197 protein-coding genes, 3 tRNA genes and 1 riboswitch (1 of these 201 cut by a window edge) are annotated in these 230,686 nt (G+C 36.9%); of the genes, 109 read left to right on the top strand and 91 right to left on the bottom strand.

The features are described 5' to 3' along the window. Positions 1-717, bottom strand: partial view of a biotin synthase BioB gene (bioB, locus tag JKP34_RS08445; RefSeq protein WP_201919735.1) — the 5' portion only. The gene continues 297 nt to the left of window position 1, outside the view; the window shows 717 of its 1,014 coding nt (coding positions 1-717); its start codon is at positions 715-717; its stop codon lies beyond the left edge, outside the window. A gap of 42 nt (positions 718-759) precedes the next feature. Continuing rightward, the gene (gene sppA, locus JKP34_RS08440) at positions 760-2,511 is read right to left on the bottom strand and encodes a signal peptide peptidase SppA (RefSeq protein WP_201919733.1); all 1,752 of its coding nucleotides are present in this window, start codon (positions 2,509-2,511) and stop codon (positions 760-762) included. Positions 2,512-2,697: 186 nt separating this feature from the next. On the opposite strand from sppA, the gene folK reads away from it, so the two are divergent. The 3 genes from folK (at position 2,698) to JKP34_RS08425 (ending at position 4,137) form a co-directional block, all read left to right on the top strand. Then, complete coding sequence (gene folK / locus JKP34_RS08435; protein WP_317193667.1) at positions 2,698-3,186, top strand: 2-amino-4-hydroxy-6-hydroxymethyldihydropteridine diphosphokinase; 489 nt, start codon at positions 2,698-2,700, stop codon at positions 3,184-3,186. 103 nt (positions 3,187-3,289) lie between these two features. Further along, a complete protein-coding gene (locus JKP34_RS08430) occupies positions 3,290-3,502 on the top strand; it encodes a hypothetical protein (protein ID WP_201919731.1) in 213 nt (70 codons plus the stop codon). Between the two features lie 17 nt (positions 3,503-3,519). Beyond that, complete coding sequence (locus JKP34_RS08425; RefSeq protein ID WP_201919729.1) at positions 3,520-4,137, top strand: coiled-coil domain-containing protein; 618 nt, start codon at positions 3,520-3,522, stop codon at positions 4,135-4,137. Between the two features lie 203 nt (positions 4,138-4,340). Here the strand turns inward: JKP34_RS08425 and JKP34_RS08420 are convergent, their stop codons facing one another. From JKP34_RS08420 to JKP34_RS08400, 5 genes are all read right to left on the bottom strand, one after another. Next, positions 4,341-5,390 (bottom strand): hypothetical protein, encoded by a 1,050-nt coding sequence (locus tag JKP34_RS08420; protein ID WP_201919727.1) that lies wholly within the window; start codon positions 5,388-5,390, stop codon positions 4,341-4,343. Between the two features lie 93 nt (positions 5,391-5,483). Then, the gene (hemL, locus tag JKP34_RS08415; protein WP_201919725.1) at positions 5,484-6,776 is read right to left on the bottom strand and encodes a glutamate-1-semialdehyde 2,1-aminomutase; all 1,293 of its coding nucleotides are present in this window, start codon (positions 6,774-6,776) and stop codon (positions 5,484-5,486) included. A gap of 15 nt (positions 6,777-6,791) precedes the next feature. After that, positions 6,792-8,594: a tetratricopeptide repeat protein gene (locus JKP34_RS08410; protein ID WP_201919722.1), complete on the bottom strand. Its 1,803-nt coding sequence runs from the start codon at positions 8,592-8,594 to the stop codon at positions 6,792-6,794. 37 nt (positions 8,595-8,631) lie between these two features. After that, the gene (guaA, locus tag JKP34_RS08405) at positions 8,632-10,161 is read right to left on the bottom strand and encodes a glutamine-hydrolyzing GMP synthase (protein WP_201919721.1); all 1,530 of its coding nucleotides are present in this window, start codon (positions 10,159-10,161) and stop codon (positions 8,632-8,634) included. A gap of 129 nt (positions 10,162-10,290) precedes the next feature. Further along, positions 10,291-12,336: a tetratricopeptide repeat protein gene (locus tag JKP34_RS08400; protein WP_201919719.1), complete on the bottom strand. Its 2,046-nt coding sequence runs from the start codon at positions 12,334-12,336 to the stop codon at positions 10,291-10,293. Between the two features lie 99 nt (positions 12,337-12,435). Here JKP34_RS08400 and JKP34_RS08395 point away from each other — a divergent pair, with 99 nt between their 5' ends. Then, on the top strand, positions 12,436-13,566 hold the full coding sequence (locus JKP34_RS08395; RefSeq protein ID WP_201919717.1) for a BamA/TamA family outer membrane protein: 1,131 nt from the start codon (positions 12,436-12,438) through the stop codon (positions 13,564-13,566). Between the two features lie 3 nt (positions 13,567-13,569). On the opposite strand, the gene JKP34_RS08390 is transcribed toward JKP34_RS08395, so the two are convergent. After that, entirely contained in the window at positions 13,570-14,370 is an 801-nt protein-coding gene (locus JKP34_RS08390) for a DUF547 domain-containing protein (protein WP_201919716.1), read from the bottom strand. Positions 14,371-14,425: 55 nt separating this feature from the next. Between JKP34_RS08390 and JKP34_RS08385 the strand changes: the two genes are divergently transcribed. After that, positions 14,426-15,145 carry a TIGR04283 family arsenosugar biosynthesis glycosyltransferase gene (locus tag JKP34_RS08385; protein ID WP_201919714.1) on the top strand — a complete coding sequence of 240 codons (720 nt, stop codon included), beginning with the start codon at positions 14,426-14,428 and terminating at the stop codon, positions 15,143-15,145. Here the strand turns inward: JKP34_RS08385 and rimK are convergent. From rimK to JKP34_RS08340, 9 genes are all read right to left on the bottom strand, one after another. After that, positions 15,142-16,053, bottom strand: a complete 912-nt coding sequence (rimK, locus tag JKP34_RS08380) for a 30S ribosomal protein S6--L-glutamate ligase (RefSeq protein WP_201919712.1) — start codon at positions 16,051-16,053, stop codon at positions 15,142-15,144. The two genes, JKP34_RS08385 and rimK, sit on opposite strands and share 4 nt — an antisense overlap. A 65-nt stretch (positions 16,054-16,118) precedes the next feature. Next, positions 16,119-17,294, bottom strand: coding sequence for a homoserine dehydrogenase (locus JKP34_RS08375; RefSeq protein ID WP_201919710.1), 1,176 nt, complete (start codon positions 17,292-17,294; stop codon positions 16,119-16,121). Continuing rightward, positions 17,285-18,250, bottom strand: a complete 966-nt coding sequence (locus JKP34_RS08370) for a homoserine O-acetyltransferase family protein (RefSeq protein ID WP_201919708.1) — start codon at positions 18,248-18,250, stop codon at positions 17,285-17,287. Before JKP34_RS08370 ends, JKP34_RS08375 begins: the two co-directional genes overlap by 10 nt. Further along, the gene (locus JKP34_RS08365) at positions 18,237-19,565 is read right to left on the bottom strand and encodes an O-acetylhomoserine aminocarboxypropyltransferase/cysteine synthase family protein (RefSeq protein WP_201919706.1); all 1,329 of its coding nucleotides are present in this window, start codon (positions 19,563-19,565) and stop codon (positions 18,237-18,239) included. Before JKP34_RS08365 ends, JKP34_RS08370 begins: the two co-directional genes overlap by 14 nt. 11 nt (positions 19,566-19,576) lie before the next feature. After that, positions 19,577-20,020 (bottom strand): OsmC family protein, encoded by a 444-nt coding sequence (locus tag JKP34_RS08360; protein WP_201919704.1) that lies wholly within the window; start codon positions 20,018-20,020, stop codon positions 19,577-19,579. 235 nt (positions 20,021-20,255) lie between these two features. Beyond that, positions 20,256-20,353, bottom strand: a riboswitch (SAM riboswitch). A gap of 134 nt (positions 20,354-20,487) precedes the next feature. Further along, positions 20,488-21,159 (bottom strand): lysoplasmalogenase, encoded by a 672-nt coding sequence (locus JKP34_RS08355; RefSeq protein WP_201919702.1) that lies wholly within the window; start codon positions 21,157-21,159, stop codon positions 20,488-20,490. A gap of 133 nt (positions 21,160-21,292) precedes the next feature. Beyond that, positions 21,293-21,661: a T9SS type A sorting domain-containing protein gene (locus JKP34_RS08350; protein ID WP_201919700.1), complete on the bottom strand. Its 369-nt coding sequence runs from the start codon at positions 21,659-21,661 to the stop codon at positions 21,293-21,295. Between the two features lie 41 nt (positions 21,662-21,702). Continuing rightward, positions 21,703-23,196 carry an NAD(P)H-hydrate dehydratase gene (locus tag JKP34_RS08345; RefSeq protein ID WP_201919698.1) on the bottom strand — a complete coding sequence of 498 codons (1,494 nt, stop codon included), beginning with the start codon at positions 23,194-23,196 and terminating at the stop codon, positions 21,703-21,705. Further along, positions 23,193-23,351 (bottom strand): DUF2256 domain-containing protein, encoded by a 159-nt coding sequence (locus JKP34_RS08340; RefSeq protein WP_201919696.1) that lies wholly within the window; start codon positions 23,349-23,351, stop codon positions 23,193-23,195. The genes JKP34_RS08345 and JKP34_RS08340 overlap by 4 nt, the downstream gene beginning before the upstream one ends. A 143-nt stretch (positions 23,352-23,494) precedes the next feature. Between JKP34_RS08340 and JKP34_RS08335 the strand changes: the two genes are divergently transcribed. Genes JKP34_RS08335 through JKP34_RS08320 form a run of 4 tightly spaced genes read left to right on the top strand, consistent with a single transcriptional unit; the run spans position 23,495 to position 27,272 of the window. Next, positions 23,495-24,289 (top strand): thymidylate synthase, encoded by a 795-nt coding sequence (locus JKP34_RS08335; RefSeq protein WP_201919695.1) that lies wholly within the window; start codon positions 23,495-23,497, stop codon positions 24,287-24,289. 3 nt (positions 24,290-24,292) lie between these two features. Beyond that, positions 24,293-25,393, top strand: a complete 1,101-nt coding sequence (locus JKP34_RS08330) for an acyloxyacyl hydrolase (RefSeq protein WP_201919693.1) — start codon at positions 24,293-24,295, stop codon at positions 25,391-25,393. After that, complete coding sequence (locus tag JKP34_RS08325; RefSeq protein ID WP_201919691.1) at positions 25,381-26,136, top strand: GIN domain-containing protein; 756 nt, start codon at positions 25,381-25,383, stop codon at positions 26,134-26,136. The genes JKP34_RS08330 and JKP34_RS08325 overlap by 13 nt, the downstream gene beginning before the upstream one ends. Positions 26,137-26,162: 26 nt before the next feature. Beyond that, complete coding sequence (locus tag JKP34_RS08320) at positions 26,163-27,272, top strand: alanine racemase (protein WP_201919690.1); 1,110 nt, start codon at positions 26,163-26,165, stop codon at positions 27,270-27,272. Here JKP34_RS08320 and JKP34_RS08315 read toward each other — a convergent pair whose 3' ends face one another. Further along, positions 27,273-28,568, bottom strand: a complete 1,296-nt coding sequence (locus tag JKP34_RS08315; RefSeq protein ID WP_201919688.1) for an amidohydrolase — start codon at positions 28,566-28,568, stop codon at positions 27,273-27,275. 145 nt (positions 28,569-28,713) lie between these two features. Between JKP34_RS08315 and JKP34_RS08310 the strand changes: the two genes are divergently transcribed. The 4 genes from JKP34_RS08310 to JKP34_RS08295 are packed head-to-tail and all read left to right on the top strand — an operon-like array spanning position 28,714 to position 33,987. Beyond that, positions 28,714-31,146 carry a YfhO family protein gene (locus JKP34_RS08310; RefSeq protein ID WP_201919685.1) on the top strand — a complete coding sequence of 811 codons (2,433 nt, stop codon included), beginning with the start codon at positions 28,714-28,716 and terminating at the stop codon, positions 31,144-31,146. A gap of 6 nt (positions 31,147-31,152) precedes the next feature. After that, entirely contained in the window at positions 31,153-32,052 is a 900-nt protein-coding gene (locus JKP34_RS08305; RefSeq protein ID WP_201919683.1) for a glycosyltransferase, read from the top strand. A gap of 7 nt (positions 32,053-32,059) precedes the next feature. After that, on the top strand, positions 32,060-32,944 hold the full coding sequence (locus JKP34_RS08300) for a motility associated factor glycosyltransferase family protein (protein WP_201919681.1): 885 nt from the start codon (positions 32,060-32,062) through the stop codon (positions 32,942-32,944). Between the two features lie 11 nt (positions 32,945-32,955). Next, positions 32,956-33,987, top strand: a complete 1,032-nt coding sequence (locus JKP34_RS08295; RefSeq protein ID WP_201919679.1) for a polysaccharide pyruvyl transferase family protein — start codon at positions 32,956-32,958, stop codon at positions 33,985-33,987. Here the strand turns inward: JKP34_RS08295 and JKP34_RS08290 are convergent. The 3 genes from JKP34_RS08290 to JKP34_RS08280 are packed head-to-tail and all read right to left on the bottom strand — an operon-like array spanning position 33,984 to position 37,624. Beyond that, positions 33,984-35,048: an N-acetylneuraminate synthase family protein gene (locus tag JKP34_RS08290; RefSeq protein ID WP_201919677.1), complete on the bottom strand. Its 1,065-nt coding sequence runs from the start codon at positions 35,046-35,048 to the stop codon at positions 33,984-33,986. The genes JKP34_RS08295 and JKP34_RS08290 overlap by 4 nt on opposite strands. Then, positions 35,045-36,679, bottom strand: coding sequence for a cytidylyltransferase domain-containing protein (locus JKP34_RS08285; protein ID WP_201919676.1), 1,635 nt, complete (start codon positions 36,677-36,679; stop codon positions 35,045-35,047). The genes JKP34_RS08290 and JKP34_RS08285 overlap by 4 nt, the downstream gene beginning before the upstream one ends. A gap of 3 nt (positions 36,680-36,682) precedes the next feature. Continuing rightward, entirely contained in the window at positions 36,683-37,624 is a 942-nt protein-coding gene (locus JKP34_RS08280; protein WP_201919673.1) for an NAD-dependent epimerase/dehydratase family protein, read from the bottom strand. Positions 37,625-37,868: 244 nt separating this feature from the next. Between JKP34_RS08280 and JKP34_RS08275 the strand changes: the two genes are divergently transcribed. The 3 genes from JKP34_RS08275 to JKP34_RS08265 all read left to right on the top strand — a co-directional run bounded on the left by JKP34_RS08275 (position 37,869) and on the right by JKP34_RS08265 (position 41,158). Continuing rightward, positions 37,869-38,327 (top strand): T9SS type A sorting domain-containing protein, encoded by a 459-nt coding sequence (locus JKP34_RS08275; protein WP_201919671.1) that lies wholly within the window; start codon positions 37,869-37,871, stop codon positions 38,325-38,327. Then, positions 38,327-40,240 (top strand): hypothetical protein, encoded by a 1,914-nt coding sequence (locus tag JKP34_RS08270; protein WP_201919669.1) that lies wholly within the window; start codon positions 38,327-38,329, stop codon positions 40,238-40,240. Before JKP34_RS08275 ends, JKP34_RS08270 begins: the two co-directional genes overlap by 1 nt. Positions 40,241-40,342: 102 nt before the next feature. Further along, positions 40,343-41,158 carry a mechanosensitive ion channel family protein gene (locus JKP34_RS08265; protein WP_201919667.1) on the top strand — a complete coding sequence of 272 codons (816 nt, stop codon included), beginning with the start codon at positions 40,343-40,345 and terminating at the stop codon, positions 41,156-41,158. A gap of 65 nt (positions 41,159-41,223) precedes the next feature. Here JKP34_RS08265 and JKP34_RS08260 read toward each other — a convergent pair whose 3' ends face one another. Further along, positions 41,224-42,366: an FG-GAP repeat domain-containing protein gene (locus tag JKP34_RS08260; protein WP_201919665.1), complete on the bottom strand. Its 1,143-nt coding sequence runs from the start codon at positions 42,364-42,366 to the stop codon at positions 41,224-41,226. A gap of 316 nt (positions 42,367-42,682) precedes the next feature. Here JKP34_RS08260 and JKP34_RS08255 point away from each other — a divergent pair, with 316 nt between their 5' ends. The 3 genes from JKP34_RS08255 to JKP34_RS08245 all read left to right on the top strand — a co-directional run bounded on the left by JKP34_RS08255 (position 42,683) and on the right by JKP34_RS08245 (position 45,108). After that, positions 42,683-43,609: a hypothetical protein gene (locus JKP34_RS08255; protein WP_201919663.1), complete on the top strand. Its 927-nt coding sequence runs from the start codon at positions 42,683-42,685 to the stop codon at positions 43,607-43,609. 10 nt (positions 43,610-43,619) lie between these two features. Continuing rightward, complete coding sequence (locus JKP34_RS08250; RefSeq protein ID WP_201919661.1) at positions 43,620-44,003, top strand: nuclear transport factor 2 family protein; 384 nt, start codon at positions 43,620-43,622, stop codon at positions 44,001-44,003. A gap of 67 nt (positions 44,004-44,070) precedes the next feature. Continuing rightward, positions 44,071-45,108, top strand: coding sequence for a bestrophin family protein (locus JKP34_RS08245; RefSeq protein ID WP_201919659.1), 1,038 nt, complete (start codon positions 44,071-44,073; stop codon positions 45,106-45,108). Positions 45,109-45,110: 2 nt separating this feature from the next. On the opposite strand, the gene JKP34_RS08240 is transcribed toward JKP34_RS08245, so the two are convergent. Together JKP34_RS08240 and JKP34_RS08235 are read right to left on the bottom strand one after the other, a co-directional pair. After that, positions 45,111-47,156, bottom strand: a complete 2,046-nt coding sequence (locus tag JKP34_RS08240; RefSeq protein WP_201919656.1) for a penicillin acylase family protein — start codon at positions 47,154-47,156, stop codon at positions 45,111-45,113. Positions 47,157-47,229: 73 nt separating this feature from the next. Then, a complete protein-coding gene (locus JKP34_RS08235; RefSeq protein WP_201919654.1) occupies positions 47,230-48,210 on the bottom strand; it encodes a DUF3667 domain-containing protein in 981 nt (326 codons plus the stop codon). 690 nt (positions 48,211-48,900) lie between these two features. On the opposite strand from JKP34_RS08235, the gene JKP34_RS08230 reads away from it, so the two are divergent. Beyond that, positions 48,901-50,019: a sensor histidine kinase gene (locus JKP34_RS08230; protein WP_201919652.1), complete on the top strand. Its 1,119-nt coding sequence runs from the start codon at positions 48,901-48,903 to the stop codon at positions 50,017-50,019. A gap of 4 nt (positions 50,020-50,023) precedes the next feature. Here the strand turns inward: JKP34_RS08230 and JKP34_RS08225 are convergent, their stop codons facing one another. Continuing rightward, complete coding sequence (locus tag JKP34_RS08225) at positions 50,024-52,072, bottom strand: SMP-30/gluconolactonase/LRE family protein (protein ID WP_201919650.1); 2,049 nt, start codon at positions 52,070-52,072, stop codon at positions 50,024-50,026. Between the two features lie 139 nt (positions 52,073-52,211). Between JKP34_RS08225 and fmt the strand changes: the two genes are divergently transcribed. Both fmt and JKP34_RS08215 read left to right on the top strand, forming a co-directional pair. Beyond that, a complete protein-coding gene (gene fmt / locus JKP34_RS08220) occupies positions 52,212-53,129 on the top strand; it encodes a methionyl-tRNA formyltransferase (RefSeq protein WP_236664948.1) in 918 nt (305 codons plus the stop codon). Between the two features lies 1 nt (position 53,130). Further along, positions 53,131-53,634, top strand: coding sequence for a dihydrofolate reductase (locus JKP34_RS08215; RefSeq protein ID WP_201919648.1), 504 nt, complete (start codon positions 53,131-53,133; stop codon positions 53,632-53,634). A 4-nt stretch (positions 53,635-53,638) separates the two neighbouring features. Here JKP34_RS08215 and JKP34_RS08210 read toward each other — a convergent pair whose 3' ends face one another. Then, positions 53,639-54,001 (bottom strand): DUF779 domain-containing protein, encoded by a 363-nt coding sequence (locus JKP34_RS08210; protein ID WP_201919646.1) that lies wholly within the window; start codon positions 53,999-54,001, stop codon positions 53,639-53,641. A gap of 66 nt (positions 54,002-54,067) precedes the next feature. Continuing rightward, on the bottom strand, positions 54,068-55,591 hold the full coding sequence (locus tag JKP34_RS08205) for an aldehyde dehydrogenase family protein (RefSeq protein ID WP_201919644.1): 1,524 nt from the start codon (positions 55,589-55,591) through the stop codon (positions 54,068-54,070). A gap of 30 nt (positions 55,592-55,621) precedes the next feature. Between JKP34_RS08205 and JKP34_RS08200 the strand changes: the two genes are divergently transcribed. Both JKP34_RS08200 and JKP34_RS08195 read left to right on the top strand, forming a co-directional pair. Next, the gene (locus tag JKP34_RS08200) at positions 55,622-56,674 is read left to right on the top strand and encodes an AraC family transcriptional regulator (RefSeq protein WP_236664947.1); all 1,053 of its coding nucleotides are present in this window, start codon (positions 55,622-55,624) and stop codon (positions 56,672-56,674) included. A 130-nt stretch (positions 56,675-56,804) separates the two neighbouring features. Further along, positions 56,805-59,384: a PAS domain-containing sensor histidine kinase gene (locus JKP34_RS08195; RefSeq protein ID WP_201919642.1), complete on the top strand. Its 2,580-nt coding sequence runs from the start codon at positions 56,805-56,807 to the stop codon at positions 59,382-59,384. Here JKP34_RS08195 and JKP34_RS08190 read toward each other — a convergent pair. Next, positions 59,381-60,691, bottom strand: coding sequence for an MFS transporter (locus JKP34_RS08190; protein ID WP_201921493.1), 1,311 nt, complete (start codon positions 60,689-60,691; stop codon positions 59,381-59,383). The genes JKP34_RS08195 and JKP34_RS08190 overlap by 4 nt on opposite strands. A 57-nt stretch (positions 60,692-60,748) precedes the next feature. On the opposite strand from JKP34_RS08190, the gene JKP34_RS08185 reads away from it, so the two are divergent. The 4 genes from JKP34_RS08185 to JKP34_RS08170 all read left to right on the top strand — a co-directional run bounded on the left by JKP34_RS08185 (position 60,749) and on the right by JKP34_RS08170 (position 62,540). Continuing rightward, positions 60,749-60,982 (top strand): hypothetical protein, encoded by a 234-nt coding sequence (locus JKP34_RS08185; protein WP_201919640.1) that lies wholly within the window; start codon positions 60,749-60,751, stop codon positions 60,980-60,982. Positions 60,983-61,151: 169 nt separating this feature from the next. Continuing rightward, the gene (locus JKP34_RS08180) at positions 61,152-61,733 is read left to right on the top strand and encodes a hypothetical protein (protein ID WP_201919638.1); all 582 of its coding nucleotides are present in this window, start codon (positions 61,152-61,154) and stop codon (positions 61,731-61,733) included. 312 nt (positions 61,734-62,045) lie between these two features. After that, on the top strand, positions 62,046-62,258 hold the full coding sequence (locus JKP34_RS08175; protein ID WP_201919637.1) for a helix-turn-helix transcriptional regulator: 213 nt from the start codon (positions 62,046-62,048) through the stop codon (positions 62,256-62,258). Between the two features lie 3 nt (positions 62,259-62,261). Next, on the top strand, positions 62,262-62,540 hold the full coding sequence (locus JKP34_RS08170) for a VIT1/CCC1 transporter family protein (RefSeq protein WP_317193689.1): 279 nt from the start codon (positions 62,262-62,264) through the stop codon (positions 62,538-62,540). 57 nt (positions 62,541-62,597) lie between these two features. Here the strand turns inward: JKP34_RS08170 and JKP34_RS08165 are convergent, their stop codons facing one another. The 6 genes from JKP34_RS08165 to JKP34_RS08140 all read right to left on the bottom strand — a co-directional run bounded on the left by JKP34_RS08165 (position 62,598) and on the right by JKP34_RS08140 (position 69,236). Further along, positions 62,598-63,587: a hypothetical protein gene (locus JKP34_RS08165; protein ID WP_201919635.1), complete on the bottom strand. Its 990-nt coding sequence runs from the start codon at positions 63,585-63,587 to the stop codon at positions 62,598-62,600. Between the two features lie 33 nt (positions 63,588-63,620). Next, positions 63,621-64,622, bottom strand: coding sequence for a cytochrome-c peroxidase (locus JKP34_RS08160; protein WP_236664946.1), 1,002 nt, complete (start codon positions 64,620-64,622; stop codon positions 63,621-63,623). A 1-nt stretch (position 64,623) separates the two neighbouring features. After that, positions 64,624-65,355 (bottom strand): MbnP family protein, encoded by a 732-nt coding sequence (locus JKP34_RS08155; protein WP_201919633.1) that lies wholly within the window; start codon positions 65,353-65,355, stop codon positions 64,624-64,626. A 159-nt stretch (positions 65,356-65,514) separates the two neighbouring features. Continuing rightward, complete coding sequence (locus tag JKP34_RS08150) at positions 65,515-65,802, bottom strand: hypothetical protein (RefSeq protein WP_201919631.1); 288 nt, start codon at positions 65,800-65,802, stop codon at positions 65,515-65,517. Between the two features lie 169 nt (positions 65,803-65,971). Continuing rightward, positions 65,972-67,087 carry a cytochrome-c peroxidase gene (locus JKP34_RS08145; RefSeq protein WP_201919629.1) on the bottom strand — a complete coding sequence of 372 codons (1,116 nt, stop codon included), beginning with the start codon at positions 67,085-67,087 and terminating at the stop codon, positions 65,972-65,974. A 103-nt stretch (positions 67,088-67,190) separates the two neighbouring features. After that, positions 67,191-69,236, bottom strand: a complete 2,046-nt coding sequence (locus JKP34_RS08140; protein ID WP_201919627.1) for an OmpA family protein — start codon at positions 69,234-69,236, stop codon at positions 67,191-67,193. A 241-nt stretch (positions 69,237-69,477) separates the two neighbouring features. On the opposite strand from JKP34_RS08140, the gene JKP34_RS08135 reads away from it, so the two are divergent. Continuing rightward, positions 69,478-69,804, top strand: a complete 327-nt coding sequence (locus JKP34_RS08135; protein ID WP_201919625.1) for a GIY-YIG nuclease family protein — start codon at positions 69,478-69,480, stop codon at positions 69,802-69,804. 845 nt (positions 69,805-70,649) lie between these two features. Further along, a complete protein-coding gene (locus JKP34_RS08130; protein WP_201919623.1) occupies positions 70,650-71,603 on the top strand; it encodes an ion channel in 954 nt (317 codons plus the stop codon). Between the two features lie 7 nt (positions 71,604-71,610). Here the strand turns inward: JKP34_RS08130 and JKP34_RS08125 are convergent, their stop codons facing one another. Next, complete coding sequence (locus JKP34_RS08125) at positions 71,611-76,107, bottom strand: ATP-binding cassette domain-containing protein (protein WP_201919622.1); 4,497 nt, start codon at positions 76,105-76,107, stop codon at positions 71,611-71,613. Positions 76,108-76,397: 290 nt separating this feature from the next. On the opposite strand from JKP34_RS08125, the gene JKP34_RS08120 reads away from it, so the two are divergent. The 5 genes from JKP34_RS08120 (at position 76,398) to JKP34_RS08100 (ending at position 84,825) form a co-directional block, all read left to right on the top strand. Continuing rightward, a complete protein-coding gene (locus JKP34_RS08120; RefSeq protein WP_201919621.1) occupies positions 76,398-77,696 on the top strand; it encodes a hypothetical protein in 1,299 nt (432 codons plus the stop codon). Between the two features lie 270 nt (positions 77,697-77,966). Then, a complete protein-coding gene (locus tag JKP34_RS08115) occupies positions 77,967-78,494 on the top strand; it encodes a hypothetical protein (RefSeq protein WP_201919620.1) in 528 nt (175 codons plus the stop codon). A 535-nt stretch (positions 78,495-79,029) separates the two neighbouring features. Then, entirely contained in the window at positions 79,030-80,187 is a 1,158-nt protein-coding gene (locus JKP34_RS08110) for a hypothetical protein (RefSeq protein WP_201919619.1), read from the top strand. A gap of 432 nt (positions 80,188-80,619) precedes the next feature. Beyond that, positions 80,620-81,879 carry a hypothetical protein gene (locus tag JKP34_RS08105; protein WP_201919618.1) on the top strand — a complete coding sequence of 420 codons (1,260 nt, stop codon included), beginning with the start codon at positions 80,620-80,622 and terminating at the stop codon, positions 81,877-81,879. 909 nt (positions 81,880-82,788) lie between these two features. Next, complete coding sequence (locus JKP34_RS08100) at positions 82,789-84,825, top strand: hypothetical protein (RefSeq protein WP_201919617.1); 2,037 nt, start codon at positions 82,789-82,791, stop codon at positions 84,823-84,825. 110 nt (positions 84,826-84,935) lie between these two features. On the opposite strand, the gene JKP34_RS08095 is transcribed toward JKP34_RS08100, so the two are convergent. From JKP34_RS08095 to JKP34_RS08085, 3 genes are all read right to left on the bottom strand, one after another. Beyond that, entirely contained in the window at positions 84,936-87,227 is a 2,292-nt protein-coding gene (locus JKP34_RS08095) for a Tex family protein (RefSeq protein WP_201919616.1), read from the bottom strand. Between the two features lie 153 nt (positions 87,228-87,380). Then, complete coding sequence (gene trpS / locus JKP34_RS08090; RefSeq protein ID WP_201919614.1) at positions 87,381-88,349, bottom strand: tryptophan--tRNA ligase; 969 nt, start codon at positions 88,347-88,349, stop codon at positions 87,381-87,383. Positions 88,350-88,419: 70 nt separating this feature from the next. Further along, positions 88,420-88,809: a DoxX family protein gene (locus JKP34_RS08085; RefSeq protein WP_201919613.1), complete on the bottom strand. Its 390-nt coding sequence runs from the start codon at positions 88,807-88,809 to the stop codon at positions 88,420-88,422. 73 nt (positions 88,810-88,882) lie between these two features. On the opposite strand from JKP34_RS08085, the gene JKP34_RS08080 reads away from it, so the two are divergent. Next, a complete protein-coding gene (locus JKP34_RS08080) occupies positions 88,883-89,983 on the top strand; it encodes a DUF1573 domain-containing protein (protein WP_201919611.1) in 1,101 nt (366 codons plus the stop codon). A 90-nt stretch (positions 89,984-90,073) separates the two neighbouring features. On the opposite strand, the gene JKP34_RS08075 is transcribed toward JKP34_RS08080, so the two are convergent. From JKP34_RS08075 to JKP34_RS08060, 4 genes are all read right to left on the bottom strand, one after another. Beyond that, complete coding sequence (locus tag JKP34_RS08075) at positions 90,074-91,405, bottom strand: toxin-antitoxin system YwqK family antitoxin (RefSeq protein WP_201919609.1); 1,332 nt, start codon at positions 91,403-91,405, stop codon at positions 90,074-90,076. 82 nt (positions 91,406-91,487) lie between these two features. After that, positions 91,488-92,666, bottom strand: a complete 1,179-nt coding sequence (locus tag JKP34_RS08070; protein ID WP_201919607.1) for an acetyl-CoA C-acyltransferase — start codon at positions 92,664-92,666, stop codon at positions 91,488-91,490. A gap of 153 nt (positions 92,667-92,819) precedes the next feature. After that, the gene (locus tag JKP34_RS08065; RefSeq protein WP_201919606.1) at positions 92,820-93,764 is read right to left on the bottom strand and encodes a tetratricopeptide repeat protein; all 945 of its coding nucleotides are present in this window, start codon (positions 93,762-93,764) and stop codon (positions 92,820-92,822) included. Beyond that, entirely contained in the window at positions 93,761-94,732 is a 972-nt protein-coding gene (locus tag JKP34_RS08060) for a vWA domain-containing protein (protein WP_201919596.1), read from the bottom strand. Before JKP34_RS08060 ends, JKP34_RS08065 begins: the two co-directional genes overlap by 4 nt. 247 nt (positions 94,733-94,979) lie before the next feature. Between JKP34_RS08060 and JKP34_RS08055 the strand changes: the two genes are divergently transcribed. From JKP34_RS08055 to JKP34_RS08045, 3 genes are all read left to right on the top strand, one after another. Further along, a tRNA-Ser gene (locus JKP34_RS08055) sits at positions 94,980-95,068 on the top strand. An 88-nt stretch (positions 95,069-95,156) separates the two neighbouring features. Beyond that, positions 95,157-95,230, top strand: a tRNA-Pro gene (locus JKP34_RS08050). A gap of 396 nt (positions 95,231-95,626) precedes the next feature. Then, positions 95,627-96,244: a MarC family protein gene (locus JKP34_RS08045; RefSeq protein WP_236664945.1), complete on the top strand. Its 618-nt coding sequence runs from the start codon at positions 95,627-95,629 to the stop codon at positions 96,242-96,244. Between the two features lie 18 nt (positions 96,245-96,262). Here JKP34_RS08045 and JKP34_RS08040 read toward each other — a convergent pair whose 3' ends face one another. Further along, positions 96,263-96,700 carry a DUF3124 domain-containing protein gene (locus JKP34_RS08040; RefSeq protein ID WP_201919594.1) on the bottom strand — a complete coding sequence of 146 codons (438 nt, stop codon included), beginning with the start codon at positions 96,698-96,700 and terminating at the stop codon, positions 96,263-96,265. 451 nt (positions 96,701-97,151) lie between these two features. On the opposite strand from JKP34_RS08040, the gene JKP34_RS08035 reads away from it, so the two are divergent. Then, positions 97,152-98,534, top strand: a complete 1,383-nt coding sequence (locus JKP34_RS08035; RefSeq protein WP_236664944.1) for an MATE family efflux transporter — start codon at positions 97,152-97,154, stop codon at positions 98,532-98,534. 48 nt (positions 98,535-98,582) lie between these two features. On the opposite strand, the gene JKP34_RS08030 is transcribed toward JKP34_RS08035, so the two are convergent. Further along, complete coding sequence (locus JKP34_RS08030; RefSeq protein ID WP_201919592.1) at positions 98,583-101,090, bottom strand: DUF7282 domain-containing protein; 2,508 nt, start codon at positions 101,088-101,090, stop codon at positions 98,583-98,585. 496 nt (positions 101,091-101,586) lie between these two features. On the opposite strand from JKP34_RS08030, the gene JKP34_RS08025 reads away from it, so the two are divergent. The 10 genes from JKP34_RS08025 to JKP34_RS07980 all read left to right on the top strand — a co-directional run bounded on the left by JKP34_RS08025 (position 101,587) and on the right by JKP34_RS07980 (position 112,595). Then, a complete protein-coding gene (locus JKP34_RS08025; protein ID WP_201919591.1) occupies positions 101,587-102,399 on the top strand; it encodes a hypothetical protein in 813 nt (270 codons plus the stop codon). Between the two features lie 10 nt (positions 102,400-102,409). Continuing rightward, positions 102,410-103,243 (top strand): DUF5777 family beta-barrel protein, encoded by an 834-nt coding sequence (locus JKP34_RS08020; protein ID WP_201919590.1) that lies wholly within the window; start codon positions 102,410-102,412, stop codon positions 103,241-103,243. 3 nt (positions 103,244-103,246) lie between these two features. Continuing rightward, positions 103,247-104,272, top strand: a complete 1,026-nt coding sequence (locus JKP34_RS08015) for a c-type cytochrome (RefSeq protein WP_201919589.1) — start codon at positions 103,247-103,249, stop codon at positions 104,270-104,272. A gap of 46 nt (positions 104,273-104,318) precedes the next feature. Continuing rightward, the gene (locus tag JKP34_RS08010) at positions 104,319-104,714 is read left to right on the top strand and encodes a hypothetical protein (protein WP_201919588.1); all 396 of its coding nucleotides are present in this window, start codon (positions 104,319-104,321) and stop codon (positions 104,712-104,714) included. Positions 104,715-104,800: 86 nt separating this feature from the next. After that, on the top strand, positions 104,801-109,129 hold the full coding sequence (locus tag JKP34_RS08005; RefSeq protein WP_201919587.1) for a CusA/CzcA family heavy metal efflux RND transporter: 4,329 nt from the start codon (positions 104,801-104,803) through the stop codon (positions 109,127-109,129). 2 nt (positions 109,130-109,131) lie between these two features. Further along, complete coding sequence (locus tag JKP34_RS08000; RefSeq protein ID WP_201919586.1) at positions 109,132-110,274, top strand: efflux RND transporter periplasmic adaptor subunit; 1,143 nt, start codon at positions 109,132-109,134, stop codon at positions 110,272-110,274. A 105-nt stretch (positions 110,275-110,379) separates the two neighbouring features. Beyond that, positions 110,380-110,823 carry a hypothetical protein gene (locus JKP34_RS07995; protein ID WP_201919585.1) on the top strand — a complete coding sequence of 148 codons (444 nt, stop codon included), beginning with the start codon at positions 110,380-110,382 and terminating at the stop codon, positions 110,821-110,823. Positions 110,824-110,867: 44 nt separating this feature from the next. Continuing rightward, a complete protein-coding gene (locus JKP34_RS07990; RefSeq protein WP_201919583.1) occupies positions 110,868-111,275 on the top strand; it encodes a Fur family transcriptional regulator in 408 nt (135 codons plus the stop codon). Between the two features lie 66 nt (positions 111,276-111,341). Beyond that, the gene (locus tag JKP34_RS07985) at positions 111,342-111,713 is read left to right on the top strand and encodes a DUF3703 domain-containing protein (protein ID WP_236664943.1); all 372 of its coding nucleotides are present in this window, start codon (positions 111,342-111,344) and stop codon (positions 111,711-111,713) included. 3 nt (positions 111,714-111,716) lie between these two features. Further along, entirely contained in the window at positions 111,717-112,595 is an 879-nt protein-coding gene (locus JKP34_RS07980; RefSeq protein WP_201919580.1) for a cation diffusion facilitator family transporter, read from the top strand. A gap of 58 nt (positions 112,596-112,653) precedes the next feature. On the opposite strand, the gene typA is transcribed toward JKP34_RS07980, so the two are convergent. The 3 genes from typA to folP form a co-directional block, all read right to left on the bottom strand. Further along, positions 112,654-114,459, bottom strand: coding sequence for a translational GTPase TypA (typA, locus tag JKP34_RS07975; RefSeq protein ID WP_201919578.1), 1,806 nt, complete (start codon positions 114,457-114,459; stop codon positions 112,654-112,656). 142 nt (positions 114,460-114,601) lie between these two features. Further along, positions 114,602-115,456, bottom strand: coding sequence for a diadenylate cyclase CdaA (gene cdaA / locus JKP34_RS07970; protein WP_201919576.1), 855 nt, complete (start codon positions 115,454-115,456; stop codon positions 114,602-114,604). Next, positions 115,453-116,271: a dihydropteroate synthase gene (gene folP / locus JKP34_RS07965; protein WP_317193665.1), complete on the bottom strand. Its 819-nt coding sequence runs from the start codon at positions 116,269-116,271 to the stop codon at positions 115,453-115,455. Before folP ends, cdaA begins: the two co-directional genes overlap by 4 nt. A 72-nt stretch (positions 116,272-116,343) precedes the next feature. Here folP and JKP34_RS07960 point away from each other — a divergent pair, with 72 nt between their 5' ends. The 3 genes from JKP34_RS07960 to JKP34_RS07950 are packed head-to-tail and all read left to right on the top strand — an operon-like array spanning position 116,344 to position 118,487. Continuing rightward, a complete protein-coding gene (locus JKP34_RS07960; protein WP_201919572.1) occupies positions 116,344-116,883 on the top strand; it encodes a DUF1599 domain-containing protein in 540 nt (179 codons plus the stop codon). A 3-nt stretch (positions 116,884-116,886) separates the two neighbouring features. Beyond that, positions 116,887-117,978 carry a BT_3928 family protein gene (locus tag JKP34_RS07955; protein WP_201919570.1) on the top strand — a complete coding sequence of 364 codons (1,092 nt, stop codon included), beginning with the start codon at positions 116,887-116,889 and terminating at the stop codon, positions 117,976-117,978. Further along, positions 117,978-118,487: a shikimate kinase gene (locus JKP34_RS07950; RefSeq protein ID WP_201919568.1), complete on the top strand. Its 510-nt coding sequence runs from the start codon at positions 117,978-117,980 to the stop codon at positions 118,485-118,487. The genes JKP34_RS07955 and JKP34_RS07950 overlap by 1 nt, the downstream gene beginning before the upstream one ends. On the opposite strand, the gene JKP34_RS07945 is transcribed toward JKP34_RS07950, so the two are convergent. After that, complete coding sequence (locus JKP34_RS07945) at positions 118,484-120,076, bottom strand: OmpP1/FadL family transporter (RefSeq protein WP_201919566.1); 1,593 nt, start codon at positions 120,074-120,076, stop codon at positions 118,484-118,486. The two genes, JKP34_RS07950 and JKP34_RS07945, sit on opposite strands and share 4 nt — an antisense overlap. Positions 120,077-120,145: 69 nt before the next feature. Beyond that, positions 120,146-121,534, bottom strand: coding sequence for a hypothetical protein (locus tag JKP34_RS07940; RefSeq protein WP_201919564.1), 1,389 nt, complete (start codon positions 121,532-121,534; stop codon positions 120,146-120,148). A gap of 125 nt (positions 121,535-121,659) precedes the next feature. On the opposite strand from JKP34_RS07940, the gene proS reads away from it, so the two are divergent. The 7 genes from proS to kbl all read left to right on the top strand — a co-directional run bounded on the left by proS (position 121,660) and on the right by kbl (position 129,160). Then, positions 121,660-123,135, top strand: coding sequence for a proline--tRNA ligase (gene proS, locus JKP34_RS07935; protein WP_201919562.1), 1,476 nt, complete (start codon positions 121,660-121,662; stop codon positions 123,133-123,135). Between the two features lie 32 nt (positions 123,136-123,167). Further along, positions 123,168-123,632, top strand: a complete 465-nt coding sequence (locus JKP34_RS07930) for an NfeD family protein (protein WP_201919560.1) — start codon at positions 123,168-123,170, stop codon at positions 123,630-123,632. Then, a complete protein-coding gene (gene floA, locus JKP34_RS07925) occupies positions 123,632-124,642 on the top strand; it encodes a flotillin-like protein FloA (protein WP_201919558.1) in 1,011 nt (336 codons plus the stop codon). The genes JKP34_RS07930 and floA overlap by 1 nt, the downstream gene beginning before the upstream one ends. 90 nt (positions 124,643-124,732) lie before the next feature. After that, positions 124,733-125,641, top strand: a complete 909-nt coding sequence (locus JKP34_RS07920) for a PhzF family phenazine biosynthesis protein (protein WP_201919556.1) — start codon at positions 124,733-124,735, stop codon at positions 125,639-125,641. Further along, positions 125,616-126,713: a glycosyltransferase family protein gene (locus JKP34_RS07915; protein WP_201919554.1), complete on the top strand. Its 1,098-nt coding sequence runs from the start codon at positions 125,616-125,618 to the stop codon at positions 126,711-126,713. Before JKP34_RS07920 ends, JKP34_RS07915 begins: the two co-directional genes overlap by 26 nt. A gap of 62 nt (positions 126,714-126,775) precedes the next feature. Further along, positions 126,776-127,834 carry a DUF6588 family protein gene (locus JKP34_RS07910; protein ID WP_201919552.1) on the top strand — a complete coding sequence of 353 codons (1,059 nt, stop codon included), beginning with the start codon at positions 126,776-126,778 and terminating at the stop codon, positions 127,832-127,834. A gap of 135 nt (positions 127,835-127,969) precedes the next feature. Beyond that, on the top strand, positions 127,970-129,160 hold the full coding sequence (gene kbl / locus JKP34_RS07905) for a glycine C-acetyltransferase (RefSeq protein WP_201919550.1): 1,191 nt from the start codon (positions 127,970-127,972) through the stop codon (positions 129,158-129,160). 82 nt (positions 129,161-129,242) lie between these two features. On the opposite strand, the gene JKP34_RS07900 is transcribed toward kbl, so the two are convergent. Together JKP34_RS07900 and JKP34_RS07895 are read right to left on the bottom strand one after the other, a co-directional pair. Beyond that, positions 129,243-130,748: a DUF4301 family protein gene (locus JKP34_RS07900; protein WP_201919547.1), complete on the bottom strand. Its 1,506-nt coding sequence runs from the start codon at positions 130,746-130,748 to the stop codon at positions 129,243-129,245. 17 nt (positions 130,749-130,765) lie between these two features. Further along, the gene (locus tag JKP34_RS07895; RefSeq protein WP_201919545.1) at positions 130,766-132,589 is read right to left on the bottom strand and encodes a glycosyltransferase; all 1,824 of its coding nucleotides are present in this window, start codon (positions 132,587-132,589) and stop codon (positions 130,766-130,768) included. A gap of 236 nt (positions 132,590-132,825) precedes the next feature. On the opposite strand from JKP34_RS07895, the gene JKP34_RS07890 reads away from it, so the two are divergent. From JKP34_RS07890 to JKP34_RS07815, 16 genes are all read left to right on the top strand, one after another. Beyond that, complete coding sequence (locus JKP34_RS07890) at positions 132,826-135,258, top strand: glycoside hydrolase family 31 protein (protein WP_201919542.1); 2,433 nt, start codon at positions 132,826-132,828, stop codon at positions 135,256-135,258. A gap of 21 nt (positions 135,259-135,279) precedes the next feature. Then, positions 135,280-136,491 carry a glycosyltransferase family 4 protein gene (locus tag JKP34_RS07885; RefSeq protein WP_201919540.1) on the top strand — a complete coding sequence of 404 codons (1,212 nt, stop codon included), beginning with the start codon at positions 135,280-135,282 and terminating at the stop codon, positions 136,489-136,491. Next, positions 136,484-137,467 (top strand): polysaccharide deacetylase family protein, encoded by a 984-nt coding sequence (locus tag JKP34_RS07880; protein WP_201919538.1) that lies wholly within the window; start codon positions 136,484-136,486, stop codon positions 137,465-137,467. Before JKP34_RS07885 ends, JKP34_RS07880 begins: the two co-directional genes overlap by 8 nt. 183 nt (positions 137,468-137,650) lie before the next feature. Continuing rightward, positions 137,651-138,472, top strand: a complete 822-nt coding sequence (locus JKP34_RS07875; protein WP_201919535.1) for a hypothetical protein — start codon at positions 137,651-137,653, stop codon at positions 138,470-138,472. A gap of 67 nt (positions 138,473-138,539) precedes the next feature. After that, entirely contained in the window at positions 138,540-139,664 is a 1,125-nt protein-coding gene (locus JKP34_RS07870) for a toxin-antitoxin system YwqK family antitoxin (protein ID WP_201919533.1), read from the top strand. 171 nt (positions 139,665-139,835) lie between these two features. Continuing rightward, positions 139,836-140,027 carry a hypothetical protein gene (locus JKP34_RS07865; RefSeq protein WP_201919531.1) on the top strand — a complete coding sequence of 64 codons (192 nt, stop codon included), beginning with the start codon at positions 139,836-139,838 and terminating at the stop codon, positions 140,025-140,027. Further along, positions 140,015-140,320 (top strand): type II toxin-antitoxin system RelE/ParE family toxin, encoded by a 306-nt coding sequence (locus JKP34_RS07860; protein WP_201919529.1) that lies wholly within the window; start codon positions 140,015-140,017, stop codon positions 140,318-140,320. The genes JKP34_RS07865 and JKP34_RS07860 overlap by 13 nt, the downstream gene beginning before the upstream one ends. Positions 140,321-140,632: 312 nt before the next feature. Beyond that, on the top strand, positions 140,633-141,169 hold the full coding sequence (locus JKP34_RS07855; protein ID WP_201919527.1) for a hypothetical protein: 537 nt from the start codon (positions 140,633-140,635) through the stop codon (positions 141,167-141,169). Between the two features lie 98 nt (positions 141,170-141,267). Further along, a complete protein-coding gene (locus JKP34_RS07850; protein WP_201919525.1) occupies positions 141,268-143,670 on the top strand; it encodes a TonB-dependent receptor in 2,403 nt (800 codons plus the stop codon). Between the two features lie 57 nt (positions 143,671-143,727). Then, positions 143,728-144,603, top strand: a complete 876-nt coding sequence (locus tag JKP34_RS07845) for a heme/hemin ABC transporter substrate-binding protein (RefSeq protein WP_201919523.1) — start codon at positions 143,728-143,730, stop codon at positions 144,601-144,603. Further along, on the top strand, positions 144,590-145,618 hold the full coding sequence (locus tag JKP34_RS07840) for a FecCD family ABC transporter permease (RefSeq protein WP_201919521.1): 1,029 nt from the start codon (positions 144,590-144,592) through the stop codon (positions 145,616-145,618). Before JKP34_RS07845 ends, JKP34_RS07840 begins: the two co-directional genes overlap by 14 nt. Before the next feature lies 1 nt (position 145,619). Next, the gene (locus JKP34_RS07835) at positions 145,620-146,384 is read left to right on the top strand and encodes a heme ABC transporter ATP-binding protein (RefSeq protein WP_201919518.1); all 765 of its coding nucleotides are present in this window, start codon (positions 145,620-145,622) and stop codon (positions 146,382-146,384) included. A gap of 196 nt (positions 146,385-146,580) precedes the next feature. Next, positions 146,581-146,991, top strand: a complete 411-nt coding sequence (locus tag JKP34_RS07830) for a hypothetical protein (RefSeq protein WP_201919516.1) — start codon at positions 146,581-146,583, stop codon at positions 146,989-146,991. A gap of 410 nt (positions 146,992-147,401) precedes the next feature. Next, positions 147,402-148,196 carry an energy transducer TonB gene (locus tag JKP34_RS07825; protein WP_201919514.1) on the top strand — a complete coding sequence of 265 codons (795 nt, stop codon included), beginning with the start codon at positions 147,402-147,404 and terminating at the stop codon, positions 148,194-148,196. A 476-nt stretch (positions 148,197-148,672) separates the two neighbouring features. Further along, on the top strand, positions 148,673-149,308 hold the full coding sequence (locus JKP34_RS07820) for a hypothetical protein (RefSeq protein ID WP_201919512.1): 636 nt from the start codon (positions 148,673-148,675) through the stop codon (positions 149,306-149,308). Positions 149,309-149,609: 301 nt separating this feature from the next. Next, positions 149,610-149,765 carry a hypothetical protein gene (locus JKP34_RS07815; protein WP_201919510.1) on the top strand — a complete coding sequence of 52 codons (156 nt, stop codon included), beginning with the start codon at positions 149,610-149,612 and terminating at the stop codon, positions 149,763-149,765. Positions 149,766-149,865: 100 nt separating this feature from the next. Here the strand turns inward: JKP34_RS07815 and JKP34_RS07810 are convergent, their stop codons facing one another. From JKP34_RS07810 to JKP34_RS07800, 3 genes are all read right to left on the bottom strand, one after another. Beyond that, entirely contained in the window at positions 149,866-151,962 is a 2,097-nt protein-coding gene (locus JKP34_RS07810; protein ID WP_201919508.1) for an amino acid carrier protein, read from the bottom strand. Positions 151,963-152,194: 232 nt separating this feature from the next. Beyond that, positions 152,195-152,719, bottom strand: a complete 525-nt coding sequence (locus tag JKP34_RS07805) for a YceI family protein (RefSeq protein ID WP_201919506.1) — start codon at positions 152,717-152,719, stop codon at positions 152,195-152,197. Between the two features lie 95 nt (positions 152,720-152,814). Continuing rightward, positions 152,815-153,414, bottom strand: a complete 600-nt coding sequence (locus JKP34_RS07800) for an IMPACT family protein (RefSeq protein ID WP_201919504.1) — start codon at positions 153,412-153,414, stop codon at positions 152,815-152,817. 49 nt (positions 153,415-153,463) lie between these two features. Here JKP34_RS07800 and JKP34_RS07795 point away from each other — a divergent pair, with 49 nt between their 5' ends. Genes JKP34_RS07795 through JKP34_RS07780 form a run of 4 tightly spaced genes read left to right on the top strand, consistent with a single transcriptional unit; the run spans position 153,464 to position 156,939 of the window. Beyond that, entirely contained in the window at positions 153,464-154,384 is a 921-nt protein-coding gene (locus tag JKP34_RS07795; RefSeq protein ID WP_201919501.1) for a hypothetical protein, read from the top strand. After that, the gene (locus JKP34_RS07790; protein WP_201919499.1) at positions 154,378-155,613 is read left to right on the top strand and encodes an MATE family efflux transporter; all 1,236 of its coding nucleotides are present in this window, start codon (positions 154,378-154,380) and stop codon (positions 155,611-155,613) included. Before JKP34_RS07795 ends, JKP34_RS07790 begins: the two co-directional genes overlap by 7 nt. Further along, a complete protein-coding gene (locus JKP34_RS07785) occupies positions 155,606-156,472 on the top strand; it encodes a glycosyltransferase (RefSeq protein WP_201919497.1) in 867 nt (288 codons plus the stop codon). The genes JKP34_RS07790 and JKP34_RS07785 overlap by 8 nt, the downstream gene beginning before the upstream one ends. Continuing rightward, positions 156,469-156,939: a low molecular weight protein-tyrosine-phosphatase gene (locus JKP34_RS07780; RefSeq protein ID WP_201919495.1), complete on the top strand. Its 471-nt coding sequence runs from the start codon at positions 156,469-156,471 to the stop codon at positions 156,937-156,939. The genes JKP34_RS07785 and JKP34_RS07780 overlap by 4 nt, the downstream gene beginning before the upstream one ends. Before the next feature lie 58 nt (positions 156,940-156,997). Here the strand turns inward: JKP34_RS07780 and JKP34_RS07775 are convergent, their stop codons facing one another. Then, positions 156,998-159,679 carry a putative LPS assembly protein LptD gene (locus JKP34_RS07775; protein WP_201919493.1) on the bottom strand — a complete coding sequence of 894 codons (2,682 nt, stop codon included), beginning with the start codon at positions 159,677-159,679 and terminating at the stop codon, positions 156,998-157,000. 85 nt (positions 159,680-159,764) lie between these two features. Between JKP34_RS07775 and JKP34_RS07770 the strand changes: the two genes are divergently transcribed. Genes JKP34_RS07770 through JKP34_RS07755 form a run of 4 tightly spaced genes read left to right on the top strand, consistent with a single transcriptional unit; the run spans position 159,765 to position 164,031 of the window. Next, on the top strand, positions 159,765-160,550 hold the full coding sequence (locus JKP34_RS07770) for an N-acetylmuramoyl-L-alanine amidase family protein (RefSeq protein ID WP_317193663.1): 786 nt from the start codon (positions 159,765-159,767) through the stop codon (positions 160,548-160,550). A gap of 12 nt (positions 160,551-160,562) precedes the next feature. Then, positions 160,563-161,498 (top strand): MlaD family protein, encoded by a 936-nt coding sequence (locus JKP34_RS07765; RefSeq protein WP_201919489.1) that lies wholly within the window; start codon positions 160,563-160,565, stop codon positions 161,496-161,498. A gap of 28 nt (positions 161,499-161,526) precedes the next feature. Then, positions 161,527-163,155 (top strand): acyl-CoA carboxylase subunit beta, encoded by a 1,629-nt coding sequence (locus tag JKP34_RS07760; RefSeq protein WP_201919487.1) that lies wholly within the window; start codon positions 161,527-161,529, stop codon positions 163,153-163,155. A 15-nt stretch (positions 163,156-163,170) separates the two neighbouring features. Continuing rightward, the gene (locus JKP34_RS07755) at positions 163,171-164,031 is read left to right on the top strand and encodes a transglutaminase-like domain-containing protein (protein ID WP_201921478.1); all 861 of its coding nucleotides are present in this window, start codon (positions 163,171-163,173) and stop codon (positions 164,029-164,031) included. A 2-nt stretch (positions 164,032-164,033) separates the two neighbouring features. Here the strand turns inward: JKP34_RS07755 and JKP34_RS07750 are convergent, their stop codons facing one another. Together JKP34_RS07750 and JKP34_RS07745 are read right to left on the bottom strand one after the other, a co-directional pair. Continuing rightward, positions 164,034-164,615, bottom strand: coding sequence for a thioredoxin-like domain-containing protein (locus tag JKP34_RS07750; RefSeq protein ID WP_201919485.1), 582 nt, complete (start codon positions 164,613-164,615; stop codon positions 164,034-164,036). 5 nt (positions 164,616-164,620) lie between these two features. After that, complete coding sequence (locus JKP34_RS07745; RefSeq protein ID WP_201919483.1) at positions 164,621-165,253, bottom strand: 4'-phosphopantetheinyl transferase family protein; 633 nt, start codon at positions 165,251-165,253, stop codon at positions 164,621-164,623. A 15-nt stretch (positions 165,254-165,268) separates the two neighbouring features. Here JKP34_RS07745 and JKP34_RS07740 point away from each other — a divergent pair, with 15 nt between their 5' ends. From JKP34_RS07740 to JKP34_RS07715, 6 genes are all read left to right on the top strand, one after another. Further along, complete coding sequence (locus JKP34_RS07740) at positions 165,269-166,186, top strand: WD40 repeat domain-containing protein (protein ID WP_201919480.1); 918 nt, start codon at positions 165,269-165,271, stop codon at positions 166,184-166,186. Between the two features lie 106 nt (positions 166,187-166,292). Further along, the gene (locus JKP34_RS07735; RefSeq protein WP_201919478.1) at positions 166,293-167,042 is read left to right on the top strand and encodes a DivIVA domain-containing protein; all 750 of its coding nucleotides are present in this window, start codon (positions 166,293-166,295) and stop codon (positions 167,040-167,042) included. Positions 167,043-167,044: 2 nt separating this feature from the next. Next, positions 167,045-167,416 carry a dihydroneopterin aldolase gene (gene folB, locus JKP34_RS07730; RefSeq protein ID WP_201919476.1) on the top strand — a complete coding sequence of 124 codons (372 nt, stop codon included), beginning with the start codon at positions 167,045-167,047 and terminating at the stop codon, positions 167,414-167,416. 97 nt (positions 167,417-167,513) lie between these two features. Then, a complete protein-coding gene (gene hutU, locus JKP34_RS07725; RefSeq protein ID WP_201919474.1) occupies positions 167,514-169,190 on the top strand; it encodes a urocanate hydratase in 1,677 nt (558 codons plus the stop codon). 143 nt (positions 169,191-169,333) lie between these two features. Beyond that, complete coding sequence (gene hutI / locus JKP34_RS07720) at positions 169,334-170,563, top strand: imidazolonepropionase (protein WP_201919472.1); 1,230 nt, start codon at positions 169,334-169,336, stop codon at positions 170,561-170,563. After that, a complete protein-coding gene (locus JKP34_RS07715) occupies positions 170,554-171,552 on the top strand; it encodes a formimidoylglutamase (protein WP_201919470.1) in 999 nt (332 codons plus the stop codon). The genes hutI and JKP34_RS07715 overlap by 10 nt, the downstream gene beginning before the upstream one ends. Here the strand turns inward: JKP34_RS07715 and JKP34_RS07710 are convergent. The 4 genes from JKP34_RS07710 to JKP34_RS07695 all read right to left on the bottom strand — a co-directional run bounded on the left by JKP34_RS07710 (position 171,542) and on the right by JKP34_RS07695 (position 175,362). Continuing rightward, positions 171,542-171,874, bottom strand: coding sequence for a type II toxin-antitoxin system PemK/MazF family toxin (locus JKP34_RS07710; protein ID WP_201919468.1), 333 nt, complete (start codon positions 171,872-171,874; stop codon positions 171,542-171,544). The two genes, JKP34_RS07715 and JKP34_RS07710, sit on opposite strands and share 11 nt — an antisense overlap. Further along, a complete protein-coding gene (locus JKP34_RS07705) occupies positions 171,861-172,106 on the bottom strand; it encodes a ribbon-helix-helix domain-containing protein (RefSeq protein WP_201919466.1) in 246 nt (81 codons plus the stop codon). The genes JKP34_RS07710 and JKP34_RS07705 overlap by 14 nt, the downstream gene beginning before the upstream one ends. A 68-nt stretch (positions 172,107-172,174) precedes the next feature. Then, positions 172,175-173,965 carry a 4Fe-4S binding protein gene (locus tag JKP34_RS07700; protein WP_201919465.1) on the bottom strand — a complete coding sequence of 597 codons (1,791 nt, stop codon included), beginning with the start codon at positions 173,963-173,965 and terminating at the stop codon, positions 172,175-172,177. A 62-nt stretch (positions 173,966-174,027) separates the two neighbouring features. Beyond that, positions 174,028-175,362 (bottom strand): NAD(P)/FAD-dependent oxidoreductase, encoded by a 1,335-nt coding sequence (locus JKP34_RS07695; RefSeq protein WP_201919464.1) that lies wholly within the window; start codon positions 175,360-175,362, stop codon positions 174,028-174,030. 139 nt (positions 175,363-175,501) lie between these two features. Here JKP34_RS07695 and JKP34_RS07690 point away from each other — a divergent pair, with 139 nt between their 5' ends. Together JKP34_RS07690 and JKP34_RS07685 are read left to right on the top strand one after the other, a co-directional pair. Further along, entirely contained in the window at positions 175,502-176,227 is a 726-nt protein-coding gene (locus JKP34_RS07690) for a DUF547 domain-containing protein (protein WP_201919463.1), read from the top strand. A 118-nt stretch (positions 176,228-176,345) separates the two neighbouring features. Further along, positions 176,346-177,233, top strand: coding sequence for an EamA family transporter (locus tag JKP34_RS07685; protein ID WP_201919462.1), 888 nt, complete (start codon positions 176,346-176,348; stop codon positions 177,231-177,233). Positions 177,234-177,278: 45 nt separating this feature from the next. Here JKP34_RS07685 and JKP34_RS07680 read toward each other — a convergent pair whose 3' ends face one another. The 3 genes from JKP34_RS07680 to JKP34_RS07670 form a co-directional block, all read right to left on the bottom strand. Next, complete coding sequence (locus JKP34_RS07680) at positions 177,279-178,820, bottom strand: S8 family peptidase (RefSeq protein ID WP_201919461.1); 1,542 nt, start codon at positions 178,818-178,820, stop codon at positions 177,279-177,281. A gap of 152 nt (positions 178,821-178,972) precedes the next feature. After that, positions 178,973-179,764 (bottom strand): hypothetical protein, encoded by a 792-nt coding sequence (locus tag JKP34_RS07675; protein ID WP_201919460.1) that lies wholly within the window; start codon positions 179,762-179,764, stop codon positions 178,973-178,975. Positions 179,765-179,770: 6 nt separating this feature from the next. Beyond that, the gene (locus tag JKP34_RS07670; protein WP_201919459.1) at positions 179,771-181,009 is read right to left on the bottom strand and encodes an ABC transporter permease; all 1,239 of its coding nucleotides are present in this window, start codon (positions 181,007-181,009) and stop codon (positions 179,771-179,773) included. Between the two features lie 231 nt (positions 181,010-181,240). Between JKP34_RS07670 and JKP34_RS07665 the strand changes: the two genes are divergently transcribed. After that, positions 181,241-182,509, top strand: a complete 1,269-nt coding sequence (locus JKP34_RS07665; protein ID WP_201919457.1) for an asparagine synthetase B — start codon at positions 181,241-181,243, stop codon at positions 182,507-182,509. 28 nt (positions 182,510-182,537) lie between these two features. Here the strand turns inward: JKP34_RS07665 and JKP34_RS07660 are convergent. Continuing rightward, a tRNA-Arg gene (locus tag JKP34_RS07660) sits at positions 182,538-182,611 on the bottom strand. 144 nt (positions 182,612-182,755) lie between these two features. Here JKP34_RS07660 and JKP34_RS07655 point away from each other — a divergent pair. Next, entirely contained in the window at positions 182,756-183,511 is a 756-nt protein-coding gene (locus JKP34_RS07655; RefSeq protein ID WP_201919455.1) for an outer membrane beta-barrel protein, read from the top strand. Positions 183,512-183,593: 82 nt separating this feature from the next. Beyond that, positions 183,594-184,586, top strand: a complete 993-nt coding sequence (gene mgrA / locus JKP34_RS07650; RefSeq protein WP_201919453.1) for an L-glyceraldehyde 3-phosphate reductase — start codon at positions 183,594-183,596, stop codon at positions 184,584-184,586. Positions 184,587-184,660: 74 nt separating this feature from the next. Here mgrA and JKP34_RS07645 read toward each other — a convergent pair whose 3' ends face one another. The 3 genes from JKP34_RS07645 to rpoN form a co-directional block, all read right to left on the bottom strand. After that, positions 184,661-185,440 carry an enoyl-CoA hydratase/isomerase family protein gene (locus JKP34_RS07645; protein WP_201919451.1) on the bottom strand — a complete coding sequence of 260 codons (780 nt, stop codon included), beginning with the start codon at positions 185,438-185,440 and terminating at the stop codon, positions 184,661-184,663. Between the two features lie 11 nt (positions 185,441-185,451). Beyond that, entirely contained in the window at positions 185,452-185,922 is a 471-nt protein-coding gene (locus tag JKP34_RS07640; RefSeq protein WP_201919449.1) for a PA-phosphatase, read from the bottom strand. Positions 185,923-186,068: 146 nt separating this feature from the next. Continuing rightward, complete coding sequence (gene rpoN, locus JKP34_RS07635) at positions 186,069-187,505, bottom strand: RNA polymerase factor sigma-54 (RefSeq protein ID WP_201919447.1); 1,437 nt, start codon at positions 187,503-187,505, stop codon at positions 186,069-186,071. A 133-nt stretch (positions 187,506-187,638) separates the two neighbouring features. On the opposite strand from rpoN, the gene asnS reads away from it, so the two are divergent. After that, positions 187,639-189,090, top strand: coding sequence for an asparagine--tRNA ligase (gene asnS / locus JKP34_RS07630; RefSeq protein WP_201919445.1), 1,452 nt, complete (start codon positions 187,639-187,641; stop codon positions 189,088-189,090). 85 nt (positions 189,091-189,175) lie between these two features. On the opposite strand, the gene JKP34_RS07625 is transcribed toward asnS, so the two are convergent. The 8 genes from JKP34_RS07625 to JKP34_RS07590 form a co-directional block, all read right to left on the bottom strand. Beyond that, positions 189,176-189,544 (bottom strand): hypothetical protein, encoded by a 369-nt coding sequence (locus JKP34_RS07625; RefSeq protein ID WP_201919443.1) that lies wholly within the window; start codon positions 189,542-189,544, stop codon positions 189,176-189,178. Further along, complete coding sequence (locus JKP34_RS07620; RefSeq protein WP_201919441.1) at positions 189,541-189,750, bottom strand: hypothetical protein; 210 nt, start codon at positions 189,748-189,750, stop codon at positions 189,541-189,543. The genes JKP34_RS07625 and JKP34_RS07620 overlap by 4 nt, the downstream gene beginning before the upstream one ends. Positions 189,751-189,960: 210 nt before the next feature. Beyond that, positions 189,961-191,127 (bottom strand): MFS transporter, encoded by a 1,167-nt coding sequence (locus tag JKP34_RS07615; protein ID WP_201919439.1) that lies wholly within the window; start codon positions 191,125-191,127, stop codon positions 189,961-189,963. 18 nt (positions 191,128-191,145) lie between these two features. Beyond that, positions 191,146-191,715, bottom strand: a complete 570-nt coding sequence (locus JKP34_RS07610; RefSeq protein WP_201919437.1) for an NUDIX domain-containing protein — start codon at positions 191,713-191,715, stop codon at positions 191,146-191,148. 62 nt (positions 191,716-191,777) lie between these two features. Further along, positions 191,778-192,146, bottom strand: coding sequence for a CoA-binding protein (locus JKP34_RS07605; RefSeq protein WP_201919435.1), 369 nt, complete (start codon positions 192,144-192,146; stop codon positions 191,778-191,780). A gap of 82 nt (positions 192,147-192,228) precedes the next feature. Continuing rightward, positions 192,229-193,800 (bottom strand): NAD(P)/FAD-dependent oxidoreductase, encoded by a 1,572-nt coding sequence (locus JKP34_RS07600; RefSeq protein WP_201919433.1) that lies wholly within the window; start codon positions 193,798-193,800, stop codon positions 192,229-192,231. Between the two features lie 10 nt (positions 193,801-193,810). Further along, positions 193,811-195,616, bottom strand: coding sequence for a toxin-antitoxin system YwqK family antitoxin (locus JKP34_RS07595; RefSeq protein ID WP_201919431.1), 1,806 nt, complete (start codon positions 195,614-195,616; stop codon positions 193,811-193,813). 20 nt (positions 195,617-195,636) lie between these two features. Next, entirely contained in the window at positions 195,637-196,644 is a 1,008-nt protein-coding gene (locus tag JKP34_RS07590) for a tryptophan 2,3-dioxygenase family protein (protein ID WP_317193662.1), read from the bottom strand. Positions 196,645-196,754: 110 nt separating this feature from the next. On the opposite strand from JKP34_RS07590, the gene JKP34_RS07585 reads away from it, so the two are divergent. Genes JKP34_RS07585 through JKP34_RS07570 form a run of 4 tightly spaced genes read left to right on the top strand, consistent with a single transcriptional unit; the run spans position 196,755 to position 200,759 of the window. Beyond that, positions 196,755-197,942 carry an acyl-CoA dehydrogenase family protein gene (locus JKP34_RS07585; protein WP_201919429.1) on the top strand — a complete coding sequence of 396 codons (1,188 nt, stop codon included), beginning with the start codon at positions 196,755-196,757 and terminating at the stop codon, positions 197,940-197,942. A 41-nt stretch (positions 197,943-197,983) separates the two neighbouring features. Beyond that, positions 197,984-198,274 (top strand): sll1863 family stress response protein, encoded by a 291-nt coding sequence (locus JKP34_RS07580; RefSeq protein WP_201919426.1) that lies wholly within the window; start codon positions 197,984-197,986, stop codon positions 198,272-198,274. Between the two features lie 58 nt (positions 198,275-198,332). Continuing rightward, positions 198,333-199,661 (top strand): serine hydrolase domain-containing protein, encoded by a 1,329-nt coding sequence (locus JKP34_RS07575; RefSeq protein ID WP_201919424.1) that lies wholly within the window; start codon positions 198,333-198,335, stop codon positions 199,659-199,661. An 18-nt stretch (positions 199,662-199,679) separates the two neighbouring features. Beyond that, positions 199,680-200,759 (top strand): mechanosensitive ion channel family protein, encoded by a 1,080-nt coding sequence (locus tag JKP34_RS07570; protein WP_201919422.1) that lies wholly within the window; start codon positions 199,680-199,682, stop codon positions 200,757-200,759. Positions 200,760-200,788: 29 nt separating this feature from the next. Here JKP34_RS07570 and JKP34_RS07565 read toward each other — a convergent pair whose 3' ends face one another. The 6 genes from JKP34_RS07565 to JKP34_RS07540 all read right to left on the bottom strand — a co-directional run bounded on the left by JKP34_RS07565 (position 200,789) and on the right by JKP34_RS07540 (position 210,970). Next, complete coding sequence (locus tag JKP34_RS07565) at positions 200,789-202,120, bottom strand: Ig-like domain-containing protein (RefSeq protein WP_201919420.1); 1,332 nt, start codon at positions 202,118-202,120, stop codon at positions 200,789-200,791. Positions 202,121-202,209: 89 nt separating this feature from the next. Next, on the bottom strand, positions 202,210-204,012 hold the full coding sequence (locus tag JKP34_RS07560) for a hypothetical protein (protein ID WP_201919419.1): 1,803 nt from the start codon (positions 204,010-204,012) through the stop codon (positions 202,210-202,212). A gap of 11 nt (positions 204,013-204,023) precedes the next feature. Next, complete coding sequence (locus JKP34_RS07555; protein ID WP_201919417.1) at positions 204,024-205,508, bottom strand: SLC13 family permease; 1,485 nt, start codon at positions 205,506-205,508, stop codon at positions 204,024-204,026. Beyond that, positions 205,508-206,275: an SGNH/GDSL hydrolase family protein gene (locus JKP34_RS07550; protein ID WP_201919415.1), complete on the bottom strand. Its 768-nt coding sequence runs from the start codon at positions 206,273-206,275 to the stop codon at positions 205,508-205,510. The genes JKP34_RS07555 and JKP34_RS07550 overlap by 1 nt, the downstream gene beginning before the upstream one ends. Before the next feature lie 4 nt (positions 206,276-206,279). Further along, entirely contained in the window at positions 206,280-207,725 is a 1,446-nt protein-coding gene (locus JKP34_RS07545) for a SusD/RagB family nutrient-binding outer membrane lipoprotein (protein WP_201919413.1), read from the bottom strand. Positions 207,726-207,736: 11 nt separating this feature from the next. After that, the gene (locus JKP34_RS07540; RefSeq protein WP_201919410.1) at positions 207,737-210,970 is read right to left on the bottom strand and encodes a SusC/RagA family TonB-linked outer membrane protein; all 3,234 of its coding nucleotides are present in this window, start codon (positions 210,968-210,970) and stop codon (positions 207,737-207,739) included. Between the two features lie 204 nt (positions 210,971-211,174). Between JKP34_RS07540 and JKP34_RS07535 the strand changes: the two genes are divergently transcribed. Continuing rightward, positions 211,175-212,317, top strand: a complete 1,143-nt coding sequence (locus JKP34_RS07535; RefSeq protein ID WP_201919408.1) for a hypothetical protein — start codon at positions 211,175-211,177, stop codon at positions 212,315-212,317. A gap of 9 nt (positions 212,318-212,326) precedes the next feature. On the opposite strand, the gene JKP34_RS07530 is transcribed toward JKP34_RS07535, so the two are convergent. After that, positions 212,327-214,495 (bottom strand): patatin-like phospholipase family protein, encoded by a 2,169-nt coding sequence (locus tag JKP34_RS07530; RefSeq protein WP_201919406.1) that lies wholly within the window; start codon positions 214,493-214,495, stop codon positions 212,327-212,329. A 128-nt stretch (positions 214,496-214,623) separates the two neighbouring features. Next, on the bottom strand, positions 214,624-215,268 hold the full coding sequence (locus JKP34_RS07525) for a response regulator transcription factor (protein WP_201919404.1): 645 nt from the start codon (positions 215,266-215,268) through the stop codon (positions 214,624-214,626). 42 nt (positions 215,269-215,310) lie between these two features. Here JKP34_RS07525 and JKP34_RS07520 point away from each other — a divergent pair, with 42 nt between their 5' ends. The 5 genes from JKP34_RS07520 (at position 215,311) to JKP34_RS07500 (ending at position 222,422) form a co-directional block, all read left to right on the top strand. Then, positions 215,311-216,735, top strand: coding sequence for a response regulator (locus tag JKP34_RS07520; protein ID WP_201919402.1), 1,425 nt, complete (start codon positions 215,311-215,313; stop codon positions 216,733-216,735). Between the two features lie 70 nt (positions 216,736-216,805). Continuing rightward, positions 216,806-219,352, top strand: coding sequence for a tetratricopeptide repeat protein (locus tag JKP34_RS07515; RefSeq protein WP_201919399.1), 2,547 nt, complete (start codon positions 216,806-216,808; stop codon positions 219,350-219,352). A gap of 72 nt (positions 219,353-219,424) precedes the next feature. Next, positions 219,425-219,715 carry a sll1863 family stress response protein gene (locus JKP34_RS07510; RefSeq protein WP_201919398.1) on the top strand — a complete coding sequence of 97 codons (291 nt, stop codon included), beginning with the start codon at positions 219,425-219,427 and terminating at the stop codon, positions 219,713-219,715. A 212-nt stretch (positions 219,716-219,927) separates the two neighbouring features. Further along, positions 219,928-221,004 carry a helix-turn-helix domain-containing protein gene (locus tag JKP34_RS07505; RefSeq protein ID WP_201919396.1) on the top strand — a complete coding sequence of 359 codons (1,077 nt, stop codon included), beginning with the start codon at positions 219,928-219,930 and terminating at the stop codon, positions 221,002-221,004. A 38-nt stretch (positions 221,005-221,042) separates the two neighbouring features. Next, entirely contained in the window at positions 221,043-222,422 is a 1,380-nt protein-coding gene (locus JKP34_RS07500) for a S41 family peptidase (protein WP_201919394.1), read from the top strand. A gap of 10 nt (positions 222,423-222,432) precedes the next feature. On the opposite strand, the gene JKP34_RS07495 is transcribed toward JKP34_RS07500, so the two are convergent. The 3 genes from JKP34_RS07495 to JKP34_RS07485 are packed head-to-tail and all read right to left on the bottom strand — an operon-like array spanning position 222,433 to position 224,234. Next, complete coding sequence (locus JKP34_RS07495) at positions 222,433-222,915, bottom strand: hypothetical protein (protein WP_201919392.1); 483 nt, start codon at positions 222,913-222,915, stop codon at positions 222,433-222,435. Positions 222,916-222,927: 12 nt separating this feature from the next. Beyond that, positions 222,928-223,371 carry a DUF2141 domain-containing protein gene (locus JKP34_RS07490; RefSeq protein WP_201919390.1) on the bottom strand — a complete coding sequence of 148 codons (444 nt, stop codon included), beginning with the start codon at positions 223,369-223,371 and terminating at the stop codon, positions 222,928-222,930. Beyond that, on the bottom strand, positions 223,371-224,234 hold the full coding sequence (locus tag JKP34_RS07485) for a hypothetical protein (RefSeq protein WP_201919388.1): 864 nt from the start codon (positions 224,232-224,234) through the stop codon (positions 223,371-223,373). The genes JKP34_RS07490 and JKP34_RS07485 overlap by 1 nt, the downstream gene beginning before the upstream one ends. A 261-nt stretch (positions 224,235-224,495) precedes the next feature. Here JKP34_RS07485 and JKP34_RS07480 point away from each other — a divergent pair, with 261 nt between their 5' ends. After that, on the top strand, positions 224,496-226,223 hold the full coding sequence (locus JKP34_RS07480) for an alanine/glycine:cation symporter family protein (protein WP_201919386.1): 1,728 nt from the start codon (positions 224,496-224,498) through the stop codon (positions 226,221-226,223). Between the two features lie 112 nt (positions 226,224-226,335). On the opposite strand, the gene JKP34_RS07475 is transcribed toward JKP34_RS07480, so the two are convergent. The 4 genes from JKP34_RS07475 to JKP34_RS07460 form a co-directional block, all read right to left on the bottom strand. After that, positions 226,336-226,719: a hypothetical protein gene (locus JKP34_RS07475; protein WP_201919384.1), complete on the bottom strand. Its 384-nt coding sequence runs from the start codon at positions 226,717-226,719 to the stop codon at positions 226,336-226,338. A 183-nt stretch (positions 226,720-226,902) separates the two neighbouring features. Beyond that, on the bottom strand, positions 226,903-227,769 hold the full coding sequence (locus tag JKP34_RS07470) for a fructosamine kinase family protein (RefSeq protein ID WP_201919382.1): 867 nt from the start codon (positions 227,767-227,769) through the stop codon (positions 226,903-226,905). Then, positions 227,766-228,125, bottom strand: a complete 360-nt coding sequence (locus tag JKP34_RS07465) for a hypothetical protein (RefSeq protein WP_201919379.1) — start codon at positions 228,123-228,125, stop codon at positions 227,766-227,768. Before JKP34_RS07465 ends, JKP34_RS07470 begins: the two co-directional genes overlap by 4 nt. Before the next feature lie 14 nt (positions 228,126-228,139). Further along, positions 228,140-228,700 (bottom strand): RNA polymerase sigma factor, encoded by a 561-nt coding sequence (locus JKP34_RS07460; RefSeq protein ID WP_201919377.1) that lies wholly within the window; start codon positions 228,698-228,700, stop codon positions 228,140-228,142. A 144-nt stretch (positions 228,701-228,844) separates the two neighbouring features. Here JKP34_RS07460 and JKP34_RS07455 point away from each other — a divergent pair, with 144 nt between their 5' ends. Beyond that, positions 228,845-229,192 (top strand): DUF6249 domain-containing protein, encoded by a 348-nt coding sequence (locus JKP34_RS07455; RefSeq protein ID WP_201919375.1) that lies wholly within the window; start codon positions 228,845-228,847, stop codon positions 229,190-229,192. A 199-nt stretch (positions 229,193-229,391) separates the two neighbouring features. Continuing rightward, a complete protein-coding gene (gene sucD, locus JKP34_RS07450) occupies positions 229,392-230,267 on the top strand; it encodes a succinate--CoA ligase subunit alpha (RefSeq protein ID WP_201919373.1) in 876 nt (291 codons plus the stop codon). Positions 230,268-230,686 lie beyond the last annotated feature (419 nt).

Genomic DNA, 230,686 nt, shown 5'->3' with positions numbered 1-230,686 from the left:
CTTTGGCTGCTTCTCTAATGGAGTGCCTTCTACAGGAACCAATGCATTTACAGGAACTGATTCAGGGTGCTCTTCCATAGTAGCCAATGTATGTAGCATACCAACTCTATCAGTGTGCTGCTCACCAAGTCCTATTATACCTCCTGAACAAACCGATATTTTAGCCTTTCTTACATTTCCGATAGTATCCAACCTGTCATCATAAGTTCTGGTAGAAATGATATCATCATAATGTTCTTCGGAAGTATCTAAGTTGTGGTTATAAGCATATAAGCCGGCATCTTTTAGCTTCTGCGCTTGTTCTTCGGTAAGCATACCCAATGTGCAGCAAACTTCCATATCCATAGAGTTGATACCTTTTACCATATCTAACACTCTATCGAAATCTCTATTATCTCTCACTTCTCTCCAGGCGGCCCCCATACAGAAACGAGTACTTCCATTTTCCTTTGCAATGCGTGCACTTTCTATTACCTCTTCGGTAGGAAGTAACTTATGTACTTTAACATCTGTATGATACCTGGCAGCCTGCGGGCAATAAGCACAATCTTCAGGACAACCACCTGTTTTCACACTTAAAAGTGTACAAACTTGCACCTCTTGAGGATCATTAAACTCTCTGTGAACTGTAGCAGCCCTATAAATCAGCTCTAAAATAGGCTGATTATATATCTCACTAATCTCTTCTTTGGTCCAGTTATTTCTAATTTCAGTCATTCAGTTTTAGTTGTTGAATTGATTGGTAAAAAAACGGGCAATTTATTTGATTTCCAAATCAAAAGGCATGCGAGTTTGCAATCCTCTGTTTTCCATTACATGTTTAAAGTCTTTCATATATGGAGCCATCTCTCCTAAAGTGTAAGCATCAATTAACACTTTGGTATTTCCTTCAAGGCTTTTAGCCAATTGCTGGATAAATGGTAATTTCTCAGGATAGTAAACACGCATGTAATCGTCCTCTGCTAAACCAGCGGCATTTGCTGCAATTTCTACAGCTTTATCCATATTGCCTAAAACATCTACAAGACCTTTTTCTTTGGCTTCAATACCAGACCAAACTCTTCCGGAAGCTACCTCAAGAAGTGCTTCATGAGACATATTTCTGCCATTAGCCGCCTTAGTTGTGAAATCTTCGTAAATCTGGTTTACTCCGTTTTGGATTATTTGCTGCTCTGCTTCATTTAAGCTTCTTGTTACTGTGTAAAGATTTGAATATTCTCCGGTTTGAACTCCATCAAAAGTGATCCCCAACTTAGTATCCATGAATTTTGATAAATCAGGAATTATTGAAAAAACACCAATCGAACCAGTAATTGTATTAGGATGCGCAACAATAGTATCACAACCCATAGCCATATAATACCCACCAGATGCTGCAACACTCGACATAGAAGCAATAACGGGTTTCACCTGTTTTGCCAACTGCACTTCTCTCCACATCACATCAGAGGCTAAGGCACTTCCACCAGGACTATTTATTCTTAATACTATAGCCTTGATTTTATCATCTAATCTCGCTTTTCTAATCTCTCGAGCAAATTTATCAGAACCGATAGTAGTGCCATCACCTTTTCCACTTACAATTGTACCTTCAGCCACTATAACAGCAATTCTATTAGCTTTATACTTCTCCGCAACAAATGTTTTCTCGTAGTTGGTAATGCCAATCATCGGAATATCCTGATTTTCACCAAGGCCGGCATTCTCCCTTAATAGGGCAAGTACCTCATCATAGTAAACAACATTATCTATTAAGCCATATTTTACGGCATCCTTTGGTTCGCGTACCAACATTTTGGAAGAAACATTTTTAAGATCCTCCAATTTGAGGCCTCTTGATTCAGCAACCTGACTCAAGAAGTGCCCATAAACATTGTCCAAAAGAACGCTTATCTGCTCCTTATTTGCAGCACTCATATCCTTGCGGATAAAAGGTTCTACGGCACTTTTAAAATTACCTACTCTGAAAATCTGAGGCTGAATATTTAGTTTTTCGAAAGTTCCTTTAAAGAAGGTTACTTCCGAAGCCAGACCATTGAATTCCAACATTCCTACCGGATTAAGTAACAAATGATCCGCTACAGAAGCCACATAATAACCGCCTTCTGAAAATATCTCGCTATAACTTATGATTGGTTTTTCTGAAACTTTAAATTCATTTAAGGCAACTCTTATTTCTTCAAGCTGAGCAAAACCAGCCATTGGCATTGAGGCCTCAAGATAAATGCCTTTGATATTATCATCTGTTGCAGCATGTTCAATAGATTCCAGAATAGCCTTGAGACTAACCGGTGCGGGACCGTCACCTAATGCTTGACTAAGTTCTGCAAATGGATCATCAGCAGTCATTTCCAGGATAGGTCTGTTAAGATCAATTTTTAAATATGCATTTTTAGGAACTTTTACCTCATCACCTGAGGCTGCTATGCCAACTAATAAAAAGAACCCTCCGATGCAGAATACCATGAAGGCCAGAAGCGAGGCAAAAAATATTTTAAAGAAGCTTTTCATAAAGTATAAGTTGATAAATAAAGTACTAATTAAATAATTTTATCATTTTTAATGATTTCAATTAACAAAACTGCTATAAAAGAATGGCTTATGAAAGCATAATTCTATTTTTGGTCTGATCAGCCTTTGGATGGAAAACACAAAATTGATTGCACATAAAAACATAAATTAAACTATTATTTGGAAATGATGAAGCAGGCTTTTTTACTATTGGGAACAAATTTAGGTGACAGAAACAAAAACCTATTGAGTGCCATGCAATATATTGCAGGTGATGAAATAGAAGTGGAGCAAACATCATCTATTTATGAAACTGCTGCCTGGGGTAAAACAGACCAACAAAACTTTCTCAATCAAGTAATAGAAATTTCAACAAACTTATCGTCCACAGCTTTACTTGAGAAAATACTGGCCATTGAAAAACAAATTGGTCGTATTAGAAAGGAAATGTGGGGAGAGCGAATTATTGATATTGACATTTTATATTATGCTAATGAGGTAATTAAAAGCCAAAGGTTAGTGATACCTCACACCTATCTACATGAAAGAAGATTTACTCTTGAACCTCTTCATGAAATAGCTCCGAACTTTGTTCATCCTGTTTTTAATAAAACCACCTCCTCGCTTTTAAATGAGTGCAAAGACCTTTTAGAAGTAAAAAAAATAACTCAATAGAGTTATTGCTAATCTTATTCAAACGATTGCATAATTCTGCGAAAAATATTTCTTTTCAAATTTCAAATGGTTAACTTAATGAGACACTATAACCAATTAACCTATGAAATTAAACATTCTTTTAGTAGCCTTTTTTGGTCTTCTTTTTATCACATCATGCAGTTCAGATAAGCAAAAAGAACAAATGAACAATGATTCTATAACTGTGGAAATGGAAGAAGAATTAGCCAAAGAAGCCAAAGATGAAAGTCAAAGCGCCAAGCAAGAGGCTGAAGAAGTAGAGCAGGAAGTAGATAAATTGCTAGAAGATATTTAACCAAAAACTATTTGAACATGAATATTCAAAAATACACAAGCATTGCTGGTCTATTGCTACTCATCTTTCTTTTGGGAAGTGTTAATGTCTTGGCTCAAGGTAAATCACAGGAAAAAAAGAAAATAAAATCTGAGGTTGAGAAAGAGCTTGACATCCATAAGGAAATGGATAAAGAACACAAAGCCATGCATCGAAAAGAAGGTGATAGTATGAAAAATGTGCACCATCATAAAGATGCGAGCATGAAAAAACATGAAATGCATCATAAAGGACAAGGCTCAGAAGAATTTGCTCAGCTCAAATCAGAAGAAGCCAAAAAGAAAATGATGGATGCGCACAGCAACATGATGGCTGCTAAAGAAGCACTCAAAAGGTCTGAAGCTAAGATTGCTGCTGCAAAGGAAAAAGTATATCAGGCTCAAAAGAATGGTAGCATGACTGAAGAAGAAATTGCGGAAAAGGAAAATAAAATCAGGATGGCTGAAGAAAAGATAGCAGCAGCCAGAGAAAAGATGGAATTACATCATGAAAAAGTACACGCTAAAATGATGAAAGCCAATCATAAGAAAATGGATAAAGAGAAAGTTGAGAAAGAAGTAGAAGAAACTGAAAAGGTAGAATTAGAAAAGAATTAGTTGTTTTGTTGTTTAATAGATAGTTTAAAGACCCTGACAAATGTCAGGGTTTTTTGTTTTAAAAAGCTCTAGGTCTATCATAAAGTATTCTTTTGTCTTATATTCTATAAAATGGTGAACACCAAAGCCCCTGAATTAAAAGGCATAAAAAAAGGTAGTCGAAAAGACTACCCATCATATATTATTGAATAAGAACTTATATTTTATCTACCGAAAGCTTCCACTTTGTAGTCAAGCTTAGTACCATACATTGGGAAGGTTATCTTAATTAAACCGTAAAAGCCCCTCTTTTGCAATCCGGGCCTCACGCCTATCTCTGCTGCATACCCCCAGCCTAATGTTCTGTTGAAATGTCCATCAATACCTAATCTACCTCCAAACATAAATGTATTAATGTCTCTACCTCTGTATCTGAAAAACTGCGTAGCATCACTTGGCTTATGTAGAAATTCTTCAACCGTAATTACAGGTAATATAAACAAATCCAGAAATGTGGTGAAAATATGGTCGTCAACCAGCTCTTCATAAGTTTTATCAGGCTTAGCAGCGAAATTTTTCATCCAGGTGATACCTCCACCAACGCTAAGCCCATAACCTAATACATTTCCGAAGATTGACTCGCTACCTATATTGGCTGCATTCAGAGTGTCTGATCCACCTTCCACTCCATAGCCTCGTACATTTACGCCCTGTGCTTTTATCGCTCTCGATAACTCTGATGTTGTTTCGTAATAAACTCCGCCTAATCTTGCAAAAAGTATCTCTCTTCTCTTGTTTGGAATCTCTGCTCGCTTTGGAACCTTCGCGGCCCATTGAGCACCTTCATAATTCTTTGAATAAAGTGAAATCATACTTTCTGACTCCTGTTCTTTATCCCAAATATGATAAGAGATGCTTGCTTCAGCATAAATATAATTTCGTGCTCTGCCATCAAAGTTTTCACTATTTAATGCGGCACTTCTGGCAAAGTCACTTCCCGTAAAATATGGTGTTCTTACATTGCCTTTGAAGTGCATGAAATCATTTAAATAATAAATAGCATCAAGTCCAAAGCCAGAAGTTATGTTACCAACATTGATGTCACCATACATAGGAGTAATCCCTACAAAGAGCTTATTGATATCATACGGATCATTATACATCTCTTCATAGGTAACCGTTTTATTAGCACTACCTCTACGAAACTGCGCTTCTGCCAAGTGACCCAGCCCTGATAAAATGATTAAAATGAAAGCAAACCTGATGTTTTTCACACGAATATATTTTTTTTCAAAGGTAAATATAACAATAAAATAATTTCTAAAGCTAATTAGAAGCTTTAGTTTAAGATTTTACCCTTAAATAGCTTAGCTCATGGAAGTTAAAACTTTTTTATGTGCTTCAACTATCTGTTCTAAATCTTCTGTAGAAAGCGCAGTAGATATAAACCAGGATTCGAATTGTGCCGGTGGTAAATAAACTCCCTCATCTAACATGGCCTGAAAATATTTACCAAAACGAGCTGTATCACAGTTTTTGGCCGATTCAAAATTCTCTACAGGCTCTTCAGTAAAGAAGAGGCTAATCATTGAACCAATCTGATTAATTGTGTAATTATAACCCAATGAGGCATTTACCTTTTCAATTTCTTTAGCCAAATATTTAGTTGACTGTTCTAATTGAGTATACACCTCTTCATTCTCATTAAGGTATTTTAACATTTCAATACCAGCAGACATAGCAATAGGATTACCTGACAAGGTACCAGCCTGATAAACCGGCCCCTGAGGTGATACATAATCCATGATTTCCTTTTTACCACCATAAGCACCCACAGGCATACCTCCTCCTATAATCTTACCCAGAGTAGTCATATCAGGCTGCACATTGTAAACACCTTGAGCGCCAGCTTTGGAAAGTCTGAAACCCGTCATCACTTCATCAAAGATCAGTATAATGCCATGCTTATCACATAACTTTCTTAGGGATTGAAGATATCCTTCTTTAGGCATTACACACCCCATATTGCCTGCTACTGGCTCAAGAATGATGGCCGCAATTTCATTTTCATTCTGAGCTACCAATTGCTCGACTGCTTCAAAATCATTGAAAGGTGCAGTAAGCGTATCTTTTGCAGTGCCTTTTGTTACACCAGGTGAGTTAGGTGTTCCCATAGTAGCAGCACCACTTCCGGCAGCAATTAAAAAGCTATCACCATGGCCATGGTAGCACCCTTCAAACTTGATTACTTTATCTCTACCAGTGTAACCTCTGGCCAACCTGATAGCAGACATGGTGGCTTCAGTACCTGAATTAACCATTCTTACCTTTTCTATTGAAGGTACCATTTCGCAGATTAACTCAGCCATTTCAATTTCTTTAGCGGTAGGTGCACCGAAAGAAAGAGAATTAGAAAGCGCATCAGCAACTGCTTTTTCGATTAACTCATTGCCATGACCAAGAATCATTGGACCCCATGAATTAATTAGTTCTATATAGCGGTTATCATCTTCATCATACATATAAGCTCCTTTTGCACGCTTTACAAAAATAGGATCACCTCCTACCGCCTTAAAAGCTCTAACTGGTGAATTAACACCTCCAGGGATAGACTTTTGTGCTTGTTCAAATAAAAGCTTGCTGTTTTTTAGTGTACGCATATAACGATATTATTTCTATTCTTGTGTTTCTAAGTTTAATACTTGTTCCTCCGGTAAAATGACTAAATCGAGATTCACCAACTTTAGTATAGGCACATATTGATTGTCATTCGCATTACTGTAGTTAAAGCCTTTGTAAAGATAGCCTGACTGATAACCACTGTTATATAATCCGTACTGGAAGTAGTTACCAAAATTTATAAGTTGCTCACCAAAGAAACGCATGCTTTCATATCCACTATAACTTGTCTGGCTGGGGAGTGTATTGAACTTACTTTTATAGGTTGATTTAAAATTGGCTACATTTTCTGAACTGAAATCGAAGAAATTTTGCCCGATTAGAGACACTCCTAACCTTTCTAATTGTTCAAAAGAGATTTGATTAAAATCAATCCAACTCTCCATACCAAGCACAGGCACGCTATCTCTTCTAGTTTCAACCGCACTTAATATATTGAATACTAACAATTTGTCGTTTTCTGTAGCTACCATTATATGGCCTATGCTATCTCTGGCATAAAGCAATGAGTCCCCTTCATTCACTCTTACCTTCTTTGTGTTGGCTATGTATACTTTTCCTGTATTAATTGTATCAGTATCAAACACCCCAGTCAAGGTTCTAAGTACTTCGGTAGAAGCTAAAGCTGACTTTACAGGAGTAATCCAGTTTATCTTAAATGAGTCTGCCTCTAGATACTTCTTATAGGAATAGGCAAAAATGCTATCCTGAGATCCGCTTCCATAAAAAATTGTGGCCGTCTTGTTATCAAAGTTACTTGATGCATATGTTGCTGCAATTCTTGCTCTGGTTTCAGGTGTAGAGTTAAGTAGAAAAGAGTACTTATTGCTTCCTATTACTTCCGAATTAGTTGACATCGGATTTACAAGATTGATCTTTTTCTCTTCAGAATAAGCTTTCATCAATTTTGCAGGCTCAGGATACAATGGACCTATAACTAAATCCATTTCTAACAAATCACCTGAATCAATAATTCTTTGTGTGGTAGCACTATCTCTTTTAGTATCAAAAGCAAAGAGTCTTATTCTTTCGCCATTCTTATTTAATTCAGCAGCAGCAACTTGAATACCCTGGTAAAGGTCTAATATGAATTGGTTGGCTTTGTTACCTTTAGCTGTAGAAAGCTCCTCAGCCAGAAACGGCATCATGACCCCAACATTATAAGTCTCCTTCATTTGAGAAACTTCTTGATCAATTACATCTAGATCCTCTTTATTTAACTGAAAAGATTCAATTAAAAACTCTTGAAGCTCCACAGGCCTTTCAACCAAATCTTGCTTATTTATTACTTGAGCTAGCCTTAAAGCTAAAACTGAATCATAAGGGTTAAGCTCAATCCCCTTTTGTAATAGTGCAAGGCTATCATAACTCAATAGGGCATTTGCTTCAACTCGATTAGCTATTTCTCGAATTTCTTTATTTTCAATTCCATTTAATGCCTTTAATCCTTTAAGTAAATCTCCTTTTTCTAATAGTAACTTACCATACCAAACGTTTAATTCATCACTCTTATCCCACTGATCATGGGTAATGCTCACCCTTCTGAATCGCTCTAGCGCATTAGTAGTATCTCCTAGCTGATAAGCGGAAATACCATAGAAGTAATTGGCATAGAGCGCAAACGCATTTTTTTCGTTTATCTCAAGCAACTGCTTAAAGCCATCTCTGGCCTGACTGTAGTTACCCAATCTAAAATATGCCTTAGCCTTTAAATAAGTAGCTTGGTAATCTGGCTGTTGTTGCGCCTGAGCTGCCAACCATAGTAAGGTAAATGTGGTAAGTAAGAGTACTTTTCTCATGTTTTGTATTATTTCAAACAGACTATTCTACTAAAGATTATTCCCACTCAATGGTTGCTGGCGGTTTAGAGCTTATGTCATACACTACTCTGTTAACGCCCTTTACTTTATTAATGATGTCATTAGAAACATCACTCAGGAAATCATATGGTAAATGCATCCAGTCAGCTGTCATGCCATCAACACTACCAACCGCCCTAAGTGCTACTACCCGCTCATAAGTTCTTTCATCGCCCATCACACCTACTGACTGAATAGGTAGCAATATAGCTCCTGCCTGCCACACATCATCATACAGTCCACGTTCTTTCAACATGTTGATGAATATACTATCCACTTCTTGCAATATGGCTACCTTCTCAGGAGTGATGTCTCCTAAAATTCTAATAGCCAAACCAGGACCAGGGAAAGGGTGTCTGCCTAATATTTTTTGATCAATTTCCAATGCCTTGCCTACCAAACGCACACCATCTTTAAATAGTGTTTTCAAAGGTTCAACCACTTTTAGATTCATCTTTTCAGGTAATCCTCCCACATTATGGTGAGATTTGATTGTAGCAGATGGACCTTTCACTGAAACAGACTCGATAATATCAGGATAAATGGTGCCTTGAGCTAGCCATTTCACATCCTTTATGGCCTTAGCTTCCTGATCAAATACTTCAATAAATGTCTTACCAATGGCTTTTCTTTTTGCCTCCGGATCTGATATACCCTTAAGAGCAGTGTAAAACTGGTTCTTTGCATCGACCCCTTTTACATTCAAGCCCATATGTTTATAAGAAGCTAATACTTCTTCGAACTCATTTTTTCGAAGTAGTCCATTGTCTACGAAAATACAATAAAGGTTTTTACCAATGGCATGATGAATAAGCATGGCAGCCACAGATGAATCAACACCTCCTGATAAGCCTAAGACAACTTTGTCATTACCTAATTGTTCTTTTAATTCTGCAATGCTGGCATCCACAAAAACACTTGGTGTCCAGTCTTGAGCACAATTACATATTTCAACTAAAAAGTTTTTTAGAAGCTGTTTACCCTCTGTACTATGTGTAACTTCTGGGTGAAATTGAATACCATAAGTATATTCATCGGTTACTGTAAAAGCAGCAACTTCTACTGAAGGCGTGCTGGCAATCACTTCAAAATTTTCGGGTAGCTTCTTAATGGTATCACCGTGCGACATCCATACATGTGAATTATGGCTGATACCCTTCATTAATGGATGCTGCTCATTGAAAGATGATAGTTTGGCTCTACCATATTCTCTTATCTCTGAGGGTGCCACCTCTCCACCATTCTTTTGAGCTAAATACTGAGCACCATAACATACACCTAACAATGGAACTTTGCCTCTGTATTTAGATAAATCAATTTGAGGACATTCTTCATCTCGCACAGAACAAGGACTACCTGAAAGAATTACTCCCTTTATGTCAGGAGTTAAATCAGGTGCATCATAAAACGGGAAAATTTCGCAGTAAACGTTCAACTCTCTCACCCTTCTTGCTATTAACTGGGTATATTGAGAACCAAAATCGAGGATAATAATTTGCTCAGCCATGCTGCAAAAATAACAGGAAGTAGGCTTATAGCATAAGAATTTTACACCAACCTTTTATTCAATTGATTATCAAACAATTAAAACCTTAAATACTTTATTTTTAAACGGATTTTATAATTTTATTGGGGATTAATCCATCAGCCTGAAGCCAAATATTAGGATATCATCGACTTGCTCCTCTTCACCTTGCCAGTCTTGTAAAGTTTCTTCTAAAATCTGCTTTTGGGTGTTCATCTGTTTTAGGTGGTTCTTAAATATAAGTTCCTTAAATGAACCAAACATAAATTTTTTGTTCTCAGAACCTCCGAATTGATCCATATAACCATCAGTAAATAAATAGAACTCAGAGTCAGAAGTGACGGCTATTTCATGTTTTGTAAAGCTATTAAAGTGCTTAAATTCATCTTTTCCTATTGTTGCTCTATCTCCCTTTATCTGATGAAGCTCATTATTTTGTATGTAAATTAGTGAATGGTTAGCTCCTGCAAATTCTACTATATGTCTTTTCTTATCCCACACACAAATTGATACTTCCATACCATCCCTGTTTTTGCCTTCATCTTGTCTAAGCAAGTGTATTACAGTGGATTTCATTTCACTGAGGATTTCATTGGGTTCAATAATATGCTTTATGTTGCAAATATAATTTAGCATATCATGCCCGATTAAACTCATAAATGCCCCTGGGATGCCGTGACCGGTACAGTCAGCTACTACAATTATAACCTTATCACCAAGTTCTCTAAACCAATAGAAATCTCCACTTACAATATCCTTTGGCTTATAAAGAATAAAATTCTCTGGTAAACTTTTAGTTATTCTTTCTTGAAAGGGAAGAAGCGCTGTTTGTATCCTTTTAGCATAATTTAAACTATCGGTTATACTTTTGTTTTTCCCTTCTATTAGTTCATTTTTCAGTACAACCTCCCTGTTAATGTCTTTTAAACCTTCAGCCTGAGTTTGTATTTCTTCCCGCTGTTGACGAATCTCTTCATTCTGTATCCTTAGAAGTCGGTTAATTCTTTGTTTGGCAATATTTGCTCTGTAAATGAAGAAAGCAAAAATGATAATAGCTAAAAGACAAATGGCTATAGCTGCTGTAATGACCTGCTGCTGAGAGATTCTTTTTTCCTTTAGTTCAGTATCAATTTTTAACAGCTCATTCTCCTGAATATACTTATCAGTTTCATAAATTATACGGAGGTTGGCAATCTGCCTTTGTTTTTCTTCATCAAGAATTTTTGTTTTTAATACTAAAGCGGAATCAGTATGGATAAATGCCTTATCAAACTGCTTCATCCTTTTATAAATCTCAGCTAACTTAATGTGTGCATTCATCATCCAATGGGAGGCATTCATTTGTTTAGCTAATTCTAACGACTGAAAAGCAATATCTTCTGCCGCTTGAAATTTTCCTGATTCTAAAAATATAGCAGATAAAAGCAATTGGTACTCTACCTTGCCCAGATCATTCTGATCTTCTTTAAAATACGCTAAGGCCTTTTCACAATTAGTATAGGCTATTTCAAATTGGTTTTCTTCCAGCTGAATTTTAGCCAACACCCCGTATGTATAAGCCAAGCCTTCCAAATCATTTATTTTAACAAATACTTCTAAAGCTTCATTTAACAACCTTACTGCTTCATCATATTTCCCCATCACCTGATAAACCTCGCCTATGTTGAGACAAAAAGTAGCGTACCCACCTTTATATTGAGTAGTATCTACCAAATTCAACGCCTTTTGATAAAAGCTCAATGCATTTTGATAATCCTCTTGATTAAAGTAAAGGATACCCAGACTATTGGCTGTATTGGCTATCCCTTTAGAATTACCTAAGAGCTCATTAAGTTTTAATGCCTCATGAAGTTCCTCACTGGCTTTGTCAAAATCACCCAGCACCCTATAAATTGATCCTAAGATATTATGAGCATCAGCTTCGAGCTTATTTAACTTATTAAGTTCAGCAAGTTTTAAAGATAAGCGAGCATATTGATAGGCTTTATCTATCTGCAAAGTTCTGTAGGCTACAGCTAAATTAAGGTAAATATCAGCTTTGCTGCTATCCGATGCTGTTTCTGCCATTCGCAGAAGACTATCAACCTCGTTTCTTTTTTGAGCACTGAGCGTATGTGTAAATCCAATAAAAAAAATTAACAGTAAATAGTAGCGCATGAATAATAGTTGATACCTATTTGCAACGGCAAAATATCTCAGTTAAATTAACCACATAATTAGTTTCTATCAAAGTAGCCACAGACTTAAATTAAATAATTGAAAACCTTTTTAAGCAGACTTTATCTTTCAAAGTCACTCATATTTATCATTTGTCTTTCTTCAGTATCTACTAACATTTCTGCTCAGGATAGTACCCTTCAGCAATTAGATACAGCACTATACGAAACTGATAAAAACTCATTATTTCCATTGCCTGTGGTTTATTATACACCGGAGTCCGGCCTATTCTATGGAGCAAGTATCTTGTACAACTTCTTTATTAGTAGAGAAAAGCCTATTAATCCAAGTCAAATACAATTGGCCGCTGGCTACACTACTAAGAACCAGACACTCATCTTTATACCATTTCAATTGTACTGGGATAAAAACAATTGGCGAAGTACCGGGGAACTTGGCTTCTATAATTATGCATACCCCATGTATGGGATTGGCAATAATGGTGATCCTGAAGAATTCACTACTTACAGAGCCATTTTCCCTAGAGTAAGGGCCTTTTACATGAAGCAAATTAAACCTAACCTATTTGTAGGATTAAGATATTGGTTTGAGAACTACGACATTATTGAGTGGGATAGTGCCGGTATTTTTCAGCGAGAAGATTTTAATGGTGCAGATTACAATAGAACTAGTGGTATAGGGCCTGCACTTATATATGATACGAGAGATGCGATTTATTATCCAAGAGAAGGACATTACTTAGAGAGTTATCTGGAATGGAATAATACTTATACAGGTAGTACGCATAATTATTCAATGCTTTCAATTGATTACGCGTATTATTATTCACTTTTTGACAAAACAGTGCTTGCTGCCAATGCTTTTACCATGGCTGGTTTTGGAAGTATCCCTTTTAACAGATTGGCTCAGCTAGGTGGTAATAAAAAGATGCGTGGTTATTTTCAGGGATATTTTCAAGATAAAAAACTTGCGTTGCTTCAGCTGGAATGGAGACAAGAACTGTTCTGGAGAATTGGCTTAGTCGCTTTTGGTTCTACGGGCCAGGTTGCAGAAAGTTTTTCTGACTATGGCATGAACAGATGGCATTATGCTGGTGGTGGCGGATTACGATTCACCTTTGACACCAAAAAGCATATCAATGTTCGTTTGGATTATGCCCTAGGGAAAGAGAGTAGCGGATTCTACATCTCTTTCAATGAGGCTTTTTAATGTTTATTGATAAATGCTCAATTCCGTGAAATTACCCGTAGCTAAGGTCCAGTCGTAATCTTTATATTCAATATCAGGATCAGCCTCTTGTGGGATTACCCCATACTTTCTTAAGAATCCAACTGCTCCGCCTTCATCGCTGAAATCACCTTTGAACCAGCTGAATAAAGTGGTTACGTATGCTTCCTCTTGACCAGGCTTATAATCGGTTGTTCTTTTTAGGAACTGCTCAGCAATAGCATCAAGTTCATTATCTAAATTAACTGCACTAAATACAGCAACATATGGGCAACTTTTGGCTCCGCAGTTTAAGGCAAAGTGGACTCTTCCATCTGTTTCTTCAACCCTGAATTTTTTCTCCAGCTCTCCTGCAAACGGATCTTTTAAGAATCCCATGGAAAGCTTCACTTTTGAGCCTCTAATAACCCCGTGTTCAATAAAGTCAAAGCTAAATAACTCACCGCCAATTTCAACTCTATCTTTCTTGAAGAAAGCACCTCTATCCTCAAATAAAGAAGGATCTTCAGTTAGTAGAATCTGTACGTAAGCATTATAAGTATTGATCCAGAATGCTTTTATTTCCTGATCTGACTTTAAAGCTTCGCCTAACTCATCGAGTGACAGGGCTTTCATTTCTTGAGTATATTTGGATACATCTTCCCCGTTTTTAACGGCACCTAAAAGGCGCATGCTCAATTTTACATACTCATTTTTTTCGTTAGCTATATTCCCCTGAGAATGAGCATAAAAAGAATTAGTAAGCAAAAAAACTACTAAGACTGTGGTACTGAAAAATCTCTTCATAATGAATTATTCGTAAGTTTGACTTTAACCATTTACGGAAACACTCAAGATTTAGATGCCGCAAGCAAATAATATACGATTATCTGTCATTATTCCGACATTAAACGAAGCTGCTAACATTCAAAACCTTATTACTCTCTTGAAAAGCAGCCCTGATAGTAATCATATTGAAATTATTGTAGCTGATGCAAACAGTACTGACAACACGGCTGATCTTGCAGAGCAGTTAAACATAAAAGTTATTTCAACTAAACAGGCTTCAAGGGCTCACCAAATGAATGAAGGAGCTAAATTAGCTAAAGCTAATACGCTATATTTTGTACATGCAGATGTTGAGCCTCCGAAAACATTTTTTAAAGACATAAACAAGCACATCAAAAAAGGCTATGATTTCGGATGCTTCCGCTTTAAGTTCAAATCAAGACATCCATTGCTGTTTGTCAACTCATTATTTACCCGATTCAAGTTCTTATGGTGCCGTGGGGGAGATCAAACCCTTTTTATAAAAAAATCTTTATTTCTTGAAGCTGACGGCTTTGATGAACGCTATGTTGTAATGGAAGATTTTGAATTAATTAAAAGACTTTGGAAGAAAAATAAGTTTGTAGTTATGCCCAAAAGCACTTTAGTCTCTGCAAGAAAGTATGATTCAAACACCTATTTTCAGGTTAACATGGCCAACCTGAAGGTATTTCGAATGTTTATGAAAGGCGTTGAACCAGAAATATTAAAAGATACTTACTACAAACTTATTAGCCACCCTAAAGATTGTTAAGCTTTAACCTTATCCTTTGGTAGCCTCTTTTTCTGCTTGCCTCTTTCTATATACTCTATAATTTTCCCAGCAATATCTACGTTTGTGGCTTTCTCAATACCCTCTAAACCTGGTGATGAGTTTACTTCCAAAATCAGTGGCCCTCTGCTAGATTGAAGCATATCAACACCGGCAATAGCCAATCCCATGGCCTTTGCTGCTGTTAGTGCAGCAGATTTTTCAGCTCTTGATAGCTTAATAACATTAGCGGAACCTCCTCTATGTAAATTACTTCTAAATTCACCCTCTTTACCCTGACGCTTCATAGCTCCAACTACTTCACCATCGACAACAAAAACTCGTATATCTGCTCCACCTGCTTCCTTAATAAACTCCTGCATTATTACCCTGGCTTTTAAGCCTTCAAAAGCTTCTATTACCGACTCGGCAGCCTTTCTTGTTTCAGCAAGTACTACTCCTAACCCTTGAGTTCCTTCTAAAAGTTTAAGCACTACAGGCGCTTTACCCAAATGCTCCAGAATGTAATCTCCAGCATTCTCAGAACGATTTGTAAAAGCCGTTCTTGGCATACCTAATCCACTTCTTGATAGTATTTGCAAACTTCTCAGCTTATCTCTTGAGCGCGTAATAGCAAGTGAATCTACCGCGCTGAATGTTTTCATCATCTCAAACTGACGAACTACAGCTGTGCCATAGAAAGTAACAGATGCACCAATTCTTGGTATAATAGCATCAATTTTCTCTAACCTTTTACCATGATAATAAATTGAAGGACCATCCTCATCCATGATGATATCACAGTGCATATGGTCTAAAATCAAAGCTTCATGACCTTTTTCGGTAGTTGCTTCAATGAGTCTTCTTGTTGAATATAGTTTAGGATTTCTTGATAATACGGCAATCTTCATTTACTAGTGTTTAATTGATGCTGGAAGTTCACAAAAATTATCGTAGTCTCCTAAAATTAACAAAGCTAAAGCGAGAGAAAGTCGAAGTCTGAAATGTCAACTTGGGCTACAAAAATTTCTTGATTGACTTTTACCAATTTATCCAGTTTACGAATATTAGTTTTTACTATATAATGTGATCTCTCACTAAAAAGAATTTCAAAATCATGCAGTATCTCATTATTGCCACCTTTGTTAAAGAGGTAAAAGTAATCATCATCTCTATTAGAAATTTCTGCTTTTAAATATTCCGAATTATAAGAAATACCCTTTTTTATTAATTCTAAATCAGCTAAAACAGATTGTGTAGTCGGATATTTCCCAGCACCTTTCCCTCTAAAAATCTGCTCACCAGATAACTGATTAGTTACAACTACCTGATTTTGTTCTTCCTCAACATCATTAAAAGAGTTTTTATCATTAATGAAATGAGGGATTACGCTAGCATTAATCTTATTATCAAACACCTCCCCTGAGGCTATCAGCTTAACACTCAAATTGTACTTCTTGGCAAAAAGAATAATCTCTTCATTCACCACACTAATAGCAAATGAAGGTATTTGTAATGGGTCTACTAATACTCCAAAAGCATGAAGCATCATTAGTTGTAATTTGGCCCTGGCATCAAAACCCTTTACATCATCTGATGGATCAACTTCAGCAAAACCAGCATCTTGGGCTTTTTTCAAAACCATGTCAAAATTAGTTTCACCATTATTAAGTTTACTTAAAATGTAATTGCTGGTACCATTAGCAATTGCTTTTAGACCTACAGGTCTATTACCCGTATAGAATCCATTTAACAAATTAATTATAGGAATACTGCCGCAAACTGCCGCTTCATAATACAAGTGTGAACCGTTTACTTCAGCAATTTGCAGAAGTTCTTCCAGATAGAAGGAAAGCATCTTTTTATTGGCAGTTATAACTGTTCTACCCTCACTCAGAGCCTTCTTGACAATGTGGTATGCCTGCTCATAGTCGTTGATGAGTTCTATAATAACTTGAATATCATCGTTAGAAAAAACATCATTCTCTGATTTCAAAAGATGACAATAGCCATTTACATCTCTCTCTTTTTGTTCATTTTTAACTACAACTGCTTCTACCTGTATAGTACTGGATGCTGTAGAATTTAACTTTTCGAAAACTCCTTGTCCTACAGTGCCGAGACCAAAAATAGCCACCTTTGTTAATTGCATATAAATTCCTTCTGAGAATGATTAGTAATAAATTTTGAAATAAGATTACCCTCCAGTAAAAAGGCATCATGCCCTTTTGTAGAGTTGATGATTTCAAGTTGTGCATGAGGGATGTGGGCTGCTAAAAACTCTTGTTCCTTAATGGGGAATAAAACGTCACTATTAATTCCAATAATGAGACTATTAGCCTTAATGCTTCCCAAAATTTTTGTTAAGTCAGCTGATCTGCCACGGCCAACATCGTGCTCATCCATCAGCTCTGTCAGTAGATAGTAAGCTTGCTTATTGAATCTATTTATAAATTTATCGCCCTGATGATTAAGGTAGGAGGTTACATTACTACTTGAACTCTCTTTCCAGTGACTTTCCTTTTCATCAAAATCGGCAGCGCTTCTATAGCTCAACATAGCTATTTCTCGCGCTAGTGCTAAACCCTTGTCATCTTGTGAATTATCGATAGCCAACCGCTGAATATGATTCCAGGCAATCCCCCAGGCGGAGTGTCTGGCATTACTACCTATCACTACCAAATTCTGAATTTCTTCAGGATAGATGATAGACCACTCTAAAGCTTGCTGACCGCCCAAAGAGCCACCTATCAAGGTGTCAATTTTATCAATTGCTAAATGCTCTTTCAGTAGATGAAAAGATTTAACTACATCCCTGTGAGTAATTGAAGGAAACTCTCCTTCATAATTTTCAGGATTAGAACTACCATAACATGAACCCAGGCTGTTGGCACAAATAATAAAGTGCTTATCTTCATCAAGGAAACCTCCATGCTTCCTGAATAAGGTAGGCCACCAATCTTTCGCGGTGGCACTACCTGTTAAAGCATGGCAAATCCAAACCGGCTCATTGGATGGATTTCCCAACACTTCATAATGAAGAAAGCCGTTAACGAGCTGTTCTCCACTTTCTAATTCAAACTCAGCAGGTAAATTAAACTGTGGCATAGGTATTTTCGTGAACTTTCTGGAATGCTTGAGTAAAATCAGCTATGATATCATCGATATGTTCAATACCTAAAGAAACCCTTAACAGATTAGGGTAAACTCCTGCTGAAAGTTGCTCTTCATTGCTTAATTGCTGGTGAGTAGTGGCTGATGGTTGAATTATTAGCGTTTTGGCATCTCCCACATTAGCTAAGTGACTTACCAATTTTAAATTGTCAACAACCGCAGTAGTCTCTTCCTTATCACCATTTAAAGTAAATGACAATACTCCTCCGTAACCATTAGTAAGATACTTTTTAGCCAAATGGTAGCTATTACTTGATTCTAAACCAGGGTAATTAACCTTATCTACTAAAGGGTGCTTCTCTAACCAGTAAGCCAGTTTTAAGGCATTATCTACAGTTCGCTGTACTCTTAATGACAAAGTTTCCAGACCTTGAAGTAACAGAAAACTGTTGAATGGACTTAATGCAGGACCAAAATCACGTAGACCCTCCACCCTAGCTCTAATAGCAAAAGCTACATTTGGTAAACCCAGAGGATTATCATCTCCAAAAGTTTCCCAGAAGTTTAATCCATGGTAACCTTCTGAGGGTTCAGAGAAAGCAGGAAACTTCCCGTTACCCCAGTTAAAATTACCGCCATCAACAATTACCCCACCAATGGAAGTACCATGACCACCTATCCATTTAGTTGCCGAAGCTGTTACCACATTGGCTCCATATTTTATGGGTTGTGCCAAGTATCCGCCTGCTCCAAATGTATTATCAACCACTAGAGGAATTCCGTTCTTTCTTGCCAAACCAGCCAAAGCTTCAAAATCAGCGATGTTAAATGTTGGGTTACCTATTGTTTCCGTATAAATAGCTTTGGTATTTTCATCAATAAGCGTTTCGTAACTGTTTATCTCTTCGTTTTCTGCAAAACGCACTTCAATACCCAACCTTTTAAAAGCTACTTTGAACTGATTGTAAGTCCCTCCATAGAGATGTTTAGAAGAGACGAAATTATCGCCAGCTTCCAGTATATTATTAAGTGCTATAAATTGTGCTGCCTGGCCAGAGCCCACTGCAACAGCCGCAACACCTCCTTCAAGGGCAGCGATGCGCTTTTCAAAAACATCTGTAGTCGGATTCATGATCCTTGTATAGATGTTTCCAAACTCTTTCAGGGCAAATAAATTAGCTCCATGTTCAGAGTTATTAAACACATAACTTGATGTTTGATAAATAGGAACTGCTCGAGAATTAGTAGTACCATCAGGTTCCTGACCAGCATGTAGCTGTAACGTTTCGAATTTTAAATTTTGTGACATTTCTTTAGAATTTATGAGTGTGACAATTGAAAAATTATTGGGGTATGGTTAGCAAGATTATCGCTAACGGGACATCTTGTTTCTATAGCCTTAAGCCATTTGGATTTCTGTAGTGGTTCTATTTCCGTTGAGGTGATGATGGCCACATAAACTGTTTTGTAACCAGCTCTTTCCTTTACAGATTTTCCCAAAAGCTTATCTGTATTTAAATCTCCCGAAATATTTATTGATAAATCGTTGAGTTGAATACCAAATTCTTTAGCAGTTAAGTGTGCTACCACATTGATGCAACCAGCATAACCAGCTAAAATATATTCAAAAGGTGTAGGCGCTTTGTTAGTTCCTTCAAAGGCTTGAGGTGCATCAACATTGAATTGGAAGCCCCTCACATTTATTGTTGACTTAGTGGGCGAATCACTATGAGACGCCACACTAAATTTTAATGAGTGTGACATGATAAATAAATAAAAATGTGAAAATTAAAAGAAGTGAGATATAGCCAAAGCGTACCACTGGCACCAAAAGCTATAACCCAAAAAGATTGATAGTAAGCTTACTTACACATTCGCATACAGCGACAACAACAAATAATTTGCGGAGAAACTATTTGATGATTAACAAAATGTAATTCTGAAAGATTTTGGAGTGTTGTGCTCAGCGCACCGAGATTGTGATTGTTCATTGTTTTGCAATTTATAGTTCCCAAATTCGGAGCAGGATTTGGCACCTTGTTCACTCAGGTTGCCAGAGGGTCAACAAGCCTGTCTCTCGCCTCTTCTTTATAAATTGATTCCGATTATATGATTCAAATGTATCAAAACATTTTTTGGAATCTCAAAACAATTAGTGAAAAATAAATACTGATTCTGTATTTTTCACATAAACACATTTTTATTCTGTCAAAACAACTATTTAACAATAATTATTTTGGATCATGTTTAAGCAAACCCTTAACAATTAGCCATTGTGCAGCTATATAAGTAACCATTACTGCAATATTTGCGAATGGAATAGTCTGCGAAAAACGATTTATTGCCAAAAGTGAATCGGACACAATGAACAGGATGGCTCCAACAAATACCCACTGAAAACTGAGAGGGTTGGTATTGCCTTTTCTAAAATAAGCCGCTGAAATCATCAAGAAAAGTATAACTGCATAAACCGTTATAGGTACCTGAATAATTGTATCCACATATGGAATAATTAAATAGGCCAGTAAAATAAAATAGCCAAGAAATAAAATTGGCATAACAGAAAACTTAATGTTTAATGAATTCTTGTAAGTCGCCCTGATGTAAGCAATGATGTAAACAATATGTGCAACCAAAAATGCCGCAAGCCCAGCAAAGAAAAGAAGGAAGTTAAGATGTGTAAACATCAACATAATATCTCCTATCCATGAGAATGCCAAAGCCAGCGTAACGTGCCTTACCCATTTTTCATCCTTTCGATGGTCAGATTCACTCCAAAAAAAGATTAGGAGAGTGATCATTAATAAAGGTTTGCTTATTTGATGTAGCCAGTTAATCTCAAAATAAATAGCTACAATTTCACCTATAGCCGCCAGCCAGTATAAGTTTTTCTTAATATTCATGTTATATCCAAACTAGGGTTCAACTAAAAAAGTCGATAAATCTATGCTGAAATATCAATATTCATCATTGAAAAGTACACAAATATTGTGGCTTATAGAAATTAGGAAGAATGATAAAAGAGGAGTAAAAGGATTATTTGTGCTTCACAAACTTCTTCAATGAGCTGGCACCATCAATAGTGATTACTATGTAATAGTGGCCTGCAGGGATATCTGCAATATTCAATTTAATCAGATCTGTGCTTTGTAGTTCCGATTCTACAGTCATTTTATTGCCTATAAAGCTTCTAACTTCTATTGAAGCATCGTTAGCAATATGCTCATCAAATTTGACAAACACATAGTCTGTAGCAGGATTGGGATAGACATCGAAAGGTTCAACAACTTCGCTATCAGTATTAGAATCAGTAACATTCAAAACATGTGGTTTAGAAATACCCACATTGTGAATACCAATGATTCCGGTAATAAATAGACAATATGTTATAAACAGCTTTCGCATTAGATAAATTGTACGGTTGAAAGTAATATATGTTTTCCGATTTATTGTGTTTGAGTGCACATTTTTTGTGCCAAATGTAAGTTTTCTATTAAAATAGATGGAGTTACATAATCTTCGTCATATGTATCTGTAGCAATATCGCCTGAGAGACCATGTAAGAATGCAGCATTTATAGCTGTTTGAAGTGGATTTTTGGTTAAAGGAAACATTCCTCCAATCATTCCAGCAAGTACATCGCCACTTCCACCTTTTGCCATGCTATTATTACCAGTTGAATTAAAATAAATCTGTCCCTCTGGGCTGGCAATAGCTGAATACTTACCCTTTAATAAAATAATAATTTGGTGCTTTTTAGCTTTCTGCTGAAGCTTCTTCAATCTATCGAAGTGATTATCATGTTTTCCGAACAACCTATCAAACTCACCAATATGAGGAGTCAAAATTGTTCCTTTGGGTAAGAGTTGTAAAAGTTCGGTATTTTCCGATAGATAGGTTAGTGCATCAGCATCAAGAACTAGTTGTCCTTTATAATTTTTCAGAATCTCAACGAATAGTTTCTTAGTTTTCTCTGCAAAACCTAAGGCGGGGCCAACAACAAGAACATCCTGATTTCCATATTCCAAAAAATCTCCTAAACTATATTCATTGCAGTCTTTAAGAATTAATGCTTCAGGAATACTTTGCTGCACCACATTGATTGTTTTCTGACAACTTTGCACTGTAATTAAACCTATTCCACTATGGAGAGCTGCTCGAGCAGCAAGAACAGCTGCTCCCATTCTTGTATAACCTCCGGCTATAATAGTGCATCTTCCTCGATCACCTTTATGCGCAAATTTTGAAGCTTTAGTAAGCTTAATATGCTTTGTTAATTCAAACGAACTTTCAGTTTGATCAATGTATTCTCGACTCAAACCTATATCCAAAATAGTCCAATCACCAACATATGCTTCATTTTCGGGAATAAGAAAAGCCAGCTTCGGAAACTGAAAGCTTAAAGTTGTGTCCGCCTGAAAAATGGACTTACCTTCAGTCGGTTGATCAGCAAATAATCCTGAGGGAATATCTATAGCTATTTTTTTACCTTCGGCTTTATTAATATAATCGATTAATTCAGCCAGACCTCCTTCGATAGGTCTTGATAAGCCAGAACCAAAGAGTGCATCTATCCATAGTATATTTTTATCAATTGCCCTTTCTTTTAAACTTTGATATCCTTCTATGATATCAACTCTTCCATTATCAAGCCTTTCAAGGTTGGCGTTAAAATCATCTGAACCATCAGTGCCCATTGCTAAATACACCTTTGTTTGATAACCAAAAGTAGCGAGCATTCTTGCGATAGCTAATCCATCACCTCCATTATTTCCCTTACCTGCAACAATAATCGGCCTGTAATATTTAGGAAAATACTTTAAAATCCACTGAGCTACTTGGGTACTGGCTCTTTCCATTAAGTTAAGAGAACTGATCGGCTCATTCTCAATCGTAAATTGATCAGCCTCTCGTATTTTATCAACTGTAAAAATCTTCATGATGTACTTCTTTTTAATTTAGCCTCCCTCCTGCACCTTTCACTACAATACTTTACACGTTCCCAGTTTCTTTCCCACTTCTTACGCCAGCTAAATGGCAATCTGCAGACAGGACATATCTTACTGGGAAGATGTTCCTTTTTCACTCCATTCATATGCTATACCTATGTTAAGGTAAGAATAATTGACTAGTTAAAATTGTTTAGAAAAACAGCTTTAGCTTTAGGTATATTTTTATTGGGTAAAAGGGTAAGAGCTCCCAGTAATTTTATAATTTTGAGGTCAAACTAGAAAAATCATGAAGCAGTATCACGAATTAATGCAGCACATTCTGGATCATGGCGTTCAGAAAGGAGATAGAACCGGGACGGGAACAAAAAGTGTATTCGGCTACCAAATGCGCTTTGATTTACAGGAAGGGTTTCCACTAGTAACTACAAAAAAGTGCCACTTGAGGTCTATTATTCACGAGTTGCTATGGTTTTTACAAGGTGATACTAACATAAAATATTTAAAGGAGAATGGAGTTTCGATTTGGGATGAATGGGCCGATGAAGATGGGAATCTGGGCCCTGTTTATGGAAGCCAATGGAGAAACTGGCCAACGCCAGATGGCAAACACATAGACCAAATTAAAGAGGTTATAAATCAGATTAAAAACACACCAAATTCTCGTAGAATGATTGTTAGTGCCTGGAATGTAGCCGATATTCCTAATATGGCGCTACCTCCTTGTCATGCTTTTTTCCAGTTTTACGTAGCCGATGGTAAACTTTCATGCCAGTTGTATCAGCGATCTGCCGATGTGTTTTTAGGGGTTCCTTTCAATATTGCTTCTTATGCCTTATTAACCATGATGATGGCACAGGTTTGTGATCTGGAACCAGGCGACTTTGTTCACACACTTGGTGATGCTCATTTATATTCTAATCACATGGAACAAACTGAGCTACAGCTTAGTCGCGAGCCTTATCCGTTGCCAACTATGAAAATCAATCCTGATGTAAAAGATATTTTCGAATTTAAGTTTGAAGACTTCGAATTGCAGGATTACCAGTATCACCCACATATTAAAGCACCAGTAGCGGTTTAATAAATGAAGTTTCTAACAAAACGACTGTTTTTGGTCATATTATATTGGCTGCTCTTTGCTTTTTCTGGTTCTACTCAACATTATGACTGGAACCTCAATGCTCAGGTAATTAAGGGGTTCATCTTAAAGCATAATGAATATGTTGCACATCTGGCTGTATCAAATCCTTCAGGTTTTGAGATAAGCATGCAGCAACAACTTAATGGTAGTAGAGATTGGGAAAGTTTATATAACAAACCTATTGTGAATTATGGTTTGTCATACTATGACTTGCATAACCCTAAGTTGGGTAAGCTTATTATTGGCTCTGCAGCCATGGATATACCGCTTTTTAAAAAAGAAAAAGCTTCTTTTTATTTTAGGGTCGGAACTGGGATAGTATTTGCTACCAACCCCTACAATAGAGAAACTAATAACCAAAACAATATGGTTACTAGTAGGTATAGTGTGCTTCTACAACCAAGGCTCATTTTCTCCTACCAATTAAGTGACAAGTTCACAATTACACCAAGTTTAAATATTACCCATGCCAGTAATGGAGCTCAAAGAGCTCCGAATAGAGGTATTAATATTGTCACTGCAAATTTAGGGGCTTCTTACAAAATCATTTCTAGAAAAGATGAAGTGATTGAAGAAGAGATAAGAACATCCGTTTATGATTACAAATTATATTTAATTGGAAGCTGGGGTAGAAATACCCGCACTTTGCAAGTAAGACAACCAAAACCTTTTTATAACTTGATAGCATATGGCCAGAAATACTTAAATAAAAAAAGTGACATTGGTTTGGGAATAGAGTATTTCCATAGTCTCGGATTAAAAGAGCAAATTGCAACAGATTGGTTCTTAGTTAATTCGACTGACCCTATTCCAGATTTTCGAAGAGTAGCTTTAGTGGCAGGGCATGATCTTAAATTCGGCTCGCTATACCTCACTACGCAAATTGGATTTTATGTTTATGATCCTAGTAAGAAAAATCTTTTCACTTATCAACGCTATGGTTTGAAGTATCATTTTCATGAGCACATTTTAGGACAACTATCTTTTAAAACACATGCTGCTACAGCTGAGCAAGTAGAATTTGGATTGGGATGGAGATTTTAAGAAGATTAATATATTTAGCACCTCTATTCAGCATCTTTCTCGTATCTGGCTGTAATAATGAAAATGCTCCAGACTGTTTTAAAGAGTCAGGTAAATTAGAAACTGTCACCATTACAACATTTGATTCGTTTGAGACTTTGGTTATTCATGATGACATTAGTGTTGAAATTATTGAAACAGAAAATGACGATTATTTTGAACTTAGCTATGGAAAAAATCTCTTATCTAAAGTTGATTTCGAAAGTATCAACGATTCCTTATTAGTGTATAATAACAACCGATGTGGTTGGGTCAGGAACTTCAATAAACCAGAATTAAAGTGGTATACTTCTAAAGCAACCAACACCATTATTTCATTAAGCATCGGTAAAATAAGAAACAAAGATACTTTAAGAAACAATCTTCAAGTTAGAACAGAAAATGCTATTTCTGAGGTCAACCTAACAGTAAACAACAACTACACTCGACTAATTAGTAATTCAGCAACTAATTTCACTTTAACGGGCTTTACCGATAAATTACAAATGATTTCTTACTTTGGCGATGGCCAATATGATGGTAAAAATCTAGTTTGCAGAGAAGCTGATATTTTACAAAGGGGTTATAACAATATGTGGGTAAATGCTGTGGAAACATTAGAAGTTAGGGTGGAAAATGCTGGGATAGTATACTATACTGGAGCGCCCGATTTACAGCAGCAGGTTAGCAATGGCGGAAAGTTAGTTTATGTAGAAGCATTTTAGCGATTGGCAAAGTAATTCAAGAATATATGCAGATTAAAGGACCGACACTATTTATTAACCCTGAAACAGCCAAAAAGAATATTCTTAAAATGCTTACCAAGGCTCGGAAACATCAAGCTCATCTTAGACCACATTTTAAAACGCATCAATCTGCAGAAATAGCTGAATGGTTTAAAGAAGAAGGTGTCACCAAATGTGCTGTTTCATCTGTTCAGATGGCTCAGTATTTTGCCAATGCAGGATGGAATGATATAACCATTGCTTTTCCCTTCAACATATTAGAGATAGAAGCTGTCAATAAGTTGGCTGAAAAAATTGATTTAAACCTTTGTATTGAATCGAAAGAAGTGGCTTCATTTCTGTTAAAGAATATTAATTCTAAAGTAGGTGTTTTCTTAAAAATTGATGCCGGCTATCACAGAACCGGCTTAGATGCCTCTAATTATGATTTGATTGAAGAAATTCTTAAGGTTATTACTAACGGCAATAAGCTCTCTTTTAAAGGATTTCTTCAACATGCAGGACATACTTACCAAGCCAAAAGTAAAGCTGAGGTAGAAGAAATTCATCAATATACCTCAAGTCAGATGAGAAAACTTAAAGCTCATTTTATTAATGAATATCCAGATTTAATCATCTCAAATGGAGATACGCCAACTTGTAGCATCTGTCAGGATTTCGAAGAAGTAGATGAAATAAGACCCGGAAATTTCGTTTTTTATGACGTAATGCAAGCCAACATTGGTTCATGTAGTTATGAGGATATAGCTGTTGCACTTGCTTGCCCCGTAGTAGCTAAACATCCTGAAAGAAATGAAATTATTATTTACGGTGGCGCCATACATTTCTCAAAAGACTCAATAATTGACGCTACCGAACAGAAAATATTTGGTCTGGTGGCTAGCAATGAAAAACAAAATAAGTGGGGTACTCCTATTGATGGAGTTTACTTGAAGAAGTTATCTCAAGAGCATGGTACTATACATGCTCCGCAACAATTTATTGATGAAGTGAAAATTGGAGACATTTTGTATTGTCTTCCGATTCATTCTTGCCTTACTACCAATTTAATGAGTGCCTACCTTACTACCGAAGGAAAGCATATTTCAATGTTCAGGTATAATGCTGGCATTTAATTATTTGTTCATTTCCATAAAATCTAATGTTAGATTGAGCATAGCTTTTACACCTGTAAGCATTGCTGCTTCATCCAATATAAAATCAGGAGTATGATGGCCGTTTAGCGGTTGAATATAAGGTTCGCTTTCAGGTTTAGCGCCTACAAAAAAATACAGACCTGGCACCTTTTCCTGAAAATAAGAGAAATCCTCTGCTCCAGTAACTGCTTTTACCGACTGAACATTTGTGCTGGCTTTCTTAAGGCTCGGAATCATTTGCTGTGTTAACTCTGGACTGTTATAAGTTAGCGGTGCGTTGTTAACAATTTCTACTGTTACTTCAGCGCCAGCAATCTCTCCTATATTTTTAGCTGTAGTTTTTATCTTCTCATGAATCATCTTTTGCATTTCCATGTCAAGCGTTCTGATTGTACCAACGAACCTTGCTTCTTCAGGAATAATATTATAGCGAACGCCCGCTTGAATCATCCCTACAGTAATTACAGCTGCTTCCTTAGTTAACTCTGCATTTCTGGAAATTATATATTGAAGGCTATTGATGATTTGTGTTGATACCGCTATCGGATCAATTGATGCCCAAGGTGTTGAACCATGTGCCTGTTTTCCCTTAACTTTTACTTCAAAGCGATCAGATGCAGCCATAAAACCTCCTGATTTGTAACTAATCTGGCCTAGAAGTGTGCCTGCTGCGATATGAAGTCCAAAGATCACATCTACATTGGGATTAGTTAAAGCTCCTTCCTCTACCATTAAACTGGCACCACCTTTTTCACTTGGTGGTGGTCCTTCTTCAGCAGGTTGAAATATAAATTTCACAGTTCCATTAAGTTCATCACGCATGCTGCTCAACACTTCAGCCACTCCCATCAAGATTGCGATGTGTGTATCATGACCACAGGCATGCATTACGCCTGTTTTTTGCCCATTATATTCGGCAACAACTTCTGATTTATAAGGCAAGTCATTTCTTTCTGTTACAGGCAGTCCATCAATATCAGCCCTTAAGGCCACAACTGGGCCATCTTCATCCCCCTTTAATAGGCCAATCACTCCTGTATGAGCTACTCCTGCCTTAACTTCTAACCCTAAACCTTTCAGGTGTTCAGCTATTTTTTCAGCGGTGTTAAACTCTCTGTTCGATAATTCAGGGTGTTCATGAAAGTATCTTCTCCATTCAATTACTTTCTTTTCAATCTTTTCGGCCTTATTAATGGCCATTTTATTTAAATCCTGAGAGAAGAGTGTAGAAATACTAAGAAAGTAACCTAGTACAACAAGCGAGATTAACTTCATATGATCGGCAGTTTTATGATGATTATAAAACTAATAAAGATTAACTGATTAAGAAATGAATAAGTAATTAAAGCCTGCTACGTTCCTTTGTCAGCCACTTTTAATTTGATTATACTTGTATCGCTATTTATACCAATAAAAAAACATGTCAGAAAAACTAAGTTTCAATAAGGCCTTACCACATATTATTGCTGTTGCAATTTTTGTAATCATTAATCTCGTAATGTATTCTCCTATGTTTTTTGAAGGAGAAAAACTCAATCAGAATGATATTCTACAAGGTGCCGGAGCCAATCAGGAGATTATTGGATATCGTGATAAAACTGGCGAAGAGGCTTTATGGACTAATGGCATGTTTAGCGGAATGCCAGCATACCTAATTAATGTTCAGTGGTCTGGTGAACTTACTAAATACATTCAAAAAGTAGTCAGTTTAGGATTACCGTCTCCAGCCAGTCATACATTAGTGGCAATGTTGGCCTTTTACCTTTTGCTTTTAATTTTCAGGGTTAATCCATATTTGGCAATCGCTGGTGGAATTGCGTATGGACTCAATACCTTTTTTATAATTTCAGTAGAAGCCGGACATATTTGGAAAGTTGCTGCCATAAGTTGGATGCCAGCAGTATTAGGAGGAATAGTTCTGACGTTCAGAAAAAAGTATATTTTAGGCTTTATTTTAACTGCCATATCCATGGCATTAGAAATAAGATCAAATCATTACCAGATTACCTATTATTTACTATTAGTTGTATTGATTTATGGTTTATTCAAGCTAATTGAAGCCATAAGAAATGGGGGAATTCCTGACTTTGCTAAAACAATTGGTATTTTATCTATTGCTGTTATTTTAGGTATTGGCGCCAATTTAGGGAAAATATGGACAGCTTATGAGTATGGAAAATTTTCAATTAGAGGTCCTTCTGAATTAAGCACAAATACACAGTCAACAAGTGGTGGCCTTGATAGAGATTATGCTTTTGCCTGGAGCAATGGCATTTGGGAACCATTAACATTTCTAGTACCTAATTATTATGGAGGCGCTACTCAGGAGGTAGTCTCTATGAATTCTGACCTTGCTAATGGTCTTAAAAGCAGAGGAGCAGGTCAAGGTCAGATCAGGAATTTCGTTAAATCTGTACCAACCTACTGGGGAGATCAACCATTTACCAGCGGTCCCTATTATCTTGGTGCTGTAGCCATTTTCCTTTTCTTTATTGGAGCATTCCTGATTAAAGGTCCAATAAAATGGTGGCTGGTTTCCGCTTCAGTTTTTGGTATCATCTTATCATGGGGAGACAACTTTGAAGCTTTCAATTATTTGATTTTTGACTATTTACCCGGTTATAACAAATTCCGATCAGTTTCCATGACTGTGGCTATTCCATTTCTGTGTATGCCTTTACTTGGTTTTATTGGCCTACAGAAATTAATAGATGAAGGATTTGAGAAAAATAAAAAGCAATTTTATTCAGCAGTTATTAGTATTGGAGCTATTCTACTTTTACTGCTTATCTCAACCTATATGTTGAGATTTAGAGGAGCCGTAGATGAACGTTTAGGTGATCAGGCATGGTTAGTTGAATTAATAAGGGAACAAAGAGCTTCTATGGCCCGAGCCGATGTATTAAGGTCATTATTAATGATAGGTCTAGCATTTGGTATTATATGGCTTTGGTCAAAAGAAAAGATAAAAGCCAACTTAGCATTCTTTCTTTTTATAGGAGTTATTGCTATAGACTACTTACCCATATCTAAAAGGTATCTCAATGGAGATAATTTTGTAGAAAATCCTAAAAAATCATTTTTTAGCAAAAGTGCTGTAGATGAACGAATAGATCAGGACAACAGCCATTACAGAGTACTCAATTTGAACAATCCTTTTAATGAAGCTAGAACCTCTTATTATCACGCTTCCCTTGGCGGTTATCATGGTGCTAAAATGAGAAGATATCAGGATTTGATAGAATATCATTTACAACCTGAAATGACAGCTTTAATCGAAGAACTACGAGCTGGAAACACAGATCTTTCAAGCTTCGGAGTTATCAATATGCTTAATACCAAATATATTAAATTTGGAAATGAAGCTTCTCAGGTAATCAACAATCAATCAGCAAATGGAAATGCTTGGTTTGTAGATACGGTTGTTGAGAGTAGTTCGCCAGATGAAACTATTGAGAAGCTGGGTGAAATAGATACAAAAACTACAGCAATTATTAATACAGCCAAATTCAAGTTTGAAGCTAATACTTCCGGAGCAGGTATGATCTCCCTCAATAACTACAGCCCAAACAAATTGGATTACACTTCTAAACGTGATAATGACGGTTTAGCTGTGTTCTCTGAAATATATTATCCAAAAGGCTGGAAGGCATTTATCGATGGAAATGAAGTAGATATTCTTCAAGCTAATTATGTCCTCAGAGCATTGGAAATCCCTAAAGGTGAACACAAAATTGAGTTCAGGTTTGAACCAGCTGCCTATTATATTGGCAATAATGTGATGATGGTTTGCTCAATTATATTAATTCTATTATCGGTAGGAGGAATTGCCTATATCATTACTAGAAAGTAAGTCGTCATGTTGTCTGTAGTTGTATGTACCTATAATAGGGCTAAATATATTGGAACTTGTATTGAGAAGCTGGCTAACCAAAATTGTAATAAAAAGGACTATGAAGTGCTCATTGTTGACAATAAGAGTACGGACAATAGCAAAGAAATAATTGATGCCGTAATAAGTAAATACCCTGAAGCACCTTTAAAATATTATTTAGAGGAAAATCAGGGACATACATATGCAAGAAACAGAGGCATTAAAGAATCAAAAGGGAATATCATTAGTTTTTTGGATGATGATGCTTTTGTTAAAGATGATTATGTAGAAACCCTTATAGAATATTTTTCTAAGCATCCTGATGTACAAGCAGTTGGTGGTAAAATAGTACCTGTATATGAGACCCAAGAGCCTAAATGGATGTCAAAGTATCTGCTGACCTTAGTTTCAGCATTAGACATGGGAGATAATGTTAAGGGATTTCCCAGCTCTAAATTTCCAATTGGTGCTAACATGGCTTTTAGAGCAACTGTATTTGATAAGTATGGACTATTTAATGTAGAACTAGGTAGAAGAGCCGATGGGCTCGAAGGTGGTGATGAAAAAGAGGTATTTATTAGATTGAGAGGAAATAATGAGCTTATTCATTATGTTCCTTCAATAGAAGTAGAGCACATCATTCCTGAAAAGAGAACTCGAAAAGAATACATTAAAGGACTAGGAATAGGCGTGGGTAGCAGTGAGATGAAGAGACTGAAAAGTGCAACTTTACCAGAGAAATTAAAAAAATACTTCTCAGAGATTATAAAGAGTATAGGCAGTATCATTTTGTTCTTAATTTACATGCTAAATGGTAAATGGGCTGCTGCCAAAATGCTAATTCAATTCAGGATTTGGGTGTGGAAAGGATTAATAACTAAATAAATATCGGATGAAATCAAAAGCGCATATTTTTTTAGAAAGTGCATTTTATACACTTTTAACTTTACCAAAGCTAATTATACTTAGCAAGAGATATGCGGCAAAAAGAATCAAAGACTATAAAAATAATGCTAATAAAATTGTAATACTTGGCAATGGTCCTTCTTTAAAAGCCACCATTACCGAGATTCTTTCCATGAAGCAAAACTATGAAACATTATGTGTGAATCATTTTGCAGAGAGTGAATACTACAAGCAAATAAAACCAAATTTTTATGTGCTCAATGCACCGGAAATGTGGATGGAAGATGTTGAAAGCTTTCATAGAGAAAAAGGTCAGAAACTTTTTAAATCAATAGCTGACAATACTTCCTGGTCTTTACAATTATTTATTCCTGCTCAAGCCAAAAAAGTAAGAGGGTGGCAAAAAGTGTTAAGTGAAAACAAGTTCATCACAATTAATTATTTCAACACTACCCCTTTAGAAGGCTTTGAGAAGTTTATCTTTAAAATGATGGAGAATGGTTGGGGTATGCCTCGACCTCACAATGTCCTAATTCCTTCTATAATATTGTCTATGAGGATGGGTTTTAAAAAGATTTATCTGGCAGGCGCTGATCATTCATGGTTAAAGGAAATTTTTGTTTCTGAGGACAATGAAGTTTTTCTTACTCAGAAACATTTCTACGATGAGAAAAAGGCAGAAGCTAGAACAATGGATAAGCTGGGAAAAGGAAGTAGAAAACTACATGAGGTTCTTGAGAAATTTACTTATGCCTTTTCATGTTACTTCCTACTTAATAGATACGCGAAAAAAAAGCAAATTTCAATTATTAATCTAACAGAAGGTTCCTTCATAGATGCTTTTGACAGAGCAAAACATATAGAAGCATAAAAAAATAATTTATGATATCAATTTTAACAGGTGCCAAGAAAAATATAGGTGATTATTTAATTGGAAGTAGGGCAAAAGCATTGTTAGAAAAATATGTAGATGAAGATATCTATGAAATTGATCGCTTTCAGGATATTAGACCACACCTGAAAAAGATTAATCAGTCAAGAGCTCTCATCCTATGTGGTGGACCTGCCTATACCAAGGATATATATCCTAATATTTATAAGCTTAACAATATAATAAAAGAAATAAAAGTGCCTATTATTCCTTTTGGGCTTGGCTGGTCTGGTAGTCCATTTCATAATCCACTGGCATTTGAATTCACCGAGGAAGCTAGCAATTTTATTAAGGACATTCATCAAACAATCAAATTCTCAAGTTGTAGAGATGTACTAACAGAATCGATTCTAAAAGATAAAGGAGTTGAAAATGTGGTGATGACCGGCTGTCCCGTTTGGTATCATATGCCAGACTTGGAAAAGAATTTTACAAGCCTTAAAAATGTTGACCACATCATATTTTCTACTGGTGCGAAGCAGGTTTTATGGAAACAAAGCATTCAACTATTGAGAGAGATAAAGAAAGAATTTCCAGAGGCTAAAATTACCGTGAGCTACCATCGGGGTATCTTCCCTGGCAAACAAACCCCACTGCGTAAAGGTCTATCTTATACTCTAATAGCTATTTATGCAAAAGTCTTAGGTTTGGAAGCGAAAGATGTATCAAGTGATTTGCAAAAAATTGCTTTCTACGAAAATTGTGATTTACACATTGGCTACAGAGTACATGCGCATCTTGACTTCTTAAGTAGAAGGAAGCCTTCATATTTGATAAATGAAGATGGAAGAGGTTTAGGAATGGTTAAAAGTCTTGAACTACCTATCTTTAATTATGATGATAAAAATGTAGTTCATAAAGTATTGGAGCAGGTTAACGAGGACAAATCTTCAAACTTTGAAAGTTTCAGGTCTACATTCGAAAAAATGAAAAATGCCTTCACAAGTATGAAGACATTTCTTGATTATTTAAAAACCCTTTAATCAAATTTGAAGTAGTTCCATTTAAGCACCTGATCTTCCTGAATATCTTGTAAAGCCTCTTTACCGATTATTTGATCAATAAATTTTGGACTGATGCCATGAGCAGGGCGTTTCCAGGTAAGATGCTTGACTGTAACAATATCACCTTTCTTAATAGTTTGAGTAGCTACTAGACTTCTTCTTGCATTTTCCACCGCTAACTTCTCTGATGGTAATCTTCTCACTTCGTTGTCACCTAAAAGTGTAAGTTGATTTTCAAGCTTACCATAAAAGTGCTTCAAATCTTCCTTATTCATAGCATGGTAATGGTCATTTCCTGGTAGGCTTTTATCATGCGTAAAATGCTTCTCAATCACTTTTGCACCTAAAAGTGTTGCAGATATAAGTGTATCCATTTCCTTTGGTAGAGTATGGTCAGAATAACCAATCAATAAATCTGGAAAATGATGCTTTAAACCACTGATCATACCCAGATTGGCTTGATCATCGGGTGTTGGATAATTCAAAACACAATGCAGCAGCGTTACATCTACATCATACGGCTTAATCCATCCAACAGCCTCTTGTATTTCATATAGTTCGCTTGCACCGGTAGATAATATGATGGGTTTATTAAATCTAGCCATAAATTCAACAAATGGTTTATTAGTAATATCCGAGGAAGATATTTTAAAAACACTCATTAAATCATTAAGAAATGTAGCTGAGCTTGTATCAAAAGGAGTGCTCATAAATTCTATACCGTGCTTATCACATTCCTCTTTCAGCTTTTCATATTCACTCTTCCAAAATTTATCATACTTTTGGAAAAGTGCATGTTGAGAAGTTGTTGATTCCTGATTTAAATCCCAATAAGATGGCGAGTCTTTTGAAGCTATGGTGTCAGCCTTATAGGTCTGAAATTTTATGGCATCAGCTCCTGCTTCTTGTGCTTCGTGTATTAGCCTTTTGGCCAATTCCATATCACCTTCATGGTTCACGCCTGCTTCAGCTATCATAAAAGGTTTTTCTATAGCATAGTTATAAGGGCTCGTAGTTTTTAAGAACTCCGAATATTTCATGTCTCTTTATTTAAAGTTTTTCTTATCAATTTTATAACCAGACTTCTCCCCTTTTCAATCCGGTTTTTCTTCATTTTTTCATGCATGCTTATTCTGATGGCAGAATGCTCAAGCAGGTTTTCAAATGCAGCAACTAAGTTAGCTTGCTCCACTTCAATTCCTAAACCCAGATTGATAAATCCATTTTCTTCTGAAGCAAAGAAGTGTGTTAATTCACGCTCGTTCTGAGCCATAATTATTGAGGGAGTACCCGCTAAGGCTAATTCGTAAACTGTTCTACCTGCAGATGAAAAAGCAATATCAGCCGCAAACATAAAATCAGAGATATTATTTACGTTATAATGAAAAATAGCCTTATTGTATTCCCTTTCCTCTATTTTATGTTGGTATCCTAGTCCCAATACTACATCAATCTGAATATCGCTGGTTATGCATTTATCATATATGGCATTAAGAACTTTTTGAGTATAGTTATTAGGATCAGTTCCTCCAAAAGAAATAAGAACTCTCTCTACTTTATCAGAAAGAGTCTTCTCCTCGTGTAGATAGAACTCCTCTCTTGCACAAAAATATTGAGGACCAAAGTAGTGATTTTCAGGACTAGTTTGCTCAGGATAAATTGCATTAATTACAAGATCCGCCTCCAAAGCTCCGGCTCCCAAATCTTCAAAATTAATGGTCAAAATACCGGCCTTATTTATTTTTCTTATATATGATATAGAAGTATCCAAACGATCATTAATTACAGCATCAGGTTTTAATCCAATGACATCATCAACCAAATTCTCAGCCTGTTGCTTCAATACTTTATAATTGTAAGCGGAAATTTTATTGAATGCCAACTCACTTTTTTCGTCAACAAGGAAGATTAATTCGTGATCAACAAGTTCGCTGGCAAGTATGAGACAATTATAAACATGGCCTAATCCTATTTCAGGATATCCAGATACACTAAAAACTATGCGTTTTCTACTAAGCAAGTATTCGCAAACGGACCAATCTTGAAAACTATCAATATCAATAGCCTGCTCCTCGGGTAAAATGTAAAGGTCTACCTCTTTACCTATTCTTGAATTCTCTCGTATGATATCAGTTCTACTAATAAAAAAACTACCCGTTTCCTTATAGACCTGTGGTAACTGTTGCCTGTTAAGCCTGGCTTTATAGTTTGGCAGAAAGAAGCCATTTTTTTCCTTTCTCCAGGTAAGGTGGGTATCATTTACGGCCGCTATAATGGTCTCAATTTGTGAATTATCTATGGCCTTTTGAATTGCCTTATCCAATGAACTTGTTACTAAAAGAGGAGAAGTAGGCTGTAATGTTATTACATAGTCATATTGTTTATTTTCAATAGCCGCAATTTCTTGCCAGGCATAGTAGATAACTGGATCCAGAGTAGTGGCATCTTTTGCCAAATCAGGATTTCTTTTATGAATTTTAGCCTGAAATTTTTTAGCAATGAAGGCTATCTCATCATCATCTGTTGACACATAAACATCAGGTTTATAAGCCGAACCTAAGGCTGTCTGAATACTATATGATATTAACGGCTTCCCTCTAAGCGGTCTTAAATTCTTTCTTGGTATACCTTTTGAACCTCCTCTTGCTGGAATAATAACTAATATATTCATGGATTAAAATTCCTTAATTATATACTCAAGTCCTTGATCAAGCTTAATAAACTTATTCTTTTTAAAATGTCTTCTAAGTTTGGTATTATCGCTGAAGCTCTTCTTTATATCTCCAGCCCTTTGATCTTTATAATTAGCCAATTGATCAGATTTTAATGATTTTTTAATTATTGAAAACAGCTGGTTAATAGAAGTAGGAACTGAAGTCCCAAGATTAAATATCTGATTATTTACAGTACTTACTGCCCCCCTTATCAAGACATCTACAATATCTGAAACATGAATGAAGTCCCTAACCTGATTACCATCACCGTATATATAAACCTCCTTATTGTGGATTAGTCTGTCAATAAAAATAGAGATGACTCCAGAATACGGTGAATCAGCTCTTTGCCCTTTTCCGTAAACATTAAAAAAACGAAATCCTAGAAAGTCTACTTTATTAAGCTGAGAATAGGACTTGGCATGTAACTCATTAATTAATTTTGAATAAGCATACGGAGATTGTGGTTTTACCTCAGCTTTTTCATTTATTGGTACATTATCTGCCTCCCCATAAACAGCACATGAGGAAGCAAATATAACTTTCTGACATCCTTTATTTTTAATAGCTTCTAGAACTTTGATAAAACCTACTTCGTTGGCCAAATGTGCTGCATATGGTTCTTTCATTGACAAAGGCACACTTACCATTGCAGCAAGGTGAAAAAGGTAATCAACTTGATCTGGTAAATCAGATGAAACAACTTCTTGTACATCCTTTTTTAAGAATACCACATTGGCATCATTCAAGCAAAATGAAATGTTATCTTCATAACCAGTACAAAGATTATCAATTATAATGAGTTGTTTTGGATAAAAATTACAAAGAGTACGTATTAAATGATGACCAATAAAGCCTGCTCCCCCAGTAACTACAATATTTTTATTGTTAAAATCTCTCATGTATTAAGTCACTTGTGTGATTGAAAAATCGATTAAAGTTAATCAGAGGATATCTAGCAACCCAGTCTCTTTAGAAATTCTCTTTCAATACCTTTAAAATTTCAATAACAACCTTAAATAAATGATTTCAGCATATGGGTTACCGATAATAGATCGTGACATTTTATGAGCTAATCGAAAAATGAAGATACTTCATAGTTGGTAAATTAATATTATATATTTTTGCCGTTTAACAATCTAATTTATGAGATATTATATAGTTCCAATTATAATTTTAATAAGCTTAAGTACATCACTGGCTCAATCAATTAATAATGCAGGTGAAACAGTTCAAAATGAAGGCATTCAGATTAGCTGGAGCTTGGGAAACATAGCATATCCTTCTAATTCAAATGTTTCTGAGGGGGGTGAAAATCGATATCAATTTCTTGACAAAGCAACTGTCACCAGTATCCAAAAAGAATGGAACATTAATATATCATTCTTTCCAAACCCAACAAAAGGTACACTTAATATTACTCATGATTTAGCTTATAAGACCATAAACATTTCAGTAAGTAATTTAGATGGTCAAAACATCATTCATGATACAATGTCATCAAACAGTAAAACAATTGATCTAAGTAAATTACAAGAAGGTATTTACCTAATATCACTAGAAAGCGAAAACCAACTTAAAACCTTTAAAATACTTAAGAAGTAATGAGAAAATTCTATCTTTTTTTATTTGTATTTACAGCATTTATCACTGTAGCAAAATCTCAAAGTCCAGATCTTTTTAATTATCAAGCATACATTCAAGATGGCGAAGGAAATGCCATTCCTAATACTGAAATCAGTTTGTTAATTGAAATTATCACCGAACAGGTTAATGGAGAAATAATATACTCTGAAAGTCACTCAATTGAAACTGATATTAATTCAATGATAAGTCTTCATGTTGGGGCCGGAGAGAACCCTTCAGGACAATTTAGTATGATTGACTGGAATGGCTATAAAACATTTATAAAAACAAGTATTGATTTAGAGGGCGGTACTAATTATGAACTGATAGGAATAAACCAGATGGTATCTGTTCCATATGCACTTAATGCTAAAAAAGCAAACACGCTTCAAACACCTACCATATTAATAGGAAATGGACAAGACGAATCAGTTCTTACTATAAAAAACAATAATTATAGCAGGTTTGCATCTTACTCTGCGAGCAATAACTCTGATCAGAACGCACCTTTTGTAGGTTACAAGTCTCGTGGCACATTAAGCTCTCCTACAAACATTCAGGCAGAGGATAGAATTACCGGTATTTATGGTTATGCATATGGTAATGGTAATTACTTTGGTAATGCGGCAGTAGAGCTAATCGCTGGTGAACAATCGGGTAGTAACGGCTTGTCAAGTTATATCAAATTTGGTACTACTAATATCGGATCCAATCAACGTCAAGAAAGAATGAGAATTGCTGAAAATGGTAATATTGGTATTGGAACTGAAAATCCTCAATATAAACTCGATGTTAGCGGTGAGATAAATGCAACAGATATCTTTATTGAAGGAACTTCAATTCAAAGTATGATTCAAAGTAATACTGATTTAGGTAATAAAATTGAAATAACCGGGAATGGTCAAGACATTGATCTTATTACTCTAAAAAATGAGAACTATAGCCGTGTTGCCTCTTATTCTATTAGTGATAATGCTGAGCAAAACGCTCCTTTCGTAGGCTATAAAGCCAGAGGATCAATAAATACCCCTGCCAACATTCAAGCCGAAGACAGAATTACCGGTATTTATGGTTATGCATATGGTAATGGTAATTACTGTGGTAATGCGGCAGTAGAGTTAATCGCTGGTGAACAATCGGGTAGTAACGGCATGTCAAGCTATATCAAATTTGGTACTACTAATATCGGATCCATTCAACGTCAAGAAAGAATGAGAATTGCTGAAAATGGTAATATTGGTATTGGAACTGAAAATCCTCAATATAAACTCGATGTTAGCGGAGGGATAAATGCAACAGATATCCTAATTGAAGGAACTTCAATTCAAAGTATGATTCAAAGTAATACTGATTTAGGTAATAAAATTGAAATAACCGGGAATGGTCAAGACATCGATCTTATTACTCTAAAAAATGAGAACTATAGCCGTGTTGCCTCTTATTCTATTAGTGATAATGCTGAGCAAAACGCTCCTTTCGTAGGCTATAAAGCCAGAGGATCAATAAATACCCCTGCCAACATTCAAGCCGAAGATAGAATTACCGGTATTTATGGTTATGCATATGGTAATGGTAATTACTTTGGTAATGCGGCAGTAGAGCTAATCGCTGGTGAGCAATCAGGTAGTAACGGCATGTCAAGCTATATCAAATTTGGCACTACTAATATAGGCTCCATTCAACGCCAAGAAAGAATGAGAATTGCTGAAAATGGAAATGTAGGAATAGGTACTTCTACCCCTAAATCTAAATTACAAGTTACTGACGGTGATATTTATATCGAAAATGCATCTAAGGGTGTAATTATGACTTCACCTAATGGAAATTGTTGGAGAATGACTGTTAATGATACTGGAAATCCAGTATTTACTTCAATTAATTGTCCTCAATAATTTTGAAAGGGCCTTTTACGAGGCCCTTTTCTTTTGCAATACCACTTATTCCAATTCCAATAATTTTAACTTATTTTTAGCTAAACTAAACCAAGCTAAAATATGGATATTAATGAAATTATGGATCAGATGGCTGCATTAGCTATCGAATGGGGACCAAAAGTGATAGGTGCTATTCTTGTACTCATCATTGGTCTTTGGGTAATAAAAGCAATGACAAACGGTCTGTCAAAAGCGCTGGATAAAAGAGACTACGACCCATCACTAAAATCATTTCTTAAAAGTATTCTGAACATCCTGCTAAAGGCAATGCTAGTAATCAGCGTTTTTGGGATGATTGGAATCGAAATGACATCCTTTGTTGCAATTCTTGGTGCAGCAGGTTTGGCTGTAGGTTTAGCACTTTCAGGCACACTACAGAATTTTGCCGGTGGTGTGATGATTTTGATCTTTAAACCTTTTACAGTGGGTGATTGGATTGACGCTCAAGGCCATTCCGGAAGCGTTAAGGCCATACACATTATTAACACTGTGCTTAAAACTGGTGATAATAAAACCATCATTATTCCAAACGGTGGGCTCTTTAATGGCTCTCTTACCAATTATAGTACAGAACCAAAAAGAAGAGTAGACTGGACTGTTGGTATAGGCTATGGCGATGATTATGATAAAGCTAAAGCCGTTTTAATGGACTTAATCAAACAAGATGATCGTATTATCAATGATCCTTCAGAGCCCTTCATTGCTTTAGCGGAATTAGCCGATAGCTCAGTAAACTTAGCGGTTCGTTGTTGGGTAAATGCGGCTGATTATTGGGCAGTTAAGTTTGACATGAATGAAAAGATCTACAAAACATTCGCCAAAGAAGGACTCAGCATTCCGTTCCCTCAAATGGATGTGCATGTGCATAATAGCTAATAGAGTCAAACAAATTAAATAAAAGAGACTTGCCAGTAGCAAGTCTCTTTTATTAGAAGATGGTTTTACAATTGTACATAAACGCCATCAAGGTCGAAGCCTACGATATCTGCTTTACCATCACCATTGACATCCCCAGCTCTACGTGGTTGGAATGCAACATCCCATCCATCGTTATATCCAAAATAAGTTGACGTTTGAGTTCTATAATCAAATCCATTACCATTTGACAAGGCAACAAAAACGCCATCGTTACCAAAGCCTATAATATCCGCTTTTCCATCAGCATTTACATCAGCAACAGTTCTTGGATGTTTACTAACATACCATCCTCCATTATAACAGAAAGTGCTCTGAGGAGAAGTATACCAAGCTTGTCTATAACTAAAACCTGAACCAGTTGATAAGGCTACATATACGCCATCGTTACCGAACCCTACTATATCAGCTTTACCGTCACCATTTACATCAGCAACTGTTCTTGGATGCTTATCTACTGACCATCCACCATTGTAGCAGAAAGTACTCTGTGGTGAAGTATACCAAGGCTGTCTGAAACTAAAACCAGTTCCCGTTGATAACGCTACGTAAACACCATCATCACCGAACCCTACTATATCAGCCTTACCATCACCATTTACATCTGCAACCGTTCTTGGGTGTTTATTAACATCCCAACCTCCGTTATAGCAAAACGTACTCTGCGGTGAAGTATACCAAGGCTGTCTATAACTAAATCCAGACCCCGTTGATAAAGCCACATATACACCATCATTACCGAATCCTACTATATCAGCTTTACCATCGCCATTCACATCAGCTACTGCTCTGGGATGCTTATTCACATCCCATCCACCATTGTAACAAAAAGTTTTTTGTGGTGTATTGTACCATGGCTGCCTGTAGCTAAAACCCGTTCCCGTTGATAGCGCCACATATACGCCATCATTAGCAAATCCTACTACATCTTCTCTTCCATCACCGTTTACATCGGCTAAAACTCTAGGATGTTTTTCCACTCTCCATGAACCAGCATTGTATCCAAATGAACCATTCCATTTAGAAGGTGCCTGACTAACAGATTGTAAATTTTGAATTGATGAGCTTTCAGCAGTTTTTGAAACTTCATTTAGTTCATCTTGACTACAACTGGCAAAAACAGCTGTTAAAAGAATAAGTAAACTTTTACGATTAATTTTTTTAATCACTTTTGTAAGGTTTATGTTGAAAATTTATTTAAACGGTCAAAAGTATGTCAGCAAATTTCAAAAGCAAAGTATTTACTTAAAAATTTTATAAAAAATTAGATTAGTATAATTCATGTTTCATTATTTGACTTTATACACTTTTAAATAAAATATAAACAATGAAAAGTTAATGAGCTCAATAACAAAACATTACAGTAAATAACAGGGATCACATTTCTCCAAATCAATTTGAATAGTTATCATTTAAACTATTGGCCGTTTATAAAAATTTAGTGTAATGACCAGCAATAATGAATCGCTCTGCTTATCTTAAAGGATGAGAAGATTAATTTACATTCTAATTCTATTAACCAGCATTCAACTTTCAATAAGCGCTCAAAATTTTGAAAGAATAAGTATTGGCGATGAGCCTGATGAGTACTACATCGCGTTAGCCCCTTCCTCTGAAAACATTAAGGGTGTACTGGTTTTAATGCCCGGATTTGCTCAACCAGCTGAATCTATTTTCCCTGAAAGTAAAATACAGAATGTGGCATTTGCTAATAGCATCCTATCTATCGCCATACCTTGCCAGCCTAAATTATATGCTGATTCTATTGTGATAGAGAAACTGAACAAAACACTCAATCATGTGAAAACTAAGTATAATGTTTCAGCAGAAGATTTTGTATTAGGTGGCTTCTCCGCTGGCGGAACAATTAGCCTGAGATATGCCGAATACTGTTACCAAAAACCAGATGAAGCATCAATTAAACCTCAGGCAGTTTTTACAGTAGACTCACCAGTAGATCTATTTCATATCTGGAATTACTTTGATCGCGAGTTAAAGAAAAACTTCTCGGAAGCCGGAGTAAATGAAGCCAAATATGTACAAGGATTAATGCTCAAAGAAATTGGAAGTCCTGAAGACAATAGAGATGTCTGGAATGCATTCACCCCTTTTAATATGGAAAGTGATGCTAAAGGAAACGAGCAACATTTAGAGAGTATAGCTATAAGAGTCTATCATGATATAGACGTTAATTGGTTAATTAACGAAAGACATAGAAGTTTGATGGATACCAATGCTTTGCCAGCGTCTGAGCTGATTAACCGACTAAAACAATATGGAAATAACAAAGCTGAATTCATGATAGCAAAAAATGAGGGCTACAGAAGCTCAGGATTAAGACATCCGCACTCATGGTCAATAGTAGATGAAATTGAATTGATTCAGTGGGTTAAGAAGCAACTTGATAAATAAATTTAAAACAATGGACATAGACATAAGAGCAAATTGCGGTAACTCTCCAAAAAATGAATTCTTAAAAGAACTAAATATTGCTTTTGCTCGTGCAGCTGTCGATCAAGTGATGGATGTTGTAACTGATGATTTTGAATTAAAGATGGTAGGCAACCAGCTAATAAAAGGAAAGGCAGCGCTAAAAGCCATGTTCCAGCAACAGCAGGAAATTGTAATGGAAGCAATTAGCCTACACAATATTATAACACACGGTAAGGAAGGTGCAGTGAATGGCGAGTTCACTATGTCTGATGGTAAACGCTATGCCTTTGCTGATTTCTATCAATTTGAAAATGTGAAGGCTAAGAAAGTGAGTAAAATCACTTCTTATTTGATTGAGATATTCCAAGATTGACTTTACAATAATCTCTTTTTTATTAAACTAGATCAAACTAAATTGATGGCTCACAAATGCCATTATCATGCTAGTTACTAAAAACTTCAGCCTTAAGCGTGCCATGGAATTCAGCGGTCATCACATTATATGGCTTACCGCATGGATGTCTTCAGTTACACTGCTATATTATTACACTAATTTACAGTGGTTACACATACCATGGCTTCCTTTGTCATTAATAGGTACAGCAGTTGCATTTTATGTAGGCTTTAAAAATAATAGTGCTTATGATCGTATGTGGGAGGCCCGAAAAATATGGGGTGCAATTGTTAATAGTAGTAGAAGCTGGGGCACCTGCATCAAGCATTTTGTAAGCAATCAATTTACCGCTCAACATTTTTCTGATGAGGAATTAAAGTCAATCAAAGTAAAGATGATTTATCGGCATATTGGCTGGCTGTACGCACTAAGGAGTCAATTACTTGTGGTGACCAATTGGGAACATGCCAACCAAAAAGGGTTAATAGGTCATGCTGCAAAACGATATATTAGAAAATTTGGTACTGGTTTAGTAGATGATGAAGTGACTAAGATTAATTTGAAGAATTTTCTTGAAGAACATGAATATGAAGAGTTAATCAATTTTAAGAATACAGCCACACAAATTATTGACCGTCAAAGTGAAGATTTGGCAAAGCTCAGAGAGAAAGAACTTATTGATGATTTCAGACACATGGAACTGCAAAAAATTCTCAATGATTTTTATGAGCATCAAGGCAAGTGTGAACGCATTAAGAAGTTCCCATTACCCCGTCAATACGGAAGCATGAGCTTTATTTTTGTAGCTCTATTTATATTTCTTCTTCCATTCGGCATGGTATCAGAATTTGCCAAGTTGGGAGACTGGGCAATTTGGTTATCTATTCCATTCACCGTACTAGTAGGCTGGGTGTTCGTTGTCATGGAAATTATTGGTGATTATACTGAAAACCCTTTTTCGGGAATGTCTAATGATATACCTATGCTATCGCTATGTAGAGTTATCGAAAATGATTTACGAGAAATGCTCGGTGAAACTAAGCTACCTGAAGACATTGTAGCCAGAAATGGTGTGTTAATGTAAGCCTATTCCGGATGATAAACTTTCACAGCTTCCTTATACACCTTCACCTTATCCAGAGTCATAGGCTTTAATTCCTTATTCACAAACATTTCCATCTGGTCGGTATAATGCTGGCTTTCAGTTTTTGAGGAAGTACCATAAGGTGCCACTGACTCAAGTTCAGGAAGGCCATCTTTTTTAAATCTCGCAAGTAAAATATAGGACTCTCCCACATAGGCTCTTTGCTTGAGCTTATCCTCTGTCGGTTTTGTGTACATAGGTGCTATTACATCCGGTAAGCCATCAATTGGCATTTCTACTGTACCCCTTTTATGCACTTGCAATCTTGAGAGCGGCACCTCAATTGTTCCATAATTGGACAAAAGCAACTCTTTACTTTTTTTAAGGAGTTCAACTGCCTGCATTTCAGTTTCAATAGACTCCTTGGCATTATTTAGAAGAATTTTCATGGCTCCTGCCCCTATGCTTTCCTTCTCAGCTCTTCTATCCCATTGTTGCAAAATACTTAGATAGTCTGCTACTTCAGGGTAATCAGCAGGATTCATCCTGAAAATCAAATTGATGTCCTGATCAAAATAGAAAGTATCAGGATATTGAATATCATATTTAAGTCTTTTGAAATCAGCGTAGCTTAATTTCTCTTCCTGAGCCATTAATTGCTGAAATCTTTTACTTCGGTTATTATCTTTCAGTCCAAACCCCATTGCGGCAGGAAAGCCATCCGCTTTCAAATTTTCACTTAGTGCAGTAGCATTAAAAGGCGTATTATTCATATTGAATAAATAGCCGGAACTTGGATCTGTATATTGAGGTAATTCGTTAAATGTGTGATAGCTTTTCCAAAGAGTTGCAGTTGTGTCTCCTGGTAAAACGGCCTTCCAATTAAAATTAGGATTACGCACAGGCAATTTGGCATTACTAACATAAAAAATATGATGGTCATTGTCCGCATAAACTATATTAAAACCAGGTAAGTCAATAGGCTCAAGTACCTGCTTAAACTCATTGAGGTTTGTTGTCTTGGTCATTTCATACCATTGCTGAATAGCTTTTAATCCTCTATTTGCAGCAAAAGCCACTGCATAAAAACCATGTTTGTTTTCAATAACTGATCCGTATTCACTCACATAATATTTCTTGCTAATCGGGATGTTCAACCCAAGCATTTTCACCTTTAGTTTAGCCTTCTTTTTTTCCAGTGGGATTGATTCCCCATTTATGAAATAATGAAGCTTTTGCTCAGCATCCATTCTTAATTTATACACATCAATTTTATCAGGATGATTCACCGTATGTGCCCAGCCCAGGTGTTCATTCACCCCATGAAAAATAGTCGGACTGCCAGGGAATAAAGCACCCAGTATATTTAATCCTTCTTCACTATTTAAATGCACCTCATACCAGCTGGCTGGCCCTTCAAATGGCTGGTGTGAATTGATAGCCAAAAAGCTTTCCCCACTAGTGGTTTTAGAACTGCTAATAGCAATGGCATTAGATCCAATACTTTCATAAGGATTATCTGCAATCTTATCATTTACCAATTTCCCCAAAATATCATCTACCCCACTCATGGCTGAGAGTGACAACACAAAGGCTCTATACATATCGTCTTCTGAAGCCGGAAAAAGCTTTCTGTGCAGCACTTCTTTAGGATGAGCTGCTGCATAAGCATTTATACCCTCTATGTAGCCGGCAACAAGTTTTTGAAATTCGGGAGAAAGCGTATTCCTCTTAGCCTCTACCAGTTCCGGAGCACCAATAAACTGCGTAAAGAAATCTATGGCGGCTCCACTTGGACCAAATACTTTTCCTGCCATCAACTTTCCAGCTGCCAGTGTACCCTGAATGGTTTTGAAGTCATCCTCGGCATGTGCCCAAGCTAACCCAAAAGCGGTTTCAGCATCAGTTGGTGCATAAATGTGGGCAACACCCCATTTGTCTCTTACAATGTCAATCTTTTGAGGATTAATTTGAGCATTAGTTGATAGGGAGATTAGATAGCAAAAGCTAGCTGCCAATAATTTAGACCAATTTTCTTTTAACATCATATTACAAGAGTTAGAGGCAAATACTGTTTATATTTTGAAAGTTACCAACCTACACCAAATACGGATGAAGAATTTATATGAAGGCTAGCGAAACATACAATTCAAGCACAAACCCGAATAGCAAAAAGATAAAATAAAAGAATCCTAGTGTAAGGAATTTAATAAAGGTTTTTCCCCAACTACCCGGGTATAACCTCTTCATGGAGAAAAGTGTATATAAGCTCACCCACGAAAAGCCGGCAAATAAAATCCAATTCTCAGATGAATCGAAAGTACTCATTAATAAAATACCCAATCCGTAAATGAAGTAGGCAAAGGCGTGAAGATGCAAACCATGTATCACATGCTCTATATAATAAAACCTTCTGAAGTAGAATAGTTTTAGTATAAGCGCAAACAGAGGCAACAGAAAAAACATTAGAACAGGTAAGTTTCTGGTAGCCTTATAGGTAAAAAGTGCCGGCTCGGCAAGGAAATTTCGAAAAGCCTTAGCGTTAAAATCATTAACATTAATGTTGATCGATTGAAGATTTTCTTGAAACCCCTGATCACTTAAGGTATCATCTTTAGCCCATTGCTTTAAGTTTAACCAACCAGCCTCAGCGTCCTTCTTAATTTCTTTCGGATTTACAACATTCTTAAAATCTAGATCTTTACTTAAGCTATCGATATAAATATTGCTAACTGAATCAGCTGTGACTAATTCCTTATCCGTAAGTTTCCCTTTTCCTTTTGTAAAGTCATTGGGTACCAAAAGACCTACCATAAAGAAAAAGAAGAGTGAAAACAGCAAATAAAGCCTTATGGGATTGATATATCTCTTTCTTTTACCTTCATTGAAATCCTTAGTCAGCTTGCCAGGCTTGAAAATAAAAGGATATAGGGTTTTTGATAAAACCGTATCAAAGCTTAAATAATTAGAAAGGAAATCCTGGATAAACGCTCCAATAGGAAGCTTCTTAATTGTATTTTCCTGACCACAGTTTGGACAATAGTTCTGATCCTTTGTTAATAACTCAGCACAATTCAGGCATCTAACTTTTTCTTCTACCATTTCTATATTGAGTGAATTTTAAAATTAAAAAATTATTGAACAGAAAAATGATTTTTTTGACAAATGAGTCTGGCTTAAGTTAAATAAAGCATGAGCGCCTGATCCCTACCCTAATCAGAAGAATAAAGCTTTACTGCATCTTATTCAATATGCATCCATCTATACTAAATCATTGCATTTGCCGGCTAAATAAGCAAACCGTACAGACAACAATAAGATTAAACAGTATCAATGTAATAATCTGTGCCTTTTTCGTAATAAAACTTGAACTGCTTCTCAATTAATGCAGCTACATCCACTGCTCATAGTTTTACAAAACTTAGCTGAGCGATATTTACAGACCTATTTTTGGTTAAAAACTATTTCGCTTCAAATATTTTATAAGCAGTCATTAGTTGTAATAATCACCTTTATGGGTAGATGATAAAAATGCCGACTATCATTTCATCGAACATAAATTACCCTTTAACTACACAAAACTTACGCTTATGGAAAGAGTAAAAATTCAAATCTTTAGAAGAAATTACCTATTATCTATCTTAATTGCGTTCAAATAGAAATATGTTTTAGAGAAAAAACTTAGCGCTTATCTTGCTTTATTTATCCTTCTAGTTAACTTTCTAATTCTGATTTTATATAAGTGTTAAAAAGCAGTTCTATTAAATTTTATTCAATCTACAATCAAGACAAATGACGACAAATAATCAATTGAATATAGCAACTCATAATTTAAGCCAGCTATATACAGCACTTGATAAAACTGCACTTATTAGTAAAACTGATATAAAAGGAAATATTACTTACGTTAATGAACTCTTTATAAATGCCAGTAAATACACTGAAGAACAGTTACTAGGAGGAAATCATAACATTGTTAATTCTAACCATCATTCTGATGAATTTTTTACTGATTTATGGAATACAATAAAGAGCGGAGAAACCTGGAAAGGGACTATTCGAAATAAAGCAAAAGATGGAAGTTTCTACTGGATTGAGGCAGTAATACTACCATTAAAAAATGAGCAAAGTGAAGTAATCGAATTTTTAAATATTAGTCAGGATATCACAGCAAAGGTAAATCTGGAGAAGGATAATGAAGCCTTGCAATTAAAAAACAAAGAAATTGAGCAGTTTGCTTACGTTGTTTCTCATGATTTAAAAGAGCCAATTAGGACTTTAGAAGGTATGACACATATCTTACAAATGAAGCATTCCTATAAGTTAGGTGAAAAAGGAAATGAAATACTGGCTTATATTTTAAAAGCGACAGATAGGATGAGTAACCTTATCAAAGGTTTGCTTGATCTGTCGGTTTTAGGAACTAAAAATGAAATTGAATCTATTGATTCAGAGGCTACTTTAGAAGCCGTGATTGAAGATTTATCTTTGCTAATAGATAAGAATAACGTTCAAATACATCACTCAAGCCTTCCAAAAATATATGGGTATAAAACTGAATTCAGACTTCTGCTCCAGAATTTAATTCAAAATGCTATTAAATTTAAACGGCAAAATGCTACTCCTTCAATTAAAATAAATTCCGTTGAAACCGGTAATTTCTATCAATTCTCTGTTGAAGATAACGGCATAGGTATTCGCAAAGAGAACATCGATAAAATATTTAAAATATTTAGCAGACTGCAAAACTCTAGCAAAGTTGAGGGAACAGGCATAGGGCTTGCCCACTGCAAAAAAATTGTAAGCCTTCATGGAGGTGAAATTTGGGCTGAGTCAGTATTTAAAAAAGGTACAACCATATTTTTCACTATCCCTATTCAGAAAAATAAGGAAGATGAACCAAATAATTAATAGACTACTTCCTATAAATTCCGTGAAAAACCGTTTGCCAGTTTTCGCCATTGTCTGTTGAAACTTGCCATAGCTGCACTACTTCGTTTTCGCTCTTAGGCGTCCAGCTTACTTTGTTGATCACTGTTTGATTATTCGCATTAAGGCTTGGCTCAGTTTTCATCACCATTACACCATTTTCCATTCCACCTTTGAGTTGCAAAATACCGCCCTGGTTATCAATCCAGCTTTGGTGCCACTTACCAGTATTAGCATCATAAAAATTGTAACTGGTTCCCGAATAGCCTCCTCCGGCACCTGACCATTGCTCTTTTAGTCCGCAGCCGTTCTCCACCAAACTTATATGATTATGACCTACATAATTTCCTTGCGGATTATGCACTTCCCAGTCGCCCAGCCAAAAGTCAAAGACACGATGAACAGAATCTGTACAACCTGCAGAAATACGACTTCCTTTTAGTTCATTGCTTGTCAAAATGGCTTGTTTTTCTACTTTTATAGACTTTCTGAAATCTTTAGGTGTTAATTCATTTAATAAGTTGGCGCCACTTTGAGTACTCATCCACTTCTTAAAATGCGCCTCAATAGAATCTTCCTGCTGCTCATCTTTATAAGTAGTTGTCAAGATGATATCATAATCCGAATCAGCGACCTGCTTTATTTCATAACCTTCAATAAAGCCATGTTTCTTAGCATACTTCCTGAAAACCAGCCAATTGTTCTCATAGAAAAAGAGTGCTTCATCCTCATGGTTATTAAGAACCTTCACATACTCTTCCCTATCATATGCAGTAGTAGAGATAGTTTCTTCCAATCTCAGTAACCTAATCTCAGGTTTTATATTTTCAGGGTTCTCAATCACACCATTTTTATTCAATGGCCAGAAGCTTTTGGAAACATAATACAATACATGATTGCGAGATATACCTAAAGTAGGCTCTGCTTTTTCTGAATAAAATCTGTCCAGGACTTTAAAAGAAGTGATCGTTTCGTTGCACTCATCAAGCGATAAAGAGATTACCCTAAAAGGCTTTGTACCATTCTGAATAGCTATTAACCTTTCTTCATCAGCATATAAACCATCTATGCCTTTCAAACTGATATCAAGCTTATTTTCAAGTTTTTGAAGTTGCTTACTGTGGGTATTATAGGCGTATATTCCATTTACATAATCAGCTATAAAAAGATACTGATCTATTTGAACCAAGCCTTGAAGCGAAATAAAATCATCATGTTTCAAATACGTTTTAAGACCTTCTCCATCTAACAGATAAACTATGTTTTGCCTACTGTCAGAAATTAAAATTTCTCCTTTCTGATTGATAATTAAGTCACCGAACAAATGCGGTTCATCATCACTTAATTCATACTTTTCAATAACTTCACCTTTTATTAAATCAATTTTAAACAGTGAAGATCGATCTATTTGGGGACTATCTTCTGATAAACCGCCCTCCTTTATGCCCATAGCAGCTACCCAAAGGAAACCAGCAGCATCAATAGCCATTCCTGTTTGAGAAAGTGGCAAAGCCTCCTTCAAAATAGCCATAGCATTTCCATTCTGATCAATGGCGAAAATATTTCTTTTGTTAATACTGCTTACCAAAAACCTTCTGTTGTTAGCATCATAGGCTACACCTTCAATGTGTAAACTTGAATCGGCAATTGATAACAGCGTAGCAGAACTTAGTAATTCATTTTGCAAAAACTCCTGTCGGTTAACCAATTGCTGATAGCATGAGCTTTCCTTTAACCCTTTTAACTGCTCTTTGTCAAGCGGATAATTGTATGCATCTATATTGATTACCTTTCTCAACCAGTAGCAAGCCGAGTCGCTATTATCGTTCAAGCTTTGCGCCAGGGCCAAATGATACATAATGGTCTGGTGGTTAGGCCTGATTTGATTGGCCGTCTGCATTTCTCTTAAGTAAGCTTTATAGTTTTTAGCTTCGAATGCTTCTTTACCATTATTGTATGCAGTAACATAATCCTGAGCAAAGCTCAAGCTCATCAGCATATTCATCAGAGTTAAAAAAAGTAAGAATCTTGTCATTATAGCATGATTTAGGTTAGTAGGTTAAGTGGCAGCAATATCTCAAAAACTATTAAATTCACTTTCCCCCATATTGGGGTATATCCATCTTCTTGGTATAAGATGTTTTCAAATAAGGGCATTCCATTAACTTTGCAAAATGCAGCAATTGAGAATCGTTTATATGGGAACTCCTGATTTTGCAGTTCCTCCCTTAAAAATATTAGTTGAAAGTGGTTATGACATAGCCGCAGTAATTACAGCGCCTGATAAACCAAAAGGTCGTGGCCAGAAAATGGCTGTTTCTGCCGTGAAAGACTATGCATTAGAGGCAGGCTTACACATTATGCAGCCAACCAACTTGAAAGACGAGACTTTTATTGAAGAGCTAAGAAAACTTAACGCCAACCTGCAAATTGTAGTGGCATTCAGAATGCTGCCTGAAGTGGTTTGGCGCATGCCGGAAATTGGAACTTTCAATTTACACGGTTCACTTTTACCTCAATACAGAGGAGCGGCACCTATTCACTGGGCAGTGATCAATGGAGAAAAGGAAACTGGACTAACCACTTTCTTTCTGAAACATGAGATTGATACTGGCAACATCATCATGCAGGAAAAAGAAGAAATTCTTAGAAAGGATACCACAGGGACTTTGTATCAGCGACTTATGCAAATGGGTGCAGGCTTAGTATTGAAAACTGTAAAAGCCATTGAAAACGAAGATTATACTTTAATTGAGCAAGATACCAATCAAGAGTTGAAACACGCACCGAAGCTCTTTAAAGAAAACACAGAAATTGACTGGAACAAACCGGCTGAAGAGGTTTACAATTTTGTGCGAGGACTCAATCCTTTTCCTTCAGCCTGGACCATACTAAATGATAAAAAATTCAAGCTTCATTTCGTAGAAGTTGTTGATGAAAGTTCAACAGCTGAGCCAGGTAGTATAGACACTGATAACAAAACCTATATTCACGTTCAATGCGGAAAAGGCAAAGTTGCTTTAAAAGAACTTCAGCAGGAAGGAAAAAAGCGTATGTTTGTGGAAGATTTTTTAAGAGGAAACCAGCTGTAAGATGACAATTTCAATGATAGTGGCACGTGCTCAAAATGGAGCCATCGGAAAGGACAATGACATGATTTGGAGCCTGCCCGATGACATGAAGTACTTTAAAGACACTACCAGAAACCATCATGTATTAATGGGCAGAAAGAATTTTGATTCGCTCCCTGATAGCTTCAGACCTTTAAAAAACAGGGTAAACATTGTAATCACCAGAAACAAAGATTGGTCGTTTGATGGTACCCAGGTTTTTCATGATGTAGCATCAGGAATTGACTATGCTCGTACCAATAATGAAGAGGAGTTATTTGTAATAGGCGGTGGAGAAATTTATAAGCAGTGTTTACCCCATGCCGATAGATTATACATAACAGAAGTATATGCTGAATTCCCTGATGCAGATGCTTATTTCCCTGATGTTGACCTTTCGGAATGGAAAGAAGTGAGCAGAAAAAAACATCCTAAAGATGAAAAGCATAAATACGCTTTTGATTTTGTTGTTTATGAAAGGTCGTAAAAGCCTAAGAAATATCGAGCACTTCTAACTCTTGAGGTGTAAACATCCGTGATCTGATCATAAAACGAACACCCATGGGTATTTCTAAAGAGAAGCTAGAACCTCTGCCGGGTGTAACATCTAAGGTTAGGTGTGTATATTTCCAATATTCATATTGGTCTTTAGACATGTAAAAATCACAGCCATGGATAGTGCCTAATTTGATATCACTCTCCCCTATTTTGAAATCTCCATCTTCAAAACACATAGGTGAAGAACCATCGCAACAGCCTCCACTTTGATGAAACATTAGAGGCCCAAACCGATCTTTCAGTTGGTCAATTACTTTTTTTGCTTCTTCTGTAATATCTATTTTATTGACTTCCATGTTGAGAACAATAAAAACTTGCCTGTTTTACAGGCAAGTTTAATTTAACCATCTATTAAACTACTACTAAAAGAAACCAAGTTTATCCTTGCTATATGAAATAAGCATATTCTTGGTTTGGCGATAATGATCTAGCATCATCTTATGATTTTCTCTTCCGAAACCTGATTTTTTATAGCCACCAAAAGGTGCATGAGCCGGATACGCGTGGTAATTGTTTACCCAAACTCTACCTGCTTTGATTGCACGTGGTACCTGATAAAGCTCATGGGCATCTCTACTCCATAAGCCTGCTCCTAAACCATAAAGTGTATCATTAGCAATTTCAATGGCTTCTTCAACGGTTTTAAAAGTAGTCACCGAAGTTACTGGTCCGAAAATCTCCTCCTGAAAAACACGCATTTTATTATGCCCTTTAAAAATAGTTGGTTGGATGTAATAACCATTTTCTAAACCTGAGTTTAAGTTGGCTGGTTCGCCACCACAAAGTACTTCTGCTCCTTCCTTTTTGCCTATGTCCAAATAAGAAAGAATTTTCTCATACTGATCGTTAGAAGCCTGTGCACCCATCATAGTATCTTCCGCAAGCGGATGTCCCATTTTGATGGCTTTGGTTCTTTCTACAACTCTTTTCAGAAATTCGTCTGCTATATCCTCATGCACCAATATTCTGGACGGACAGGTGCAAACCTCCCCTTGATTTAAAGCAAACATTACCGCTCCTTCAATACATTTATCAAGGAAAGCGTCATCCTCATCCATCACGCTCTTCATAAAAATATTAGGTGATTTACCCCCAAGTTCCATAGTTACAGGGATTAGATTCTCGGAAGCGTACTGCATTATTAATCTACCTGTTGTGGTTTCACCTGTAAAGGCCACTTTAGCTACTCTTGATGATTGTGCTAAAGGTTTACCTGCTTCAGGTCCAAAACCTGTTACAACATTAATTACACCAGCAGGCACTACATCTTGAATAAGCTCCATTAACACCATGATAGAAGTTGGTGTTTGTTCTGCCGGCTTCACCACCGTACAGCAGCCTGCAGCCAAAGCCGGGGCTATCTTCCAGGTAGCCATCAATAAGGGAAAATTCCAAGGAATGATTTGGCCTACCACACCAAGAGGTTCTTGCAGATTTATACTGACCGTATTTTCATCATGTTCAGACATGGTACTTTCATCAGCACGAATGGCTGCTGCAAAGTAGCGGAAATGATCTACGCATAGTGGTAAATCTGCAGCACGAGTCTCTCTTAGAGCTTTTCCATTGTCTAGTGTTTCTACACGGGCCAGCATTTCAAGGTTATCCTCAATAATATCGGCAATTTTTAAAAGCACCGCTGCTCTTCCTGCTGCTGAGGTTTTAGACCAAACAGGAAAAGCCTTATGAGCAGCATCTAATGCGTTCTCAATATCATCTTTATTGCTTCTCGCAGCTTTGGCCAACACTTGACCATCAACAGGGCTAATATTATCAAAATATTCTCCACTTTTCGGCTTTACAAATTCACCTCCAATGAAGTTCTCATACTGACTTTTAATCAACGGGCGATCAACAGCATTGTGTTTTTTTTCTATAGTTTCCATTATTCTGTTTTGTTTTGTGAATAGTCAAATTTGCCGAAGAAAATAAAGAAACTCTTTTCCGATAGTATACAATATTTTGGTACCAGTCTACATTTCAATCTTTTCAAAAAAGTTGTAACTTATAAGCCATATGAAGCTACATACGAGATGATTAATAACCAGCGCCTGCAATCGATTGCCTTAAAAAATGAACATTCTCTATCAAAACTGGTGGAAAATCAAACTACCTATACTTTCAATCAATGCGAGCTTCATGTTTTTGAAACACATCAGGCAGCTGAAAATGTAGGCTTGTTATTTAATGATTTTGTGTATACCGCTATGTTGAGAGGCAAAAAGGTAATGCATTTGAAGGATAGAAATGCTTTTGACTATCTGCCTGGAGAATCTGTAATAGTAAGGCCAAATGAATTAATGGAGATTGATTTTCCTGAGGCTAACAAAGAGCAACCAACACAATGCCTGGCTTTGGGCATATCCAGTAACATTATTCAAAACACATTGGATTTACTCAATGAGCATCACGAAAAGCTTTTACCGGAAGAGAAATGGCAAATTGATCAGGATATTCACCACATCATCAATAATGAGCAACTTAACAGTACAGTTAATCGAATCATCAACCTTTCCAAAAATGAAAAGGAAACCAATAAGGATATTTTTATTGAGCTTGCATTAAAAGAAATGCTTGTTCGCTTAATGCAAACCCAGGCTCGACACCTATTTGATGGTGGTTACAAAAAATTGTCAAACAGCCATCCTTTTGCATATGTTATTGATATTATAAAGAGTAAGCTGCATGAAAAGATAGACTTTGACCAATTAGCAAAAGCCGCCTGTATGAGCAGAGCTAATTTCTACAAAAAATTTAAAGAGCAATTTGGGATTACTCCATCAAAATATGTGGTTAAAGAGCGTCTTAAAATAGCTAAAGGTTTATTGACTAATTCTCAGATGCCAATTTCATCAATCTGCTTTACTTCAGGTTTCGAAAATCTTTCGCATTTTACTACCACTTTTTTGAAAGAAACAGGCAACACACCCTCCCGCTATAGAAAAATGAATGCTACAGCCATCAATTAAAAAACAAACTAACGGAGTACGAATAGGAGTTCTTAAACCTTGCATAAAAAAAATAAAAAAACTTATATTGTCTTCATCTTAAGGTGCTTCCAGTATCTTAAAGAATAAACTTTTTCACTGAAAATACTATATGGGGGATCAACAGCCGGTAGACTTAGGATTTGAACTACAACAGTTCATGCAATTGTCTCCTGACATGATATGTATTGTTTCTTCGGGTGGCTATTTCCTTAAGGTGAGTCAGGCTGTAGAGAACATCTTAGGCTATTCTTCTCAAGATCTTGAAGGGAAACACATGCAGGAGTTTATTCATCCGGACGATATTGAAAAATCGAACAGAGAAGCTGAAGAAATTATCAAAGGCAAAACTATCCATGATTTCACTAACAGGTATTTATCTAAAGCAGGAGATATTGTTTACTTGAACTGGACATTGAAAGTAGATTTTGCCAATCAAAAAACCTATGCAATAGCCAGGGATATAACTTCTCAAACACTCAAGAGACAAAAAGAGGAAATTCAGCATCAGATTAACGATTCCCTAATCAATAGTTCTGAAAGCCTTATCTGGAGTGTTGATAGAAACTTGAAATTAACTGGATTCAATAAAGCCTTTGCGAATAGCATATTTCAAGAATATAAAGTGCAGGTAGAACAAGGTCAAAAAGTGCTTGACGAAAATTTCTTTCCTGAAGAAGTAATAGATTTCTGGAAGAGCATGTATCAGCGCGTTTTAGCAGGTGAGCAAATCGATTTTGAAAGCCATACAGAAAACATAGATACCACTACAAAAAAGACTACATGGCAAAAAGTCTTCTTAAAGCCTATTGAGGTTAATGGTGAAATTATAGGGATTGTGGCTAACTCAATAGATATTACTTCTACCAAGGAAACCGCCAAAGAGCTTCAAGAAAGAAATGAGTTAATCGAGAAAGTATTAGCTGAAATACCGATGGGCGTGGCTGTAAATTACATCAGCACCGGAAAAAAGCTTTTTGCAAACAATCAATTTGCAGAAGTTTATAATTGGCCGGTAGAAGAACTCGAAGACGTTGAAAATTTCCTTTCAAAGATTTATCCGGAAGATGATGCTGAGGCACAATCATACAAAAAAATGATTATTGCTGATATTACAAGTGGTGATCCTGAAAGAATGAACTGGACTAATATACCAGTTAGGGGTAAGGATAATAAAAGACGCTTTATTAATGCGAAGAATATCCCTCTTTTCGATCAGGATTTAATGATTTCCACCGCACAGGATAATACGCTTCCTCATCTCAACAAAATTAAGCTGGAAGCAGCCTTTTCAGAAAAGGATGATTTTATAGAAAGTATTTCTGACTCCTTTTATACGCTCGACAATGATTACAATTTCACCCATATGAACAAGCATGGGCTTGAAATTATGGGGAATTCACTACCCGATTTAGTAGGCCGTAATTTATTTGATGTATTTCCAGAACTTAAAAATACCATATTCTATAAGCATTTAGAGAGTGTTCGTAAAACCGGAGAGCCCGCTAAGTTCGAGTTCTATTATGAGCATTATGACTTATGGTTTGATGAACGTATTTATAAAACTGAAAAGGGTTTTTCTGTTTTCTTTGTTGATATAACCATTACTAAAAACTTTTTACTAGAATTAGAAAAAGCCTACCAAAAGCAGAATGAGATTCTACAAAGCATCACTGATGCCTTTTTAGCTTTAGATAAAGACTTTAATTTCACCTACGTAAATAAGGAAGCTGTCCGCATATTTGAAGTAGAGACAGAAAAACTGATAGGCAAAAACCTTTGGGATATTTTCCCTTTAGCCCATGGCACCAAGGTTTATAACAAATTTGAAGAAAGTATACGAGAAAACAAGTCCAACTCATTTGAGTATTATTATCCGCCAACCAAGATATGGTTTATGGTGAATTGCTACCCGTCAGAAAGTGGACTTTCGGTATATTTTAGAAATATATCTAAAAACAAAGCTTCAGAGTTTGAACTTAAGAACCTTAATAATACCCTCAAACAGAAAAATCAAGAATTAGAGCAGTTTGCCTTTGTTGCCTCTCATGATTTACAAGAGCCTCTTCGCATTATATCAAGTTTTATGGAGTTGTTAAAGCAACACTATGGCGAGCAGCTTGATGAAAATGCCTTAAAGTACATCAATTATGCAATAGAAGGCAGCCATAGAATGAAGCAGATTATAATCGACTTGCTTGAATACTCTAGGGCCGGGGATGCTAATGCCAAAATAGAAAAAGTTGATTGTAGCCTTATAATGGATCAAGTATTGGGATTACTTGATGACACAATCAATTCAAAAAATGCCAAGATCAGTTATGATAAGCTACCTACTATAGACTACAATTTCACAGCATTACGGCAGGTGCTTATGAATTTAATTGGCAATGGCATTAAGTATACGCTAAAAGATCAAAAGCCTGAAATTAAGGTAAGTCATTCGGAAGATGAGCATTTTCATAGAATTTCCGTGAAAGACAATGGCATTGGAATAGATGAGGCCCATCATGAACAAGTATTTACCATATTCAAAAGATTGCATGGTAAAACTGAATATAAGGGCACTGGTATTGGATTGGCCATTTGTAAAAAGATAGTGGAAAAATATGGAGGCGAAATTAGTATTGATTCCTCTTTAGGTGAAGGCAGCACCTTTCATTTTACTATTCCTAAGGTTTTGAATCATTAATCGGCATTGCCTACCTTCTTCAAACTGAAACTGAGCAGAATTGCTGCTAGCAATAGTATTAAGAAGAAAATTAACTGAGCGGGTAAACCGAATAGCTCCGCTACAACACCAAAAGTTGCTGCTACAAGGGTAAACACTCCTATCGCTGTATTAGCTACGGAAACATATGTAGGCCTATCTTCTTCTGGTGCATAATTAACTAAATAAGTTTTACGGCTCAGGCGCGCTCCACTATAAGCAATTCCGTTGATGAATATGATGGGTAAGAAAGCATAAAAACCCAATCCCCAATCTTCAAAATAGTAGAAAGTAAGTGCATATAGCAACCCTATGATAGCTACTACCGAGCTTATGCGCATCAAACTTACCGATGATCTATCAGCAATCCTTCCCCAAAGCGGAGAACTAAGTACCTGAGCAAGGCCATTGGCGATGATTAGGTAACCCAGAAGGTTCCAACTTGAATCAGTAATATCTTTTGCTATTATCACATAAAATGGCTGTAATAATGGTATGGACATTAAGAGACCTCTGGTGATCAGAAAATTTCTAAAATTACTTTCTGTTTTGATCAGTTTTAACCCCTCTTTTAATTCACCTACAGGGCTCCTCCCTCCTGAAGTTGCTCCGGCCTTTTCTTCTATCATAAAAAAGAGCGTAGAAGCAATAAACCATAAGACTGAAGCCACCAGAAACAAACCAGCATATAAGCTTTTATCTGCTACATCTTTCAACACAAAAATTAACAGCACACCGGCAATTAAGCCTAACAAACCACCAAAAGTAGAGCGGTAACTAAGCATCTGCCCTCGCACTTCTTTAGGGACTGTTTTACCAATTACATCTTTATAACTCACTGAAGCAACACCGCTGGCAATGCTAAAAAGTGCTAACAATGCGAGTATGATATAGGTTACAATTGGTCCGGAAAGCAGGTATATGGCAATTGCTGCCGCTAACCAACAAACAGCCTGCACCAAAGCACTTACTGCCCAGAAGTATTTCCTGATGGCAAAAGACCTTATTCTACCGGAAACAAAAAGCTGCGGCAACAATGAGCCCGCATCTTTAATTGGTACCAATGCACCTATTATGGCTGATGAAGCACCAAAAAAATGCATGATCCAGGCCAGAGTAAGGTTAGGGCTGATGATCTTCTCCGCCAGTTTTGAAGCCGTTCCGTTTAATACGTTGAGGGTGAAATTTTTGGGTACATTCGTACAGGCCTCATCGGGAATTGCGCTGCACGCTCTGGGTTCATCTTCTTCTGTTAAAAAGTCGTAGAATTCTGCTGAAAGTTTTGCCATCATTAAAAAATATAGCTTATTAACAGCACATTTTCTGAATAGTTATAAAAACATCAAATGAGAGTTATAGGCGAATTACCCAACCCCAACTGTAAAATCACCCTTTTCAATTGGAATGAAAAATACCTGGTGAAATTTGAGATAGGCATGTACGAGCAAACCTACAAAATTGATGAATATGAAGTAGCTGATGAAGAAGCCTTAAAAGCATTGATTACGGATGAATTTATCACCAAGGTAATGACCCGTTTTGATGAAATGCATACCGACTGGGGCACATTAATTAACTAGCCGTAAAAGTTATAAATGCATATAAAGTAGATATAGTTACCTAAAGTGACTATATTCGGGTGTTACCTCTCATAAGCATAACCCATTGAAATGCATTCTAATCATATCGACTCTTTTGCTCAGCGGACTAACAAGTCGAGCCGACTACAGGCCATTGGAACTGTATGAGATGATAATCAAGGCTGAAAAAATCGTCTATGGAACTATTGTAGAATTGGATTCCAACTACTTCACCCTGAACGTTGAAGGTAGCTTAACTGCTGACTCGGGGACATTAAAAATTGCGAGGTTCCAAGATTGGCCATGCGCAGCGAGATGGACAAAATATAAAGTTGGTCAACAGCTGTTCCTTTTTCTAACAACTTGGAATGGTGAACTGGTAAGCATGAGCGGTGGGAATGAAGGTGAAAATCCAATTATTGATAACACAGTTTACATTCATGGTTTTTCAATTCCAATTCTACCTCCCCCTCCACCCCCAGGTGTAACATTAAGAGAAGGTTTAATCTACTTTGAAACTGAACACTTTGAAATCTACGGAGGAGATTACTACGGAATCCAATGGAATCTTAACTCTTTCATAGAAACCGTCTCGTTCATCAGGAATTGCTTTGATTTTACGTACGGAAAATATAGAGCACGAACTAACTGGCAGATTAAATGCGACAGCTCTGAATTAGAACAAATGTGCAAAGAATCGAAACTTGTCAACTGGGTTAACTCCGAAGCGAATAGAAAAGACGAGAGGTAACAAATGCTATGAATGAATGGGGTTTCATCGGTCAGGATATTATCGTGGGGATTGGAAAATCCGCCACAAGTTTTAATTTTAAATCAAGGCGTGGCTATGTGCGAGACGAGAGGTTAGTGCTTTCTAATCCCCACTCATCATAGCTAGGCGTTGTAGCTAATTCAATTATACTCAATCAGGTATATTGTCGCCTAGCAACCCTTTAACTAGACCCGTTATGGTATAAAAAGATTACCTGAAAAGAATTTATACCCGTACCGGTATAATTCTACTATAAATTCATATATTTATACCCGAAAAGGTATAACTGAAATGAACAAACTAAGTCAATTTGTAAAACAAAGAAGGAAATCTCTTGGATTAACTCAAGAGGACCTATCGTTCAAAGCTGGTGTGGGTCTAAGGTTTGTGAGAGACCTTGAACAAGGAAAGCAAAGTTTGCAAATGGATAAAGTGAATCAAGTATTGTCATTATTTGGTCATGAACTTGGTCCAATACAATCAGAAAGAGATGAAAAAAGCTAAAGTATATGTCAGGCTAACCCAATACAAGCTGCCATTGCGTCTGGAGCATCTTTCACTGTTGGTGGTGTATTACCTCTACTCATTGTTCTCTTTGCAACTGTACAGGATATGGAGTATTGGCTTTATGGTTTCACGATAGTTTTTCTCGCTATTCTAGGAGCAACCGCTGCAAAAACAGGAGGCTCAAATATTATAAAAGCGGTAATTCGAATTACCATATGGGGAACCCTGGCGCTAGGCTTATCCGCATTGGTAGGCTATATTTTTGGCGTTAATGTATAGAATAAAAGAAATTACCAGAGCATAGCTTGCAATTCCTGAGGATTACCTGATCTAATTCTAAAAACTCCTCAACAATACCAAATTCAACCTGCCTGCATTCCCAATCTGGTTTCCATTTCTGGACTGGTATACAGGCTGTTGATACAGTACCTGTGCCGACCAGCTTTTGTGTTGAAAGTCCATTCCTACATTTAAGAAAGTGGCCTGTCCTCCAGTATAATTTACGAGCTCGCCATTTCGGCTATTTTTCAAGGCTCCTTCCGCATATAAACCCAGTTTAGGAATATAGCTGGTTTGGTTCTTTGTATTTTGGAAAACATGCATCAAGTTAAATTGTGCATTCCAGCTATTGCCAAATTTATAGTCTTGGGCTCCTACTGAGTTCCATTTGTAATTAGCGGCTACTGCATAACCTAACCCTTGTTGAGTAGCCAGATTCAGATAGTTCAACCTCACCATAAAATCATTTGAACCGGAACCTGTTTGAATCTCAGGATCGTAAAGTACCCGATTTTCATCTCTTCTGTTGGCATTTCCTGTTGCCCATTTAAAGGCAATCCCAGGCCTTACTATATGCTTTCTGTTGCCACTGGTATAAGTAAATACTCTATCTATGGCGGTTGTAATATCACCTAAGCCGGAAAGCTGCATGGTAGTATCCGATACGGGCTCAATCACACTCCAAACCCTACTGTAATGAACTTCTACGGTTTCATAAGGAGCTATGACTAACAAATTCCAATGATCAAAAAGTCTGTAATTGAACCTTACAGCCAAAGTCTGATAGCGCTCATAGTCTTGCTTTCTTTTCTCAAAAAACAGATTACTTCCATCCAATTCATGCATTTGTGGTCCTCTACTGCCAAAAAAACTGTTAGATTGATTTAAATCATTATAGCCATTAAACTTTCTGTAATGATAGAAAAGGCCAATATAGTTGTTGGTATTTAAGGGTCTGTATTCAAATATATTGCAAACATCACAAGCCTGTACTTTAGGTTTAAAAACACCAAAAGCCAGTAAGCTTATTACTAGAAATTTCTTCATCTCAATACTTTAAACAAGTAGTATTAGTAAAATTTAATGTTGTTTTGTAAAAGATGAATCTGTTAGTGTTTGAAGAAATGCCATAAGACTTGCTTTTTCATCAGTAGTAAAAGCAATTCCAAGGGAGTTATCATTTATTAAAAGCGGATCTAAAGTAGCTGAATTATTTATTCCATTTTGATAGTGATTTAAAACCTGATCAAGCGATTTAAACCGGCCATCATGCATATAAGGAGCTGTTATCACCACATTTCTCAATGTAGGTGTTTTGAACTTTCCTATATCTTCAACTTTATGGCTAATTCTGTACCTCCCTGAATGTAATGATTCATCAGCCGTATCGAAACTAGCATCCAAACCATTATTATGAAATGAATTATCAGTAAGCAATGGCTCAGTGTGGCAGCTGCTACAATTTGCTTTGAAAAGCTCATAACCCTTTTGTTCCTCATTATTAAAATTCACTAATCCTCTTCTCATACTATCGTATTTGGATTGATCGGAAACAAGTGTCTTTAAATATTGAGCAATTGCCTTCGCAGCATACTGAACTTTTACCTCATCTACTTTAAAAGCGCTTTTTATAGCCGATTCATAAAAACCCTTGGCCAAATAATTATTTACCTCTTCTAAATCGGCTCCCATCTCATCAGGATGAGTTAAGGGAGCAAACACTAAAGATTCAAGATTTTTGGCACCACCATCCCAGAAAAGACCATTATCCATATAGGCTAAATTGACCAATGCCGGGCTATGTCTTTCCAGCTGATTTCCACTCACACCATTACTTGCCAAAGCCTCACCATCAGTAAAACTCATTTCCGGTAAATGACAACTGGCACAACTAACTTCACCGTTTGCTGAAAGATGCTGATCAAAGAAAAGTTGTTTTCCTAAATCAATAATCTCTTTATTTAAAGCTGTCTGATTCTCCGCTAAAGTTGGAAAATCATTTGGGAAGTAGTTCGTTTCGGGTGTTAAGTCTGGCTCAGCACAGGCTGATAGAAAAATCAATATGATGCCAAAAACTCTCAATTTAATTCATTAACTGAATCATACCTGCGGCATAGTTATCAGCTACCTGGCCTGATTCAACAGGCTGAGCTTTGATAGTATTAGTCACAGAAAAATCGATGGTATGAACACCTTCAAACATCTTCAAGATATCAACGCTAAAGTCAATATTGGACATTCCGCCATTAATATTCAGATTATTAGAAAAATCAACGGTGAGCGTTTTATAGTTCTGATCTAATCCGATATGCATGATTAAACCTCTTGCTTCTTGTCCTTCAGGAAAGAAATTCCCTTCCAGCGAAACAAATTTATAGCCTGTATTCCAGTTCCATGCCCTTGCAGGATCGAGCTCTCCGACAATAGCTGAAATATCTGTATTTGTTGGCGCATCAACTCCTATTGAAAACCGAATGGCGTTATAGCTACCAGCTGGCACCGAATCTAATCCAATTACTAAGTCTGAAATAGACTTACTGCCTTCAATTAAATGGTAATCATTTTCTAAAATATAGTCGGCTGTTCCTTCAGCGCCTATTAAAGTGATATTGCTGATATACATCCAAAAAGAACTTACGGAAAACTGATTGCCAGCAGAATTGGTATAAGTCTCATCTTCGAAAACTAAATCCTCAGTGCCTGCCTTTAAATTGAAATTCATTTCAATATCACCTGCCTGCTTTAGGTTTTCTTCTTCATCACAGCTGCTCAATAACAGACTGGTAATTAATAAACTGTATAGTATATTTTTCATCTTATAATGCTTAATTAATTGTGTTTTTAAGTTTTAGAATTGTTCACGGTTTCTTGTTTACTAACATTGATAGAAGCACACCTTTGTCTTCATATCATTAGTTATTTTTAAACGTGACAACTCTTGGTAAACAACGTATTTACCAGTAACAAAATATATTTAAGCAAAAGTTTGTGGCGGGTGAAAAATATCTTGGGAGATCAGATATTGGTAATCTTCTTTATACAAAGAATTAAAGTCCGTTTTATAAACTCTGGGTTTATTCACTAGATCATAACCGATCTGATTGGCTACAAATACAGGTATCTCATGCAGCTGAAAGCTGTTTTCTTCCTTATCCTCTTTGGTTTGATTAAGTTGTTTTTTGAGGTAACATTTACCATAACACATAGTGATAGGCTTATCTTTATTTACACAAAACAGCTCAGTAATCCTTTCCTTGTTCACCTCATAATTGAGTTGAATGATCGTGAAAACGAAAACGTTGCTTAAGAATAAGCACAAGAGCAATGTGGATACTACCTTTCTGATGTTGCAAATATAGAGTGTTGATCTTTACTAAAACAATACTTTTGTACAATCCTTTTGAATGAGTACAAACAATTGCTTGATCGAATTATTCAGCATTAGTAAAAGGGTTTGAAAAGCGCGGATTGCTCACAAAATCCTCATCAGTAAGCATATGAAGAAAAGCGATAATATCTTCTTTTTCCTGATCGGTTAAGCCAAGATCTACCGGTTCGTTAGGATTTACAATCTCATTACTTCCTTCTTTCAAAAGTATATCAAGCGTAGGGCTTCTTTTAATACCAGTATTGTAGTGATCCAGGACTTCTTCTAAACTTTTAAATCTCCCATCGTGCATGTAAGGTGGGGTAATCGCTATATTTCGTAAACTAGGAGCCTTGAACTTGCCGCTGTCTGCCGGATTACCAGTTACCTCATATAAACCTGCATCCATAGTTTCCTCACTATCTATTCCATTATTATGAAAACCCCTAAAACCTTCTAAAGCACCACTTGTTCTGGGCCCTAAGTGGCAATCTCCACAATTTCCGCCTCTTAGCTGTCCAGGAATAGGATGTGTATAAAACAACTCTATTCCCCTTCGTTCAGAGGCTGTAGGCTGATATTCTCCCCTTAAGTACTGATCATATTTAGAGTTAGCTGATATTAAGGCACGCTCAAATTGTGCCAGGGCTTTACCTATTTTCTCGGATGTAATCTCAGGATCACCAAAAGCAGCTTCGAAGTCATCTTGATAATTAGCCTGCTCCAATTTCTCAATGGCCGCTTCTAATGACTGATGTAGTTCAATAGGATTTTGAATGGGTTCAAGAGCCTGCTCTTCTATAGAAGGATCTTTGCCATTCCAGGTGAAATTATCGGACCACATCAGGTTGACTAATGACATGGCACTTACTTTTCCCGGTAAGCCATCTACCCCAATGCTAACAGCTCGTCTGTCAGTAAAAGCTTTTTCTTGTTGATGACAGAAAGAACACGTCATGGTATTATCCTTACTCAACCTGGGCTCATAAAATAATTTTCGCCCAAGCTGAAAACCTTCTTCGGTGATAGGATTATCTTCCGGTATCCTATCATTGTAAGGGCCAAAATAGGCAGGCACATTTAGTTCGAAAGTCTCAGCGACAGGGTCAATAGTTTCTCTTTGTTTACATGCCATCAGGCTAAGCAAGAGTAGTAAAAACCATGCATTATTTTTTATCATAAATGCGAATTTACAGGATCAATTGGTCTGGCAATAACCATTTATCAATAAACGGCAAGTTGTGCAACTATAGTTCTTTTCAGTGCCTATTTATTATACAAAATTATTCAATAGCCAATATAGTAAACTCTACCCTCCTGTTTTCGGCTCTGCCTTGATCCGTGGCATTAGAACTAATCGGCTCAGTTTCTCCATAACCTTTAGCAGTCATTCTATCAGCAGCAATACCTTTTTCAATTAAATAATCTTTAACCGATTGAGCTCTGCCTTCACTTAGAGTGAGGTTATAATCGTCACTTCCTTTATCATCCGTATGGCCGCCAATTTCAATTTTGATACCCGGGTTTTGCTGCATAAGCTCAGTAAGCCTATTCAGCTCCGGAAAGGATTCCTCTTTAAGGGAAGTTTTATCGAAATTGAAATAAATATTATTGATAATCACCGTTTTACCCACTTCAATCGGGCTGATGTATAAATCTTTATTATACTCTAAAAAGCGCTGATCATCAGAGATCATGATTTTATCTTCCAGGTTCAGGTAATTTTGCTTTTGTCCTCTAATGGTAATTGTATCAGGTACTTTTACCAAGGCTTCATAATAGCCATCTGCTTTTGAAGTTACGTTAAAAATGGTGCTATCGCCCACATCAAAATTGAGCTTTACTGAAAGCGGCTCTTGTGTTTTTTCATCATATACATAGCCTGAAATTTTGTAAGGCCTCACAATCTTCTTCAGTTGATAATCTTTTCTGAATTCTTTGAAGTAGGTACCTTCTTCTACTTGTGCATTTAATGTATCCTGTACAAGCTCATAATCCTTCGAGATCACCTGAATCAGGTAATTACCTTTATCAGCAAGTTTTAATTTATAGCCTCCATCCTGATAAGCTGTTTGCACCGAATCTTTAAAACCACCCTTAATCACCTTTAAATAGGCATTAGCAGGAACAAGTGTTTCGGCTTCGGTGATATATCCATACAGCACTAATTCCGCTTTTACAGGCTGTAAATAAATATCTTTCGTAATAACCGTGTCCTTATCAAAACCAGCAGTTAAATCAATGGCATCTGTTAGTTGTTCGTAACCAATTTTAGTACCACCGAACTGATAAGTCTTTTCTTGATAAGTAGTAAAACTGTACTCACCAGATGCACCCGTTTGTATGCTTTTATTTTTTTCCTCTTGTGCAGAAATTCCTAATAAAATATCGAGAGGTTCTTTTGTTTCAGCATCAAATACCTGGCCTTTTACAGTTATTTTGGCCTTAGGCACTAAACCATAAATATTCATATTGCTACCATCGGCACTTACGTAAGTTCTGGTAGTGAAGGCATTTTGGCCGCTTGAATCAACAGAGAAATAAGAATCAAATCCCCCCGTGTTAATTGGTGATCCTATATTTTGAGGCTCACTCCATTTATGCCAGCTATCATCTAATCTTCGTACTTTCCAAACATCTACTCCGCCCATACTACCTTCTCTGTTACTGGCATAGTACATCACCTTATCATTTTCAGCTAAATAAGGACCAAATTCATCTTTATAAGTACTTAGCGCCTCGATCTTTTTCGGACGACTATATTTACCTTCTTCTATTTGCTTGCTCACGTATAAATCAGAATACGGCTTAGCTGTTCGTTCATTCATATAGATCACTATAGCACTTCTATCCTGGCTGATGGCAGCCCCTGAAAAACGACCATTGTTCATCTCTTCAAAGCCTTCGATCTCCAGCTCATCAGGTCCTTTCCATTTATCCCCATCTTTATAGATTAACGAAAATCCCTCTTCCTTTTTGCGGTTACCTCCTCTTATCAGCAATGTATTGCCTCCATCAAGTATAGTAAGTACCTGATTAAACTTTCTATTATTCACAGGTGATTCCATATGGATGGCATCTCCCCAACTGCCGTCTGGCTGTTTGTCACTATACCAGATATCTTGAGAGTTATCTACTCCATCATTGTTTTCCGGATGGTTGGAAACCGTAAAGTATAATCTTTGATTGTCAGGTGTTACCAAAGGAGCACTTTCATGGTATCGACTGTTGACATTACGACCTAGTTGAACCAACTTATAGAGCACCTGCTCATCTTGAGCCTGAGCCATAGTAGCACATAACAATAGTAGGGTAAGGACTTTCTTCATGAGGTAAAATTTAACGCAATTTTAACAAAAAGAAGAAAACAAGCTATTCATCGACAAAAAAGTAGCGTTTATATGTAATAAATGAGATGAGATTTGTGCAATTAGCTTTGCAAGTCTGGATATTGAACTATTTGGTTTGCCAAAAAGATTTCTCCGCTGCGCTACGAAATGACGGTATCTGTTAATTTAGAAGGTAATTCCATAATACAGTGAAGGAAACTAAAATCATATGATTTAATTAATGAGCAATTTCTTTTTTTATATAACAACAAATCCTAAAAGAACAGTGCTATACACAGGCATGACAAATAATCTTGAGCAAAGATTAATTGAGCACTATCTTAACAGAGGAAATCCGAAATCATTTGCAGGAAAATACTTTTGTTATAATCTCTTATACTTTGAAAGGTATTATACAGCTGAAGAAGCTATTTCAAGAGAAAAGGAGATCAAAGATTGGAATAGAAAAAAGAAAGAGACCTTGATAAATAGACAAAACTCCGAATGGAATTTTCTTAACTCAACAATAATGGAGTGGCCTCCTCATCCTGATGTTACTTCTAGGTGAAGCAGACTATTTTAATCTTTCATCCATTAATTGAGCCAAAAAGCATTAGATTTCTTCGCTACGCTACGAAATGACGGTACTTGTTAGCTCAGAATGTCATTCCGTAATGCAATGAAGGAATCTATATAATTAAATATTAGCAATTTAAATTCATACGTGTAATAGCCAAATGTCCTAATCATTATTTATCTTCTAAAACCTATAAAAATGGATAATCTCTGTTTTAAATAAGTAAGATTTCTTCGCTGCGCTACGAAATGACGATACTTGTTAGCTCAGAATGTCATTCCGTAATGCAATGGAGGAATCTATATAATTGAATATTAGCAATTTAAATTCATAAGTGTGATAGCCAGACGTTCAAAGCATTATTGATCTTTTAAAACCTATGAAAATGGAGAATCTCTATTGTAAGTAACTAAGATTTTTCTGCCATGCTACGAAATGACGGTATCTGTTAGCTCAGAATGTCATTCCGTAATGCAATGGAGGAATCTAAATAATTGAAGTTTAGTAGTTTAAATTCATAGGTGTAATAGCTAAACGTCCAAAGCATCATTTATCTTTTGGAAAACCTAAAAAAATGGATAATCTCCTTTCTAAATAAGAAAGATTTCTCCGCTGCGCTACGAAATGACAGTATCTGTTGGCTCAGAATATCATTCCGTAATGCAATGGAGGAATCTAAATCATAATCTAGTTTCAATTACTGTAAGATTTATATTATTTCTCCACTGCGCTACGAAATGACTACATGATCAAGTATTTTTAACAATATCCAACGACTTCAGTAAAAATAAAATCAGTAGATTTATTATTGATGCAAAAATCCAAACTCGCAGAAAATGGCTTTTAAAGAAACCCGTAAATCCTATCAGAAAGAAGAGTTCAACGACTTCGGGTTAGGCGGTAAAGCTACATCAGGCCATTACCGTGTTCTCAATAAAGACGGATCCTTTAACATCCGCAAGGAAAATGTACCGCTTTTCGAGAAATTCAATTTCTTCCACAGCCTGGTATCAATGTCATGGACCAAGTTCCTGGTGGTAGTGCTGAGCACATATTTCTGCGTCAACCTGCTTTTTGCTTCGCTTTATATGCTCGTAGGCATTGAACATTTAACAGGCATTAGAGGAAGTACAGCCACGCACCAATTTATGGAAGCCTTCTTCTTTAGTGCGCAAACCATTACCACCCTTGGCTACGGACAGGTAGCTCCCACCGGACTGGTAACCAATATTGTGGCCGCTACTGAATCCATGCTTGGGCTTTTGGGTTTTGCACTCGCTACTGGTTTGGTTTATGGCCGTTTCTCAAAGCCATCAGCCCACTTGAAATACAGTGAAAATGCCATCATTGCACCCTATAAGAATATTAATGGCTTCATGTTTAGGGTGGTAAATCCGCGCGGTAATCAACTGCTGGAAGTAGAGGCTAATGTTTCTTTATCTGTGCTTAGGGAAAATTCCGCCATGCGCGATTATTATTCTTTGGAATTAGAGCGCTCCAAAGTGGTATTTCTGCCTGCCTCATGGACTTTGGTACATCCTATAACAGATGAAAGCCCTTTCAAAAACCTAACAGCTGAAGAACTCATGCGCAGAGATATGGAAGTAATAGTTGTAATCAAGGCTTTTGATGAATCTTTCTCACAATCAGTTTATTCACGCTCGTCTTACAAATTTGATGAATTGCAATGGGGTAGAAAATTCAAATATTTGATAAGCCATGACAATGGCCGGCTATCGATTGACATTAGCGGCATCAATGAAACGGAAGAAGCGGCACTCAACGATTAAAAATTCATCACTCAAGCTTCAGCCCTACGCCAATCTTTTTCAACAAATAAGGATTGTGATCTATCACCAGCACATCATTTTGAGCACTTAGTCGCTCGAGCATGGCAAACATCAGGTCGATATCAGCATAGTGAAGGCCTATGCTGGGTTCGTCCAAAATGAACAACTCACCCGATGCTTGTTCTTCAATCCATTTCAATAATAATAAGCGCTGTCTTTCACCTGAAGAGAGAGATTGTACCGGCTGATCTAACCTGAGATGTCCTAAACCTACATCCGTCAGTTGATGAAGTAGGTCGAAAATCCTATTTCCACTTTTCCTCTCTCGCAACCAGCCATCAAGCGCTGTTAAATTCATAGCCAGTACTTCGGCAATATTGTGAGAGCCAAGCTGATGTATCAATATGGATGGCTTATAACGCTGACCATCACATACCTCGCACTTTTCAATGGCATTAGCTGCTACATCTAAGCTGGTTTCTATATAGCCTTTTCCGTTACAATTCGGGCACTGACTGCTCTTGGTTTTGTAGGAGAAATCTTTGGCTTTCAAGCTAGTTTCAGCGGCAAATTGCCTGGTAATTTCACCCAATAAACCCAAATAATCTACCAACAAAGTACTGGCATAGCTTCTCAGTTTTTTAGGCTCAAAATAGTGTACATCTGTATACTGCTTAGGAAAGCTTATTTGTTCGCAATAGCTCGCTTTTCCGGTTTTAATGCTTGGTATTAGTATTTCCTTTACCAGCGTGGTTTTTCCGATACCTGACTTACCGCTTATAGCAGTAATTCCGCCAACGGGGATGCTCAGTGACTTTTTAATCAAAGTATGCCGCTCGATTCCTTCTATAGCAATCATTTCTCCACGCTGATTCAGCTCCACTTTTTCAGCAGCTGTTTTTAAGAATGGATGGCATTCCGGACGTTCCAGGAATGCATTAGAACTTCCTTCATAAATGAGATATCCACCTTCCTTACCTGCAACAGGTCCAATTTGCACCAGATGATCTGCTGCCATTATTAGCTCTTTGTTATGCTCAATTACTATCACTGAATTACCTTTTCGGATTAACTCTTGCAGGATATTGAGCAAATCAGGAATGTTCTCCTGAGATAAACCCGCTGTGGGTTCATCCAGCAAATAAGTAATGCCTTTTAGCGGAGAATTTAACTGCTTGATAAGAGCCACTCGCTGATTCTCACCTCCTGAAAGCGTAGATGACTTTCTATTGAGCTGTAAATGATCAATATGTAATTCTCTGGCGCGGCTTACAGTGCTCTGAACCTGCTCCTTAATTTTAGTAATCAATTGTGCTTCAATAGTTTCCGAATCATAATTTTGCTCAAGCCAGTGGGACAACTCGTTAAAATCCATCGACTTTATAGCATGGATAGATTCACCAGACAATGTATATTTCAGTCTCTCAGGATGTAGTCCACTTCCATTACAATTGCTGCAGGTTTCCGGTGAGAACAAGGCTTTTAGCGACTCGATATTTTTATTCTTCCGAGTCATATAATATTCTGTGGACAGATAATTCAACAGACCTTCCCATTTCTTATTGAGCTGCTGTGTACCTGTTCGTGTTTTTGTCTTGTAATGCCATTCAGTCTGCCATTTTCTTTCTCCAGTTCCATAAAGGAAGATTTGTTTCTGCGCTTCATTCAACTGGCTGTAAGCTGTATCAAGATCAAAACCATTTTCAGAACCAACCGCTTTTAGAATCGCCATGTACTGACTATCAGGATCACCATATTCAGCAAGGGTTTTATTATGCGTTAGCAAACCGCTCGTTATGCTTTTATCAGTATCCGGCACGATTTTATTCAGATCAGGAATCATCTCCTCACCTACACCCTCACAAACAGAACATCTGCCTAATTCATGCTCATTAGAAAAATGGCTGGCTGATAAATCATCTCCTTCAAATTGGGCTTTACGTGAGAAAGCAAAACGCAGCAATTTATCAATACCTGTTTGCTTGGCAATATCAGATCTCAAACTGAAGCTCTTTTCCTTTCTGGTGACACAAATGGTAGGAGTTAGCCCCATCACTTCATCCACCTCAAACTGAAAATTCACGCCTACGCGCGACTGCTGATAACTTGAAAATTGTCTGGTCATTTCCTGCAGCCCAAAACCATGTAACGTATCAATAACCAAAGATGACTTACCTGATCCGGAAATACCGCTCACCACAGTCAACTGTTGCTTTGGAAGCTCAAGATTCAGGTTTTTCAAATTATGCGTACGAGCGCCTTTTATGCTGATCACCTCCTGAGACTGCTCAGCTTCTTCTTCCAAATGCTCCTTTGCAGATGTCTTGGCATTGTTGATCCAATAGTTTGCAGCCTGTTGAAAAAGCTGATGATTTTCAAAGCAAACTATGCCTGCCGTCTGATCTTTTAGTAAATGTAAAGCCTTGAGCAACTGCCTTACATTCTGATAGTGTAAGCCTATGCTGGGTTCTTCCAAAACCAGCAAAGTACTTTTCGACTTTTTGGCAAAGTGCTTCGTCAGTTTAATGCGCTGTGCTTCTCCACCTGAAAGGGTATTAGATGGTTGTCCTAATTTGAGGTAGCCCAGCCCCAGCTGAAGCATTAAATCAATTATCTGCCTGATCGGTTTTTCTTCTTCAAAGAAATCAAAAGCCTCCTCAACGCTGAGGTTATAAATGTCAGCGATCGTCTTCTCTTGCCAATGTACTTTAAGAACTTCCTGCTTAAATCGCTTACCATTACAACTCGGGCATACCTGGTTTACGCTACCCATCATACTCATAGACAAGGTGATAACTCCTGCTCCTTCGCATGTAGGGCATCTGCCTGTTTTGTTATTAAAAGAAAAGGCACCCTTTGCTAACTTTAGCGCTTTGGCTTCCTTGGTCTTCGCCAATAAATCACGGATTTTATCTGCTAAACCTGTGTAGGTAGCAGGATTACTACGCGGTGTTTTACCAATAGGCTGGTCATTGACAGTGAGTAGGTTTAAGTCAGCCTCCTCACAGAATTTAGAAAGTCTGCTGACTGATTCCGGTGTTTTTCTGCTGATTACTGTAAGCTTTCCAGCTTCAGGATGAAAGGTTTCTATATCAACTTTTAGCGCTTGAACTGATTGATTTTCCTTTGATCGATCAGCCTCCAATGCTTTTAAAGTGGGGCTATCTATTTTTTTGGCTTGAAGAAATTCCTGAATAGAACCATTGAAAACCACTTCTCCACCATGAATACCCGCATCAGGGCCTAACTCTAATATCCAATCAGCTGAGCGGATGAAATTCAAATCATGTTCTACCACCATCACTGTATTACCTCGCTTGATCAAGCGGTTGAGCATATGGCGTAAATAAATCTGGTAGTCGGCAGGCAGCCCTATGGAAGGTTCATCAAAAACATAAAGCATGCCTTGCAGCCTGCTACTCAACTGATTCACCAGCTTGATGCGCTGCGCATCACCCGAAGAAATATCAACACTAGGGCTGCTAAGTTGGTATTCGCCCATACCGAGCTTGATCAAATCAAATAATTGAGTAGTTATCCTTTCTACTAAAACCTGCTCCCCTGCTGACAATTTCAAGGCTTTCAGCTTAGTGTGAAGTGCCTCTAAAGGCAAATCCATCCATTCGGCAAAATTCAATGACTGCCACTTAAATTTTAAGTGTTCGGCCTTGATGCGGGCTCCTTTACAACTCGGACAGATGTGTGCACTGGCAAATTTTAGAATATTGGGATTTCTATCGCGCCTAAGGATATCTTCCATAATCGGCATCATGCCCTTATAGTAGCCTTCCTCGCGCGGCTTGGCTTTAATACCTTCCCATCGCAGGCGTGACTCCAGGCTATGCTTCCCATAAAATACTTTGACACGCTCGCTACCATTCAGCACAACATCTCTTTGCTCATCTGTCAAATCCTTCCAGGGTACATCAACGCTAAAGCCGTGTGCCTGGCAAACCTTGTTAAGCTCATCTACCGTTATCTGCGAATAGACAATATAACCATTCGGCAAAGTGGTGGTAATGGCACCTTCTCTTAAAGTCTTATTTTCATTGCCAATCAGTTTATTGATATCAATATATTCCGCCTCACCAATGCCCCTGCATACCTCACAAGCTCCTTTAGGATGATTAAAGGAGAAGAGTGATTTACTCATTGTTTCCTCTGCCGAATAGCGCGCAAAAAGAATTCTGAATACAGCCGCCAGCTCCGACAAGGTGCCGAAAGTTGCATGTGTAGATTGAAAACGTTTAGATTGCTCCACTTTGATAACCGGAGGAAGATCCGTGATATCATCGACCTCCGCAGTAGGTATTAACTGACTATTCTGTTGGGTATAGGCAGGAAGACTCTCCAGGAAATGACGGTAGCCCTCATTGGCAATTACACCCATCGCGAGGGATGATTTCCCGGAACCTGATAAACCGGTAACTACAATGAGCTGATTCTCAGGAAGTGTAAGATCAATATGCTTGAGGTTATTCTGATGGGCATTGGTAATGCGCATAAAGGCTACTTTTTATTTTTTCTAAAACTTAAAGTTAATAAGAATATGGGAGGACGATTGTTTCTGAAATTAAATATGAGATTACCTGACACCCTGAAAAAGATCACACAAAACTGTAATTATTCTAACACTTAAGCTAACCAAATTGAATAGCTGCATATTCACATTCTTACCACTTCACCTTAAAAAAACGACTACGTTATTTTAACAAAATACTTTTGTATGTAATAGATAGAAGTAATATTTTCGTTGCTTTAAAAAACCAATTTTAACCTTAAAAAGAACCTAAAATGTGTAAAGCTAATCAGCTTCTATTGCTGTGTTTATTCATAATTGCCATTACATCTTGTAAAAAAGATGATCTTCAAAATGAAATTGAGGAACCAGATTTCAGTATACAGTCAACAACAGACTTCGCGGTAATTAGCCAATATGAAAATGGATGGATTAAAGAAGGTAGATATCCTGCTAGCGGTAACCCTATGAAGGAGTTTGAGTATCATGAGAATGGCTATATAAAATCTGCCAAAATATACAGCACCCTCGGTGCTTATCACCTGAGTATGGAAGTTGCCCGTAATATTGACAATAAGCCTGAATGGTCAAAGTATTATAAGTCTGATGGCTCCTTATGGATAGAAACGATTTATGAGAATGGACGTCCAGATATGAAAAAAGTCTATGGAGATAAGGGAGTGACTACGCATCAATATGCAGATGGCATACTTACTTCCAGCACATACACCAGTCAGGATGAAAGTATTACAACCTCAAACAAATTGAATGCATCAGCCTCTAATAGAACTGTATCTGTTTATGTCAATGATAACACTTACTTTGAGCAAACAAGCACCTCCGAACCAAAATTAGGTGATGGACTGTATAGTGACTTTGAAATACAGGTAGGAAATCCGTTTGGAGAAGTAGAAGGAAACTATATTAGATTATTACAATCTTCCTCCTCCAGTCCTTCCTGGGAGCGATATTTAGAAGCGCATAATTTTGTAAGACCTTATATTCTGCTCGATCAAGCTTACATTTCTGACGGTGAATTTATCAGGAGCTTTGCTTTAAGCACTGAGCTATACCAATCAATTATTGAACAATACCCTTTTAATGAACAGGGAGTTTTAGTGGGCGGAACCAGATACATTGATGGCTACACCAACATAAGCTTACCATTCGATTTGAGAGATTCTCTTGCCAATGTTTATGAAAATGATTCGGCTAATTATGTCTTAAAATACGGAGACGAATATGTTGAAAAAATAGGTTATGGAAAGAGTACCCTTCTTATTGGTGCCATCAGAAACTTACCGACAGATCCGCTTCTAGCAGACGAGTTGAAGACTATTGCAGATAAGAAAATGGATGTTCTTATATCTGAAAGCAGCCCTGCATTAACAGAAGAAGAACAGGCTATGCTGGATAAAGTATGGTTCGAAGTTCGTTTCTTCTCTTATGTGCCTGAACATAGAAGCGGTGTAGTTATCAATTCTTATCAGGATTATCAGCAAGCTGTTGAGGCTGTGGACGATGCTGAGTTGACTGTTATTCAGCTAGAATATAAATCTTGTGAGTATTTATAGATGGGCAGTTTTTTGCCTTACCTGAATCTGAAATGTAGTTAAAAATCATTTTTTTTTGCTACTTATGCTTGCTTCGCACGGTTATAATGAAAAATGTGTTCAGCATAAAGTGATTGACGGCCAGCTTGAATAAATATCAATAGTAGTATTAAGAATGACAATGATAAAATTCGATTAATGAGATATTTTGCCCGTTATACACTGTAAATAATAGTTGTAGAAACGCTAATTCAATCCCTATATTTGTCAAATAAAAATAATTATAATACTATGAAAATTAGATTCGCACTTTTAACCGTTATTGCCATTTTCGCCATGTCATTCTCTTGTGATGACGATGCTTTAGATAAGTTATTAGAAATTGATGGTCCTATTGATTTTTCAAGAACATATACAGTTGATATCCAAGATGGTGACCCAACAGAGTTTACCAAAATTGAAGAGTTCGAAACGTCTTATAATGGTATAGACATTACTGATGTAGAAATCAACAGCATGACCCTTGGGATTAGAAATTTTGAGTCTGAAGAATTAGTTTTAATGGACATGACTTTTTATTTCGAAGGTCTAGAAAATGAACGTATTAATATTATAGATTATGACCTTTCTGCACATAACAATCAATCATATGATTTAAAGGATTTAGCAGATGCCAGAATCGCTGAATTTGAAGAGTTCTTACTGAATAACGAAAACGCAAAAATGATTATCGAAATGACAGTGGACAATACGCCTGTGTATTTTGATTTTGACTTTGACATGAGTGTAACTGTTACAGGTACTCCTACTGGGAATTAAGAGTAGATCATATATTAAAAAAAACCAGCCAAATGGCTGGTTTTTTTATGCCTGAATTTTTCTGATAGTTATTAGCTACGAGCAATATGCGCTATATATTGTAGAGCAATTGCGTGTTAAAATAAATACAAGGCTTAACAAATCTGATTGGTATTAAACCAACAGAAAAATAGATTTCTCCGCTGCGCTACGAAATGACAGCATCTAGCAATCTTTGTTTTCTGTGGTAATTACGAACCAAATCCCGATAGCTATCGGGGTGAAGTGTGGCAATCTTCACAAAATTTCCGTCATTGCCAGCAGAGCGAGCGAAATGTGGCAATCTAGCAATCAATAGCGAGATTGCTTCACTCATAAAAGGATTCGCAATGACAAATACCTTCGGTGCTTCCCCAGCCTTGAACCTTCAGTTAAATAACAGATTCTCCTCCAATAGAAATTATCATCTACATAATATGAGTAAGGGTAGTAATATAAATTTCAAGTTAATTTATACTTGATGATAATTGAAATATATAAATAAGCCCCTAGCATTATGAGAAAGAAGAAAGAACTATCGATTTCAGAATTAATATTTCTAGGTTCTATACAATTTGTATTAGCTTTTACAGTCCTCTTAAACGGATTCACCTATTTAACAGAACGATTTATCAAAGATGGGCAAACAGCCAATGGACCTACAAAGCAAAAAGGCTTATTGGCAGTAATGGCTTTAATAGAAAAAGGTTGGTGGAAATACTTAATTATCTTATTCTTTGGCACTGTAGGATTCTTAATGATTAAAGAAGCTAAAAAGAAAATAGGTTTATTACAAAAGAAAAATAATACAAAACTGAAAAGCAAAAAGGGTAATAAATCTGCTGTTATATTAAAAGAATATATTCAATCTAATCACTTTAATAATGACAAAAAGTACTTTAATCTTGGCAATTTTGGTATTTTCGAATTGACTGATAACTTAGATGATTTCATTCACACTGATTATAAAAATGTAAAAGGCGTGCCTTTTGCATATAACACAACATATGATGGTGATCAGCTTTATGTCTTATTTATTGGAGTTACAGAAGGCATTAATGAATGTGGGATATTTATCAATCATTGTGATCATTTAGCATATTCAAACAACCCTTATGCTTGTTTAAAGCAACCCATTAAAATAGCTGCGTCACTAAATGAACTTTTTAATGATAAATCCTTAGACGCATTGTTAAATACAAAAACGTATTATGAAAAACTATTAGAAAACGCTTATCATTCTAATAATCCTTCAATTAAAACAACTGCAGGTTTTATTCCTCAGCTTGATCTGAGAACACTTTTTAAGAAGGAAGCTAAACATGCTTTAATCATCAATCATCGAGAATTTGATGATAAGACATTAAACGATTTTCTTATTGATGCCTCTTTATCAGTTCAAGATGAATTCACAACATTCCCAGGCCCAGTTGATTACGATAAATTGGTAAAGAAAGCTAATGCAAACATTGGAAAGGACAAGTACTTCTATATCTTATTTGGGAACTCAGGATTTCATGGAATAGGCAGTTTTGAAGATCTAACAAAGAGTCAAATTTGTAATTTCCTAGGTCTAGGGTTGTTTTATCGAATGTCTGAAATTGATTTGAAATTTTATGATTTAAATAATGAAATGTCAAAGACAATATATACTAAACAAGCCGTAATGAACTGAATTAATCGGAATGACTTCCTACATTAATACATATAGAGCATTTAGTGATAGTGGTTTGAAAGACCTCTTTTTCTAGATTAGTATTGAATAAAAAAATAAGTCAATCGATAATTGCTTGAATAATCAATCCCCCTTCACCTTTTCTAAGGGGGAAGAGATTACGGTAAGAACTAAACCTAGTACAAATAAAATGTTTAAGTAATTATAAAACCTCCAAAATTGTCTTGCCTCAAACCTCCCCCTTGGTGAAGGAGGATGGGAGGATTGCTTTCTCAACGCCCACTTGCCCCATTCATTCACAGCCCATAGCCTAGCGTTCATCGATAAGTGAGAGGCATCATTTGGAAATTACTGGAATACTATTGCTTACATTAAACGGTTTACCTAATCTTGCAGGATTATTTCATTTATTAATAAAATCATTACTTAGAAATGAGGGGCGTTTCATTCTACCTACTAATCACATTGTTTATTTATAGTTGTTCCTCTAAAGAGGAAGAGCAGAAAGAGCAAGGCCCACAAGATTTTAGACGTCTTTCCTTAAGCTTAGCTTCTGATAATTACTACGATACTGAAAATTATAGTGGCAATCTTTACCTTTCTAACCAAAATGGTGAAATTGTTGATCAAGCTGAATTAGTCAATAATGCTACCTCTGAATTAATCATGGATTATGACTCAAATTCAGATTTTGATCTTACTACAGTAGATAGATACGAATTTGAAAGATCAAATAAAGAATTTATTAGTTATCGTTTAAAAACATTTAATTCAATTGAACCATATAATTTTGAAATAAAAGAACCTCAAATTGCTTACGCTGATTCAGGGGCCTCAGCTTTCCTAAATATCGCTAATACAGGTGGAAATATAAGAGATATAGTAACTGCTAATTACTACAATCGAAACATAACATCAACAGAAGCAAACTTTGAAATATATTTAATTAACCAAAAAGAAGATATATACTTATCTTTTCTTCCTGCTGGAAAAGACATTCCACGCTATATCTTACTTGAAGATATTGAAAATGGATTTAGCACAGATTATGAGTTGGCTGATCTCCCATTAGCCAATGATCAAATAGTCATAAACTATCCACAGACTGATGAATTGAGCGTGGAAATATGGGGTGCAGTTCAATCGGACCCAGAAAATTTCTTTGCCCTTCTATCCAGTGAGTGGGGATCTTTAAATCCGCCTTACAGTATTCATTATATCCCAACAAAAGAATTTGTTCAATTTAAGCAAAAAACTTATTTAAACATAGGCAACAAAGAGTATCAAAAAATGGAAATTGATAATCTTATAAATACAGTTTTTACCATACCTGATTTAGATTTTCAGATTATTAACAGCAATAATGAAACATTTGAGTTTTCACCTACAACCAACTATGACTATTACAGTATAAGTATGTACTATAAGAATGAAGCGGAAAACTATGAAATCATTTGGAACCACTACGGAAAATCATCCAATGGTAATGTAAAAATCAGATATCCAAAGCTTCTAGAAATTTTGGGTCCTGAAACAATGCCTGAATCGGTCAACGATTTTAAAATCACTAACACTGAGATTAAGAATATTGAAGGCCTAGGTTCATATTTAGAATACTGTAATGCAATTATGGATCCCAATGTATCCTTAGAAAGTAAGAGTAATAAAATTGAAAGCTTGAAAATTCAATAGCAATTACTACATGCTAATGTCATTGGAATTACTATGCGTTCAAAAGAAATGCATAAACTTTAATCTGGACTCTGTTATTACCGTTTACTTAAATTCACTCTCAGGACTGCTGGTCTAAATTGTAAATTACCTTATAGCTTTCATAATAAAACAAAATTATTGAGTTCAGTTGACGGCATCTATCTTATTACTTTGATGGTCATTGATAAGCTGCCTGTCGGTATACAAGTGTAGGATGATATAGTTAAGACCACAATAATGGGAGAACGTACAGTTACAGATGATAAAGTCTTACCTCCAGCTCCCACCTACCTCCCCTATTCACAGCCCATAGCCCTAGGTTCATCGAGAAGCGACAGGTATTCTTAGCAAATTATTGTAACCTAATTGCCTGATTAATACAGTTTAATAACTAACAACGTTTCTAATTCAATCCCCCTTCACCCCCTTTTCTAAGGGGGAACTCGATCGTGGAGAGGATGTAACCTCATATAAATAGAGTATCTCCGTAATTATGATGCCATGGTACATTGTCTTGGCTCAAACCTCCCCCTTGGCGAAGGGGGCTGGGGGATTGGCTTTTATTTTCTCATCCTTGGTGAAAGAGGCCGGGTATTGCTTTCTCAACGTACACTTACTCCATTTATTCACAGCCTATAACCCTACGTTCATCGATTAGTCACAAGCTTTCTTAGCAAATTACTTTTACACAATTGTTTAATTGGCACCGTTTGCATAAACTAGTATGATTTTTCAAACAAAGCCTTAATTAACCAGCCTTTTAAGTCGTGGATTAATAACTTATTCTATTAGTTTCTAGAAAATCATAAGTAGTAAATTCTAACTATCAATATTTTCGGAATAAGGTTTTAGAAAAGGAGAACCAAAATTAAAAAGACCTATATAATAATGAATAGAGAACGTGCTATCACCTACAGTTTGCTTTCCCATATTAGAAATAATGGAACCTTGGCCAAGGGCCCTATCGATATTTTTATACCTCTTGTAAAAAAATCTCTATCTTCTCTAAATAACCAGGGTATATTTCAAGGAGAGAGTATTTTGGAAATAAAAAAGGAAACTGACAAAATGTACTCTATAGATTTCCCAATTCCTGTTTTAAGAAAAATCCTTGGTGAAATTAGTAAAGAATTAAATACAGAGGAGAAAACTAATTTTATTCTTTATAATGACGGTGCCTTCAGCATTGCTGATTATATATTTACTGAATTTGACGAGATTTATGAAAAGCAAAAAAAAGAAACATTAGAACTGGAAAGTCTTTTCAAGCAGTTTTGTGAAACTTCTGAATTGGAAAAATCAAATTCAGAATCAATTTTTAGTTTTATTTCTAAGAATAAATATAATCTTTCAAGATATCTTTCTCACAGTCACGAAAGTAATGGACATGATTATACAGCCGAAGCACAATTTGTAGATTTTTTTAAAAAGATCCCTCCAATCTATGAAAGAATAAAGAGTATTTATTTAGGGTCTATTATCGCTGGTTACATAGAGTACGATTCGCACGAGGCAACTAGTGAAATTGAACTATTATTTGACACAAACTTTATTATTGGCTTATTAGATTTAAACACTCCTGAGTCTACTCATACCTGCAGAACTCTTCTTAAAATAGCACAAGAACAAAAATTTACATTACGTGTGCTTCAAGCAACTCTAGAAGAAAGTAAGAACTTATTAGAAGTAAAAGCTAAATACTTTGATAAGTCATTTTTACAGAAGAAAGTTAACCCAGAAGATGTATATAATGCTTGCGAACGTAGAAAACTTAAAAAAGTAGATTTAGAACGTATTTCAGATAATTTGGAAGAAACAGTTACTGAAATGGGTATCAATGTTATCTATCAAATGGATAAGCTAAAAGGAGAGGCAAAATTTACAGATGAATATAAATTATTTGAAAAAATAAGAAATACTAAAAGTGCCGCAATGCATGATGCAGTAGCAATACTTCATGTAAAAAAGAAAAGAGGAAAAAGAATTCGTGAATTTGAAAAGGTAAATTCTTGGTTTGTTAACAACTCAGCAAATGTAGATGGAAACAACTTTTTTTCAGACGGAGAATTTCAACCAGAAACAATTAAAGCAGATGATTTATTAAACATATTATGGTTGAGTAACCCTCAAGTTAATAAGGCTATTAAAAGTGAAGATCTTTCAGAAATAGGGTTAACATCTTCAATATCAATGACTTTAGGAACTAACCTGCCTAAATCACAAATTTTAAGAGAGCTTGATGATAACATTCATAAGTATGCTAAGGAAGAAATAAGCGATCGAGATATTATTAGGGTTGCAACTCGAATTACAAACAAACAACTTCAAGATATTGAAGCATTAAATGAACTTGCTGAGAAAGATAAGGAGGGTTTTGTTAGAAGACTAGAAGAAGAAGCTGCTAAACAGAAAGAATTAGATGAGGCTCGAATTAAAAATATAGAAGATGCTTTTCAGGATTTTGCAGTAAAGTCTGAGGAACTTGACCAAATAAAAAAAGATTTTGAAAGAAAAGCCTCAAAAGTAGAAGAAATAATAAGCGAAAAGGCGAAAGCAGATATAAGAGTTTCAACTTTGGAAACGGAGCTCGAAAAACAAAAAGAAAATAACAGAAAATTAAAACTTGAAAAATGGGAAAAAGATGAAATTGCAAAATGGAGAAGACGATCTTGGATCGAATTTACAATTTGCCTAATTATTTTTTTTCTGGCTTCTGCCTACCTGATGTTTATGTCTGAATGGAATATTTCTGTTGCGACTGATAACTTAATTAAACTAAAGTCAAATATTATCATCAGTGGTATTTTAGGAATACTTACTTTCCTTTTTTCCGGTATTACTGTTAAAACATTAGTAGGCAAATATAGAAACCATTCTAATATTCAAAATTTCATAAAAGGGCTCAAACCTCCTGATAATCTTTAGTGAATTTAGATCAAAAATTAGTAATACCGTAAGTGACTTAATGACTTTAATAACCAAAAAAGCACGAACTCCCATTCGTGCTTTTCTTTATTCCAATAACTTAAGTCAAGTTACTTAAACTTCCCTTTCAGTGCAGCTAGCTTAGCCTGTAGGTCGCCCTGTGGCTCATTACTCTGCTGTCTGTTTTGTCTTTGCTGTCCACCACCGTTTCTGTTGCCCGAATGAGCTCCTGGCTTCTTTCTTTCGCCTCCTCTTGGGCCTTCTTTGGCAAAAGGATCAGCTTTCATGGAAAGGGCAATACGTTTTCGAGATTCATCTACCTCCACTACCGTTACATTTACTTTCTGAGATACGCTTACTACCTCTGCAGGATTGCTCACAAACTTATCCGCCAAATGGCTCACATGAACCAGTCCGTCCTGGTGAACGCCTATGTCTACAAAAGCACCGAAATTAGTAATATTAGTCACTATGCCCGGAAGCTTCATGCCTACGCGTAAGTCGGCCATGCTATTCACACCATCGGTAAAGCTAAAAGCTTCGAACTGCTCACGTGGGTCACGGCCCGGCTTGGCCAGCTCCTGCATAATGTCTGTTAGCGTTGGCATACCAATGCTTTCGGTTACATATTGCTTCATGTCCAGCTGGTCGCGGAGCTCCTTGCTGGTCATCAGGTCCTTCACCGTAGCCTGCTTGTCCTTAGCCATGGTCTCCACTATCTTATAGCTTTCAGGGTGCACTGCACTGCTGTCCAGCGGATTCTTGGCATCAGAAATACGCAAGAAACCTGCTGCCTGCTCAAAGGCTTTATCGCCTAAGCGAGGCACTTTCTTCAATTCTGCCTTGCTCTTAAACGGACCATTTACTGTTCTGTATTCAATAATATTTTGCGCTATCTGTGGACCTAAACCTGACACATAAGTCAACAACTGCTTAGAAGCCGTATTGAGCTCCACGCCCACTGCATTCACGCAGCTAACAACTGTATCATCCAAACCTGATTTCAAGGCGTTCTGGTCTACATCATGCTGGTACTGCCCTACCCCTATAGATTTAGCATCTATCTTCACCAACTCAGCCAATGGGTCCATCAATCTTCTACCGATAGAAACGGCTCCCCTAACTGTTAAGTCATAATCAGCAAACTCTTCACGGGCATTTTCTGAAGCCGAATAAACCGAAGCTCCGCTTTCATTCACCATCACCACCAACACATTTTTAGGTAAGCCCAGTCCTTTAATGAAGGTCTCAGTTTCTCTACCTGCCGTTCCATTACCTATGGCAATGGCTTCCACATCATACTTCTCTACCAAATGTTTGATGAGCTCACCTGCCTTTTGTGTCTGGCGCTGTGGCTCGTGCGGATAGATAGCTTCATTGAACAGAAGCTGCCCTTGTCTGTCGAGGCATACCAGCTTACAACCGGTTCTGAAACCCGGATCGACAGCCATCACATTTTTCTGTCCTAAAGGAGCAGCCAATAATAGCTGGCGTAAGTTTTCTGCAAATACTTTGATGGCTTCCTCATCGGCCTTTTTCTTGGTAAGGATACGGATTTCCGTTTCCATGCTAGGCTTCAATAATCGCTTATACGCATCGGCAATTGCCTGCTTCATATGTGGCGTAGTTTCATTCTCTGCCTCTATGAAATGGCGTTCCATGGTGAAGATGGCTTCGTCTTCATCCGGCTTGATGTCCAGCATTAAGATCATTTCCTTCTCCCCTCTTCTCATGGCCAATACGCGGTGCGATGGAGCTGTTTTTACAGGCTCTTCCCACTCGAAATAATCTTTGTACTTCTGTCCTTCCTGTTCTTTACCACCTAACACGCGCGAGATAAACATCCCTTTATCGAGGAACAGCTTTCTGATTTTTTCTCTCAGCTCTGCATTCTCATTTACCCACTCTGCTATAATATCTCTGGCACCCTGCAGGGCTGCCTCTTCATCGGATACCTCTTTCTCAGCATCAATATATTTAGCGGCCTCTAACATCACATCTGCATTGCCCTGCTCAAAAATAAGCTTGGCTAAAGGCTCCAATCCTTTCTCTCTAGCGATGGTAGCTTTCGTTCTTCTTTTTGGTTTGTAAGGAAGGTAAATATCCTCCAGCTTAGCCATGGTCTCTGCCGCATTGATCTCTTTCTCCAGCTCAGGCGTTAACTTCTCCTGTTCTTTAATAGATTTCAAGATGGCTTCTCTTCTCTTGTCAAGGTCGGCCAGTTGCTGACTTCTATCACGGATGGCCGCTACGGCTACCTCATCTAAGCTGCCTGTCATTTCCTTCCGATAACGAGAGATAAAGGGCACCGTTCCTCCTTCATCAAGCAACTTCATTACAGCTGCCACCTGCTGAGGTCTAATGGATAATTCGGTGGCTATTATTTCTGAGTGGTTTGTCATGTATTGTAATTGTATATTTTTTATAGGTAGCTCAGTGCACTACCTTCAATCATTTATTTTTCTATTTTTAAAGCTGCGAGTTATGAGTTGTGAGCTTCAAGATTTGTTCTGCAAACATTCTCGAGGCTCGTAGCTAGCAGCTCGAAACCTTCATTAAAATCCCAAAACTTTTCTAACTTTATCCAATGTAGCATTCGCCATTTCAGCCGCTTTTGCTTCACCTTTTTCCAGCTTAGCGTGTAGCTCGTCAAGGTTTTCGATATAATAATTATAGGTCTCACGCTCTTTTGCATAACGCTCAACGATTAATTCGTACAAAGCTTGCTTGGCATGCCCATAGCCGTAATTACCACCTTCGTAATTGGCACGCATCTCCTTTATTTGCGCCTCATTGGCCAATAATTTATAGATGGCAAACACATTACAAGTATCTGGATTCTTAGGCTCTTCCAATGGAGTAGAATCCGTTACTATAGTCATTACATTCTTTCTTAGTTTCTTATCCGTCTGGAAGATATCGATGGTATTGCCATAAGACTTACTCATCTTTTGTCCGTCCGTACCCGGAATAGTCATGACGTTATCATCAATCTTCACTTCCGGCATCACGAAAACCTCTCCGTACTTATGGTTGAAAGAGCTGGCTATATCGCGAGTCATTTCCAGATGTTGCTGCTGGTCTTTTCCTACAGGAACAATATCAGCATCATAAAGGAGAATATCGCAAGCCATTAATACAGGATAGGTAAATAAGCCTGCATTTACATCAGCCAGTTTATCGGATTTATCTTTAAAGCTGTGCGCATTGGCCAGCATAGGAAAAGGTGTGAAGCAGCTTAAATACCAGGCCAGTTCAGTAACCTGTGGCACCTTAGATTGGCGGTAGAATAAATTTTTATCAGTATCAAAACCAAAGGCCAGCCATGCAGCAGCCACGGCATTTACATTATCCTTTCTGGCTTCAGCATCCTTAATGGTGGTAAGCGAGTGCAGGTCAGCAATGAAAAATAAAGATTCATTCTTAGGATCTTCTGACAGCTTTATTGCCGGAATGATAGCTCCTAATAGATTGCCCAGATGTGGTTTTCCAGAGCTTTGTATTCCTGTTAAGATACGAGACATATTTTTTAATTAGTAATGAGTAATTAGTAATGGACCAATTGTTAATTGATCATTGTTCATTGATAATTGACTAAAGGTAGCTTCTTCTTTTAATTCTGTAATCGAGGCTGTACTTGCCTGCCCCATTGATCATGATTAAAATTCCGATGCCTAAATATAGTAATCCTAGCTCTTGTTTTTGCAAGCCATCACCGGCATGAATCACAAAAACTGCAATGGCCATTGTAAAAATATAGGGCAACACAGCCCAACGTGTAAACAAGCCTAAGATGAGCAAAATAGAACATACAAATTCTGCAAAAACCGCCAGGTATAAAGAAATTGGTTCGCCCAATCCTAAAGGATCAGCAAAGCCCAAATCTCCATTTATAATTTTCATCAGCTTAGGGTAGCCATGCAAGAGCATCAACCCTCCTCCCATAAGCCTTAAAAGTAGCAAACTAAAATTTGAATTTTTCAAGCTATTAATTTTTAGTAAAAGGCGAAGACGATGAGATTTTAGTATCTTCGCAACTGTTAAGAATCACGAATTTATGAAGAATATTGAATTAGGTAAAAGCACTTTGTTTTTTGTTTTATGCTTTATCATCAATAATCTGGTTTTTGCACAAAGCATTCCTCCGAAAATAAAATTTACGGAAAATAATTACGACTTTGGGCGCATCAAAGAAGCAGACGGAGAAGTGAAACACACTTTCTATGTGGAGAATATTTCTGAGGATACACTTTTCCTGCAATCTGTTCGTGCCTCATGCGGATGCACCACTCCCTTCTGGGAAAAAGAAGGTGTGCTGCCAGGTGATTCAGCTAAAATAGTGGTTGCCTATAATCCATTTAACCGACCCGGAAAATTCAACAAGACTATTACTGTGAAAAGTAGCCTACCACCAACCGCCAAGTTGTTACGCATCAGCGGTTATGTGGAGCCAAAATCAGTAAGCATAGAAGATAACTACCCTACAGAAATGGGAGGAATCAGGTTTAAAAGCAAATTTCTTAATTTCGGCACCATTACTACCGAAAAGACTGTCACCAAAACTTTTGAAATTTTCAACCAGTCATCTGACACCATCACCTTTTCTGATAAAGTGGTAAGTGGAGACTTTATAAGCGTAAATGTGGAACCAAAAGTGCTTTACCCTAAGCGTGGTGGAGCTATAAAAATCACCTACAAGCCTGAAGTGAAAAATGATTTGGGGTTCCATAATGACCAACTGGTTATTTTTACTGATGAAGAAAATGAGCCTAATAAAAACTTAAATCTCATTGCTACCATACTAGAATATTTCCCTCCAATGAGTGAGAAGGAATTAGCCAAGCAGCCAAAAATCAATTTTGAAGAAGAGGAGTTTGATTTTGAATCTGTTCAAGAGGGAGATAGTATTGTACATGCCTTTGTCTTTGAAAATACAGGTAAGAAAACCCTCAACATAAGACAGGTAAAAAGCAGTTGCGATTGTTTATCTACTTCTCTGGAAAAGGAAGACATCAAATCAGGTGAAAGTGCTCTACTCAAAGTAGCTTTTGACACAGAAGGCAGAAGAGGCCCTCAGGTAAAGCGAGTAACTTTATTCACAAACGATCCGACTGCACCAGCCAAGGATATTATTATCAAGGCGTATGTGAAGGAATAATTAACAATGATGAATTGGTGGTTTCGAGTTACGAGCTTCAAGTTTTGAGTAAGACACTCGTGGCTCAAAGCTGGTAACTCGGAGCTATTGTTAATTATCAATTGTCTCCTGCAGTTTATCTCTAAAGTATTTCTCAGTCTTTAGCAGTTCTCCTTTTTCATTGTAATACTTCCAGTCTTCTACTTTCATATTACCTGAATAGAGTCCTTTAACTGCCACCTTTCCATTCGGGTGAAACTCCGTATATTCGCCTTGCTTCTTGCCGAATTTATAAACCTGGGTGGATTTTTCCTGACCACTTTCGTAGTAAAAAGTTTCCACACCAGTCTTTTTGCCCATCTGATATAAGGTTGATGATTGTATTTGGTCATCACCAAAGAAGGTAACTACTTGTCCTTGTAAGGTGCCTTTGCTATAATTTTCAACTCGCTTGAGTTTTCCGCTAGCATAAAAAAAAGAGTGCTCACCTTCCGGCTCGTCATTCACGAAGTATTCAATAGATTTTACATTGCCATCGGTATAATATGTATATACTTCCTTGTTCTGTGCATCATCGCTATAAACTGTTTTCTTTACCAGATTACCCTCCTTGTCATATTCAAGTACCTCGCCAGATAGGAAACCAGCTTTGTAATTTCTGGTAGTCTTAACCTTGCCGGAAGGATAATAACTTAAATTTTCTCCATCAAGCTTTCCATTTTTGTAGAACCCTTTAAGCAAGAGATTACCTTCTTTATCGTAGTTTCTAAATTCACCTGATTTCTTCCCATCAATATTGGTGAAGATAGTCTCAACCTGCCCATTGGGATAATAAGTAGTGAAAGCTCCGTTGAGGTCACCGTTTTTATAGTGTTCTTTTGTTTTGATACTTCCATTTTTGAAGAATCTTTCAGTCAATCCATTGGGCTTACCATCTTTATAGTTGATTTTTTGCGCTACGGTACCATCAGGATAATATTCTACTACCAATCCGTCCGGCTTACCCTTAGCAAAATCGCTCTCACTTTTAAGCTGACCATCCTCATAGTACAGTGTTAGCTTACCTTCGAGCGTATCTCTAATAAATGTAGCTTCCTGTAATATTTGGCCTTCTTTTGAGTAGACTACTGTTTTGCCAGTTCTTAAACCATTAGCAAAATCGGTAGTGCGCATCACATCTCCATTAGGATAGTACATTTCAAAAGTACCTTCTTCCTCCCCACTCTTGAACTGCCCCTTAGCCATGAGTTTACCATTGTCATAGAACTTCTTGTACGCTCCTTCAATGTTGCTGCTATCACCATTGAGAATAAAAAACACCTCTTTAGGTACTATTCGAGCACTATCGTAGTAAGTCGCAATCTTTTGTCTATCCTGTGCTAAAACAGTATATGATTGAACAGAAAAAAGTACCAGAAAAGTGAGTTTTATATAATGATGCATTTGTTGTTAATATACTTTATTCAAGAAAAAACCCCAATGAAGCCATCGGGGTTTTAATAACTATGTAATTATAATATTATTATCACATTTTCTCAATAACAATAGCAGAAGCCCCACCTCCACCATTGCAAATACCTGCAACGCCTATCTTACCTGAATTTTTCGCCATTACAGAATGTAAAGTGGCAATGATTCTGGCACCTGATGTACCTAATGGGTGACCTAGTGCTACAGCACCACCGAATACATTCACTTTAGCTGCATCTAAACCTAATTCTTTGTTATTTGCTAGTGCTACTGCTGAAAAGGCTTCATTAATTTCGAAAAAGTCAACCTCTTCTTTTTTCACTCCTGCTCTTTCCATTGCTTTAGGAATAGCCAATGATGGAGCCGTAGTAAACCACATTGGATCTTGAGCAGCATCAGCAAAACCTTTGATTTTAGCGATTGGCTTAAGGCCTAAAGCGTCTGCTTTTTCTTTGCTCATCAATATAAGTGCTGAAGCACCATCATTAATAGTTGATGCATTAGCAGCAGTTACCGTACCTTCTTTACCAAACACAGGGCGTAAAGATGGTATTTTATCGAATCTTACATTTTTGTATTCTTCATCTTCAGAGATTACTAAAGGGTCGCCTTTTCTTTGTGGCACCTCTACTGGTACAATCTCATCTTTAAACCAACCTTCTTCTGTTGCTTTAGCTACTCTTTTGTAAGAGTTGATGGCATATTCATCCTGCTCTTCACGGCTGATGTTCATTTCTTTAGCAGTGTTGTCAGCACAGTTACCCATCGGAAACTGATTGTAAACTTCCCACAGACCATCATGCATTAAACCATCAATTAGCTGTCCGTGACCATATTTATAGCCATAACGCGCTTTCGGAACATAATATGGAGCATTTGACATGCTTTCCATACCACCCGCAACGATTGTATCGGCTTGCCCTAACATGATAGCCTGAGCACCAAACATTACAGATTTCATTCCTGAAGAACATACCTTATTTACAGTAGTACATGGAACATTTGTACCAATTCCTGCACCTAAAGCGGCTTGTCTGGCAGGTGCCTGACCTAAACCGGCAGAAACCACATTACCCATGAAAACTTCTTCTACCTCTTTGGCATCTACATTGGCTTTTGAAAGTGCTCCTTTAATAGCAGCTGATCCTAACTGGGTAGCTGTCAGGCTGGATAAGCTGCCTCCAAAGCTACCAATTGGTGTACGAACTGCTGAAATGATATATACTTCCTTCATCTGTATAATTTTTTAGTTGATTTTTACTTGATTCAGTTACCTAACAAACATTAGTTAACTTTGTGTTGCGAAAGTACTGATTTTTGAAGAGTATCAAAAGCTATTAGCCAAGTTGGATTTAGCAATAGTCGATGCCTTATCTCGATAAATTAATTACCAGTCGGGCTTACCGCTATCCTGCCTTTTAGTGGCTTTCTTTCTTGTTTGCTGTAAATATTGAGCTTCTTTATTTCGCAATGCCTCCAAAATCATTTTGGCTTTTTCCTCAGAAACATTCATGGCTTCAAGTTTTTCCTTGGTAGAGGGTTTCATTTGCTCTTGTTCTCCCTCCTTTTTAGCCTCCTGTTCTTGCTGTTTCTGTTCATCAGCACTTTGTTGGTCTTCCTGAGACTTCTGATCTTGTTGCTCTCCGTCCTTTTGCTCTTCTGATTTGTCTTGTTGATCAGCATTCTTTTTATCCTGCTGTTCTTTGGATTCATCGCCTTCTTGAGACTTTTCCTGATCTTCTTTATTTTGTTGATCCTCAGAATTTTGATCCTCTTGATTTTTATTTTGATCCTGCTTGTTCTGCTGGTCCTTATTCTGTTGATCCTCTTTGTTTTGATCTTGATTCTGCTGATCCTTATTTTGCTGCTGGTCTTTATTTTTCTCTTGCTCCTCTAACTTTTTCTTTAATAACTCATAATTGTAGCGTGCCTCGCTATTAGTAGGATTCGCCTTCAAAGCTTCCTTGTAGAATTCTAAGGCTTCCTTGTTCTGTTTTTGTTGTTCTGATAAATTACCTAACTGATTGAAGGCTGTAGACTTTATCTCCTTATTAGTAGACATACTGGCCGTTCTGTAAGCCTCATAGGCATTTAATGTGTCTTTTAGATTAAAATAGGAATGCGCTCTATTAAGAACAGCGGCATCATTATCATAATTAAGGCTATCTAACAAGTATGAGTAATGCTCTATAGCTTTTTGATACTCTCCTGCTCTAAAAGCCTTTTCGGCTTCTTCTTTAGCTTTATTGGCTTTAGCTATTTTGGTTACAGGATCAGTAGCAAAAGCTGATAGATTGATAAACATGAAAAATATTAAAAAGAGTATTCTCATAATTTAATTACTTTTTTACCCCACAACACATCTATAAAGAACAGTAATAAAGCTGCTCCCAGGAAGTAAGCATATTTATTAGCTGAAGTATCAATAAACCTGGTATCCTTTAGTTCCCCTTCTATTGTATTAATAGTAGCGATAAGCTTGCCTACTTCATTAATGAGGTTATTGATTTCAAAATACTCACCATCCGCCTGATATGCTATATCCTGTAAGGATTCTGAGTTTAATTTAGAAACGACCACTTCTCCTTGATTGTTCCTTTTGTAGCCATTTCTAACATTAATTCTACTACCTTTTTCAGTACCTACACCTAATGTAAATAACCTGATGCCTCCCTCCTTTATATCTTCAACGGCCTGATCAGTATTTTCTCCAAAATCTTCCCCATCACTAATTAAGATTACAATTTTAGATTTCTGTTGTTCAGAAGTAGTCTCTTCTTCAGAAGTTAGCTTATCATAAGCCATGCTTAATGCAGCACCAAAATCTGTTCCTGTACTTGGCACCAAGCCGGTATTCAATGTTTCAATAAACAAGTTCAGTGCATTTTGATCGTAAGTCAGCGGACACTGCACAAACGCTTCAGACGAGAAAATAAGCAAGCCAATTCTATCCGAATTGAAAGATTCCACAATGTTTTTAAGCTCATACTTCACCTTTTCTAAACGAGTAGGAGCAATATCGTAAGCATTCATGCTTTGGGAAAGATCGATGGCAATCATGATATCCTTCCCCACCGACTTCACCTCTTTCTTATCAGCCCCAAAAGATGGACCTAATAACGACATGATAATGAGTATAAAGGCAATAGATCGTAAAATGAATTTAGGGATGATGTTAAGTCGCGATTGATTTAAAGCCTTCGCCACCTTAAAATACCTAAAGCCATAAGCCAGGTATAAGATTAAAAAAATGAGGATAAATATAATTTCTGTAGTTCCTAAGGAATGTACCCAAGTCATAGACTGCAATTTATGCACAAAAATATAAAAGGAAACGTAAAGCTCAATTCATTGTTGAATATTCATCTAAGAGAATTTTGACTTTCTTTTAATGAAATTTTAAAAAAAATAGTCTTCATTTTTTATTGACTTACAGAGAGTTAAAAAAGGATTAAAAATAATAGTGTATTAAGTTTGTGAAAAAGAAAATACTTCCCTTATATTTGCAATCCAAATCAGAGAAAGGAACGCTTTCTCAACCGATTTTGGAGGAGTGGGTGAGTGGCTGAAACCAGTAGTTTGCTAAACTGCCGTACCTTTTATCGGGTACCGGGGGTTCGAATCCCCCTTCCTCCGCAGAGAAAATTTTTGATTTAAGGGATGATTTAGCATGGATTGCAAATCGGACTCTCCCTAAAAGAGTCATCCGGTGTAAAATATTCATCGGGGTGTAGCGTAGCCCGGTATCGCGCCTCGTTTGGGACGAGGAGGTCGTAGGTTCGAATCCTGCCACCCCGACAAAGCCAGTAGATTTTTCTGCTGGCTTTTTTTATGTTCTAATTTTATCATTCATGGAATTCTGAAGTGGCAGGATGTGGACCGAGATTCGAAAGTAAAGCTTCGCGAGTGACTTTGAAGCGCATGACTTGAGGGTATGAGCAACCTTGCCACCCCGACTTTTTAACCTCTTCATAGCAACGTGAAGAGCATTTGTTTGACATTTTTTAATGTCATACCCTCCTGACTAAGTAAATTTTAGATTGTTTAAAAAAGACTGATACTACCTCTACCTGTAAATATTTGTATTGTTTGAGAATACAACAAATGCTTATAAAAATCGTATTTAATTAATTCTTAAAGCCCTCATTTACTATTATTTTTTTTATTGAATAAAACTTATTTTAACTTCTTTGAATGATCACTGAAATTCTCACCAAAATATTTTTCTTAATAGCAGTAATTGATCCTCTAGGTTCCGTGCCCGTTTATTTGGAAGCAACCAAACAACTTGATAATAAACACAAGAAAAAGGTAGCAGTAAGGGCTTCTCTCATTTCTTTTCTTATTTTGTTATTTTTTATAGTTGTAGGCCAACTTATTCTTGATGGAATGGATGTAACACTAGACGCCTTTCAAATTTCTGGAGGGGTAATATTATTTCTATTTGCTTTAACCATGATATTTGGAGAAGGTAAGCCGGCATCCGAGAAACACCTGATAAAAGATTATAAACATGTTATCATTTTCCCGGTGGCAATACCATCAATTGCTTCCCCAGGTGCTATCATGGCTGTGGTATTATTAACTGACAATAATCTTTATACCATTCAACAACAATCAATAACAACAGCACTTGTACTATTAGTTATACTTTTAACCATGCTGATTCTGCTTGCCGCAAACTTAGTTCAAAAACGAGTAGGAGAATACGGAATTACAGTAATTAGTAAAGTAATGGGCCTAATTTTAGCAGCATATGCTATTCAAAGTATTTTGAGCGGCCTAAAAGATTTTTTTGTTGTGTTAAAATAGCTGTTAGTTAAAAGTATATTATTTCTTACTTTTCACAACTCTCCCTTCACTAAGGAAAGAATATCCGTTTGGTCCTGGACCAAGCATAATGGCTTGCACTATCGGTTCAGAAATCAGAGTATCTGAGGTCCATACAACATAAAAATTACCTCCGCTTTTACCGAAATTATCTGACCTATTAATTACAATATCTGTAGTACCCATAGGTGGTAGAGTCAGCCTTTTACTTACAAAACGCTTGAATTTTTCACCTTCGCTATTGTAGTAATCGATTGATCTGACAATTAGTGGATGATTGGTATCTGTGTTTCTTATGCTAAGTGTAATAGAGAAATCAATTTCATAACTTTCATTATCTAATTTTAACGAGGAATAAACAGGTACATAAACCTCCTGACCCATCCTAAACTGGATATCTTTCATTGCCTCTAATCTAATGGCTTCTAATTTTGACACTTGCTTGCTCTCAAAAGCGGTTAGATTATCAGAAAAATTGTGAACGCGAGCTATTATGACCACTGTTAAAATCAAAGAACAGGAAAGTAAAAAAATCAATAAATAACGAGAAAAAACGGCTCTGTTAAACATATAAAGTTAAAGTTAAGAAAGGCTAAGAACATAACCCTACAAACAAGCTAGAAACTGAGTTTAATACATCATAAATTACTATAGTGTTTTTTTTAAATGAAATATAATCACTAGAAATATACTACCTCATTTTTTCACTAACTAATAATAAGATGAACAAGAAATACTTTGAAAAACTCTTTTAAAATGGCAAGGTATTTCGCAGTTTTTTTCAAATTCATAATTCGAAACAACGTTCACCTCTCTTAATTGTCTCACAATTAAAACTATCTTTATTTAAATAAATTCGTTTCTGAACTGAATCCGAAAAGATTAATAAATGACAGATAAGGCTCCAAAGAAAAGTAAATACACCGAAGGGAAAATATTATCATCGCTGGTTAGCCTTGCTATACCGATTATAATGGCCAATATACTGCACACTGCCTATCAGCTAATTGATACTTTTTGGCTTGGTAGATTAGGGGCCAATGCCGTGGCAGCTGTGAGTATCAGTTTTCCTATTTTATTTCTGATCTTATCAATTGGAGCAGGACTTACACTTGCAGGAACTGTGATTGTTGCCAATCATAAAGGTGCAGAAAATCAGGTAGAGGTAAATTACAGCTCTTCACAAACTGTACTAGTCATATTTTTTGTTTCCATTTTATTGGCAGTTATCGGCTATTTTTCGGCAGCACCATTAATGAAGTTAGTAGGTGCTGGCCCAGAAATACTCAATGACTCAGTTCGGTATTTTAAGTTTTCCTCTTTCGGCTTTGTCTTCCTATTTATGTTCTTCGTATTTCAGTCATTAATGCGTGGAATAGGCAACGTAATGCTACCTATGTACATCGTTTTGAGTACTGTGCTACTTAATTTGGTGCTTGATCCTTTATTTATTTTTGGCTGGGGCAATATTCCCGGTTACGGTGTGGCAGGAGCGGCAGTAGCAAGTGTCATTACTCAAGGTATTTCAGCTTTCATAGGTATTGGTATTCTGATAAGAGGTAAAAAAGGAATACAAATTAAATCGAAGCACATGCGCTTTGACTTTACATGGGTGAAGCGGATGTTTAAATTGGGTGTTCCTTCTAGTTTAGAACAATCATCTAGAGCTGCGGCCATGACGGTAATGGTTATGCTGGTGACAAGTTTCGGAAGTGAAGTAGTAGCTGCTTATGGAATCGGTGCCAGAGTATTAAGTTTAATAGTTGTGCCAGCTCTGGGTTTTGCGATGGCCACCACCACATTAGTTGGGCAAAACATTGGAGCGGGCAAACTAAAAAGAGCTAACAAAATTGGTGACCTTAGTAATAAAATAGCTTTTTTCGGATTAACCGGTATTGGGATGCTGCTATTTGTATTTGCTGAGCCTATCACTCGTTTTTTTGTACCGAATGATGAGCAAGTAATTCAAGACGGTGCTTTGTTCATCAAAATAATGGCACCAAGTTTTGGTTTATTAGGTGTTCAACAAGTGTTAAATGGAGTATTCAATGGTGCGGGATTCACATCCGCTTCGCTATTAATATCTGTTTTCAGCTTATGGATGATTCGTTTTCCTACAGCTTTTGTTTTATCGCATAAAACCACGCTGGCATTTGAAGGGATTTGGTGGGCCTTCCCTATCTCTAACCTAATTGCGGCTATTATCGCCTTTATCTATTATAAAATGGGCTATTGGAAAATTAGAAGTATTAAGAATAGACACGCTCTATAAAAAAGCAACCTCAAAAGAGGTTGCTTTTAACCTATTAAACCAAACTATTTAATCTACTATGGTAAAGGTTCCTGTCATTCCACTATGGAATTCACAATTATAAAAAAGTGTAGCTGGAGCATCTTGAGGTACTGTAAAAGTAACTGTACCTGACTGCGTTCCATTATTTGTTACACCATTATTATAAGCATTTCCAGTTCCTGTTCCTTGTGTTTCATTTATATAGAAAGGATGACCTGATGCATTAACAGTGAATGTGTAAGTCTCACCTCTCGTTAAGGTAATATCAGGGTTTGATGCATCAGTTAATCCATTTCCTGTGAATAAGTAGGCAGACGTACTATTATTAACTACATCATAATTAATTGCAGATGGCACAGTTATGTCAATTGAAGAGAATGTAATAGGAAGATCTAATCCATTTGCTCCATCAAACTCATATTCACCAACTACTCCATTGTCGTTATGAAGCATTACCCATAATCTTTCTCCGTCAGTTACCGACTCAGTTAATGTTACTTCAACGTCTGTAGTAGTTCCTGCTTCAAGTGCTACTGGTTCAGAAATTATCCCAGGTGCTACAAAGCTTGTACCTGTTCCATCATCTCTATGAACTACCACCCATGAAGGCTGACCAACAGTAATTTCAGCTACATTTAACGTTTCACCAGCTAACTCTTGGTCATTAGCTGTAAATGTTCCAGTTGGAGCTTCAATCGTGATCGACTGGGTAGTAATTGGGCCATCAAAACCATTGGCACCATCAAATTCGTATTCACCAATTGTTCCATTTTCTGTGTGTAACATTACATATAATGTTACACCTGCTGCAACAGTTTCAGTCAATGTAATTTCAACATTTGTATTTGTACCAGCATTAAGCTGAACTGGTTCTGAAATAATTTCAGGTACTTGCGGACCATCGTTATTTGCATTACTTGCATGTACAACAACCCATGCAGTAGCATTAACTACTAATTCGGCAGCGGTAATTGTATTACCCTGTATAATTTGATTATTGGCTGTAATAGATCCCGTTGGAGCTTCTACAGTTAATGATTCTGTCGTTATAGGTCCATCAAAACCATTAGCGCCATCAAACTCGTATTCACCAACAGTTCCATTTTCAGTATGCAGCATCACATATAAAACATCACCACCGGCAACTTGCTCAGTTAAAGTAATTTCAACATTATCATTTGATCCAGCACTTAACTGTACTGGTTCTGAAATAATATCTGGTACTTCCGGACCATCATTGTTTGCATTGCTAGCATGTACAACTACCCATGCAGTGGCATCAACAGTTAAATTCTCAACAGTTATAGTATTTGCATCAACAGGTTGAGCAGCCACAGTTATGCTACCTGAAGGAGGAGTTGTTTCCATTCCTATTACAACTACTTCACCGGCAAAAATTTCTGGTCCGTCACCATTCTCTGGGAAACCATATTCGCCATCAGCAGGACTATCAATGTGTAGCATTGGGAAAAGGTTTTCACCGTTTGTTACAACAGTACTACCTAAATCAACTACTACATCTGCATTAGTGCCGGCCATTACCATAGTTTGACCTAATACCTCGCCAGGAGCGCCTTCACCATTATCAGCATGTATCACTAACCAGCCATCAACACCAGCAACTACTTCATCTATAGTAACCGTATTTTCGCTCACTGTCTGAGTTGAAGCAGTAATAGAAGGAGCAGTAATTGTAATAGGAGTCATCACAATATTATTATCACCATCTAAAATGGGGCCGTCTAAACCATTTGCTCCGTCAAACTCATATTCTTGAGCTGTTCCATTATCTGTATGTAACATAACCCATAATTGGTCACCGTCAGCAATGTCTACACCATCAACCAAACTAATTTTTAAATCAGATTGCATTCCAGCCTCTACAAATAAAGGTTCTGAAATAATTTCAGGTACTTGAGGACCATTACCTGCCTCATTACTTGCATGAACTACTACCCATCCGTTTTGGGATAGATTTACACTCGAAACGTTTATCATATCTTGAGATAATACCTGATCAGAAACTGATAATGTACCAGTTGGAGCAGTAGCTTCAAGCGTCAAAGTAATTGGTTTTACTACAACATTACCGCTCGCATCAAGTATAGGACCATCCACTTCAGGATCGCCTTCAAACTCATACTCTCCGCTTACGCCATTGTCAGTATGCAACATTACCCAAACCTGATCACCATCTTCAATTTCAACAGATTCAGATAGGGAGATCATTACGTCTTCAGTAGTTCCTTCTTGAAGTAAAACTGGTTCTGAAATAATTTCGGGAACTTGAGGTCCGTCACCAGCCTCATTAGAAGCGTGTACAACTACCCAGCCTGATTGGTTAAGGGTTACACTTTCTACGGTAATCATATTATTAATTAGAGTTTGGTCGGCTACCGTTAAAGAACCGGTGGGCTCCTCAGGTGTAACATCTACCTCATCCTCGTTATCGCAACTATACAGTACAAAAGTACTGACAGCAAGCAACATCAATGCTTTGGTTAAAAGATTTTTAAATTTTGTTAGTCTCATCATATTTGGTTTTTGTTTAATAAAATCGATTATTCATCGAACAAAAATACCTACGGGGTCACAAGACCAAGTGGATTTATTAATGTCGAATACTTTAGAAAAGAAAAGGTCAAAATGATTAAATAACTTGTTGATCTGTTTCACTGTATCAAGCTTTATGTTATTTAAAGCCTCTTTTTAAGAGCTATGGTGTTGTAAAAAATTATTTAAAAAAAATTCCTTATTGCCCTTAATAAATTCAGTATTCATTAATTCACCACATCTGTATTTGTATAATTGTTCGTAGGTTCATGAACAATGTTATAACTTTTAACTGAGTGTTTTTTGCAAAATATGGACATGTACACCTTTTGTATACCTCTGTAAATCATATATTTACCTAAAATAAACTTAGTTTAGAGAGTTCATTTGATTATTGACTTGGTCTGAAATGATGATTAGTCAGATTAAGTAAAGAAATAACTTTACACTATATTTAATGTATCACAAACCTTATAAAATGCTCAAATACAAATTTCACCTCTCAACAGTTATAATTTGTTTATTAACGCTAGTTTCCTGTGAATATGAAAGAGTCACTACTCCTGACGTTTGTGATGAAGCCCCGGTTCTAATTTCCTTAGATCAGGCGAATTCACAATTGAGTATTGAATGTGGCACAGAAGATGGCACAATAGTAATTGAAAGTGACAATCAAGCCTTAGAATATAGTAATAATGGGGGTGATTTTACTTCAAATGCTTCATTCGTAAATTTAGGAGCAGGTACTTACTCAATTATTGCCAGAACAACTAGCAATGGCTGTACAAGCGAGCCGCTAGTTGTCGACATTGTGAACGAAAATGGTTTGATTATTTCTTTGGCACAAAGCTCAAATGCTGATTGCGGTAGCTCAAATGGTTCTATCAGTATTTCTCAATCAAACGGTGCAGAACCAGTTACCTATAGTCTTAATGGTAGCAGTTTTCAGACAAGCGCTGAGTTTAACAATTTATCACCTGATTCTTACGATATTGTTGCGCGAGATGCTAACGGATGTGAAGCTAGCATTTCTAATATTGAAATTACAACTGGTGTAAGTCTTAGTGCAGATATACAACCTATCATTCAAAACAACTGTGCTGTTACAGGCTGTCACAGTGGTAGTCAACCACCGAATTTTACAGATAAGCAAAATATACTGAACAATGCTTCAAGAATAAAGAGCAGAACATCAGCTGGAAGTATGCCACCTTCAGGGCGAGAAGATTTAACAGAGCAGGAAATTGCTTTAATTGCTTGCTGGGTAGATGATGGCGCACTTGATAATTAATAAACCAACTATGAAGAAAATATCAACCTTAATCATTAGTATTTTAATTGTCAGTACTGCCTTTGCTCAGGAAGACAGAGTTAAAGTATTTCGTGACACACGAATTGTTAATGGTCAGTCGACCGAATTAATTCCTAAAGGAACCATGAAGTTTATTATCTCACATAGGTTTGGGGTAGTAAACAATGGCATAAGGGATTTTTTTGGACTTGATAATTCAACTATCCGAATAGGTTTGGATTACGCTTTGACCGATAATATTAATATTGGTATCGGCAGAAGTTCATTACAAGTACACTATGATGGTTACTTGAAGTATCGGATTATGCAGCAAAAAACAGGAGCCAATAGCAGACCTCTATCGATAGTTTTCTATACCAATATGGCTGTTAAAGCATTGGTAGCCCCTCAAACAGAAGACCTAACTTTTAATAATAAGTTATCATATACACATCAACTTATTTTCGGCAGAAGAATTAATGATTATCTAAGCCTTCAACTCTCTCCGGGAGTGGTGCACAGAAATTTTGTGAATGATGAAGTAAGCAATAATGATGTTTATAACATTGGGAGCGCAGCGCGAATTCAGGCAAGTAAAAAACTCGCCTTTCTATTGGAATACTATTACGTACCATCAGGTCAAATTCAGGAAGATTATCAGGCTTCAGTAGGCTTAGGAATTGAAATTGAAACTAAAGGACATATATTCCAGCTGAGTTTCACCAACTCTGAAGGATTAATCGCTCCATTATACATTGCAGAGACTGAAGGCGTAATTGCCAATGGTGATATTCATTTTGGATTTAATATTACCAGAGATTTTAAGGTAGGACCAAGAAGATAAGCTATGAAGAACCTACTCAAAATAATTTCAGTATTTTCCATTATGGCGATTACCGTTTTACTAATCAGTAATCAGCATAAAACTATCTCTGAATTTACTCCTTCAGATAATGTGGCTGATGTACTCAATCATCTGGGACAGCCATATCCTGACCATTATATCTCAGATTTTGATAGTACTGATATCAAGAGAGGTTACGACCTTATCCATGTAGGTAAAACCAATCCTCCAAAAGGATTCAGCTCAAGCAACATTAGTAAGTTTTATACCTGCACCAGTTGCCATAATACAGTGAGGGAAGATCCAACACTTACTGAAGTTAATCAGGACGAGCGATTGAAATATGCAATTAGCAAAGACCTACCCTACTTACAAGGTACCACTTTCTGGGGGGCTGTAAATCGGGAAACATGGTATAATGATGATTACGTTTTAAAATATGGTAGTTTGGTGGAAAAGGCTGAGAAAAGCTTAAAAGAAAGCATACAGCTTTGTGCTCAGGTTTGTTCACAGGGACGAAAACTACAAGATTGGGAAATGAAGAGCATACTGGCCTATTTATGGTCTTTACAGATGCAGGTGACAGATTTAGAAATGTCTTTCGAGGAGCTAGATCATTTAAACAAGCTATCTCAGAAAAATGAGAAGGATAGTGCCATTAGTTACTTAAAATCCTTTTATTTGACAAAGTCTCCAGCCACTTTCACAGATACACCTAAGAACTATAATAAGGGTTATAACTTAAAAGGAAGACCTGAAATGGGAAAAGCCATTTATGAATTAGGTTGTCAACACTGCCATCATGCATACGGTGAAAGTGATTTGGTGCTTGATAACTCCAAATTAACCTTTAAATGGCTTGAGAAAAATATTGATACGCATACGCATAAATCCATCTACGAAATAATTAGAAAAGGCACTTATTCGGAGATGGGTCACAAAGAGTATATGCCACTTTATACGCTGGAAAAAATGAGTCATCAGCAAGTCGAAGATTTAAGAGCTTATGTAGAGCAAGAGTCTAAATAAATCTTATTTAAACAATTTATTTGTATTTTGCGTAAGTTTGCAATATATGAAGTCATTCATCGCCATATGGTTCAGTTTTTTATTCCTACTTCAGGGTTTTACACCCAATATGGACTTATGTTGCGAACTTCAAAAAATTCCAATTCTGGTCGATCATTACTTAGAGCACAAAGCATTTGACGGGGACTCTTTCTATCAATTTATGCAGGAGGACTTCTTTAATGAGGGGCATGACCTTGCTGGTAAACATGATACACAAGAACATGAGAACATGCCGTTTCATGGCAATCACTCTTGTTCACATGCTCCGATATTTATCCCTACAGTTGAGCAAATTGAAATTCAGGAATTAGAACTTACCTTTTCATTAGTTTATCCGGATTACTCGGAACAAGTTAACTCTGAGTTTAGCTACCAACCTTTTCAGCCTCCGAAGGCCTAATACACATTATATCTTTTCTTTAATATTATTTATGGCTGAAGTCAAATGCATTTCGGCTCATTACTTTATTACTTAATTTATATTTTATGCTTGATAAAATCATAAGATTTTCAGTTCATAATAAACTGATCATCTTACTATTTACGGCAGCCATCATTGCTTTTGGTGGCTACTCATTAATGAATATTCCTATTGGGGCCGTGCCAGATGTAACCAATAATCAGGTACAGGTAATTACTACCTCCAGAAATTTAGCTACTGAAGATGTGGAGAAGTTCATTACCTACCCGGTAGAGCTTGAAATGGCCAACTTACCAGGAGTAAAGGAAATAAGATCTATTTCGAAGTTCGGCCTTTCTGTGGTAACCATAGTTTTCGATGAAGATATGGGTACTTACCTGCCAAGGCAGTTAATTGCGGAAAAGATCAAAAATGCTGAAGAGAACATACCTGCTGGTTTTGGTAAGCCATTTATGGGGCCTGTAACTACAGGACTTGGAGAAATCTATCAGTACATTATTGATGTAGACGAAGAACACAAAGACAAGTACAGTATTGCTGAACTCCGTACCATTCAGGACTGGATTGTTAGACGACAGCTTTCCGGTATCCCTGGGGTTGTGGAAATTAATACCTGGGGAGGCTATCTCAAGCAATATGAGGTTTCCATTGATCCTGAAAGGTTGAGGGCAATTGATATAGACATTGCTACTATATATGCTGCCTTAGAAAACAACAACAGTGTGCGTGGTGGAGGTTATATTGAAAAAACGAACCAGGCCTACTTCATTAGAGGAGAAGGTTTGGTAGGTTCTTTGGAAGACATTGAAAAGATAGTGGTAGATGAAAGAAATGGTAGTCCACTATTGATAAGAGATGTTGCTGAGGTTGGCTTCGGTCATGCTACGAGGTTTGGTGCTATCACAGGTAATGGTCAAGGTGAAAAGGTACTGGGACAAGTCATGATGTTGAAAGATGCGAACTCGAAAGCAGTTATTGATGCAGTACACAAACGCGTTGAAGAAGTTCAAAAAACACTTCCTGAAGGGATTAGGATAAATGCTTTTTTGGATAGAAGTGAGCTCATAGAAAAAACTACAACTACCATTGCAGAAAACCTTATTTTAGGTTGTCTTATTGTGGTATTTGTGGTCGTGCTGCTTCTAGGCAGCTTCCGTTCAGGGCTCGTTGTGGCGTCTGTTATACCTCTTTGCTTACTCTTTGCGCTATCATTGATGTACATATTTGGTGTTGATGCTAACCTCATGAGTTTAGGAGCCATAGACTTTGGGATCATCATTGATGGAGCTGTGATCGTGGTGGAGTTTATCGCTTTTCGAATTACCTCAGAATACAACACATTGAAAAGCCTTCCAAAAGATGAGAAGCAGTCAAAGATTGATGGTGAAAGCATTAAAGGTGCTAGCAAAATGATGCGGTCGGCAATATTTGGTCAACTCATTATTATCATTGTTTTCATTCCTATTTTATCGCTCACAGGTGTAGAAGGTAAAATGTTTACGCCAATGGCATTGGTATTCTGCTTTGCATTAATAGGCGCTATGATTCTCTGCTTCACCTATGTACCTATGATGTCTTCCATCGCTATAAGACCTAAGGCACCTGGTAAAAGCAACGTTTCTACTAAGCTGATCAACTGGTTACAAAGGCGTTATCAGCCTACCATTGAATGGGCGCTAAAGTCTAAAAAGCTTGTGCTCATATCCGCATCAGCTCTTTTAATAGTTGTTGCTGTCATTTTCAGTAGAATGGGTGGTGAATTTGTTCCTACGCTTGATGAAGGTGATTTTGTTATTCAGCCGGTGTTAAAAACAGGAACATCCTTAAGTAATACGGTAGATATCACCACCAAAATTGAACAGATATTGCTCAAATTTCCTGAAGTGAAACAAGTTGTCTCGCGTATTGGTGCTGCAGAAGTACCTACCGATCCTATGTCAATGGAAGACAGTGACGTGATCATCACCCTTAAACCAAAAGATGAATGGAAGACTGCAGATTCTAAAGATGGACTGGCAGATGCTTTCAAAGACGCACTTTCTATTATTCCTGGAGTCGACTATGAATTCACCCAACCTATTGAGATGCGCTTTAATGAGCTCATTACAGGTGTACGAGCTGACCTGGCCATCAAAATATTTGGTGAAGATTTAGACATCCTTTATAAGAAGGCTTTGGAAGTTGAAAGGCTGATTCAAAACGTAGAAGGAGCTGCTGACATTACAGTCGAAAAAGTAGCTGGCTTGCCTCAAATGACTGTTTCATACAACAGAAATAAGATTGCTAAATATGGCTTGTCAATAGAAAGATTGAATCAGCTAATCAGCATGGGCTTTGCAGGCCTGCCGGCAGGTATGGTTTTCGAAGGTGAAAAACACTTCGATTTAGTAATCCGCTATGATAAAGCACACAGAACCAACATTGAGGATTTGAAAAAGGCTTCCGTGCAGCTACCTGATGGTGGCAACCTACCCTTAAGTGAATTTGCCGAAATAAACTACACTAAGGGACCCGCAAAAATATCAAGAGATAACACCAAGCGAAGAATTGTAGTGGGGGTAAATGTGAGGAACCGTGATTTGGAATCTGTAGTACAAGATGTACAAAAGTTAGTAAACAATAATATAGAGTTACCTGTAGGCTACACCGTTACCTATGGTGGGCAGTTTGAAAACCTGCGCTCAGCCAGAGAACGCCTGATGATTGCTGTTCCGGTAGCTTTATTGCTAATATTTATACTACTCTATTTTGCTTTTGGCACTTTTAAGGAAGCTCTAATGATATATTCTGCAATTCCACTGGCAGCTGTTGGTGGTGTATTACTTCTTTACATAAGGGGCTTACCTTTTAGTATCTCAGCTGGTGTAGGCTTCATAGCCTTATTCGGTATAGCTGTATTAAATGGTATAGTACTTATTGAAGAATTTAAAAGCTTAAAAGAGGAAGGCATGACAGATATCCATAAGCTCATAATTAAAGGTACCAAAAACCGATTGAGACCTGTATTGCTTACGGCTTCTGCAGCAGCTTTAGGATTCTTACCAATGGCTATTTCAACCTCAGCAGGTGCTGAAGTACAAAGACCTTTAGCAACAGTAGTTGTTGGAGGATTAATAACTGCAACTTTACTAACCCTTTTGGTACTTCCTGTACTTTATGCAACGGTAGAGTCTGGCGCTTTAAAGAAAATAAAGCTTTCGAAAAAAGCATCCATGTTTGTTTTATTGATGCTTGGCACTACAATAGCTACACAGGCACAACAACCGGTTTTAACAATGGAAAAAGCCATTGAAATAGCCCTTGAGAATAATGCTGGCATGAAGCTGGAACGGCAAAAAGTTGAGCAGCAGAAGCAATTGATCAAAACAGCTTATAACCCCAGCAAACTAAGAGCATTTTATGGTTATGATGAAGCCAATATAGCACCTGAAGGGGAAGCTTTGAGAACAATAGGTGTAAGCCAAAACTGGGAATTCCCAACTATATATGGTGCAAGGAAAGATGTACTGCATAAGAAATTTCAGCTTAGTCAAAGCAATATGAAAATTCAAGAGCAGCAACTCAGCAGTAAGGTGGCAAAAGCTTACCAACAGCTACTTTACCAAAAGCTATTTTTAAAAAAGTATGAACATCTTGATAGTCTGTTTCAAGCCTATGACAAAGGTGCTCAGCAGCAATATCAGCAAGGAGGAGTTAATTACCTGGATCAACTTACAGTAAAAGCTGAAGCACGTCAGGTAAATCTACAATTTGAACAGGCTAAAGTTGAAATCATTTCGGCAGAGTTGGCATTAAAAAACCTGTTGCAGACAGATTCAGCTTTTGAAGTATCAGTTGTGGATTATTATCCCTTAGAATTGAAGTCATATAATGAAATTGACAAACCTTATGCTGACTTTATTAGTGCCAGTCAATCCCTTGCTGATCAACAATTGAAGCTTGAAAGGCAGAAGTTTCTTCCGGACATTCAGGTTACAGCTTATCAAGGTTTTAATGCTATCTCAAGAGATGGAGGGTATAAAGGCATCGAGGCCGGTATAGGGATTCCTATATGGTTCGGCCAGCAAAAGGCACGTGTAAAAGCTGCCAAAACTCAGCAGTTAATTCTGGATACCGAGAAGGAACAATTTAAGCTAGAATTAGAGGCCAAATATTCAAAAGTATCTACAGCTGCCGCACGACACAGAAAAGGGATATCCTATTACCAAAACGAAGGTAAATCGCTGGCAAATGAACTAAAAACCAACGCAAGGCTGGCCTTTAAAAAAGGAGAAATAGACCTTATGAAATACATCTCATTTCAGCAGCAGGCAATAGAAATTGAAATCACTTATTATCAAAATCTGCTGGCATATAACCAAGCAGTGATTGAAGCAAATTATTTAACTTATTAAAAATGAAATACTTAAATAAATATATAATAATCGGTATAGTAGGTATTCTTTCTGCTTGTTCCGAAGAAAAAAGTTCAAATGAGGAACAAATGACCCTTATATCAGAGAGCAATGAAATAGTTGTTACCAAAGATCAATTTATGGACTCAAATATGGAGCTTACTCAAATGAGCATGCAGCCATTTTCAGATGAACTTTTGATCAATGGAAAACTAGATGTGCCACCCGAGTACAAAGCTGCGGTGAGCGCTTATTTCGGTGGATATGTGAAAAGTATTAGCATTTTACCCGGTCAGCAGATCAAAAAAGGCCAAACTCTTTTCATGCTGGAAAATCCTGAATTCATAAAAATGCAAGAAGCTTTTTTAGAAAACTCAGGGCAACTGGCCTTTCTGAAAAATGACTATGAAAGAAAAGAAGCCTTATGGAAGGACAATGTGAGTTCTGAAAAAGAATATCTTAAAGCAAAGGCTGACTATGAATCAGCAAAAGCCAGAGTGGCTTCACTAAAAAATCAACTAGGTTTGGTAAACATAAATACACGAAACCTTTCTTCTGAAAACATCAGAAGCGTGGTACGTATTACTGCCCCCATCGGGGGATACATCAATGCAGTACATGCGGAAAAAGGAAAATACCTGGAACCTAGAGATGTAGCCGTAATGATCACTAACCCTGACCATATGCATGTTGAATTGAATGTTTACGAAAAGGATTATGACAAGCTTTCTATTGGTCAAGAATTAACTTTTCAATTACAAAACAAGCCTAATATTAATTATCCGGCTAAAGTATATCTTATCAATCGCTACATCGAAAATGACCATCGTATTGTAAAAGTGCATGGACATTTAATAGATGAAAGTAAAAATAAGGAGTTGGTACCAGGTATGTATCTGGAAGCACAACTAAAAACATCTAAGAATAAAATGCATGCATTGCCTGAAAGCGCAATTATCAATATTGACAAAGAATATTACGCATTGAAGTTAGAGAAGCAGACTGATAGCAGCTATACCTTTAGTAAAAAACTGGTAGATGTAGGAAATCTGTCAAATGATTACAGGCCTCTTCTTAATTCAGATAGTTTTGATGAAAATACTCAATTTTTGAGCAAAGGAGCTTTCAGTTTAATCAGCGAATAATTTATAAAGGATTGTCTTGTACCGAATAGGGATTACAAGACAATCCTACTTTTGAAGATAAATTTTCTTTGTAAATTTCTTTCTTAAAACCATCACATTAATCAAATGAACGAAGCACATCAACACTTATTAGTAAATCATTTACCCATTGTAAGTTTAATCATTGGTATTTTGGTATTGGCAGCTGGTTATATCAGCAAAAAAAATGATATTAAATTAACAGCCCTGGGCATATTCGTTTTAGCGGCTATTTTCTCTATTGCGGCATTTTATACTGGTGAGGGTGCAGAAGAAGTAGTTGAAGAAACACTTGATGTTTCCCACAAGATCATCCATGAACATGAGGAGCATGCTGAGCTTTTCTACACACTAAGTCTAGTTTTAGGCGCGCTCTCTATCATTACCTTTTGGCTTCAGCTCAAGAAAAAGCAGATGGCTAATGCAGGCTATATTATAGTACTGTTGTTTGCTCTGGTATGCCTATACTTTGGTGCGGAAACAGGTAATAGCGGAGGAGAAATCAGACATACTGAGATTCGAAATGAATAATACGTGACCATTAATTCACTAAAACCTTAACTTTTAAATCCAATATGAAAGCACAGGATATTCTAGCACGGCACAAGCTACAGCCAACAGCTATGAGAATGCTTGTGCTTTCATATTTACAGAAGCAGGAAAAAGCCATAAGCCTATCAGGTTTATATGATGATTTTGAAAATGCAGACAGAACGACACTCTATCGTACCCTGAAATCCTTTGAAGAAAATGGCTTAGTACACAGTATCACCGATAAGAAAGGTACCGTACAATATGCACTTTGCCATGCTGATTGTGATGTGCATGAACACAATGATGCACACATCCATTTTTATTGCACCAGCTGCGAAAACACTTATTGCTTACCAAAATTCAACATTCCAAGCTTAGAGCTTCCTAAAAATTTCCAAAAAAGCGAGGTAAAACTGCTCGTGGAAGGTGTTTGCGATCAGTGCCAATAAAACAATGCAATTCCATTGCAAGGCTTTGAATTTTACTTTTACACTATCAATAATAATTAGTGTAAAATGAAAGTGAAATTTAATACAAGCATCCCCACAAAACTCAATATACATTACCGAAAAGAGCTCAAAGCCTTTGATACTAACCTTAAGTTGGGTGAGCTGGCAAGCGCATGGAAGCATTTAGAACGCGCACATATTTTGGGTCAACCCTACCCTATAGAGCATACCTATGTACATTGGTTAATGCTCAAGTTCGGTTTTCATATTAAAAATGGCAGAGAAATTCTTGGACAACTACCTAGATTGATTTTTGGAGGGGTAAAATCCTTTGTAGGAACCATTCCGGTTGGTAACACTGGAGGAGCCAATATACCTCCTCTCAAGTCATTACCGATTCCAGAAGATTTAAACAAAATAATTCAGGATAGTTACTAAGATATGGCACACGATCACTCCCACCATAATCCTTCTGGTAAAAACTTGAAAATTGCCTTTTTCCTGAACCTTGGTTTTACCATTCTTGAGGTAATTGGAGGCCTTTATGTCAATAGTATTGCCATTATCTCAGATGCCATCCATGATTTGGGAGATAGTTTATCACTTGGAACGTCCTGGTACCTCGATAAAAAATCGCAGCAAGGAGCTAATCATAAGTTTAGCTTTGGGTACAAACGCTTTTCACTTCTTGGCGCACTCATTAATAGCCTGGTTCTCGTAGCAGGATCTATTTACGTAATTAGTGAAGCCATTGGAAGATTGATTGAACCGGAGCATTCTAATGCAGAAGGCATGATCATATTTGCCATCATCGGGGTAGCGGTAAATGGGTTTGCAGCCTATAAATTAAGTGGTGGGAGTTCCATGAATGAAAAGGTAGTTTCCTGGCATTTGTTAGAAGATGTGTTGGGCTGGGTAGCCGTTTTGATAGTGGCTATCGTTTTAAAATTTAAAGACATTCATTATTTAGATCCTGCCCTATCGCTCGGTATCACATTTTATATTTTATGGAATGTAATCAAGCGGTTGAAGGAAACCCTCTTCATCTTTCTGCAAGGCGCACCAAAAGATATTGATTTAGATAAGCTCAAGGAAAAGCTTTTGTCAATAGCCAATGTAGATTCTTTACATCACACCCACATGTGGTCTTTAGAGGGTGAAAAGCATGTATTTACTACACACCTAAAATTGAAAAATATTGATTCATTTCAACAATTACTTCAGGTAAAAAAGGAAGTGAAAGATTTGCTAAAGGACTACAAGTTTTCTCATTACACAGTAGAAACTGAGCTGGATGAGGAAAACTGTGCTTTGTGTTAAAATAAAAAAGCCATCCTGATCAAATCAGGATGGCTTTTAAGTATCTCTCTTTTAGTAATTAATCTATTTTGTTAGCCATACGCTTACGCTCATTCTCATCAAGATAAATCTTACGCATTCTCATGCTTTCAGGAGTTACCTCCAGGTATTCATCTTTCTGAATATACTCTAAAGCTTCTTCTAGCGAAAATTTTCTTGGTGGTGCCAGTGAAGAGTTCTGATCAGTACCGGATGCACGCATGTTAGTAAGCTTTTTACCTTTTACCACGTTTACCACCAAATCATTATCTCTTGAATGCTCTCCTATTACCTGGCCTACATATAAATCATCACCTGGGGCCACAAAGAACACGCCCCTATCTTGGAGTTTATCTAATGAATAGGCTGTTGAAGAACCTGCTTCCATAGAAATCATGGAACCATTAATTCTTCCAGGAATAGTGCCTTTATAAGGCTCATACCCCTTCAACCTGTGTGTCATTACAGCCTCACCAGCAGTTGCAGTCAATATATTATTTCTTAATCCTATTAATCCTCTTGAGGGGATATCAAACTCAAGATGTTGCACATCTCCTTTTGGCTGCATCACCTTCAATTCTCCTTTTCTCATGGTCACTAACTCAATAGCTTTACCAGAAACCTCATCAGGTACATCAATAACTAAATGCTCTATAGGCTCTTGTTTTACGCCATCAACTTCTTTATAAAGTACTTGTGGCTGACCTACCTGAAGCTCATAACCTTCTCTTCTCATCGTTTCAATTAAAACTGACAAGTGAAGAATACCTCTACCGTATACTAGAAACTTGTCTTCAGAATCAGTAGGTTGAACCCTTAAAGCAAGATTTTTTTCTGTTTCCTTCATCAACCTATCTCTTAAGTGGCGAGAAGTAACATATTTACCTTCTTTACCAAAGAAAGGAGAATTATTAATAGTGAAAAGCATACTCATAGTAGGCTCATCAATAGCAATTCTAGGAAGTGGTTGTGGATTTTCAGGATCTGTAATGGTATCACCAATATCAAAACCTTCAATACCTACCAAAGCACAAATATCGCCAGAATGTACCTCGCTAACTTTGGCCTTTCCTAAACCTTCGAACACTTGAAGCTCCTTAATTCTTGTCTTTTTAACTGAGCCATCCTTTTTGCAAAGGCCTACTTGCATACCTTCTTTTAAGGTACCCTGATAAACTCTTCCAATAGCAATACGACCTACGAAAGAAGAATAATCAAGCGATACAATCTGCATTTGCGGAATACCTTCTTTCTGCTCAGGTGCAGGGATTGTTTTTATTATCTCATCAAGCAATGGAAATACTGAGTCTGTCTGGTCTTTCCAATCATGGCTCATCCAGCCATTCTTAGAGGAACCGTACATAGTAACGAAATCCAACTGCTCTTCAGTAGCATCCAGGTTAAACATAAGGTCGAAAACTTCTTCATGCACCTCATCAGGACGGCAGTTTTCTTTGTCAACCTTGTTTACTACAACAATTGGCTTTAGCCCTAAGCCTAATGCTTTACCTAATACAAATCTTGTTTGCGGCATGGCTCCCTCAAAAGCATCTACTAAAAGTAGTACCCCATCAGCCATTTTTAATACACGTTCCACTTCACCACCGAAATCTGCGTGACCAGGAGTATCAATGATATTGATTTTAACATCCTTGTATGTAACAGAAACGTTCTTACTAAGGATAGTTATACCTCTTTCACGCTCAAGGTCGTTATTATCAAGGATCAGCTCTCCCGTATCCTTACCTTCTCTAAATACCTCACAAGCGTGAATAATTTTATCAACCAAAGTTGTTTTTCCGTGGTCAACGTGGGCAATAATTGCCACATTTCTAATTTCAGTCATCTAAAAACTATAAAATAAATGATTATCAATAAGTTAGAGATAAACATTGTCACCTCTCCCTTTCAGGACGCAAAGGTATGAAAATACATTTGTGATTGGTGCTATAAGCAGGAAATTATTCCATTAAGAAAACGTTAAAACCTTACTGCACTACTTCTTCAGACTCAGGCTTTTCTTGTTTAGACTTATCTTTCTTCTTGTCATCCTCAACCAGGTACTCCTTAATTTTCGACCTGATTTCCTGATTTGAGAGGTTATGATATATGGTGCCATTTCTAGCCAATGATAGCTGACCTGTTTCTTCAGACACCACTAAAATGATGGTGTCGGTAGTTTCAGACATACCTATTGCTGCTCTGTGCCTTAATCCAAACTGAGCAGGCACATCCTTTTCGGTCACAGGTAAAACACAGCGGGCTGCTACTATCCTTCCCTTATGAATAATGAGGGCTCCATCATGCAACGGGCTAGTCTTATTAAAAACAGAAATCAATAATCGTTTGGAAACTAAAGCATCTATCCTATCACCTGATTCAGCGTAAAATCGCAATTCAGAACTTTTCGATATCACGATTAAGGCTCCTGTGTTAGTACCTCCTAAAGATTTTGCAGCTTCAATGAGTGGTGTTATGTCTAACTCAAAGCCCGCCTGACGTTTTCTCCATGGCAAGTTTGACAAGAAGTTGTTATCCCGATTGAAAGAGGTAGTTTTTCCTAATAACAACAAGAATTTTCTTATTTCCTGCTGGAAAAGAATAATGGCTGCTATAACACCTACTCCCATAAACTGTCCCAAAATAGCTGACAAAAGCTCCATTTCAGCAGCTCTTACCACCAAATAGATCAAATAGAGCGATAAGAACCCAACAAATATCCTTACAGCCACACTTCCACGCATCAGATTATATACCTGAAACAGCAAGAAACTTACTAGCGCAATGTCCAGTAAATCAACAATGCTTACTTCTAAAAATCCTATGGAAAAGGCTAATATCAATTTTTTAGTTTCTTATATAATTCGACTATTTCTTTGACTTCTTTCACATCATGTACTCTTAATATTGAAGCTCCATTCATTAAGGCCACCATATTTAAGGCACTCGTTCCATTTAAAGCTTCATCAGCCAGCACACCTAAAACTTTATATATCATTGACTTTCGAGAAACTCCAACTAAAAGGGGTGCTTCCAGAATTTCAAGATAGGCTAAATTTTGTAGTATTTCATAATTCTGATCAATGCTTTTAGCGAAGCCAAAACCCGGATCAATTATTATATCATTCACTCCCAAAGCCTTTAATTGTCTGAGTTTACCTGACAATTCATTAACAACATCAACTAATAAATCATCATATTGTGTTTGCTGTTGCATATTTTCTGGTGTGCCTCTCATGTGCATTAGTACATAAGGCACTTGCTTTTCGGCAATAAGGGCAAACATATTCTCATCCAAATTACCTCCACTTACATCATTCACAATGGCAGCACCTACTTCTATAGCTTGCTTGGCAACGTATGAGCGAAAAGTATCAACAGAAATTATTGCATTAGGATGCTTTTCATTTATAGCTTTGATAGTAGGAATCACACGTTCAGCCTCTTCTGTTTCACTAACCTCAGAAGCATTTGGACGAGTTGAATAGCCTCCTACATCAATGATATCTGCACCATCATCCAACATTTGAGAAGCAGTGGCAACTGCTTTGTCTATCGAACTATGCTTACCACCATCGTAAAAAGAATCAGGAGTAATATTCAGAATCCCCATCACCTTAGGTTCAGACAAATCAAACAGCTTTCCCTTTATCTGCAATGTTGTTTTTTGATAAAATGATGTATCTTTCGGATTCAAAAAATGAGACTGATCTAATAAAAAACTATTCTTTTGAGTAAACAAACTGAAAGCGAATATAAGCAAGTTATTGCGCTCTGTAAAGATGTTTTCGAAAAGAAAACAAAAGATTATGGAACGGCCTGGCGCATCTTAAGACTTCCGTCAATTACGGATCAACTTTTTATCAAAGCGCAGCGTATCCGCTCCATTCAAGAAAAGGGATCTCAAAAAATTGAAGACGATATAAAAGGCGAATTTATTGGCATCATAAACTATTCAGTTATAGCCATTATCCAGGAAACTCTAACAGAAAAAGATTCCTTAGAGATACCATACGATAAGCTTGAACCTTTGTATGATCAAACTGTTGAGGAAACTTTAAACCTGCTGATGGATAAAAACCATGACTACGGTGAGGCTTGGAGAGACATGAGAATTAGCTCTATGACCGACCTCATTCTTATGAAGCTATATCGGGTAAAACAGATTGAAGACAATGAAGGTAAAACGATCATTTCTGAACCGATTAAGGCTAATTACCAGGATATGATCAATTATGCGGTTTTTTGTTTAATAAAAATTGGAGTTTAAAATATGAAGACACTAATTACCATTGTAAGATATTTAGTAGGAGGATTATTCATTTTTAGCGGCATCATTAAAGTGAATGATCCGATTGGCACTGCTATTAAAATGGAAGAATATTTCGCTGTCTTCGCTGGTGACATTGCTTCTTTTTTCAGTGTTTTCGAACCCTATGCACTTATTATTGCAGTTATAATGAATGTGTTAGAAGTAGTTTTAGGGCTGGCACTTATCATGCGATGGAGGGTAAAGCTGACAATGAATCTACTTTCATTGATGATCCTTTTCTTCACTTTCCTTACCTTCTATACAGCTTATTTCAATAAAGTAACAGACTGTGGGTGTTTCGGTGATGCCATCAAACTTACTCCATGGGAGTCTTTTACTAAAGATGTTATTCTGGTAGTTCTAATTGGATTTTTATATGCCAATATTAATAAAATTAAAGAAAGCACTTTTGCTACAAAAAATATTGTAATTGGCTCAACTACAGTTTTAACAACCCTACTATGCATTTATGCTATAAAGCATTTGCCTTTTATTGATTTTAGGGCTTATAAAATTGGTACTACCATTCAAGAAGCCATGAAGCCTGCTGAGTCACCAAACTTTGAATACACTTTCAAAAAAGATGGTAAAGAAACAAAATCGACTCAATATTTAAGCAAAGATGATGGCTATGAATTAGTTGGGTATGAAATAACAAACGAAGAAGCCTCTACACCTAAAATAACCGATTTTGCCTTATGGAATGAATCAGGTGATAAAACACAGGAGGTTTTAACAGGCACTAAGCTTTTGATGATAAGCTATTACATTGAAGAAGCTGATGAAGAAGGTTTAATTGACATTAAGAATTTAAATGCAGCACTACCAAATGACATACAAGCAGTTATACTAACTTCCAGCTCAGCAGAAGATGTTTTGAAGGTTAAAGCCAGAAGAGGATTAAAAGCAGACTTCTATTACGGAGACGCTACTGTTTTAAAAACTATAATAAGATCTAACCCAGGATTGGTATTATTGAAAGACGGAAAAGTTTTAGGTAAGTGGCATCATAATGATGTGCCTGAAGTAGAAGATATTATCGCACTTCTATAATGAAAGTGTTTTTAATTGGCTTGCCGGGTGTCGGTAAATCATACTGGGGAAGACAGCTATCTTCTGCCTTATCTGTTGCCTACATCGATCTTGATAAATTTATTGAAGCTCAAGAACAGACAAGTATTCCCGAAATTTTTGATCTAAATGGAGAAGAAGCATTTCGTAAATTAGAGCATGAAGCCTTAAAGTACAATATCAATGCAAATGAAGAATTGATATTGAGTTGTGGGGGTGGAACTCCACTATACCATCATAATATGGAGCTTATGAAGTCTCAGGGAAAAGTTATCTACCTACAAGCTTCATTAAGCGCAATTATACAAAAGTTAAAAGCATCTAATGGATTCGAGAAACGTCCTTTATTCCAAAAATCTCAAAGCCCTGAGCAGATATTAAAAAATCTTCTTGAAGAAAGAGAACCAACCTATAAAAAAGCCGATCACATCATTGAGATAGATCGGCTGGAAAACCCTTTGAACGAAATACTCCGGATTTTAAAAGTCTAGAATGTTTTACCAATAGTAAACCTGACAGAACTCATTGTAGTGGATGATTCCACCAAACCAGGTGCTGAACTGGCTTCTCCAAAACTATAAGGTTTGAACGTAGCGTTATTCTGACTTGCCAAACTGTAAGTAGCATCCATAAAAAAATCACGCTTCTTAATACCTAAACCTGCACTCACCACAGATCGACCTTGATTAAAGGATTGTCCATCAGCTAAATTAAGCTGATTATAAGGGTTATCTAAGTAATTATATCCAGCCCTTAATCTTAATATTCCTAAACGCCCTTCAGCGCCTACTTTAACATTATAGGTACTTTTCAACTCATTACCTACTTCAGGATTTGCCCCTCCAAAAGCACCTTGATTAGAACTATATTGAGCATTTTCATAGTCGATATATTCAATATCAGCCGTAACAAATCCATATTTGCTAATAAAAAAACTAGCTCCAACATTCAGCTTTTGAGGGATAACAAAACTATAGCTAGGTACTTCATTAACAATCTCGTATTCTCCAACTCCGTCTATTCCACTTCCTCTTGTGATCATTGTAATTCTTTGTATTTCCTCTATCACCAAAAATGACGGTGTTGTATAAGACACTCCAATATTCACCATGTTGATGGGCTTGTATATAGCTCCTACCGTTACACCTGCTCCGGCACCCGAAAGTATTCTATTATCTCTTATTTCTAGATAGTTTAGTAGTCCATTATCAGGAGTTTCTCTGAACGTTCTTTCCTGGTTGTAGCTTATAAAATTAATATTAAGAGATGCTCCTAAATAAAGTCGATCCTTATAGTTAGCACCATAGGATAAATCAAGGGTGCTTAGTCCGCCACTTGTCTCTACTGATTCAGTTTGCCTGGATGAAGTTGTGAAATAACCTTCTGTTTCAGGATCATAATCATATCTATCAACAATGTAACCACCATCCTCGAGCTCTACAATATCCAAAACACCTGTTCTCTCTGCCAAGTCAGAGTATGGATTATTTTCAAAATCTGGGATTATGTCATCAATAGTATTGTAAACAATAAAATCGCCATTTTCGTCTAAAAATGGTTGTAAAGTAAATTCAACAAAATCATTGTATAGGCCATCAACTATACCTACCTCACCAGCATAATTTTTTACGTTGTAAAAGCTGCTTTTTTGGTTATATCCTAAACCAAATGTCCCTGACACCCAATCTGAACCTTCATCAAATTGGTTATGAAATACTACACCAGCATTAGGTATTTGAATATTAAGTCCAAAATTGGATTGTTCATTATTATCAAATCCATTAGGGTTAGTCTGCGTCAAAACTCTGTAGTTAGAATTAAAGGCTCCTATTCTGATAACTGGTGAAATCGACCAAGCCGACCTGTTATAAAAACCCAAACCAGCAGGATTGCCTGAGATATTTGATATATCACCACCTAAGGATGTATTAGCATTACCAAGTCCCACAAAACGTGCTGTACCACTCTGACCAGTCTGGCTAAATAACACAGCCTCATTAGCGAAGGATGAATACGTATTTTGAGCGATTAATCCTGTAGAAAAAGCACACAAAATCCCTGCAAAAATGTATTTAAGCATTTTCATTGTTGATTAGTTTAAAGTTGTCTTAAAAAAAGCACCTGAAAGGATATTCAGGCGCTTGTTATATTAATTTCCTCTTCCACCACCTCTTGAAGATGAAGAAGATGATCTGCTAGAAGAAGACCTTCCGCTACTACTTCTACTTGAAGAGCTTGATCTACTACTACTTGAAGATCTTCCCACAGAACTTCTACTAGAAGATGATGAGGAACGTCCATAACTTCCACTTCGGCTACTTGAAGAACTTGATCTTCCGTAAGAAGAAGATGAGTTTCTACCAGAGGATGACCTACCGTAAGAAGAAGAACTATTTCTGGAACTGCTTCCATAAGAACCATAATTCCTACTAGTGGATGATGATCTACTAGAGTTTCCATAGCTACTTCTTGAACTTGATGTTCTACTACTATTATAATATTGACTACTTCTTGTAGCTGCAGAGTTTCTACTTACACTTCTACTATTTGAAGCCGTTCTGGATGAAGAAGCAACACTTCTTGAAGCACCGCTACTTCTAACCGATCTACTATTTGACAAAGTTCTACTACTTCTGTCTCCAGCATAAACGGCAGTTCGAGCATTGTAAGCCGTTCTGCTACTATTGGAAGCTCTTACGGAAGAACCAGATGTTCTAGCTGAACGTACCTGGGAATTCCCAACATTTCTTGAACGACTATATGATTCTCTGTTGGGTGATGCACTCGAAGCTACTCTTCTTCCTGAAGTTGAGTTTCTACTTATCCTTGATGTTCTAGTATAGCGAACATTTCTGTTTCGACCGTAACCTTCATTATAATAACCTCCAGCAGCGTAATATCCATCATAGAAGCCATTTCTATATCCATTTCTGTAACCCCAAGCATAGCGATTACCGTAGCCTCGTCCCCAAAAAGGATCATACCCCCATCCTGGACCCCAGAAAGGATCATTCCAACCCCAGTAAGGATTTCCAAAACCTACTGACCATGAGCTTCCCCAATAAGGATTATAGTTGAAACTTATAAAAGATCTTCTACCCCAATATGGATCATAAAAGCCGAATGGCGAGTTCCAATAAGGATCGTAGAAATTATTATAAGCATAACCACCACCATAATAGTTATTAATTACAGTTTGTCCGTTTTGACCATTTTGTCCCTGACCTCTGCGGGCAGCTACTTCGTCATAATACCAACCATCTTCAGTTTGAAGGGTATCTGTTATTTTAGAGTTTAAATCAGTGTTGTTCTGACTTAAACCATTATTATTTTCAGTTTGATTATATGCATAGCCAGAACTTTTGATTTCCTTCAAACGCTCTTCTTCTTGTTGCTCTAACTTTTCATTCAATACTTCCCGATCTGATGAAGTAAAGTACAAATCATCATATTCAACTTTTTCATTAGTTTGAGCAAAGCCCGAAAGGGACGCAGCGCTCATTGCTAATGATAACAATATAAAGCTAAAGGTTTTCATGGCTACTTAATTTTAAGTTTATAATTTTACAACGTTAAACCTTTAAAATTGATTTCGATGTGAACCGATTTTTATAGGTTTAATTTGTTTAATAAAGCTACAAACATCATACCAGAAATACTATAATGGCGAAAGGATTACCGAAAAGAAGTGAAGATTACTCTCTGTGGTACAACGAATTAGTAAAAAAAGCTGATTTAGCTGAAAACTCTGATGTAAGAGGCTGTATGGTTATTAAGCCATACGGCTACTCAATATGGGAGAAAATGCAGCGACAGCTCGATGATATGTTTAAAGAAACAGGTCATCAGAATGCTTATTTCCCATTGTTCATACCAAAATCGTACCTAAGCAAGGAAGCTGCTCATGTCGAAGGATTCGCTAAAGAGTGTGCTGTTGTAACTCACTACAGACTTAAAAATGATGAAGATGGTAAAGGGGTAGTGGTTGATCCTGAGGCTAAATTGGAAGAAGAACTTATAGTTAGACCTACTTCAGAAACAATCATCTGGAACACCTACAAAAACTGGATTCAGTCATACAGAGATTTACCTGTATTGGTTAATCAATGGGCTAACGTAGTTCGATGGGAAATGCGTACACGTCTATTTTTAAGGACAGCTGAATTTCTATGGCAAGAAGGCCATACAGCTCATGCAACCAAAGAGGAAGCTATAAAAGAAACTGAGCAGATGATCAATATATATGCTGAATTTGCAGAAGATTTTATGGCCTTGCCGGTAATCAAAGGATTGAAGTCTGAGAATGAACGTTTCGCGGGGGCTGTGGAAACTTATTGTATTGAAGGTTTAATGCAAGATGGTAAAGCCCTACAGGCTGGTACTTCTCATTTCTTAGGACAAAATTTCGCTAAAGCATTTGACGTGAAGTTTGCCTCTCAAGATGGTAAACTAGAACATGTTTGGGGAACATCATGGGGTGTTAGTACACGACTTATGGGTGCTTTAATAATGGCCCACTCAGATGATGAAGGATTGGTATTACCTCCAAAATTGGCGCCTATTCAGGTAGTAATAGTACCTATTTTCAAAAAAGATGAAGAGAAAAATGCTATCGCTGAAGTAGCTAACAAACTTAAGAAATCACTTAAGAACAAGCATATCAGCGTTAGATTTGACGATAGAGACACGCATAAACCAGGTTTTAAATTTGCCGAGTGGGAATTAAAAGGCGTACCATTGAGAATAGCTATTGGGCCAAGAGACCTTGAAAATGGTACTGTTGAACTTGCCAGGAGAGATACTAAAGAAAAGGAAACAGTATCTATTGAAGGCATTGAGTCTGTAATTGAAACTAAACTCAACGAAATTCAAGAGAGTATTTACAACAACGCACTAAACTTTAGAAATGAAAAAACCACAAAAGTGGATTCTTACGAGGAGTTTAAAAAAGTACTCGAAGAAAAAGGTGGATTTGTTTCAGCCCATTGGGATGGAACTCCTGAAACTGAAGAGAAAATAAAACAGGAAACAAAAGCTACTATTCGCTGCATACCGCTAGATGCAAAAGAAGAAGCAGGAAAATGTATCTATAGTGGAAAGCCTTCAAATAAAAGAGTACTTTTCGCAAAAGCATATTGATTTTTACTACTTTTGGTAGAAGCGTATAATCTATGTTAGGAATAATTGTATTAATCTTAATAGGCCTCTTGCTCATTATCGCAGAGCTTATTTTCGTTCCAGGAACTACTTTTGTTGGGGTAATTGGATTACTCTGTACTATAATCGGTATATTTCTGGTCTTTGCAGATTATGGCAATACTGCAGGTTATTGGACAGTAGGTGGAACACTTGTTGTTACAGTGGCTGCAATTATCTATAGTTTCCAATCCAAATCATGGGACAGGTTTTCACTTAAATCAGCTATCAGGAGCAGGGTAAACGATCAAGATATTTACAATTTCCAAGTTGGTGAAAAGGGCAAAACAGTTTCTGACCTTAAACCTGTAGGAAAAGCTGAAATTTTTGGTAAAATTTACGAAGTAAGAAGTAAAGGTGACTGGATTGGCGCAGGCCAGGAAATTCAAGTCACCAAAGTTGATCATAAACGAATTTTTGTTGAACCAATAAATAACTAATGGACGGATCTATTATATTCATCGTCATTGCGGGAATAATTCTATTCTTCGTATTTCTCTATTTTGTTCCAGTAAACCTCTGGATTACAGCAATTTTCTCAGGAGTAAAAGTTGGCTTGTTTGAGCTGGTTTTCATGAGAATCAGAAAAGTACCACCTCGTATTATTGTGGAATCAATGATTACAGCAACGAAAGCAGGCCTGGAGGTCACAACCAATGAGTTGGAGACGCATTACCTGGCAGGTGGTAACGTTCCGACTGTTATTAAAGCATTGATTTCTGCTGATAAAGCCAATATCACCCTAGGATTTAAACAGGCTACAGCAATTGACCTTGCTGGTAGAGATGTATTTGAAGCAGTTCAAATATCGGTAAATCCAAAAGTGATTACTACACCAAAAGTAGCCGCAGTTGCTGCTGATGGCATTCAGCTAATTGCTATTGCAAGAGTAACAGTAAGAGCCAACATACAACAATTAGTTGGTGGTGCTGGTGAAGATACTATTTTAGCTCGTGTAGGTGAGGGTATTGTAACCTCTATTGGTTCAGCCAATAGTCACAAAAATGTATTGGAAAATCCTGATAAAATATCAAAACTAGTACTACAACGTGGATTAGATGCAGGAACTGCTTTTGAAATATTATCTATTGATATTGCTGATGTTGATGTAGGAGCTAACATTGGTGCCAAACTACAAACCGACCAAGCTTCTGCCGACTTGAAAGTAGCCGAAGCAAAAGCTGAAGAAAGAAGAGCCATGGCCGTTGCAGAAGAACAAGAGATGAAGGCTAAGGCACAAGAAGCACGTGCTAAAGTAATAGAAGCTGAAGCACAAGTACCTCAAGCAATAGCCGAGTCATTTAGAAGCGGTAATCTTGGTGTTATGGATTACTACAGGATGCAAAATATTCAAGCAGACACTGACATGAGAGAATCTATCTCTGGTAATGACAGAGGGACAAGCTCAGGCAAAAAATCAAGTGGTGGAAAAAAAGACAAAGACGAATAATAAAAAATAATCCTTAGTTTAAATGGCCCCGTTATTCGGGGCTATTTTTTTGTCGTTATAAATCTGTATTTTTGAACAAACAGCCCTTTTATGCAGCAAGAATTAGATTATTACTTACTGGACGTTTTTACTGATGTGCCTTTTGGAGGCAATCCCCTAGCCGTTTTTACCGAGGCTAATCAGCTCAGTACTCAACAAATGCAATGTATTGCGAGAGAGCTCAACTTATCTGAAACAGTTTTCCTATGCGCCCCAACAGCAAAAGAAGCTGATGTAAAAATGCGGATATTCACTCCCGGAATGGAGCTACCAACAGCGGGGCATCCCACCATTGGAACGGCTTTCTTAATTCTAGCTACAAAATTGCTTGAGCCTAAAAAAGGTAATGAGCTGTTGTTAGAACAGAACATTGGCTGTATGCATATCAATTTTGAAAAGAATGGCGAAGAAATAACAGAGCTCATGATGGAGCAGCCTTTTCCAAAGTTTGAGCAAACTTTTAAGGAAAAGGAGCTTGTTGCCTCTTTACTAAATATTGATGAAGAGGAAATATATGAAGACTATCCTTGCAGAGTAGTGAATTGTGGAAATCCATTTCTTATAGTCCCTGTAACATCGCTTGAGACGGTTAAAAAATTGCATCTCAATCACAACTTATGGAATTCAATTATTGATGAATTGAATTTAACAGGAGTTATGGCTTTCACCTTAGAAACTGAAGAAGAGAAAAGCCTGGTGCATAGTAGAATGTTTGCTCCTCATTTAGGCATTGAAGAAGACCCTGCCACAGGTAGTGCACATGGTCCACTGGCAGCTTACCTTCATAATTATCAATTAGCTGATGTATCAAAAGTTCAGCAGTGTGAGCAAGGCTTTGAAATGGGGAGACCGAGCTATATCAATATACAGATACTTACCAGGGAAGGTAAAATAGACAAAGTATTCATTGGTGGAAAAAGTGTAATAATGGGAAATGGAACACTCTACCATTTTGAATAAATCAGGTCAGAAAATACTTTTTGTTTGCCCCTACCCTTTTGATGAAGCTCCAAGTCAGCGCTTTAGGTATGAACAATATCTTACCATCTTAAAGGAGAATGGATTTAAGTACGATTTGGCTCCTTTTTTAAGTATAAAAGCCTGGAATATTTTATATAAAGAAGGAGCCTTATTGCTAAAGGTATGGGCAGTAATCATAGGGTTTGCAAAAAGAAAATTACTTCTTTTGAAGCTTAAATCTTACGATTTCATTTTTATACATCGTGAAGCAACACCACTTGGTCCACCCTTCTTTGAGTGGGTTGTAAAGCATGTCTGGAGAAAAAAAATTATTTATGATTTTGATGATGCCATTTGGTTAACAGATCATTCAGAAGCCAGAGGTATAAAAGCAGTAGTTAAATGGAAATCTAAAGTTGCTAAAATTTGTAAATGGAGTTATAAGGTTAGTTGCGGAAATGAATATCTGGCTGAATTTGCCAGACAATGGAACAATAATGTTATTGTAAATCCAACTACCATCGATACAGTTAAAAGGCATGTTCCAGATGAGTCAGAAACTGAAACCGATCAGCGTGTTATTGGATGGACCGGTACCCATTCTACTCTTCCCTATTTAAAAAGCATCCTTTCTGTTCTACTTGATCTATATGAGCAACATCAATTTACATTAAAGGTAATTGCCAATAAAAAGCCTGATTTTGATTTTCCTGAATTAGAATTCATTTTCTGGGATAAGGTAACCGAAATAAAAGATTTGCAGGGTATTGATGTTGGCTTAATGCCGCTTACTGATGATCAATGGAGTAAAGGGAAGTGTGGCTTTAAAGCATTGCAATTTATGGCGCTTGAAATCCCTGTTGTAGCCTCTCCTGTAGGAGTAAATAATAATATAGTTCCTTATGGCGGCTTTCTTGCGAATGAAAGTATAGAATGGAAGGAAAAGTTGCAGCAGCTCATTGAAGACAAAAAAGTTAGAAAAGAGCTAGGTACTTCAGGAAGAACATTTGTGAAAAAATACTACTCTGTATCATCAAATACAGCCAAATTCTTATATTTGTTTAAGAAGTAGTGTCTAAATATTAAATATTGTTAATCAATAACGTAACGACTTTTCAATTTAAAATCATCAATATGAAACAATCTTACAAATACTTATTAGGATTAGCATTAGCTAGTTTGTTAATGTTAAATTCTTTAAACGCTCAAAATTTTGAGGAAGTAATAAACTCTTCATCTCAGGATGCAAACACCTACCTGAAGAACTACATGAACCCATTTGCAGGCTCATTAGGCAATGGATTAGCGAATGGTTGGTATAATACTGCAAGACCTCACAAAACTTTAGGTTTTGATTTAACAACAACTGTTAGTTTAGCAGCTATTCCTGATTCAGAAAAAATGTTTGAATTCATAGGTGCAGATTATAACAATATAGATTTAGTTAACGAAACTACGGGAGCTTCACTTAGCGGAGAAATGTTACCTACTTTTGCCGGTGGAGAATATAGCGGTGAAGGAGTTTTAGAAGTTTCTGGTTCCAGAGAACTAGCTGGAGGTGTAACTGTAAATGATACACAACAATTTGGAGTTCCTGATGGACTAGGACTTGATGAATTTCCTGGACCCTTAGCTGTTCCGGTACCAAGCGTTCAATTAGGTATTGGTATAGTTAAAAAAACTGAGTTAGTAATAAGGTTTACTCCTGAGATAAATGTTGATGATGTTAGCTTCAAACAATTTGGATTCGGTATTAAGCATGATGTAAAGCAATGGATTCCTGGCATGAAATTGCTTCCTTTTGACTTATCAGGATTCTTTGGCTTTAATAAGATTACAAGCGAATATTATATAGATCAAGAAAAAGGACAATACGCAGAATTCACTTCTAGTGCTACCACTGTTCAGGCAATAATATCAAAGAAATTATTGTTCTTCACTCCTTATGCCGGCTTAGGTTTTAACATTGTTAATTCGTCATTCAATGTATTAGGAGATTATACTTTCGATGATGGTACAGGAGGAGAAGTAACTGTTACCGATCCTGTTGGGATTGATTTTGACGGTAGTGGAGGTCCTAGATTCACCATTGGTGCCAGATTGAAAATTTTGTGGGTATTATCACTTCATGCAGATTATACTTTCCAAAAGTATAATACTACTACTGTTGGCTTTGGTATCAACATCAGGTAATTACTGAAACAAATCATGAAAAGCTATTTCTAAAACGGAATAGCTTTTTTTATGTCCTTTTTAAAAGGGATGACAGCAAACAAACATTTGATATCTTTGTCTTATTAAAAAAACTTACAATATAAACAGATTGCTATGTACGGAGCATTACAAGTTAAACTACAGAATGAGCTTGAACAGCTCGATAAAGACGGATTATATAAGAGAGAACGTATCATTACTACTCCGCAAGGAGCAGAAATAAAAACTACCACAGGTAAAGAAGTCCTAAACTTTTGCTCAAATAACTACCTCGGATTATCATCACATCCTAAGGTATTGGAAGCTGCTAAGCAAGCATTAGACACCCATGGCTTCGGAATGTCATCAGTTCGCTTTATTTGTGGAACGCAAGACATCCATAAAGAACTTGAGCAGAAAATAGCTGACTTCCTCGGGATGGAAGACACCATTCTTTATGCTGCGGCATTCGATGCTAATGGTGGTGTTTTTGAACCTATTCTTGGGCCGGAGGATGCTATTATTTCAGATTCTTTGAATCACGCCTCTATCATTGATGGTGTTAGGCTTTGTAAAGCAGCCAGATACAGATATCAAAACAATGATATGGCTGACCTAGAGGAACAATTAAAAAAAGCCAAAGATGCTAAAAGCAAAATCATTGTAACTGACGGTGTTTTCTCTATGGATGGCTATGTGGCTCAATTAGATAAAATTTGTGACCTGGCGGATAAATATGATGCCTTAGTAATGGTGGACGACTGCCATGCAACAGGATTTATTGGTAAAACCGGCAGAGGGACACATGAACTTAATAATGTAATGGGTCGTGTTGATATCATTACTGGAACACTAGGCAAAGCGCTTGGTGGTGCCATGGGTGGTTTTACTTCAGGTAAAAAGGAGATTATAGATATGTTGCGTCAGAAGTCAAGACCGTATCTTTTCTCCAACTCTTTAGCGCCATCAATTGTGGGAGCCTCAATTGCTGTATTTGATTTATTGAGTAGCTCTACTGAGCTAAGAGATAAGCTCGAAGACAACGTGAATTATTTCAAAAAGGAGATCAAGTCAGCGGGTTTTGATATTAAAGATGGAGATTCTGCCATTGTACCAATCATGGTTTATGATGCAGCACTTTCACAAAAATTTGCTGACAGACTATTAGAAGAAGGCATTTACGTAATTGGTTTCTTTTATCCTGTTGTACCGAAAGAGCAGGCAAGAATCAGGGTACAGCTTTCGGCAGGTCATGAAAAAGAACATTTAGATAAAGCCATTGCTTCCTTTACAAAAGTGGGCAAAGAGCTAGGCATTATCTCTTAATAGAATCTTTCAACTTCATTTAAAAAGAGCTGCTATTCAGAATAGCAGCTCTCTTATTTTATACGCTTTTCTAATTAGCAATTTAAATACCTTGGTGTTCCTTTCTTAGCAAATCATTCACCGTTTTTACAGGATTAAATGTTTCTATTGGGACTTCAACAAATAAAGTAATCCAGTTGGACATAGCGCCATTCCAGAGCCCTGGTAATTCAAGTGCTTTCAATGCTTTTCCATTTTTTGACTTTTCGGTTATAAAGCCTGTATCAGGGTCAACATATTTTCTCAAATCAAATTTTCTTCCTGCATAGTCCTTAAAAGCACAAACCAAATCTACAGGATTGAAATGCGTGGCTGACTTTAAAGCTTCCTGTGCTTCACTATCATTTGGATTAAACTGAGAAGTTTCCACAATTTGCAAGCTATATGAACCATCATTCTCCTCTACCCAAAAAGGACCACCTCCAGGTTCTCCCGTATTCTTCACCATGCCACAAACGCGTAATGGTCTGTGAAGTAAATATTGTAAATAGCCAATCTTTTCAACAAAAGGCAATTCGTTATAATCAGATTTGAAGCTTAGCATCAACTCTTCTCGTGCAAACTCCTCAACTTCTATCAGTTCAAGTTCATTGATGTTACGTTCGAGTTTTTCTAAGTGAGAAAATAACTGATTCTGTACACTCATTAGTAAACCACCTAATGCCTTTTTGTACATAATGGTTTCCTCCTTGTATCGGTCAGGCACCACATTATCGATATTTTTAATAAAAACTATATCAGAATCAATTTTATTGAGATTCTCAATCAAAGCACCATGCCCTGCAGGTCGAAATAAGATGCTTCCATCTTCTTCTTTAAAAGGCTCATTTTCAGGTGTAACTGCAATAGTATCCGTTGCAGGATCTTGTTGTGAGAAGCTCACCTCAAAATCGTTAAATCCCTTTCTTAATTCGTGCACATGCTTATCAAAAGCTTGCTGATGTTCTGGTGAAACTGTAAAATGAAGGTGTACTACTCCGTCTATTCCTTTAGCATAATTTTCACCTTCTGTGAAATGTTCAGAGGTAGCAGTTTTGGCATAATCACCATAACGGTGAAACTCCAATAACCCTTTTGGCAGCTCACCATAATTAAGCCCTTCAGGTAATAATAAAGCCTTTACTATCTGATGATAATGCTTATGATTTTTTGCTTCCTCTACCGAGGTGCCCTGAGCTTCTAACTGCTTATTTAATGACTTTACAAAGGCAAATTTTTCCAATTCACCGAAGAACTTTTTCAAGAATTCATCTGATTCAGCCACTGATTCATCCTCTTCCAAAAAGGCAAAAAGCCTTTTGAACATACGGCTGGCAGCCCCACTTGCAGGAACAAATTTAGTAATGTTATATTGGTAAGAACGCTGCTCATAAAAGGCAATAAACTGATTTAAACTCTTTTCTGACAGTTTTATAATGCCACTCTCAACAGTAGCAGGCTTTTTAATCTTTAGATATGGGAAACCATTTTTAAATCGATCAAGCTGCTCTTCAACTCTTTCGACAGACTTACCCATTTGCTGTATCTCGTTTTTTTGTTCCTGGTTCATTTTGTAAAAATCTAGAATTAAAAAAGTGTTTCTGACGCCTTGATGTAGCTCTTTTCGTAAGCACTGTATAAATTTTTCCAGTCAAAGCATTCTGATAAATCCTCCGATTTATTCCGCATATCAATACGCGCTCTACTGCTATTCTGAATAAATTTCAACATAGTATTACAAAGCTCCTCAGCGGACTCATCAAAGCTCTTATTAGCTCTTTTAACTATAAACATGCCGTGCTGTTCATCACCTATGTCAACATTTTTCATATAATCACCAAAACCCGACAAATCAGAGGTAATAGCAGCTACCCCTCTTGCGAGACATTCTAAGGGCGTATAGCCCCATGGCTCATAATAACTTGGGAATACGCCCAGATGGCATGCTCGCACAAAATCATCATATTCCATTCCAAAAAGAGGATTAGTGGAAGAAATGAAATCCGGATGGTATACGATTTTAACGTTATCTTCTTTGTTGTTAACCAGGTTTGATGTTCGTAAGAAATTAAGTATTTGATCACTTGAGTCGTCAACCAAATTATGCGTTACCACTGGTGGTAATTGATCTGTTTTCCAGGATTGAATAGTTCTTCTATGCCTTAGCTTCCAGTAATCATCCACCATGTCGTTCAGGTTTGGAAGTTTATGATCACCCTTGCTGGCTGCCGCCTGCCTGATCAAACGCTGTTTTATCTGCTCTACAATTTCTTCACTATTGGTATGAATTTTATCGAGCATAGCACGTGCATTTAGCACATCAGGATTGATGGATTGTACCGGCTGCCGGGTAATAAAAAACATAACCACCGTAAGTGGTGAGTTCATTTCCTTAAGCCGATGATTCAATCGTGCCAAGGCTTCTAAAGTGAGGTCGTAGCCTTTATTAGAATATTCAAACCTACCAGAAGTAAAAAAGTATAATGTTTTGTTAAGATCGAAAGAGTAGCTCTGAAAGAAATGTCCCATTACAAACTGTTCCAACAATTGCTTATACTCATGATGGAGATTTTGTACTTCATGCAGCACTGAAAATCGCTCAATATTTAGTCCATTAGGAAGTATCAAATCCGGACTCCTTCCTAACAGATGAAGGCATTCTTTGCCCGTTACTTCACTGACTGTTGTAAAAACATGTGCACCATGAACACAAGCCCGTTCAAGTTTCACATTAGCCTCAATGTTAAAATATTGCGCTTCCTTCAACCAATCCATAAAAGGTAAATGATCATAAAAGCGAGGATCATTCATAGCGAGGTACCTGCCTAACAGTGTAGCATGTGTGGTAAATACCGTCTGTAACGGCACCTGATCTCTCCGCAAATTTGGTAAAGCTGATGCAGCCATCCATTCATGAAAATGAGCCAATGGTTTTACCTTATGCTTTAGGGCTACTCTGGTTAATTCGGAAAGAAATAGATGTACCATATAACCGAAAGCAAGTACTTCATCTAAGAGAGGTTCGTGCTGGTTAAAATCAATAGTATGGTTCTGCCAATAATAATACTTGATATTACCTAACTCATGATAAACAGAGAAATGATTGAATAATAATGTTTTAGGCCTGCCGGATACCAACCAATGGCCACTTTTAATATCAAGCCCCTTGTTGCGACAATTTTCTACAGCTTCTTTTAAAATGGGATGCTCAAAATCAAACTCCTCAAAATCAGTATTAGCCTCCTTTTTAGCGTATGGCCCCAGTAATACATAATTTTCTCCCCATTTATTTACCATAGTTGGGACTTTCGATCGAATTACTGTATAAATTCCACCGACCTGATTGCAAACCTCCCAGGCGATTTCCGCCAGTAAATGCTCATCAGTATTAAATGCATTATTATCCGCCATTGATTAAATTTTCAGCTATTTTAAAACGATTGCCTTTGGCTACTACACCTGCCCCAACCTACTCTATCCAAATATTTACTGTTTAAGTTAAAAAATGATTTGAACAGTATTTAATAAATCGTTAAATATTAATACCTATACTAAAATATATCTGATACTTAGTGTATTATATACAATAAGTATCTTAATTTGTGTGAGGTTTTGTTATGCAAAGCCTTGTTTTAAAGAGTGCAATAATGGATGAACAACAAAAAGACAGCGTTCAAGAGGATGCGAATTTTGAAGGCAATTATATAGAAAAATTTAAAGAATCTAAGGAGCAAGAATTTTATCCTGGTGAATTAATCAGCTGGAAGCTCAAAAAGCAGTCAGTGAAGGTTTATGCTCAAAATTCAGTTTTGCTGCTTAATATCATAGATCAAAGAATCCTAAAATTTAGGTATGCAAATGATGGCTATTTTGAAGATGATTTCTCCTATGCCATTGATCCCGAATACAACACGGGTGATGCACGCTATAAGTTTGAAGATCAGCAGGAGCACATTCTTATTAAAACAGCCTTGCTCAAGTGCTATATAGCTAAGAAAGACCTTACCATTAAAATATGTAATGATAAGGATGAGGTGATCATGGAAGATGAAAAAGGCTACCATTGGAAGGAAGAAAAGAAGTATGGTGGTGATGTGGTGATAACCACCCTCAAGTCTGACCCTGCAAACAAATATTACAGCCTGGGTGATAAAACCGGCAAACTTAATCTGAACGGAACCAGAAGAGAATTATGGGGCACCGACTGCTACGGCTACGGAAATGAAACTGATCCTGTCTATAAAAACATTCCATTTTTTACAGGCTTAAAAGATGGATTAGGATATGGCATTTTTCTGGACAACTCCTTCAGAACATTTTTTGACTTTGGGAAAGAGCGAAAAGAAGCATTAAGTTTCTGGGCACAGGGTGGTGAAATGCGCTATTATTTCATCTATGGCCCGGATTTAACGGATGTTGTAAAAGAGTATACTGAATTAACAGGGCGTTCACCTATGCCTCCAAAATGGGCTTTGGGTTATCACCAAAGCAAATGGAGCTATTATCCTGAAAGTACAGTAAGAGAACTAGCTGACAACTTTCGTTCAAAGAAAATACCATGTGATGTTATCCACCTTGACATAGATTACATGGATGGTTACCGATGCTTCACATGGGATAATAAGCGTTTTCCCGATCCTAAAAAGATGATAGCGGACCTCCGAAAGCAAGGCTTCAAAACTATTGTCATCATAGATCCAGGGATTAAGATTGATCCTTACTACCCTGTTTACCAACAAGGTGTATACCACAATTACTTTTGTACCAGGATGGATGGCGCCAGATTCAAGGGAAGCGTTTGGCCCGGACCATGCCATTTCCCTGACTTCACCAATCCTGAAGCCAGGCAGTGGTGGTCAGGTTTGTTTGGTGGATTGGTTGGTGATGGCGTAGCCGGGGTTTGGAATGACATGAACGAGCCTGCTGTTTTTGAAGAAGGCACCTTCCCCAGAGATGTAAGACATCATTATGAAGGGCATCCATGTAGTCACCGAAAAGGCCATAATGTATACGGCATGCAAATGGCTCGGGCTACTTATGAAGGGCTTGAGAAATTCAACGGCAATGAAAGAAGCTTTACTATTACGCGTTCTGCTTTTGCAGGAATTCAACGATTCAGCTCTGTTTGGACGGGCGATAATATGGCTAGCTGGGAACATCTGAAAATTGCCAATGTACAGTGCCAGAGGCTAGCGGCATCTGGCGTTTCCTTTGCAGGATCGGATGTTGGTGGGTTTATAGGTTCACCTGATGGAGAACTTTACACACGCTGGATTCAATTAGCAACATTTCATCCTTTTTTCAGAACACATTCATCAGGTGACCATGGCGATAAGGAGCCTTGGCAATTTGAAGATAAATACCTCAGCATCGTCAGGAGGTTTATTGAATTAAGGTATGAACTCATGCCTTATTTGTATACTACCTACTGGCAATATGCCGAGTTCGGAGACCCAATGATCCGTTCTATTTCAATGGCTTACCAATATGATAAAGAGACCCTGAACAGAGAGGAAGAATTTCTTTTTGGAGAGCATTTGTTAGTGTGCCCAATTTCGGAAAAAGAAGCTGTAAGCAGGCTGATGTATTTACCGGAAGGCAAATGGATTAATTACTGGACTGATGAGCTTATTGAAGGTAAACAAGAAATAAAAGTTCAAGCACCTCTCGATCAAATTCCTCTGTTTGTTAAAGCCGGAGGCATCATATGTATGCAGCCAAAAATGCAATATACCGATGAGTTTGAACCTGAAGCACTAAGCCTGCATGTTTATGTCGGTGATGACAAAACCACCTCAACCCTTTATGAAGACGATGGACATACCAAGGATTTTGAAAGAGGCTTAAGCACCATTAGAACCTTCACTCAAGAACATGCCGACAACAAACACCTCATTATCCAAACAACTGAGGGCGACTATCAGTCAGCGTTTAAACAGTTTGAAATAAGTCTACATGCTTTAAAACAAGCTCCGCAAAACATCAGCATAGATGGGGAATCTGTCAATTTTCAGCAGGAAAATAATAACATAAAATTCATGGCTGATAAGCTCTTTAGTGAGATTAAAATAGAATATTAGGAAAACCTTAAATATCAACCAATGAAAATCTTAATGATCGGTCCATCTAAGTCAGAAATCCAAAACTATGGTTTAGGACTAGCAACAGAAAATATTGCCAAAGCACTCAGTCAGGAGCTTGATTTAACCATTATATCACCTTCGGCTGCTACTGAATTGAGTCAATCAAGTGATGAAAAACATATTTCTGTTACTATAGAAGAGCGCTTGTTAGATGCCAAGTCTGTTGATGCCACAGCAGTTCAGATTAATGTGGAATCGCTGCTAACACCCTATTTTTATCATGCTTCAAAAGACACTACTAATCAAGAGGAAGTAATTGATTTCTCCATAGAAATACAGGAAGCACTGAATCAATATAATAAATCAGTAATGGAGGAAGTGGCTACCTTAAATTATGATTTGATTTATGCGCACGACTGGTTATCTATAGGAGCCGCCATGCAGCTCAAAACCAAATATAACAAGCCATTTGTTTTGCACATACATGCTTTGGATTATGACAGAGTAGGTAAAAAGTCCTCCTCATGGATTTACCAACTGGAAAAAGAAGGCATGCAAGCGGCAGATGTCATAATTGCTGTTAGCCAGTACCATGCTGATATTATACATAAAGTATATGGCATTGATAAACAGAAGATCAAAGTGGTCTCTCTAGGAATTGACCCATTAAAAGCTGTTGACTATTCTTCTCCTTTTGAGGAAAACATTATTTTGTTTGCTGGGCGTTTAAGCCAGCAAAAAGGGGTGTTTGCATTTATTGAAATAGCTGCTCAGTTACTAATAGAACATAAAGACCTCAAGTTTGTAATTGCCGGTGATGGTGAGCTGGCTCAGGAAGTAGTGAGCAAGATTAACGAAAAAGGTCTTTCCGGTAATTTCAGTTTTACGGGCTTATTGGAAAGACGTGCGCTCCATGCCCTTATGAGAGAAAGCAAGGCGCTGGTGGTTCCATCTATTTCAGAACCTTTCGGTTTAGTAGCCATGGAAGCAGCTCTAAACGACTTACCTATTGTGATTAGCCAACATAGTGGAGCAATTGAGGTATTGAAAAATTGTTTTATTCCTAAAAGTGATGCTATAGCTGATTATGTAGAGGAAGTGGAGAAAGTTTTAGCCAATCCAAAGCTTGTTAAGAAAGCCATAGAAAAAAACAAAGAAGCAGCTTCGAGTAGAAGCTGGAAACATGTGGGAGATGACATCTTGAAAATTTTAGTTGAGGAGAATGAATAACTATCAAATACTACATTATCACTTTACACTGGCTTTAAAAGACATCTCTTTTCTTGAGGTAAGTGAAGGAAATGAACTCGTACCAGAGGAGTTCAATAACAAAAGATTTCATCAAACCTTTAAAGCTGAGATTGGCGAAAAGCTGGATGCTTTGATCAACTTCCTAAAAGCAAAGAATGAAGCCTTGGTTTATTTTAGTGGCTCTTTTCTCGAAATGCTTGAAAAAGAAAGTCTTTCCAGACTTAATACACTGCAGAAGTATGTGGAAAATGGCCAGATAGAGTTGGTGGCCTCTTGTGCGTATCATTCATTCAGTTATTTATGCCATCCTGAATTATTCAAGAAAGAAGTTAGTTTTCACCAACAGGCCTATCAAAAATATTTCGAAAAAGAAGCTAAAATATTCATCAATACGGCTTGCCTGTTCGATGACAAATTGGTGGAATATCTACATGATTTTAATTTTGAAACACTCATAGCTACTGCCAACAGCTGGCATTTATCAGGCACGCATGCTGCAGAAACCTTCCAATCGATAGGCGATAAACCTATGAGGATATTGCTCTCTAATGGTGATAGCAACAGTAACACCTTTCTTAGTTTGGCTAATGGCTATGGTAGTGCTTACGATAACAACCATATCAGCCATTCTTCTTTGGAAAGCCTAAAAAAGATGATGTATGAAGAAGAGCATCCCAGCACTTATTCTGCCAGTATGCCATTAAGTTCACCTGAATGGGAGTATCCTATCTCAAATTATTTAGCGAATCCACTTCAAAAAGCTTTGCTAAATGAATGCAAGCGTTTGGTAGATGCTCAACATCAGCAATTAGCTGAAGAAGATTGGAAAGCTATCATGTTGATTTGCCAGCCGGAGAAATTGATCCATATCCATAAAGCAGAGCAGAGTAATGGTTATCAATCATTTATTAACAGCATGAATATATTAACTGCTATTGGATTGAAGCTTAAGTAATCAATCTGCTTTGCTTCATATAGTGAAAATGTGTAGTTTCATCACATGTTTAACCCAAACCGATACATTGCTTCTCTGCTAAACGACAACAAACGCTTACAATCGGTTATCAAAAAAATATAAGCCGGATATAACAACTTTGGTTACTATATTCTGATGTTGTAGATAATTAAGAACAAGCAAATGAAATCACTTTTAATTTCGATACTCTTCATTTTTACGTTTAGCTGTCAATCAAATTCTCAATCCTTATCGAAGGAAAATGTAAAAGATGGATGGAAATACTTTTTTGCTGAGGAATTTGAAAAATCCAAGATTCACTTTGAAGAACTACACCAGCTAGACTCAAATAATATTGAAATTAATGAAGGTTTATTCTATTCGACTTCACTTTCCGAAAACGAACTTAAACTTGACCTTCTTAACAAAATCCTAGGAGATTCTGAGGAGAATTTTTACAAATATGGAATGACAGCCACTGTGCTTTTAAAATATTATTCCACTCATAAAGCTGAAAGAAAAGAGCCTTTTGACTTTAGTATCAAAGAATTTGAAGCTTACCACACAGATGGATATCTTAAAGCTAAACATGCTGAAGGCCAATTCAAAAATCAGAAAAAAGTGGGTTTATGGAAATACAATAATCTAGGAGGGGCATTATATAAAACCATTGATTATTCTGATTCTTCTAATATTCATTTTGTTACATTTTATAATCAAAACAGGAAAATCAAAGAAGAACTAACTAGAATAAAAGAGGAAAATGGGAACACTTCATATTATGTTCTTAAAAGAGTTATTTATTATCAAGAACTTCCAGATAAAATAGGTGAATACTTATTTGTCTCAAATGATGGTTTCTGCGTTCTTGACCGAGATAACCCTGTTAACCTAGATGAAAGCACTCCCGATAATATAATTGAAGAAGAAGTTTCACTAGACGGCATCAAATACTATATATGGAAAGATGGTAAACGAATGCTGTACTTAGAAAAAGAATATTAAAACTATCTACAACATTGTGTAAAAAAGCATTAAAACGCATTTTACACTCAACGTTAGCTGCAATGATATGAAACAATTAGTAATAGCTGTTATTTTAACTTTATCATGGTCCATCAAAGCTTTCTCTTGTGAGTGTTCCGGTCCCTTAGAATTCCAAACAAAAGAGGATTTAGAAAAATATCAATTCATAGCCCTTGCTTCAATAGATACCATTTACATTTCAGATATTTCAAAAGCCTATGAACATGAGATCTTCTATCAGGCGGACTTAGCAATTCTTGAGCTATTTAAGGGGGATACGATAAATTCTATTCTAGTTAATGGAGGTAATTCTACTCTTGGAGGAACGATCACATCGTGTGATATTGGAATAGATAAGCATGAAAAATGGCTGGTTTTCGCATATCAGGATAAAAATGACAATTTCAGAACTGGCTATTGCACTTTCTCTAAAATGTATGCTAGTGCAACAGGTGAAAAGGACTGGCAATATGAAAGAGGCATAAGGGAACTCACACTTTTACGGGAAATTTACAATCATAATGTCACGGTTGAGAAGGTTCCAAATGGGATTAAAAAAACATACTACCCAAATGAAACAATTGAAATAGAACAATCTTTTGAGAATGGCCTTCCCAATGGTCAAAAAACCGTTTATTATCCGAATGGACGAATCATGATAAATGAAAACTATGAAAATGGTCAAAGAGAAGGAAATTCAATCTGGTATGATCGAAAGGGCCGAGTTGAAAGAAATTTAAAATTTTCTAATGGACACCCTGTCGATACATGCTATTACTACTGGTTTTTCAATGGTCAAGTTCAGCATGAGAGAATATTTGATGATGCAGGAAACATGATTAAAAATTCAAGCTTCAACCATGACGGGGTACTAAAAGAAGTTGCAATAGTTGATAGCAAAACAAATCAGTATATAAAAACAAGTTATTATGAATCTGGAGCTATACGATATGTTGCTATTTCAAACTCAGAAAATTATCAATCTATCCGAACGACAGAATACTATGAATCGGGATCGAAGGAAAAAGAATGGGAATATTACCCTGATGATTCAACGAAAGTCTTTAAATATTGGGAATGGTCGGCTGATGGAAAACTTTCATCGAGTTACATTTTAAAAAAGGACAGGACTAAAATAGACCTAATAAATAAAGCTGATAACAAACACTAAAAGGAATATGCGCACTGAGCTATCTGAAAGGATAATGCGAACAGGAAGTTTCAGTGCTTCTAGCCACTGGGGCGCATATTCATTTTAGTTGAGTGTTACCTTTCAGCGAAATCTCAGAATAAAAATTTAACAATGGATTTATTTTATAAGCATGTTTGTTAACTTCATAAGATGAAAAAAGTCGCCTTAAAAAAATATCTTATCCAAATCGCTGAAAAATTGACTCCTGAGTCAACTTTAGAGGATGTTTATGAACAACTTTCTTTGCTTGCAGATATTGATGAGTCTGAAGAACAAGAAAAGAATGGAGAAATTCTATCTCAAAAGGAAGTTCAAACATTGTCTAGAGAATGGTTAAGGTAATTTGGACCAAGAAGGCTTTTGGTCAATTAGAGAGAGCCATTAAATACATTCGTGATGAACAAGGTATCACATATTCAGAAACAGTTTTAAATAAAATACTTTCCACAACAGCACTACTGGAAAACTCTCCGAACATTGGAACAATAGAACCTCTGTTATCTCATAAAAAATTTGAATATCGATTTCTAGTAGTTTGGAGTTATAAAATCATTTATCGTACTACAAAAGATAAAGCTGTAATTTCAAGAGTGTTTCATACTTCAAGAAACCCTAAAAAGCTTAAAGGAATTTAAAAGCCGAAAAGGTAACATGCCATAAAACCCATTTGCTTACTCATTTCATAGTTAAGTTTTCTGCAGTTGTCCCACCCGTCTGCCGACAAAGGCAGGCAATTTATCTTACTCCTCGGGCAAGCTTCATCAGCCCAGGATGAGACATCCCAAGATTTAATGAATCAACCAAATCAAATTTTCCTTTAATCAGGCAGACCTACCCTACCCTCTAACATCAACTCTTTGTAATTGCTTAGCTTGCCGGAAATGGTTTAAATTGCTAGGTTTGATTTTTATAGGTCTTAAAATAATATTATTTCAAGTTCCTGCTATTTGAAAAGACTATATTCCATATTGTTTCTATTTCTGCTTATGTTTAGCATAAGTGGGGTGCTGTGTGTCTTTAAGGTACAGCAGTATAGAATCAGAAGGGAAATCAAGCATCAGATCAAAGCGGGTATTCCAGAAGAGGAATTGCATGAATTTACCCTTTCGCAGTCAGAATATGAGCAACTTGATTGGCAAAGACCTGATATTGAATTTAGAAAGGGAGCACGCATGTATGATATCGTTCATGCCGAACAAGTGGGTGATTCCATCCGCCTACGCTGTGTCAATGATGAGGAAGAACAAAAGCTCTTTGCTCAGCTAGACCTGCTCATTAAAAGAAAAATGGAACAGGAGTCTCAGGCGCCTGACAGTCCGCTAAGTAAAGTAATCAAAGTTTTAAAATTGGTCTACCTCAACAATGAGGCAGACAATGCATTTCCTACTGAAAGCATGTATCATGCTCCTTATTGTAGGAATAAGGAAAATCTCTACATTTCTCCATTTCCGGAGCATCTTACGCCTCCACCGGATACTGTTTAATTTCAATTTTTTTATCATGCTTTTATCCACCTTTTAAATAGGGCAGGGAGAAGTATGTCTATTTATTAATTACTTAAAAAATCGAATTAAACAATCATATGAAACGATCTTTATTGCTCGTAATGGGCATGTTATGTGCATTGGTGAGCTTTGCACAGAATAATCAAATCAAAGGAAAACTTATTGACGAAAATACCCAAAGCCCGCTCATAGGAGCTAATATCTCTGTCAATAACTCCAGAATAATCACCACCGATGTAAAAGGTGAATTTACCATAGCTTGTAGCGATTCAGTGTACTTAGAAATAAGTTATGTAGGCTATACACCAGTCTCGAAAAAGCTGAGTTGTAGTCAAAATAAGCGGCTTGTTATTGCCATGACTGCAAGTTCTCAGCAATTAGGAACGGTAGAGGTAACAGCTACCTCCAACCTAAATAAATCACAGTTGGAACAGCCTATATCTATCGTTAAGATGGATAAAAAGGCCTTGAACAGAAGTACAGGCTTGTTTCTTGACGATGCCATCAATACCAATGTTCCGGGTGTTACTATGCAACGCAGAACACAGTCTGGTGGCCAGCAACTAAACATAAGAGGCTATGGCAGTGGTATGGGTTTTAGAGGAGTTAGCAATAACTTTGACGGACAAGGGGTGAAAATGTACCTGAATGGGATTCCTGTTACCGATGCAGAAGGCATTACCCAAATGGATGATATCGACTTCGGCTCGGTGAATAAAACCGAGATCCTCAAAGGCCCATCGGGAACATTATACGGTCTGGCAATAGCAGGTGTAGTGAATATGGAAACTGAGCGGGCACCTAAAAACCAGACATCTGTAGCTCAGGAGGTGATGACAGGGAGTTACGGTCTGCTAAGAACTACCACTCGTTTAAGCATAGGAGGGGAAAATTCCTCTCTCTTGGTAAACTATGGTCATCAGAAGTTTGACGGCTTCATGGTCCATACCAAATCTCAAAAGGACTTTGTGAATCTTATGGGCGATTTTAACTTGAATGATAAGCAAAGTATCACTACTTACTTCGGCTATTCTGATAGTTATGATGAGCGAAATGGTGAATTAACAAAGGAGCAATATGCAGCATTGGATTATTCCGGCAACCAACGCTATATTAAGAATAATGCACATTCTGCAATTCGCACTTTCCGTGCAGGCATTGGCCATACCTACGAGTTCAATCAGCATTTTTCCAATACTACCAGCTTTTTCGGCTCGGGTCAGAATAAGGACAACAGTTCAGCCGGTGGGTGGAACGATAAGCTACCTTTGAATTATGGTTTGCGCTCTGTATTCGAGAAAAACTTTAGCTTATCCAACAATATATCTCTTTCAGGCCTTACCGGTATTGAGGCTCAGAAAATGAATGCACAAACCGTGGGCTATCGCATGGGAGCTGATAGTACCAATCTGGATGGCTACAATATTATTACCAATATTAAAAGCAACGAGGCTACCAGCACTTCTACCTATTCATACTTCACTCAGTGGACATTAAGTCTACCATGGAAGTTTAATATCACAGCAGGTGTGGGTGTGAGTAATATGAAGATTCGCCTGGAAGACAGGCTTTGGGGATTGGATAATAACAGCCCAGATAATGATAGGTTGAAAGTATATGAAAACAGCTACAATAACCTGCTTTCTCCAAGCCTGGCGATTAATAAAAAAATCAATCCCTTTGCTTCAGTCTATGCCTCCTTTTCAACAGGATATAAAGCACCTGTGACCGGTAATATCCTTATATCTACAACCGGGCAATTGAATACAGGATTAACACCTGAAAAAGGGACCCAAATTGAAGTAGGAACCAAAGGCAGCTTCTTCAAAAACCATTTGTTCTATACTTTAGCAGTGTACCATACTACTTTTGAAGATAAATTCACTACTATTACGGTACAGAATCCGGAGAATACAGCTACTCTTTATTCTTATCTGGTGAATGGTGGCCGACTCAATAATAATGGACTGGAAGCCTACCTAAGCTACCAGCTCATGAGCTCAGAAACTGGTTTTATAAAACTTCTGCAGCCTTTTGCCAACTTTACTTATGCTGATTATACCTACCAAGATTATCAATTTGAGAAGGTAGGAGAGAACGCTGCCAATGAGCAGATCTCAGTAGTAGAGGATTATTCAGGTAAAGCAGTGGCAGGCGTACCCCCTATGGTATTCAATGCGGGAGTGGACATAGTAACCAATCCCGGATTCTATGGTAATGTATATTACAACTACAGGAGCAGCATGCCTTATACTTCCGATGGCCTGAATGAAACGGATGCTTACAGCTTGCTAAATGCAAAGCTAGGTTTCAGAAAGCAGCTGAGTGATTTCAATCTGGATGTTTATGTAGGAGCGAACAATATCACTGGTACGCAATATTACCAAATGGTATTTGTGAATCAGTTGCCCGATGCCTACATACCTGCCCCTAATGAGATCAATTTCTTTGGTGGTATCAACCTCAAATATACATTTTAAGACATCTAAGCCTGCTTTCTGCACTATAGAAAGCAGGCTTAATTAATTCTCTGAACTATGAAAAATATAATCGCCTGCTTATGGCTATCCATGCTTTTTATGAGCTGTGGGAGGTTTAGCAATGAAGACAAAAAGGAAGATCATCAGGAAAGAATTGTATGCATCTCCAAGCAGTATGCTGAAATTATTTATGCCCTGGGGGCTGAGGAAGATGTAGTAGCTGTTGACCTCTCCAGCACCTATCCTCCTGAAATTAAGGAGCTCCCTACCATTGGTTACCACAGGGCTTTGAGCACTGAAACCATTTTGGCCATGAAGCCTACGCTTATTCTCCACGATAACAACATCGGCCCGGAGCATGTAGTAAATCAGTTGGAAAAGCTGGAAATTCCTATGAAAACCTTCGGTCAGTATGAGCCTACCATCGCTGGCACGGATTCCTTAATTCAGGAGATGGGAAAATACTTCGGCAAGGAAGCAGCGGCTGACTCTTTAGTGAATAAGCTGCATGCTGATATGGAGCAAGCTTTAGCCCAAGCCCGGCAATACACTGAAAAACCTAAGGTGCTCATCATCCATTTCGGAAGGGCATCAAATGTATACCTGGTGATGACCCAAAAGAGTACGGCTGCCAGAATGCTGGAGTGGGCAGGAGGAGAGATGGCCGTAAATGCCGAAAGAGGGATGAAGCAATTATCTCCAGAAGTGGTGGCGGCAGCCAACCCGGATGTAATCCTGCTTACAGACTTTGGTTACGATCGTTTGGATAAAGGAAATGAAATTGAGAAGCTGCCCGGCATCAGTGCTACCAATGCCTTTAAAAATAAGCGGGTTTTCAGAATTGAAGAGCATGACTTAGTGTACCTGGGCCCAAGAACAGCTGAGAATGTTTTGCTCATCCAGCAATTAATACATAACAATGAAAAGGAGTAGAATAGGAGTAATATTCCTGAGCTTGCTACTCTTACTTATTTTGCTGGCACTTATTTCAGCAAAATATGGAGCTGTGGAAATCAGCAATCAGGAAATCTGGGAGGCGCTTGTTCGTATAAGTAAGGGACAGGAATTGATGGACCTAAATGAGCGGATATTTATGCAAATTCGCTTACCTAGGGTAATTATGGGCATATTTGTAGGAGCTGCATTAGCGGTGGGAGGGGTGTTGATGCAGGCCTTATTCAGAAACCCTATAGTGGAGCCTGGGCTGGTAGGTACCTCCAGCGGAGCAGCTTTCGGTGCGGCACTCTACTTTGTATTAGGGGCTACTTTTCAGTGGAACCTTGGAGAGTGGACTTTACCTGTGGCAGCCTGTTTAGGAGGGATTTGCTCTACAGCCCTGGTATTCTACCTTTCCCGATCGCGCAACAGCAGTAAAAGTTCTGTGGTTTCTTTATTGCTGACCGGTATTGCCATCAATGCACTATTTTTAAGTGGGGTAGGCTTTTTATCCTACATTGCACGCGATCCTCAGGCACGCTCCATCACCTTCTGGAACCTTGGGACCTTATCAGGCGCGTATTGGCAGGGAGTACTTTTTGTGGTGGTCGTTACAGTAAGCTGTCTGCTCCTTAGTTTGCGCTATGCCAAAAACCTTAACGCCCTGATGCTGGGGGAACAGGAAGCCCAGTTGCTGGGTATGAATGTGAATACACTTAAAATGAAAGTGTTGTTATTAAATGTGATTATGGTGGCCGTGGCCACAGCCTTTGTAGGTGTTATTGGCTTTGTAGGCCTTATAGTCCCTCACCTGTTGAGGATGTTGCATGGCTCCGATAACCGCTATTTAATTTGGTCCGGAGCCTTAATGGGCGCTGTAGTTTTAACGGCTTCCGATTTGGTAGCCCGACTGCTACTCTCTCCGGCAGAGTTGCCTATTGGGATAGTTACCTCCATGGTGGGTGTTCCCATTTTTATTGTATTGCTTAGACGCACAAATTATTTCTTCTGATATGCTTACCTTAAAAAATATATCCTATCAAATTAAAGATAAAACCCTGGTAGAGGATGTTTCTGCCAATTTTCAGGAGGGCAAGATAAATCTGATTCTGGGCCCAAATGGTGCAGGAAAATCTACCCTGATCAAGCTAATGAGCGGGGAGCTGAAACCTTCTTCAGGCCAGGTGTTTGTGGAGGATGAGCCGCTTGTACAGATTCCTTTGGCACAGCAGGCAAAGTTCAGAGCAGTGCTCTCGCAGAACCTGGAACTAAGTTTTCCGCTAAAAGTGCATGAGGTGGTGATGATGGGGCGTTACCCTCATTTTGAGAGTAAGCCTCAGGAAGTGGATAAAGCAATTTGTGATCAGGCCATGGATCGCTTCGATCTACAGCAGATGGCCCACAGAAATTACCTCACCTTGAGTGGAGGAGAAAAGCAGCGAGTACAGTTTGCCCGTGTTTTTGCCCAGATCTGGCAAGCTTCAGCCCTTAAGCCTCGTTTATTATTGCTTGATGAGCCACTCACTTTCTTAGATATCTACTACCAATATGAGCTGATGCAGCAGATCAAAGACTTTATGAAAAGCAACCCTGACCTCACGGTAATTGGGGTGATACACGACCTCAACATAGCCGCTCATTTTGCCGAGCATACCTTTCTGATGAAAGCCTCTCAGCTCTTTAAACAGGGAATCACAGCCAAAGTACTGACGGAGGAAAACATATATGAAGTGTTTAAGGTACGGGTAAAAGATAGGTTTATGATGGACAAGCTGTAAGGAGACAAGCAGGATAAAAAGCCCTCTTGCTTTATGTAACCAAAATGTGTAGTTTCATTGCATGTTTAACCCAAACCGATACAAAGCCCCTCCGCTAAACGACAACATTCGTTTACAAACGGTTATTAAAAGATATAATACTGATATAGTGACTTTGGTTGCTATATTCGGGGGTTAGCCTTCATTCACTTCAACTATGCAGCAGACAAAGGAGATCTATTTAGAACATGAAAAGATTGGCTTTCCTAAAATCAGCGAACAGGATCAAGCGGATATGCTTATATGGCATAATCCAGAAATCATCAACAAACTAACACCAGGTTTTAATGCTGAATTCATACCTCCTGAAGTAGCAAAAAAATACATCTCAATATCTAAGGAAACATTTAGAGAATATTTTAAAGTTAGTGGATACATTGAAAGACTAAATGAGAATCACAAAGTATTCCCAAAAGAAGATAGTCAATGGGTTGAAAAAAATGGTGCTTCAGGATATAAATTAAAAGTTCAAGAACGCGGTGGCATAGTACACATTGAATTTTTCGATACTTATGAAGAATTGATTGACTATTTTGTTATCTCTAAGTTCAAAACGTTTAGTCGTTAATGATCTAAAAAAACGAAATGCCAACATCGCATAAACCCCATTTGCTTTCTCTTTTCATAGCTAAGTTTTCTGCAGGTGTCCCGCAATTTATGCTTCCGCTTTTTTCTGGCTTCATCATAGCAGGACGAGGCATTGTAGGACTAAAAAGCATCTAAGGCTAGGCTTACATTTAAATCTTTTGCTAGCTGTATGGGGACGGGACATTAGCTGGGCCTAAGAACGGACACGAAGACAAAAGTTTATTAGTTGCTTGCCAGCTCCATCGGACGGACTGTTTGTTACCTACCCTAGGTGGACATCACCTCTTACTGTCAGCCTGCCTTGTTGGAAACCGCATAAATTGCTTAGTTTAGTAGTTCAAAGCATACAACTTGCAAACGGGTTTTATGCTAATCGTTATGGGAAATTAAATGTCAGCAACTAATTACTGCATATTGCTTTTCAGCTTCTTCTGTGGTACACTTCACGCTCAAGAAGAAAATAAACTTTTGGAAGTTAACATAACTTCTTTTGGGGAGTTAGGCGAGTATCAATACACCTTTAATCAAGATCATTTTCTTGAGAAAAAAACTGCTGTGACAATTTCCGATAGTTCTAAGACTAAACTTAGATTAAGAGATTGGAAACGACTTAATGAAATCATTGATTTAATGAAGTTAGACAGCATACAATTTTATAATTCCTCAACAAATTATGCTGATATTGATGGAGACTGGTATAGCAATATTGAAGTTAAGAAAGGTAATATTAGCTACAGGACTCCAAATTACGATGCTAGCAATCCAAATCGCCACCTGATTATCCTAGATAGTACCCTTTGGACACTTGGCAAAAAGTACAGTAAGATAAGTTGGGAGCGACTTTATGAACAATCCAATGAAGAGGCTCTAAATAATAAAACTGAACCTGTATATCTGATAGTTGAACAAATGCCTACATATCCGGGAGGTAAAGACTCCCTATCATGCTACATACAAAACCAACTATTGAATTATGACAGCATAGAAGGAAAAGCTTATGTTAGGGCCATAGTTGACCAACATGGACAGCTTACGAGCATAGAATTATTAAAAGCTTCAAATGATTTAATAGGAAAATCAGCTTTAGAAATTGTAAAGGAAATGCCGCTTTGGATACCAGGGAAGAAAAGAAATCGTAATGTGAATGTTCAAATAGTTATTTCGGTTGGACTAAAATATCCATAACAAAACCTATGAATGAATGGGATTCATCGGTCAGGTTATTTTAGTTCTGATTGGAAAGTCAACTAAAACCTTTAAATCTAAATCAAGTCGTGCCCACCTGTCTGCAGGTTCTAATTTCCACTCAAAATAGCCGTTCATTTTGCTGACCACACTTTTCTGATGAAAGCCTCTCAACTCTTTAAACAGGGAACCACAGCCGAAGTGCTGACGGAGGAGAATATCTATGAAGTGTTTAAGGTGCAGGTGAAAGATAGGTTTATGATGGACAAGCTGTAAGGAGACCTAAAGGATGAAAAGTCCTCTTGCTTTATATAGCCAAAATGTGTAGTTTCATTGCATGTTTAACCCAAACCGATATAAAGCCCCTCCGCTAAACGACAACATTCGTTTACAAACGCTTAGAATCGGTTATGAAAATATATAATGCAGATATAGTAACCAAAGTTACTATATCCGGATGTTGTAGTCCATAAAAAATGACTCCAAAGGAAGTACTAACTAACGCAATAGACCAACATTTAAGGTCAAACTTGGAAGCCGAAGGATTCAGTTTCAGTGAATCTCAACTCAAATTCAAGAAAAAGTCAGACAGTGGATTTACTCATGAAATAGGGTTTAGAGGATCAAAAACGAATACCGCAAACTATCTTGTAAACTTTGAAGTATGGTTTAACACTTATTCTGCTAAGTACAAAAAATGGTGGAAAGACAATTTTCCAGAGATTCCAATCATTGGTGGTGGATATTTGCCCAAAACTGATTTATCAGCATTTGAAGGCATGAATAGAGACTTGCAACCAACTTTTGGATATGATTTCATGAAACTAGAACATTCTATCATCATGAATGACATCTGGGAGAATTATAAAAATCACGCTAAAAAATACTTTGGCTTACATGACGCCTGGGAGTATATAGTTAATAACGAGAACATTAATAGCTTTCTTAAGATTGATGCACTTATCTTTTGTAATAAACCGAAAGAGGCATTGGAATTAGCTGAAGAGAAATACAAAAAGTATTTAGATCATTATGGGTCAGAAGAAAATATGAAGGGTGCAAAGCAAACATTCAGCATAATCAAATCAAGATTAAATTACCTGAAAAGTTAAAACGGGCTACAACATATGCTATGAATGAATGGGGTTTTAGCGGTCAGGAAATTTTAGTGGGGTTTGGAAAGTTAGCCGCAAGTTTTAAATTTAAATCAAAGCGTGGCTATGTGCGAGACGAAAGGTTAGTGCTTTCTAATCCCCACTCATCATAGCTAGGCGTTATAAAATACTTGATAAAGATGTTAGAAAATATAAATGAAAAAGTCATTATCTTGAATTTTATAGGGTTAAGGTTAATAGCTTAGCTCCAATCCAAAAATATTCTCTATCTTCATCATTCAATAAAAATATCTATCCTATGAAAGAAGTCATTATAGGCGTAATTGCAGCGATTATTTTCTTTGTGCTACTATTTTATGTTTTCAAATTTGTATTTATCACCTCTCTGATTATTTCTGCTGCTATTATTATCATCCCTATTCTATATTTAATTTTCAAATCAAAAAGCGATTAAGCGTTCTACCCACATATTTAACAATTGCCATTAAAGGCTATGCAAGTCATAAAGAATTTGCCAGAAAGGCTATTACTGCCTTTGAAGAAGTGCTCAACTCTTATTCTTCTTTTGGCTTCCCTAATTCTCCATTTTTAAGCCTCTTCATATAATCTGCAAGGTCCAGGCGTACTTCTTTAGATAGTATGTAAAGGCCAATCATGTTAGGTACTGACATCGCCAGAATCATCATATCAGAAAAGTCGAGTACGGCACCCAAACTTACTGATGCACCAATCACAATAAAGATTAGAAAAACTATTTTGTAAGCCAATTCTGATTTGTTGGTCTTCCCGAAAAGATAAGTCCAACCGCGCATACCATAATACGACCAAGAGATCATGGTAGAGAATGCAAAGAGAAATACAGCTATTGCCAAAACATAAGGGAACCATGAAATGACTGACCCAAAAGCATTGGCGGTAAGCTTCACTCCCGTTACACCAGGCACTTCGTGCATACCTGTAAAGATTAATACCAAGGCTGTTAATGTACAAACCACAACTGTATCAATAAAAGGCTCCATTAAACCTACAAAACCTTCAGAAGGTGGATTGTGCGTTTTAGTAGCACTATGGGCAATAGCTGCTGAGCCAACGCCAGCCTCATTAGAGAAAGCAGCACGTTGGAAACCAATAATCAATACACCTATAAAGCCCCCTTTAAGTGCGCTGGAGTGTAATGCACCATTATAAATGGCAGAAAAAGCAGGCCCTATATTTTCAATATTAATTCCTATAATGATAAGGGCAGCTACTACATAAATAATTGCCATAACAGGCACCACCTTTCCTGTTACTTTGGCAATGCTTTCAATACCTCCGATAATCACTATACCTACTAAAATGGCTAAACCTATTCCGAAGTAAAAACCCCAGCCCTCAAGTACTGCAAACTGTGAAGCCATAATTTCAAATGACTGATTGGATTGAAACATGTTTCCTGCTCCAAAAGAGGCTCCTACACATAACACAGCAAATATACCTGCCAGCACTTTTCCTAATCCTTTTATATTTCGCTTTTCTAATCCAAATCGCAGGTAGTTCATCGGACCTCCGAAAATCTTACCATCTTCCTTTATCTCACGGTATTTCACACCAAGTGTACACTCTACAAACTTCGAGGACATACCAAATAAACCAGCTAATATCATCCAGAAAGTTGCTCCTGCCCCACCAATGGAAACCGCAACCGCTACACCCGCAATATTACCTAAGCCCACTGTTGCAGAAACGGCAGTTGCCAATGCCTGAAAGTGAGTTACTTTACCGGGTGCATTAGGATCACTATGCTTACCTCTGGCCAGATCGATGGCATGCTTAAATCCACGAACATTAATAAAGCCCATTCTAACAGTAAAGAAAACCGCCCCTAAAATCAGCCATACTACAATGAAGGGAATACTATTTTTACGCACATCTCCATTAGGGTGTAATAGAGGCTTTTTCTCATCAAATTTTATGCTGGCAAAGAATTGTGCACCCTGTTCAATTAAGTGCTTGGTATTATTAGGACTAAAAATTACTTCACCCTCTTTAACATTAAAATTAATTTCTCCATTTGCTGTAGACTTAACAACGTCCGCATCATTGTTATTAATAGACACTATGGCTATTTCATCTCCTTCGTTCACCTGCGTGCCATCTTTTACCAGCTTTTTCTTAAGAATAAAGGTTTTCTCGGTAGTAGCTGTCCATTCTGGCGTTTTGATCATCTCCTCATCTGTATAAACCACCGGATCATATAGGCCTATAGCTGCAAATGGATCCCAGAAAAGTACACCACTCATTACCTGTACAATAGGCTCAAATACTGAGTTGAAATTTTCGGTAATTGATTCTGCTTCAATCGTAATATTCTTAGTTACTTTAAGATTCTTTGAATCATTAACTGTAACCGAATAATTATAACCCTCAATCAATCCTGAGGCCTCAGATGCTGTTAATGGTGTGTTCTGGCTAGACCATTTAAATTGGTAGGGAGGTGTTCCTCCTCCTACTGTAAGTTTGATTTGTCCATCATTTATTGTTGGAGTAGGATTAATGGTTTCTATTTCAACAATGAGCGTATCACTTTGCTGAAGGCTTGTAGCCGATAAGTTGAAAATAGTAAAAACTACTAAAGTTATGATTAGTGCTGATCTTAAAATTTTGCTCATAGAAATGAAATAAGGGTTTTAAGCTAATTTTAAATTAATTACTACCCTCTTATGGGCTGACGGAAATCTGATATTATTAATAATTAATTAAATGGAAACCTGATTGTTTAGAATAATCCATATTTAAATACAAATAGGATTAGTTTTTAGAAACATCTGATTCATGATTGATCAAAAAAAAGCCCCGATGCTAAAACACCGAGGCTTTCAAAAAATGTTGCTTGTATTCTACTTATGTCTTAACTAGTTGCACATTCAAATGTAACTTTACATCATCACCTACTACTACTCCACCTGCTTCTGTCACCTGGCTCCATGTTAAACCGAATTCTTTCCTATTGATTTTTCCATTTACTTCAAAACCAGCTTTGGTTTGTCCGTAACCATCTACCATTGTACCACCTAAACCAGCTGATAATTCTACGGCTTTAGTAGTGTCCTTAATAGTTAAGTCACCAACTAATTTGTAATCGTCATCTCCTTTTTTCTCCAGCTTGCCTTCGAATATCAGTTTTGGAAATTTTTCTGAATCGAAGAAATCACCACTTTTCAAGTGCGCATCTCTATCCGCCACATTGGTATCTACTGAATTGGTATCCAACGAGAATTTTGCTGTAGCGCCTTCAAAATCATCATTATCTGTTTCTAATGAACCTTGGAATGTTTTAAAAGTACCTGTTACAGTTGAAATAACTAGGTGTTTTACCTTAAACTGAACCTCACTGTGGGTTGGATCGATATTCCATACTTGTGCCATAATTTTATGTATTTAGAGTTTGTTGAATTTATATGTTGATACATATACTGTTTATACATTAATTATGTTTCAGATTATTTTAATTAAAATGAAAACTATAACTTTTCGACTTTGAGCTTTTGAATTTTCTCAGCTTCTGCAATAAAAGCTGACTCATTATTTAACCTTACTCCTATTTTAGCCTTACAAATCGCTGTAAAATCCTGTTCAAGAATAGTTAAATCGAAATCACTAATAAGCTTCATTACTTCATTGGTAATGTCATAGCTGTAAGTGAGCAAATAAGTGTTTTGAACAATCTCTTTTTTTATTTTGGCTTGATCAAGAGCATCAGCTGCCGCTGTTTTATAGGCATTAATCAACCCTGACACTCCTAATTTTGTACCACCAAAGTAACGTACCACCACTACAAGCGTATTGGTCAACTCTTTAGATCTAATCTGACCAAGAATGGGATCTCCTGCTGAATGTCCTGGCTCACCGTCATCATTAGCCCTATATTGACTACTATCAGCTCCTAAAATGTAAGCGTAACAATGGTGTCTGGCATCATAATATTGCTTTTTAATTTCTTCAAGCAACTCTTTTACCTCCTCTTCTGATTGTGCTGGCAAACAAATTCCGATAAACTTACTTCCCTTCTCTTTATATAAACTTTCATGTCTATCAGTAATGGTAAAGAAGTAGTCCTTCATCAATTTTTCTTAATTTGGTTTTTTTAAATGTAGTCGAGTTTGAACCCTGATGAGGCAAAAGTATCAAATTTTTGAAGAATGGCCTGAAACTGAAATTGAAGATCAATTTCAATTCTCACTATTTTCCAGACAACAGTATTGGAAGAATCATCTTGAGGAAGAGCAAATATTACCATTATCCCTGAAACAAGATGGTCAGCTAAAAGCCTTTTTTTGTTTTCAAATCAATGAAAATACACTACAAACTCCTGTTAAAGCTCCTTATTTTGAGCCTTATCTTTTTGATAAATCGAGTTTATACGAATGTCTTTTAATAATTAAAGAGTATTTAGAAAAACACTATACAACTGCGCAACTAGTATTTACCTTTCCATCATCTTTTAATATTCAACCAATACTACTTGAGAATAGCTTTCAAATAACTGATGTAGCTATAAGTCATTATTTATCTGTAAGTAAAGAACAAACCTTTATGGAGCAAATGCTTGGTAAAGGTGCAAGCAGAAAAAGGAGGAAGTTAAGGCAATTATTAGAAGAAGACTACCTGGTTGAGCATGTGGCGAGGCACGAGTTTGCCAAATATTATAAAATATTAGCACAGTGGCGTAAAGAGCAAAATCATAGAAACATTATTTCATATGAACATATGCTAAAACAGTATCAAAGCTTTCCTGATCAGTACCATATGTTAAAAGTGAATAGGTATTTTAAAACTATTGGCTTGGCAATTTTTATTAAAGAAAAACCGGAAACTTACTATACCTACATTTTATTAAAAGATGCTCAGATAAAAGAAGATATCAATTTATTGCTCTGGCATGCGCTCTATCAAAAAGCACAAAAGGAAGATATTTCAATCATTGAAATGGGCACTTCCATGCTAGCCAATGGCAAGATTAATAAGGGATTGGCCGTCTACAAATCAGCTATTGGCGGTATAATAACTAAAAAGTACACACTTAAATGCTGAAGTGGTTTAATATAAAAACCAATTCAATTTGGGCTGGCGTATTGCTCAGCCTGAGAATGATGGCTGGGTTGGCCATGCAAAAAATTGTTGCCATAAAATTTGGTCCATCAGGGACTGCACTCTTTAGTCATTTTCAAAATTTACTGTCAATTTTTACTCAACCCTTACAGGATATTATAGGACAGGGATTGATCAGTGCTTATTCTAAAAATAAGTTTGATAACAAGCCTAGGTTAATTGGAAACGCTCTTATTTTAGGTATCTACATCACAGTGAGCCTTAGTGTGCTTATTGTTATTTTCCAACACACCGCTCTTAGTTATTTTCCATTTAATAGCACACAGTGGCTTTTGCTATTTCTGAGCCTTCTTTTATTTTCAATTCAGTTGCTACTTGCAAACTACCTCATCGCAAAGCGGAATCTAAAAACACTTTCTCTACTTTTTCTGGCGCAATGGTTTCTAATTATTTTACTCCTTTCGGTTCCAGGGCTAAGTATAATTGAGCTTCTATTTTACTATGCTCTTATTCAAGGTGGGTTTACTATCGTTTACTTTATAGTCATTGTAATTGACTATACGGAAATCAGAAAGCTTACTTTCAATTTAGATGCAAAACTATTACATCATTTTAAACAGTTTTTGCTCATTGGTTTAACAATATGGATAAGCAGTAAGCTTACCGATTATTTTGTTCGGGACTACGCATTGTCAAATTTTGGCACTTCTGAAACTGGCTATTGGCAGTCCGCAGCAAGAATTTCCGAGGCCCTTAAAAGCTTACTCATTAGTTTCTTAATGATGACCGTATACCCAGCATTTGCTGCTATCAAAAATAAAGTCAAGCTTCAATCATTTATGAAAAAGCAGCTAACCAATATGTTGCTAATAATTCCGCTGGCCTTATTGATACTATACTGGCTAAGCCCTTTAGTATTGCAACTCTTATATAGCAAAGGATTTTCTGATGCTGTACCCCTATTTAGGCTACACCTATTAGGAGATTTATTTGCTCTATTCAGCTTTCCTTTTGCGCTATTGTTAATGGCTAAAGTGGAAACCAAAAACTATATCTTAGCAGAGGGATTAAGCGTTCTCAGCTATATTTTGATTATCTTTCTGCTCAAGAATCAAGATATTGAAAAAATAATTTACGCTTATATTGCTCGCTCCTTTATCTATCTCATCTGCACCGCTTCATTCAGCAAAAAACTACTAAAACTTGGCTAAAGTCGCTGTCATATGTCTTTGTTACAATCACGCCTCACATGTTGTTGAGGCTATGCAATCCGTGGTTGATCAAACCTTCAAAGATTGGGAACTCATCGTAGTTGATGATGCCTCTACAGACAACAGTCTTTGGGAAATAGAGCAATACAAAATTAAACATCCTGAATTACCACTAAGAACTATTTTTCTGGGAGAAAACATTGGTAACTGCAGGGCTTTTAATAAAGCATTAGTTTTAACAAAAGCTGATTATATAATTGATCTTGCCGCTGATGATATTCTATTACCAGAACGCTTAGAAGCTGGTGTTAAGAACATGGATGAGCATATTGATGTGGCCATTAACTTCTCGAATGCAAATTACATTGACGCTTCGGGTAATTTCATCAAGACACACTATCCGGTAGGGCCTTTAAAGCGATCCGATATTTTTGTGCCTGACGGTGATGTTTTTGAGTACGTCATAAAAAATTACTATATCTGTTCGCCAACCATGATGTATAGGTCATCATTCCTCAAAGCCATTGGCGGCTACGATGAATCACTTGCATATGAAGACTTTGACATAAAAGTAAGACTTGCCCATAAACACAAATTCTCTTACTCTGATAAAATTTTAGTACATAAACGCGTTTTAAATTCGTCAATGTCTCAAAAACAATATAACTTAGGGGACAAACAATTGGCCTCCACTTTAAAAGTGTGCAGGAAAATTTTCAACCTCATAATTACCAAACCCCAAAAACAAGCTTTACTGAGTCGCATTGCTTATGAATGCAAACAAGCACTGATCCATTTTAGGTGGTCATTGTTCGTTAGCTTCTGTGGCTTAGGATTGAAAACATTATTAAAGAAATGAAGAGGGTATTATTTGTGTGTTTAGGAAATATTTGTCGCTCACCGCTTGCCGAAGGCTTGTTTACGCAGAAACTAATTGAAAAGGGCCTTCAATCTAAATATAAAGTAGATTCTGCTGGTACTTCTGATTATCATATAGGTGAACTTCCTGATGAACGCACGCGTGAAAATGCTGAACAGAACGGATTAAAGCTTAACCATAGAGGACGTCAATTTTCTATTGATGATTTCCGACACTTCGATCTCATAGTGACTATGGATCAATCAAATCTGGAAAAGGTACTTAGCCAATGCAGAAATAAAAATGATGCTGCAAAGGTCATTCTCATGCGCCATTATGAAAGTGATCAATCCTTAAAAAACACAGATGTTCCTGATCCTTATTATGGTGGTGAAAAAGGTTTTCAAAACGTTTATGACATACTAGATAGAACTACAGAAAACCTATTGGAAGAGCTTGAGAGATAAAACTTAATAAGCAACTGCAATACCGTATTCCCAAGGACTAAATCCTAATACCCCAAAATCAATTATCAAACCAGCTTCTTCTTCTGTTGAGTTTAAGATCTTGTAAAATAGAAGCTTTAACTCCAATATCTACACTGAAAGACTGGAACCTACCAAATGGCACCCAGTTAGCATTAATTTGCCAACAATGAAGATTTCTAAAAATAGTAAATGAAGTTTGTGTGAATTCCTTCTTCTCTATGTCGTAACCAGAAGTAAAACCTATTTTCCAGTTTTCAGTAAAGTTCACATCACCACTAAACTGGGTAGTCTGTTTTATTTCAGGCTCTTCAAATCCAACTCTGGACCAATTTATATTATATCGCACCCTTAAATTCCATGGCACTTCAAAATCTACATACATATCAGGGTTATTGAGCAATTGTTGCACCTGATCTTCACTCGCTCCTGCACTTCTAGCCCTATCTTCCAGCTCATTCTTCTTTTCATCATCACTCTTCTTCCCTTTCGGGTTTAAATTAGTGGATAGTGAAATATTAAACCTGGTGAGTCGTCCTAAGCCTTCTCCTGCCTCCCACGCATATTGATCAACTTCACGTTGGTAATATCTTTTAGTACCATTATCTCGAGTAACAATACTATCTAATTTAATAAGATAAGGATTTAGCGTTGAAGTAAAATTGACATCTAATTTACCATTGAAAAGATTTGTTCTTGCATTTAGTGTAATATCAGCCAACTTGAATGAATCAGCCAAAAGATTATAACCAGAACTTAATGATAGGTTATCAAATATTTTAACCTTTTCAACTACATCAGCGGTATCTGTCTTTTTCTTCACTTTCATCTCAATAGTATTACTTAATGAGAATCCGATATTAGCCGATTTACCACTTCCAGGGCTACCATAGACAAAACCATCATATTTTGAGTAAAGGCGGGTATTTCCTAAAGAATCTGTTTGCACTTCTTTATAAATTCCATACTTCTCTTCACTAAAATCTGGACGCCAGCTAAAGTTAACAGAGGGTGTCATAACGTGCCTTATAGCTGTTACAGGTCCTGCCTTAGGATATACCATACCATACAAACGCGTATTAAAACCTATCCCTGCATTGTAAGCATTTGCCCTGGAAAATTGACGAAGTGTATCGATCACCACTTCATTTAATTCCGGGTCATATCTATGATTCAATTCTTTCAAATACCAAAACTCTTCATAATTAAACACGGGTGCCGCAGTGATAAATTTTAACAAATTAAATGAAGTTGAAACAGGTATTCTGTGCTTACCACCATTCTGAGCTCTTTCTAGCAAGTAAGGCATATTGTCAAAATTAAAATTGGTAATACTGTCTGATTCTCTTTCGCTATCACCCAACCTTCCTATGTTATTTGTCACCTGATTAGTAGCTGTGAAATTATAGGAGTAATTTAGTTTTTCTATAAATGTTAAATTCTTGGCATTTATATTCTTAAAAGGATATTGCCTGTTCATATTCAAGGCAAATTCAGGAAGAAGAATATCTATTTCATTTGTCCTTACATTTTGGTTATGCCTGGCACTTATGGCATAGTTAAATGGCGTTTTAGGAATTACGTTAGAGTATGAAATGTTACTGTTAAAGGTTTGTCTGACCTGTTGACTAAAATTAGTAGTAGGGTTGTTATTGTTATAAGAGCTGGTACCACCCTGAACACTAGCTGAGAACCTACCCGTACCTTTTGACTCTGGTCTATGTGACCATGTAACCCAGAAATCTCTGGAAACAGTTGAGTCAGTTTCACTTTCACCAAGACGTTGCTGATTAAATCTAAGATTAAAACTACCAGAATAGCTGTAACGCTTTCTATAATTAGATGCCAAGGATGCTCCAAAACTACCTTTAGAATATATCTCTCCTCTTAAGGCCATATCAACGTATTCATTAATAGCCCAATAGTAACCTCCATCTCTTAAGAAGAAACCTCTCCTGTTTTCCTCACCATAAGTAGGGAAAAGTATACCTGATGATTTAGTATTCGGCATGGGGAACATTCCAAAAGGAAATAAAAATGGCGTAGCTATTTCATTTAACTCCAAATGAAATGGACCTGCCAGTATTTTATCATTTGGTATTAACTTGATTTTACTAGCGGCAATTCCAAAGTGAGGGTGTTCCAAATTACAAGTTGTATACAGAGCATCCTCACCATATAACTCATCTTTTTCATTCTTCTTGATCCACTCCGAGTGCATGAATGCCTCTCCTTGCTGTGTTACCACCCCACGGATCACAGCTTTTCTGGTATCAAAATTATAGGTAATAGCCTCGGTTTGATATACCTGTCCTTTATCAGTGAAAACCGGTTCACCTATTGTTTTGCCTGTTGAATCCTGTACACCCTCGGCATCTAAAATCTTCGTGGCATAGTTAACTTTTATTCTATCAGCATCTAATTCAATATCTCCATAATCAACATGCGATGTTTTAAACATGATGATATCCTGCGTTTTTAAATTAAAATTAATGGAGTCTTTGGCCTTATAATTGACTGTAGTTTTTATGTCGCCAACTGGCACTGCGGTTGAATCTGTAACACTACTACTGTCATTGGCTGATAAAGTAGAATCAGAAACTTGCTCATTCTGAAGAAGTTCCGAGTTATTACTAGTATTAGTAGAATCGTTGGAAACCTCTTGTGAGTAGGCAAAAAAAGGTACTAAAAATATGATTAAACTAAATAATAAACGCCTCAAATTCTCTCTTGGATTTTTCCGATTTGTCGAATTTTTTACAACTTTGTGTAAAATTATACTATTCAAATTTAACAACCGAAAGATTGTGAAAAATATTACCATACTTTCGCTACTGACCGGTTTGCTGATCCTTGGTTCTTTCACAAATCTCAATAAGCCTTCATACAAAGTTGACCGTATTGTGATTGATGCAGGACACGGTGGTAAAGATGGTGGAACCTTTGGAGCTATCTCCAAAGAAAAAGATGTGGCCTTACAAATTGCTACCGAATTAGGTACTATCATAAAAGAGTATTTACCAGACGTTGAAGTAATTTATACAAGAGCTGATGATAACTTCATAGAACTTGATGAACGTGCCAATATCGCAAACAAAAATGGTGCCGACCTCTTTATTTCAATTCATTGCAACGCGGTTGAATATAGTAACAAAGTGAAGGGAACGGAAACCTGGGTGATGGGGCTCCATAAATCAGAAACCAATCTCAACGTAGCAAAAAGGGAAAACTCTGTTATTTTAATGGAAGAGAACTACTCAGAGAAATATGAGGGTTTCGATCCTAATGATCCTGCCTCGCATATATTATTTTCTTTGTATCAAAATGCATATCTTTCAAATAGTTTAAACCTTGCTGAAAAAATAGAGTTCCAGTTTAAGAAAAGAGTAGGCCGGAATAGCCGTGGTGTTAAACAGGCAGGATTTGTTGTACTTTACAAAAGCTCAATGCCAAGCGTATTGGTTGAAACAGGTTTTTTAAGTAACCCTTCCGAAGAAAGATACCTAAATGATGATCTAGGTCAAACCTATATCGCCTCAGGAATCTTTAGGGCAGTCCGTGACTATAAGGTTGAAATTGAATCAATGAACTAAAATGCATAAACTTTGAAGATAGCTAAAGAGATTAAAATTGCCGTACTAGCCATCACCTCGCTAGTAATTTTTTATATAGGCTTCAATTATTTAAAAGGTGTAGAGTTTTTCGATCCTACCAATGAGTATTATGCTATTTATGATGAACTAAATGGCTTAACAACATCCAATCCGGTTTTACTTAGTGGCCTCTCTGTAGGGCGTGTTAGTGAAATAGAAATTTTGCAAGAGCAAAATAACAAGGTTAAAGTTTACTTCGAGGTAAGAGAAGATATTACACTGGGCACTGAAACAGTAGCACTGTTATCAACCGACCTGCTTGGCTCCCAAAAAATTGTAATACAAAGGAATAAGGTATCTGAGGTATTGAAAGAAGGTAGTCAAGTGAAGGGCAATGTGGAACAATCCTTAACTGCACAAATTCAGGCACAAGCCTATCCAGTACTTAAAACATTAGATTCAGTAGGCCATCACCTTAATGGTATTTTAGAAAATATTGATCAGAATGAGCAGCGTATCAATGCTATTTTAGCAGATGTTCAGGAAGCCACACATGCCATAGCAGGAATTTCTCAAAGAGAGGCTCAGATTAAATCAATGCTAGATGATTTTAAGAAAATATCATCTGCACTTGCCAACGAAAAAGAAGGGTTAAAAGCTACTCTGGCAAAAACCAATGGTATACTTGATTCCGTGAACAACATTGAAATGTCAAAACTGGTAAACAACCTAGACAGCACCATTCAAAATATGAACAAAGTTTTAGCCAGTATGAACGATGGAGAAGGAACAGTTGATAAACTACTTTCCAGCGATTCACTTTACAATAATTTAAATAAAACAATGGAAGACCTTGATAAGCTTCTCATTGATTTCCGCGAGCAGCCTAAGCGATACGTTCATTTTTCATTATTTGGCAGAAAGGACAAAGACAAGAAAAAGAAATAATTGATTATAAAGACATTAGAACCATTCAATGGATATAGCATTCAATAAAAACGAAGACACCAACAAACAATTAGTAGATAAACTAAAATATAAACTAAAAGAAGTTTATAAAGGTGGAGGCGAAAAGAAGATCGCCAAACACCATGAAAAAGGAAAGCTTACGGCAAGAGAAAGAATCGATTATTTAAAAGATGATAATGCCGAATTTCTTGAAATTGGGGCTTTTACTGCCGAAGGAATGTACGAGGAAGTAGGTGGTTGCCCATCTGCAGGTGTAGTTACAGGAATTACCTACGTACAAGGAAGACAAGTTGTAGTAGTTGCAAACGATGCTACCGTAAAAGCAGGAGCCTGGTTTCCCATGACGGCCAAAAAGAATCTTCGTGCACAGGAAGTAGCAATGGAAAACAAATTACCTATCATCTATTTGGTAGACAGCGCAGGTGTTTTCCTTCCCATGCAAAACGAAATATTTCCAGATAAAGAACACTTTGGAAGACAGTTCAGAAATAACGCACTAATGTCATCAATGGGCATCATTCAGGTTGCTGCCATAATGGGTAGCTGCGTTGCTGGTGGTGCTTATCTACCTATCATGGCTGATGAAGCTATGATTGTCAATAAAACAGGATCTATATTTTTAGCAGGATCTTATCTTGTAAAAGCTGCTATTGGTGAGTCAGTAGATAATGAAACCCTTGGTGGTGCTACTACTCATTGTGAAATATCCGGAGTTACGGATAATAAATATGAAACTGACGAAGAGTGCTTAGATGCTATCAGAAAAATATTTGATAAAATAGGAGCACCTGAATCTGCAGGTTTTGATAGAGCTGAACCGGCAAAACCAAAACTTGATGAAAAAGAAATATATGGAATACTACCCAGTGATAGAGTAAAGCCATATGATACAAAAGAAATAATTCACCGTTTGGTGGATAATTCTGAATTTGATGAATACAAAGAGCTTTACGGAAAATCTTTAATATGTGGTACTGCACGTATTGATGGCTGGGCAGTAGGGATAGTGGCTAATCAACGTCAGGTTGTAAAAACCAAAAAAGGTGAAATGCAAATGGGCGGAGTAATCTACTCCGATTCGGCAGATAAAGCTGCCCGTTTTATTATGAACTGTAATCAACGCAAAATCCCTTTGGTATTTTTGCATGATGTAAGTGGCTTTATGGTAGGTAGCAAATCTGAACATGGAGGTATCATTAAAGATGGTGCTAAAATGGTAAATGCTATGTCCAATTCTGTTGTACCGAAGTTCACCTTCATTATGGGTAATTCATATGGAGCAGGTAATTATGCTATGTGCGGTAAGGCCTATGATCCTCGATTGATATACGCCTGGCCTTCGGCACAATTAGCAGTAATGAGTGGTTCTGCTGCAGCCAAAACACTTCTACAAATAAAGGTCGCTACCTTAAAGGCAAAAGGAGAAGAAATAACTGAAGAGGAAGAAAAGAAAATGCTCAAAGATATTGAAGACAAATACAATGAAGAGCTTTCTCCTTATTATGCTGCAGCCAGGTTATGGACAGATGGTATCATCGATCCTTTAGAAACCAGAAAAGTAATCTCTATGGGTATAGAAGCAGCTAACCATGCTCCTATTGAAAGGAAATTTAATGTTGGCGTAATTCAAACCTGATAGTTGATGGAGCAGATGGACGAGAAAGAGTTTAAAGCTTTAGTATCTCTTTTAGAGGATGAGGATACAGAAGTAAGCCGCCATGTTGAAGAAAAAATAATGTCCTTAGGCGGGTCAGTAATTCCTTTTCTTGAGGAACAATGGGAAAATAGTTTCGATCCTGTTATCCAGCGTAAAATTGAAGACATGATCCATACGCTTCAATTTGACCAGCTCAAGGAGCGTTTAGCCCAATGGAAAGAAAAAGGTGCTGATAATTTACTGGAAGGTATGTGGCTTATTGCTACCTATCAATACCCTGATACAGAACTTGACGAACTAAATCAGGAATTAGAACAGATTTATTATAACATCTGGACTGAGCTAACAGAAGATTTACATCCTTACGATATTGTTAAGATTATCAATAATGCCCTTTTCCAAAAGTTAAAGTTTAGAGCTAATACCAAAAACTTTCACTCCCCCAATAACTCTTTTATAAAATCTGTACTAGAGAGTAAGAAAGGAAATCCAATATCTCTTTCTGTAATATATATTCTAATTGCCGAAAAACTTGGATTGCCTATTTATGGCGTAAATCTGCCTAACCTCTTTATCATCACCTATAAAACAGACGACTTACAGTTTTATGTAAATGCATTCAACAGAGGACTTATTTTCTCAAAAAAGGATATCGATAACTACCTGGCAAATCTTAACTTAACGCCAAAAGAAATATACTATCAACCATGTAGTAATGAAGATATTATTAAGCGCGTTTTACGCAACTTGATTATGGCTTATGAGAAATTGGACGAACATGGTAAAGCTGAAGAAATCAAAGAATTACTGGTTCACCTCTCAGGTGGAATCGACTTCGATGCCCTGGGCTTATAATGCTAGAATTTTTTAATTCTACAGCCCATAGCCATCATTTGTGATTTCTGAGGCTGAGATTTTTCCTCTATAGCCTTTAAAGCATCCGTAGCATATTGTGTTTTAACTTGTGATGCATTTTGTGGATTATCATCAAAAGCTCCTTTGTAGAGAATTTTAAGAGAGTTACCATTACTTTTTACTATAAAAACTTCGGGCAGTTTAGTAGCACCCAAAACTTCAACAAGTTGCTGCTTTGAGTCGGAATAAAGGGTTCCCTTCCATAATGAAGTAGACATAAACTTCTTCATTAGAGCTAGTGAATTCTCATTAGGCTTCTTTTCTTCATGAGGATTGATAAAAATCATATTATATCCGGATGCTAAAGCCTCAGCACTGAATTTTTTAATTCTGGCTTGATATGAATTAACATAAGGACACTCATTATCTATAAAAATGATCACGGTTGTTGAACTACCAATAATTGCCGAAGCAGCTTCATTCTTACCTGTGTTTACATTCTTTAAGCTTACACCCTCAATGCTTTGTGCATTTGCGAATACAACAATTACCAATAATGAAATACTTAGAAGAAACTTTTTCATAACCATTAATTTATGTTGTAACAAATGAAGTATTCACCCAAATTAAGAAATCGCAGTTGATAATTCATTTCAATGTCATTTTTCTTAATTTTTCCAACACAACTTTGCAGACTGTCTTCACTTTCAATAAATAAGTTAGCTTTAAAATCTATACCACCCTTCATGTAAAGCTTAAAAAGCACTTCCTTAGCTGACCATATTTTACTTAGCTTTTTCAGGTCAGTACCACAAAGCTGCAATTCGTATTCATTGAATAGACGTTGCGCAATCATCTTCATTTTCTCTTGTGGTTTTTCAATATCTATGCCAACATTTATTTGATTCCCAATAAGTAAGGTTACATAATGTGCAGTGTGTGAAAGAGATATTTCATAATTACTATCTGCTAATTCAGGCTTCCCATATTTATTCCTGAAGACAGCGCTATCAGGTAATTGAAAACTTTCAAAAGCTTCCTTTATCAGTTTTCTTCCAGCAAGAAATTCAAGTCTCTTTTCTGCATGGCTAATTTCCGCCAACAAAGATGAATCCTTTTCGCTCAATGAAAGCTGCGATAAAAATTCATCTTCACTTTCAGCTATTTCCCATATAGCTAAATGAATATTTTCGTTAATGGTAACTGTTTTGTATAAAGGCATATGTAGTTTTGCAATATGCCTAAAATTAATGTAGAAAAAATTCAAAGCCTAACGGGTCATAAAGATTGCCTGTATACCATTATTGAAGGAGAACAAAGCAATTTGATTTATACTTCTGGTGGAGATGGTTTAGTTGTGAGGTGGAATTTGGATCAGCCGGACTTAGGAGAAATGGTAGCCAAAGTCCATAATTCTGTTTACGCGCTGGCAATTGATCAACAAGCGCAACAACTTTATATAGGGCATAACTTTGAAGGCGTTCATGCTTTAGACCTGTTAACTAAAGAGACTAAAAACTCTTCAAAAATTACTGATAACTATATTTTCGATCTTAAGATTGTAGATAATCAAATATACTGTGCTTGTGGAAATGGCCAACTCGTAATACTCGATAAGCAAAGTTTACAGCTTATCAATAAGCTTAAAGTTAGTGATGCAAGTTTAAGATCGCTCGATTTCAACAAAACTTCGAATGAATTGGCCATAGGAACAAGTGACAATACCATTTACATATTAGACATATCCGGAAAACCAAAACTTAAGCAAAAGCTTGATGCACACACCAATTCTGTGTTTACTACTAAATTTCATCCACATCTGCCCTATTTATTAAGTGCTGGAAGAGACGCTCATCTAAAAATATGGAATACGCTTAATTATAATCTAGAAGAAGATATAGTAGCACATATGTATGCCATTAACAATATTAGCTTTAGCCCTTCAGGAGAATTTTTTGCCACCTGCAGCATGGATAAAAGCATTAAATTGTGGGATGCAAAGAGCTTTAAATTGCTTAAAGTAATTGACAAAGCAAGGCATGCCGGCCACGGAACCTCTGTAAATAAGCTGTTATGGACTGATCATAATCACTTGCTCGTTAGTGTAAGTGATGACAGAACTGCCTCAATTTGGAATATTCAAACAGAAAATTAACAATATCACCTTATATTTGTCTTTATAAAAGCCGCTTTGGTTGCTAAAAACGAAATATTAGCTTATTATTTCGTTAAACTGTCACAAGCTTGAAAATTGCACTAAAATGAATATCACTCCTTTAGAGATTAGACAAAAAGAATTTGAGAAAGCCTTCAGAGGTTATGATAAGGATGAAGTAGCTGCTTTCCTTTCTTCTATGTCGCAAGAATGGGAACGCGCCATGGACACACAAAAGGAGTTAAAAATCAAGCTTGAGTCTGCGGAGAAAGAAGTAGAAAAGTTACGTCAGGTTGAAAATTCGCTTTATAAAACACTCAAAACTGCTGAAGATACCGGGGCTAATGTTATCAATCAAGCCAATAAAACCGCAGAACTCCATTTAAAAGAAACTCAAATTAAAGCTGACAAGCTTATTCAGGAAGCGAATCAAAAAGCCACCAATATTATTGAGGGAGCCAATAAGAGAGCGCAATCTATCATGCATGAAATGGAGGAAGAGCTTAAGGAGATGGCCGAAAGCTTAAAAACACTGGAAAGTTTCAAAGACAATATTTCTGAAGAGCTGAAAAACTTGAGTAACGGCTTACAAGAAAGAGTTAAAAAGGTGGAAGATAGAGTAAAGCATGTAGATGTAGAAATGCACCTTAAAAGAGCTCGAAATGCTGTCAACAAAATAAAAAATGCTGATTTCGAATTGCCTGAAGAGATAGAAAGTGACAAAATAGAGTTTGAACTGGAACCTGCTGAAATGCCTGAGGTTAAGCAACCGGATACGGCACCTCAGAAAAAAGAAAAGCAAACATCAAATGCTGATGACTCAGGTGAAGACACCTCATTTTTTGACGAAATATAATAATGGCTAAAGGTAAAGTTACGCTCTCAGGCATGGCCTTTTATGGCTATCATGGCTATTACACTGAAGAAAATAAGCTTGGAAACCATTATACAGTTGACTTATCAGTTTCTACCAATTTCGAACACGTTAAGGATGAACTGGAAGGCACCATTAACTATGAAGTGCTTTATCAGTTAACCGAGAAGGTGATGAAAGAACCTTTCAAGCTTTTAGAAACCCTTGCTTATAAAGTAGTCAAAAGTGTCTTTCAAGAATTTTCTGAGGCAGAATCTGTTCATATTACCATCAAAAAAAACCAACCTCCTATTGGTGCCATATGTGATTTCGCAGCTGTTGAATTAGATATTAATCGATCCGAACTAACAGATTAAGTTATATTTCTCCATTTATTACAAAGCGGCAATCGTTTGCTTTTTAGGCTAAAAAAGGCCTATTTCACGTTAATTTATCACCCTAACAATTATTATCGTGGAAACTGTAAAGCCAACATACGACTTCAAAAAATATAAAACTCCAACTGGTTCTCAATTAAACTGCAAAGGATGGGTGCAAGAAGCTGCATTACGTATGCTGCTTAATAACCTCGATCCTGAAGTAGCAGAAAGACCTGAAGACTTGATCGTTTATGGCGGAAGAGGTAAAGCTGCCCGAAATATAGAATCTTTAGATCTAATCATAAAAGCTTTAAAAGATATTGAAGAAGATGAAACGCTAGTAGTTCAATCCGGTAAGCCGGTAGGAATACTTCCTACACATAAAGATGCACCGCGCGTGCTCATCTCCAATTCACAGTTAGTGCCTAATTGGGCTAACTGGAAACACTTTGATGAACTGGAGAAAAAAGGGCTGATGATGTATGGCCAAATGACAGCCGGAAGTTGGATTTACATAGGCTCGCAAGGCATTGTTCAAGGCACATATGAAACCTTCTCGGCAATTGCCAATAAAGATTTTGATGGCTCTTTAAAAGGAACATTAACAGTGACCGCTGGCTTAGGTGGTATGGGCGGTGCACAACCATTAGCTGTTACTATGAATGATGGTGTTTGCTTGGTAGCTGAAGTTGAAAAGTGGCGAATCGATAAAAGAATTCAGACACGCTATTTAGATGAGAGCATGGATGATATTGATGATGCTATAGACAGAGCGCTTGAAGCGAAAGCTAATAAAGAGCGCGTTTCCATAGGTGTTCATTGCAACGTAGTGCATTTACTTGAGCGTTTAATTGAACGTAATATCACTCCTGATGTATTAACAGATCAAACTTCAGCACATGACCCTCTGGTTGGTTATGTTCCTCACCAGATTTCTTTGGAAGAATCAAATACCTTAAGAGAAGCCAATCCGGAGAAATATGAAGAGCTTTCATATGAGTCAATGTACAGACATGTTGAGCTGATGCTTCAATTACAAAAGAATGGAGCCATTACTTTTGACTATGGTAATAACCTGAGAGCAAGAGCCCAAGAGAAGGGTTTAAAAAATGCTTTTGATTTCCCGGGCTTTGTTCCTGCTTACATCAGACCACTTTTCTGCGAAGGTAAAGGTCCTTTCAGATGGGCTGCTTTATCAGGTGACCCTGAAGATATTAAAAAAACAGATGAAGTTATCTTAGAGCTTTTTCCAGAAAATGAATCTTTAAGAAGATGGATTGAAATGGCACAGGAAAGGATAGCCTTTCAGGGACTACCGTCAAGAATCTGCTGGTTAGGGCAAGGAGAAAGAGAAAAAGCAGGCTTAGCTTTCAATAAACTTGTAAGAGAAGGTAAAGTAAAAGCACCAATTGTAATCGGGCGAGATCATCTAGATACAGGCTCAGTAGCTTCACCTAACCGTGAAACAGAAGCCATGAAAGATGGCTCTGATGCAGTTGCGGACTGGCCTTTATTAAATGCCTTGGTAAACACTGCCGGAGGAGCAAGCTGGGTTTCGCTGCATCATGGAGGTGGAGTTGGCATGGGCTATTCAATCCACGCAGGAATGGTAATTGTGGCCGATGGTTCTGATGATGCCGAAAAAAGATTAAAAAGAGTGTTGTATAATGACCCAGGTATGGGAGTTATTCGTCATGCAGATGCTGGATACGACATTGCACAAGACACTGCAAGAAAGCATAAATTGGATATTAAAGAACGATTGAAATAATCTTTTTAAAGTAAGTTGTGAGCTTTGAGTTATGAGTTTCAGGTAAGAGTTACTCGAAACTCATAACTAGAGACTCAAAGCCAAGCTTCACTCTTCAAACTTTGTACTTCCAACATCTTAATTCACACTTCAAACTATTACTCATGCTATTAACAAACATCAAAGCTTTATTCGGTAACCACTTATCCAATATCCCACTTCGTGGAAAAGAGCTTGGGAAACTTCCTTCCATTGAAAATGCCTATATACGCATCAAAGGTGAGCATATTGAAGATTTCGGCTCCATGAAAGCTATAAATTTAGCTGATGAAAAAGATGAGGTAATTGATTTAAAAGGCAAATATGTATTACCTTCTTTCTGCGATTCTCACACCCATATTGTTTATGCCGGAAGTCGCGAGTCTGAATTTGTTGATAAAATTAATGGATTAGGATATGCAGAGATAGCCGCTAAAGGAGGTGGTATCTTAAATTCTGCCGAAAGGTTGGCTAACACATCTGAGGACGAACTTTTTGAATCTGCCATGCAAAGAGTGCTTGAGGTTCAGCAACTAGGAACAGGCGCTTTAGAAATTAAAAGTGGTTATGGTTTAAGTGTTGAGGCCGAACTGAAGATGTTAAGGGTCATCAAGAGAATTAAAGAAAGTGTGAAAATGCCAATTAAAGCGACATTTCTTGGTGCACATGCTTATCCTAAGCAATTCAAAGATGATCATGAAGCCTATCATGAACTAATCATCAGTGAAATGCTGCCAGCCATAGCTGACGAGAATCTGGCAGATTACATAGATGTATTCTGTGAGAAAGGTTTCTTTGATGAGGAAAGTAGTGAAAAAATACTTGAAGCAGGCGCTTCGCATGGTTTGAAAGCTAAAATACACGCTAACCAATTGCATAATAGTGGAGGAGTACAACTTGGCGTAAAACTGGGAGCACTCTCTGTTGATCACCTGGAAACCCTTGGCGATAAAGAAATTAAATTATTAGGCTCAAGTAACATCATGAGCACTATGCTACCAAGCGCAGCTTTCTTCTTAAGAATGCAATATCCACCTGCTAGAGAGTTGATCGAAGCTAATGCAGCCTTGGCGCTGGCCACAGATTATAATCCTGGTTCTTCACCAAGTGGAAATATTCCATTACTTATCTCTCTGGCATGTATCCAAATGAAAATGACTCCTGAAGAGGCGGTTAATGCTGCTACGCTTAATGGAGCAATTGCTATGGAAATAGAGAATGAGGCAGGCTCTATTATGAATGGTAAACTTGCTAACCTTATTGTTACTAAGGAAATCCCTTCCCTGGCCTTTATGCCCTATGCTTTTGGTTCGCAATCTATTGATAAGGTAATGCTTGCAGGCGAATGGATTTAACAAACTTTGCATATCTAACTGAGGAGCATATAAAAACTCATACAGCCATAAGAGCTGGAGAAACCAAAATTGGTCAAAAAATCAGCTTTGGTGTTTTAGATCAGGTTTCTAGTAAGCAGTTTGTAATACTTGGTATTGAAGAATCAATCGGTGTTAAGGGCAATTTAGGAGTTGCAGGCACCCACACAGCTTGGAAAGGATTTCTATCGAAATTTTTAAATGTGCAGCATACCCATAAGCTCAATGCAGAACAAATACACCTCTTAGGCACATTCAATTTCAATAGCTTATTTGAGTCTTGTAAAACTATAGCAGAGTATAGAACAGCTACAGAAAAAGTAGACGACCAAGTTTATCCGCTTATTCAGGATTTAGTGGAAAAAGGACATGTCCCTATAATCATTGGAGGAAGCCATGCCAATGCTTTTCCTATTCTGAAAGGATGCAGTTTAGCTTTTAATGAACCCGTTTCGGCCATTAACTTGGATGCTCATGCTGACTTCAGAGCACTCGAAGGGCGACATAGTGGAAACCCTTTTTCCTATGCCTATAATCAGCAATATTTAAATCAATATAGGATAATTGGTTTGCATGAAAACTATAACAGTCAATCGATGCTCGATCACATGGATGAAGCCAGGGTAGAATTCATCAGCTGGGAAGACATCTATCTCAGAAAAGCTGTTGGATTTAACGAAATACTTGATCAATACATTCAACAAACATCTCAGAACCATTGCGGTATTGAACTTGATCTTGATAGTATTGAAAATACTTTAAGTAGTGCTATGGGACCTTCAGGTTTCACAGCAACAGAAGCTCGTCAATATGCCTACCACTGTGGTCAACATGCGAATGCTGCCTATCTACATCTGTGTGAAGCATCTACCCAGCTTGAGAATGGTCAGCAAAGTGCAACTATTGGAAAACTACTCTCCTATTTGGTTACTGATTTTGTTAAAGGTGCTTTAGAAAAAACTAATATTTAATAATATCATTAAGTGTATTGACCATTAGGTTCAGCTCAGTTTTCTTGATACGACCTAACCTTTCAATAAATCGTTCTTTAGCAATTGATCGAACATGAAAAACCAAGACTTCTGATTCTACTTTCAGACCATTCTCAGTATTGGGAGTAAGAATTGGATTGCCTTTATAACGCTTAACCTTTGTGGTAAGCGGGCAGGCAATTACTACATTCAAATGCTCATTAAGCAAGTTTCCGCTTAAAATAACCACGGGTCCGTATCCTGCCTGCTCGCTACCTTTAATCGGATCAAGGTTTACGTACCAAATTTCACCCTGCCTCATCTTCCTTGAGCTGCTTAAGGTATTCTGTCATGCCTTCCTCTGCCATTAACATAACATCTGCATCTTCCGAGGCTCTTTGATAAGATTTCGCATACGCGGCCCTTTCTAAATGTTCAAGGTATAAAGAAAGTGCCTTTTCAATCAGTTTATTCTTCGGCATATTAAGCTCCTTAGCTTTAGCTGAGAGCAGTTCTACCAATTGATCTGGAATAGATGTCGTAAGAGTGGTCATTTATCAAGTATATTTATAATATATAAATATAAAACATATTTATATATTATAAATTCCTGATTTCAGAATTAATTATTTACACCAAAGCTGTCATTTCCTAAAAGTGAAGGTTGATTTAATCTTCCCTTTGGATCTTTATTTTCTAGATTTAATACCCCACGTGGACAAACAGAAGAGCACACACCACAGCCTACGCATGATGATCTTACTATATTTTGACCTCTCTGCGCATACCAGCGTACATCAATTCCCATCTCGCAATAGGTAGAGCAATTACCACAAGAAATACATTGACCTCCATTAGTAGTGATTCTAAACCTTGATTTAAATCTTTGAACCAAGCCCAGATAAGCCGCCAAAGGGCAGCCAAATCTGCACCACACTCGGTTGCCCATAAAAGGATAAAAGCCAGTGCCAACAACTCCTGAAAAAACCGCTCCTATGCCAAAACCATATGCCGCCCGAATATCATAGGTATTTAATCCCGCCAAAGTTGAAGAGCCTGAAAAGTAGGTGTAAAGTACCCCGATCGTCATCACCACAGCAAAAACTAATACTGAATGGATAGATATTCGCTCAAATTTCCATGCTTTTAATGACTTATCAGAAAGTTGTCTGTATGGATCACCTAAAGTTTCAGCTAAACCTCCGCAGCCACAAACCCAGCTGCAATACCATCTTTTCCCATACAAATAGGTGAAAATTGGCACTCCTAAAACAAATAAGGCTATGCCCCAGCCTAACATGAAAATACCGAGTGTTCCATTCTCGAGAAGATTATCTAACCTGTATTCAAAAAAGAAAGAATAGTCCAGCGGCCACATATTTTTGAAATCCATGGAAGGCTGATTGAGCCGAACTAGAATTTCTGGAATAAGGAAGGCAAAACCCAATTGGAAGAACATAACTGAAGCTGTTCTTATCATTTGGTATTTAGAATGACGATACTTTAGTATCATTCTTACTCCCATTACCAAAATGGCCAGTGTATAAAGAAAGCCATATAGAAACCATTGGCTTGCTGGGTTTCCGCTTAACAATAAACTTACAGGATCGACCATCTGAACCCAGCTAATCATGTAAGATGGATAGAAATATAGGAAGATGTAGAATGTAATAAGGAAAGCTCCTACGAGCATACCTAACCAACCTCTTGACTTTAAAGCATTATGAAAAGTACCGTCATTTTTAATACCGGGCTTTTGTAGTTTCAATCGTGGCAGTAGGTAAAGGGCGGAACCAATGATTGGTAGCAGAATAGCGAGAAACAACCACATCCATGGATTGGTAGCAACTGTACCAACATCGGCTTTCTTAATAAGCGAAAAGGTTGTGTTTTTAATAGTTTCGTTAGAGAAGCCTTTGTTACCAATAATACTAGCATTAACATTTGCTATAACACCCTCTAATTCCTTTTGAAGCGCTTCTTTGGACTCATATGACCTACCTTCCATCCAGGAAGTATAGCTTTTCATTTGGTTTAACTGCCAGTCGCTAATTTCACTGCTTTCACTAAAGGACTTATTTATATAATCAGCTTTATACGTATTGTTTTCGGACAAAGCAGCTATTTCTGAGGCTTTATCACTAGAGATTTCGTAGTATGATTTTAGTTTGTCGTTAGCAGCAGAAAATGCATTTTTGAGTTCACTAATAAAAGTAAATTGACTGTTGTAAGTAGTACTTAAAACAGTTTGAATCGGTTCTTGAATAAGCTCATATTTATCCTTTCCAATATTTTCGATCAGTTGATCCTCTTTTAATTCATATTCTCCCAGAAAAAACATGGAAAGAAAGAGTGCGAAACCTATGATGAAAATTATGAGTCCTAATTTATGTACTGCTTTTAAGCTATTCATGTATTATCATTTTATATCTGTTACCATATGATGTCTGTTAACTGCTTTATTAACTACTCAAATCACAGGTTAAATATTCCGAAAATTTTGGATTTTGATGATTTCACTTTGTCATCAGGGTATCTTTCATTGTAAATTTTAATTAATTCTTCCTCGTATCGTTCGAAAAATTCAGGATCAAAATTGGCATGTTTTAGCTTGCTCATCACTTTTTTCTTATCCCACTTATCACGAATCATTTTTTCTACCACCTCATGTCTATACCTTATACCCATTAGGTTTATGCCTTTAAGCGTTCCGTCTGACTCGTTAAAAATCAACCTTATCGACTTCTCCCCTTTCGGGTGTTCCCAATAGATATGCTCTTCCTCATCCATTGGTTGATTGCCAACCTGGCCATATACCTGATACTCTATATCAAGAAATTTAGCAGAATTGAACCACATACCTGGTTTATAGGCTGTTTTATTGCCACAAATTGTTTGAGCAAGTGTTTCTCCGTGCATTCTACCTGTATACCAAACCTGCTCAATATTTTTTCTGTCAGATGCGGGAGCAGTTTCAAATTCTGCACAATCACCAATTGCATATACATTGGGCATATTAGTTTCAAAAAATTCATTCACCTTAATACCTCTTTTAATATCAAGAAATGAATTCATCAAAAAGTCTACATTGGGGCTAACACCAACAGTAAGGCCTACGAACTGACATTCGATGGTCTTCCCTTCTTTTGTTTTAACACTCCCAACACGTCCATTGCCATCATCATTTATACGCTCAAGTTCACTTTCCAGAATCAGATTAAAGCCTCTACTTTTGATATGCCTGCTAACCATAGCAGCTTCTTCCGGTGGAAGTACATTGTTCCAGAAATCAGATTCACGAACCAAAAAAGTTACCTCTATTCCTCTCGAATGGAACATCTCTCCCATTTCAATCCCAATCAATCCACCACCAACAATTACAGCATGTTTAGTAGTAGATGATAAGGCTTCCATAGTTTTTAAATCCTGATAGCTATATAAGCCCTGCACACCCTCTAAGTCTTGACCTGGCCAACCAAATTTATTTGGTTTAGAACCCACTGCTAAAATGAGTTTATCATATTGTATTTCTCCACTTTTTCTAGTGCTAAGACTTTTACCTTCAAAATCGATTTTATTCACATAGTCTTGCAGTAAATCAATCTTATTTTTTCCCCAAAAGAAGTCTTCATAGGGTTTGGTATGTTCAAATTTCATGTGCCCCATATAGATGTACATGAGCGCGGTTCTGGAGAAAAAATATTCAGTTTCTGATGAGACAATTAGAATTTCGTCATCGCTAAGTTTTCTGATATGCCTCGCAGCAGTAATTCCTGAAATCCCATTACCTACTATAACTATTTTCCTCATCTATTGAAGTTTACTAAAAGGTTATCAATTTTAAAGTTATTAAACATGAACATTTGTCGAATGACTGACAATTAGTTAAATCCTGTTTAAAACTTTAGCCGTATATTGAGTTAAACTAAATCAAACGCTCTAACAAATTATGAAATTTTTAATCAACACATTAGCCATTTGGCTAATAACTTTTGGCACGCTGTTCGGAGGGAACCAATCTCTTACAAATTTTAATCAGTCTGCCGATGCCTTTCTTAAAAAGCACGTAAAAAACGGAAAGGTCGACTATAAGACCTTGAAAAATAATTTTATTGAAATCGATCAGCTTTATCAATCTTTGGCAGGCGTAAATGTAAATAACCTTAGTAAGGATGAAAAAATGGCATTTTACATTAACGCTTATAATATTATTGTTATCAGACAGATTACTGACTACTACCCTCTAAAGTCCGCTTTAGATAAAAATGGCTTTTTTGACAAAGTGAAACACAAAGTTGGTGGTGAAATGCTAACACTAGATCAAATTGAAAAAGGAAAAGTCATTATTCCTTTTAGAGATCCAAGAGTACATTTTGCTTTTTCATGTGCGGCAATTGGTTGTCCTGAACTCGGTGACTTTGCCTACACAGGTGCAAATTTGGACGCAAAGCTCAATGAAAGGACAATGAACTCAATTAATAACCCAGATTTTATAAAAGTCAATTCTGGTGAAAATACAGTTAAGCTTTCGATGATTTTTAAGTGGTACGAGAAAGATTTCACCATGAAGGCTTCGGATGTTTTAGCCTACATCAATGACTACAGAAATCAAAAAATACCTTCATCGTATCAGGTAGATTTCTATCCTTACGATTGGTCATTGAATATTCAATAGTTTAATTCGGTTTGTTTTATTTCTAAGTCATCTGCGCTAAGTGGATGACTTTTTTTGCTTAATACAAGGCTACTTAAGAAAAAAGCCTCAATTTTGCAGGCCAAAAAATTAAAAGACTATGTTAAGAGGAGGAATACTTGTGTTTCTGGGAGCCTGCAGTTTTGGTGTGCTAACCACATTGGTAAAATTATCTTATGCCGAAGGCTTTACTTTGGCAGAAGTTACAGGCGTTCAAGTATTTTTTGGCACCATAGTTCTATGGCTTATCTTAATTGGCAGAGCCCTATTCCAGAAAGTAAAATTCCATTTCACCTGGCAGAATAGTTGGCGTGTATTGTTAACAGGCATCAGTACTGGACTGGTAAGTTTAGCTTATTACAAATCGGTACAGGAATTACCAGCTTCAATAGCCATACTGTTATTGATGCAGTTCACGTGGATTAGCATGCTATTAGAAGTCATTATTCACAGAAAATTCCCTTCAGGTAGGCAGCTACTTTCAGTATTATTTATTCTCTTTGGCACTTACCTGGCAGGTAAAGTGTATGACTTTAGTAATATACCGTGGAGTTTGGAAGGATTGGGTTACGGCCTACTAGCAGGTTTCTTTTATGCAGTATTTATTTGGGCTAACGGACGCGTGGGAAACGCCTTAGTACCTGTTCAAAAAAGTGCTATGATGATAACAGGATCATGCATATTTATATTCTTGATTTTCCCTCCAGAATTTTTGGTGAATGGTAGCCTGATAAACGGCTTGTTCCCCTGGGGATTTGCATTTGCTCTTTTCGGTACAGTAATTCCTCCATTATTTTTCGCTTACGGGATCCCTAAAATTGGTGTTGGTGTGAGTGCAATTCTCAGTTCAGCGGAACTTCCTGTAGCCGTATTCTTTTCGAGCTGGTTATTGGCAGAGCAAGTGACTTTATTACAATGGACAGGAATATTATTAATATTGGCTGCCATAGCCATTTCAAACCTCAGGTTAAAAAAGAAGCCTGAGTAAAATACTCAGGCTTATAATTTTTAGAAATGGATAACTAACTGAGAGTTATTGTACTGCTTCTAAAGCATTTAAATTACCATAGCCGAACTCTGAACTTCTGCTAGGATAAAAATCGGAAGATTGCTTTAGCTTATTCAATATTTGATCTCTGTTCCAGGTAGGATTTTTAGACCAAACTAATGCCGCAATACCTGCGGCTGTTGCTGTGGCTACTGATGAACCACCTACTGTAGATGGTTGAGAACCGCTCATTGCTAAAGAAAGTGGATGAGCATTTGACCCTGCCTTTTCCATAATAACCGTGAAATCAACTTTATCCCCTGAATGGCAGATGTCGCATCTTTTATACTGACCTTCCTTTACACCTGTAACAGCTACTGTTTCGTTCATAGTAGCAGGGAAAATAACGCCAAACCAATTGGTAAAGCTTGTAGAAGTACCTGCTGCAGAAAATATTAATTTACCTTTTCCATAAGCGTAACGAATAGCATCAGCCACTTTTGAGTTTGTAAATACATCACCTATTGACATGCTGATAATTTTCACATCACTTCTGTTTCCTAGATAAACAAGGGCATCAGCAACACCGTCTTTCTCATTACCACCGTTAATAATTACATCGCTAGTGCCTCTTACTCCAACTAAATTTGCATTGTAAGCTACACCAACGGAAGATCCTGAATTACTTCTAGGAGCAGCTATAACACCAGCCATTGCTGTTCCATGACCACACTTATCATCTGGTCCATCGATAGATTTCCACCACCACCAGCCGGTAGCATAGAATCCATAACGTTCAACTGATCTGCCAGAAGAAGCGCCTGAATTAAATTCGTTTCCTAGTTTAGTTTGATTTGGCGATAAACCTGTATCAATTAAACCTACAGTAACACCTGAACCAGTGCTATACTGCCACGCTTGGTTAATGCCCATCATTGGATAATTCCATGACATTTTCGCATTAGGTGAAATGGTAGAATACAAATCACCGGATAAGCCGTAGTCAGGATCATTAGAACAACCTGAATCGCTCATGCGTTCACCATCACCATAGGTCTCAAAGTCTACTATGTAGCCAACAGGCTCCACATATCTTACATTTTCCATTGAGCGTAATCTGTTAATTACCTCTAACTGTGAAACCTTCATTTCCATAAAAGGAAGCACTTCATGAGAGAAGTTTGGAAGCTCTTCATCAGTGATAGTCTTATCATATTTCTTACTAAGCACTTCAGTTGTTTCATCAAGTATTAGCTGCTTAGAAGCTTTCCACTCTGGATCAGCAACATTAATTGATGTCATTCTTTCATTAATATTACCGGCACTAGATACTGTATAACCAACAGTTAAAATACTATCAGCATGTACTAGGGCACTCCAAAGCATTACATCATTTGCTTCTGACCAATTAAATTCATTATTCTCTTTTAAAGAGCTAATAATAAAATCATCAATTTCCGATTTGGGCATTACTTCAATCACCTGTTCTTCAACAAGTGCGTCATCTTTTAAGGTAAGGTTTTCTTCATCTCTGGAACAAGAGAATAAAATGGATGCTGCTAAAACAGCGGTGAGTAATCTTTTCATTTTGTTTTTAGGTTTGGTTATAATATTTTATTCTGTATGCAGAGTAATTTCTATATTATAAGTCGGAAATGCAAACGTTTGCCGAAATAGATAATGGTTTAATCGAAAAGATAACTTAACCTTAAAGGAAATGGAAAAAGCTTATTAAAAGCTTAACGGACTGTTTTTTCGAAAGTATATTCTTTGCCCTCATACTTGAGAATATAAGTGCCTTTTGGAAGCCTTCTGATGTTATAGGAAACGCCTTTACCACGTTTAATAACGCGAGAATTAGCATTTAACAATTGGAAACTAACCTCTTCTGTAAATTCAATCGACCACTTATCTGTATCAATGGCATGGCTAATTTCTCTTTTATCTGAGAAGTATTTGAATGGTGAAGATACCGAAGGATCGCCTTTTGGAGGATAGTAAACAACTCTGTAATTATTGTTCCCCGGAATATGATCAAGAGCTACACTATGCTGGTTAATAAATATATTTCCTTTTGTTTTTGCAGTATCAATAGGCTCCCAAATGTTACCAATTTCCTTCTCGATAACATAGAAACCTTCACTGCTTTCTTTGGAGGTAATCCATAATATTTCCTCCTCATTCACGTAAATATTTATCCATGAAAAGCTAATGTCATTTTGAATAACTTCAGGATTAATAAGCTCTGGCTTGCATCCATCCTGATGAATTATTCTTAGCACAATTCTATCTTCTAAATTAAAAGCTGATAAATCTATTTCTACAGCAGAAACATCCGGCTCACTGATTGAAAGCTCACCATTTACATATATCTGTTGAATGCAAAATTTCTGATTGGCTTCAAGAAAGGAGTTTCTGATAAAAACATTTTGTCCATGATAGAATCCTCTGATATACGTATCTTCAGCCATCAGCTCATATGAACCGAAAGCCTGAATAATAAATATGTATAAAAGAATTACTCTAAACATAAACCGCTATTCGTAACGTAATGACTCTATAGGGTCTAGTTTTGATGCTTTATATGCCGGATAATAACCTGAAAGTAAACCTACTACCACACAAACTATCAGTCCTGTAAACATCCAAACCCATGGTACTACAAAACCACCATCACTTATAATTGCTGAAATAATATTACCAATAACAATGCCTAAAATAACGCCTGCTATTCCCCCTAGCTGACAAATAACTATAGCTTCCCATAAAAACTGAAGTCTAATTTTGATAGGAGATGCCCCAATAGCTTTTCTGATACCTATTTCCCTTGTTCTTTCTGTTACAGACACCATCATAATATTCATTAAACCAATTGATGCACCAAGTAAAGTTATAAGCCCTATTGTAAAGCCTCCTATTCTTAAGTAACCGGCCACTTCATCCATTCTATCGGATAATGACTCACTTTTTTCAATGGTAAATGAATTTTCATTGCCAATTCTGTCACCTCTAACGGTGCGCATTGCCCCTGTCGCTTCACCAATAGCAGTCTCCATTAAAATAGGATCATCCACAGAAACAGTTATAGTGTACTGGAGCGTCCGCTGTGCAATAATAGTAGAAAGTCCTATCGGAATATAGATAGACTGATCAGGGCCTCCACCACCGAAACCTCCTTGTTCCTCAAGCACTCCAATAACTTTGAATTTACTTCCTAAAAATGATATGCTCTTGTTCAATGGCTCTTCATTTTCCTTGAAAAGCTTTTTCACCACATTTGATCCCAGGATCACCACATTATTATTATTCTGAATTTCTAAAGGTGAAAAATTTCTTCCTTTAGCAATATCATAAGCATTTTGAATGAAGCAATTTTCATCGGTAGCGGATATTCTCACAGTGGGAGTAGTTTTCTCTGATTTATACTTCAATTCGCCATTACCCGTAATGCGTGTATAAATTGATACTGAACCAGAAAAATTATACTTGTCCTTAAAATCAACTGCTTGTTTATAAGAGATAGGCTCGTATCTTTTTTCTACCTTTCCTTGTGAAGTGCCCCGCCTGCCGTCAACACCCCTGGCTTCAATATCGAAATTATTTGCGCCTAAACTGGCAAAACTATCTCCTACGGAGCTCTGTATACCTTCAATTGCTGTTAAAATCCCTACAAGAGAGGTTATACCGATGGCAATAATGGTAGCAGTAAGAACGGTTCTTAATGTATTCCCTTTGATGGAACGAATTCCTTCGCGTATGTTTTCTATATATTCCAAGGCCTAAGTTTTGTCAAATTTTAGCAATTAATCTCTAAATTTCACGATATATTACACGAAATGCTGATTTAGTTATTTGAATCGACTCAAATTAAATCATTCAAAAACAATTAACATTTTGTAAGACTTTAAACTTTAATTTGTACGAAATATAAGTACTATTATTTGAATGCCCGATAATTGATTAGTATTTAAGGGGGGAGTGATATAACAGCAAAGAATATAATAATCATGATAAAGCGACTTTCAGTCTTTATTTTATTTAGCCTATTGAGTTTACAACAGCTCAAGGCCAATCGAATTTTAATACCGATGGATGAAACCCAAAGCAATCATTTAAAGGCTTATGGTATCTCCTATTGGATTTTATCAAATGAGGTTTCAATGGATTGGCTTTTGAACTATAGAGGTGGAAGCTTTCTGGTTAGAAGCAATCAAACAATTATTAACGAATTGATTATAAGAGGCGTAAGCTATGAGATCATTTCAGAAGCATCCGCTAGTCAGTTATTAAATGAAATTGCCAGTCCTTCTTCAAATAAGGATGCCATGCGCCTAGATAAGGTGCCTAAAATTGCCGTGTACAGTCCTAAATCGAAACAGCCCTGGGATGATGCCGTAACGCTTGTACTCACCTATGCAGAAATCCCTTATGACGTGATTTTTGATGATGAAGTAATGAATGGTGAGCTTACTGAATATGACTGGCTTCACCTACACCACGAAGATTTTACAGGTCAGTTTGGTAAATTCTACAGAAATTATGCAAATCAGCCCTGGTATATTGAACAGCAACAGGAACAGGAAGCAATGGCAAAAAAGCATGGTTTCCAGAAGGTATCACAACTTAAATTAGCCGTTGTGCAACAAATCAGAAGTTTTTTAATGGGTGGTGGTTTTCTGTTTGCTATGTGCTCAGCCACAGACACCTATGATATTGCCCTGGCCGCAGCAGGTGTTGACATAGTTTCAAGAGTTTATGATGGTGACCCACCAGACCCTAATGCGCAGGAAAAACTAGATTATGAAGAAACTTTAGCATTTAAGGACTTCACCTTAAAAATGGATCCCTTGGAATACGAATATTCAGATATTGATCAAAACCAGAGTGACAGGCCCGGCATTAAGGAGGGCAATGATTTTTTCACACTCTTTGAATTTTCTGCTAAATGGGATCCAATCCCAACCATGCTTACACAAAATCATGAAAAGCTGATTAAAGGTTTTATGGGGCAGACTACAGCTTATGATAAAGCTTTGGTCAAACCTGATGTGGTGATTATGGGCGAAACAGAATCAGTAAATGAAGCTCGCTACATTCACGGTATTTTCGGCAAGGGCTTCTGGACATTTTATGGAGGTCATGACCCAGAAGATTACCAGCATTATGTGGGAGAGCCACCAACAGACTTAAACCTGCATCCCAACTCGCCAGGCTACAGGCTGATTTTAAATAATATCCTTTTCCCTGCTGCAAAGAAGAAAAAGAAGAAGACATAAAAAAAGCCCACCAAGTGGTGGGCTTTTGTGACCTCGACAGGAGTCAAACCTGTAACCTCTTGAGCCGTAATCAAGTGCTCTATTCAATTGAGCTACGAGGCCATATACTTTCTCATCGAAACCTTCGTTTCTGAATGAGTGTGCAAATTTATATAATTAATCAGGATAAGAAAAGGCTTTTATTTATTTATGCTATAAATAAAATCTTAACTTTGTCCGCTGAAATTGAAAACCGATTATCATTTTATGAAAAAATTACTGATTGTAAGCCTATTACTTATCACAGTTTCTCAAATACAAGCGCAAAACCTGGAAGAAAAAAATACTTTTGGTGCAAGGCCTGACCTCAGAGGAGACTTAACCTTCTCTTTTGGTATCAACATGCTCAACAGAAATAATGTTGACGCACTTGATTTAAGACCTTTCGGAAGCAATTCATTTTCAGTAGGCTACTTATACCCTATTAATCTTGGAAGCTCAAACTTCACTTTTAATGCTGGTTTAAGTTTATCTTATGAGAAATATGCCTTTAGCGATGACTCAGCACGTACACTAGTTTATGAGCCTACACTTGACGGTAATGAATTCAGCACTAATACTCAAATTGTTGGAATAGACTCTGAAATAATTGGAAATGGATTTGTAGAAAAATCTAAGTTTGAAACTAATTATATCAACCTACCAATTGAATTCAGATACTACCTCAGCGAAAGCAAAAGAGGTAATGGCGGATTCTTCATTGCTGCTGGTGCCAGTATTGGTTACTTAGTTACGGGTAAAACAAAAATTAAATATGTTGAGAATGAAGAAACCAAAAAGATCAAGCGTAAAGAGAACTTTGAGTTAAACCAGTTCAGATATGGTGCACACGTGCGTGTTGGTATTGCCGGTTTCGGAGCTTTCTTCAAATACGATTATTCAGAATTATTCAACCCTGGTAAAGGTCCGCAAAACACAGGAGCTACTCCAGTTAGATTTGGCTTAAGCTTTAATTTATTTTAAATAGCAGCAAAAACATCTTAATACATGAAAGCCGGTTTATCCGGCTTTTTTTATATCTTCTCCTTCAAACAAATCTTACTCAATGGCACAGTACGAAGCATCAGCATCGAGATATGAACAAATGCAATACCGCAGATGTGGAAGAAGCGGTATTCAACTCCCTTTACTTTCGCTCGGTCTATGGCATAACTTTGGAGACAAAAGCGATTTAAGAGAAAGTAGAAACATATTAAGAACCGCTTTTGATAACGGCATCACTCATTTTGATTTAGCCAATAATTATGGACCACCCTATGGTGCCGCTGAAAGAAATTTCGGCTCAATCTTTAAAGAGGATTTTAAAAACTACAGAGATGAATTAATCATTTCTACTAAAGCCGGCTGGGATATGTGGCCGGGACCTTACGGAAACTTTGGTTCCAGAAAGTACTTAATTGCTAGTTTGGATCAGTCACTGCAAAGAATGGGATTAGACTATGTCGATATTTTTTATCACCACCGGCCTGACCCCGACACACCTTTAGAAGAGACTATGGGTGCCCTCGATCAGATAGTAAGACAAGGCAAAGCATTATACGTGGGCATATCGCAATATTCTGCTGAAGACACCCAAAAAGCCGCTGCTATCCTAAAAGAAATGAAAACTCCATTCCTGATTCATCAACCCAGATATAGTATGCTGGATAGATGGGTTGAAGGTGGCTTATTAGATACTTTAGCAGCTGAAGGTTTGGGAAGCATTGTGTTTTCTCCTTTAGAGCAAGGTTTATTGACCGATAAATATTTAAAGGGTATCCCTGAAGACTCCAGGGCGGCTAAAGAAGGTACTTACTTAAACAAAGAGCAAATAAGTGATGAGCTTATCAATAAAGTACAACAACTCAATGAAATTGCTAAGAATCGTGAACAGAGCCTGGCACAAATGGCTATTGTCTGGCTATTAAAAGATGAAAGAGTGACTTCCGTTCTAGTAGGTGTGAGTAAAGTTTCTCAGCTTGAAAACAACATTAATGGGTTAGAAAAACTTGATTTTACGGAGGCAGAATTAAAAGCTATAGAATCAATACTGGCATAGAAATTCCTATTGAATATCTGCATTAATAACTAAAAAAAGAGCCTCAGTACTTAGTGCAATGAGGCTCTTTCTATTTATGCTCCTTTAAATTCGGGCTTTCTTTTATCTAAAAAGGCCTGTTTACCTTCTTTATAATCTTCCGAAGATCCGGCAATTTGCTGACTATACTTTTCGTATTCCAACATATCATCTAATGATGAAGTAGCCGCTTTGTTAAGCATCTTCTTAATCATACCAATTGATTTAGTGGGTGCCTTGGCGAAATAATCTGTGTATTGTTTTACGGCCTCATCCAACTCATCATCTGGCACAACTTTATTGACAATACCCATTTCAAGGGCCTCTTGAGCTGAGACCTTTGTTCCCATGGCACATAGCTCAAATGCCTTTTGGTAACCAACCAAATTGGGTAAAAAGAAAGATGAACCTGAATCAGGCACTAAACCAATGTTGATAAATACTTCCACTAACTTCGCTGATTCTCTGGCAATTATCATATCTGCAGCCAAAGCTAATGAACAACCTGCACCAGCCGCCACACCATTTAATTTGGCAATAATAGGCTTCGGCAGTTTACGCATAGCTCTTATAATTGGATTATAGCGCTTCTCCAATGAATTATAGAACATGCGTTCATCCTCATTTCTTGCTGATTTCAAATCTTGCCCGGAGCAAAATGCTTTGCCTTCACCGGTAATTACAACCACTCTAACCTCATTATCCTTAGCAGCAGACTTCAAGGCATCCTGAAATTCGTAGCTTATTTCATCATTGAAAGCATTGTAAAAATCCGGTCTATTAAAAGTGATGGTACAAACCCCATCAGAAAGATCATACTTTAAACTATTGTACATTACTAATCTGTTTAATTCAGAATTAAAATTGAGATAAAATTTACTAAAAAACCAATCAGGTAGCCGACCCATACTTGTTGATCGGTATGGGCATTAAGTCTTAGTCTGGCTGAACCTACTACACCCATTAGTAAAAAAGCCACCACCACAGCATAGTGAACAAATGTAGGTTCAACACCAAAAAGTAGGGCTACAAAAATACCTGCCGCTCCACTTATGGCTAAAGCATGCGCACTTATTTTCCAAAATAGCGTAATAGCTGTTAAAATCACCAGAGAAATAGAGACTGAAATAAGAATGTTGATCACCAAAGGAGGAAATCTAAACTTATCCCAGAAGAGATAAGTAGTTACTCCATAAAATATGCTGATGAATAGGAATGGAAAAAAGCGCTCCTTTTTATCATCCATTTCAAGCTTGCTTATGGTTCTTGTGAATTTAAGTACCACGATACCTGCAAATGGAATTAAAAAAGTGGTCATGAAAATCATGCTTAAAAACTTCCATGACAGGCTCGGACTAAAGCTTAAAGTAAGGGGCATACAAATGAGCACACCGCCAAAAATATAAGTAGTGATTAATAGTGGGTGAAAAACAACCGATATAATTTTTGCGAGCAGGTTGTTCACTATAATTCTTTTCGTAACCTCGCTACAGGTATATTCAGCTGTTCACGATATTTAGCTACCGTTCTTCTGGCTATTTGATAGCCCTTTTCCTTTAACAGTTTTTCTAGTTTATCATCCGATAGTGGCTTACTTTTATCTTCTTTCTCTATAATTTCTCTTAAGCTATTCTTTACTTCTCGGCTACTTACATCTTCTCCGGATTCGGTAGCGATACCTTCTGAAAAGAAGAATTTAAGTGGATAAATACCAAAATCCGTTTGTACTGCTTTACTGTTGGCTACACGAGAAACAGTGGAAATATCCATGTCAATTTTCTCAGCAATATCCTTAAGGATCATCGGCCTTAGTTTACTTTCATCTCCTTCCTGAAAGAAATCATATTGATATTCCATGATGGCATTCATGGTATTTAACAAGGTTAACTGACGCTGTTTAATGGCATCAATAAACCACTTTGCACTATCAAGCTTTTGCTTAACGAAACCAACAGTTTCTTTAAGCTTCTTGTCTTTCTTGTCACTTTTATCATAAGCCTTCAGCATTTCTGCATAAGAAGAGCTTACTCTTAAGTCTGGGGCATTTCTTGAATTAAGGCTTAGCACCAACTCACCATTTTGCTCATTAATGATGAAATCAGGCATTAAATATTGAGTGCGCACCAAGCCACTGCCTGCCCCACCTGGCTTAGGGTTTAGTTTGGTGATGGTTTGAATAGCTTCCTTAAAAAGCTCTTCATCTTCCACATCAAGCTTCTTAGTTATTTTATCATAATGCTTTTTAGTAAACTCATCGAAACATTCATCTACAATTCTGGTGGCAAGCTGAACGGCATCTGTTTGGTCAATTTTTCTTTCAAGCTGAAGTAAGAGACACTCCTGAAGATTTCGAGCAGCAATACCAGCCGGATCAAAGTCTTGAATCTTCATTAAGATGTCTTCAAGCTCATCCACATCAGTCATTACATTTTGTGAGAATGCTAAATCATTCACTATTGCATCAAGCTCTCTGCGGATGTAGCCATCGCCCTCAATACTACCTATGAGCTGTTTACCTATTTTTTCTTGTCTTTCATCGAGCCCCAAATAACCCAATTGGGTCATCAGTTGATCATTAAGCGTGGTAGACATAGCGATTGGCATTTCGCGCTCTTCCTCTTGTCCTCCACTATCACCTCTTGTTTTATAATCTGCATAATCATCATCCTGCAGGTAATCATCAATGTCTATTTCATCATCTTTAGATGACTCTTCCTCTCCATATTCGTCTTCAAGGGTATCAGGTTCGTCTTTACCTTCTTCCAGAGCGGGGTTAATCTCAAGTTCTTCTTCAATACGGCTATCTAACTCAGCAGTAGGCACCTGCAACAGTTTTATAAACTGAATCTGTTGTGGTGATAAGCGCTGACCTAAGCTTTGTGTTAAAGTGAGTTTTTGCATACTGAATTACAACCTAAAAATGGTGCCAAAGTTTATTCTTCAAATTTATTTAAATTCTTCAAATCTTTGATAAAAAGGGTAAAATATCCAATTTTGCGCCACTGAAATTATTACTAATTAACGCATAAAATTTATGACTGTTCCTGTAAGAAACAAAATCAAAAAGTTATTAACCGGAGAACTGGTTGGCGAAAATGTCTTAGCCAAAGGGTGGGTAAGAACTAAAAGAGGAAATAAGCATGTAAATTTTATTGCATTGAATGATGGTTCAACCATCAATAACATACAAGTAGTTGCCGATCCTGCCATCATTACTGAAGAAGTATTGAAGCATGTAACAACCGGAGCAGCCATTAGCGTGGTAGGTAAACTTGTTGAATCACAAGGAAGTGGGCAGTCAGTAGAAATTGTTGCTGAAAATATTGAGGTGCTTGGTAAAGCCGATCCTGAGAAGTATCCGCTACAGCCTAAGAAGCATTCTATGGAATTTATGAGAGAAGTGGCTCATCTAAGAATGCGTACCAATACTTTTAGTGCCGTATTCAGAGTTAGGCATGCATTGTCTTATGCTGTACATGAATTCTTCCATATGAAAGGCTTTTATAACCTCCACACACCAATCATTACTGCTAGTGATGCTGAAGGCGCTGGTGAAACTTTTCATGTGACTAATTTCGATTTGGATAACATTCCTAAAACTGATGAGGGCAAAGTTGACTACAAGCAGGATTTCTTTGGGAAGGAAACTAACCTTACTGTGTCTGGTCAGCTTGAGGGTGAATTAGGCGCCATGGCTTTGGGCGAGATATATACTTTTGGACCAACATTTAGAGCTGAGAACTCAAATACCACTCGGCACCTAGCTGAATTCTGGATGATAGAGCCAGAAATGGCTTTTTATGAGTTAGATGAAAATATCCAGCTGGCACAGGATTTACTTCAGTACACAGTAAAATATGTAATGGAAAACTGTGAGGATGACTTACAATTTTTATCACAGCGTGCCCAAGATGAGGAGAAAAACAAACCTCAGACTGAGCGATCTGAAATGACGCTAATGGAACGTTTACAGTTCATTCTGGAAAATGACTTCGAGCGTATTACCTATACTGATGCAATCGATATTCTTAAAAACTCTAAGCCAAATAAGAAGAAAAAATTCAACTACTTGATTGAAGAGTGGGGTGCTGATTTACAGTCGGAACATGAAAGATTTTTGGTAGAAAAGCATTTCAAGAAACCAGTAGTAATTTATAACTACCCTAAAGACATCAAGGCCTTCTACATGCGCCAGAACGATGATGATAAAACTGTAGCTGCCATGGACATTCTTTTTCCTGGTATTGGAGAAATTGTTGGGGGGTCTCAAAGAGAAGAACGTTTAGAGAAGTTGCAAAAGCGTATGGGTGAAATGAATATACCAGAAGAAGAAATGTGGTGGTATTTAGATACCCGTAGGTTTGGATCCGCTCCTCATAGCGGTTTTGGACTCGGTTTTGAAAGATTGATGCTGTTTGTTACCGGAATGGGCAATATCAGAGATGTAATCCCTTTCCCAAGAACACCAGATAATGCGGAGTTTTAAAAAATAAAGTGAAGTTTTAAATCAATCCCACATTTTAAATAAAGTGTGGGATTTTTTATTTCTTTCAAAACATCTGCCATTGTATCTATTCCCTTTTATAGGTTCTAATTAGTAAATCTCCTCTTGTTAATAGAAACCATATGCCTCCAGTAATAAATGAAAGCAGATCGTAAATATCAGCAGTAAAGCGTGAGGACAGGTAAGGAAACAAGACTTCAACAATAATGGATAGCAGCACAATTGCTATTACCACATCTAAATAAGTAAGCTTATTATCCAAGATAACTTTGCGCTCTATAGCCAGTGCGTGGAGCATAATAGCTCCTGCACAGAAAGGATCTAAATAATTGTCAAGAAAAGGGATATGAATTTCGAATATTATTTCCAGCACTTGATGGATGGTAAATGCCAAAACAGGTATAATAAAACCATAATGAAACAGTATCTTCTTCATAAGGCTATGATAAAAGCTAGTATTAATCCCAATATGTAAATTGGGCTAAAAACAACTAAGGAAAGTACTCCCAGTACTTTGATGGAAATCTTTTTGACTTTCTCGGAGGTAGAATCCTCAGGTTCTATTTGTGAAATATCGACCCACCAACCAAAATAGTTTTTTACTATATTTTTAAAATCATCCCATTTACTATTTGATGCCATCAATTGCCTTTTATTTTGAGTAATAATTACCAATTAGACATACTTTATGTTCAGACAAAATGAGTTTTATTGAGGAAATCAAATTCCTTGACTGCACCAAATTAACGACTTTGTTAGCATGAAATTCTGTCATTTAACAAAATGACAAATCTATTGTCAACTTCTTTTGATAGTCTACAAACTGTTAAACAATTAAGAGAATATCCATCTTTAGTGCATTTGCTTTCTTGAAGTGGCTATATTTAAATAGATAAATGACACCAATGCAAAGCCGGCACCCGTATAGAAAGTACGCTGGAAGAAAGCTGAATCATTGCTATAAATCCAGCCGGAGATAAAGGCTCCCATCCCTATCCCTATTTCGAGGAAGATATAAAGGGTTGCCAAAGCTTTCCCTCGCTTGTTGTCATCAGCCAAATCGATTGCCCAGGCAAAAACCGTGGGTGAATTCATTCCAACAGCTAATCCGAAAACTATTCCAGCTCCAATAAGAGATATTAACGAATTGGATAAAGCTATAAGCACCATGGCTATAGCCAGCATAAAAGAAGATACTTTAAGCACTTTAACTCTGCCAATTTTGTCTGAAATCTTTCCAGCCACGATCCTAACGCCTAATGAAGCCAATACAAATACAGCAAAGAAAAGTCCCTTATTGCTAATATCTAAATGCGCACTATAATCCGGCATAATGGTCAGTACCAAACCGAAAGAAAAAACACTTAAAGCCATATAGATAGCGGGAACAAGCACTTTCTTCTCTATAATTTCATTTCTATTCAGCTTCAGTAACCCAAAATTGAATTGTACTTTATCTACCAAGGTTTCATTCATTCCTGCCAGAATGATTACGCTCATAATAGCCGTAGCGGCAGAGGTGTAAAAAACATAATCGATCGGATAGATGCTTCCAATATGGCCACCAAGTGCATTGCCAGTAGCTGTTCCAATACTGATAGCTACTCCGATGATCCCCATCGCTTCTCCCCTTCTATTGAATGGAACAATATCGGCCACATAAGCTGCATTACCCGTTGGTGTGAAACCTGTTGAGAAACCATGCAACAAACGGAGTATAAAGAAAGCAACCACTCCTGTTACAAAAGGATATGATAAGCCTGCAATAAAACAGACAACTGCTCCAAATATCATAACAGGTATTCTACCAATTTTATCGGCTAATTTGCCACTGAAAGGTCTGGACAAACCTGCTGTAATTGTGAAAAGCGATATAATCAAACCTTTGTACTCACCTCCACCAAGACTGGTAAGGAAATCAGGTAACATAGGAATGATCATGTTGAAGCTGGCAAAAAATAAAAAAGCACTTAAACTAAGTGCTATAAAAGGGCCATTAATAAGTCGCTCTTGCTTCATGCTGCAAATTAAAGCAACTTAAAACTTTAAAGCACCTTCTTTCATTAATTTGTCAACTTTAAGCAAACCAGCTACACTTAGTGAGTCGGTGATTTTTGATTCCATCACCATCTGAATAGCTTCTACTACAGGAAGTTTTTTAATAGCTAAATCCTCTGACTCTTCAAACTCAGTAGCACCTTGAGTTAATTCAGTAGCTAAGTAAACAAAACCAACTTCATCGGAAACCGAATTGCTTAAATGCATGGTGAGTACTTCTTGCCAGTTTTCAGCACTTAAACCTGTCTCCTCTTTCAGTTCTCTTTTTGCACCGTCTAGTTTATCCTCACCTTCAGGGCAACCACCTTCCGGAATTTCCCAGCTGTAGATATCTAAGGGATAGCGATGCTGACCTACCAGCCAGGTATTGCCATGTTCATCTATTGGGATGATGCCAATGGCAATATTTTTAAAATGCACTTTACCATAAATCCCTTTTCCTCCACCAGGATTAATTACCTGATCTTCCTCCACCTTAATCCATGGGTTTTCATAGATTTCTTTAGAGGCAAGCGTTTGCCAGGGATTCTTTTTTGAATGGTCAGACATTACATTAATGATTTAAGCACAAAGAAACTATGCCTAATCGGAAATAAGAAGAGATTATTTATTTAATAAACCCCACTGCCTAACATCACCAAGGTGCAGGCGTATTCTGTTTCTATACCAGCTTCTTGGGCTTTCTTTACTAGCTCAGGATTTTCTGTACCTGGATTGAAGATGATGCGTTTCGGATTTAAGCCTACTATATAATCATAATACTCAGGCTGGTTTTGAGGCCCTAAGTACATGGTTACTGTATCAACATCAGTCACCTCAGGAGACTTTTTAATATCCAGTATTTCCTCTCCGAACACCTCTCCTTTTTTAATTCCTACAGGTACAATCTCATGACCAGCATTAGTTAACCTATCTGCTGCGAAATAGGCATAACGTGATGGATTAGTAGTGGCTCCGATGATGACTGTCTTTTTACTCATAGGTTGTTAAGTTATTAAGATTAGCATGTTAATGAATTAAAACAGCAAAGTATACCAATTGTTAGTTGATCAATGCTAATTGTTAATTGCCAGTTGACAATTGTTCAACTAGTTTTTCAGCACAGCGTTCGCCATCCATAGCGGCTGAAACAATACCGCCCGCATAGCCAGCTCCTTCTCCACAAGGGTAAAGTCTTTTTGTAGTAGGGTGCTCTAAGGTTTCTTTTTCTCTCGGAATACGAATAGGAGATGAAGTGCGACTCTCAACACCCACAATTTGGGCTTCATTGGTTAAATAGCCCTTCATCTTTTTTCCGTAAGCCTTAAAGGCTGCCTTCAGTCGCTCCGTAATAAAGTCAGGCAACACCTTATTCATGTCAACAGATTTTAAACCTGGTTGATAGGAAGTATCAGGAAGATCTTTACTTACCACTCCTTTTGTGAAGTCAATGAGTCTTTGAGCTGGAGCTACCTGCGTTCTGCCACCTGCTTCCCATGCGCTTTTTTCAATAGCTTCTTGTAGTTTCAGTCCTTTCAACGGGCCAAACTTTTCATAGTCTTTCATATCCTCCAGTTCAATAGCTACAACGATTCCAGAGTTGGCATATTTAGAATCTCTTCGTGATGGACTCATGCCATTAACTACCACTTCACCCTCTGCCGTTGCGGCTGGTACTATAAATCCACCAGGACACATACAAAATGAGAAAACTCCTCTTTGGTGATCGTTATAATAGGTTTGATGTACCAATGCGTATGAGGAAGCCGGTAAGTATTCACCACGATCGTCTCGCCTGTATTGAATTTTATCAATTATAGCTTGAGGATGTTCCACACGTACCCCCAGAGCAAAAGGCTTTGCCTCTATAAGGATATCAGCTTTGTGCAGTTGTTCAAATATATCTCGGGCAGAGTGGCCTGTTGCAAGAATAAAACCATCAGCCTCAAAAGTTGCACCATCGGCAGTTTTCACTGCGTTTAAAACATCTTCTTCCTTAATAAACTCAGTAACCTTGGTATTGAAATGTATTTCTCCTCCCTTGGCTAAAATAGTTTCCCGCATTTCCTGAATAAGCTTAGGTAATTTATTGGTACCAATGTGCGGATGGGCATCAATAAGTATATCCTCTTTAGCACCATGGGCCACTAGAATTTCAAGTATGCGCTTTACGTCTCCACGTTTCTTTGAGCGTGTGTAAAGTTTTCCATCAGAGTAAGTACCTGCTCCCCCTTCTCCGAAACAATAATTGCTTTCTGGATTCACGAGATGCTCTTTATTGATGGCCGCTAAATCTCTTCTCCTGGCCCTTACATCCTTGCCCCTTTCCAGAATTATCGGCTTTACACCTAACTCAATAAGCCTCAAAGCAGCAAACAATCCGGCAGGACCCGCTCCAATAATTACAGCTTTCTTTTTATCTGATACTCTCTGAAGTGAATCAATATTATAAGAAATTAAATCAGGCATGGCTTCCTTACCATAAACCTGAACCTGCATTCTAACTTTAATTTCCTTAGAACGGGCGTCAATAGAACGCTTATAAATTCTGATATTATCGGCAGCCTTAAGTCCTATTTTTTGTCTGATGTGACCGAGTACATTTTGCTCGTCAAAAGCTTGTTCAGGGGTAAGAATTACCTCTTGGGTGTGCATATATTTCTAATTAGGGATTTAAGGTGCTAACCTTTTTCAATCTAAAAACATAACCGATGGAAACTCCAACAATTGGGCTCACCCGGAATTCTCTATTTTTCAGATCATCAAATACAGTATTATTATCACCGGTATTACTAATGTCTTCATAAAAATGATAGCCAAAATTGACTCCCACATTTAAATCAAAAGTAAATCCATTATCATTAAGGTTTTGCAAAATTCTGGTTCCTACAAGAAGTCCATATCTGATACCTTGTTGTTTTACAGTAGCTCTACTCTCAGAATTATCAAATGAATTGGTATAGTATTTTAAGTGATCAATATTTTGGTAGCCTAAGGAATGTCCAAAATAAGGCATACCAAAGGGGGAATCCTTATGGTAAAAACGTTGCCTAAAAGAAAATCCATATCCTTCAAAAAAGGTGTCTCCTGAAGTTAAATTATAGGAATTAGCAAAAAATGGATTTCTATATACGTGAAGCAGGGCTTCATAGCCTATGCGCTGTTGTATATTATATTCCAATGAAATCTGTAGATCACCAAAAAGCATATTGAATGGATTTACCTGCGCCACAATTGTAGGAAAGTCGCTATTTCTTGGCTTCATATAAGAGATCCTTTTTGACCTATATCTGTATTCAGGTTTATTGTATTTAGGTGTTTCTTTGCTTTCTTCATTAGCTAGTGTTTGTCTCAAAAGAGGCTCATACTCATCATAAACCGGCTTATAGAAGCCTGCAAGTATTCCATTTTCATTATACAGCTCCCATGTACCTGTTTTGGTTTGACCATCGACTGTGCCTTTCATCTTTTGGGTGCCATCTTTATAGAAGCCTATATATTCACCCAAACCATTATCATATTCTGCACGGCCTTCAATCTCACCAGTTTCGTAATAATAGATCCATGAGTCAACATATTTTTCATCTACAATTCTTCCTTTTAATTTTAGCTTGCCGCTTTCGTAAAATTCCTTGTAATCTCCACTGCCTGCCTCATAAACACTTTCCCCCTTGGTTGAACCATCTTCATAATAGAGCTTCCAGTAACCTTCTTTTTTACCGGCTCTTTCGGCACCTTCTGCCTCCAGCGAACCGTCAGGATAATAGTAGGACCATTTTCCATGGCTTAGATTATCCTTAAAATGCCCGACACCCGAAATATTGCCTGATTTATAAAAGTAGGTCCACTTACCTTCCTTCGCACCTTCTTTATATAAACCTTTGGATTTGAGCTCACCAGTTTCATAATAATTTCTCCAGAGGCTATCACTCTTACCATCAGTAATAAAGCCTTCCATTTTCACCTCACCATCAGGGAAAAATTCTTTATAGACACCATCACCCTGGTTATAAATGGCCTTTCCTTTTAAACTACCATCTTCATAATAGTAATTCCAAAGACCATTTTTGTTATCATTCAGATATTCCCCCTCGCTCTTCTGCTCTCCGGTTTCATAAAAATAAATCCATTCACCTTCTCGGTAACCATCATAGATATGGCCTTCCATCCTCTTATTTCCATTTTCAAAATAGTAAGTCCATAGGCCGTGATTAGAGTTATTTTTCAAATGACCTTTCATTTTTAGCTGGCCATTCTCAAAGTAATATTTCCACTGACCAATAGGCTCATTATCTACATACTCCCCTATGCTCTTAAGCTGACCAGAAATGTAGTATGATTCATAAGTACCATACAGCTCTGTAGGTTTTAAATCGCTTACAAAGTAGCGTTCCTTTAACTGCTCACGATCCTCATCATAGTAGTTCCTCACTTCTTTGCTTTGCGCTAAAGAGAGTATAGGGAGTAACATTAATATGATGACTATATTTTTCAATTATCTACTTTTCCTGAACCAAAGATTTGCTGCACAACCCAACCTTTACCCCACTCATTCTGCTCTTCTTCTGTCCATAATTCAGGAAAGAAAATTCTTTTTTGGAAACGTGGTGGTAAATATTTCTGCCAGTTGGTTCCACCTGTAGCAGGTGCGTCACCTTCTTGCTGTTGTAAATATTTAACAGCCGATTTATAATGAGCCAGTGGCCAAAACACATTCACATTCAAATCATAAGATCTTAAAGCTTTCTGAATTTTCTCCTGTAAAGGATCATTCTCATCTAAGCTTTTATATTTTTTCCAAAGATTGCAGTCCTCAAAACGCTTAATCCAACTAATAAATTCATTCTTATATTTAGCTTCGAACTGTTCTAGCGTTAACGTTTTCTTACCCGTTTCAACCTCAGTAGCACCTTTCTTCCAATAAACATAAGGATATTGCTCTTCTATGCTTTTGTCTTTAATATCATCTCGTACATCCTTTTGAAGAATATGGTAAAGCGGTGTAGAAGCAAACTCTATTAACCTATACTGTCCGGATTGAAAGCCACTTGCCGGTAGTAAGGCCATTCGAAATCTTTTAAACTGCTCAGGCTCCATACCTTGAACCATAATTTCAAATGACTTGGTTAGCGCTTCAAAATACCTATTGATTCGCTCAACCCTCTCTAGAAAATATTGTGCAGATAATTCCTCATTCCACCCTTTATCTTCTCCATTTGCAGCAATTTCTCTTCCATTATTAGCAATCTGCTCAATCTCATGAAGACTCAATTTGAAGTATAATTCGGTAATCTGATGGTAGATAATAAAGATCAATTCATCAGGAAAATCAGTCTTAGGCTTTTGAAGTGTTAATAAGGTATCTACATTTACATAATCCCAATAATTGAGATAGTTTGAAAGTAGCAAGCCATCCAGGTAGGAGCTAATGTCCTGACCCATGGCCTGATATTTCTCATTAAGTTTTTCGATATTTTCCTGAATCTGCTGCTTGTCCACTATTTAACCTTTAAAAAATCAATTATTAACAATACCAATGGATTAATCAAAATCCCTTTTAAATTTGCGACATCTAAGTACAAAAATATAAAATTATAAACCAATATATTATGATTACAGCCTCAAAGGACCAATTTGAATCGCCTGATTTTTACGCTTTGGATGGATTATTGACTGAAGAACACAAGTTAATAAGACAATCAGTGCGTGATTTTGTGAAGAAGGAAATAAGTCCAAACATTGAGGAGTGGGCTCAAAATGCTCATTTCCCTTATGAGATAGTGAAGAAATTTGGTGATGTGGGTGCTTTCGGACCAACAATTCCTGAAACTTATGGCGGTGGTGGCCTTGATTATATTTCTTACGGATTGATTATGCAGGAAATTGAACGTGGTGATTCAGGCATGCGTTCTACAGCTTCTGTACAAGGATCATTGGTGATGTATCCTATCTATAAATTTGGAAATGAAGCGCAGCGCAATAAATATTTACCAAAGTTAGCATCAGGAGAATGGTTAGGTTGCTTCGGTTTAACTGAACCTGATCATGGATCAAACCCTAGTGGCATGGTAACCAATTTTAAGGATGCAGGTGATCACTATGTTTTAAATGGAGCTAAAATGTGGATTTCTAACTCTCCAAAAGCAGATGTAGCTGTTGTTTGGGCGAAAAGTGAAGAAGGTAGAATTCACGGATTAATTGTAGAAAGAGGAATGGAAGGTTTCTCAACTCCTGAAACTCATGGTAAATGGTCGTTAAGAGCAAGTACTACTGGAGAGCTTGTTTTTGATAATGTGAAAGTACCAAAAGAAAATCTGCTTGAAGGTAAATCAGGCTTAGGAGCTCCTATGATGTGCTTAGATTCAGCCAGATTTGGTATTGCCTGGGGTGCTATTGGTGCTGCTATGGACTGTTACGATTCAGCCAGAAGATACTCTTTAGAGCGTCATCAATTCGGCAAACCTATCGGTTCATTTCAATTAACTCAGAAAAAATTGTCTGAAATGCTAACCGAAATCACCAAATCACAGTTATTAAACTACAGACTGGGTCAATTATTTAATGAAGGCAAGGCAACTACCGCTCAAATTTCTATGGCAAAACGCAATGCCGTAGAGGTTGCGCTAAATATTGCCAGAGAGGCAAGACAGATTCATGGTGGTATGGGTATTACAGGAGAATATCCTATGATGCGTCACATGGCCAACTTAGAGTCGGTTGTTACTTATGAAGGTACTCATGATATTCACTTGCTTATTTTAGGTAAGGAGATTACCGGAATACCTGCATTTGAATAATTGATTTAGGTTTAATTTTTTTAACCTAATAAATTTAGCTTATGTCAACACATGAAGAATTTAAGAAATCTTCGAAACAAAAATTAGAGGAACTCTTAGCTAAGTACGAAGAAGTAAGAGTAACTGCACGGCAGAAAGCCAGCGACAGACAAGAAGAATTCAAAAGACATATTGAAGAACTTGATAAAGCAAAGGCCGAACTGGAGGAAAAATGGAATAGAGTACAACACTTTGGTGATGAAACGGCCGAAGAACTAAGCAATGTATTCTCCGCCTCTGCCAATGCTTTTTCTAAGAGCGTGGACGATGTCAAAAGTAAACTTGAAAAATAGATAACAGGCCGGGAAACCGGCCTTTTTTATGACTTCATAAACTATCAACCACATCAAAATGAATAACTTATCTATAAAAATAGTTTTACTGTTAACGCTATTTTCTGCTCAATTTCTTAATGCCCAGGAAATCAATAGAGACAAACTCGATAAATTCTTCAGCGCAATAGAGGAGAATAACGAGGGATCAGGTAGTGTAGCTATTATGAAAGATGGTAAGCTTCTCTATCAAAATACGTATGGTTTTAAAAATTATGAAGATAGCTTAAGACCTACAGTAAACACTCAGTTTAGAATAGGTTCAATAACTAAAACTTTTACGGCCTCCTTAATAATGATGGCTGTTGAAGAAGGCGAACTGGAATTAAATAATAAACTTTCAACTTACTATCCCGATTTCGAAAATAGTGACAGCATTACTATAACGCACCTATTACAACACAGAAGCGGGTTATATAACTTCACCAATTCTCCCTTTTTCGCCACTTACATGACTCAGGAGAAGACAAAAGAAGAGATGCTCACAATTTTACAGTCAGGGGAGATACAATTTCAGCCCGGTGAGAAGTATGAATACTCTAATACCGGCTATGTTTTATTGTCCTTTATTCTGGAGGATGTTTACAACCAACCATTTGAAGAGTTACTTAATGAGAAAATAATTGAACCGCTGAATTTAGAAAGAACGGCTTTTGAAAAAACGATTAACTTAAATGATGATGAGGCTTTATCCTACATTAAAACAACAGAGTGGATCAAAGCCCCTGTTACCAATATGAGTATCACCATGGGTGCAGGAGCAATATCATCTACAGCTGCGGAAACATGTAAATTCTTTGAGCATTTATTTTCAGGAAAACTCGTATCAGAAAATTCTTTAGCAAAGATGACTGCCATGACTGATAACTATGGATATGGTCTTTTCAGCATGCCTTACAACAATGATTTTGTTATTGGACATACTGGAGGTATTGATGGTTTTCAAGCGGTTAGTTGCTATAACCCTGATGATGGCCTTTCGGTAACTGTACTTTGTAACGCTGTAAGCTTCTCAAGAAATGAGATTCTATTAGGGCTACTTAATGCTTACTACAATAAACCCTATGAAATACCTGACTTTAAAGCTACTGTTAATGTACCAGAAGAAACTTTAAAAGCATACGTTGGTCTTTACACTTCTGAAAGTTTCCCATTAGATATAGAAATAAAACTTGTTGAAGGCCTATTGCAAGCACAAGCTACCGGACAATCAGCCTTTCCACTTACTGCAACTGATGATAGTACCTTCGTATTTAAACCAGCTGGAATTAAAATGATTTTTGATAGCCCAAAAAACGAACTTAAATTAGAGCAAGCTGGAAGAGCTTTTACATTAACTAAAGAGTAGTCTTTACGCAAAAAATATATGGTTCAACAATTAAAAGAATATGTTGATTCTCCTATCCTTCTTTTTTTAATCCTTTTAATAGCATCCGCTATTATAGGATTAGTTGTTCGTCTCATATTTTTTGGGGTACTATCTTTCGTGAGTAAAAGAAGTAATAGGAAGACCATTAAAAGTTTAAAAAGCAGGTTTAACAGCAGTCTTTTCATGTTTGTGCCATTGCTGTTTATGCATGCTTTTCTCAGAAAAACAGGTATTCCTGACGACTGGATTCAGGTGATCAAACCTATTCTAAATTCTCTGATAATAGCATCAATAGCCGTAGTAACTATCAGGCTTCTATTTTTTGTGCAAGATTTACTCTTCCTCAGGTTTGACATAAAAAAAGAAGATAATGTAAGAGAAAGACAGATAATTACTCAAATCATCTTCTTGCGCAAGATGGCAATGTTCGTTTTAATACTATTGGCTGTGTGCGTTATTTTGTTACAATTCGAAGGCGTGAGAAAATACGGCAGTACGATACTCACCTCTGCTGGTATAGCAGGTGTAATTCTGGGACTTGCCGCTCAGAAAACAATTGGAAATCTATTGGCAGGTATACAAATAGCTTTCACCCAGCCTATTAAAATAGATGATAATGTAGTTGTTGAGGGTGAATGGGGCTGGATAGAAGAAATTAACCTCACCTATGTAGTGGTAAAAATTTGGGATAAAAGAAGATTGATTTTGCCCATCACTTATTTTACTGAACAAACCTACCAGAACTGGACTCGTAACAGCTCTGACATTCTAGGTACTGTATTCTTGTATATGGATTACACTATTCCTATAGACGAGGTACGAAAACAGTTTGTAAAAATTTTAGAAAGCACTCCATTATGGGATAAAGAAGCACAGGTGCTTCAAATTGTAGATAGCACTGAACGCTCCATGAACATCAGGCTTTTAATGTCGGCAAGAAATGCACCTCAAGCGTGGGATTTAAGGTGTTATGTACGTGAAAAAATGATAGTTTATATTCAGGAAAATTATCCTGAGGCGCTTCCAAAATCTCGAGTTAGTCTTGAAAAACTCGATGAATTAGAGAGAAAGGCTTAAGTAAAAATACTTAAACCTCTCTTTTAATTTTACTGGTCTAACAAATCGTTAAGCAGGTCTCTAAATTCAGTAGATTGATACATAGCCTGACCATTATGACCAATTCCCTCCACAATAACCTGCTTACTGTTATTATCAGGGAACTTCTGATTGATAAAATAAAACATATTCTCCCCTCTCTGATAGCGGGTTGAACCTAAGAGTACGGCTCCGCAATCTGAAGTGTTTAAAGAAGGATCACTTTGATTTCCATTACCTAACAAATAATAAACCGAACGATTTGTAAGCTGATTATTCAAAGTTGCTTCCGTTGTATTTGCCAGGTAATTAGGAATTGAGTTAAAGCCGAAAGGCCAGAAATCATAACTTCCGCAATCTGTGGGTTCATAAAGTTCATTACTGTTTTCATTAACTCTTTCAGAACCTGGATAATAGAAATACTGGCTATTGGCTACTATATAATCGAATGAAGTCGAGGTTAATTGATTTTCAATTTTATTAGCGGTAGCATAAACATGTGTAAATAAACCACCAGATGAATGACCCGTAACTAGCACTTTTGACAGATTATTAGCCTTTCTTGCAATTCTAGCTATAAGTGAGTCAACTACCTCAAAAGAACTTATACGTAATCCGCTTTGTGCATCAGTACCCTCTCTCCAATTATTACTATTCCAGTAAAGCTCATTTTGTGCTGCCTCTGAATCATCTTTAAATTTTGGAGAAATAAGCAATGTGTTTTGCATCGCACCAACCTCATTAAGCGAGTTTATCATCCACTGAAAATACTCATCATTATTTCTGTTAGCACCATGAACCAGAATTATGGCTTTTTCAATTTGATCAAGGTTAACTTCTTCATCTATAGGATAGTTAGCGTAATAATCAAGACTGTAGCTTTCTCCGGCATCTTCGAAAATTAGCTGACCTAAGCAATCACTATTAGCTGATGTACATGCTGCAATAGTATTTGCATTGGTTTTTACTTCAAAGTTAATTGGTTCAGATAAAACTTCACCCCTAGCACCTAGCGCTGATTCTTCAATAGAAATATTGAAAGTTTCACTTGGCTCCAGTTCAAGATTAATAGTTACTCTTGTATTTGCATTTCCATAACTAAAAGAAGAACTACTGGCTGAAGGAGAGATATTGAAGCTGTTTTCGAACTTTTTAGTAGCTATTGCGGCATCAAACGTTATAGTTATATTCGGATTGAGTCCAACCTCATTTTGTCCATCAGCAATTGAAGATCCGTCTGCGGTAATTGATAGCACGTTTAGTTGGCTAACCGAATTATCATCATCTGAGCAGCTAAAACATGCTAGCAGTATAAAAAAGAATAAGAGTTTATCTTTTATCATAGCTATTATTAAAAGTGGATTAGACATGAAAAAGTTTGCCCATTCCTTTAAAATGAGAAATGGGCAAACCAATAATTAAAATTTAAATATTATTCACAGAATGGGTAAAAGCATGAGGCATCTGAATTTGTGTTAGCATTAGTGGTACAACCTGCACCAGAGAATTCAAATTCTGCCCCAGGTACAGTTCTATATCCAAAGCCATCAGCATATTCCCAAGACTCACCTGTGCCGTCAACACCAACAACACCTAAAGTATCTAATGGAATTGCATTTTCTGTAAATACCAAAGCATCATCACCATTACTTGTTACATCTCCGCTTGTGTATATAGTGAATCCATCATCACAAGTTCCGAAATATGCCCCCACATTGCCAGCTTCAAAATCCGAATCTCTTACTACCAGAATATCATCACCTTCAGCAGCTGATTCAGACGGTAGTCCAACAATTCTAAAAGGTGGGGCTCCCGTACCATTATTGTAAATCTCCACCGCCCAATCACTTAAGTCATCTATATCCTCTAGTGCTTCAAAATGATAAGCTCTTATTCTAAGGTCAGAAGTTTCAGGACTTGTTTCTATTTCCATTGCTCCTTTGAATAATAAATCAGAGGCAATTAAAGGATAAATACAGGCAGAATTTTTAGAAATAGTAGAGCCTGATGCACAATCAACACCACCAGTTCTCCATTCACCTCCTAATTTATAGGCCCAAGAGCCAGAATACTCCCATGACATATCCGTTCCATCAATATTTACATCACCATAGGTATCAATAACAGCTGTTCCACTGTATAACTCTATGGCATCATCACCATTTTGAGTCATTGCATCAGTTGAAATAACATGCTCAAACTCAGCAGCACCATCTCCAAAATAATTCAATAAGGCCGCATCATCACGAGCCAGAAGCACATCTTCACCAGCCGCTACGGACATTTCCGGGAATCTATATTCGATACTGTCTGAGCCTCCACCATTATTAGCAACCCCAATACCATAAACACTAAGATCTGCAATATCTGCGATAGCTCTCAAGTGGACTGCCTTTCCTGAATTATTATCTGTTTCTGTAGCCCATCTAATAGCCATAACACCTTTAAGGGTTAGGTCAGTAAAGACATCGTTATCTACAATAGAGAAATTTAGTGGCTCCGTTGTATTATCCACACCATTTTCTACACTGACAATACTCACCTGAATATTTTCTGCTCCTTCAGCAATTTCATCATCAATGATATCCAAACTTACCGAGGCAGATAGTTCACCCACTGGAACTACAATGGTTGTTGCACCTAAAGTAAAATCTTCACCAGATGAAGCTTCACCTGTAACCTCTATATTAACAGAGACATCTGCCGTTGTAATTTCACTCAAGGTGGCAGTAACAACTGTTGAACCACCCTCTTCAGGATTGGCATTGCTCGTGGACAGACTCACATTAGGTGTAACAAAAGGCTTAGTGGTAAAATTGAGAGAGAATTCGTTTTCCAGTGTTTCACCAGAAGCACCATAACTACCAAGAGGCAGGCTTAGACTATATTCACTTTGATAATCTAATAAGGCAAATTCAATTGTTGCCACTGAGTTAGTACTGTCATAGCTAATATCGAAATCTGGGCCACCTGAAATTGATAGACCGTTATTGATTGCATCTGTATTAACCTCATGCGAGAAAACCACATTTAGTTGTAATTGATAAGCGGAAATGCCTTCAATCCCACTTTCAAGGCGGGTTTCCTCATTGCCTTCTATTGCGGTTACTTTTAGTATACTAAATTGATCTGAACTGAATGTTTCATCAGCAAAATCATCTTCTTCTGTACAGGCACTGATCAATAAAAATGCACCTAATACAAAATATAACGAGTTTAATAATTTTTTAAACATAGCTGTATTATTTAGTCTGTTAAAATATTCGTTGATTTAAAGGCCTCAGGGAAGCCTGTCATATCTATATCCCATAAAATAGGGAGTAATAAATAAGTAGCGATGGTAATCAGAAAGATGGAAATAAAATTTAGTACAACTCCTGATTTCACCATATCCGGTATTCTTAAATAACCCGAACCGAACACTACTGCATTTGGCGGAGTGGCCACCGGCAGCATAAAAGCACATGAAGCTGCCACAGTTACACTCACCATAATTACAAGAGGATTCACATTAAATGATAGTGCCATTGGGGCTAATATTGGTAATATCATTGCCGTAGTAGCCAGATTTGAAGTTATCTCTGTCAAGAAATTTACTAAGGCCACTAATACCAGAATTAATAAAATGATATGCAGGTTATTGAGCTGACTCATTTGCTGTGCAATCCATTCTGCCAAGCCAGTTGAAGTGAAACCTTTAGCTAATGCCATGCCGCCACCAAATAGTAAAATAATACCCCAAGGTAAATCTGTAGCTTCTTCCCAGGTAATCAGCTTTCGTTTTTTATCCTTTGATGGAATTACAAAAAGAATAATGGCCGATACCATAGCAATAATGGTATCATCAATGGCTGGTAATACTTTTTCAATAAGTGATCTACTCATCCAGGCGATAGCTGTGAAAATAAAAACGGCTAAAACACGCTTTTCCTCAAAGCTAATTTTACCAAGGCTCTTTAGCATTTTGGCTATTTCAGCCTTACCACCCGGCAAGCTTGTATTTTTAAATTTGAAGGCGACTTTAGTCAAGTATTTCCAGCAAATGAATAGCAATACAATAGATATAGGTAAACCAAACTTAATCCAATCAACAAACATTAATTCATAACCATATATCTCTTCCAATATGCCCGCTAAAACTAAGTTTGGCGGTGTACCGATAAGAGTAGCCAATCCACCAATGGATGCGCTGTAAGCAATTGCCAACATCAAACCTTTCCCAAGATTGCTCGACATAGCCTCATCTTTACTGGCATCTTTAAACTGTTTCACCACTGCAATACCAATAGGCAACATCATCACTGAAGTAGCTGTATTTGAAATCCACATTGACAAGAATGCAGTAGCTACCATAAAGCCCAAAATGATTTTAGAAATATCAGAGCCTATGATGTTGATAATGTTCAAGGCTATTCTTCTGTGCAAATTCCATCTTTCGATGGCTATGGCAATCATAAAACCACCCAGATACAGGAATATGTATCGATGACCGTATGCTACTGTTGTATCAGCCAATGGCACAGCTCCGGTTAAAGGAAATAGTATGATCGGCAAAAGCGCAGTAACCGCAATTGGCACCGCTTCTGTAACCCACCAGATAGCAATCCAAATTGTAGTTGCTAATACATGAAATGCTTGCACATTCATGCTTTCTGGTTTCCCAATAACTTCAAGAATAATAAAAACTATCGGACCTAAATAAAGAGGTAAAATTCGTTTTATTCTATCCATTATTTACCTCGGGTTTGAAAGTGATCAACAACATCTTGCATAAATTCCGCATCATTTCCACTCATAATTGATAAATAAAGTAGCTCTCCATCTCCATCCGTTTTAGATATTCTCTCTTCTAACCCGTGTGCACTTTTACCTGTTAAATAGCTGTAAAATGCGCAGGCCGTTAAATAAGTACCAATGGTAGAAGGGTGACTATCATCAGGATCATAAAGTCTGAGATCAGCTCTCTGATCAAGAGCCATAGACCAAATTTCACCAACATGAACAACATCAAGCTTATGCTTTTCAGCAAGTTCATGATAGCCTGACTTTATCTGATCAATCATCAATGGATTAAATGATCTTGCCCATGTTTCATAAAGTACAGGCCTTGCGCCTGTTGACTTTACCAGTTCAATCAACTTATCACCATATTCCATGAATTGCTCAAGATCATTGATGGTACTCTTACTATGGTTTTGAAGTACTACCACGTCCCAATTGCCATCTTCAATTATTGATCGAGATTTTAAACCTTTATCGCCTTCCCAATGCTGCTTCCAGTTGGTTCCTCCTGCGGTAGACTTTCTGGCAATCATCGCATAGTCATTAGACCTTGCCATTGTTTCTACCATTTGTGGCAAATTCCAGAAATAGGTGTAGCTATTTCCTACAAAGAGCACTCGGAGCGTATCTTTATTATTAGACTTTTGCCCGAATACTGATCCAACGAACAAGCAAAAGACAAGTGTTAAGATATTTTTTCTAAACTGTCTCTGCATATAATTATTGATTTACGGGTGTAGCATCAAACAAATTAGGCAGCGGACGAGGTATGTTCTCGTTTCTGTCTATTTCAGATTGCGCATAAATGAATCTCTGCGGTAATTCAGAACCTGTGTTAGGCTGTACATTAACGCGCACATTGGTTTCATTTAATGTTCTTCTAACATCATTGAAGATTTCAATTTGAGTGAAAAGCGTGATATATCGCTCTTCCAGAATTTCTCTTAACAGTGCATCATCAGCGCTTAAACCATCTTGATTTTCCATGCCACCTGCTGCGAAATCAGCTGCTGTATAGGCATCGTACTGTATGTTATCTGGATTGGCATCATCCCATAGATAACCTCCGGCATCCATAAACGCTCTAAAGTCATTAAGATGAGATAAACCGGTATTAAAACCTTCCGATCTGAAACCTGCTTCGGCAAGAATTAATAAGTTCTCCTCATAAGTAACAATTGGTGATGGTGTTGTTTGTCCACCAAAAGCACCATCAGCAGGGTTGGGCTGAAAGCCATTATCATTAGTCGAGAATAGATAATTAAAACGTGCTGTTTCGTTGGTTTTTGCATTACCTCTATAATTAGCAAAGTTTGGACTTACAGAATTACTTGGTGCCACAAAACTCACAATAAAATCGGATATTATAATGTCATCACCTTGAGTCTCATTCTCCCATAATTGCCAATTTAGGTTTGAAGCTTCCAATGCGGAACCGTATGGAGCACTCATGTTATTTGTTGCAGAAGAAATACCATTTTGAGCAGCTGCATAGGCATTAGCATATTCACCTGTATGTATATAGAATCTAGCTTTTAAGGTATAAGCAACCTCAATCCATTCCATGGGTTCTCCATTAAAATAGATATCCGAACCTGTCGCAGGTCTTCCTCCACCAGCTTCCAGGTTTTCAATAGCATCATCTAACAAAAGCTGAATCTTTGCATAAACATCAACCTGATTTTCAAAATCTGGATTCTCAATGTCTATGTCAGCTAATTCATCAAAAGGAATATCACCATATAATGATGTTCCACTACCTAAAGCAAGTGCTTGATGAACTTGAGCAATACCAATGGTAATTCCAGATATACCAACATCTGTTGCCAATTCTTCTGTTAAGCGAGCATTTCTGTAACTATGGATAAAAAGGTCATCCCAGATAGCATCAAAATCACCGGTAGTAATGGAGTATTCATTGTATCCCCCATATTGTCTGGCTGTGCCCGTATGTGTACCTCCAAATATTCCTGCAAGGCGGGCCGTTTCACCATTTTGTAAAATTATCTGACCTACTCCAGTAGTAGTTAAAACACTTTGATAACCTGTTTGCGTAGGACTATCAGGATCGATATTTATGTTACCATCTTCACCATCTACCAAATCGGTACATGAAAATGATATGAATATTAGAAATGTAAATAATATGTTTATATACGTTTTCATCTTAGTTTATTTTAGAAGTTAAGCTGAACTGAGAAAATGTATGATTTAGTAGCTGGGTTGTTGAAATAATCAATACCTCTTGCTGCACTAACACCTTCAAGATTGGTATCTGGATCATTACCCTCAAAGCCTGTAAATAATAGCAGGTTTCTACCTGTTGCTGATAATTCGATAGATTGAAAACCTTTATCTTTTAACCACGGATTCGACAATCTATAGGAAAACTCTATTCTTCTTAGCCTTGTCCAAGAACCATCTTCTACATAAAGCTCATCATTACCCGAACCGAAGAATCCACCATCAGCTGTATACCATGACTCTGTTAAAGCAACTGGCCCAGCACCGAAATCTTCTACAACTCCTCTAAAAGTAGTGCCTGCAGGAATTACATTCCCATCATAATCTAATAGGTTTTGAGAAGCTGTGGTCTCAATTCCTGAGGCTCCCCACGTACCTAAGTCATACAATACGGATTTAGTACCAGCATAAATATCTGCACCCTGATAAGTTTCTATTAAAAATGATAGACCAAAATTTTTGTAGGTTAAATTGGTAATCATTGAACCTCTCCAATCTGGATTTGGGTCGCCAATTACGCCATCCTCCTGGTCTTGCTCAGGAAAGCCATTTTCATCGAATACTATATTACCATTGTCATCTCTTAAGATTCTCGATCCAAACAAAACGCCTAACGGATACCCTTCGATAACGCTTGATTGCACAGCACTCAATCCACCCAGACCAAATCTTTCAGCCCCTGCTAAGTCCTGCACAAGGTTTTCATTTCTTGAATAAAGGAAATTAGTTGTCAGGTTTAAATCACTAGTTCTTAAAATATTAAGGCCCAGATCCACTTCATATCCTTCATTATTAATAGTAGCTGCATTGGCAACAGTTCTATCAAAACCTCTTGTATTTGCTAAGGGCAATGAAATAATAAGATTTTCCGTTGTATTATTATAATAAGTTGCACTTAGCGAAAATCTATCATCAACAAATCTTAAGTCAGTTCCGATTTCAAATTCCTTTTTTCTTTCAGGTCCCAGAAAAGGATTACCCCTTTGAACACTTTGTGTGAAACCACCATTACCATACAATCCAACATTTAATGATCCACCTAAACCATCACTATAGTTTGGCTGTACAATTTCACTGTTCGTATTATATCTTCCAGGTGCATTACCTACTTCTCCATAAGATCCTCTCAACTTACCAAAGGATAATAAATCTACATCTAGCAAATCATCAAATTGCCATGCCGCACTAACGGAGGGAAAAAGAACATTTTGATCTGCCCTATCACCGTATGTAGAAGATGCTTCATTTCTTAAAGTACCAGTCAGAAAAATATTATTGTAAGCTTCAATTGTTAGCTCACCATAAAAAGCAGCTCTTCTTTCTTCTCCTGCAACAGAAGTAACACTTCTATTTTCCGGCAGTGCATTATCCATATCTCTTGTACGACCAGCTACATCTGCAAATTGTATAAAATTGGTTATCTCACTTCTGGAAGTTTCTGACTTCCTCTGACTGTAATTGAAACCAACCAATAATGAAGCATTGATGTCATCAATTATTTTCTTATTAAAGCGACCTATCAAGTCAGTATTTAGAACCAGATTTTTTCCCAGCTCCTTCTCATAAAGTCCAGTTCTAAATCCTCCGGCTGCTGAGCCTGGTGTAAAAAATTGACTTCTGGTTTCTGAGGTAATGTCCAAACCAGTTCTAGAAATTAACTCGAACCATTTCACAGGTGAGTAGGTAAATTTGAAATTATTAATGAATCTATCAACCAGGGCTAAATCTGATTGCTCGTTAATTGTCCATAAGGGATTATTATAACCAGCGTTTCCACTACCTAATGGATTTCTATAAGACCTATGTCGATTGAGAGTAGGAGTACCATCCTGATTTGGATAGTATGATCCACGATAACCAATATTATTGAAATCAGGCGATGTTCTTAATAAGCCTAAATACAAACCAGAAGATTGTGCACCTCTTCTAATTCTATTCGAATTAGTTCTGGTATAACCAATATTGGCATTTAAAGTGAAGTTATCACTTAATAGTTTCTCAACGTTCAGCCGTGTACTGGTCCTATTATAATCAGAATTATTTTTAATGATACCCTGCTGATCCAGGTTACTTACATTAAAATAAACATTTCCTGTTTCGTCTCCTGCTGTTAAGCTAACATTATTCTCAAAGAAATACCCATTTCCGAAAACCTGATCAAAATTATCATCTACATAGGTCTCTTTTGAATTTTTGGATAGAATAGGATAATAAACTCTTCCGTCTTGATCAACAAAATACTCTCCTGAAGTATCAAATTCATCTGCTTCTCCTGATCGCTCGGATATCTTATCTCCCCAACTACTTCTCACTCCACTTTGCCACACACCGTTGCTACCTTGACCAAATCTTTCCTGAATAGGATATCTTCTATTAATTTGATCTAAAGAGTAAGTTGATTTCACACTTACTTTTAATTTTTCATTGTACTTACCAGATTTCGTGGTAATAACAATTGCACCATTTAAGGCTAAAGTTCCCCACAAAGCTGCGGCAGGAGCACCTTTCAACACGCTAATATTCTCTATATCGTTGGGATTTATATCATTCAAACGTGATTGTTGGGCAATTTGACTTGTACCGCTGCTGCTACTATTTATGGGTACACCGTCAACAATAATTAAAGGCTGGCCATCCCCTCCTAACGTTGACGCCCCTCTAATTTGAATGTAAGCACCTGCTCCAGGATCACCCGAATTACGAGTTATGTTAACACCAGTAGCTTTCCCTGATAGGGAATTAATTAAATTAGGTTCAGCGGCCTTAACTATTTCTTCATCATCTACTTGTGAGTTCGCATAACCTACTTCATCTCTGTCAACCTTAAATCCTAAGGCTGTTACTACCACTTCATCAAGTTCCTCAACATTAGGTTCCATTGAAATATCAATAGTTGATCTTCCATTAACAGCAACACTCTGTGTTATAAAACCTATAAAACTAACTTTTAAGACAGCATCATCCTGCACATTCTGCAATGCATAGTTACCATCAAGGTCTGTTACGGCACCATTGTCAGTACCTTTCTCCAAAACGGTTGCACCAACTATTGGCTCACCACTTTCATCGGTCACTTTACCTCTTACCTCACCCTGACTGAAAGCATTCGATATGCTAAGCCAGCAGCTCAGTAAAAAAATAAATAGTATTTTAGTAAACTTAGACATATAAAAAGATCATTTAATTGAACATTTAATTTGTACTTATAAGATGCAATCGTTTGCATGTTGATCTCAATATATAGTGAATTAGATAAAAGCTTGGTGGTTTGATGATTTATATCAATATTTAAAGAAATTTAACGACTTTCAACGGTTAATTGTACTGATTATCAGATAATTAACATTTCTTAATATTTTTTTATCTACCCAATGGAAGACCTACTTTCTGACTTTATAAACAAGCTTAAAAAGATTTTTGGTCATTATGACGCAGATCATCATCGGTTTGAAAAAGCTAGCAATTCCGAAATTGCCAGAGAACTTGGCTATAGTGATGCCCAATTTTCAAGATTGATAAATGGATCAGCAACTGAAGGTGAATATCAGAGAGCTAATCAGAATATAGACAGGATCATACTGCTTGATAAACAAGCAAAGGAGATTGATAAGTATAAATCAGGAAAGGAAGAATCCAATTTAAAAAAAGCATTACCAATAATCAGTGGCATACTGGCAATTTTACTAGTAACCTTGAGTGCTTTATATATATTTAGAACACCAAAAAGAGAAATTATTGAGGTTAAGAACAAAGCAGATAGAGCTACTACGCTAAAATGGGCTTTCGAAACGTCTTATGTGAAACCTTATATCAATCTTGATGATCTACCTAATGATTGTAATTACCCCTGCTACAAATATCAAGGCAAATGGACATTAGATGCATCTTACAAAATACCTTTCTTTAGAGAACAAAACGGCTATCACTACCTGGCAAAAGAAGTGATCATGTATGCCAGATGTATGAGTGAGGAATCAGCCACTGGTGATAGATTTGAAGGATATGAATATCAAAAACATGAAATATGGTACGATAAAAGAGAACTACCAATTGATTCATTTATTGATGAAAAAGGCCATATCAAAAATACCTATCGTGAAATGAAGTTGAATGAAAACGAGAATTTTATTTTAGTAGCTTACGTGCATACTTTTTTCAGGAATGAATTTACTTTAATAGACAGCTTAATCAAAAGAACTGGAAAAGTGATAGGCCGAGATGTGGAGCTTGTACCTGATAAAAACCTATTAGCTTCAATAAATGATGAATCAAAGGTTAAAAGAATAAAAAATAGTATTAGCAGAATTGCCAATAACAGATTGGAAGATTTTTCTAAGCCAATATCATGCAATATGGCTCAGGCACCTTCAAAAGACTTTCATCATATAAAAGATGGAGACATTATGGATTTCTCGTGTGAACTAACCACAAGTCGCGTAGCCCTGGCTTACGATAAGAAATATATTCTTGAAGATCAATATATTAAAAACACTTGCCGAAGTTCAATTGAGTAACTTTATCTGTTAATTCGGTTTTAACATATTTTTTAAAGTATTCATAACTTCAACATTTTCTTTCGCTTTTATAGCCGAACGAATATTTGTTTTTTCCCGCTCAGTTAATCTCCAATTAAGCGATGCTCTTTCCTCTTGTTTCTGGGTTTTTGAAATGGTCAAATCTTTATAGAGGTTAGCATCATATGTGAGCGTGTAATAATTCAGATCTCCTTTAAACCATTGTTCGGCATACTCAACAAGCAGGTCATTCCTGATGTCCTGAACATTTGACCAGTTATTGTATACACTAGTAATAGGAGTGAAAATCTTTTCGGTAATGGAAAGGTTTTCCTTTTGCTTAATCTCATTTACTTTCTTTGAATCTCTGATCGAAAGTATGATTACTCCAGATGTATTCTGCTCAATCCAATCTTTAAAAATATTTAAGAATAAAACTGCATCACTTACACCAAAATTATCTGCAAGACCTGCATCCATAATTTCTAATGAAGGCTCGCTAGGCAAATTTATATTTGGGGTGATGTAAGGGAATGAGGCACTCATCCGTAATGCTGTAAGAAAACTCAAATTTTCAGCATCTTGGTTTTTAAATAAGCGTAAAAAGTCAATACTCCGGTAAGAAGCATCTTCATTACTAATAGAATCAAGCATGCGGTTTTCGCTCATATAACTCACCGATGAAGGTGTTACGTAAATCTTTCTTCCATCATTTACACTTGTTGGAGAGAGAAATAACAGAGGTATATCAGCCCTCATTTCAGGCTCTCGAAATGCTTTAAGCGGTTTATTAAGTATCCCCTCCAAATTTCTGTTAAGCTTCTGTTCAAAAGCATAGCCCCTATCCTTTGGATATGCGTATCCATTATAATCATAAGTTTGATACCTTATGAAAACATCATTTGTTAACAAGCTGAAAATAATTGGATTTAGAGCTTCTTTACCAATATTATCAAGGTATTTTTTATTGGTAACCCGAAGGCTGTCAACAGTTTGTGATTCCCACTTTAAACTCCTGAAATAAGCAGCACCAATTAAACCACCTGAAGCACCCGAAATCATTACAGTATGCTTAAACAATTCACCTTTCGTAATACTATCGAGATGCTGTAATGCATGCATTGTCCAGTAAGATGAGCGCTGGCCACCACCACTTACTGATAATAAAACCAGCTTTGGTTTATAGCTAAACTTATTGCGCCAGTTATTCAATGTTTGGAGTGTCCTTTCCTTATCCTCTTCAATATGAGCTTTGGTGTTAATTTTTTTAATGGCTTCAACTGAATAAGAAGCTGGTTCATCATTATAATTAATTCCGTATGCATAATGAGTCTTAGCAAACATATCAGTCTTTACCAGACTATTAATTATTAGAAATAACACTATTGAAACTGTTAGCGCCCAACTTCTAAACCAATAGCTTACTGCCCCAATAAACATCAGTATAATAGTAAGAAACAATACGGCACTGGCAGCAGCAGGAATTTGAAATATTGGATGATCTCTGAATGCCCCTAATACAAGTATGAGAATAAAAATGAATGCTTCTGCAATTACGGTATTGAGGTGATTTTGATTGAAAATACCGTATATCAGGCTTCCAAAGAACTCACTGCTCCTTTCGTGAACTTTTACCCATTTTAAACGGAGTGTGAAATATCCTGAAACTTCTATTTGCTTAGCTTTTGACTGCTTATATCTATTGACATTAGCAATTCTGGCCATCTTAATCTTCCTAATCTTCCTTTCAACACGTTCAGCAAGTACCTCTCGTAAATCTTTATTGGTAAACCAAAAATAGGATTGTAAGCTAAACATAGAAATCGCTACACCAAAAGGTAAAGCAAAAGCATAAAAGAGTGCATCTGATAATGGCTTTAACTCAAAATACACCTGATAATTTACTACCTGAGCCAGATAGTTAACCAGAAAAGCTATTGGAATAATGGCATTGTTTAATGAAAACCTAGCAAAAGGTTTATCTATGGCCCCTAAAAAGTGAAAATTAGGCCCTACTAAAATGTAAGAAGCAATATTAAATGCTATAATTAAGCCTCCGAGTGTGAGCCCAACCAGGAAAAAACTCAACAAACTAACCTGATCTAAATACTCAGGAGATAGGAATAGAAAAGGAATGCCTAAGCCTTTAGCGAAGCCTCCATTTATTGTTAAAAACAAAATTAGCCAGCATAATAATAAAAACTGATTCTGTTTAAAATGTAATAGTAATAGCTGGATCGGAAATGACTTATAAATATTCTCCAGCTTTCGGCTCATGATTTATAACTTAGGTGATTTATACAATCTTATAAATCTTCAAAAAGAAAATTGTTTAAAGTATACTTTACCAATCCCGCCAAATTCTTTGAACCGGTTTTTTCTAGCAAGTTTCTTTTATGAGCCTCTACAGTACGCACACTAATAAATAATTTGTCCGCAATTTCTTGATTGCTAAACTCATCTATTACTAGTCTAAGTACTTCTTTTTCTCTGGGTGAGATAGCAACGAGCTCTTCACTCTTCTTTTTATTACTGTAATAATCCATGATGGCCTGAGTAGCCTCTTGGGTATAATAAGTTTCACCCTCCATAATCTTCACTACAGCCTCTTTAATTTCCTTTTCGCGAGCATTTTTAAGTAGGTAACCTGAAGCACCCGCCTGAAGCATTTGTTTAACATATTGACTATCCTTTATCATGGTGAGCGCCAATATTTTAATTTCAGGGTATCTCTCACTTACCTCCTTTGAAAACTCAACACCATTCATCTCAGGCATGCTTATATCAGTCATTACTAAATCAACCTTCCCTGGATTATTCTCTAAAAATATGAATCCCTGCTTTCCGTTGGCTGCCTCTCCGGCAATTGAGATATTATCCTCAGCTTCAAGATAGAATCTGATACCATCACGTATCAGTCTGTGATCATCAACTAATAAAACATTTATCATATCGAAATATAATAATATATTAGGATAAATTAATATATGCCCATGGAAAAGACTTCAACCAAAAAAACCCGACTTTTTTATTTGGATGACAATGAAATTAACATTGAATTAGTCAAGATAAATTTCGAGGATAACTATGACGTAATTGGAGAAACCGATCCAGAAGCAGCTATAAAATACCTATCTGAAAATGAGGTTGATGTGATTTTAACCGATCAGATTATGCCTTATATGGATGGGATAGAATTTCTGGAAAACATCAAAGATATTCAGCCTCAGGTTGCAAGAATACTACTTACGGGAGTTGTAAATCAGGAAGTTATGCTTAAAGCGATTAATAAAGTTAACATTTATCGCTTTCATGAGAAATCTGACAACTTTGACGCCCTCAAACTTGATATAGACAATGCCTTTAAAATGATAGAAACCTACAGAGAGAAGGAATTCTATCAAAAACAGATGCTTGAGGCTAGTGAAAAATATAAAATCATTTCTGAGAATGTACCTGCTCAAATTATTCAAACAGACTTAAACGGTACTATTCAAGAAGTTAATAAAGATTTTGGCTCCATTAAAACCGACTCTATCGGCCGAAATATACTTGAATTTATTCCTGAAAGTGAGGCGAAAAGCTTTCAGGAAGCTATGCAAAAGGTAGGTAGAACAGGTAGATACCTCCATATTGTAACCAGAGCCTTTAACTTTTATGAAAACTATAACTGGCACAGCACGATAATTGGGCTGCTGCATTCAAAAAACCATAATACCAAGGGCTATCTTATGGTAACAGAAGATATTACTGAAAGAGTAAATAATGAGGAAAAAATAATGTCTGCAGTTATTGAAGCTGAAGATCGTCAGAAAAGCAGAATAGCCAGAGATATACATGACGGACTTCAACAGACACTAACAATAGCATTGATGAATTTTGAGTCAGTAGGTAACATATTTGAATTGCTGCCTAAAGACAAAGCCGAAAAGTACATGCGTGCTTTTCAACATTTAGAACAAGGCCTTCATGACACCAGAAACATTGCATACAGTTTAATTCCTAAAGCTGTAGAAGACTTTGGCTATATTGAAACAGTAAAAAGCCTTCTTGAAGAATTAAATGATAGTTTTGATATAAACTTCAACTTCTATACAAATTTAAAAGATCGGATAGAAAGCCAGAGCATTGAGTATAATCTATTTAGGATTACTCAAGAGTCAATCAACAATATTCTTAAATATGCCGAGGCCCATGAGGTTTTCATTCAACTCATAAAACAGGATAATTTATTACAGCTCACCATTGAGGATGATGGAAAAGGCTTTGATTATGATGGAAGCATTTCTTCAAAAAGTACCTCAAGTTTCGGCTTATTTAACATGCAAAAACGTGCTGAAAGTTTATCCGGTAAAATGATTATTGATTCCACTCCTAAAAAGGGAACGCTAATTTATGTTGAAATACCATTGAAATAGAACCCAACTCCCTGAATTTCAGTTTAATTTTACTATTTTAAGAATAACTTGATGTAATTAATTAAAATGGATGCGGGGTATTTCATTAATAATCATTTTTCTGATAATCACACAAGCTTCCCACTTAGGCTTTTCACAGGGAAGTGAGCTCTCATTATTTAACAATAAAGCTGATAAATTCTGGCATTCAAATTTGGATTCTGCTTTCTACTACGCTGAAAGGGCCAATGAATTATCAAAAAGCAGCAACGATATTGCAGAAGTTTGTAGAGCTAAAGCCAACATGGGTATTATGGCCTATACGAAAGGAAAATATAAAAAAGCTATCCTTTTTTATGACAGTGCATTAGCGCTGGCTAAAAATAACCACCTAATACATGTACAATTTTCTTTACTGAAATCTACAGCTTTAAGAAATCAATCAAACTACAAGCAAGCCATAGGTTTTCTACAAAATGAAATTAAAGAATTTACCAATGAGGATCCAGATTACTTAAAGTTGAACCGCACGCTCTTATCCTTATATGTTGAACTCGGAAGAATAAATGAAGCACAGGAAATAATCAACAGTATAGAGCAATTAAATTCCAAAGCCCCTTTTGCTGAGCTAACTAATTATTACATGATAAAAATGAAATACTATGGTCGTATTTCTGATTTTAAAAAATCTGATAGTTTGGCAAATAAATTATTAAGCTTATTTGACTCTACCAATAACAAACTTGATAAATCATCGGTATTACTCCAATTAGGCAGTAATGCAATGGAAATCAGCAACTTTGATACTTCATTTTACTTTCTTAAAGAAGCCAAATCAATAAATGAAAGTATTGGATATAACTATGGCATTGCTGAAACCAACAGATTAATAGGCAGTCTTTATTCATATTTAAATGACTTCCAGACGGCAGCAGAATTTCTCTATAAAGCATTACAGGTGTTTGAGAAAAATCAAAATAGAAATGAGGTTCAGAAGGTCTATTATGAATTGGGATGGATTTATTATTCGCGTGAGCTTTATAAAAAGGCAGAAGAATATTTAAGGAAGTCGATAAATATATCAGAGGAAATTGGAAACCTGGACTACTTGGGAAAAGCTTATAATGCTTTAGGAAATGTCTATTATGAATTAAACGATTACGAAGAGTCACTTAATAACTACCTAAAATCAAGCAAATTCCGAAGTGAATCAAAAGACCTGATCGGTTATGCTGCAAGTAAGTTTAATGCAGCTATCGTGTATGATGAAATCGGTATGGATGAAAAAGCAATCGAGATATACCTGGAAACTTATTTAATTGATAAACAACTTAATAATCAATTAGGGATGGCTATTGGAGAGTACTATTTAGCCCGGTTTTATCTTGAGAATGATAGCCTTAATAAAGCAATACAATATATTGATAAGGCTGTTGAAAAACTTGATGCACTAAAAATTAAAAATGAGCAATTAGAAGCCTATTCTATAGCAAGTGATATATATGAAGAAACTGGCAATTTAAAAAAAGCCAACTTCTATTTAAGATCTTATTTAAAACTTAAAGAGGCAGTCTTTCTTGAAGAAGAGAAAAGTACCATTGATAAATTAGAAGCAAAATACAAACTGGACAGTTATGAACAACAAATAAAAATCCTAAACCTTGAAAAAGAAAATGCCCAAAACGAGCTCAACCTTAGGGAAAACACTATTGCCAATCAACAAATGCTAATTTATATATCAATAGCAGTTTTCATATTATTAGTGCTGTTACTTTACATAACTTTAAGATTTCTTAAAATAAGGTCTAAAACCAACAAAAAGCTTACAAAATTAAATAAGGAGATAAGCGAAAAGCAAGAAGAAATAATATCCCAAAGTGAAGAATTACAAGCCGCTAATGAACAAATAAAGCAATTTAACCTTAAGCTTGAACAAAAAGTACTAGAGCGAACAAATGAATTGGTTCAAGCTCAAAAAGATTTAGACCTATTTTTTTATAAGGCTTCACATGATTTTAGAGGCCCCTTAACAACATTCATGGGGATAAGTCAAGTAGCGAAAATGAGCATATCTAATACTGAGGCACTCGAACTCTTTAAGCGCGTGGAGAAAACGGCTAAAAAGCTGGATAAGATGGTCAGGAAGCTTCAATTCATTAGTCTTTTAAATGCTCAAGATATTAATACTCTTAGCAAAGAAGACATACAAACTGAAGAAGTTTTTAGTAAGATTAAGAAGGATGTTCAATCTACTTCAAGAGGTTCAAATATTGAAATTAACTGTAAAACTAATACAGATAAAATCTCTTTTTATCAGGAACATCTTGAGATTATGATTGAAGTATTGGTGGAAAATGCCATTACATTCAATAATAGTCCCGTTCCCGTTATTGATTTAGAAATTAGTATCAGCGAAAAATCACTCGTGATAAAAGTAAAGGATAATGGGAATGGAATTCATCAGGCGGAATATTCACAAATTTTTGAGATGTTCCATCGTAACTCAGCCGAGTCTAAAGGTAACGGATTAGGACTGTTTTTATTAAAAAGACTGGTAACCTATTTAAATGGCGACATAAAACTATCAAGTGAAATAGGCGAAGGAACGGAATTCACACTGATATTTCCTTATAACTGATTATAAATTTGAATCGTAACATTTTCCCACTCAATGGGTTTTCTAATCATACTTTTTAAATAACTATTTTTTATGGATACTAAAGAAGCATTTAAAACCAGACTAGAGGCACAATTAGAAGAATGGAAAGCTGATTATGATAAGCTTGCAGCAGAAACTAAGGGGCAATATGCTGAAGGCGCAATTGAAGGGTCACCAGAATACAAAGAGCTACAAAGCAAGATGGAAGATGCCAAAACCAAGTTAGAAGAGCTGCAAAATTCCAGCGAAGATAAATGGGAAGCAATCAAAGCAGATATGGAAAGTACATGGAGTGGCTTAAAATCTAGCTTTGAATCAGTTAAAAGGAAACTTCAGGAATAAAATAAAAGGCTTCGATGGAAGCCTTAATTATTTACTTACACTTATCAGTACCAGAGAAAAAAAATCTGTATAGAATTATATTTTAAGATTTAGGGAATAGGTAGTACTTTAGTTTAAAATATTCTTATTTCCTATTGGTCTCACCTAATCCCATTTTAACCACAATCATTTTTGTATTTGCTTTACAGGCTCTGCTGTTAAGTGTTCTTCTGTTGAGAAAAAAACCGCGTAACCTTTCCAACATATTTCTGGCACTACTGGTGTTTTTCTTTGCCTTAATGGCTCTAAATATTGCCTTAGTAACAGTTCTCCGTAGTTACGATCTCTTTCATTTATTCCGCTATGTCCAGCTTGAGCTAATGTTTGGCATAGGTCCTGCAATATATTTCTACACCAAAAGTATTACTCAGCCCACATTCAAATTTTCCAGGAAAGAGCTTATCCATTTTATTCCTGTTACACTTGAATTTATTTTCTACAGAACCTCATTTTACCGACTGGGTGCCGATGGCTTATATGAGGCAACGCCACATCCTTACACTAAAATATACCTGATTGAACAATGGCTGGGGATTATTTCCATCACTGTTTATACGCTACTTTCCTTGCAACTATTCTTTCAGCATCAAAAAGGGCTCAAAAAACACTATTCCAATTTGGAGAAGAAGACATTAAAATGGCTTAGAACACCACTTCTTATTTACTCTGGTTTCTGGATTGGCTGGAATATTTTGACAGAAATTGACCGCTTTGCTTTTGACAGAGCGTATAAAGAAGCATACTTTCTACCTACTTTTGTTGGGCTGGCGATAGTCACCTGCTGGATAGGATTTAAGGGTTATATAAAATCACAAGTGGCGCCACCAACTCATGCAACTGTTAAAAAAACAAAGTTTGACAGTAATTCTCAACATCAGGCTTTAGCAAAAGACATTACCAAACTAATGAGTGAACAAAAGCCTTACCTTGATGCGGACCTGGACCTGAGTAAACTTTCTGAACTACTCGAAGCTAACCCTAAGCAAGTTTCAGCAGCCATCAATCAGCACTTTGAAAAGAACTTTTACGAATACATCAACAGCTACCGCGTAGAGGCTTTCAAAGCACGAATGACACAAGCAGATAGCGACAAACTCACATTACTCGGTCATGCCTTTGAATGTGGTTTTAAGTCCAAATCTACTTTCAACCATGTATTCAAAAAAATAAGCGGAAAAACCCCGAGTGATTACGTTAAACAACTAAAAAAGGAGTCCGAAAAGAAGCAGTCGGTCGCTTCACAAGCTTGATCATCATACTTTTGTTGGAAAATACTTATACCAATTTTATGAACAAGCGTATTTACTTAATCATCTTTTTGCTCATCGCGGGCCAATTAAAAGCTCAAGACAAATTCAGTAAAAAGGTAGTACTCGAAGATTTAGCCTTTTTGAAATCGTCTTTGGAAGAAACGCACATTAATCTATATGCCTATACTTCAAAAGAGGCATTTGAAAAGAATTATGAAGAAGTTTGCGCTTCGATCACCAAAGACAGTTTAAGTCTTTTGGAAGCAACTTCTCTTTTTCAGCACGTCATCACAAAAGTTAACAATGGTCATACAGAAATCTCATTCCCCGGTCAGGCATATGGTGCATATGCCTATGCAGGCGGAACCATCTTCCCTTTAGAAATTGCCTTTGAAAATGGGAAATCACTTATTCGAAAAAACTGGTCCGATTATGAAGATATTGAAATTGGTTCTGAAATAATCAGTATTAATGGCCAATCCATTGAATCGATTCTGACGAAAATCTATCCGTATATTTCAGCTGAGCGTGAATACTTCAAACTGGCGAAAATAGAGCTATTTTCCTTTCCACGATTATACTGGCAAGTATTTGGCGATCAAAACCATTTTGAAGTTAAAATTAAGACAGATGGAACCACAAAAGCCTATTCATTAAAAGCCATTGATCTCATTAATGGATATGAAATGAAAAGGACTGAGATTATTACAGGAAATAAGGAACTCAAATTTTTGGATAAGACTGCATACATGGCCATAGGCAGTTTCGGAGGCGATGAAGCTGAATTTAAATCATTTATCGACTCATCTTTTACTGAAATCCGTAAAAAGAAAAGCCAAACGCTAATCATTGATTTACGCAACAATAATGGGGGAAATGATTCCTTCAGCGATTACCTGGTTTCATACATCGCAGATAAACCATTCAAGTGGAATTCAACTTACACGCTAAAAACTAGTGCATTTCTTAAAGAGCATATCAGGCAAAATTATGATACTACCCAAGCCATATGGAAAGCAGCACTCACTCATAAAGATGGTGAAATTTATCCATATGACTTCGGGGCATATGAACCACAACCTGCTTCCAAACGGTTTAAAGGAAAGGTTTATGTGTTGGTGAACCGCCAGTCATACTCACAATCGACTGTAACAGCAGCTCAAATAAAAGATTATGGTTTTGGCACCATTGTGGGTGAAGAGACTGGTGAATATGCTTCTTTATATGCTTCTATTTTTTCCTACTCGCTGCCTAACACCGGAGTGGAGGTACATGTGCCCAAAGGTCATATGATTCGTGTAAGCGGTCGTGAAAAAGAACAAGGTGTTATTCCTGACATCATCATCAAAGATCACTTACTGGATGAAAAAGATGAAGTGTTGGACACTTTAATTAAAAAAATTAAGGAAATAGAATAGTATATGCTATTTATTTACACTTCTCAGCACTCAAATTCTGATGTCCTCTCCCATCTTTACATTTCCAGGCATGTTTGATTTCTGCCACTTGCCAAACGGTGCCTCCAAGCTTTAATCGAATCCAGTAATATTCATCATCCAATGAATCATCAGGTAAATTAAGCTTTTCAATAATGACTGCTGCATCAGTAATTAATTCATTACCGCTTAGGCTTTTAGCAACCATATTGACATTTGGCGCAATCATCTGCTGACCAGCAACTCGTAAGGCTATGCTTAACGGACTGTATGCCCATGGTAAACGAACAGACATAGCCTTTTGGATACTCTCATTATATGGAGCAACTTCTATCTTTTCACCATTATCTTGAATTGCCTCTTCATATGACCACAATTCGTTGTTAAGTTCTTTTTCATTTTGTGACTTACCAGAATCACATGCAACCAGAAAAATTGTTATTGCTAAGAAGAATAGACCACTTCCTTTCATCATAGTTTTATACAATTAATAATATACTTTTAAGCTTTGTGTTGTATTAGCACTGCTTAACCTGAATTTAGCTTCTTTATACTTCGGAGCACTAAAAGTGTTTACGGCATTATTACTTGCCCCATAGCCTTCCTGTGGTATACCCATCATGTTAGTATCCATATCTCCGCTATCATTTTCATCATGTAAAAAAACTATAGCATATTCACCAAAAGGCACATTATCGAATATAATTTTCTGATTTGTTTTATCAACTTTTACCTTTTTAGATTTAACTGCTCCACTTGCATCATCAGGAAATTTATCAGCACTATTAAAAAGAGAAATTAACAGGTGACCTTTTGAGTTTCTCAATGGCCCTATTAGTACAGTTATATTTCCATTCTGGTCCTGCGCTTTTATTTCGGGTAAAAAAGACGCACAAAAAATTAAAGTAAAAACAAGTACAAGTCGTTTCATCAGTTCTGGGTTATGGTTAAAATATTATTATTTATGTCAATATTAATTTTTCCTAGTCGCTCCAATACATCAATATTAATCAGCATTGCTCTGTTTAAATCATCTGACACCTTTGCTTTCACATTTTTTAATTCGCGAGTACCAACCTTAAGGCTATTTATATTGAAAGTATGAGGAGCTCTAAATGGCTTTTTTGGGTCAATAAATTCATAATAGTTACCTTCTAACCACTCTTTATATCCGAGCGTTTTTGTTTGAATTAATGTTTTGGCTATATCCTTTGAGATCAGAATTTCATCTGATGTTTTTTCAAGACCAACATAAATTTTTAATACATCATTAATCAAAATAGGCAATTCAACATTTCCTGAATCATTTTGCTGTATAGGAATACTTATGTGATTTCTGGTAAATAGTGCCTCATCAAAGGATTTATCAATCTTAGTCACATCATCAGCTTTTTCAGGATAAATCATTTTAAACTCATCAATTGACCAATCAGACCAGTAAAGGATAAACTTTTTGTCTCCAAATACAATCTTAATATTTTCTAATAAAGGTGATGATGGTAAACCAGCATTCCATCTGCCTTCATATATCTTTTCTTCACTTGGTGCAATAATGCCTTTTAAGTCTCCATATAACCACTCAGGCTGTTTCCCATCAATATAAACCAGCTTGTAAGCATCATTCTCCCTTGCCAAAACCACGGTATAAGAATTTGAACCAGAAGACAAGGAGTAAACACCTTCTATATCTTCACGGCCTTCTTCATTCCATTTTGCTTTTAACGAATCAAGTTCAAACTGTGCATAAGCACTTCCGGAAAACAGCAGAAAAAGCACACAGATAAATATTCTCATTGATTTAAATAATTAATTTCGAAAGATTGATAACAGTATTACTTGCACTTATGTACTATGTAAAGCTAGCCTAATTTTGTTAACAATGAAAACCCCTAAAATCCAAAAAGATTCTATCAAGTAGTATTTTATAGCCTTGAAGGCTACGATAATTACGAAAACAAGACTTTAATTTCTATTATCTCTGATAATATTTCTTAGTTTTGTCGGTATTCAAAAAATTCAATTCGAACAACATATACATAATTACCAACTATTCATATGCAAGAAGTTAACAATTTCCTCATACTAATAGACAGCTTTATTGGTAGTGCAGCATGGTTTCCTTACGCACTATTAGGCACAGGCTTGTTTTTTACTATTTACTTAAAATTCCCTCAGGTACGTTTTTTCAAGCATGCAGTACGTATTGTAAGTGGTAAATTTGATAGGGATGATTTACCGGGTGATACTTCTCACTTTCAAGCGCTTGCTACAGCACTATCTGGCACAGTAGGTACCGGTAATATTGCAGGTGTTGCTTTCGCTATTCACTTAGGTGGACCGGCTGCTTTATTTTGGATGCTTGTGACAGCGGTATTGGGTATGTGTACAAAGTTTGTAGAGGTTTCTCTTTCACACAAATACAGATCAAAGCTTGATGATGGTACTATGGCAGGTGGCCCTATGTATTATATGAGAAATGCCAACTTTAAATTCAACGGTAAAAAGGTTAACCTAAAGTGGTTAGCTGCCATTTTTGCCTTTGCAACAGTGCTTTCCTCATTCGGAACAGGTTCTTTGCCGCAGATTAATAGTATCTCAAGTACCATGTTAGCTACTTTTGGTATCGATCAAATCATAACTGGTGCTGTTTTAGCAGTTTTCTTAGGCCTTGTGATTATTGGAGGTATTAAAAGAATTGCCGCTGTAACATCTAAGTTAGTGCCAGGTATGGCGATCATTTATTTTATTGGTGCCTTTGCAGTTATATTTTATAATTATGAGAATATCATTCCTTCATTAATGGCTATTTTCGGTGACATCTTCACTGGATCAGCTGCAACAGGAGGTTTTATTGGTGCTAATTTAGCTTTTGCATTTAACAGAGGAGTTAACAGAGGTCTTTTCTCTAACGAAGCAGGTCAAGGTTCTGCTCCAATTGCTCACGCTTCAGCTAAGGCAAACGAACCGCTATCAGAAGGTATGGTTGCTATTTTGGAACCTTTTATTGATACCATCATCATTTGTACAATTACTGGTTTGGTTTTACTTTCTTCTGGTGCATGGAACGAGAAGCATGTAAATCAATTTGAGTATTCTGAAATTGAAATTCTGGATAAAAACTACGCTGAATCCAATGTTGAGGCAAAGGAAAAAATTTACAATCACTTGAACGATGAGGAAAAATTACCACGCTACAATGGTGATTTGGTAGTTGAAAATGGCAACATAACAAATACTGAAGATTTTACCTTCATACACTCAAGGTCGTTTGCTGATAACATTAAAGTTTACAAGAACGAGGGTTTAATAGAGGAAGAGCTATTTGATGGAATTATTAAAGTTGCTGGTGGTAATATTGCACCGGATCAGGATGTTAAGTTCATTGGTGAATCTCTTGTACATAGTGCACCATTAACCGCATTAGCCTTTAAGCGAGGATTCTTCGGAGAATGGGGTCAATATATTGTATCAATTGGTTTGTTATTATTTGCCTTTAGTACGGCTATCAGTTGGTCTTACTATGGTGATAGAGCCATGACTTATCTGTTTGGCCCTAAGTCAGTAGTATATTATAGAGTTGTATATGTGGTAGCATTTTTCTTTGCTTCTTTTCAAGATACAACTATTATATGGACGTTATCAGCAATTACCATTGCCCTAATGACGCTTCCTAACCTGGTAGGTATTATCTGGTTAAGAAAAGACATGAAGAATACCATTTCGGAATACGGAGATTTCTTTGAGGAGAACTTCCCTGGAGAGAAACATCCGAAATTTAAATAAGGATAAGTCATACCTATAACAACAAAGAAGGGCTACTGAAATCAGTAGCCCTTCTTTGTTAATTCCTAATCAGAATTAACAGCTTGTGCTTTAAACGGTTGATAAATACTGCTTAGAATATCATATAATAAGCAGTATTATCAACATTGATTAGAAAATCAGCTCTCTCTACATACTTTTTAAGTTTTTTATCAGTAATGCTAATTCCTGCCTGGCTACCTTCATAAACAAGCTCTCCATTAGCATCAAGGATCGTCACCTTAGTATCATTTGAACAATCAATAATTCCTTCCTCCTTTAACATCTCATCAAAAAGCTCAAACTCTTCATTCTTTTGTATCTCAGCTATAAGTTTTTCAACCTCCACAGATTTTTTCACTTTCTCTTTTTTACCTTCTTCTCCAGAAGTACCATTTGCCATTAAATTTGCGCTAAAAAACACACACATAATCAATGTGATGATTCCAGCTTTTCCGATAGTTTTTAAATTTTTCATTTGACTAACAATTAATATTTACATCTTGTATAGCTAAGACGCTGCCAAATTTATTATAGTTGCACATAGCCTTAAAATTGGTTTAAAGGCACATTTTCGGGATGCATGGTGAATTTTGTGTTCACAAATGAACAGCTAGTTGTCTGCTAACGACCATTAACAGACTATTTGCAGTAACATGCTTTAGCTAAACCTTGAAATAGTTCGCTTGATAGGGGTGTAATATGCTGAACCAAAAAGATTAAGATGTAATAAAAGTGGATACAAATTATAAATTTCCTTTCTATTAATAAATCCATGCTCTAAAGCATTTGATTCTTCATAACTCTTATAAAATGTTGAATCAAAACCTCCAAACAAATATGTAAAGGCCAGATCCGTTTCAAAATGACTGTAATGAATAGCTGGATCAATTAAAGTAGGTCCGAACGCATTGTTTGCTATGAAGTTACCGCTCCATAAATCCCCGTGAACCAAACAAGGTCGAACTTTAGGAAAGATATTATCAGCTTCTTTTAATAACTTCTCGAATAAAGCTATATCGTTTTTATTTAAGCTACCGCTATCAATAGCTAATTTCAGTTGTGGCTTAATACGTTGATTAATCCAGAAGTTTGTCCAACTTTCATCTTGCGTGTTATGCTGCTTTAGACTACCCAGATAATTATCTTGATACCACCCAAATGCATCAGCTGTTGATTCTTTATGCATAGCAGCAAGTTGGCTCCCAAATTTTTCCCAAAAGGCTTTACCTACCTGTTCATTGGCAATAAAAGGCAGTACTAATATCTCATAATCATCAACTATCTCAGATAAAACTATTTTAGGAGTATTAATCTGATTTGTATCAGCAATAGCTTTTAATCCTTCTACTTCAAAAGTTATGATGTCAGGATAATGCTTATGATGATTAAACTTTAGAAAGTATTTTCTATGGCTTATCTCAAAAGCAAAAGCACTATTAATACTACCGCCTGTAACCGACTGAAATGAAAGTTTGCTAGTCTTAAAGAAATTCTGAAGTCTTATTTGTATGGTTTCAGGAATCAAGAAAAGCTGTTTGTTTTTGTTTTGAGCTGTATAAACCTATCTGTGATGGCAAATAATAATAAAGCAGATAAGGCATAAATCATATATTTAGCTCCATTGCTTTTAAGAAAGTCAAAATCAAATGTTCTGGATAAGAGCTCGCTGTCAATAAAGAAGTAGGCACTACTTATGATAGCGATGAGCGCAACTAAAGCCAGTAAGCTCCAAAGTGCGCTTGCATGAAAGAACACTCCTTTTGGTGATCCTTTTGACTTTAAATTACTGAATAGACGACTATTAAAGTCTTCATTCAATTGATATTGAGAAGACCTAGCTTTTAAGATTGCTTCAATATTTTTATCCAAATTGTCTTTCATCACTTAATAAAGTTTTAAAAAGTCATTATTGTTTTAAGCTCATCTGAAGAAAATCTTTTCTCAAGTATAGTGCTTAGCTTTTTACGTATTCTATGAATCTTGACCTTCGCAGTTTCAGCCTTAATTCCGGTTATTTCTTCAATTTCTCTTAAGTTCAGCTCTTTCAGATAATAGAAATTAATTAATGCAGACTCAATTTCGGTTAAATCTTTTAGAGCTATTTCTATCACATAATTAACATCTGATTCTTTTAGTTGGTCTTCAGACTTAACATGATGTTGGTCATTAATCTCTTCCTTATAAGGTTTATGTTTTCGTAGGTGCATCAAGGCTAATCGGTATGCTATGGTATATAACCATGTTGAAAATTTAGCCTCCCCCTTAAATGTATGCAGTTTATCATAAGCTTTAATGAATACATCCATTGTTAGTTCTTCGGCTTCTGGCTGATTTTTTACAATGCTCAACACCAGATTATATATAAATTGCTTATGCGCATCTACTAGCGGCTCATAGGCTCTTACCTCTCCGGCCAACACTCGCTGTATGCTTTTATTTATCTGCTCTGCATTCACTTTTTATATGATGCTGATTTTATTCATCAAGTTACAGATATATTTAACTTTTTTATTTTTAGAATTATCAATAAAAAATATGAGCTGCTGTAACCGAACCTTAAGGGCACGCATCAAAGCATTTGAAACTAAACTACAAATAAAATGCACAACGACATTGCACTTCTAATACCAATTTTTGCCATACTTGGTGGAATCACCATGATCATTTTCATCAGAAGGTATGAGTACCTGGAAAAACAACAGATGATTGAAAAAGGTATGGATCCTACAGACTTTATGAAAGTTAAAAAAAGCAGTGGCTGGGGAGCAGTTCGCTTTGCGTTCACTGCAATTGGAGTAGGATTAGGAATATTTATTGCAACTATTCTTAGAGATAGCGGAATGGATGAGGACACAGCATTCCCTGCAATGATTTTAATAATGGGTGGTATAGGCTTGCTAGCTGGAACTCATTATGCTAAAAAACAAGAAAATAAGGAAAGCCATTAAATAGTATCTAGTAGTTATAATAAGTATTCTAAAAGCACTGATAGCAAGCTTAGCTAAACAGTGCTTTTTTATTGGTTTGAAAATAATACCCACTAATAAATCTCTTATTTTATATGAAACAACTCTCAACTCATTAACTATTTACTTTGGGAATGAAGGCTTTTATTCTATTTTTGCACAAAACTTAAAATGAGTATAAATGAGCGTTTTAGTAAATAAAGATTCAAAAGTAATTGTACAAGGATTTACGGGTTCAGAAGGATCATTCCATGCCGAACAAATGATTGAGTACGGAACCAATCTTGTAGGTGGTGTAACTCCTGGTAAAGGCGGACAAAAACACCTTGGCAAACCAGTATTTAATACAGTAGAAGATGCTGTAAAAGAAGCAGGAGCTAATGTATCAATTATTTTTGTACCACCGGCATTTGCAGCAGATGCTATTATGGAAGCTGCTGATGCAGGTATTAAAGTTATCATCACCATTACAGAGGGTATTCCCGTAAAAGACATGATGAAAGCTAAAACCTACATTCAAGATAAAGATGTTACGTTAATTGGCCCTAACTGTCCGGGAGTTATCACTCCTGAAGAAGCTAAAGTTGGTATTATGCCAGGCTTTGTTTTCAAAAAAGGAAAAATCGGTATTGTTTCTAAGTCTGGTACATTAACTTATGAGGCTGCTGATCAAATCGTGAAAGCTGGTTTCGGTATTTCTACAGCAATCGGTATTGGTGGTGACCCAATAATTGGAACTCCTACTAAAGCTGCTGTTCAAATGCTAATGGAAGATGACGAAACTGAGGCCATCGTAATGATCGGTGAAATTGGTGGTAATTACGAAGCTGAAGCTGCTAAATGGATTAAAGAAACAGGTAACAAAAAACCTGTGGTAGGATTCATCGCTGGTCAAACTGCACCTCCGGGTAGAAGAATGGGGCACGCTGGCGCCATCATTGGTGGTAAAGATGATACTGCTGAAGCTAAAATGAAAATTATGGATGAGTGCGGAATATTTGTAGTGAAATCACCTGCTGATATTGGTGAAACTATGAAGAAGGCTCTAGGTAAATAAAGAAAGGAAAAGAGTACTAAGTATTAAGTACAAAGATTTAAGGATTAGCTGTGGCTAATCCTTTTTTTATGTATAAAATTCCTTAACGCAGAAAAATCATAAGAAGCTGATAATCTGTTTATTAACACAGCGAATCAACTAGTAAAAAAATATTTTAAAATATTTTATCAATAGTGGGTTACCTTTTGTCTGCGAAGGGTATATACTTATACAAACACACAAATTTTATTCATACACCTGTTTAACACGGAAAGCCCTCTTTGAAAAAGGAGGGTTTTTCTTTTTATAGCCTTGTCTCGTCCTGAAATAGCGTTACACAAAAGAATGTGTAATGAAAGAATATGTAAAAAGAACCCAGAAGGACTACAGTTTATCCTTAAAGCTTCAAGTAGTTTGGGAAGTTGAATCAGGTGAATTGT

The organism is Marivirga atlantica, assembly GCF_016734805.1.
In the GTDB taxonomy this organism is placed as follows: Bacteria; Bacteroidota; Bacteroidia; order Cytophagales; family Cyclobacteriaceae; genus Marivirga; species Marivirga atlantica.
This window is presented reverse-complemented; position numbering and strand designations above follow the sequence as displayed.

What these genes read in the sequence shown, in the direction of transcription:
- sppA (WP_201919733.1), bottom strand. Translation starts at nt 2,511, where the DNA reads ATGAAAAGCTTCTTTAAAATATTTTTTGCCTCGCTTCTGGCCTTCATG.
- folK (WP_317193667.1), top strand. Translation starts at nt 2,698, where the DNA reads ATGATGAAGCAGGCTTTTTTACTATTGGGAACAAATTTAGGTGACAGA.
- JKP34_RS08430 (WP_201919731.1), top strand. Translation starts at nt 3,290, where the DNA reads ATGAAATTAAACATTCTTTTAGTAGCCTTTTTTGGTCTTCTTTTTATC.
- JKP34_RS08425 (WP_201919729.1), top strand. Translation starts at nt 3,520, where the DNA reads ATGAATATTCAAAAATACACAAGCATTGCTGGTCTATTGCTACTCATC.
- hemL (WP_201919725.1), bottom strand. Translation starts at nt 6,776, where the DNA reads ATGCGTACACTAAAAAACAGCAAGCTTTTATTTGAACAAGCACAAAAG.
- JKP34_RS08410 (WP_201919722.1), bottom strand. Translation starts at nt 8,594, where the DNA reads ATGAGAAAAGTACTCTTACTTACCACATTTACCTTACTATGGTTGGCA.
- guaA (WP_201919721.1), bottom strand. Translation starts at nt 10,161, where the DNA reads ATGGCTGAGCAAATTATTATCCTCGATTTTGGTTCTCAATATACCCAG.
- JKP34_RS08400 (WP_201919719.1), bottom strand. Translation starts at nt 12,336, where the DNA reads ATGCGCTACTATTTACTGTTAATTTTTTTTATTGGATTTACACATACG.
- JKP34_RS08390 (WP_201919716.1), bottom strand. Translation starts at nt 14,370, where the DNA reads ATGAAGAGATTTTTCAGTACCACAGTCTTAGTAGTTTTTTTGCTTACT.
- JKP34_RS08385 (WP_201919714.1), top strand. Translation starts at nt 14,426, where the DNA reads ATGCCGCAAGCAAATAATATACGATTATCTGTCATTATTCCGACATTA.
- rimK (WP_201919712.1), bottom strand. Translation starts at nt 16,053, where the DNA reads ATGAAGATTGCCGTATTATCAAGAAATCCTAAACTATATTCAACAAGA.
- JKP34_RS08375 (WP_201919710.1), bottom strand. Translation starts at nt 17,294, where the DNA reads ATGCAATTAACAAAGGTGGCTATTTTTGGTCTCGGCACTGTAGGACAA.
- JKP34_RS08370 (WP_201919708.1), bottom strand. Translation starts at nt 18,250, where the DNA reads ATGCCACAGTTTAATTTACCTGCTGAGTTTGAATTAGAAAGTGGAGAA.
- JKP34_RS08365 (WP_201919706.1), bottom strand. Translation starts at nt 19,565, where the DNA reads ATGTCACAAAATTTAAAATTCGAAACGTTACAGCTACATGCTGGTCAG.
- JKP34_RS08360 (WP_201919704.1), bottom strand. Translation starts at nt 20,020, where the DNA reads ATGTCACACTCATTAAAATTTAGTGTGGCGTCTCATAGTGATTCGCCC.
- JKP34_RS08355 (WP_201919702.1), bottom strand. Translation starts at nt 21,159, where the DNA reads ATGAATATTAAGAAAAACTTATACTGGCTGGCGGCTATAGGTGAAATT.
- JKP34_RS08350 (WP_201919700.1), bottom strand. Translation starts at nt 21,661, where the DNA reads ATGCGAAAGCTGTTTATAACATATTGTCTATTTATTACCGGAATCATT.
- JKP34_RS08345 (WP_201919698.1), bottom strand. Translation starts at nt 23,196, where the DNA reads ATGAAGATTTTTACAGTTGATAAAATACGAGAGGCTGATCAATTTACG.
- JKP34_RS08340 (WP_201919696.1), bottom strand. Translation starts at nt 23,351, where the DNA reads ATGAATGGAGTGAAAAAGGAACATCTTCCCAGTAAGATATGTCCTGTC.
- JKP34_RS08335 (WP_201919695.1), top strand. Translation starts at nt 23,495, where the DNA reads ATGAAGCAGTATCACGAATTAATGCAGCACATTCTGGATCATGGCGTT.
- JKP34_RS08330 (WP_201919693.1), top strand. Translation starts at nt 24,293, where the DNA reads ATGAAGTTTCTAACAAAACGACTGTTTTTGGTCATATTATATTGGCTG.
- JKP34_RS08325 (WP_201919691.1), top strand. Translation starts at nt 25,381, where the DNA reads ATGGAGATTTTAAGAAGATTAATATATTTAGCACCTCTATTCAGCATC.
- JKP34_RS08320 (WP_201919690.1), top strand. Translation starts at nt 26,163, where the DNA reads ATGCAGATTAAAGGACCGACACTATTTATTAACCCTGAAACAGCCAAA.
- JKP34_RS08315 (WP_201919688.1), bottom strand. Translation starts at nt 28,568, where the DNA reads ATGAAGTTAATCTCGCTTGTTGTACTAGGTTACTTTCTTAGTATTTCT.
- JKP34_RS08310 (WP_201919685.1), top strand. Translation starts at nt 28,714, where the DNA reads ATGTCAGAAAAACTAAGTTTCAATAAGGCCTTACCACATATTATTGCT.
- JKP34_RS08305 (WP_201919683.1), top strand. Translation starts at nt 31,153, where the DNA reads ATGTTGTCTGTAGTTGTATGTACCTATAATAGGGCTAAATATATTGGA.
- JKP34_RS08300 (WP_201919681.1), top strand. Translation starts at nt 32,060, where the DNA reads ATGAAATCAAAAGCGCATATTTTTTTAGAAAGTGCATTTTATACACTT.
- JKP34_RS08295 (WP_201919679.1), top strand. Translation starts at nt 32,956, where the DNA reads ATGATATCAATTTTAACAGGTGCCAAGAAAAATATAGGTGATTATTTA.
- JKP34_RS08290 (WP_201919677.1), bottom strand. Translation starts at nt 35,048, where the DNA reads ATGAAATATTCGGAGTTCTTAAAAACTACGAGCCCTTATAACTATGCT.
- JKP34_RS08285 (WP_201919676.1), bottom strand. Translation starts at nt 36,679, where the DNA reads ATGAATATATTAGTTATTATTCCAGCAAGAGGAGGTTCAAAAGGTATA.
- JKP34_RS08280 (WP_201919673.1), bottom strand. Translation starts at nt 37,624, where the DNA reads ATGAGAGATTTTAACAATAAAAATATTGTAGTTACTGGGGGAGCAGGC.
- JKP34_RS08275 (WP_201919671.1), top strand. Translation starts at nt 37,869, where the DNA reads ATGAGATATTATATAGTTCCAATTATAATTTTAATAAGCTTAAGTACA.
- JKP34_RS08270 (WP_201919669.1), top strand. Translation starts at nt 38,327, where the DNA reads ATGAGAAAATTCTATCTTTTTTTATTTGTATTTACAGCATTTATCACT.
- JKP34_RS08265 (WP_201919667.1), top strand. Translation starts at nt 40,343, where the DNA reads ATGGATATTAATGAAATTATGGATCAGATGGCTGCATTAGCTATCGAA.
- JKP34_RS08255 (WP_201919663.1), top strand. Translation starts at nt 42,683, where the DNA reads ATGAGAAGATTAATTTACATTCTAATTCTATTAACCAGCATTCAACTT.
- JKP34_RS08250 (WP_201919661.1), top strand. Translation starts at nt 43,620, where the DNA reads ATGGACATAGACATAAGAGCAAATTGCGGTAACTCTCCAAAAAATGAA.
- JKP34_RS08245 (WP_201919659.1), top strand. Translation starts at nt 44,071, where the DNA reads ATGCTAGTTACTAAAAACTTCAGCCTTAAGCGTGCCATGGAATTCAGC.
- JKP34_RS08240 (WP_201919656.1), bottom strand. Translation starts at nt 47,156, where the DNA reads ATGATGTTAAAAGAAAATTGGTCTAAATTATTGGCAGCTAGCTTTTGC.
- JKP34_RS08235 (WP_201919654.1), bottom strand. Translation starts at nt 48,210, where the DNA reads ATGGTAGAAGAAAAAGTTAGATGCCTGAATTGTGCTGAGTTATTAACA.
- JKP34_RS08230 (WP_201919652.1), top strand. Translation starts at nt 48,901, where the DNA reads ATGACGACAAATAATCAATTGAATATAGCAACTCATAATTTAAGCCAG.
- JKP34_RS08225 (WP_201919650.1), bottom strand. Translation starts at nt 52,072, where the DNA reads ATGACAAGATTCTTACTTTTTTTAACTCTGATGAATATGCTGATGAGC.
- fmt (WP_236664948.1), top strand. Translation starts at nt 52,212, where the DNA reads ATGCAGCAATTGAGAATCGTTTATATGGGAACTCCTGATTTTGCAGTT.
- JKP34_RS08215 (WP_201919648.1), top strand. Translation starts at nt 53,131, where the DNA reads ATGACAATTTCAATGATAGTGGCACGTGCTCAAAATGGAGCCATCGGA.
- JKP34_RS08210 (WP_201919646.1), bottom strand. Translation starts at nt 54,001, where the DNA reads ATGGAAGTCAATAAAATAGATATTACAGAAGAAGCAAAAAAAGTAATT.
- JKP34_RS08205 (WP_201919644.1), bottom strand. Translation starts at nt 55,591, where the DNA reads ATGGAAACTATAGAAAAAAAACACAATGCTGTTGATCGCCCGTTGATT.
- JKP34_RS08195 (WP_201919642.1), top strand. Translation starts at nt 56,805, where the DNA reads ATGGGGGATCAACAGCCGGTAGACTTAGGATTTGAACTACAACAGTTC.
- JKP34_RS08190 (WP_201921493.1), bottom strand. Translation starts at nt 60,691, where the DNA reads ATGGCAAAACTTTCAGCAGAATTCTACGACTTTTTAACAGAAGAAGAT.
- JKP34_RS08185 (WP_201919640.1), top strand. Translation starts at nt 60,749, where the DNA reads ATGAGAGTTATAGGCGAATTACCCAACCCCAACTGTAAAATCACCCTT.
- JKP34_RS08180 (WP_201919638.1), top strand. Translation starts at nt 61,152, where the DNA reads ATGATAATCAAGGCTGAAAAAATCGTCTATGGAACTATTGTAGAATTG.
- JKP34_RS08175 (WP_201919637.1), top strand. Translation starts at nt 62,046, where the DNA reads ATGAACAAACTAAGTCAATTTGTAAAACAAAGAAGGAAATCTCTTGGA.
- JKP34_RS08165 (WP_201919635.1), bottom strand. Translation starts at nt 63,587, where the DNA reads ATGAAGAAATTTCTAGTAATAAGCTTACTGGCTTTTGGTGTTTTTAAA.
- JKP34_RS08155 (WP_201919633.1), bottom strand. Translation starts at nt 65,355, where the DNA reads ATGAAAAATATACTATACAGTTTATTAATTACCAGTCTGTTATTGAGC.
- JKP34_RS08145 (WP_201919629.1), bottom strand. Translation starts at nt 67,087, where the DNA reads ATGATAAAAAATAATGCATGGTTTTTACTACTCTTGCTTAGCCTGATG.
- JKP34_RS08140 (WP_201919627.1), bottom strand. Translation starts at nt 69,236, where the DNA reads ATGAAGAAAGTCCTTACCCTACTATTGTTATGTGCTACTATGGCTCAG.
- JKP34_RS08135 (WP_201919625.1), top strand. Translation starts at nt 69,478, where the DNA reads ATGAGCAATTTCTTTTTTTATATAACAACAAATCCTAAAAGAACAGTG.
- JKP34_RS08130 (WP_201919623.1), top strand. Translation starts at nt 70,650, where the DNA reads ATGGCTTTTAAAGAAACCCGTAAATCCTATCAGAAAGAAGAGTTCAAC.
- JKP34_RS08125 (WP_201919622.1), bottom strand. Translation starts at nt 76,107, where the DNA reads ATGCGCATTACCAATGCCCATCAGAATAACCTCAAGCATATTGATCTT.
- JKP34_RS08120 (WP_201919621.1), top strand. Translation starts at nt 76,398, where the DNA reads ATGTGTAAAGCTAATCAGCTTCTATTGCTGTGTTTATTCATAATTGCC.
- JKP34_RS08115 (WP_201919620.1), top strand. Translation starts at nt 77,967, where the DNA reads ATGAAAATTAGATTCGCACTTTTAACCGTTATTGCCATTTTCGCCATG.
- JKP34_RS08110 (WP_201919619.1), top strand. Translation starts at nt 79,030, where the DNA reads ATGAGAAAGAAGAAAGAACTATCGATTTCAGAATTAATATTTCTAGGT.
- JKP34_RS08105 (WP_201919618.1), top strand. Translation starts at nt 80,620, where the DNA reads ATGAGGGGCGTTTCATTCTACCTACTAATCACATTGTTTATTTATAGT.
- JKP34_RS08100 (WP_201919617.1), top strand. Translation starts at nt 82,789, where the DNA reads ATGAATAGAGAACGTGCTATCACCTACAGTTTGCTTTCCCATATTAGA.
- JKP34_RS08095 (WP_201919616.1), bottom strand. Translation starts at nt 87,227, where the DNA reads ATGACAAACCACTCAGAAATAATAGCCACCGAATTATCCATTAGACCT.
- trpS (WP_201919614.1), bottom strand. Translation starts at nt 88,349, where the DNA reads ATGTCTCGTATCTTAACAGGAATACAAAGCTCTGGAAAACCACATCTG.
- JKP34_RS08080 (WP_201919611.1), top strand. Translation starts at nt 88,883, where the DNA reads ATGAAGAATATTGAATTAGGTAAAAGCACTTTGTTTTTTGTTTTATGC.
- JKP34_RS08075 (WP_201919609.1), bottom strand. Translation starts at nt 91,405, where the DNA reads ATGCATCATTATATAAAACTCACTTTTCTGGTACTTTTTTCTGTTCAA.
- JKP34_RS08070 (WP_201919607.1), bottom strand. Translation starts at nt 92,666, where the DNA reads ATGAAGGAAGTATATATCATTTCAGCAGTTCGTACACCAATTGGTAGC.
- JKP34_RS08065 (WP_201919606.1), bottom strand. Translation starts at nt 93,764, where the DNA reads ATGAGAATACTCTTTTTAATATTTTTCATGTTTATCAATCTATCAGCT.
- JKP34_RS08060 (WP_201919596.1), bottom strand. Translation starts at nt 94,732, where the DNA reads ATGACTTGGGTACATTCCTTAGGAACTACAGAAATTATATTTATCCTC.
- JKP34_RS08045 (WP_236664945.1), top strand. Translation starts at nt 95,627, where the DNA reads ATGATCACTGAAATTCTCACCAAAATATTTTTCTTAATAGCAGTAATT.
- JKP34_RS08035 (WP_236664944.1), top strand. Translation starts at nt 97,152, where the DNA reads ATGACAGATAAGGCTCCAAAGAAAAGTAAATACACCGAAGGGAAAATA.
- JKP34_RS08030 (WP_201919592.1), bottom strand. Translation starts at nt 101,090, where the DNA reads ATGATGAGACTAACAAAATTTAAAAATCTTTTAACCAAAGCATTGATG.
- JKP34_RS08025 (WP_201919591.1), top strand. Translation starts at nt 101,587, where the DNA reads ATGCTCAAATACAAATTTCACCTCTCAACAGTTATAATTTGTTTATTA.
- JKP34_RS08020 (WP_201919590.1), top strand. Translation starts at nt 102,410, where the DNA reads ATGAAGAAAATATCAACCTTAATCATTAGTATTTTAATTGTCAGTACT.
- JKP34_RS08015 (WP_201919589.1), top strand. Translation starts at nt 103,247, where the DNA reads ATGAAGAACCTACTCAAAATAATTTCAGTATTTTCCATTATGGCGATT.
- JKP34_RS08010 (WP_201919588.1), top strand. Translation starts at nt 104,319, where the DNA reads ATGAAGTCATTCATCGCCATATGGTTCAGTTTTTTATTCCTACTTCAG.
- JKP34_RS08005 (WP_201919587.1), top strand. Translation starts at nt 104,801, where the DNA reads ATGCTTGATAAAATCATAAGATTTTCAGTTCATAATAAACTGATCATC.
- JKP34_RS08000 (WP_201919586.1), top strand. Translation starts at nt 109,132, where the DNA reads ATGAAATACTTAAATAAATATATAATAATCGGTATAGTAGGTATTCTT.
- JKP34_RS07995 (WP_201919585.1), top strand. Translation starts at nt 110,380, where the DNA reads ATGAACGAAGCACATCAACACTTATTAGTAAATCATTTACCCATTGTA.
- JKP34_RS07990 (WP_201919583.1), top strand. Translation starts at nt 110,868, where the DNA reads ATGAAAGCACAGGATATTCTAGCACGGCACAAGCTACAGCCAACAGCT.
- JKP34_RS07985 (WP_236664943.1), top strand. Translation starts at nt 111,342, where the DNA reads ATGAAAGTGAAATTTAATACAAGCATCCCCACAAAACTCAATATACAT.
- JKP34_RS07980 (WP_201919580.1), top strand. Translation starts at nt 111,717, where the DNA reads ATGGCACACGATCACTCCCACCATAATCCTTCTGGTAAAAACTTGAAA.
- typA (WP_201919578.1), bottom strand. Translation starts at nt 114,459, where the DNA reads ATGACTGAAATTAGAAATGTGGCAATTATTGCCCACGTTGACCACGGA.
- JKP34_RS07955 (WP_201919570.1), top strand. Translation starts at nt 116,887, where the DNA reads ATGAAGACACTAATTACCATTGTAAGATATTTAGTAGGAGGATTATTC.
- JKP34_RS07950 (WP_201919568.1), top strand. Translation starts at nt 117,978, where the DNA reads ATGAAAGTGTTTTTAATTGGCTTGCCGGGTGTCGGTAAATCATACTGG.
- JKP34_RS07945 (WP_201919566.1), bottom strand. Translation starts at nt 120,076, where the DNA reads ATGCTTAAATACATTTTTGCAGGGATTTTGTGTGCTTTTTCTACAGGA.
- JKP34_RS07940 (WP_201919564.1), bottom strand. Translation starts at nt 121,534, where the DNA reads ATGAAAACCTTTAGCTTTATATTGTTATCATTAGCAATGAGCGCTGCG.
- proS (WP_201919562.1), top strand. Translation starts at nt 121,660, where the DNA reads ATGGCGAAAGGATTACCGAAAAGAAGTGAAGATTACTCTCTGTGGTAC.
- JKP34_RS07930 (WP_201919560.1), top strand. Translation starts at nt 123,168, where the DNA reads ATGTTAGGAATAATTGTATTAATCTTAATAGGCCTCTTGCTCATTATC.
- floA (WP_201919558.1), top strand. Translation starts at nt 123,632, where the DNA reads ATGGACGGATCTATTATATTCATCGTCATTGCGGGAATAATTCTATTC.
- JKP34_RS07920 (WP_201919556.1), top strand. Translation starts at nt 124,733, where the DNA reads ATGCAGCAAGAATTAGATTATTACTTACTGGACGTTTTTACTGATGTG.
- JKP34_RS07915 (WP_201919554.1), top strand. Translation starts at nt 125,616, where the DNA reads ATGGAACACTCTACCATTTTGAATAAATCAGGTCAGAAAATACTTTTT.
- JKP34_RS07910 (WP_201919552.1), top strand. Translation starts at nt 126,776, where the DNA reads ATGAAACAATCTTACAAATACTTATTAGGATTAGCATTAGCTAGTTTG.
- kbl (WP_201919550.1), top strand. Translation starts at nt 127,970, where the DNA reads ATGTACGGAGCATTACAAGTTAAACTACAGAATGAGCTTGAACAGCTC.
- JKP34_RS07900 (WP_201919547.1), bottom strand. Translation starts at nt 130,748, where the DNA reads ATGAACCAGGAACAAAAAAACGAGATACAGCAAATGGGTAAGTCTGTC.
- JKP34_RS07895 (WP_201919545.1), bottom strand. Translation starts at nt 132,589, where the DNA reads ATGGCGGATAATAATGCATTTAATACTGATGAGCATTTACTGGCGGAA.
- JKP34_RS07890 (WP_201919542.1), top strand. Translation starts at nt 132,826, where the DNA reads ATGGATGAACAACAAAAAGACAGCGTTCAAGAGGATGCGAATTTTGAA.
- JKP34_RS07885 (WP_201919540.1), top strand. Translation starts at nt 135,280, where the DNA reads ATGAAAATCTTAATGATCGGTCCATCTAAGTCAGAAATCCAAAACTAT.
- JKP34_RS07880 (WP_201919538.1), top strand. Translation starts at nt 136,484, where the DNA reads ATGAATAACTATCAAATACTACATTATCACTTTACACTGGCTTTAAAA.
- JKP34_RS07875 (WP_201919535.1), top strand. Translation starts at nt 137,651, where the DNA reads ATGAAATCACTTTTAATTTCGATACTCTTCATTTTTACGTTTAGCTGT.
- JKP34_RS07870 (WP_201919533.1), top strand. Translation starts at nt 138,540, where the DNA reads ATGAAACAATTAGTAATAGCTGTTATTTTAACTTTATCATGGTCCATC.
- JKP34_RS07865 (WP_201919531.1), top strand. Translation starts at nt 139,836, where the DNA reads ATGAAAAAAGTCGCCTTAAAAAAATATCTTATCCAAATCGCTGAAAAA.
- JKP34_RS07860 (WP_201919529.1), top strand. Translation starts at nt 140,015, where the DNA reads ATGGTTAAGGTAATTTGGACCAAGAAGGCTTTTGGTCAATTAGAGAGA.
- JKP34_RS07850 (WP_201919525.1), top strand. Translation starts at nt 141,268, where the DNA reads ATGAAACGATCTTTATTGCTCGTAATGGGCATGTTATGTGCATTGGTG.
- JKP34_RS07845 (WP_201919523.1), top strand. Translation starts at nt 143,728, where the DNA reads ATGAAAAATATAATCGCCTGCTTATGGCTATCCATGCTTTTTATGAGC.
- JKP34_RS07840 (WP_201919521.1), top strand. Translation starts at nt 144,590, where the DNA reads ATGAAAAGGAGTAGAATAGGAGTAATATTCCTGAGCTTGCTACTCTTA.
- JKP34_RS07835 (WP_201919518.1), top strand. Translation starts at nt 145,620, where the DNA reads ATGCTTACCTTAAAAAATATATCCTATCAAATTAAAGATAAAACCCTG.
- JKP34_RS07830 (WP_201919516.1), top strand. Translation starts at nt 146,581, where the DNA reads ATGCAGCAGACAAAGGAGATCTATTTAGAACATGAAAAGATTGGCTTT.
- JKP34_RS07825 (WP_201919514.1), top strand. Translation starts at nt 147,402, where the DNA reads ATGTCAGCAACTAATTACTGCATATTGCTTTTCAGCTTCTTCTGTGGT.
- JKP34_RS07820 (WP_201919512.1), top strand. Translation starts at nt 148,673, where the DNA reads ATGACTCCAAAGGAAGTACTAACTAACGCAATAGACCAACATTTAAGG.
- JKP34_RS07815 (WP_201919510.1), top strand. Translation starts at nt 149,610, where the DNA reads ATGAAAGAAGTCATTATAGGCGTAATTGCAGCGATTATTTTCTTTGTG.
- JKP34_RS07810 (WP_201919508.1), bottom strand. Translation starts at nt 151,962, where the DNA reads ATGAGCAAAATTTTAAGATCAGCACTAATCATAACTTTAGTAGTTTTT.
- JKP34_RS07805 (WP_201919506.1), bottom strand. Translation starts at nt 152,719, where the DNA reads ATGGCACAAGTATGGAATATCGATCCAACCCACAGTGAGGTTCAGTTT.
- JKP34_RS07800 (WP_201919504.1), bottom strand. Translation starts at nt 153,414, where the DNA reads ATGAAGGACTACTTCTTTACCATTACTGATAGACATGAAAGTTTATAT.
- JKP34_RS07795 (WP_201919501.1), top strand. Translation starts at nt 153,464, where the DNA reads ATGAGGCAAAAGTATCAAATTTTTGAAGAATGGCCTGAAACTGAAATT.
- JKP34_RS07790 (WP_201919499.1), top strand. Translation starts at nt 154,378, where the DNA reads ATGCTGAAGTGGTTTAATATAAAAACCAATTCAATTTGGGCTGGCGTA.
- JKP34_RS07780 (WP_201919495.1), top strand. Translation starts at nt 156,469, where the DNA reads ATGAAGAGGGTATTATTTGTGTGTTTAGGAAATATTTGTCGCTCACCG.
- JKP34_RS07760 (WP_201919487.1), top strand. Translation starts at nt 161,527, where the DNA reads ATGGATATAGCATTCAATAAAAACGAAGACACCAACAAACAATTAGTA.
- JKP34_RS07755 (WP_201921478.1), top strand. Translation starts at nt 163,171, where the DNA reads ATGGACGAGAAAGAGTTTAAAGCTTTAGTATCTCTTTTAGAGGATGAG.
- JKP34_RS07750 (WP_201919485.1), bottom strand. Translation starts at nt 164,615, where the DNA reads ATGAAAAAGTTTCTTCTAAGTATTTCATTATTGGTAATTGTTGTATTC.
- JKP34_RS07745 (WP_201919483.1), bottom strand. Translation starts at nt 165,253, where the DNA reads ATGCCTTTATACAAAACAGTTACCATTAACGAAAATATTCATTTAGCT.
- JKP34_RS07740 (WP_201919480.1), top strand. Translation starts at nt 165,269, where the DNA reads ATGCCTAAAATTAATGTAGAAAAAATTCAAAGCCTAACGGGTCATAAA.
- JKP34_RS07735 (WP_201919478.1), top strand. Translation starts at nt 166,293, where the DNA reads ATGAATATCACTCCTTTAGAGATTAGACAAAAAGAATTTGAGAAAGCC.
- folB (WP_201919476.1), top strand. Translation starts at nt 167,045, where the DNA reads ATGGCTAAAGGTAAAGTTACGCTCTCAGGCATGGCCTTTTATGGCTAT.
- hutI (WP_201919472.1), top strand. Translation starts at nt 169,334, where the DNA reads ATGCTATTAACAAACATCAAAGCTTTATTCGGTAACCACTTATCCAAT.
- JKP34_RS07715 (WP_201919470.1), top strand. Translation starts at nt 170,554, where the DNA reads ATGGATTTAACAAACTTTGCATATCTAACTGAGGAGCATATAAAAACT.
- JKP34_RS07710 (WP_201919468.1), bottom strand. Translation starts at nt 171,874, where the DNA reads ATGAGGCAGGGTGAAATTTGGTACGTAAACCTTGATCCGATTAAAGGT.
- JKP34_RS07705 (WP_201919466.1), bottom strand. Translation starts at nt 172,106, where the DNA reads ATGACCACTCTTACGACATCTATTCCAGATCAATTGGTAGAACTGCTC.
- JKP34_RS07700 (WP_201919465.1), bottom strand. Translation starts at nt 173,965, where the DNA reads ATGAATAGCTTAAAAGCAGTACATAAATTAGGACTCATAATTTTCATC.
- JKP34_RS07695 (WP_201919464.1), bottom strand. Translation starts at nt 175,362, where the DNA reads ATGAGGAAAATAGTTATAGTAGGTAATGGGATTTCAGGAATTACTGCT.
- JKP34_RS07690 (WP_201919463.1), top strand. Translation starts at nt 175,502, where the DNA reads ATGAAATTTTTAATCAACACATTAGCCATTTGGCTAATAACTTTTGGC.
- JKP34_RS07685 (WP_201919462.1), top strand. Translation starts at nt 176,346, where the DNA reads ATGTTAAGAGGAGGAATACTTGTGTTTCTGGGAGCCTGCAGTTTTGGT.
- JKP34_RS07680 (WP_201919461.1), bottom strand. Translation starts at nt 178,820, where the DNA reads ATGAAAAGATTACTCACCGCTGTTTTAGCAGCATCCATTTTATTCTCT.
- JKP34_RS07675 (WP_201919460.1), bottom strand. Translation starts at nt 179,764, where the DNA reads ATGTTTAGAGTAATTCTTTTATACATATTTATTATTCAGGCTTTCGGT.
- JKP34_RS07665 (WP_201919457.1), top strand. Translation starts at nt 181,241, where the DNA reads ATGATAAAGCGACTTTCAGTCTTTATTTTATTTAGCCTATTGAGTTTA.
- JKP34_RS07655 (WP_201919455.1), top strand. Translation starts at nt 182,756, where the DNA reads ATGAAAAAATTACTGATTGTAAGCCTATTACTTATCACAGTTTCTCAA.
- mgrA (WP_201919453.1), top strand. Translation starts at nt 183,594, where the DNA reads ATGGCACAGTACGAAGCATCAGCATCGAGATATGAACAAATGCAATAC.
- JKP34_RS07645 (WP_201919451.1), bottom strand. Translation starts at nt 185,440, where the DNA reads ATGTACAATAGTTTAAAGTATGATCTTTCTGATGGGGTTTGTACCATC.
- JKP34_RS07640 (WP_201919449.1), bottom strand. Translation starts at nt 185,922, where the DNA reads ATGACCACTTTTTTAATTCCATTTGCAGGTATCGTGGTACTTAAATTC.
- rpoN (WP_201919447.1), bottom strand. Translation starts at nt 187,505, where the DNA reads ATGCAAAAACTCACTTTAACACAAAGCTTAGGTCAGCGCTTATCACCA.
- asnS (WP_201919445.1), top strand. Translation starts at nt 187,639, where the DNA reads ATGACTGTTCCTGTAAGAAACAAAATCAAAAAGTTATTAACCGGAGAA.
- JKP34_RS07625 (WP_201919443.1), bottom strand. Translation starts at nt 189,544, where the DNA reads ATGAAGAAGATACTGTTTCATTATGGTTTTATTATACCTGTTTTGGCA.
- JKP34_RS07620 (WP_201919441.1), bottom strand. Translation starts at nt 189,750, where the DNA reads ATGGCATCAAATAGTAAATGGGATGATTTTAAAAATATAGTAAAAAAC.
- JKP34_RS07615 (WP_201919439.1), bottom strand. Translation starts at nt 191,127, where the DNA reads ATGAAGCAAGAGCGACTTATTAATGGCCCTTTTATAGCACTTAGTTTA.
- JKP34_RS07610 (WP_201919437.1), bottom strand. Translation starts at nt 191,715, where the DNA reads ATGTCTGACCATTCAAAAAAGAATCCCTGGCAAACGCTTGCCTCTAAA.
- JKP34_RS07605 (WP_201919435.1), bottom strand. Translation starts at nt 192,146, where the DNA reads ATGAGTAAAAAGACAGTCATCATCGGAGCCACTACTAATCCATCACGT.
- JKP34_RS07600 (WP_201919433.1), bottom strand. Translation starts at nt 193,800, where the DNA reads ATGCACACCCAAGAGGTAATTCTTACCCCTGAACAAGCTTTTGACGAG.
- JKP34_RS07595 (WP_201919431.1), bottom strand. Translation starts at nt 195,616, where the DNA reads ATGTTACTCCCTATACTCTCTTTAGCGCAAAGCAAAGAAGTGAGGAAC.
- JKP34_RS07585 (WP_201919429.1), top strand. Translation starts at nt 196,755, where the DNA reads ATGATTACAGCCTCAAAGGACCAATTTGAATCGCCTGATTTTTACGCT.
- JKP34_RS07580 (WP_201919426.1), top strand. Translation starts at nt 197,984, where the DNA reads ATGTCAACACATGAAGAATTTAAGAAATCTTCGAAACAAAAATTAGAG.
- JKP34_RS07575 (WP_201919424.1), top strand. Translation starts at nt 198,333, where the DNA reads ATGAATAACTTATCTATAAAAATAGTTTTACTGTTAACGCTATTTTCT.
- JKP34_RS07570 (WP_201919422.1), top strand. Translation starts at nt 199,680, where the DNA reads ATGGTTCAACAATTAAAAGAATATGTTGATTCTCCTATCCTTCTTTTT.
- JKP34_RS07565 (WP_201919420.1), bottom strand. Translation starts at nt 202,120, where the DNA reads ATGATAAAAGATAAACTCTTATTCTTTTTTATACTGCTAGCATGTTTT.
- JKP34_RS07560 (WP_201919419.1), bottom strand. Translation starts at nt 204,012, where the DNA reads ATGTTTAAAAAATTATTAAACTCGTTATATTTTGTATTAGGTGCATTT.
- JKP34_RS07555 (WP_201919417.1), bottom strand. Translation starts at nt 205,508, where the DNA reads ATGGATAGAATAAAACGAATTTTACCTCTTTATTTAGGTCCGATAGTT.
- JKP34_RS07550 (WP_201919415.1), bottom strand. Translation starts at nt 206,275, where the DNA reads ATGCAGAGACAGTTTAGAAAAAATATCTTAACACTTGTCTTTTGCTTG.
- JKP34_RS07545 (WP_201919413.1), bottom strand. Translation starts at nt 207,725, where the DNA reads ATGAAAACGTATATAAACATATTATTTACATTTCTAATATTCATATCA.
- JKP34_RS07540 (WP_201919410.1), bottom strand. Translation starts at nt 210,970, where the DNA reads ATGTCTAAGTTTACTAAAATACTATTTATTTTTTTACTGAGCTGCTGG.
- JKP34_RS07535 (WP_201919408.1), top strand. Translation starts at nt 211,175, where the DNA reads ATGGAAGACCTACTTTCTGACTTTATAAACAAGCTTAAAAAGATTTTT.
- JKP34_RS07525 (WP_201919404.1), bottom strand. Translation starts at nt 215,268, where the DNA reads ATGATAAATGTTTTATTAGTTGATGATCACAGACTGATACGTGATGGT.
- JKP34_RS07520 (WP_201919402.1), top strand. Translation starts at nt 215,311, where the DNA reads ATGGAAAAGACTTCAACCAAAAAAACCCGACTTTTTTATTTGGATGAC.
- JKP34_RS07515 (WP_201919399.1), top strand. Translation starts at nt 216,806, where the DNA reads ATGCGGGGTATTTCATTAATAATCATTTTTCTGATAATCACACAAGCT.
- JKP34_RS07510 (WP_201919398.1), top strand. Translation starts at nt 219,425, where the DNA reads ATGGATACTAAAGAAGCATTTAAAACCAGACTAGAGGCACAATTAGAA.
- JKP34_RS07500 (WP_201919394.1), top strand. Translation starts at nt 221,043, where the DNA reads ATGAACAAGCGTATTTACTTAATCATCTTTTTGCTCATCGCGGGCCAA.
- JKP34_RS07495 (WP_201919392.1), bottom strand. Translation starts at nt 222,915, where the DNA reads ATGATGAAAGGAAGTGGTCTATTCTTCTTAGCAATAACAATTTTTCTG.
- JKP34_RS07490 (WP_201919390.1), bottom strand. Translation starts at nt 223,371, where the DNA reads ATGAAACGACTTGTACTTGTTTTTACTTTAATTTTTTGTGCGTCTTTT.
- JKP34_RS07485 (WP_201919388.1), bottom strand. Translation starts at nt 224,234, where the DNA reads ATGAGAATATTTATCTGTGTGCTTTTTCTGCTGTTTTCCGGAAGTGCT.
- JKP34_RS07480 (WP_201919386.1), top strand. Translation starts at nt 224,496, where the DNA reads ATGCAAGAAGTTAACAATTTCCTCATACTAATAGACAGCTTTATTGGT.
- JKP34_RS07475 (WP_201919384.1), bottom strand. Translation starts at nt 226,719, where the DNA reads ATGAAAAATTTAAAAACTATCGGAAAAGCTGGAATCATCACATTGATT.
- JKP34_RS07465 (WP_201919379.1), bottom strand. Translation starts at nt 228,125, where the DNA reads ATGAAAGACAATTTGGATAAAAATATTGAAGCAATCTTAAAAGCTAGG.
- JKP34_RS07455 (WP_201919375.1), top strand. Translation starts at nt 228,845, where the DNA reads ATGCACAACGACATTGCACTTCTAATACCAATTTTTGCCATACTTGGT.
- sucD (WP_201919373.1), top strand. Translation starts at nt 229,392, where the DNA reads ATGAGCGTTTTAGTAAATAAAGATTCAAAAGTAATTGTACAAGGATTT.